Source organism: Enterobacter sp. QK-SA4 (assembly GCF_056856775.1).
The window spans coordinates 3,407,905-3,638,590 of the sequence record NZ_JBXFXH010000007.1 but is presented as its reverse complement, the minus strand read 5'-3'; the positions used below and the strand labels follow the sequence as shown (position 1 = coordinate 3,638,590).

Here is a 230,686-nt window from a genome sequence, read left to right as displayed (position 1 = left end):
CTGATGCTCGCCATATAGAAGTATTTCGAGAAAATCAGTACCAGCAGCACGGAAACCGCCAGGATAACCTTGTTGCGCGGCAGGGGATTGATAACCTTCGCTTTAGGTTTACCTTTATTCACGCGATGCTGAGCGGCATACCAGCGGCTGATCTGCGCCAGCACGATGATCGCCAGCAGCGCGGCCAGCACAAACCAGGCCACGTTGCCTTTACCATAAGGGGCAATAATCACCGCGGCCAGCAGCGGGCCGAGAGAGCTACCAAAGTTACCGCCCACCTGGAAGAGAGACTGCGCCAGACCGTGACGTCCCCCGGAGGCCATGCGCGCCACGCGGGAAGACTCCGGATGGAAAACGGACGAGCCGGTGCCCACCAGCGCGGCGGCAATCAGCACGGCTTCAAAGCTCCCCGCCATGGCCAGCAGCACCAGCCCGCTTAGGGTGAAGCACATGCCTATCGGCAGCGACCACGGCATCGGATATTTATCCGTCCAGTAGCCGACCACCGGCTGCAGCAGTGAGGAAGCCAGCTGGAAGGTCAGGGTGATCATCCCGATCTGCACGAAGGTGAGTGAGAACTCGGACTGCAGCAGCGGATAAATGGCCAGAATCAACGACTGGATCATATCGTTGAGCAGGTGCGAGAGACTGATTGCGCCTAAGACTTTAAAGGAGGTGCGCGACGTCGGCGCGCCCGGAACGGGCTGGGTTGATTCACTGATTGCCATAGAGAGAAGTACCACGTTTTTCGTTATTAGAGATGCAGGGTGTAATTATTATCCGACTAACATACCCGCCCGGGACATTTGAAGAAAGTCGCAATTCTGAAAACTTATTTGTCTATTCTTGTTAGTCACTGTAATTTTTGCCTTTGTCTATTGGTCAGGGAGAGAGAAGATGAAGTTAATGAAGCGGGGCGTCGCGCTGGCGCTCATCGCCGCATGGGGCCTGGTAAGCCTGCCCGCGCAGGCGTATGAAAAAGACAAAACCTATAAAATCACCATTCTGCATACCAACGATCACCACGGTCATTTCTGGCGCAGCGAATACGGCGAATATGGCCTGTCGGCACAAAAAACGCTGGTGGACGGCATTCGTAAAGAGGTGGCGGCCCAGGGCGGCAGCGTGCTGCTGCTGTCGGGAGGCGATATCAATACCGGCGTGCCGGAATCCGATTTACAGGACGCGGAACCTGATTTTCGCGGCATGAACCTGATTGGCTACGACGCGATGGCCGTGGGTAACCACGAGTTCGATAATCCGCTGACCGTGCTGCGTCAGCAGGAAAAATGGGCCAAATTTCCCTTCCTCTCCGCCAATATTTACCAGAAAAGCACCGGCGAACGTCTGTTTAAGCCGTGGGCGCTGTTTAAGCGCCAGGATCTGAAAATTGCGGTCATCGGCTTAACCACTGACGATACGGCGAAAATTGGCAACCCCGAGTTCTTTACCGATATCGAATTCCGCAAACCGGCAGACGAAGCGAAGCTGGTAATCCAGGAGCTGCAGCAAAACGAGAAGCCGGACGTGATTATCGCCACCACGCATATGGGGCACTACGACAACGGCGAGCACGGCTCTAACGCGCCCGGCGACGTGGAAATGGCGCGCAGCCTGCCTGCGGGCTCGCTGGCAATGATTGTGGGCGGTCACTCACAGGATCCGGTGTGCATGGCCTCGGAGAACAAAAAGCAGGTGGACTACGTGCCGGGCACGCCGTGCGCGCCGGACCGTCAGAACGGTATCTGGATTGTTCAGGCGCACGAGTGGGGCAAATACGTCGGCCGGGCGGATTTCGAGTTCCGTAACGGCGAAATGAAGCTGGTTCATTATCAGCTCATCCCGGTCAACCTGAAGAAGAAAGTCACCTACCCGGACGGGAAAAGTGAGCGCGTACTCTACACGCCAGAGATCGCTGAAAACCAGCAGATGCTCTCCCTGCTGACGCCGTTCCAGAACAAAGGCAAGGCGCAGCTGGACGTGAAAATCGGCACGCTGAACGGTCGTCTGGAGGGGGACCGCAGTAAAGTTCGCTTCGTGCAGACCAACATGGGCCACCTGGTGCTGGCGGCGCAAATGGCGCGTACCGGCGCTGACTTCGGCGTGATGAGCGGCGGCGGTATTCGTGATTCCATCGAGGGCGGAAACATTACCTATAAAGACGTCCTGAAGGTGCAGCCGTTCGGCAACGTGGTGGTCTATGCGGACATGAGCGGGAAAGAGGTGATTGACTACCTGACCGCCGTGGCGCAGATGAAGCCGGATTCCGGGGCCTATCCGCAGTTTGCTAACGTCAGCTTCGTCGCGAAAGACGGCAAGCTTAATGACCTGAAGATCAAAGGCGAACCGGTTGACCCGGCTAAAACGTACCGTCTGGCGACGTTAAGCTTTAACGCCACCGGCGGCGACGGCTATCCGCACATTGATAACAAACCGGGATACGTGAATACCGGCTTTATTGATGCGGAAGTGCTGAAGCAGTTTATCGAGCAGAATTCGCCGATTGACGTGAATGCCTACGAGCCGAAAGGTGAGGTGAGCTGGCAGTAGTGGTGTGCGGCCTGATGCCCTCACCCCAACCCTCTCCCACCGGGAGAGGGTGCGAACACAAAAAACGGTAACGCCTGTTACCGTTTTGCTTTTACCTCGCAGCCGCCACCGGGCTATTTTCTCAATCCCGGCGCGCAATATCCGCAAACTTCGCGTCCAGCATTTTCGCCAGGTCACCCGCCGCCAGCTCGATATCCAGCCCGCGTTTGCCGCCGGATATAAAGATGGTTTCAAACTCCTGTGAAGGGGCATCAATCAGCGTCGGCAGGCGTTTTTTCTGCCCGAGCGGACTGATCCCGCCCACCAGATAGCCCGTGGTGCGCTGCGCCACCATCGGATCCGCCATATCCACCTTCTTCGCCCCCAGCGCTTTGGCGACTTTCTTCAGATCCAGCTGTCCCGCCACCGGAGTAACCGCGACGGCGAGGTGTTTCATATCGCCATTCACCGCCACAAGCAGCGTTTTATAAACCTGGTCCGCATTAAGCCCCAGCTTGCGCACCACTTCATCACCAAAGTTAGTTTCATGCGGATCGTGATCGTAAGTGTGGATCCGGAAAGAAATGTTGTTTTTTTCGAGTAATTTAACGGCGGGAGTCATAGCTATCCTTCTTACGACAGACAAATCATGCCCACAGCATACGCCTGACGTTTGTCTAAAAAATAGCACCATCTTGCGCAATAGTATTGGCAGTGATGGTCACTTTGAGCGACAATCGGCTCAACCGAAGGTCTCCTTCGGCATAATAAAAACGATGAAATTCCTCTTTGACGGGCCAATAGAAATATTGGCCATTTTTTTATTTCAACAGTGACGGCAAATTCCCTTCCCCGTACAAATGTAACGCCCCAACCGCCACCACGTAATGCCCCGCGGGCAAAGCATGCAGCGTCTCTTGCCAGGCTTTGTTACGCGCGTTCATCAGCACATCATACAGCGATTCGCTGAACGTCGACGGTAACGCCAGCTTGCCGTCCGCAGGCGGCGCGTCCAGCCACCAGCCAATCATGGTCTGCAGCAGGCGCGCGTTGGTGTGCCAGTGGGTCAACGTATCATCTAGCAGCATCAGGCCGTCGTCGGGAAGGTGTCGCAGAAGCGCAATCTGGCTGTCCGTCCCTTCCAGCTCGATGACGGGCAGGCTGCGCGCCCTTGCCGCGTTCAGCAGCTGATAATCAATGCCGTAGTCACCGCGCAGTCCCAGACGCTGCGCCTGCGTGGCCTGCAGCACAATCGCAATTTGCCAGAGCGGCAGGGTGTCAATCATGGAGAGCGACACGCCGGTTTCATCCGCGACGCGCGTCAGTTCGGCAAGCCGGGCATCATCCAGACGTTCCGCCAGGCTGAGATCGCTTTCGAGCCCGGCAAACGGCGACTCCTGACCCGAAATGTCCGCCTCAACGACCAGCGCGTCGGCGCGTTTCAGCAGTTTAATCAGCCCGGGTGGCAGGGGAGACATATCCTGTGTACCCATATGGATGCTGCCGACCAGATGCAGGTGCTGCCCGCCGGGGAGAGAGATATCCAGACCGGGCCAGGCGTAACGGCGAGGAAAGAGGGCGCGAAACGATGCTTTTATACGATTAAACAGACCCATACGCGCTCCATGAATGGAAAGGTTCATGCTAGCGCGTACGGGTACAAGGTTCAATCCTTCGGTTTAAAGCGCAGCAGACGGTTGGCGTTGCTCACCACGGTAATGGAGGAGAGCGCCATCGCCGCGCCCGCGACCACCGGGTTAAGCAGCGTGCCGGTCAGCGGCCATAAAATCCCGGCCGCGATTGGGATACCGAGGGTGTTATAGACGAACGCTCCCAGTAAGTTCTGCTTCATGTTGCGCAGCGTGGCTTTTGAAATGGCCAGCGCGTCGGCAACGCCCATCAGGCTATGGCGCATCAGCGTAATCGCAGCGGTTTCGATGGCGACATCGCTCCCGCCGCCCATGGCAATCCCCACGTCCGCCTGGGCCAGCGCCGGGGCATCGTTGATGCCGTCGCCGACCATCGCCACCTGACGACCCTGACTTTGCAGCTTCTTGATGGCGTCCGCTTTACCGTCCGGCAGCACGCCTGCAATGACCTCATCAATTCCGGCTTCTTTCGCGATGGCGTTGGCCGTTGTCGGATTGTCCCCGGTCAGCATCACCAGACGATAGCCCGCACGGTGCAGACGCTGCAGGGCGTCCACGCTGTCCTGGCGAAGCGGATCGCGCACGGCCAGCAGCGCGGCGGCTTTGCCATCTATCGCCAGCAGAACCGGCGTGGCGCCCTGAGACGCCTGCGCCTTCAGCTCGCTTTCCAGCTCGGCGATATCAATACCGTTTTCATTGAGCAATGCCTGGTTACCCAGCAGCAGCGCGTGGCCTTCTGCTTCACCGCTGACGCCGAGCCCGCGCAGGGTGCGGAAATTGCTCACCTGCGGCAGGGCAGATGCATTGGCTTTATCGAGAATGGCGCGCGCCAGCGGATGGCTGGATCCTTGCTCCAGCGCGGCGGCGAGACGCAGCGCCTCCTCTTGCGCGATGCCTGAGGTAGTGACGGCCACCACCTGCGGTTTGCCTTCGGTCAGCGTGCCGGTTTTATCAAACACCAGCGTGTCGAGGGTGCTGGCCCGCTGCAGCGCGTCCGCGTCCCGCACCAGTACGCCAAATTCGGCCGCGCGGCCTACGCCGGAGATAATTGACATCGGCGTCGCCAGGCCAAGGGCGCAAGGACAGGCGATGATCAGCACCGTGGTGGCGATCACCAGGGTGTAAACAATCTGCGGTGCCGGGCCGAAGAAATACCAGATCGCCGCGCTCAGCAGGGCAATGCCGACCACCACCGGCACAAAAATGGCCGAGATTTTGTCTGCAAGCTGGCCAATTTCCGGCTTGCTGCTCTGGGCCTGACGCACCATGCGGATAATACGCGACAGCGTCGTGTGGCTGCCGACGGCGCTGGCGGTAAACAGCACGCTGCCGTCCTGCACCACCGTACCCGCATGAACGGCGTCGCCGTCTGTTTTCTGCTGGGGAATGGGCTCGCCGGTCAGCATCGCTTCATCCAGCCAGGCTTCGCCCTGGGTTATCTTGCCGTCAACGGGAACGCGATCGCCCGTCGTCAGGCGCAGCGTCATGCCGGGCTGAACTTCCGCCAGCGGGACGCTTTTCTCCCCCTCGTCCGTGACCACGCGGGCCGTCGGCGGGGTTAAATCAAGCAATCTTTCCAGCGCTTTCGAGGAGCGCTGACGGGCGCGGGCTTCCAGCATATGGCCCAGGTTAATCAGGCCGATAATCATCGCGCTCGCTTCATAGTAGAGATGGCGCGCCTCCATTGGGAACCACTGGGGCCAGACGTTCACGCTCATCGAATAGAGCCACGCCGCGCCGGTACCGAGCGCCACCAGCGTATCCATCGTCGCGGTGCGGTTTTTCAGGCTCTTCCAGGCGCTAGTGTAAAAATGCCCGCCTGCAAACACCATCACCGCAAGGGTAATCAGGCCAATCACCAGCCACAGCGTGCGGTTGTCAGCGGTGACCATCATGTTGTCACCCATCATGCCCCACACCATCACCGGAATACCCACCAGCAGGGCGACAATCGCCTGCCAGCGGAAGCGCTTCATGGTGGCGATAGCCGTTTCCTGCTGGCGCTCGCGGCGTTCGGCATCATCTTCGATGGCCTCCGCGCCGTAGCCCGCTTTTTCAACGGCCTGCACTAAATCTGCGGCGGAGGCGCTGCCCATCACCAGCGCAGTGCGCTCCGCGAGGTTTACCCGTGCCTGCGCGACGCCCGGTACGGCCTGCAAGGCGTTTTGTACCCGGGAGACGCAGCTGGCGCAGCTCATGCCGTTGATCAGCAGCTGTTGGCTGTCGTCAATATCATCAGCAGCCGGAAGCTCAGGAGTGGCCGCTGTCAGCGCTTCCGACGGGGATGATGACTCTGCCAGCGGTTTAGCCTTTGGGTGGCTTAACTCCGCCCCGTAACCGGCCTGCTTGATGGTATCAATCAGCGCATCCGCGCTGGCGCTGCCTGTTACGGCGGCATGATCGATAGTCACGTCAGCGCTTTCAACGTCAGGGCGCTGTTCCAGGCTTTCTTTAACGCGTTTGACGCAGTGGCCGCATGAGAGGCCGTCCAGCGTCAGGTCGATAGTGTGAGACATAACAAAACTCCCGTATAATGAACTGGTCAGTAGTTGACCGGAGTAACGCTTTTCGCTAACTGTTATGAAGGTTAAACCTTCCATCAAGGGGAAGGTCAAGGGGGAAATGTGAATATCAGTGACGTGGCAAAAAAAACCGGCTTAACCAGCAAAGCGATTCGCTTTTATGAAGAGAAGGGGCTGGTGACGCCGCCGCTGCGCAGCGAAAACGGCTACCGCAGCTACACGCAGCTGCATCTGGATGAGCTGACGCTGCTGCGCCAGGCAAGACAGGTCGGTTTTAATCTGGAAGAGTGCGGCGAGCTGGTAAATCTGTTCAACGATCCGAAGCGTCACAGCGCCGACGTGAAAAAACGCACGCTGGAAAAAGTGGCCGAGATTGAACGCCACATCATTGAGCTGCAGGCGATGCGCGAACAGCTGCTGCAGCTCGCGGAATCCTGTCCGGGGGATGACAGCGCCGACTGCCCGATTATCGACAATCTTGCCGGCTGCTGTCATCGTAAGGCTTCTGCTTAGCAGGCTTTCACCCGCAGGGTAATGCCTTCCACCGCAATGACCTCAACCCGCGTGCCGGCGCTGAGGTCGTCGTCGGCGACCACCGGCCACGAGCTGTCGCCCACGCGCATGTGCCCGCGCCCGTTTACCAGCGCGGTGTCGAGCGTAAAACGCTTGCCGACAATCTGCTGTCCGCGCTGGTTGAGGTGCGCGTCCAGCGGTTTTTGCTCGTTAACCCGCCGGTTTAGCCAGCGCCACCACAGCCACGCGGCCACCAGCGTCAGCACGGCAAATAGCGCACCCTGCCACGCCCAGTCCAGCGGAAGGATCCAGACCAGAAGGCCCGTAATGACGGCGGCAACACCGCTCCAGAGCAGGTAGCCGTTGCCGCCCAGCATCTCCGCCGCCAGCAATAAGCCGCCGAGGCTTAGCCAGAAGGCATGAGGATGTGCAGCGATCAGCTCAATCATTTTTTACGCTCGTTTCCGCTGTCTTTGATCAGTTCGGCAATACCGGCGATAGAGCCCATCAGGCTGCTGGCCTCCAGCGGCATCATCACCACTTTGCTGTTGTTCGCGGAGCCAATCTGTTTTAGCGCGTCGGTATATTTTTGCGCGACAAAGTAGTTCACGGCCTGGATATCACCGGCGGCGATTGCCTCGGAAACCATCTGAGTGGCGCGGGCTTCCGCTTCTGCCGAACGTTCACGCGCTTCTGCCTGTAAAAACGCGGACTGACGATCGCCTTCCGCTTTCAGGATCTGCGACTGTTTTTCACCTTCCGCTTTGAGGATCTCCGCCTGACGCACCCCTTCGGCTTCCAGAATGTAGGCGCGCTTGGTTCGCTCGGCTTTCATCTGGGCGTTCATGGAGGCGATCAGCTCAGCCGGCGGACGCACGTCGCGGATCTCGATACGGGTGACCTTGATCCCCCACGGGTTGGTTGCCTCATCGACAATGTGCAGCAGGCGGGTATTGATGCTGTCACGCTGGGAAAGCATCTCGTCCAGCTCCATCGAGCCGAGCACGGTACGGATGTTGGTCATCGTCAGGTTGACGATGGCCAGCTCCAGGTTGCTGACCTCATAGGCCGCTTTCGGCGCATCAATCACCTGAATAAAGCAGACGGCGTCGATGGTGACGTTGGCGTTATCCTTGGAGATGATCTCCTGAGAAGGAATGTCCAGTACCTGTTCCATCATGTTGATCTTGCGACCAATCCGGTCCATGAACGGAACAATCAGGCTTAAGCCCGGCTGGAGGGTATTGGTGTAGCGACCGAAACGCTCGACGGTCCACTGATAGCCCTGAGGGACAATTTTGACGCCTGCGCCCACGATAACCAGCGCAACGAAAATAAGGACAGGAACAACGATAAGCATAAAAACCTCCTGTTTTGCATGCTGTGATGAGTGAAAGTGTGTGTTTATTGCTCGTAAGTATAGGTAAAGTCAAAGATGAATCCATCACCCGCTTCGGCAATGGCTTTCGATAATCCCTGGTAGTACTTCTCCAGCCCCAGCGCTTCGATACGCTGGATCTGTTCGCGGATAGGGGCGCAGAACAGAACGGCATTCCCCGCTTCTACGCGTTTGTTATTGGGAGGAAGGTCGCCCGCGATGGCCTTGAACCACGTCCTGATACCCTGCTTTAAATTATGCGGCGCTTTAGTCAGGTTATCCATGCCCGTCAGGACCTGCAGGGTGGGAAACTCATCTGCCAGCACGGCGGTTTTCATGCGCGCAAAGAACTGGCTGAACAATTCAAACGATCCCAGATCGGTCACGCGCGGTTTGGTCGTTTTGCCGTTTTTATTGCCGATTTTCCCTGCGGCTGACGCTGCGGCCGGAACCGCATTCACCTTTTCCAGCTCCAGTCCGAATAACAAATTACAGTGCGCACGGCGCTCTTTCAGCGGGTAGGACATCAGCACGTCAATGAATTGGGTGGCCTTTACATCCGCAAGATCGTGGTTGATAAGCCACTGGGTACGAGAAAATTCAGCCGGAGAGACGAACCAGTCGGGTACTTCATTGAAACGTTTTGATTTTCCCTTGCCGTCAAATTCCAGGAAGTGTGTCCCGTTGCCGAAGGCGAAATAGCAATTTTTGAAACTGCCAATCGTGGTGTTCACGATGAGCGCCTTCTTAACAAAATCCACCACCTCTGCACCAATGACAAAACGCGTGAGTTCCGAAGATTTGATGACTTCCATTAATGTTTCGACATCAGGAACACCAGGCTTCAGGGAAGGAAACTCATAAAAGATATGTGCCATGCTGCTTACTTCCTGTAGTGATGGTGGAGACAAATGACAAACAAAAAGTTTAACACTTGCTTTAGCGTGAGGCTATTCGCTCTGTGCGCACGAAAGGATTATGCTACAGGCGGTTATTACACGAAGCGGTTAACGGAAGCGTAATGAACGATAAAAAAGAACTATTACATCTCAGGGATATCGGATTTCGTGCCGGAGAAAACATTATTCTTCAGCACGTCGGGTTTAGCCTGTCGCCGGGCGAGTTTAAATTAATCACGGGCCCTTCAGGCTGCGGTAAAAGCACGCTGCTGAAAATTGTGGCCTCACTCCTCAGCCCGACGGAGGGCACCCTTCTGTTTGAAGGACAGGATATCGCAACACTGTCCCCGGAAAACTATCGCCAGCAGGTCTCCTACTGCGTGCAAACCCCCGTGCTTTTTGGCGATACGGTTTATGACAACCTGATTTTCCCGTGGCAAATCCGCAATAAAACGCCGGAGCCGGAAAAGTTTATCAGCGATCTGGCCCGCTTTGGTCTGGCGCAGGAGACGTTAACCAAATCCATCGCTGCGCTGTCGGGCGGAGAAAAGCAGCGCGTCTCGCTGATCCGCAACCTGCAGTTTTTACCGAAGGTGCTTTTGCTGGACGAAATTACCAGCGCGCTCGATGACGTCAACAAACGCAACGTTAACGAGATTATTCATCGCTACGCCCGGGAGCAGAATATTGCCGTGCTGTGGGTGACGCACGACGCTAATGAAATAACCCATGCGGATGACGTGATTACGCTTCAGCCGCACGGCGGGAAAATGCAGGAGGCTAACCGTGGGTGAGCATAACATTACCAATGAATCACTGGCGTTTTCGATGGTGCTGGTGCTGATTGCGATTGTGGTCAGCTACCGGGAAAAGCTGGGGCTGGAAAAAGATATTGTGTGGAGTATCTGCCGCGCGGTGGTTCAGCTCATCATCGTCGGCTATGTGCTGAAGTATATTTTCAACGTCAACCACGCTGTGCTGACGCTGCTGATGGTGCTCTTTATCTGTTTCAACGCGGCGTGGAATGCGAAAAAACGCAGTAAATATATAGATAAGGCGTTTATCTCTTCGTTTATCGCTATTACCACCGGGACGGCGCTCACGCTGGCGGTGCTGGTGCTCTCCGGCTCGATTGCCTTTACGCCGATGCAGGTTATCCCTATCTCCGGGATGATTGCGGGGAACGCCATGGTGGCCGTTGGGCTGTGTTATAACAATCTCGGCCAGCGATTCAGCAGTGAACAGCAGCAGCTTCAGGAGAAGTTAAGCCTGGGAGCGACGCCTAAAGTGGCCTCGGCGCGGCTGATTCGTGAGAGCATTCGCTCATCGCTGATCCCAACGGTCGATTCAGCCAAAACGGTGGGGCTGGTGAGCCTGCCGGGCATGATGTCGGGGCTGATTTTTGCCGGTATCGATCCGGTAAAAGCGATTAAGTATCAGATCATGGTGACGTTTATGCTGCTTTCCACGGCAAGCCTGTCAACCATCATTGCCTGCTACCTGACCTATCGGAAGTTCTACAACGCGCGCCACCAGCTGGTGGTGACGCAATTAAAGAAAACGGGTTAAGCCTGTTTTGTAGGCCCGGTAAGCGTTAGCGCCACCGGGCTTTTTTTTGTTAGTACAGCAGCGCGTAAAGCTGACGACGATACTTCGACGCCAGCGCGTCTCCGGTGCCCAGCGCGGCCAGAATTTCCTGGAACATCTTACGCGCCTGACCGTCTGCGGCTGCCAGGTCTTTTTGCAGGTGGCTGAACAGCAGCTCCAGCGCCTCTTCGTTACGCCCGACCTGGTGCAGCTGCAGCGCCAGCTGGCTTGCCAGCGCAGCGTCGGCCGGGTTGTCGGCAACCTGCTGCTGCAGCTGCTGAATTTCCGGGGTGTCCGCGGCCTGTTTCAGCAGCTCAATCTGCGCGACCAGACCCTGATAGCGGGTGTCCTGATCCTGCAGCGGAACCGTTTTGAGTACGGCTTCCGCGTCTTCTGAACGGTGCAGGGCGATCTGCGTTTCCGCAAGCAGCAGGCCGATCTGGCTATTCTGATTCGACAGCTGCCACGCCTCTTTGAGCAGCGGCAGCGCCTCGTCGTATTTACCTTCCTGCATCAGCGCCATGCCTTCCTGCGCTTTCAGCTCTTCTTCGCGCGGCAGCACTTTATCCAGCAGGGCGCGAATCGCCTCTTCCGGCTGCGGCCCCTGGAAGCCATCAACGGGCTGACCGTTCTGGAACAGATAGACGGTAGGAATGGCGCGCAGACCAAACTGAGACGCCACCATCGGCTCGGCGTCACAGTCCAGCTTGGCGAGAATGAACTGACCGTTGTACTGGGCAGCAAGGCTTTCCAGCACCGGCGTCAGCTGCAGGCAGTGTTGGCTGCGTTCAGACCAGAAGTAGAACAGGACCGGTTTGGTCATCGACTGTTCAAGGGTCTGTTGCAGGTTAGCTTCTGTAATATTGACGATATTCTGTACGGACATGCGGCTTTCTCTTTTGTCGGTTTGTTCTTTACATGGGGATGAGCGTCGTCGCTTCAACTCAACCGTGCAAAATTTTGTCCATCATCCGGCCCGGCAGCAGGCGCTTTAACCAGCCTACGGCGTGGGTGACCAGCGTTACCGGATAGCGCATTTTGGGATGTTCACTCTCAAAAGCATGGCGCACTTTGGCCACCACCGCCTCTGGCCCGAGGGTAAAACGTGCGGCGATGCCGGGGTTTTCGACTGGCTTATCCGCCTGGGTCTGGTTCACGTTTTCGGTAAAGCGGGTGCGGATCGGGCCGGGTTCAATCAGGCTAACCTTGATGCCGCTGTGGCGCAGCTCCATGCGCAGGGCGTCGGACCAGGCCTCCAGCGCATATTTGCTGGCGGCGTAGGCGCCGCGGCCGGGGGTGGAAATCAGCCCCATCACTGACGATGTCATCACGATGCGCCCTTCACCGTGCGGCAGCATCGCGGGGAGCAGACGCATGGTGAGCTGATGCACGCCGAAGAAGTTGGTCGAAAACTGTTTCTCCAGCGTTTCGCGGGAAAGTGTATCCAGCGGACCATACACGCCGTAGCCGGCATTGTTAAAGAGCCCGTACAGACGATTGTCGGTCAGCGCGATCACTTCATCGGCGGCGCGTTCAACGCTCTCCGGCGAGTCCATATCCAGCAGCACGCCGGTAAAGCCCAGCCCGTTCATGCGTTCGACATCGTCGGGTTTGCGACAGGCCGCCAGCACCCGAAACCCCTGGCGCTTCAGTTCGAGCGCGCTTTCCAGGCCGATTCCACTGGAACATCCTGTAATTAAGACCGATTTTTGCATAACTTTACCTGTCAGGATCTCCGCTTAATCAGGAGTCATGTTTAACTAAAGGAGCCAGCCGCGTTGCCATCCAGTCGGCAATAAACGGCTGAGCATCGCGATTGGGGTGGATCCCGTCGTCTTGCATCCACTGGGGTTTGAGATACACCTCTTCCATGAAAAATGGCAGCAGCGGAATATCAAACTCTTTGGCAAGCTTAGGGTAGATCGCGCTAAAGGCTTCATTATACCGACGACCGTAGTTGGCGGGCAGGCGAATTTGCATCAGCAGCGGCTGGGCGTTTGCCGCCTTAATGTCCTGCAAAATGGTGCGCAGCGTTTGCTCGGTTTGCTGAGGCTGAAAACCGCGCAATCCATCGTTACCGCCAAGCTCCACCAGCACCCAGCGAGGCTGATGCTGTTTGAGCAGCGCAGGCAGGCGCGACAGGCCCTGCTGCGAGGTATCGCCGCTGATGCTGGCGTTGATTACCGACGTCTTGCTCTGCCATTTGTCGTTGAGCAGCGCGGGCCAGGCCGCGCTGGCCGCCATGCGATAGCCTGCGCTCAGGCTGTCGCCGAGAACCAGTAACGTGTCCGCTGCCGCCGCGCGGAAGGTCATCAGAATCAAAAACAGGAAGGGCAAATGCCAGCGGAAAACAGTGTTGAAGTTCATCATCTTAAGAAGTCCGTCGGTCAGGGGGAACACGAGCTTTCCATCCTTACTGGAGTTGAACTCGTTGTCAAACGCGCTGAAACCATCGCGCTGATTGGCGAATCCGGCTCCGGTAAGTCCACGCTGCTGGCGATTTTGGCCGGTCTGGACGACGGCAGCAGCGGCGAGGTCCATCTTGTCGGGCAACCGCTGCATCAGCTTGATGAAGAGGCGCGGGCCGCGCTGCGCGCGCGTCACGTTGGTTTTGTCTTTCAGTCCTTTATGCTGATCCCAACCCTGAACGCGCTGGAAAACGTCGAACTCCCGGCGCTGTTGCGCGGTGAAAACAGCCGAGAAAGCCGGGCGCACGCGAAGGCGCTGCTGGAGCAGCTCGGTCTGGGCAAGCGTCTCGACCATCTTCCCGCACAGCTTTCCGGCGGCGAGCAGCAGCGCGTGGCGCTGGCGCGGGCGTTTAACGGTCGTCCCGAAGTCCTGTTTGCCGATGAGCCCACCGGTAACCTTGACCGTAAAACCGGAGACCGGATTGCCGACCTGCTGTTTTCGCTCAACCGCGAGCACGGCACCACGCTGATCCTCGTGACCCACGATCCTCAGCTCGCCGCCCGCTGCGATCGCCGCCTGCGGCTGGTGAACGGTATTCTTCAGGAGGAGGCATGATTACCCGCTGGTTCTGGCGCGAGTGGCGTTCCCCCTCGCTGCTGATTGTCTGGCTGGCGCTAAGCCTGGCGGTGGCCTGCGTGCTGGCGCTCGGCAGCGTCAGCGACCGCATGGAAAAAGGGCTCAGCCAGCAGAGCCGGGAGTTTATGGCGGGGGACCGGGCGCTGCAAAGCTCCCGCCCGGTGCCGTCGGGCTGGATTGCAGAGGCGCGTAAAGAAGGGCTGAAGGTGGGGGAGCAGATAAGCTTCCAGACCATGACCTTTGCGGGCGACACGCCGCAGCTCGCCAGCGTTAAAGCCGTCGATGATATCTACCCGATGTACGGCGAACTGCAGACCAGCCCGCCCGGGCTGAAGCCCAAGCCCGGCACGGTGCTGCTGGCATCACGTCTGATGGCGCTTCTGAACCTGAAACCCGGCGACAGTATCGACGTCGGTGACGCCACGCTGAAAATCGCCGGGGAAGTGGTGCAGGAGCCCGATTCCGGCTTTAACCCCTTCCAGCTTGCGCCGCGCCTGCTGATGAACACCGCGGATGTTGCGGCAACCCATGCTGTTCAGCCGGGCAGCCGCGTCACCTGGCGCTATAAGTTTGGCGGCACGCCTGCCCAGCTTGACGCGTACGAAAAATGGCTTCTGCCGCAGCTCAAACCAGAGCACCGCTGGTACGGGCTGGAGCAGGACGAAGGGGCGCTCGGTAAATCTCTTGAGCGTTCTCAGCAGTTCCTGCTGCTTTCGGCACTGTTGACCCTGCTGCTGGCGGTGGCGGCGGTTGCCGTGGCGATGGGGCATTACTGCCGCAGCCGTTACGACCTGGTGGCGATCCTCAAAACCCTGGGGGCGGGCAGGGCGCAGCTGCGCAAGCTGATTGTCGGCCAGTGGCTGATGCTGCTGATTCTGTCCGCGCTGACCGGCGGAATAATGGGGCTGCTGTTTGAAAAACTGCTGATGGTGATGCTGAAGCCGGTGCTCCCGGCCGCCTTGCCGCCGGCCAGCCTCTGGCCGTGGCTGTGGGCAATGGGCGCAATGACGGTGATTTCTCTGCTGGTGGGGCTACGCCCCTACCGCCTGCTGCTCGCGACGCAGCCGCTACGCGTGCTTCGCAACGATGTGGTGGCGAACGTCTGGCCGCTGAAGTTCTACCTTCCGGTGATTATTGCCGTGGCGGTGGGGCTGCTGGCGTGGCTGATGGGGGGCAGCACGCTGCTGTGGGCGGTACTGGCCGGGGCGGTTGTGCTGGCGCTGCTGTGCGGCGTGCTGGGCTGGATACTGCTCAACGTCCTGAAGCGGCTCACGGTGAAATCCCTGCCCGTGCGCCTGGCGGTCAACCGCCTGCTGCATCAGCCGTGGTCAACGCTCAGCCAGCTGTCGGCGTTTTCGCTGTCGTTTATGCTGCTGGCGCTGCTGTTAGTGCTGCGCGGCGATCTGCTGGATCGCTGGCAGCAGCAGCTTCCCCCGGAAAGCCCGAACTATTTCCTGATCAACATTGCCCCTGAGCAGGTCACGCCGCTGAAGGGCTTCCTGTCGGAGCATCACATTATCCCTGAGTCGTTCTATCCCATCGTGCGCGCGCGTCTGACGCGGATCAACGGTCAGCCAACGGAGGGGAATAAGGACGAGTCGCTGAACCGCGAGCTGAACCTGACCTGGCAGGAGAAACGCCCTGACCATAACCCGATAACTACGGGCACCTGGCCGCCGAAAGCGGGTGAGGTTTCGATGGAAGAGGGGCTGGCGACGCGGCTGAACGTGAAGCTAGGGGACAGCGTGACCTTTACCGGCGATACCCAGGATTTTACCGCGAAAGTCACCAGCCTGCGTAAAGTTGACTGGGAAAGCCTGCGGCCCAACTTCTTCTTTATTTTCCCGCCGGGGGCGCTGGACGGGCAGCCGCAGAGCTGGCTGACCAGCTTCCGCTGGGAAAACGGCAACGGCATGCTGACCCAGCTCAACCGGGAGTTTCCAACGGTCAGCCTGCTGGATATCGGGGCGATCCTGAAGCAGGTAGGGCAGGTGCTGGAGCAGGTGAGCCGCGCGCTGGAGGTCATGGTGGTGCTGGTGACGATCTGCGGCGTGCTGTTGCTGCTGGCTCAGGTACAGGTGGGCATGCGCCAGCGCCATCAGGAGCTGGTGGTCTACCGCACGCTAGGGGCCGGAAAGCGGCTGCTGCGGATGACGCTCTGGAGCGAGTTTGCGCTGCTGGGGCTGGTGGCGGGTCTGGTAGCGGCCATTGGCGCGGAAACGGCGCTGGCGGTGCTGCAGACAAAGGTCTTTGACTTCCCGTGGGAGCCTGACTGGCGTCTCTGGTTGACCCTGCCTCTGTGCGGCGCTGCGCTGCTTTCCCTCTGCGGCGGCTGGCTCGGCACGCGGCTGCTAAAGGGCAAAGCCCTGTTCCGGCAGTTTACGATTTGATTTAGAAGAGTGATAGTTGCGCGCCGGGATTTAATACCGGCGCGTAATGTTTTAATAGCACAAAGTGATAATACCCACTCATTTAGTAGCACAAAACATTAAAAACCCGACCCCACAGCCCGATTATTTCCAGTTAATATTCACCCGCTAAATATTTAGCAGCGTGTCTATTAAGGAAAAATAATGACTATAAAAAAATCAGCGCTGGCGGCAACGATCGGCGCGGCAGTGGCATTGACTACCTTCGCTTCTCAGGCGGAAATCACCGTTCTTAAGCAGGATCCTCAGGCGGGTAACCCGCTGAGCCGCCTGAACTTTACCGTTGGCGGCAGTATTCGTCCTCAGTTCCAGAACATGACCGGCGACGATGGTAAAAACAGCTACAAGCGTAACGGCTTTGACGGCGGCACCCGTTTCCGTTTCGCGGCTGATTACTATCTGTTTGATGACATCAGCTGGATCAGCTACTACGAGCTGGGTGTCAATATTCCTGCGCAGTTTAACTGGGATCACCACTACGCCGACGGCGCACACGACACCACGCGTCGTATGCTCTACACCGGTCTGAAGAGCGACACCTGGGGTACGCTGACCTTCGGTCAACAGAACAGCGTTTACTATGATGTGGTGGGCGCGAAAACCGATATCTGGGACTACGACATGATCGGTCAGGCTCCGGGTAACGGTATCAACGGCGATTACGACGGATCTTACCGTTCACGCCAGATGCTGAAATATAAGAAAACCGTGGGTGATGCCGACATTTATGCATCCTACCTGTTTGAAGACAGCGAATACCTGCCGGGCAACGGCCTGCGCTACAAGCGTAAAGGCGGCGGCTCGCTGGGTCTGGATTACCACCTGACCACCGACCTGACCTGGGGCGCGGCGTGGAACTACACCCGCGCGGACATGCGTAACCCGGACAACGGCGACAGCAAAACCTACGACCAGAACATCCTCGGTACCGCGCTGAGCTGGACGCCGGACAACTGGACCTTCTCCGCAGGCGGCGGCTGGTATCAGAACTTCCTGACCACCAAAAAAGTGTCTGTTAACGACTACTTCGCCGGTGATGCATGGGGTATTGAATACTTTGCGGGCTACAAGTTCCCAATCGGTCAGTACGCGGTCAAATCCATCCAGCCTTACTTCATGGGTGACCGTATTGAGTACGTGAACGGCCGTAACTACCAGCGCATCGACAACGGCGTGGGTATCAGCTTCCAGCTGGATTACGGCTTCCGCGTGGATTACGAACACGTGTTCACCTCCAGCACCGACAATCTGGGCGACATGAACCTGGTGCGTCTGCGTTACGACTTCTAAGTCGTTTTGTAGGGTGCGGCATGATGCCCTCACCCTGACCCTCTCCCACGGGGAGAGGGAACAAACATTAAAAACGGCAACCCTGGTTGCCGTTTTGCTTTTACCTCGCCATCCGACTTTATTTTAGCGATCAAGCCACTCAGCAATCTCTTCGTACGTCCCGCGATAGACAATCTTCTCCGCTTTTTTCTCCAGCTGATAGCCGTACATAGGGTCGTAATAGTCCTTCAGCAGCGGCGCAAGCCAGCTGAAGTGCGCCTCTGTGCTGCCGGAGCGTTGCTGTTCCAGCAGCGCGGAATCTAACAGCGCGGTGAATTCTGCATACCGCTGCAGCCCCAGGCGGCGGCGAATGGCGAACAGGCCGTGGTGCAGGTACTCGCTGTACTCCCTCCAGCCTGCTTCCTCGCCGTAGGCGGCAGAAAAGTCCGCCCACATGTGATCGAAATACTCTTCGCGCAGGCGCTCAAGACGGACGTCAAACGGGTCTTCGACGACAACGATAGGGGCTTCAACCATGCGGTCGCGCAGGCACTCCGGCAGATGGTTGGAGCCAATCATCCGGCCTTCATCTTCCAGCACCCAGCGCGCGGCGTCTTTTTTCAGGAGCTCAGCCGCAAGGTGATTTTCAAAGCTCGCCTGGGAAAGCTGCGGCGTGAGCGTGCGGCCAAACGACGAACCGCGATGGTGCGCCAGCCCTTCCAGATCGATACCCTGAGCGTGCTGCTTCACCAGCAGGGTTTTACCGTTTCCGGTGCAGCCGCCAATAAGCACCATCGGCTTTTGTGACTGCTCGATGGTCACCTGAATCGCCGTCTGACGCAGGGCCTTATAGCCGCCGCGGATCAGAGGGTAGTTGACGCCCGCCTCTTTCAGCCAGGCCTGAGAGATATGCGAGCGCTGGCCGCCGCGCGCGCAGCAGAGAAAGCCCTCAGGATGGCCAAGGCTGGCCTCGCGCCAGGCGTTGATGCGTGCCTCACGCGTCTCGCCGCTCACCAACTGATGGCCGAGCGCCAGCGCGGCCTCGGGGCCCTGGCGTTTATAGCAGGTACCGACGGCGGCGCGCTCGTCGTCGTTCATTAAGGGCAGGTTGATCGCCGCAGGCATCGCGCCCTGGGCAAATTCGATCGGCGCGCGAACGTCGATTAAAGGGGTATCAGACGCGAGGATCGCGCGATAGTCCGTTCCATCGTTCATGGTTATTCCAGAAGAAAACTCAGCAGCAATGGGCGGGGATTGTACGCCGGGGAAGGGGAAGGTCAACTCCCCGGCGCAGATGTCTTACTTGAGCTTTGACTGTGCCCAGACAATACCGCTCGCATATTCCGGCGGCAGGAGCGGGATCATGGCTTCCAGGGTGGCGCTCAGGCGGCCCGTGTCGCTGTCGTTCAGGTTCAGGTGACCGACCTTACGACCCGCGCGGACCTCTTTGTCATACCAGTGCAGATGCACGAGCGGCAGCTTCAGCCAGTCGTAGTTCAGATCGGTGCCGATCAGGTTGATCATCACCGACGGGCTGTTCACCACCGGCTGCGGCAGCGGCAGGTCGACGATCGCGCGCAGGTGCAGCTCGAACTGGCTGATGGACGCGCCGTTTTGCGTCCAGTGCCCGCTGTTGTGCACGCGCGGCGCAAGTTCGTTGATCAGCAGACCGGACGGGGTGATAAAGCACTCCATCGCCATGACGCCTACATACCCGAGTTCGTGCATGATGGCAGAGAGCATATCTTCCGCCTGCGCCTGCTGGTCAGCATTGGCGTGCGGGAAGGCGACGCTGGTACGCAGAATGCCGTCCTGATGCAGGTTATGCGTCAGCGGATAAAAGACGGTATGCCCGTTGTGCCCGCGCGCGCCAACCAGCGACACTTCACCGCTAAAGTTGATGCCCTGCTCAACGATGCACTCGCCGTAGCAGTCGTCCGGCAGTTCTGCCGTTTCATCTGCACGCAGGCGCCACTGGCCGCGGCCGTCGTAACCGCCCACGCGGCGCTTCACGATTGCCAGCTCGCCCAGCATCGCGAAAACGTCATTCCACTCGCTTTTATCGGACAGGAGCTGCCACGGCGCGGTCGGCAGACCGAGCTTGTCGAACAGCTGCTTTTGCGTCAGACGGTCGGCGATGATCGGGAACACGTCGCGGTTAACGAAGGCGTTATGACGCGCCAGCTCGCGGGTCAGAGCCGTTTCCGGCCAGCGTTCGATCTCGGCAGTGATCACGCTCTGGTGGAACGGTACGGCTTCCGGTTCGGCGTCCAGCCCGACGGGCCAGACGGCAATACCCAGCGGCTCACCGGCCTGACGCAGCATGCGGCCTAGCTGGCCGTTACCGAGGACGCAAACCTGCTTCATGCCGCACCCCGCGGGTCCGGATTGTCCAGCACCTCGTCGGTCTGGGCTTTACGCCACTCCGCCAGACGCTGGTGTAATGCTTTATCGTGCGTCGCAAGAATTTGCGCCGCCAGCAGGGCGGCATTGGCAGCACCCGCTTTACCAATCGCCAGCGTGCCGACAGGAATACCGCGCGGCATCTGGACGATGGAGTAGAGGCTATCCACACCGCTTAACGCGGCGCTTTGGACCGGAACGCCCAGTACCGGCACCAGGGTTTTGGCGGCAATCATGCCTGGCAGATGTGCTGCGCCGCCCGCACCGGCAACGATCACCTCATAACCCTTCTCTTCGGCGCTTTCGGCGAAGCTGAATAGTTTGTCCGGTGTACGGTGCGCGGAGACCACTTCAACATGGTGCGGAACATTCAGGATTTCAAAGATTTCGGCGGCGAACTGCATGGTAGTCCAGTCGCTTTTGGACCCCATCACGATGGCGACACGCGCCGGATTATTGCGGGAAGACATGCGTCTTAAAACTCCTGTGGTGCGAAACACACTGCTTTCGAGGGCACAGAGAATAGCATGTTATACGGGCAAGGAAAACGGTTGCGCGGTTAAAAGGTGAGCAGTTATGGCGAGAAAGCGATAACAAAAAAGACCGCACGATGGCGGTCTTTTATGTGATGTTACTGAAGATCCCCTGCGGACAGGTTCTCGTTGTCGAACGCGCGGCTGACATCGATATGATTTACCATGCTGGTGTCGGCATTCGAGCCTGATTTTGGCACGGAGATGCGATTCTCCGCGGCCTGTGCGCCAGTGGACACCACGACTGCCAGCAGCAGGGTACTTACGATGCTGATGTTTTTCATTCTCTGTTCCTTCCTCATCGTATTGTCGCTGTCGCACGTCGTAGCTGGCGGCACGGCAATCAGGGTTTTTATTTAGTCAGTTCTGCGGTCATGTACACGCGGTTGTTGACCTTCGCGCTCGTGATTTTATAAGAGGCATTCTGCTCGGCGGCCTGCGCGGCAATTTTCGCTTCTGCGCGGTCAAGGGTAGAGGCGGTTGCGCTCACGCTTTGAGCGAAAGAACCGAAAGAAACCAGGGAAAGAGCGGCAACTGCAACGAAAGTTTTGATGGATTTCATGGTCGTATTCCTTAAGTATTTTATCTGGGATAGGGCGTGTTGCCCTGATGTGATAAATAATAAGCCGACCACGGGCTGATTAAAATCGAAACAATTTGCCGATATTGTTCAAAAAAATAGAATGATAGTGTGAGGGATTAGAACGGAAACGCGATCAGCTCCACGCCCTCTGGCGTGACTTTGACCATGGAGCCTTCGGTGTGCCAGGCACCCAACACCACGCGATGGGCCGCTTCGCCGTTGGCGATAAGGGAATGGACGTCCGGACGGTGCGTATGACCGTGGATCAACCACTGAACGCCATGCTTTTCCATCACGCTCACCACGGCCTGCGGGTTCACGTCCATGATGGTCAGGGATTTGCTGCTGTTGGCGGCTTTACTGCCCGCGCGCATTCTGGCGGCGATGCGGTTGCGGATAAACAGCGGCAGCGCAAGGAACACCTTTTGGATCCACGGGGTGTGGACTTTGGCGCGAAACGCCAGGTAGCCAGTATCGTCGGTGCAGAGCGTGTCGCCGTGCATGATCAGGACCCTGCGGCCATAGAGATCGAGCACCTGCTCTTCCGGCAGCAGCGTCATGCCGCTTTCGCGGGCGTAGCGCTTGCCGATCAGGAAATCACGGTTGCCGTGAATGAAGTAGCAGGGAACGCCGGAATCCACGAGGGCGTGAATGGCGGCTGCCATTTCACGGTGCAGCGGGTTAGGGTCGTCGTCGCCAATCCAGGCTTCAAAGAGGTCGCCCAGGATGTACAGCGCATCGGCGCTTTTCGCTTCACCGCGTAAAAAACGCAGAAAACCGGCGGTTATCGCCGGTTCTTCTGTTTGCAGATGCAGATCCGCAATAAAGAGTGTCGCCACGAATTACTCGCTGACGGTCACGCTTGTAATCACAACGTCTTCTTTAGGAACGTCCTGGTGCATACCGCTGCGGCCAGTAGCGACGGCTTTGATCTTGTCAACCACGTCCATACCTTCAACCACTTCTGCGAATACGCAGTAGCCCCAACCCTGCAGGCTTTCGCCGGAGAAGTTCAGGAAGTCGTTGTCGGCCACGTTGATGAAGAACTGCGCGGTGGCAGAGTGCGGAGCCTGAGTACGGGCCATTGCCAGCGTACCGCGGGTGTTTTTCAGACCGTTGTTCGCTTCGTTTTTGATCGCTTCTTTGGTCTCTTTCTGGTTCATGCCAGGTTCAAAACCGCCGCCCTGGATCATAAAGCCGTTGATCACGCGGTGGAAAATGGTGTTGTTGTAGAAACCTTCGCGGCAGTAGTCCAGGAAGTTTTTAACTGTTTCAGGCGCTTTGTCATCAAAGGTTTTGATTACGATATCGCCATGATTAGTGTGGAAAGTAACCATTTTTGCATCCTGTTCCGTTATTGTGGTACGTCGACCCGCGTTCGGGTCATCTATAGGGGCTTGTTATAGCATAACCACAGGATGCGATCACCTTGCATTGTGTGCTGCTTCGGGTTTGAATTACGGGTAGAATAGCCGGTTTTCAACCACACACGTGTTTACATGGAATCTTCGATGTTAAAAATCTTTAATACAATGACGCGCCAGAAAGAGGAATTTAAACCTATCCATGCCGGGGAAGTCGGCATGTACGTGTGTGGTATTACGGTTTACGATCTCTGTCACATTGGCCATGGCCGTACCTTTGTCGCTTTTGACGTGGTGTCACGCTACCTGCGTTTTCTGGGCTACACCCTTAAATACGTGCGTAACATCACCGACATCGACGACAAAATCATCAAGCGCGCAAATGAAAACGGCGAAAGCTTCGTTGCGCTGGTCGATCGCATGATCGTCGAGATGCATAAAGATTTTGACGCCCTGAATATTCAGCGCCCGGACAGCGAGCCGCGCGCGACCCACCACATTCACGAAATTATTGAGATCACCGAAAAGCTGATCGCACGCGGCCACGCGTACGTTGCGGACAACGGTGACGTGATGTTTTCCGTGCCGACGGACCCAACCTACGGTGCGCTTTCCCGTCAGGATCTGGATCAGCTGCAGGCCGGGGCGCGCGTTGACGTAGTTGACGTGAAGCGTAACCCGATGGACTTCGTACTGTGGAAAATGTCCAAAGAGGGCGAGCCAAGCTGGCCATCCCCGTGGGGCGAAGGCCGTCCGGGCTGGCACATTGAATGTTCCGCGATGAACTGCAAGCAGCTGGGCAAGCACTTCGACATTCACGGCGGCGGTTCGGACCTGATGTTCCCGCACCATGAAAATGAAATCGCGCAGTCCACCTGCGCCCACGGCGGCGAGTACGTTAACTACTGGATGCACTCCGGCATGGTAATGGTTGACCGCGAGAAGATGTCTAAATCGCTGGGTAATTTCTTCACCGTGCGCGACGTGCTGAAGTATTACGATGCGGAAACCGTGCGCTACTTCCTGATGTCCGGCCACTATCGCAGCCAGCTGAACTACAGCGAAGAGAACCTGAAACAGGCGCGCTCGGCGCTGGAGCGTCTGTACACCGCGCTGCGCGGTACCGACAGATCAGTTCCTGCTGCGGGCGGCGAAGCGTTCGAAGCCCGCTTTGTTGAGGTGATGAACGACGACTTCAACACCCCGGAAGCGTACTCCGTGCTGTTCGACATGGCGCGCGAAGTAAACCGCCTGAAGTCAGAAGATATGGCCGCGGCGAATGCGCTGGCATCCCATCTGCGTAAGCTCTCCTCCGTGCTCGGCCTGCTGGAGCAGGATCCGGACGCGTTCCTGCAGAGCGGTGCGCAGGCGGATGACGGTGAAGTGGCGGAAATTGAAGCGTTGATCAAAGCGCGTCTGGAAGCGCGTCAGGCAAAAGACTGGGCGGCGGCAGATGCGGCGCGTAACCGTCTGACCGAGATGGGCATCATTCTGGAAGATGGCCCGCAGGGAACGACCTGGCGTCGTAAGTAATTTTCCCCTCACCCTAACCCTCTCCCGCAGGGAGAGGGAATTGTTAGGTTTTCTCCCTCTCCCCGTTGGAGAGGGCCGGGGTGAGGGCATCAGCGCGCACGTTTCCTCCACCACAGCAACCCCATCAGCACGACTCCCGGCAGCCACACCCACAGCAGTTCTGACACGATCACCTGATGCCCGTACGGCGTGGTATAGCGCGACAGCGCAAACGGCGCGACCTTAATGACCTGCCACGGCGCAAAGAAGCGTTCATCTGACCACGGCCACAGCCAGCCGACGCCTTTCCCGCCCGTGGTAATCGAATCCAGCAGGCTGTGCGACAGCAAAGACACGGTTAAAAACAGCCAGCACCGCGCCAGGCTGGCCCGGAACCATCGTCGGCCAATCAGCACGCAGAGTATCGGCACCACAAAGGCGAACAGCAGGGAGTGGGTAAAGCCGCGATGGCCAAAAACATTGCCGTACGCGACGCCGAACTTGAACGCCAGCACGTCGGCATCCGGCAGCATGGCGAGGACAATCCCGGCAAACAGCAGGCGGGGAGGAATCACTTTGGTTCCGAAGCCTAAGCCCAGACAAAGCGGAACAGCGGCGTGCGTAATAACGGTAGGCATTGCGATTATCCATGGCAAATCATGGAAATATAGCAGCAATCCCGCGCCGGCAGATCCGCGTCAAATTCTTATTTTTACGCCGACTCGCGTGCGATAAGCTGCCCGGAAAGCGTAATGCGCTGGGTTTGCAGCGTCGGCTCCTTCAGCGTGCGAATAATCAGCCCGGCAGCCTGACGCCCGGTCTCTTCGCTGGCGGACGACACGTAGGTGAATGACGGCGAGGTGAGGTTAACGTGGAGCATATCTTCGAAACCGACCAGCGCGACCTGCTGCGTCAGAAACACATCTTTACCCACCGTTCGTCCCACCTGATGAATACCGGAGATGGAGCCGATCATGGCATCCGGAGAGTGGCAGAGGAGGGCGGTGATGGTGTTGTTTTTTTCCAGCAGCTGGCGGGTGGCGAAACCCGCAGCCAGGGTGTCATCGCTGCAGGCCGGAGAATATTCATCGCGCCAGACCAGCCCGTTCTGCGTCATCGCGCTGCGAAAACCGAGCAGGCGCTGTTCGCGAATAAGGCAGCCTTCACGTCCGCCAATGTAGGCGATATTGCGATGGCCGCGCTCGATAAGATAACGCACCGCCAGATTTGCCGCCTGACGGTTATCGCGCATCACCAGATTGCATTTTTCATCCAGCAGCGACTGCGAGACCACCACCAGCGGCAGCGGGCAGCGGCGAATCTGCTCCGGCAGGGTAGACGTGCGGGTATCGGAGGCCAGATAGATAACCCCGGCGACGCCCTGCTGCTTAAACGACAGCAGGCAGCGCTCAAGATGGTCATGGTCGTTCTGGGGCTGGCCGAGAAAAACCATATACCCCTGTTTTTCAAGATCCTGGACGATGCTCGCCATCACCTTGATGGAGAAACTGTCGCTAAAGTCACGGAGGATCAGGCCAATCAGATTGGACGTGTTGGCGCGGAGATTGGCAGCGGCAACGTTATGAACATAGCCCAGCGTATTGATGGCAGCGTTGACCTTCTCGATCGTTGCCTCTGAGATTTTCCCTTTCTGGCGCAAAACCAGCGAGACGGTTGAGACCGACACGCCCGCGTGCTTTGCGACATCAATAATGCTGACTTTCTTCAAAACCGCTCCCTGAAATTCACCGATTATCAGTCAGATACGACAATGCGTCTCCCAGACTACAGGAGACGCGTCGTTCAGGCATCTTATTATTTGCCGATCATGGTGGACATGGTCTGGGCGATAAACTGTGCTCTGGCACCGAAAATCACCTGAATACCGTTGTCGCCGACGAAGACCACGCCGCGCGCGCCGAGTCCGTTCAGGCCGTCTCTGTCTACCACCTCGCTTTTTGCGACTTCCAGGCGCAGGCGGGTGATACACGAGCCGACGGAGTCGATGTTATGCGCCCCGCCCAGCAGGGTAATGATCTCGGTCGCGAGTTCTGAATCAGACTTATCATCCGCGTTGGCGGTCACTTCAGTGCGGCCCGGCGTTTTCACGTCGAAACGACGGATCACAAAGCGGAACGTGAAGTAATAAATCAGGCCCATTGGAATGCCGATGATAATCGCATTCAGGAAGTTGGTCTGATAACCGTTAAAGGACGGCAGGATCCCGAATGACAGATAGTCGATAAAGCCCGCGGAGAAGGACTTGGCGATATGCGCATGCAGCAGATACATGGTCATGTAGGCCAGGCCCGCCATGATGGCGTTAAAGACGTACAGAATCGGCGCCACGAAGATAAAGGTAAACTCGACCGGTTCGGTGATCCCCGTCAGGAAGCAGGTCAGCGCCGCAGAGAACAGAATACCGGCCGCGATTTTCTTATTCTTCGTATGGGCTTCGTGATACATCGCCAGGCACGCGGCGGGCAGCGCGAACAGCATCAGCGGGAATTCGCCCTGCATGAATTTACCGGCATTCTGGTAGGTGTCGCTGCTGAAGGATTTCACTCCTTCTTCCAGCATCTTGAACCAGATGGTCTGGTCGCCGTGGATCACCTGTCCTGCCTGGGTGGTATAATCCCCGAACGAATACCAGAAGGACGGATACCAGATGTGGTGCAGGCCGAGCGGGATCAGCGCGCGCTCTACCAGACCGAAGATAAAGGTCGACGCCGCCTGATTATCGCCGTTAACCACCACGGAGAGCGCGTCGATACCGGCCTGGATATGCTGCCACACGTACGGCAGCAGCAGACCCATCAGGAACGAGAGGAACGCCGTTGCAATGGCCACGAAGCGCTTGCCGGAGAAGAAGCCCAGGAACTCCGGCAGCTGCATGGTGTGGAAGCGGTTATAGCACCAGGCCGCGAGAATACCGCAGATCAGGCCGCCGAAGACGCCCATCTGCAGCGTCGGGATGCCGACGACCATGGCGTATTTCCCGCCCTGGGAGGCCATTTCCGGCGTGATGCTCAGCACGGTGCTGATGGTGATATTCGTGACAAACACCGACACCGCCGCAGACAGCGCGGCGATACCGGATTCTGACGCCAGACCCACGGCGGAGCCAATGGCAAACAGCATCGGCAGGTTATCAAAGATAACCCCGCCCGCGTTCATCATCAGCGGCAGATGGAACTTATCGCCGAAGGCCAGCAGCAGGCCCGCAGCGGGAAGCAGTGAAATTGGCAGCATTAAGGCGCGACCAATCATCGATAACTTAGACAGCGATTTAACAAACCCTGATATCAGACTCATGCTGATTTCCCCCGAGTAGCGCTTTTTTGGCGCTGTTATTGTAAGTAGAACGTTTTAGTAGAACGTTCTACTTATCGTGGGCAAAGAGTGAAAAACGCGCAACAGAATTTTCATATTTCAACAGATGAAATAGTGATTATTTGAAGTTGATCGATAAATAACCGCGATGGGTGTGAGGGGATTTAATATTCCCTCTCCCTGTGGGAGAGGGTTGGGGTAAAGGCATAAAACGGCTCAGGCCGTAACGGTTACGCTCTGTCCTTCAAAGCTCACGGTCTGACCCGCGACAATCTTGCAGCGCTTGCGCGTTTCTACCACGCCGTCGACTTTTACTCGCCCGTCGGCGATCACGATTTTCGCCTGCGCACCGCTTTCGCTCCAGCCTTCCAGCTTCAGCAGATCGCACAGCTCAACGTGCGGGTGTTTACCTAATGAAAAAGTCGCCATCTTACGCGTCCTCTACGTCGTGATATTCTTCGCACGCCTGCAGCGTGTTCTGAATCAGCGTTGCTACGGTCATCGGGCCTACGCCGCCCGGTACTGGGGTAATGTAAGAGGCGCGAGCCGCGGCGTCTTCGTACACTACGTCGCCGACCACTTTGCCGTTTTCCAGACGGTTAATCCCAACGTCCACGACAATCGCGCCCTCTTTGATCCACTCGCCCGGAATAAAGCCCGGCTTGCCGACCGCGACGATCAGCAGATCGGCGTTCTCGACGTGGTGACGCAGGTTTTTGGTGAAGCGGTGGGTCACGGTGGTGGTGCACCCGGCCAGCAGCAGCTCCATGCTCATCGGGCGGCCCACGATGTTGGAGGCACCGATAACCACGGCGTTCAGACCGTAGGTGTCGATGTTATAGCGCTCCAGCAGAGTTACAATGCCGCGCGGCGTACACGGGCGCAGGCGCGGCGCGCGCTGGCACAGACGGCCAACGTTGTACGGATGGAAACCGTCCACGTCTTTATCCGGTGCAATACGCTCCAGCACCTTCACGTTGTCGATGCCTGCAGGCAGCGGCAGCTGAACCAGAATACCGTCGATCTCTTTATCGGCATTCAGGGTGTCAATAAGTTCCAGCAGCTCTGCTTCGCTGGTGGTTTCCGGCAAATCGTAAGAGCGGGAGACGAAGCCCACCTCTTCACACGCTTTGCGCTTGCTGCCGACATAAATTTGCGATGCCGGGTTGCTGCCAACCAGCACAACGGCCAGCCCGGGGGCGCGTTTTCCGGCAGCTTTACGCGCCTTCACTTTTTCCGCGACCTCAGAGCGCACCTGCTGCGCAATCGTTTTACCGTCAATAATCTTTGCTGCCATCAGAGAGAAGATTCCGTCTGTAACGTTTGAAAGGGGGGATGGCGTGTATTTTGTCAGAAGCGAGCGTCGCTGTCAGTCACCCTTTACGCGTTTTTATCAGGGAGACGCAAAAACCCTTCTTAGGGGATGGTCAATTTCTTAGGCGGTATTAGGATGTGACCTGGCGAAATGGCAGCGTTTTGACATATTTAAAAAACGCGTCCTGAGCTACTTTGTCTCCTCCGAAATAAGCTTTCAATTAATCAATTGAACGTATTTCTTATTCCCGATTATTCGCGGGAAGGGTTATTTACATTTTAAAGGAATAGACATGAAACTCAGCAACATTGCTTCTACTGTTATTGCTACTTTGGCCCTGGTTGCAGGTGCCGCAAATGCAGCAGATCCTGCTGCGCCGGTTTCCGTTAATGGCGGTACCGTACATTTTAAAGGTGAGCTGGTTAACGCGGCTTGTTCAGTAAATACTGATTCTTCCGAGCAGACCGTTAATCTGGGCCAGTATCGTACCGCGAAATTTACCAAAGTGGGCGACACCACCTCTAATATTCCATTCAACATTGAACTGAATGATTGCGATCCGCTGGTTGCCAAAACTGCCGCTGTTGCGTTCACCGGTCAGATCGACCCAACCGACAAAACCCTGCTGGCCGTGACCTCCGGTAACAACGACAACACCGCGAAAGGCGTGGGTATCGAGATCCTCGACAGCAAATCCAGCGTTCTGACCCCAGACGGTGCGACCTTCTCTGCTGCGCAGACGCTGATCGAAGGGACGAACACCCTGAAGTTCACCGCGCGTTACAAATCAACGGCTGCCACCACTGAGCCAGGCCAGGCGAACGCTGACGCCACCTTCGTAATGAAATACGAGTAATTCCTCCGCACAGGGATGTTCAGGCCTCAGGGACGAGGCCCGTCATACGCAAATGCCAGGAACGAAGGATGACAAGGACTGGAACACTACTGCTGTTAACCCTTGCGATGGCTTGTCCGGCATCGGCGCATACCGTGGTGATCGAAGGTGGCAAGGTTCATCTCCGGGGTGAACTGGTGAACGGCGGCTGTGCCGTGGCGCCCGACAGCCAGAATATGCGCATCGACATGGGGCAGTACCGAACCAATTCATTTTCCGGTGTGGGCAGTTTTTCCACGGTTAACGTGCCTTTTACCGTGCGGCTGCTGGACTGCAGCGTTGATGTTTCGCGCACCGTGGGGATCCAGTTTCAGGGCGTGACGCCCGCAGAAGATCCGCAGGTCTTTCTGGCGACATCGCGGCCGGGGGAAACGCCTGTCAGCAGCGGCGTGGGGCTGGCGCTCTTTGACGAACAGCAGCGTCAGATTATCCCAAACGCCACGGCCGTCAGCTGGCTGCCGATCGATACCCGCGAGCTCGCGTTCCATTTTAGCGCCCGCTATCGGGCTATTTCCGAACACCTCGAGCCAGGCAAAATTCAGTCGGATGTCTGGTTTACGTTGATTTATCCATAACACCTGCGAACACATTATTAAAGGTACGGTTGTGATGAATACCCTAATTAAACCAGGACTTTTTTTATCGTTTATTTTGATGATGGTTTCTGCCTGCGCAAATGCTTCCGGCGGTATTGCGCTGGGGGCCACGCGCGTTATTTATCCCGCAGAGGCGAAGCAAACGTCGCTGGCGATCACCAACAGCAACAAACAGGAACGCTATTTAATTAACGCGTGGATCGAAAATGCGAGCGGGCAAAAAGAAAAAACCTTTGCCGTCACTCCGCCCCTGTTTGTCAGCGAGCCGAACAGTGAAAACACGCTGCGTATTATTTACGCCGGGCCAGCGCTGCCAGCCGATCGTGAATCGCTCTTTTACATGAACGTGAAGGCGATCCCGTCGGTGAACAAAGCGAAAACGGAAAACAATAACGTGCTGCAGCTGGCGATCCTCTCACGCATCAAGCTGTTTGTGCGCCCGAACAACCTGGCGATGCAGCCGGAAGAGGCGCTTTCCCAGCTGCGGTTTGAGCGCGCGGGCAGCCATCTCAAGGTCAGCAACGCATCCCCGTATTACATCACCCTCGTCAATCTGAAGATGGGCGGGCAGACGCTGGAAAACCTGATGGTTGCGCCGAAAAGCTCGGCACAGCAGGTGCTGCCAGCCGGTGCCAGCGGCACGCTTTCCTGGCAGAGCGTGAATGACTACGGTGCCATCACTCCGGCGCGTAGCGTTAACCTGTGAGCAGAGTCAGGGCGATGAAAAACCACCAGGGACGTTACTGCCCGGTTGCGCTGGCGCTGATGGCTGCGCTCTGGCCGCAGGCTGGCTGGAGCGAAAGTTATTTCAACCCGGCCTTCTTGTCCGACGACACCGCCAGCGTGGCGGATTTGTCGCGTTTTGAACAAGGACACCAGCAGGCACCCGGCGTTTATCGCGTGGATATCTGGCGTAACGATGAGTTTATCGGTACCCAGGACGTGCGTTTTGAGCAGGCCGAGAACACGCCGCCGGTGGCGGGCGGTTTGTCGGCCTGCATTACGCGCGCGATGCTCGATCGCTTTGGCGTCAACGTCGCGGCGTTTCCCGAGCTGGCTAAGGTACAGGGTGACACCTGCGTTCCGTTGACCACGGCCATACCCGGCAGCGAAACGGTATTCAACTTTGCCTCTCAGCGTCTGGACGTCAGCCTGCCGCAGGTGGCGTTGCAAAACAGCGCCCGGGGCTACATTCCGCCTGAACAGTGGGATGAAGGCATTCCCGCCGCGCTGGTGAACTACAGCTTCACCGGTAACCGGGGAAGCGAAGACGACAGCTATTATCTGAACCTGCAGAGCGGGTTGAACTATGGCGCTTGGCGTTTACGTAACAACGGCGCATGGCGGTACACGCAGAATAACGGGCAGCGGCATAGCGAGTGGCAGAATATCGGCACCTGGGCGCAGCGCACCGTCATCCCGCTTAAAAGCGAACTGGTGCTGGGCGACAGCAATACCGGGAATGACGTCTTCGACAGCATGGGTTTTCGCGGCGGGCGGCTCTTCTCGTCTGACAGCATGTACCCGGACAGCCTGCAGGGCTACGCGCCGACCGTGCGCGGGATCGCCCGTACGCCAGCAAAAGTGGTGGTTCGCCAGAACGGCTACGTTATCTATCAAAGCTATGTGCAGCCGGGCGCATTTGCGATTACCGATCTTAACCCGACCTCCTCAAGCGGTGACCTGGAAGTCACGGTCGAAGAGAAAGACGGCACCCAGCAGCGCTATACCGTGCCGTACTCCACCGTCCCGCTTCTGCAGCGTGAAGGGCGCTGGAAGTATGATCTCGTTGCCGGGGATTACCGCAGCGGTAACAGCGATCAGGATACGCCGTTCTTCACTCAGGGCACCCTGATTACCGGGCTTGCCAACGGTTACACGCTCTACGGCGGTACGCAGCTGGCGTCACGCTATACCGCGGTGGCCGTCGGGGCCGGGAAAAACCTGGGCGACTGGGGCGCGGTCTCGCTCGATATCACCCACGCCCGCAGCCAGCTCGCGGACGACAGCAAGCATGAAGGCCAGTCTCTGCGCTTCCTCTACGCGAAATCCCTTAACGGCTTCGGCACCAACTTCCAGCTGCTGGGCTACCGCTACTCCACAAAAGGGTTTTACACCCTCGACGATGTCGCCTGGCGCTCAATGGAGGGCTATCAGTATGCCGATAGCCAGAACGATAACGATGTGCCGGACGTGCAGAGCTATCACAACCTGACGTGGAATAAAAAAGGCCGTTTCCAGCTCAACGTTTCTCAGTCTCTCGGGGACTACGGCTCGGTCTATATCTCCGGCAGCGAGCAGACCTACTGGGGAACAGACGAGACGAACCTCTGGTACCAGCTGGGCTACGCGGGCGGCGTGAAGGGGATCAACTACTCCGTCTCGTGGTCGTGGAACAAATCCGTGGGGATAGACGGTACCGATCGGATCGCGTCGTTTAACGTCTCCGTGCCGTTCAGCCTCTTTACCCGCCAGGGCTATCGCCGGGACAGCGCGATTGACCGCGCCTACGCTACGGCATCCGCCAGTCGAAACAGTGATGGCGACACAAGCTGGCAAACCGGCGTCAGCGGAACGCTGCTGGAGGACCGCAACCTGAACTACAGCGTGACTCAGGGACACGCCAGCACCAACGGCTCAAGCGGAAGCGCCAGCGCCAACTGGCAGGCGACCTACGGCACGCTGGGCGTGGGCTACAACTATTCCCGCGATCAGCACGATCTCAACTGGCAGCTCTCCGGTGGGGTGGTCGGCCACGCCGACGGCGTGACCTTCAGCCAGCCGCTGGGCGACACCAACGTGCTGATCAAAGCGCCGGGGGCATCGGGCGTCAGTATTGAAAACCAGACCGGCGTGAAAACCGACTGGCGAGGCTACGCGGTGATGCCGTATGCCACCGTCTATCGTTACAACCGCGTGGCGCTGGATACCAACACCATGAGCAACAACACCGATATCGAAAACAACGTGAGCAGCGTGGTGCCGACCAAAGGCGCGCTGGTACGCGCCAGCTTTGATACCCGCATTGGCGTGCGCGCCCTGCTGACGGTAACGCGCGGCAACCAGCCGGTGCCGTTCGGCGCGGTGGTACGCGAAACCAAAAGCGGCGTGACCAGCATGGTGGGGGATGACGGGCAAATTTACCTGAGCGGGCTGCCGCTGGAAGGCGAACTGCTGATCCAGTGGGGCGACGGGGCGCAGTCCCAGTGTCGCGCGCCTTACAGCTTGCCTGAAAAGAGCCTGCAACAGGCGATCACACTGAAGGGGATTCGCTGTGAATAAAACCCAACTCTTTGCCTTGTCGCTTCTGGCGTTACTGCCCGCGACAAACGCGTTAGCCACCGTGTGCGTCAATGAAAACGGCGTGCCGACGGAAGTACATTACGACCTGACGGATAAATTCAACAGCTCGAATAACCAGATTGGGCAGGTCGTGACGCTCAGCGAGAAATCGCAGTGGGTAGGGGTGAATGCCGTATGCCCTAAGGGCACGACCGGGAATACCACCAAGCGCAGCTATGTGACCGATTATCCGGTAACGGGAACGAGCGATGGCTATCAATATCTGAAGCTTAACGACTATCTGGACGGGGCGATGAAAATTACGGACAGCTATGCTGGCGTATTTTATCCGCCAAAAAACTATATCCAGATGGGGAGCCATCCTAACGTCTCCAAAAACAAACCGTTTGGCGTGCAGGACTCCAGCCTGGTCTTCCGTCTTAAGGTGACCCGGCGTTTTATTAACATGGTCGTGATCCCGCGCGCCACCATGTTCCGCGTTTACGTCACCACTACCTCTTCCGATCCGCTCACCACGCCGGTCTATACCATCAGCTACAGCGGTACCATCCAGGTACCGCAAAGCTGCGCCATCAATGCCGGTAACGTGGTGGAGTTTGATTTCGGTGACATTGGCGCCTCCCTGTTCAGCAAGGCGGGCGTGGGTAACAAGCCTGAAGGAGTCTCATCGCAAAGCAAAACCATCGCCATCAAATGCACCAACGTGGAGGCGAACGCCATGCTGACGATGCGCGTCGAGGCGGAAAAAGTCTCTGATAATGTGCTGGTGTCGGATAACCCGGACGTGGGGTTCATCATCGCCAACGAGAGCGGGGCGCCGCTGACGCCCAACAACCTGACAAGCAAAATTCCGTTCCGTCTCGACGACAGCGCGCAGGCTCAGGTGGGGATCCGGGTCTGGCCGGTGAGCGTGACGGGCAATAAGCCAGCGGAAGGGCGCTTCACCTCGCGCGGATACCTGCGCGTGGATTACGACTAAGGAGCCGATATGCGAAACGGGATCCGTTTTATCACCGTAGCGCTCTTTGCGCTTTGCACCCAGGCTCAGGCGGACACCGCGTTGGGCGAAATTAACATTCGGCTCTACGGCAATATCGTCGATTTTACCTGCGTTGCCGAGGGCAGCGACAGCGACAAGGCCGTCCCGCTGGGCACCTGGCCCACGAAACAGCTCAGCACCACCGGGAGCCGCACGCAGCCTATGCCGTTTACGCTGAAGCTGACCGGCTGCCCGCCGGGCGCGGCGTCCATTACGTTTTCAGGTAAAGCCGACGGGAGCAATAGCGGCTTGCTGGCGCTGAATGACGCCAGTACTGCAAGCCATGTCGCCGTTGAGATCAGGGATGCGGATAAAACTCGCCTGGCGCTTCAGCAGGCCAGCCAGCCGGTTTCGGTTGACGCACAGGGAAATGCGACGCTGTCGTTTTATGCCAATTATATTGCCACTGCCGATAACCCTCAGCCCGGACGGGCTGATGCGGATGCCACCTTCATGATTAATTATAATTAGCACTGACCGCACTCCCTGCAGCTCAGATAAGCTGCAGGGAGTGAATTCAGGTTATAGCAGTTCGTGGGCTTTGGCGTAATCAATTAATTCTACGATGCTTTGCACACCCAGCTTGGAATAAATATTGGATTTATGCGCGCTAATGGTCTTGTTGCTTAAAAGCAGCTGTTCAGCAATTTCCTTGTTGGATAATCCATTCGCCAGATACCGTAATACCGTAACCTCGCGATTCGATAATGGCATATCTACTGCCATCCCTTTCCCGGAACCCAAATGGTTTATAAAGTTCAACGTCTCTGACGGGAAAAAGGAATAGCCCATCAGAATCATTTCTACGGCGTTGTAGATCTCACCCAAATCTTTTCGTTTACTGACGAAGCCATTTGCCCCGGCGCGAATGGCGCGACCCGCGTAAAACAACTCTGATTTAGACGAGAGGAACAGAACCTTAATGTTTTTGTTTAAGTTCCTGATTCTCTTTAGTAAAGAGAAGGCATCCGTGCCCGTGAGTTCAATGTCAAGGATCACCAGATCGATAGGGTGATTGCGGATACAGTCAAGGACTTCATGGCTATCGCCAGACTTGAGCTTGACTGCGATATTCTTATTTTTCTGTAGCAGGACCTCTATCGACATTCTGACGATAGGATGTTCGTCCATAATGATAACGGATGCCGGTTTCATTTTTAATGCCTCAGATTGTTAAAAGCGTTATACAGAGTTTGGTAAAACTCTCGAAATGCCGGAAGGATATAATGTGCAGATCCCTGTACCGTAGTATTTCCCTGGGAAGAGCGAAAGCATCCTTGTTTACGTAATGAAAAGAACTATGCCTCAGCGCGGTCATCTCATTAGGCTGGTGTTGGCAAAAAGGTTTTTCTTATTCAGATTTGATACGCATCTTATTATACAGGGTAAGTTTTTTCCGAAAACCCTGTAAATTAATATGAGGGTATTGGTTTGTATTATCTTCTGGATATGAATCGCTATTTTTTTAAAAATAGCGGAAATGTCCTGTTATCCCATTTACCGCATATTTTCATCTTTATGTAATAACAAAAAATAACAGATATCGCTGTATGTTGATCAATTGTTAACAAAAATACGCCTCTTTGAAAGGGACGAACCCGCAAACGTGAGGTTAAAAATTGCCCTCGCAGGCCGTCAGACCTTCATCTGAAAGCGCCCAGGTTTACCCGAAGGCCCGCATCTCCTGCACAGGAGAACATGCTGCCCGCTTCGCTTTTTACTCCTGGCAGTTGTCGTTAAGCTGCTTGTTTTTACATCATTATCATCTTGTTAACGCCTTCTGCATTCGCTTAACGGATGGAGGAAAGTGCTGCCGTTCCGCTAATTTGTGGCATTTCACAAGGTTCGCGCCCATAAATTAGGAATAGTTATAAATTCGATTTTATTGTTAAAAATTAACATTTTCGCAACACAGGTGGTAAGTAAATTCTTAAACCGCTTTAGGAAATAAGGGGTTAGGTGGTGAGTGAAAACGTGCAGTCTGAGAGGTTATTAAGAAGATGGAGCAATTCCTGGCGATGGCTTAGCCCCAGCTTTAGGAGGATGCAGCTGAGACGATAGATAATGCGGCTATAGGGGCGATTCTGCATAAGGGCAATCTGACGCAATGTCCTGCCCCGGGAAAGCTCCTGCAGGATGGGCCATTCGTTGCGCGAGAACCAGTCTTTCTCGGTACCCAGCGGAGGTAGGGTATCCAACAGGCTGTGCTGGAGCGCAGCGGCGCTCAGCTGACGTTCGAGCACATGAAAAGGACCCGCCGCTTTGCAGAAGAGGCGGGTATCGTAATTATCGGCCCGGACCAGCAGCCAGGGCGTCAGGAACGGAGGAAACAGGCTATGCCGTCTCAACTGATCCAGTTTCTCCAGAAGCCCCGTGGACCGGCTTTCAATATCCACGACCAGGCGGGCTGAAGGCCACTGCGTTTGAGCGATAAGGGCGTCGTCCAGCGTGGCGTAGTCGCAGCAGCTGCTCAGGGGAAACTGGGCGTTGAGAAAACCGGTGCGCAGGTAGTGATCCTCCGTCACCAGAAGGATAAACGGGGCGTCGGTTTTGCGGGGCTGGCTGATAGACTGGCTCAAAAATTCGAGCCGGTCGAAAAAGGGGGGAGCAAAAGGTGAGCGCGTAAATCCCAGTGCATCACTTCCTGTACGCCGCCGCCGGTAACGGCGCACTGTCATTCGCATGGTCTCCCTCCTGGAAATGGCTTTTTAATCCTCCGGCCATGTCCAGGACGGCCAGTAATATCCCTGGCCGAGGTCTGCGCCTGCCTGCAGTGCCCAGGTACGATCGCGTTCAGTCTCAATACCTTCAATAAGCACTTTCCCGGCAAGCTGAAAGCAAAGGGAAACCAGTTGCCTCAGCGCAGGGGTGTCGCGTAAACGCCAGAATGCTTCCTTATCTATTTTGATGCCGCTTAACGGGAGTCGGCAGGATAAAAACGACTGCACGGTGACGTCATCCACGTCATCAAGCCAGATTGCGTGTCCCTGTCTGCTAAGTTGCCGCAAATTTTGAACGACATGCTGCTTCTCGACGAGGGGCAGCGCTAAAAAGGACGCGAGATCGACAATCTCAATATTGAGCGACACGTCTGGCAACCGGATAAGTCGCTGAAAAGAGGCTGTCTCTGTCAGGACGGTTATCGGCAGATTAATAAAAAGATTATGACCGTGCGGCGCATTTTTTAACGCGCTAAGCTGCGCTTCAAGCAGCGCTATCGACCAGTCTGCGGACCGTTCGCAAAAAAAGTCCTCGCTGTGTCGCGTGTCGGACAGAACGCTAAGTACCTCCACGCCAACCAGGCGCAAGGAGGAAAGGGCGACGATGGGCTCAAGCTTAATGCCGACGATGTCCTGAGAAATGTACTGTAACCGGGGGGGCGTATCGATCAGGTTTTGCGCTGTCACTCCATTGTCCTGTTGTCTGCCAGCCTCCAGGCGGCCGGGATACCTGACTCTAGTGTGACGAGCTGACGTTCAGGAAAACAGCAGGCGTTACTTAAATGCAACTAAGCCTTTTCGCAGCGCCAAATTTTACGGTGAAACAGGGCGAAATGTTGAGAAAATAGCCGTATTTACAATCGGCTAGTGGTAATTGCCGTGTAAAGCGGAAAAGGCATTGACTCACTTGCCATTGACCGTATAATTCTTCGCGTTTCACCACCGCGAAGTACACGCATATCAGTGCGCCCTTAGCTCAGTTGGATAGAGCAACGGCCTTCTAAGCCGTAGGTCGTAGGTTCGAATCCTACAGGGCGTGCCATTTGATCCCAGTAATCCCCAGTCTCCATCGCCAAACTTGAACTGAAACATATCCCTGCTTAACTCAATGGTGATTAATCCTGTGATGAGGGCTCACCCATGGCATATGTCGACAAAGCGCTTCGGTTTAATCCTGCCTCACCTGTCTTTCAGGAAAATCTTCATGACGTCTATCACCATATGCGAAACCACCAGCCGGTGACGCGAATCGGGAAAACATGGGTGCTTACCCGCTATCAGGACGTGTATCAGGCAATGAAGGAGCGTGCGTTCGTCTCTTCAGGTATCCCTGAAGATGTGCATGCTGCGCTGGAAAAAGAGTCTTTTAACCTTCCGCCTCGGCTTCGGGATCTTCTTTACGGTATTGTCCTTTTTGAGGAGGGCAGTGTTCATCGCATCCACCGTCAGGCTCTGCAGGCCCTGTTTACCGGCGAATCCTGGGGGGCATTAACCCAACTCATTTCACACGAATCACATTCATTGGTAGCCGCTTTACCCACAATTCGCCCGTTTGACGGAATTCGCGAGATTGCGGCGCCGCTATGGGGAAAGGTTTTCACCGCGTGGCTTAACCTGCCTCAGGCGCAACAGGAGGTGGTGGAGCAAGAGAAAAGTGCCATCAGGCTATTGCTGGATCCCAGTGCCATTGACCGTGAGGGGCTTCAGAGGCTGATAAAAGCGCTATCCCGTCTGGATGATAGTTTTCGCCAGCTTGCACAGGCGCACAGAGAAGGTTACGACTCTCTGTTTTATCGCAGCCTGCTGAAAGGATATGGCGGACAGGGGGATGCGCTTTATGAGCGGTTTAGCACGGACTGCATCACGATGCTTATCGGCGGCAGTGAAACCAGCGAAGCATTAACCGGAAACCTGCTCTATATGCTGGCACTGCATCCGGAATTGCAGGCGGATGTCAGAAATAACACGCTGCGGATGAAAGAGATAGTAAGCGAAACGATGCGCTTTGAATCCCCGCTTCAGATGGGCAGGCGGAAGGTTGCGGCTCCTGTGCACTTTCTGGGGCGTGAACTGAAGGCCGGGGATAACGTGTTGCTTTGCCTTGGCTCCGCCAACCGGGATGAACGCGTATTTGAAGAGGCGTCGCGCTTTATTCCGGGTAGAAAGAATGCACAGCGACAGCTGGGATTTGGTGCAGGGGTGCACCAGTGCATCGGGCAACTGCTGGCACAGTTTCAGGCTGAAAACCTGGCGACGGCCTTGAACAAGCGAGGGATTATCGCTCTGGACGGCGAGGCGAAATGGTCGAATAGAAGCCTGATCCTGAGAACGCTGGAGACACTTCCGCTTAAGATCGACTAGTGCCATAACAGGACGATGAGATGAAGGGAATCATTTTTTCTTATGCCCTGCGGCCTGGATCTTTTTATTCTTTTCTTTTCAGTTAAATAACGGATTAATAAATAGAGTGCTAATTATCTTTTATTAGCGCCGCCCTTAAGGATTTCTTAATCTATATTTTCGTCCATTCTTAAGTCTGGTTTTTTATCATTTTAAGTTCCATAAAAAAGAAATTTTACACTTTTACGCGTAAACTGGATTGATACTAATTATCATTAGCGTTGTTGTATGCTTTAATCCTGTCCCACAAAGCTATGAGTCGTTAATCACGTTGGTCTATTAAGGATATGTTCATGAATTCTCGCCTGCTGTCCTGCTTCTCGCTTGCCTTGTTGTCTTCATCACTTTTCCTTTCTACACAATCGGTTGCGGCCGATAACAGCGAAGGTATCGTTGTTTATAACGCGCAGCACGAAAACCTGGTGAAGTCGTGGGTGGACGGTTTTACTAAAGAAACCGGCATTAAAGTCACTCTGCGTAATGGCGATGACAGCGAGCTGGGTAACCAGCTGGTTCAGGAAGGCAGTGCGTCACCGGCAGACGTGTTCCTGACGGAGAACTCGCCTTCAATGGTGCTGGTGGATAACGCCAACCTGTTTGCGCCGCTGGATGCAGACACCCTGAAGCAGGTACCGGCAGAATATCGTCCGGCGCACGGCCGCTGGATTGGCATCGCGGCCCGCAGCACGGTGTTTGTGTATAACCCGGAAAAACTGAACGAACAGCAGCTGCCTGAATCGCTGATGGATCTGGCAAAGCCAGAGTGGAAAGGCCGCTGGGCGGCATCACCGTCAGGCGCGGATTTCCAGGCCATCGTGAGCGCGATGCTGGCGCTGAAAGGCGAGAAGACCACGCTGGAATGGCTCAAGGCGATGAAAGCCAATTTCGTTGCCTATAAAGGCAACAGCACCGTGATGAAAGCGGTCAATGCCGGTCAGATTGATGGCGGCGTGATTTATCACTACTACCGTTTTGTCGATCAGTCCAAAACCGGTGAAAACAGCAAAAACACCCAGCTCTACTACTTCAAACACCAGGATCCGGGCGCGTTTGTGAGCCTCTCCGGCGGCGGCGTGCTGGCATCCAGCAAGCATAAAGCGCAGGCGCAGGCCTTCATCAAATACATTACCGGTAAAGAAGGTCAGGAAAGCCTGCGTACCAACAACGCCTTTGAGTATGCGGTGGGCGTGAACGCGGCCTCAAACCCGAAACTGGTCCCGCTAAAAGATCTTGATGCACCGAAAGTTGAACCTTCGACGCTTAACAGTAAAAAAGTTATCGAGCTGATGACGCAAGCCGGCCTGCTGTGATCCTGAGAGTAAAGTGAACGTCTTATGTCTGGTCTGAGTCTCGACATCGGAAAAAACAGAGTGCAGGAGCCTGCCCGCAGGCGTCCTGCACTGCCGATGGTGGCGTTAGCTGTGTTGTTTTCATTAATGGCGCTTCTGCCTCTGGGTTTTATCATTGCCATTGGCATTGAGACCGGCTGGGAAACCATTAAGGCGCTGGTGTTTCGCCCGCGTGTTGCTGAGCTGCTCAGCAACACGCTGTGGCTGACGGCTTTAGCGGTTCCGCTGTGTATCGTGACGGGCGTGGCAATCGCCTGGCTCACGGAGCGCACGCAGCTTGCCGGGCGAGGGATCTGGTCCGCACTGGCGGTTGCCCCGCTGGCGATTCCCGCGTTTGTGCAAAGCTATGCCTGGGTGAGCGCTGTCCCGTCCATGCACGGGCTCTCCGCGGGCGTGTTCCTCTCCGTACTTGCCTACTATCCGTTTATCTATATGCCGGTTGCGGCGGTGCTGCGTCGCCTTGACCCGACGCTTGAAGATGTCGCCGCTTCGCTGGGTACGCCGCCGTGGCGGGTCTTTTTCCGCGTGGTGCTGCCCCAGCTCAAGCTGGCTATCTGCGGCGGCGCGCTGCTGGTGGCGCTGCACCTGCTGGCGGAATATGGCCTGTACGTGATGATCCGCTTTGATACCTTCACCACGGCAATTTATGACCAGTTCCAGTCTACCTTCAGCGGCCCGGCGGCGAACATGCTGGCGGGCGTGCTGGCCTTGTGCTGTCTGGCTATATTAATGCTGGAGGGCGTGACGCGCGGAAAAGCACGCTACGCGCGCATTGGCGCCGGGGCCGCGCGCGAGCAGAAACGCTGGCCGCTGAAGCCTGCGGCCGCAGCGCTGGGCCAGCTGTTTTTCATCGTGCTGATCGTTCTGGCGCTGGGCGTGCCGCTAGTTGTCCTGTGTCGCTGGATTTGGCTCGGCGGCGTGCAAAACTGGATGAGTGCCGATCTCTGGCACTCCCTGCGCCAGACGCTGATGCTCGGCGTGGGCGGTGCGCTTCTGACGACCGCGTGCGTGATCCCCATCGCGTGGCTGGGTATCCGCTATCCGCATCGCATCTTCCGGATGCTTGAAGGGTGCATCTATATCACCAGCTCGCTGCCGGGCATCGTCACGGCGCTGGCGCTGGTCACCGTCACCATTCATTACGCCCGTCCCATTTACCAGACGGAAATTACCCTGTTCCTTGCCTACCTGCTGATGTTTATGCCCCGCGCGCTCATCAACCTGCGGGCGGGGATTGCGCAGGCGCCGGTTGAGCTGGAAAACGTGGCGCGCAGCCTGGGCAGCACGCCCGCGAAGGCGCTCTGGAGCGTGACGATGCGGCTGGCCGCGCCGGGCGCGGCGGCGGGTGCCGCGCTGGTTTTCCTCGGCGTCAGCAACGAGTTGACCGCCACGCTGCTGCTCTCTCCGCTGGGCACGCGCACGCTCTCCACCGGATTCTGGGCGCTGACCAGTGAAATTGACTATGTTGCCGCCGCGCCTTACGCGATGCTGATGATCCTGATTTCACTCCCGCTGACCGCCATTCTCTATATGCAGTCGAAAAAAATTGCAGGGCTATGACATGCTTGAATTAACCGCCATTTCTAAATCGTTTTCTGATGTGCAGGTGCTCGAGAGCTTAAACCTGAGCGTGGCGCCGGGGAGCAGGACGGCGATTGTCGGGCCGTCCGGGTCGGGGAAAACCACGCTGCTGCGTATTCTTGCCGGGTTCGAAACGCCTGACACCGGGCGCATTGTCATGCAGGGGAGAACGCTGTTCGATGAAAACAGTTTTGTTCCCGCCCACCTGCGCCGGATTGGTTTTGTGCCTCAGGAGGGTGCGCTGTTCCCGCACCTCAATGTGGCAGACAACATCGCCTGGGGGCTGGACGGCACCCGCCACGAGAAACGCCAGCGCGTTGAGGCGCTGATGGAGATGGTTTCTCTGGACAGGCAGCTCGCAACGCACTGGCCCCACGAGATTTCCGGCGGACAGCAGCAGCGCGTGGCCCTTGCCCGTGCGCTGGCCCAGCGGCCTTCACTGATGCTGCTGGATGAACCGTTCTCGGCTCTGGATACCGGCCTGCGCGCCACGACGCGTAAGGCAACGGCCGATCTGCTGGCCGAAGCGGGCGTGGCCTCGATTCTGGTCACCCACGATCAGAACGAAGCGTTGTCCTTTGCCACGCAGGTTGCCGTCATGCGCTCCGGGCGCTTCACGCAGGTCGGTACGCCTTATGACGTTTACACCCGTCCCGTTGACGAAGAGACGGCGCTGTTTCTTGGCGATGCCGTGATCCTGCCTGCTCAGCTCGCTGCCGGGTATGCCGTGTGCGCGCTGGGTGAAGTGCCGACGGACAACGCGCATGCGACAGGACAGGGCAGGGTAATGATGCGCCCTGAACAATTACGCGTGACGGCATGTGCAGCGGATGAAAGTCCGATCTCGATTCTCGACGTGGACTTCACCGGCCAGCTGTCGACGCTCACCCTGGGATTGGCCGGACAGCAGCAGCCGGTGATTCTGAAGACCGTAAGCCAGCCAGGATGGAACCCGGGCACGGCGGTACGCGTTGATATTGCTGGCACCGCGCGGGTATTCGAATATTCTTAATATTCGTTAGTAATTTCATGCAACGGGTTGTTATAAAAGATTTTTCCCGAACGAATGGCAATTCCTGAGATTCTCTACCATGCTCATAAAACCTCACCACACTGCGTGAGGTTTTTCGTAATTGCTGATTAATCTCAAGGAAAAAGGTTATGAAAAAGACGACTGCTATTTTGTTGGGAACGGCGTTACTGTTTACGACCAATGCATTTGCTGCACAGCTACTTACTAAAAGCGAGTTCAAAAAAGTTGCATCTCAATATAAAAAAATCGGTACGGTAAACACCTCGAATGAAGTATCGGTGGATGATGCGAAAAAAGAACTGATTGAGAAAGCCGATAAGAAAGGCGCGGATGTTCTGGTGCTCACGTCAGGGAACACCAACAATAAAATTCACGGTACGGCCAATATCTACAAGAAAAAATAACGTCATTGCAGCCACCCCCGAAGCGGGGTGGCCGTTCCCCCTCTTATCTCGCCAAATCTCCTCATGAACGCGGTTACACTTGCTAATGCATGGATAATGCGTATAGTTCTCATTTGCATTGCATTCAACATATTCTAAGGCCCGACAACGGGTCATTTTTGCGCGCACTTTAAAATGAGTTAACGATGAACAACACCATCATGCACAAAACGCTGCTGGCGCTCGCCGTTGGCGCGGCGACACATTCCGCCATTGCGGCGGACGATCAAAAAGAGGACACCCTCGTTGTCCAGGCTGCACCAGCCAGCGATTTCAAACCCGGCGGCGACCAGCTGGTACCGGCCTTCCTTGACGGGCAGGTGGCGAACGGCGGGCGCATGGGGATGCTGGGCCAGCAGAACGCCATGGACGTGCCGTTCAACATCATCAGCTACACCTCGAAGCTGGTGGAAGATCAGCAGGCGAAAACCATTGCCGATGTCGTCGCGAACGACGCGGGGGTGCAGTTCGTTCAGGGGTTCGGCAACAGCGCGGAGACCTACCGCATCCGCGGCCTGAAGTTCGACGGCGACGACATGACATTTGGCGGTCTGTCCGGCGTGCTGCCGCGCCAGGTGGTGGATACCCAGATGGTTGACCGCATCGAGATCTTCAAAGGGGCCAACTCGCTGATGAACGGCGCGGCAAGCTCCGGCGTGGGCGGAATGATCAACCTTGAGCCCAAACACGCGGGGGCACTTCCGCAGGCGAAAGTCGGCGTGGACTACACCTCGGATTCCCAGATTGGAACTACGCTTGATGCGGGCCGTCGCTACGGCGACAGCGACCAGTTCGGCGCGCGGGTGAACCTGGTTCATCGCGAAGGGGAAACCGGCATACCGAATGACCGCCGCCGCACCACGCTGCTCTCTACGGGTCTGGATTACGCTGGCGACCGCTTCCGCACCTCGCTGGATCTGGGCTATCAGAAGAAAACCTTCCACGGCAGCCCGACCAGCGTCAATATTTCTGCGGTGGATTTCGTTCCCGAGCCGCCGAAAAACGATCGTAACTTCTCGCAGAAGTGGGCCTACAGCAATATCGAAAACGAATTTGGGATGTGGCGCAGCGAGTACGACATCACCGACGGCTGGACGGCCTATACCGGTCTTGGCGCGCAGCACGCGCACGAGGAAGGCATCTACAGCGCGCCGAAGCTGGTGGATAAAAGCGGCAAGGCAACGGTCAGCCGTCTTGATACCAACCGCATCAGCGATTCCGTCAGCGGCATGGCGGGCGTTCGCGGTAACTTCACTACGGGCTTCGTCTCGCACAAGGTCAACGTTGGCTATTCGGCGATGACCAAAAACGAAAAAATCGCGTGGAAAATGTCGGCGGCGAAGGATAATCCGACCACCAACATCTACCACAACACCGGCGTCGATATGCCGGACAGCACCAACCTGAACGGCTCTGGCGGGAAGTACAGCGATCCGCTGACCAGCGGGCGCACGCGTACCCAGGGCTGGCTGCTTAGCGATACGCTGGGCGTGCTGGACGACAAGCTGCTGTTCACCGCAGGCGCCCGCCATCAGAAAGTGGTCGTTCGCGGATATAACAAAGTTACCGGTGCGGAAAACGCGGCGGACGGCTTCGACGGCAGCCGCTGGATGCCCACCTACGGCGTGGTCTACAAGCCGTGGGAGGAGATTTCCCTCTATGCAAACCACACCGAAGCGCTGCAGCCGGGCAAAACTGCACCTAACACCGCCACCAACTACGGCCAGAGCACCGGTATCGTTCACTCTAAGCAGAACGAAGTGGGCGTGAAGGCTGACTTCGGCCGCGTGGGCGGATCGCTTGCGCTGTTTGAGATCAAAATGCCGTCGGCGATCCTCGACGACAGCGGCCATTACGGCCTGGATGCCGAGCAGCGAAACCGTGGCGTGGAGCTGAACGTCTTCGGCGAGCCCGCGCTGGGGATGCGCCTGAACGCCAGCGCCACCTGGCTGCAGGCCGAGCTGACCAAAACCAAAAATGGCGTGAATCAGGGTAACGATGCGATCGGGATTCCGAACTTTTACGCCGTGCTGGGTGCAGAGTACGATATCAAGCCGGTTGACGGCCTGACCGCCACCGCCCGCGTGAACCATTCCGGCGCGCAGTACGCTGACCTGGCAAACACCAAAAAGCTGGACAGCTACACCACGCTGGATCTGGGAGTGCGCTATCGCTTCGCGGTGAACCGCAATGAAAACCAGATGACGGTTCGCGCGGGCATCGACAACGTCACCAATGAAAACTACTGGGCCAGCGTGGACGATTCCGGTACCTATATTACGCAGGGCGAACCGCGCACCTTTAAGGTCTCGGTTGGCTACGCGTTTTAAGCGTTCCATCTCGTTATCCGGGGCAGGGATGCCCCAATCCCTTGCTACCTCCAGCATGAAGTGTTAAAACGTGCCCCTTCTAAAAAAGAGACAGGGGTAGGACGTGAAAGACGCGTCATCCGCTTCAGGCCATGGTAGCGCTGAAGCCTCGTCGGATCAGAATCCGACGCTGCAACGTGGTTTGCAAAATCGACATATTCAGTTAATTGCCCTTGGCGGCGCGATTGGTACCGGGCTGTTTCTCGGCATCGGCCCCGCTATTCAGATGGCGGGCCCGGCGGTGCTGCTGGGTTACGGTATCGCCGGGATTATCGCCTTCCTGATCATGCGCCAGCTTGGCGAGATGGTTGTTGAAGAGCCGGTTTCAGGCTCCTTCGCGCACTTTGCTTATAAATACTGGGGCCCGTTTGCAGGCTTCCTCTCCGGCTGGAACTACTGGGTGATGTTCGTGCTGGTGGGGATGGCGGAGCTGACCGCCGCAGGCATTTACATGCAGTACTGGCTGCCGGACGTCCCGACGTGGATCTGGGCGGCGGCCTTCTTCATCATTATTAACGCCGTTAACCTCGTCAACGTGCGCCTGTATGGCGAAACCGAGTTCTGGTTTGCGCTGATCAAGGTGCTGGCGATTATCGGGATGATCGGCTTTGGCCTGTGGCTGCTGTTCTCCGGCCACGGCGGCGAGCGCGCCACGATCGACAACCTGTGGCAGCACGGCGGCTTCCTCGCCACCGGCTGGAAAGGGCTGATTCTCTCCCTGGCAGTGATCATGTTCTCCTTCGGTGGACTAGAGCTGATTGGCATTACCGCCGCGGAAGCGCGCGACCCGCATAAAAGCATTCCAAAAGCGGTCAACCAGGTGGTATACCGTATTCTGCTGTTCTACATCGGCTCGCTGGTGGTGCTGCTGGCGCTCTATCCGTGGGTGGAAGTGAAGTCCGACAGCAGCCCGTTCGTGATGATTTTCCACGATCTGAACAGCAACGTGGTGGCCTCGGCGCTGAACTTCGTCATTCTGGTGGCGTCTCTGTCGGTCTATAACAGCGGCGTTTACTCCAACAGCCGCATGCTGTTCGGCCTCTCCGTGCAGGGCAACGCGCCGAAGTTCCTCACCCGCGTCAGCCGTCGCGGCGTGCCGGTGAATTCCTTGTTCCTTTCTGGTGCTATCACCTCGCTGGTGGTGCTGATTAACTATCTGCTGCCGAAAGAGGCCTTTGGCCTGCTGATGGCGCTGGTTGTCGCCACTCTGCTGCTGAACTGGATCATGATTTGCCTGGCGCACCTGCGCTTTCGCGCCGCGATGCGCCGCAAGGGACGCGATACGCAGTTCAAAGCGCTGCTCTATCCGGCGGGGAACTATATCTGTATCGCTTTCCTGGGGCTGATTCTGGTGCTGATGTGCACCATGGATGAGATGCGCCTTTCGGCGATGCTGCTGCCGGTGTGGGTTATCTTCCTGTTTGTGGCGTTTAAGCTTTCCCGCAAAAAGTAGCGCGGTTTTCTCCCTCTCCCTGTGGGAGAGGGCCGGGGTGAGGGCACCAGACTGCACCTGCCTTCACGCCCGGCAACCCACCTTAACGATGCTGTAGGGTCAACGAGCGAATATCGTTCCCGGTCGGGGACTGGTGAATACGCAGCCCAAATTCATCCACCACCGCGAAAATATGGTCGAAGATGTCGGCCTGAATCTCCTCATATTCTGCCCAGACCACCGTGTTGGTGAAGGCGTATATTTCAATCGGCAAACCATTCGCATCAGGCGCTAGCTGGCGCACCATCAGCGTCATATCTTTGCGAATACGCGGATGGTTGCGCAGATATTCATTCAGGTAGGCGCGGAAGGTACCTATATTGGTCATCTTACGCAGGTTTAATACTGACTCCCCTTCAGCGTTCTTCTGATTCCACAGACTAATTTCCTCATGTCGCGCGGCCAGATAGGGCTTCAGCAGCTTCGCCTGAATGAGTTTTTGCTGCTCCTGCTCGTCGAGAAAATGAATGCTGGTGGTATCAATATTCAGGCTGCGTTTAATGCGTCGCCCGCCGGAGGCCGACATGCCGCTCCAGTTGATAAAGGCGTCGGAGACCAGGGCCCACGTCGGAATGGTTGTAATCGTATTATCGAAGTTGCGTACTTTAACGGTGGTCAGACCGATGTCCGTCACCGTGCCGTTGGCACCGTATTTCGGCATCTCCAGCCAGTCGCCGAGCTTGAGCATATCGTTGGCGGAAAGCTGAATCCCTGCCACAAGACCGAGTATCGGGTCTTTAAACACCAGCATCAGAACGGCGGCCATGGCGCCCAGACCGCTGATCAGAATCGCCGGGGACTGGCCGATCAGCAGAGAGATAATCAGTATTCCCACCAGGATGGCGCTCACCAGCTTGATGCCCTGGAAGATCCCCTTCAGCGGCAGCTGTGATGCGGTGGCCATTTTCTGCGACAGATTAAAAATCACGTCCAGCAGCGAGAAGAAGGAGAGCAGGGCATACACCATGACCCACAGCTTTGCGCATGTCGTGAGAATTTCCGCCGCTTCGCTGCCTTTTTGCAGCCACAGTACCGCCTGGACGTTGACGATTATCCCCTGAAGGGTGAAGGCCAGACGGTGAAATAATTTATTCTGGGTAATGATCTGCAGCCACAAATGGCTGCTGGCCTGCGCGCGTTTTTCGAAAGCGCGAAGCACCACTTTGTGCAGAATAAAATGAACGATGATGGCGGTAAGAAAAATAATACCAAAGATAATCACTAAAGAGGTGGTGTGATTAATTTCAATGCCTAACTCTTCAACCTGAGCAATTAATTCCTGCATAACGTCTCCTGTATTGATGCAGCCCCATAATGGCGGCTGCGGATCTATTATGCAAATTCACTGGCTTATTTGGTGGCCTGGCAGACCTTTACCACCGGCAGGCACAGGCGATGGCGGATGCGCAGCGTCGCCAGGGCAAGCACCACCATCATCGCCGTTTCCACCATCAGGAAGACGTTCACCGCCTGGGTGTAATCCCCGTGATGGTTCTGCAGCGCGTGGAGCAAAATCGCGCCAAAAATGGCCGGGCCAAGCCCCAGCGCGGCCTGCTGCAGCGTGCTGAGAATGGCGCTGGCGGCCCCCGCGTCGTCAGGCTGAATATCGCGCATCCCGATGCGGTAGAAGCTGTTCACGATCAGCGCCTGCCCGTAGCCGACCAGCCCGGTCGCGGGCGCCAGCGTCAGGGCGGTATTCTCCATTCCCCAGACGCGGAACGTGGCGATCAGCGCCAGCAGGCCGGCAATCTGGATCGCCAGACCCGTCAGCAGAATGGTACTGGTGCTGTAGCGAGCAATCAGTCGCGGCGCGAACCACGCCGAAATAAAGTAAGTTACGCCCAGCGCGATAAAACTGTTTCCGGACTGCCACGGTGCCATCCCCAGACCGGTTTGCATGGTCAGCGCCATACAGAACATAAACCCGGACCAGACGCTGAAAAAGAGCATCGCAATCAGAATGCCAAAGCGAACGCTGCGAAGCTGCAGAAGGCGCGGCGGGATCAGCGGGTGGGCATTCTCACGCTCCTTTTTGCGCGCATTCAGCGCCGTCAGCCAGCCCAGCGGAATAATGGCGAGAAGCATAACCTTCAGCGGCCACGACCAGTGCCACTGTGGGCCGAGCGCCATCGGGAACAGCAGGCAGCAAAGAATGATCGCCAGCAGCACGGTTCCGGTCCAGTCTATGCGTGACGGCGTCTCGCGACGGGTTTCGGGTACGAAATGGCGACTTAGCGCCAGCACCACCAGACAGATCGGCACGTTGATAAAGAAGGCGTTACGCCAGCCCAGCCCGGCGATATCCGCCGACACCAGCCAGCCGCCGCCCATCTGGCCGACGATAAACGCAATCCCACCGATGCCGCCAAACAGGCTGATGGCCTTAGCGTGCGCCGTACCTTTCAGCGTCACGTGCAGCGTGGCAAGAATTTGCGGCACGATCAGTGCGGCTCCCGCCCCCTGAACGAAGCGCGCGGCCAGCAGCTGTTCAATGTTCCCCGCCATCCCGCATAGCAGCGAGGCCAGGCCAAAGCTCGCGACGCCCCACATGAACAGACGCCGACGGCCAAAGTTGTCCCCCAGCTTGCTGCCGAGCGCGAGGCAGACGGCGAAGGCCACGCCGTAGAGGGCGACAATCAGCTCCAGCTCGGTGGCGGTGGCGTTCAGCGAATGGGTGATGGCGTCCAGCGCGACGTTGGTGATTGAGGTATCAATCATCGGCAGCATCTGGCCGGTTAGCAGCAATATCAGGCCAGCGCGGCCCGGTGAAACAACTGACGTATTCATGGTAACTCCATTGCGTCATTCAACAGATGGTCGTAGCATCAACCATCTGATAAACGGGTACCAGTTCTTACTTATACTGGTACTGGCACTACCATGCAGGGGGATTTATGGCCTTGATGTCTGAACCCGTCGTCTCACTTCAGGATGACACCCGAAAACAGCTGGGGGCATTTTTGCGCGCACGACGTGAAAGCCTCGATCCGCAGCGTCTCGGCCTGCCGCGCAGCGGTCGTCGCCGCACGCCGGGTCTGCGCCGGGAAGAGGTGGCGATGCTCGCTGACGTGGGCGTGACCTGGTACACCTGGCTGGAGCAGGGCAGGGACGTCAATCCGTCCAGCGCGGTGATGGCCGCTGTGGCAAAAGCGCTGCAGTGTACCCCGACTGAGGCCCGACACCTGTTTCTGTTAGCGGGGTTACCGCCGGGCGAAGCGCCGCAGGCGGTCTGCTGCGAGGGCATCAGCGAGGGCACTCGCCGCCTGCTCGACACCCTGCTGCCGAAACCCGCCAGCATCCAGAAGCCCAATTTCGACATCGTGGCGTGGAACGACAGCTTCGGGCACCTGATGGGCGTCGATTTCAATGAAATCCCGCCGGAAGACCGCAACTGTATTTACCTGTTTCTCACCCACCCGGCGTGGCGCGCGCGTCTCGGCAGACGCGACGATGTGCTGCCGATATTTGTCTCCTATTTCCGCGCGGCGATGGCCGAACACCGGGGCGACCCGCGGTGGGAAGCCAAACTGGCGCGCTTCTTTGCGGTGTCCGAAGAGTTCAAAACCCTGTGGCACCAGCGCAACGACGTGCGCGGCGTGGAGAACCAGCTCAAGCTGTTTACTCATCCCGAGCTGGGGGATTTTACGTTGCAGCAGATGTACTGGTATTCCGCGCCGCGAAATGGATCGCGGCTGCTGGTGTACCTGCCGGTAGATGAAGCGGGAGAGCGGGCGATGGAGTGGCTGGCGGCGCAGGGGAAATAAGTTTTTGCGAGGGGCTTTCAGGGAATAAGAGCCGTCTCTGCTAAGTGGAGAAGACTGGCGTAATGTGGGGGTTAACTTAAACCCCACGACTGAATCGACATCATTTCGACGGGGTGTTAAGTCGTCTATACTCACGCCATGAGAAACCACCATGTCGCCACTGATGATTGATTCCGCAGATTTCAGCCAAAAATTAGGCCTTATCTCCCGAAACGTCGAACATACTGAAGCGTTTCTTGCGCGAGGCACGGTGGATATTCACCTGCCCGGATTTATGCTGCCTGTGGGATATCGCCTGTTAAAATCGCGTTATGGCGATGAATATCGTCTCGTGACTACCGACGACGGAAAACCTTATACGGCGTATGCCGTTAAGTTGACGTTTCATAAAGAAATTACTTTTCCCCACGGGGCTGCGACACAGGTTATGGTCTGGCGTACGCCACGCGCGGTTCATCAGCGTGTCATCAGTGGTTTACCACAATCCTTCTTCCAGTGGGTGCTAAGCGAATACGACATTGTGGTTTCTGACAGCGAGCAAACCGGAGACGGGCAGCGGTTTTGGTTACGTATGATCGACTGGGCGTTCAGTATGAATTATCAGATAAGCGTGGCGGACGGTACGGTAGGCGAAGAGTGGCACTTAACACCGGTGAGTTCATACGCCGAGCTGGAAGAGCGCTGGATTGCGTTTGCCTGGGGATACGATCGCGATGTCCATCCACATCGCAGGTTAGTCATCAGTAAAGCGTAACGGGCCGCATTGCGCGGCCCGTTTTGTTCAGCACTCGGTTACAATCGTGCTCAGCGGCAGGCGAGACTTCGGCAGCGTGGCGTTGAAATCTTCCACGCTGTGGTGCCCAACCGGTACCACCACCAGGCTGGTAAAGCCTTTCTCTTTCAGGCCAAATTCTTCGTCGAGAATGGCGGCGTCGAAACCTTCAATCGGTACCGCGTCCAGACCCATCGCGCCTACGCCCAGCAGGAAATTACCGACGTTCAGGTAAACCTGCTTCGCCATCCACTGGTCGTCATCTTTCAGATCCACGCGGTGCATGTCGGCGAAATAGGTGCGGCCCTTGTGGTTTGCGGCTTTGGCTTCCGGCGTGTTGAAACGGCCATCGGCCTCTTCCTGATCCACGACGCGCTCCAGCCAGGCGTCATCCAGCGCGGTTTTCGCGCAGAACACTACCACGTGGGAAGCATCCAGCATTTTACGTTCGTTGAACACATAGGTGCCCGCGGCGGATTTTGCCACGCGCGCTTTTCCTTCCTCGGTGCTGGCTACAATGAAGTGCCACGGCTGGGAGTTGGTGCTGGACGGGCTGTACTGCAGCAGGGTTTTGATTTTCTCCGCTTCTTCTGCGGTCAGTTTTTTGGCTGGGTCGAACGCCTTGGTAGAGTGGCGTTTCAGGGCGACAGAAATGATATCCATAACAACTCCTGGTGATGAAATTCGCCCGTGCGCGGGCGCGAAAGGAAAGCAGATTACAGCGGGACGCGGAAAAAGATAAGTGCAATTCGAGCGCTTAATCTGTTCGTCTCAGACGAACAATCAGACCGGCCGGATCCACTTCTGGTCTTTTTTCGGCAGCTTATCGACCACCAGATTCCACGAATCCGCTATCAGGTCGGCGACCAGTTCAGGCGTGATGTCGTCAGTGCCGTAAAGCGAAATCCAGTGTTTTTTATTGAGGTGATAGCCCGGCTCAACGCCGCGATAAATTTGCTGATTTAACAAGGACTTTTCTGGGTCTGACTTGAGGCTGACGTGCGGTCGTCCGCGTACGGTGGCCATCAGCATAAAAATTTTCCCGCCCACCTTAAACACGTCGTACTCGGGGCCGAACGGCCAGCAGTGTTCGGTGAATGGCAGCTCCAGCGCCACGCGTTTTGCATGCTCCTGCAATGCTTTACTGTCCATCGTTCTCTTCCTGGGCAAGCCCGCGCCACATCACCTCAAAGCCGAGCGCTTTAAAATCAACGGCACGGGAAGGGTCGCGAGTGGCAAATTCCATCGTAGTTTCGGCCAGCGATAAGAAAAGCGCATCGCCAAACGTTTTAAATTCATCTGACATAAACACCTGACGCACCGAGCGGCGGCACAGCTCATGGAGTTCCGGGAACATCTCTTTCACCGCCTGTTCCGTTTCGGCGCTCAGCTTTTCACTGACGCCGATCTGGCGGATCGCCGCATGAGAAACGGGGTTACGAATACCCCAGTCCACGTAGCTGTTCCAGATATTGCGGGTATGTTCTTTGGGCAGCGTGATGGTGCGATCGAGGTTTGCCAGCATGGCCTGGCAGAGATCCTGCTTCAGGTGCAGATAGAGGGCATTCAGCAGATCGTCTTTAGTGGGAAAGTAGCGAAACAGGGTCCCTTCGGCGACGCCCGCGTTACGGGCGATTAACGACGTTGAGGCGGCAATACCTGACTGTGCGAACGCCACCGTTGCGGCTTCCAGTAAGGCCTGTTTTTTATCTTCACTCTTCGGACGTGCCACTAAATTTTTCCCCCTGTCAATTATAAAAACCCTGATTGAAACACGTGCTTTGACACGCTGCAACGCGGAATGTCAAAGATCGAAAACGTCTTGACGACTTTATCATCATATCTATAATGAGTGCTTACTCACTCATAATCAAGTTTACCCCGCGCAAACTATCGGATGGGGCGCGTTTTCGGGTCTGGATATGAAAAAACCTCTCTTCATCTGCGTGGTGTTAATCATGATTATTGCTTCAGCTGCGAGTTTACCGTTTGTACTGAATGCCGGATTCGGCCAGCCGCCGCAGGGGGAGCAACTCACTGAAGTGGAGGCCTCTCCCCAGTATCGCGACGGGAAATTCCACAATACGCTGCCAACGCCGGGCTATAACGGCGACAAAAACATGCTGGTCGCGACGTGGGATTTTCTGACCAAAAAAACCGAAAACGCGCGCCCGGCCCAGCCGCTGCCGCTGGTGAAAACCGATCTTGCGAGCCTGCCGCTGGAGCAGGACACCCTGGTGTGGCTCGGCCACTCCTCGTGGTATCTGCAGCTCGCGGGCAAACGCATCCTGATCGACCCGGTGCTCGGCAACTACGCCGCGCCGTTCTCGTTCCTCAATAAAGCCTTTGCCGGGGAGTATCCGTGGCGCGCTGATAGCATGCCGGAAATCGACCTGCTGATTATCTCGCACGATCACTACGATCATCTGGATTACGCCACCATCAGAGCGCTACTGCCGAAGGTGAAGCGCGTGGTGACGCCGCTGGGCGTGGGATCCCACCTGCGCTACTGGGGGATGAAGCCTGAGATTATTGACGAGCGCGACTGGAATCAGTCGGTACGCATCAGCGATGAACTGACGGTGCATGTTCTGCCGGCGCGTCACTTCTCCGGACGCGGCATCAAGCGCGATCGCACCTTGTGGGGGAGCTTTATGTTCGTCACGCCGGGGCAGAAGGTGTATTACAGCGGGGATTCCGGTTACGGCCCGCATTTCAAGGCCATCGGCGAGCAGTTTGATGGCGTGGATGTCGCCATCATGGAAAACGGCCAGTACGACCAGGACTGGAAGTACATCCACATGCTCCCGGAGGAAACGGCGCAGGCCTCGGTGGATCTGAACGCGAAAGCCGTGGTGCCCGGGCATAACGGACGCTTCGTGCTGGCGAAACATACGTGGAACGATCCGCTGATCCAGCTGGCTAAAGCCAGCAAGGATAAAAATTATCGGCTACTGACGCCGGCGCTGGGCGAGCCCGTCCGGGTGAATGACGCTACGCAAACCTTTCGCGCGTGGTGGGAATAATGTTTAAGCGAGAAGCAGAGGGGGACAGCAGCATGACCATTTCCGCTCAAGTCATCGACACTATCGTCGAATGGATCGACGACAATCTGCACCAGCCATTACGTATAGAAGAGATTGCCCGCCACGCGGGTTACTCGAAGTGGCACCTGCAGCGGCTGTTTATGCAGTACAAAGGGGAGAGTCTGGGGCGTTATATCCGTGAACGCAAGCTGCTGCTGGCGGCGCGCGATCTGCGTGAATCCGACGCCCGGGTGTACGACATCTGCCTGCGTTACGGGTTTGACTCGCAGCAGACGTTTACCCGTATCTTCACCCGCACGTTCAACCAGCCGCCTGGTGCGTACCGCAAGGAGAACCACAGTCAGCCGCACTGAGCTGTTTTCCGCCCTGGCGGGTCAGGAAAATTGCCATCACAGGCCGGGTAAGGCGAAGTCGCCACCCGGCTTTTTTATTGGCTTACGACGCAAGTGAAAACCAGCGGCGCCAGACGAAACGCAGGACGAAGAATTCGATGGCACCCAGCAGTAAAAACCACACGCAGAACAGAATGGTGTAAAGCTGGTTCAGATCGACCATATGAAAGGTCTGAACCAGCTTCTGCGCCAGCACCAGACCCAGCGACGGCGCGGGTAACAGCAGGCAGGAGAGCAGGGCCAGCAATAAAATGCCGCCTGCCGTAAGCAGCGATTCTAACGGGTGTTTCATCGTAATGTTAATCGTCAGTTAAAAATGTCATTGTCCGGCATCCTGTAACGTAAAGCAATATCAGCGATTCAGGCGTTATTGAATAAAACGAAGATATTATTTAGCGAATAAATAACAAAATACGACCCGGCATTTATATTAATATCGCGTTATGTAAATAAACGTCTTTATCAGGAAAATAATTTTACAAATGTATAGGTGCTATAACCAATTAACGTGGCAATAACAATGGCTGCGATAATGTATAACGCCAGGCGACGCCCGCGATAAATACCAAACATGGATCCTCCTCGTTTAGATTTGGTTTAGAAATATTTTGTAAAAATTGGCTCATCAAAATAGTTTTAAGCAGTTTTGAATAACCGAGAAGTCATTATATTGCGGTAGATCAATTTTACCCGCAAGACTTTAAAATGAATTTATTTATGCCCGAAAGGAATTCAGGCTTCTTTTCACCGGATATTGAAGGAAAAATACGATGACCGAGAAAAAATTATCCCCAAACGTGCCGCCTTCCGGCGGGCTGGCATATCAGCAGACCACAGAGCAGGTGCTTGCTCACATGAAGAGCCAGGCCAGCGGTCTGGACCGTGCAGAGGCGCAGGCGCGTCTGCAAAAACATGGCCCCAATGCGCTGCCGGAGAAAAAAGGCAAGCCTGCCTGGCTGCGTTTTTTGGCCCATTTTAATGATGTCCTGATTTATGTCCTGCTGGCCGCCGCCGTATTAACGGCAATCATGGGCCACTGGGTTGATACGCTGGTTATTCTGGGCGTGGCGGTAATCAATGCTTTAATTGGTCATATCCAGGAAAGCAATGCGGAAAAATCCCTGAAGAGTATTCGCAATATGCTCTCCAGCGAGGCGCGCGTTATTCGTAACGGCAACCACGAAACGATACCCACAACTGAAATAGTCCCGGGCGATATTATTGTATTACGCGCGGGAGATCGTATTCCGGCGGATATGCGTTTAATCGAAGCGCATAATTTACGCGTGGAAGAGGCGATTCTGACCGGTGAATCCACCGTGGTGGATAAACACGTTAATTCGCTGAGCGGTGAACTGCCGCTGGGCGATCGGACCAATATGGTCTTCTCCGGGACGACCGTAAGCGCGGGCGGCGGCGTAGGCGTGGTCACCGCGACCGGTAAGGATACAGAGCTTGGCCACATCAACCAGATGATGGCGGGCATCGAAAAGCACCGCACGCCGCTGCTGGTGCAGATGGACAAGCTGGGTAAAGCGATCTTCGCCATTATCCTGGCGATGATGGCCGCGCTGTTTGTCTTCAGCCTGGCGTTCCGCGAGATCCCGATGGGCGAGCTGCTGCTCTCCCTGATTAGCCTGGCGGTGGCCTCCGTGCCGGAAGGCCTGCCGGCGATTATCTCCATCATCCTCTCCCTGGGCGTGCAGGCGATGGCGCGCAAGCGGGCGATTATCCGCAAGCTGCCGACGGTTGAAACCCTGGGTGCGATGACCGTGGTCTGCTCGGATAAAACCGGCACCCTGACCATGAACGAGATGACGGTCAAAGCCATTATCACCGCTGACGCCTGCTACCGCGTGGACGGCAACAGCTACGAGCCGGTAGGCAATATCTACCTGGAAGGCAGCGATGAGCCGGTCCACATCCAGCCGGGCACCGTGCTGGAACAGTACCTGCGCACCATCGACCTGTGTAACGACAGCCAGCTGATCCAGGACGAGCGCGGCCTGTGGGGCATCACCGGTGGGCCGACCGAGGGCGCGCTGAAGGTGCTGGCGGCGAAGGCCAGCCTTGAGCCGGTCATGACCACGCTGGTTAACAAGATCCCGTTCGACTCGCAGTACAAGTACATGAGCACCCACTATCAGATTGGCGGTGAGGAGCAGATCCTGATCACCGGCGCGCCGGACGTGATTTTCGCCCTGTGCACCGAGCAGCAGACCCGCAACGGCGTGGAAGCCTTCAACCGCGCGTACTGGGAAAGCGAGATGGAGCGCTATGCGCGTCAGGGGCTGCGCATGGTCGCCGCGGCGTTCAAGCCGGCGAACGGTGAGCAGGAACTGACGCACGACGACCTGAGCCACGGCCTGATCTTCCTCGGTATCGCCGGGATGATGGATCCGCCGCGTCCGGAAGCCATTGATGCGATTAACGCCTGCCAGCAGGCGGGGATCCGCGTGAAGATGATCACCGGGGATCACCCGCAGACGGCGATGAGCATCGGCCAGATGCTGGGGATCACCAACAGCGAGCAGGCGGTCACCGGCTACGAGCTGGAGAAAATGGACGACGCCGCGCTGGCGGAAGCGGCGGTGAAGTATGACATCTTCGCCCGTACCAGCCCGGAGCATAAGCTGCGCCTGGTGAAAGCGCTGCAGGACAAGGGCGAAATCGTCGGCATGACCGGTGACGGCGTGAACGATGCCCCGGCGCTGCGTCAGGCTGACGTCGGCATCGCGATGGGCATCAAGGGCACGGAAGTGACCAAAGAGGCGGCGGACATGGTCCTGACGGACGATAACTTCGCCACCATCGCCAGCGCGGTGAAAGAGGGGCGTCGCGTTTACGACAACCTGAAGAAGACCATCCTGTTCATCATGCCGACCAACCTCGCGCAGGGTCTGCTGATTGTGATTGCGCTGCTGGCGGGGAACATCATTCCGCTGACGCCGGTGCTGATTCTGTGGATGAACATGGCCACCTCCGCCACGCTCTCCTTCGGCCTGGCCTTTGAGGCCGCCGAGCGCAATATCATGCGCCGTCCGCCGCGTCAGACCGGGCAGCACGTGATGGACGCCTACGCCGTGTGGCGCGTGGCCTTCGTCGGCACCATGATTGCCATCGCCGCCTTTGCGCTGGAAGCCTGGCTGGCCCCGCGCGGCCACAGCGCGGAGTTCATCCGCACCGTGCTGCTGCAGATGCTGGTCTGCGCCCAGTGGGTGTACATGATTAACTGCCGCAACACCGAAGGGTTCTCCCTGAACCGCGGCCTGCTGGCGAACAAAGGGATCTGGCTGGTGACGGGCGTGCTGTTCCTGCTCCAGGCGGCGATTATCTACCTGCCGTTGATGCAGATGTTGTTCGGCACCGAAGCCCTGCCGCTGCGCTACTGGTTTGTGACCCTGGCGGTGGCGGGCGTGATGTTCTTCGTCGTCGAAGTCGAGAAGCGACTGACCCGCAGGTTCCGTCAGGCTGCATAACCTTTTGCCCTCACCCTAACCCTCTCCCACAGGGAGAGGGGACTCTGACCTCCCTCGCCCCTTTGGGGAGAGGGCCGGGGTGAGGGGAGAAACAACGCTGAGGTACTCCCATGAAACTCCCACTCCTGTTCGCACTTCTCGCCTGCACCCTGCAACCCGTATTCGCCGCCGCCATCCCCGTTCGCGTCGCCACCGTGGAGCAGACCGCCCACGCCGCCGAGCGCCAGATCCCTGGCCGCATCGAAGCCATCCACACCGTTGAGCTGCGCGCGCGCACCGAAGGCGCGATCGCCAAAATCCACTTCCGCGACGGGCAGTACGTGAAAAAAGGCGACCTGCTGTTCGAGCTGGACGACGCCGAGCCGCGCGCCGCCCTGCGCCTGGCGCAGGCCGAGGTAAGAAGCGCCGAAGCCACGCTGCGCCAGGCGCAGCAGCAGCTTTCCCGCTTTGAAAGCCTGGGCAGCAGCAACGCCATCAGCCGTCACGACGTGGACAACGCCCGCATGCAAAGGGACGTGGCGAGCGCCGCGCTGGAGCAGGCAAAAGCCCGGCTCGAAACCCGTAATGTCACTCTGAACTACACCCGCATCACCTCGCCGATCGACGGTCGCGTGGGGCACAGCCGATTCCACGTCGGCAGTCTGGTCAACCCTGCCAGCGGCGTGCTGGTGGAGGTCGTGCAGCTCGACCCCATTCGCATCGCCTTTGCGCTGGAAGAGGGGGCGTTTGCCACCAAAGCTGGACAGCATGTGGATATCAGCGCCATGAAGCAGGCCTGGCAGGCGTTAATTGACAGCAACGGCCAGCGCGTCAGCGGTGAGCTGACCTCCGTGGACAACCGCATCGATCCGCGCACCGCCAGCGTGATGCTGCGCGCCGAGTTTGCCAACCCGCGCCATCAGCTGTTGCCCGGCGGCAGCGTGAACGTGACGCTGCGCCCGGCCAGCGAGCAGCCGGTTCTGACCCTGCCCGCCGCCGCGGTCCAGCAGAACGGCGACGGGTTCTTTGCCTGGGTGGTTAACGCCGACGGCAAAGCCGAAATGCGCCCGCTGAAGGTCGTCGGACAGATCGGCCAGCAGTTCCGGATTTCAACCGGCGTGAAGTCCGGTGAGCGAGCGATTACTGACGGCGCGCAGCGCGTGCAGCCCGGCGCTGCCGTCCAGATACTGAATTAAGGAGCCATCATGCTGACGTTTTTCATCAAACGCCCGCGCTTCGCGATGGTGATTGCGCTGGTCATCACCCTGCTGGGGGCCATTGCGCTGAGGATTATCCCGGTGGAGCAGTACCCGCAGATCGCGCCGCCGGTGGTGAACGTCTCTGCCAGCTGGCCGGGCGCCAGCTCGGCTGACGTGGCGGAGGCCATCGCCACGCCGCTGGAGACCCAGCTGAACGGCGTGGATCACATGCTCTACATGGAGTCCACCAGCTCGGACGAAGGCTCGTACAGCCTGAACATTACCTTTGCGGCGGGCACCGATCCGGACCTCGCCGCCATCGACGTGCAGAACCGCGTCTCGCAGGCCGTGGCGCAGCTCCCGACCGAAGCGCAGCAAAACGGCGTGCAGGTGCGCAAGCGCGCCACCAACCTGATGATGGGGGTAAGTCTTTACTCACCGAACAACACCCATACGCCGCTGTTCGTCAGCAACTACGCCAGCACCCAGGTACGTGAGGCGCTGTCGCGCCTGCCGGGCGTCGGGCAGGTGCAGATGTTTGGCGCGCGCGACTACAGCATGCGCATCTGGCTGCGTCCGGACCGCATGAACGCCCTGAACGTCACTACCGACGACGTGGCGCAGGCGCTGCGCGAGCAGAACGTGCAGGGGGCGGCAGGCCAGGTCGGCACGCCGCCGGTGTTTAACGGCCAGCAGCAGTCTCTGACCATCAACGGGCTGGGACGCTTAAGCCAGGCCGAAGACTTTGCCGATATCATCATCCGCGCGGGCGAGATGGGCCAGCTGGTGCGCCTGAAGAACGTCGCAACCATCGAGCTCGGCTCGCGAAGCTACAGCTCCGGCGCGCAGCTGAACGGGCACGACTCCGCCTATCTCGGCATCTACCCGACGCCGTCCGCCAACGCCCTGCGCGTGGCCGACGCGGTGCGCGCGGAGCTGGAACGCCTCTCGACGCGCTTCCCGGACGACCTGGTCTACGAGGTGAAATTCGACACCACCTCATTTGTGGCCGCTACCATTAAAGAGATCGGCGTCTCGCTGGCGCTCACCCTGCTGGCGGTGGTGGTCGTGGTGTCCCTGTTCCTGCAAAGCTGGCGCGCGACGCTGATTGTCGCGCTCGCCATTCCGGTATCGCTGGTGGGCACCTTCGCTGTGCTCTACACGCTCGGCTACTCCGCCAACACCCTCAGCCTGTTCGCCATTATTCTGGCGCTGACCATGGTGGTGGATGACGCCATCGTGGTGGTGGAGAGCGTCGAAACGCTGATGGCGGAAGGGCAGAGCCGCACGGCGGCGACCGCGCTGGCGCTGCGCCAGATCGCCGGGCCGGTCATCGCCACGACGCTGGTGCTGCTGGCGGTGTTTGTGCCGGTAGCGCTCCTGCCGGGGATTGTCGGCGAGCTGTACCGCCAGTTTGCGGTGACGCTCTCGACGGCCGTGACGCTCTCAAGCCTGGTGGCGCTGACCCTGACGCCCGCCCTGTGCGCGATGCTGCTGCGTCCGCGCCCGGCGCAGCCCGCGGCAATTTTCCGTGGGTTCAACCGGGGGCTGGAGGCCACGCGTGGCGTCTACACCCGCATCGTGACTATCTTCAACCTTCGCCCGTGGCTGGCGCTGCTGGCCACCGCAGGCGCGGCGGCCGTGGTGGCGTTCAGCTTTACGTCGATGCCTAAAAGCTTCCTGCCGCAGGAGGATCAGGGCTACTTCTTTGCCAGCGTTCAGCTGCCAGAGGCGGCCTCGCTGGAGCGCACCGAAACGGTGATGAACACGGCACGCGAACTCATCGCTAAAAATCCGGCGGTTGAAGACGTGATTCAGGTCTCCGGATTTAACATTCTCAACGGCACCAGCGCCTCCAACGGCGGGTTTATCTCCATCATGCTCAAAGACTGGAGCGAGCGTCCGCCGCTGGATGAGGTGATGGGTACCCTGCAGCGCCAGCTGCTGGCCCTGCCGGAAGCGACCATCATGACCTTCGCGCCGCCGACGCTGCCGGGGCTGGGCAACGCCTCCGGCTTCGACCTGCGCATACAGGCGCAGGCGGGGCAGAGCCCGGCGGAGCTGGAGCGCGTGACGCGTGAAGTGCTGGCGAAAGCCAACCAGCATCCGCAGCTGAGCCGCGTGTTCACCACCTGGAGCAGCAACGTGCCGCAGCTGACGCTGACCGTTGACCGCGAGCGCGCCGCGCGCCTCGACGTGCCGGTGTCGCGCATCTTCAGCAGCCTGCAAACCGCCTTTGGCGGCACGCGCGCCGGGGATTTCAGCGTCAACAACCGCGTCTACCACGTAGTGATGCAGAACGAGATGCAGTGGCGCGAGCGCGCCGAGCAGATCGGCGAGCTGTTCGTGCGCAGCAACAGCGGCGAGCGGGTGCGCCTGAGCAACCTCGTCACCATTACGCCGACCGTCGGCGCGCCGTTCCTGCAGCAGTACAACCAGTTCCCGTCCGTGTCGGTGAGCGGCTCGGCGGCGGAAGGAGTGAGCAGCAGCACCGCGATGGCGGCGATGGGCGAGATTCTGGCGGAAAACTTGCCAGCCGGGTACGACTATGCCTGGAGCGGCATGTCGTATCAGGAGCAGCAGGCCGGCAATCAGGCGATATGGATTGTGCTGGCGGCGGTGGTGATGGCGTGGCTGTTCCTTGTTGCCCAGTACGAGAGCTGGACGCTCCCGGCGAGCGTGATGCTCTCGGTGCTTTTCGCCATCGGCGGGGCGCTGGTCTGGCTGTGGTTGGCGGGCTACGCCAACGACGTGTACGTGCAGATTGGTCTGGTGCTATTGATAGCCCTTGCCGCCAAGAACGCGATCCTGATCGTGGAGTTCGCCCGCGCGCGGCGCATGGACGGAATGGCGATTGTCGATGCCGCGCGGGAAGGGGCATCGCGCCGCTTCCGCGCGGTGATGATGACCGCCGTGTCGTTCATTATCGGCGTATTGCCCATGATGCTGGCGACCGGGGCGGGTGCCCAGAGCCGCCGCATCATCGGCACCACGGTGTTCAGCGGCATGCTGGTGGCGACCGTGGTGGGGATTGTGTTTATCCCCGCGCTGTTCGTGCTGTTCCAGCGCCTGCGCGAGTGGGGCCACGGACTTACGGACTCGTCGCCCACAGCTCGCAGTGCTTCTGAACCAGAGAAATCAGCGAGCCACCGTCGGCGATAAACTCCCGCATGCGCTGCGCCTCGCTCTTGCCCTGCTTTAACAGCAGGGCAATTTCATTGACTGCGCTCGTTGCGCCGAGCTTCTCGGCCGACGGCGCAACCTGCTCCAGCAGCCACGCAATGTCTTCCGCCACGGTTTTGTGCTCGCCGGTGTGCACGTCCGTCAGGATCCCCTCCAGCCCGTAGCGACAGGCCTGAAAACGGTTAAAGCGGTACAGCAGAAAATCTTTTTCCTGATGCTTATAGGGCCGCGCGGTCAGCAGCCAGTGCGAGGTCGCCTGGATAAGCCCGGCGATGTTAATGGCGTGGCCGAGCGTCAGCGGCGTATCCATCACCCGCACCTCGACGGTGCCGAAGAGCGGGCTGGGGCGGATGTCCCAGTGCAGATCCTTAATGCTGTCGATCATGCTGGTGGAACTCAGGCGGCGGAACAGCCCCTCGAACTCTTGCCAGCTGTTGACCCACGGCATCTGGCCGTTATCCGGAAATCCCGAGAAGATGTTGAGCCGCGACGAGGAGAACTTCGTGTCCGTGCCCTGCATATACGGCGAGGCGGCCGCCAGGGCGATAAAGTGCGGCACGAAGCGCGACAGGCCGTGCAGCAGGTAAATCGCGTCGTCCCCGGTCCGGCAGCCGACGTGCACGTGCTGGCCGAATACCGTCGCCTGCAAAATCAGGTAGCCAAAGCGCTCCAGCGTGACGTTATAGCGCTCGTCGTCGCACACCTCCTGCCGCTGCCACTTCTGGAACGGGTGCGTCCCGCCGCCGCAGATCTGGATATGCTGCTCCGCCGCCGCGCGCAGGATGTTCTGCTGCATCACCGAGAACTGCGCCGCCGCCTGGTCGATGTTCTGACACACGCCGGTGGCGATTTCGAGCATGCTTTCGGTGATGTCGTGTTTGACCTCGCCGCCTTTGATGTCGCCTTTGACGGCGGCGATAAGCGCGGAGGAGTCCTGGCTCAGATCGTAGCCCGGCGGGTTAACCACCTGCAGTTCGAGCTCTATGCCAAGGGTGAAGGGTTCAGAGGACTTGAAATCGGGTAAAGGCATGGCGCACTCCGTTGTCTGTTGTGTGTTGAGTATAGACAACGACGTGGCGCTCACTTTTCAGGGTGGTATAACTGTTAGCAGGCTTAGCGAAAAGGGGAGTTAACCATGTCTGAAAATCCAGTGATTGCGCTGATAGGTCCCGGTGCGATTGGGACCACGATTGCCGCAGTGCTGCATGACGTCGGGCGCACGCCGCTGCTGTGCGGGCGCACCGCGCATCCGGAATTACGCCTGCGCCATGACGAGGGGGAAACGGTGGTGCCCGGTCCGGTATTAACCGATCCGGCCGTCATCACGTGCCCCGTCGATCTCGTTTTTGTGGCGGTAAAAACGACGCAAAATGCCGACAGCGCCGGATGGCTGCGCGCCCTGTGCGATGAACACACCGTGGTCTGCGCCCTGCAAAACGGCGTGGAGCAAAAAGCCCAGCTTGAGCCGTGGGTAAACGGCGCGACGGTGCTGCCGTCGGTGGTGTGGTTCCCGGCGCAGCGCGAGCCGGATGCCTCCGTGTGGCTGCGGGCGAAGCCGCGCCTGACGCTGCCGGACGTGCCCCAGGCGCAGCGGGTGGTGGAGGCGCTTCGCGGTACGCGCTGCGCGGTTGAGCTCTCGGCAGATTTCGCCACCGTCGCCTGGCGCAAGCTTCTGCAAAACGCGGTCGCCGGGCTGATGGTGCTTTCCAACCGCCGCGCCGGGATGTTCAGGCGCGAGGATATCAGCGAGCTTGCGCTGGCCTACCTGCGCGAGGGGCTTGCCGTTGCCCGCGCCGAAGGGGCGAAGCTGGACGATGCAGTGGCGCAGGAGATCCTGGCGAACTTCCAGCGTGCGCCTGAGGACCTGGGCACCTCGATCCTGGCCGACCGTCAGGCCGATCGCCCGATGGAGTGGGATATCCGCAACGGCGTGATCCAGCGCTACGGCCGCAAACACGGGATTGCGGTGCCCATCAGCGACGTGGTGGTGCCGCTGCTGGCGGCAGGGAGCGAGGGGCCGGGCTAACGGCCGCTGTTTTTCCGTTCGGCAAAGTAGTGGGCGGGCGTGCTGCCCATCGCTTTTCGGAACATGGTGATAAACGCATTCACGGATTCGTACCCGAGCGTTGTCGCCACGTTCTGGACGGGCACGCCGCTTGCCAGCTCCCGCAGGGCAATAATCAAATGCAGCTGCTGGCGCCATCGACCGAAGCTCAGCCCGGTTTCGCGCTGCATCAGGCGGGCAAACGAACGCTCGCTGAGGGCGAGCCGTTTCGCCCAGTCCTTCAGGGTGCTTCTGTCCTCAGGGCGGCTGACCAGCGCGTCCGCCATGGCGCGAATTTTCGGATCGGTTGAGACCGGCAGGCTTAGCTTCTGCTGCGGCATGCTGGCGAGCTCGTCCAGCGTGACCCGGGTCAGCCTCGCGACGTGGCCGTCGGCGGGATAATCAACGCCTTCGCGCGTCAGACGATCGACCAGCTCCTTAATCAGCGGCGAGATCGCCAGCGTGCAGCATCTCTCCGGCAGCGCCGCCGCGCCGGGCTCAATAAACAGATAGTTGAGATGCGCGTTCCAGGTCGCTTTGGCGCTGTGCGGGATCCCGCCGGGGATCCAGACGGCGCAGTCCGGCGGCACGATCCAGATATCATTCTCCGCGTAACAGCTGACCGCACCGTATCGGGCAATAATCAGCTGCCCCTTGCGGTGGGTATGCACCGGCACTTCCGCGGTGTAGTCCACGAAGTCCAGATGACGCGCCACCGCCGGGCTGGCGGTAGAGTCGGGGTCATACAGCGTAGTAGCAGGTTGAGGCTTCACGATTCTGGCAACATTTAGGTATTTTTTGACAGAATAGAGTATTTAAGCGGGTCTGCAAGCCGGTAATAATCCCGGCATGAAAAACATCCTATCTCATTCCGTTCGTCTCCCCGCCGCGCTGCGAAACGATGCGGGCGCGCTGATCTATTCCGCGAAGAGTTTTGCCGCGGCGATGCTGGCTTATTACCTCGCGCTGTCGATCGGTCTTGAGCGTCCCTCGTGGGCCATTATTACGGTTTACATCGTGTCGCAGACGTCGGTCGGAGCATCGCTGAGCAGAAGCCTCTACCGGCTGGCCGGTACCGTGGCGGGTGCCAGCGCGACCGTTGTGATTGTGCCTGCCTTCGCGAATACGCCAGTCCTGTGCAGCGCGGTGCTGACGGGCTGGATCGTATTCTGCCTGTGGCTCTCCCTGCTGGAACGCACGCCCCGGGCTTACGCCTTTGTGCTGGCAGGCTACACCGCGAGCCTGATTGGTTTTCCGGCGGTGTCCGATCCCGGCAGCATTTTTAACGTCGCCATCGTCCGCGTGCAGGAGATCGCGATTGGGATTTTCTGCGCGGCGCTGATCCACCGCTACGTGCTGCCCGCGCGCGTATCAGGCCAGTTCAACGCTAAATTATCCCAGACGCTACAGGCCGCGCGCGGGCGGGTGGCGGATACCTTAGCGGGCAAACCCGACGCGGCTTCCGGCCCCCTGCATCTGGCCCTGGCGCTGCAGTTCCTGCAGGGCATCAGCCACCATATTCCGTATGATTTTGCCCTTTCAGCCCCGGTGCGGCAGGCCAGAAAAGCGATCCACGACCGGCTGGCGCGGCTGGTTATCGTCAACTGTGAACTGCACGATCGCCTGCCAGCGATCGGAACCCTGCCCGCCGACGTGCAGGCATTGCTGGGCGACGTTCAGGCCTGGCTGGCCGCTGAAGGCGCTGATGCCAGCAGTACGCCAGAGTCGCTGCGGCTCCGCTGTGCGCTTCTCATCGATCGGTATGCCGCGCAGGCGCAGACGTTTGACGACGCGCTGCAGGTCAGCTTTATCCGCTACCTCTCGGAGGCGGTCGCGCTTCTGCAGCAGTGCGAACGTCTTTCCGGGGCCATCCACCATGCAAAACCCGTATTTGGGGAGATGCAAACCCGCGCGGCGAAAGGGTACGTTTTCCACCGCGATCCTCTTACCGCCGCCCGCACGGCGATGGGGGCTTTCGCCATCATCCTGAGCGGCTGTCTGGTCTGGATCTTCTCGGCGTGGCCGGATGGCGGCACGGCGGTGTCTATTCTGGGGGGCTGCTGCACGCTGTTTGGCAGCTTCGATACCCCGGCGCCGCACATCGTGAAATACATCATTGGCTCGTTCTGGGGCGTGGTCATTAGCCTGTTCTACAGCTTTGCGCTGCTCCCGCTGGTGAGCGATTTCCCGGTGCTGCTGGCGGTGCTTGCCCCGGCGTATCTGCTGGCCGGGTCGCTTCAGGCGCGCCCGCCCACCACGTTTATGGCGATGGGGATCACCCTGACGCTGCCCATTCTGTGCGAGCTGGGGGCGCACTACAGCGGAGACTTCGCCGTTGCGGTCAACACCGCCATCGCGCTCTTTGCCGCGACCGGTTTTGCCGTCATCAGCATGAGCCTGCTGCAAACCGTGCAGGCGGATGGCGCCATCACGCGTCTGCTGAACCTCTGCCAGCGCGACATTCGCCGCAGCGTGAAGGGCACGCTGCGGGTTGATGAAACGCAGTGGATCAACCTGATGATGGACCGGACCGCCCTGTTGCTGCCGCGCCTGCAGCGCAGCGCGCGCGCGCCGGAGCAGGCGCTCGATCGACTGTTACACGCGCTGCGTCTGGGGCTGTCTGTCATGCATTTACGCCGCAGTGACGCACCGCCCGGCAGGGAGGTTGACGCGCTTTTTCATCGGATAAACGCCGCGGACCGTAACGCCTTGCGCGAACGCATTGCCGCCCTTATCGAGCGCCATCTGCCTGCGGCAGATGAACACTCGCGCCAGTTGGTCTTCAGGCTGGTGGATCTGCACTGTGCATTACGGGAGCCAGACCATGGTTAACGATCTCAATCTCGGCGGGGTTTTTATTCCGGGGCTGCTGACGGTCGCCCTCGCGGCGCTGGTCTGCACGCTGGGCCTCGTCGCGCTTTTCTCGCTCAGCAGGCTCTACCGGCGCTTGCCGTTTCGCCCCCTGATGGATGTTTCAACCTGGATTGTCACCTTTTTCCTGCTGATGCAGGGCCTGACCGCGTTGGGGTTATTGTCATGAAATCACTGCTCTCTTTACTGGCTCGCTATGCGCTGACCTTAAGCGCCGTCGCGGCGGCCACGCTTCTGGCGTTTATGATGTGGAAACACTACGCGCAAACGCCGTGGACCCGCGACGGCCGCGTGCGGGCGGACGTGGTGCAGATTGCGCCGGACGTCTCCGGGCCGGTCATCAGCGTAGCCGTGCAGGACAACCAGTGGGTGAACCGGGGCGATGTGCTTTACACCATCGATCCGCGCTGGCTTAAGCTGGCGGTGGTCAGCGCGCAGGCTGATGTGGAATCGAAACGCCATGAGATGCTGATGCGCCAGGACGCGGCCCATCGGCGCACGCTGATTAAAAACGCCATCTCGAGCGAGGATTTGCAGCAAACCGGCAGCGCGGCGAACGTCGCGGCGGCCAATTATCACGGCGCGCTGGCCGCGCTGGATCTGGCAGAGCTGAATCTGGCGCACGCCACCGTGCGCGCGCCGGTTTCGGGGTACGTCACGCACCTGCGGCTTCGCCCCGGAGACTACGCGACGGCGGGGGAGACGAAGGTCGCCATCGTCGATGCGCACAGCTTCTGGGTGGTGGGGTACTTTGAGGAGACCAAGCTGCGCCATATTCGCGTCGGGGATGCCGCGCAGGTGGTGCTGATGGGCTACGAGCCGGTCATCGCGGGGCACGTGGAAAGCATCGGGCATGGGATCGGGGACAGCAACGACGAGACGGGCGGGCTGGGTCTGCCCGACGTCGAGCCCACCTTTAGCTGGGTGCGGCTGTCGCAGCGCGTGCCGGTGCGCATTCATATCGACAGGCTGCCGGAGGGCGTTGAGCTGGTGGCGGGGCTGTCGGCGAGCGTGGCGGTGGGGCGGTAGATAAGGATTGAAGCGACTATTCCTCGCCTACAAAATTATCGGCTTCAGGAGAGTAATGCTGATAAACGCATGCGAGCTTATGCCCGTCAGGATCGCGCAGATAGGCAACATAAAAGTCGGGGCCGTACGCGCTTCGCGTACCAGGCTCGCCTTCATCCGTTCCTCCCGCAAGAAGGCCAGCTGCATGGAACCGTCTGACAAGATCCGCGTTATCTGCACTGAATGCGAACATTGTCCCGTTTCACGCCGTCGCGGGCTGCTTGCCAAAAGGAGGACAAATACAGAAGCTGAACCCCTCGCCGGGATTATTTTCATCTCCCAACATTGCCCAGCTTTCAGTCCAGGCTGGCAGACGCGAGTAGCCGAGAACGTTAAAAACTGCGTCATAAAAATTCACGGAGCGCTGGAAGTCGTTTGTACCTACTGTGATATAAGCCAGCATCTTATGACTCCCGTCCTTCAATATTCGATTTAACAGCCTTCAGCGTCCTTTTACGGATCCAGCCGCTACCCGCCCGTATTATCAGCCAGTAAGCCGACATTTTTAGCCGAGTGCGTCTGTCAGGACAAAAGATGAATGTTTCCGTAGAGAGCTCATACTTGCCTGGCGCCAGCTCCATTATCTTGTAGCGCAGCAACAGTTTCGCGCTGCCGGGCGCGGCTGGGGTCTGAAAAGCGCTGGCATCCGGCACGTTTTCCAGACCAAAATCGGAACGCCAGAATTGTCCTCTTAAGCCGTAACAGATTTCTGATGCTGAATTTTTCAAAAGGGTAAAACTGTGCAAACCAAAGTTGCCGATCGACTGTGGCTTCTGGTTGCGCAGAAATTTTTGCGGTATTTGACGCAATGACATTAACCGCCGAATCACGGCATCTTGCCGGACGTCAAAGCTGGCAATCATTGGCAGAATATTTTCAGGGCGGCTAGTGTGAATGACCGTTAGGTGTTTCTCATGAAACTGGAACTGGGGGAGAAAAGCGGGAACATCCTGCCACTGAGCAAGCGCTTTGCGGGTAACGAATCCAGGGTTAAGCATCTCTCTTCCTTGTCATCCCTTGCGTCCAGCCAGAGTAACAGATGGTGTGTCGCAGGCAATTACCAGGAAAAGAGAGGGCAACAGGGAAGTAAGTGTAACGAGCCGGTTGGGTTAACCACGTTCGCTTCTTTACGAATGGAGAAGTTCAGTGATTTCTTTGCGCTTTCTTGTTGCCCATTCAGGTTTGATAGAGAGCATTAAACTGTATTGTCTTCTGAAATAAACCTCTCTAAATTCTCGTTCAGATGAATGGCTTGCTGCATACGTTGAGGCGAGCCCCGCCACGGCACTCTCCACAAACCAATACAGAATTTCATCGTCACTGAGCGTTACTTTTCGCTGTATTTCAAGGCCTCTTTCACTGACGATAAAATGATATTCTTTGCCATGAATTTCAAGATAGGGAGTTGCAGCCCCATCGGGTTGGTCAGGGATAAAGAAGTAATGGTTTGGCCTTGTCCCTCCGCCTAATAGCTCACCTATTCTTAGAAGCTCGTTTCGTAGTTCTTCAATTGTTTTCATAAACAGCTCTTTGTTCTTGTATGTAAACGACTCATTACCGCGGATTGGTTACAATGCGCCTGCTCTCGATCACTTCCCCACAAACGCACTCACCGGCAAACCAAAACGTTTCGCCAGCGCACGCATATGAAGCTCCGGAGATTCGTTCACGCGAATGCTTGATTAGGAAATTCTCTGGTTGCCGCATTGAAAGACGCTCTTAAGACTATGTGCATCCTTGCCCCTTGTTTCCGGGCTGGAAACATTATAGGTGTGATTGGTGGGTAGACAATGTGGCAACATTTGCGAAGTGCAGTTTTCATATGCTCGTGATGCCGGCACTCATTTAATGAGTGCGAACATTGTATGAGGTGACTGTGAATGATATGTCCGATTTGTGCCAGAAGCGGACATAGGGGAGCCTCCTCTTCAACGTTAGCTATGCGTATTCTATCCTTTAAATGCATATATTTTTAAGACGCCAATAGCATAATTCACTTGAATATCATGGAGTTAATAAGGTTCTTTGCCTGTTGGAGGGATAAAAAAAGCTGATGCCTTATGAAACATTTTAATAATGACTCAATCTCGCGCACTTCGTAATGACCTTTATTTAGGGATGAGATATAACGAGCTTCGAAAATAATTAACATTCTTATAACGTTGTTGAGGTTAAGCATATGAAGCAAGTTGGCATCGTCGGTTGGCGAGGAATGGTCGGTTCTGTTTTGTTGCAGCGGATGCTGGATGAAAATGATTTTAAGGACATTTCTGCGCATTTTTACAGTACCTCCAACGTAGGGGCTGCGGGACCTGTCATCGATGGCATAAGCTATACGCTCAAAGATGCGTACTCCATTGATGCTCTTGCGGAAATGGACATCATAATAACGTGTCAGGGCGGCGATTATACTAAAGCGGTTTATCAGGCATTGATTGCTCATGGTTGGGAGGGCTACTGGATTGATGCGGCATCAGCGCTGCGGATGGATGAAAGAGCCTGCATTATTCTCGATCCCGTGAATCGCACCCATATCGATCGTGCCGTCAAAGAAGGTATTAAGCTCTTTGTCGGTGGTAATTGTTCGATCACGCTTAGTCTGATGGGGCTCGCCGGGCTGATAAAGGCAGATCTCATTGAATGGATGAGCGTGATGACCTATCAGTCCGCATCGGGGGCCGGTGCTCAGTATGTACGGGAATTAATTACGCAATGCGCCTATATAAGCAGCCATTTGTCCGCCGATGAACTGGCATCGTCAGGTTCAGTACTTCCGTTAGTCAATAAGGTCAGTGAACTGATTAATAGCGCTGAAATGCCGACTCAGAACTTCGGCGCGCCTTTAATGGGTAGCATCATTCCATGGATTGATAGCGATTTAGGCGATGGCAACAGCCGTGAAGAGTGGAAGGGTGAGGCAGAAACGAACAAAATCCTTGGTCTTTCTCCCGGAACGATCCCGGTAAACGGTTTGTGTATACGGGTCGGCGTGATCCGCTGCCACAGTGCTGCCATAACCCTGAAGCTCAAGCGAGAAGTTAGCGAAGCGGAATTTGCAGATTTAGTGGCGCATGCTCATCCCTGGGTTAACTATGTGCCTAATAACAAGGAGGAGAGTGTCAGCAAATTGACACCTGCCTATATCAGCGGTTCGCTCCAGGTGGGCATTGGCCGTTATAAGAAAATGTCGCTGAACAATGACCCGATTTATTCGGTTTTAACGGTAGGTGATCAGCTCTTGTGGGGCGCGGCCGAACCTTTGCGCCGTATGTTAAATATTCTGCTCGGCAGAGTTTGATTCATTTTATGCAGACCAAAGCACCTACTCGGTAGGTGCTATTGTTATGTGGCGTCGCGTTATATTGTGCTCCGCAGCAAATTTGATGAGCATAGATGGCTTACTTCATCGTCCGCTCTTCGCTCTTAACGGACATTCATCAAGCAACGTTGTTCTTTGCATAAGACCGAAATCTTACTTCTTACTCAGCAGCATTCCGGCCTCCTGCTACTTAACTCAGTGCGCCGTAATATACGGCTCCTTCACAAACTCAGCCAGCAGCCAGACCATATCATGCAGTAGCCCGACGAGTTCTTTCGCCACGCTCGCAGACAGTGTCCCGCCCATCACCGCCAGCGTTAACGCCACAGCATAATCCACTTGCAGCGTCGTCTCCTGCCAGCAGTCCGGCACGCAGGAGGTCATCTTTTCCCCTGCAATCAATTGTTCAACCAGATACGCTGGAAGTTCGGCATCGCAGCATTCCCGCAGCCGCTTCAGCGCAGCCAGCAATCGCTTGCAGAGTGTGGCAAACGTCACCGCGTCGTCAGTTTCCACCAGCACGCTAACGTACGCAGTGCAGGCGTCAGCCAGTTCAAAGAGATCCGCAGAATCGGGAAGTTGTACGTGGAGAAGGTGATAAACAGCGCTTTCTTCAGTAAGCGCGTAAGAAAATCCAGGGATAGTAGCCATAAGGCATCCTCTTTATGCAAAAAAATATTAACCGCCCGATGAGTTCCTACGCTCAGAGGGGGTAGCGCTGACGGAGGTAGGAATACCGTGCATAAAGAAAAACGGCCAGCCTTTCGACTGCTCCGTCAGCGCCACCGTGATTCTAACGGGATATGCGCTGTCGCGACAAAAAATATCGCTTTATGCTAACGGGTTCCTACGCCCGGTTACGGATGTGCCGCAACGCAGTCACTTTACGACCGTGAAGAAAGGATGAAAAGGGATGCCCCTGAATTACATAAGGTTGCTTGCAGGTTTGCGAGGCGGCTTCCAGAAGGGTATTGCCGGGTGGCGGCGACGCCTTACCCGGCCTACAACAACCACCAACCAAACCGACCGCTACCCCTCGCTCATCATCGTCAAAAACCGCTTCACCGTTCGCGAACGTTCAAAACGTCGCCAGCAGAGCGCGATATCGGTATAGAGCTCCGGCGAACTCAGCGCGTGATAGGTGACATTCGGCGGTGAAATGGCCGCCATGGATTTGGGCACCAGCGCGAAGCCGCCGCCCGCGGAAACCATGCTCAGGGAGGAGGAAAGCTGCGACGACTGCAGCGCGTGCTGCACGTCAATTCCGGCCCGCTCGCAGCAGCCGTGAACCCGTTCGTACAGCCCCGGCGCGACCTCCTGCGGGAACAGCACCACCGGCGTATCCCGAAGCTGCTCTAGCGCCAGCGAATCGCACGCCGCCAGCGGATGCTCGCGATGCAGCGCCACCACCATCGGCTCCCGGTCGAGGATTTTTAACTCGAACGCCTTGCTGCTCTCGCAGGGCAGGCGCACGAAGGCGATATCCAGTTCACCCTCCGCCAGCATCGTCGTCAGCGACGACATATTGGCTTCCACCTGGTGAACCTGCACCGCCATGTTCTGCACCTGAAACTGGCGGATCAGCGCGAAAATTTTGGGATGAAATGCGTCGGAGCTGGTAATGCCAATCGACAGGTTGCCGTTCAGCCCGCGCGCGATGCCGCGGGCTTTTTCCAGCGCGGCGTCGCTCAGCGCCAGGATCTTGCAGGCGTCCTCGTAGAAGGCTTCTCCCGCCTCGGTCAGCTCTACGCCCCGCGTCAGGCGTCTGAACAGCGGCGTGCCGACTTCCTCTTCGAGCCGTTTGATCTGCTGACTCAGAGGAGGCTGTGAAATACCCAGCGCTTCGGCCGCCCTGGTGAAGTGTCGCTCGCGTGCAACCGCGACAAAATACCGCAGATAACGAAGTTCCATATCTAAAACGTCTCAAACCAGCATGGTTTCTATATTGGAACTCTCTGCTGAATCGGGTCAACATTTATTTAACCTTTCTAAATAAAGTTGAAGAGGACGAGCACGATGATGCATTCATCTGCCTGCGACTGTGAGGCAAGCCTGTGCGAGACCCTGCGCGGGTTCTCCGCCCAGCATCCTGACAGCGTGATCTACCAGACATCGCTAATGAGCGCCCTGCTAAGCGGCGTGTACGAAGGAGAGACCACCATCGCCGATCTGCTGGCACACGGTGATTTTGGACTGGGCACCTTCAACGAGCTGGACGGTGAAATGATTGCCTTCAGCAGCCAGGTGTACCAGCTGCGCGCCGACGGCAGCGCCCGGGCCGCGAAGCCGGAGCAGAAAACGCCGTTCGCGGTGATGACCTGGTTCCAGCCGCAGTACCGCAAAACCTTCGATGCGCCGGTCAGCCGTCAGCAGATCCACGACGTCATCGACCAGCAGATCCCCTCCGATAACCTGTTCTGCGCGCTGCGCATCGACGGCAACTTCCGTCACGCCCACACCCGCACCGTACCGCGCCAGAAGCCGCCGTACCGCGCGATGACCGACGTGCTCGACGACCAGCCGGTGTTCCGCTTTAACCAGCGCGAAGGGGTGCTGGTCGGGTTCCGCACGCCGCAACACATGCAGGGCATTAACGTGGCCGGCTATCACGAGCATTTCATCACCGACGACCGTCAGGGCGGGGGTCATCTGCTCGACTACCAGCTGGAGAGCGGCGTACTCACCTTCGGCGAAATTCACAAGCTGATGATTGACCTGCCCGCCGACAGCGCGTTCTTACAGGCCAACCTTCACCCCAGCAATCTTGATGCAGCGATCCGTTCCGTCGAAAACTAACAGGAGAACTACCGTGAACAGTGAGAAACAGTCACGTCAGTGGGCGCACGGCGCCGATATGGTTATCGGCCAGCTGGAAGCGCAGGGCGTGAAGCAGGTGTTTGGGATCCCGGGTGCGAAAATCGACAAGGTCTTTGACTCCCTGCTGGACTCCTCCATCGAGATTATTCCGGTGCGCCACGAAGCGAACGCGGCGTTTATGGCGGCGGCGGTAGGGCGTCTGACCGGCAAGGCCGGGGTAGCGCTGGTCACCTCCGGGCCGGGCTGTTCTAACCTGATCACCGGCATCGCCACCGCCAACAGCGAAGGCGACCCGGTGGTGGCGCTGGGCGGGGCGGTGAAGCGGGCGGATAAAGCCAAGCTGGTACACCAGAGCATGGACACCGTCGCCATGTTCAGCCCGGTCACCAAATACGCCGTGGAGGTCAGTTCACCGGACGCGATTGCCGAGGTGGTTTCCAACGCGTTTCGCGCCGCCGAGCACGGCAGGCCGGGGGGCGCGTTCGTCAGCCTGCCGCAGGATATCGTCGACCAGCCCGCGACGGGGGGCATTTTACCCGCCAGCGGCCCGGCGCTGATGGGCCCGGCACCGGAGTCAGCGATTAACGACGTGGCGAAGCTTATCGAAAACGCCAAAAACCCGGTCATCTTGCTCGGCCTGATGGCCAGCCAGCCCGCGAACAGCGCCGCGCTGCGCAAGCTGCTGGAAAAAAGCCGCATTCCGGTGACCAGCACCTATCAGGCCGCCGGGGCGGTAAACCAGGAACACTTCACCCGCTTCGCCGGCCGCGTCGGCCTGTTCAATAACCAGGCGGGCGATCGGCTGCTGCATCTGGCGGACCTGATTATCTGCATCGGCTACAGCCCGGTGGAGTACGAGCCGTCCATGTGGAACAGCGGCGACGCTACGCTGGTGCACATCGATGTGCTGCCTGCCTATGAAGAGCGTAACTACGTGCCGGATCTGGAGCTGGTGGGGGACATCGCCGAAACGCTGAACCTGCTCGCTAACCGTATCGATCGTAAGCTCGAGCTGAGCCAGCGGGCCTCCGAAATTCTGGTCGATCGCCAGCATCAGCGCGATCTGCTCGACCGCCGCGGCGCCTCGCTCAACCAGTTTGCCCTGCACCCGCTGCGCATCGTGCGGGCCATGCAGGATATCGTGAATAACGACGTGACGCTCACCGTTGATATGGGCAGCTTCCACATCTGGATCGCCCGCTACCTCTACAGCTTCCGGGCGCGTCAGGTGATGATCTCCAACGGTCAGCAGACCATGGGCGTTGCTCTGCCGTGGGCGATTGGCGCGTGGCTGGTGAACCCGGGCCGCAAGGTGGTTTCAGTCTCCGGTGACGGCGGCTTCCTGCAGTCAAGCATGGAGCTGGAAACCGCGGTGCGCCTCAACGCTAACGTGCTGCACATCATCTGGGTGGATAACGGCTACAACATGGTTGCCATTCAGGAAGAGAAAAAATACCAGCGTCTTTCCGGCGTCGAGTTCGGCCCGGTCGATTTCAAAGCGTATGCCGACGCCTTCGGTGCGAAAGGCTTTGCCGTGGAGAGCGCCGAGGCGCTTGAGCCGACGCTGCGTGCGGCGATGGATGTGGATGGCCCGGCCGTGGTGGCCATTCCCGTCGACTACAGCGATAACCCGCTGCTGATGGGCCAGCTCCATCTCAGCCAGATTTTGTGACTCACGATAAGGACAGAGAAATGCAAAAAGTTGCTCTCGTAACAGGCTCAGGCCAGGGGATTGGTAAAGCGATCGCGCTTCGCCTGGTGAAAGACGGTTTTGCCGTCGCCATCGCCGACTACAACGTTGAGACGGCCAGAGCCGTCGCCGATGAAATCATCCGTAACGGCGGCAACGCCGTCGCCGTGAAGGTCGATGTCTCTGACCGCGAACAGGTGTTTGCGGCGGTGGAGAAAGCGCGCACCGCGCTGGGCGGCTTTAACGTTATCGTGAATAACGCCGGGATTGCGCCGTCTACCCCCATCGAATCCATCACGCCGGACATTGTCGACAAGGTTTACAACATCAACGTGAAAGGGGTGATCTGGGGGATCCAGGCCGCGATTGACGCGTTTCGCAAAGAGGGGCACGGCGGCAAGATCATCAACGCCTGCTCCCAGGCGGGCCACACCGGCAACCCTGAACTGGCGGTCTACAGTTCCAGCAAGTTCGCGGTGCGCGGCTTAACCCAGACCGCGGCACGGGATCTCGCGCCGCTGGGGATCACCGTTAACGCCTACTGCCCGGGCATCGTCAAAACGCCGATGTGGGCGGAAATCGACCGTCAGGTCTCCGAGGCGGCGGGTAAACCGCTCGGCTACGGGACCGAAACCTTTGCCAAACGCATTACGCTTGGCCGCCTGTCCGAGCCGGAAGATGTCGCCGCCTGCGTTTCATACCTGGCAGGCCCGGACTCCGACTACATGACCGGCCAGTCTCTGCTCATCGATGGTGGGATGGTGTTTAATTAAATTCTAATAAGCTCTGACATGAGTTTTCCCCTGCACCCGTGCAGGGGCTTTTTTTTGTCTCCTCCGTCATTGTGCATTACACTGCGCGCTGCAAAACTTTAGTCATTACGATCTGACAGGCGGTAACAGCGATGAACGGTACAATCACAACGTGGTTTAAAGATAAAGGCTTTGGATTTATCAAAGATGAAAACGGCGACAACCGCTATTTTCATGTGATTAAGGTCGCGAACCCCGATCTGATTAAGAAAGATGCCGCGGTGACCTTCGAGCCGACCACCAACAACAAAGGACTTTCCGCCTATGCGGTGAAGGTGATCCCCGAAAGCAAACATCTCTTTATTGCTGGCGAGCGCGTGAAGCTCTCCTCGATCAAATCCTTCGTGGTGTTTAACGAAGAAGAGCCGGCTGATACCAAAATCGACAAAGAGAACGCGGTGCTGTCGGTGGGGCTGCTGATGAACAGCATCAAGCCGAAATCCGAGAAAAAGCCGGGCGAAATGCGCACGGTGAAGAAGCTGGCGATCACCACTTTCCAGAATACGACGCTGATCTTCACCGAAGATGAGATCGACATCGACGCCACGGTGAAGCTGCTGAAGTAACGTTTTGCCGGGTGGCGGCGACGCTTACCCGGCTTGCAAAACCCGCGCGGCGCTCGCCGCCGGGCATATACGAAACATATCTACGCGGCACGAAACGTAGGCCCGGTAAGCGCAGCGCCACCGGGCACCGCCGCGCGCACTTACCCCATCCTGTGCTCACCCCGTAACATCGCCTCGCGGTCAAACACCCTCTGGATCTCCCCGTGCGCCATAAACGCCGCCCGGTCGGACATATGCGCAATCACGTCCGCGTCGTGGCTCACCAGCAGGTAGGTCATGCCGTGCTCGGCCTTCAGGCGGTTGAGCAGGTTCAAAATTTCCGCCTGCACGGACATATCCAGCGCCGAAGTCGGCTCGTCCAGCAGCAGAAGCTGCGGGCGCAGCAGCAGCGCACGTGCAATCGCCACGCGCTGGCGCTGGCCGCCGGAAAGCTGGTGCGGGTAACGTTTACCCGCGTCGGCGGAAAGCCCGACCTGCTGCAGCGCATCCGCCACCTTTTCCGCAACCTGCGTTTCGCCGTGGATGTTTAACGGCTCCGACAGGGTGCGCGCAACGGTGTGGTTTGGGTGCAGCGACGCCCACGGATCCTGAAACACCATCTGCACGTTGCGGCGAAGCTCGCCTTCAAAACGCCGTCCTGGCCGTAGCGCCTCTCCCAGGATCGAAATGCGGCCGTTCCACTCGCGCTGCAGCCCCGCCAGCACGCGCAGAATAGTCGATTTCCCGCAGCCGGATTCGCCGATCAGGCTGAAGGTTTCGCCTTTCTCGATGCCAAAGCTGGCGGCGGACACCGCCGTTTTCTCCCCGAATCTCACCTGGAGATCGTTAACCTCAACGAGCGCCATTATCGGCCTCCTTCCACGGCTGCGAGCGGTCCAGCGTCGGCAGCATCTGGCCGAAGGTGCTCGCGTTTGGACGGCAGGTCCACAGGGTGCGCGTATACGGGTGCGTCGCCTGCGGAAGCCTGTTCGCCGCCATCTCATCGACCTTTTCGCCCTGATACATCACCAGCACGCGGTCGCAGTGTTCCGCCACCAGCGGCAGATCGTGGCTGATGAGCAGCATCGCCATCTGGCGTTCTTCGCTCTGCTGCACCAGCAGCTCGAGGATCTGATTGCGCAGGCGGGCGTCCAGCGCGGAGGTGGGTTCGTCGGCAATCAGCACCTGCGGGTTGTTGATCAGCGCAATCGCGATCATCACCCGCTGGCCCATGCCCCCGGAGAGTTCGCCGGGATAACGCTGGAGGACATGTTCGTTGAGTCCGACGGCGCGGATGATGTCGTAAATGCGCGCCAGGTGCTCGGCGCGGGGCAGGCGCTGGTGCAGGGTCAGCGCCTCATCAAGCTGAGCGGCGACGTTTTGCGCCGGATTCAGCGCGTAGCGCGGGTCCTGCAGGACCATCGCAATCCCGTTGCCGCGCAGCGCCTGCCAGCGGCGGGTGCTCAGGGTCAGCAGGTCGTTGCCGAGCACGTTAAGCCGGTTCGCGCTCACGATGCCGGGCTTACGCACCAGCCCCATCAGGGCGCGGGCGGACATTGATTTGCCCGAGCCGGATTCCCCCACCAGCGCCAGCCGCTCGTTGCCCAGCGTGAAGCTGAGGTTGTTGACCACGCGCGCGGCGGGGTAGTCGATATTCAGCGCATCGACGATGACGCGTTGTTCAGTCATGCTGCGGCTCCAGTACGTCGCGCAGGCCGTCGCCCAGCAGGTTAAAGGCCAGGCTGGCAAACAGAATCGCCCCGCCCGGAATGGCGGCTATCCACCACTGGTCGAAAATCACCTGCATGCCGTCGGCAATCATCGCGCCCCATTCGGCCATCGGCGGACGCGCGCCAAGACCGAGGAAGCCCAGCCCGGCGGCCGCCAGAATAATCCCCGCAAGATCCAGCGCCAGCCGCACAATCGCGGACGGCAGGCACAGGGGCAGAATATGGCCGACCAGCAGGCGCGGGCCGCGAATGCCCATCATCTCGGCGGCGGCGAGGTAGTCGCTGTGGCGCAGACGCTGGATCTCGCTCCGCGCCTGCCGCGCGTAGGCAGGCCAGGTGGTTAAGGCCAGCGCCAGCGCGCCGTTGACCAGCCCCGGGCCAAGCATCGCCACAAACGCGAAGGCGAGGATCAGACGCGGCATCGACATTACCACGTCGGTAAAACGCATCAGGATGCGCTCCAGCCAGCCGCCGTAGTAGCCGGACAAAATCCCCACCAGCAGCCCGGCGGGCAGGGTGATTACGGTGACTAACGCCACCAGCCCGAGCGCCGGGCGGGTACCGTAAATCAGGCGCGAAAGCAGGTCGCGCCCGTAGCTGTCGGTGCCCAGCCAGTGCTGGCCGTTCGGTGCCTGCAGGCGCGCGGCGGCGTCCTGCCAGTTCGGATCAAGCGGTGCCAGCCAGGGAGCGAACAGGGCAATAACCCCCAGCAGCGCGATGGCTACCAGCCCGCAAAATGCGGCAGGGGAGCGGCGCAGGCGGCGTAAGAAGAGATAAAACGGCATCAGCGCACCCTGGGATCGGTCGCCCGCACAAGCAGGTCGGTAAGGTTATTAATGAGTACAAAGCAGACGCCAATCAGCAGCGTGCCGCCCATGACGGCGGTGGTATCTCCGGCGAACAGGGCGGTGGTGAGGTAGCGCCCGATCCCCGGCCAGGAGAAGACGGTTTCGGTTAATACCGCACCTTCCAGCATGCTGGTGTAGGCGAGAGCGATTACCGTCAGCAGGGTACCGCGAATGTTCGGCAGCACGTGGCGCAGCAGAATGGTCATCTCCCCGGCGCCCTTGGCGCGGGCAAGCAGGATGTACTCTTTGTTCATTTCGCTCAGGCAGGCGGAACGCGTCAGACGCGTGATGCTCGCCAGCGAGTAATAGGCCAGCAGCAGCACCGGCAGCACCAGGTGGCTGAGGGCGTTGCGGAACGCCTCGCGGTCGCCGGAAAGCCAGGTATCCACCAGCGCAAAGCCGGTACGCGGCTCGACGGTGAACTGCCAGATATCGTCCAGCCTGCCGGGACCCGCGCTCCACTGCAGCTTCGCGTAGAACAGGGCCAGCATCAGCAGGCCGAGCCAGAAAATCGGTACCGAGTTGCCGAGCAGGGTGAGGGTTCTGATGGCGAGATCGAGCGGCGAACCGGCGTAGCGGGCGCACAGCACTCCGGCAATCACGCCGAGCACGGCGCCGATGATTAACGCCAGCGTGGCCAGCTCCAGCGTGGCGGGGAACGCGTGCAGCAGGTCCTGCAGCACCGGCTGCCCGGTGGCGCTGGCGGTGCCTAAATCACCGTGGGCAAGGTTTTGCAGGTAGTGCCAGAACTGCACGAGCAGGGGACGATCCAGCCCAAGCTGGTGGCGAACCTGATCGTAGGTTGACTGGCTGGCGTGATCGCCGACGATCTGCAGCACGCGATCGACAGGTGAAAACGCCGAGAGCGCAAACGTGACGAGCAGCAGCCCGAAGAGCGTGAGCAGCAGGGTCAGCAGACCCTGAAGCACGCGGGTGGAAAGATGTGGCATGGGAAATCTCTTCATGCCGGGTGGCGGCTTCACCTTACCCGGCCTACAAAAACTGAAAATAAGCACGGACGGCCCCCTCTCCCTTGGGAGAGGGCGGGGTGAGGGGAAACAGGCGGCTCTGTTGCGCGATGTTGCCCTCACCCCAACCCTATCCCACGGGAGAAAGAGAAGGGCTACTTCGTGACGCGGTCGTACCAGACCATATCCGCGTTCAGCCCCTGCTGATACCCCTTCACGTTATCGCGCACCACGATCTGGGTTTTACCCTGATCGACAAATACGTACGGCGAATTCTGCTGCAGCTGCTCCTGCATCTTCTTGTAAAGATCCAGACGCTTCGCCGGATCCGGCTCGGCTACCGCCGCCAGCGTGGCTTTGTTCAGCTCCGGGATTTTCCAGCCGTTCAGCCCGGCCACGGTGCTGGATTTACCGTCGTTCCACGCGAAGGCGCTGGCGTTAGAGTGCGCGTCGAAGTAGTCCGGGATCCACAGACGAATCGCCGCCTGATGCTGCTTTGCGCGCACGCGGGCATAGACCTGGCTCCCGGCGGCAGGCAGCAAATCGACCTTCACGCCACCCTGAGCAAAGCTCGCCTGCATCGACTGGGCGATGGTGATAAACGGCGGCTTGTTCTCCACGTCCAGCGTGAAGTGCGCGTCTTTAATACCCGCTTTGGCGAGAATGGCTTTCGCTTTTGCCGGGTCAAACTTAAACGGGTTGTCTTCCAGCGCGCCCGGCAGGCCGACCGGCAGGAAGCTCTGATGAACAAAGTACTGGCCTTTCAGCAGATTTTTGGTGATGCCTTCATAATCGACCAGCCAGCGCGAGGCTTCCCAGAACGCCGGGTTGTTCAGCAGCGGGTTGGCGCTGTTGCCGGTGTTAAACACCAGGTAATTTTGCTTGGCGGACGGAATGCTCAGCACCTTAACGCCCGGCTTGCCGTCCAGGGCGCTTATCTGATCTGCTCCGAGATCGCGCGCCACGTCCGCATCACCCTGCTGGATCAGCAGGCGGCGTGAGGCCGGATCGGGGACGTTTTTAATGATGATGCTTTTGAGCTTCGGCGCGCCGCCGGGTGCCGATTCGTTAGCTTCCAGCACGATGGCCTGATGCGGCTGATAGACGCGCATTTTGAACGCGCCGCTGCCCGCGGAGTGCATTTTCAGCCACGCGTTGCCGAAGTCTTTATCCTTCACGTTTGCCGCAACCTGCTTTTCATCGACGATGGAGGCAATCGGCGTGGAGAGAATATTCAGCGCCACCGACGGGCTAACGTCCGCCGTCCAGTGAAGCTGGAGGGTATGGTCGTCCACCTTTTTCAGCTGGCTGGCGATGTTACTCGCGTCCCAGCCCAGCACGTTCAGAATAAAGGCCGGGGATTTGTTCAGCGTCACGGCGCGGGTGTAAGAGAAAATCACGTCTTCCGGGCGCAGCGGGTTGCCGGAGGCGAATCTGGCATCGGGCTTAAGTTTGATCGTCAGCGTTTTTGCTGCCGCGTCCGCTTCCCAGCTTTCTGCCAGAATCGGGGTGATTTTTTCCGGGTTATCGCGGTCCGGCTGTACCAGACGCTGATACAGGCTCGGCACGGTCTGGATGCTGGAAAGCTCGTTGGCTTCGGCCGGGTCGAGGCTCACGATGTCATCCAGCCCCTGGGCAACAACCAGCGTGTTGGGCGGAGTAGCGGCGTGGACAACGCCTGAGAGCGCAGCCAGCACCAGTAACGGCAACAGTTTTTTCGTCATAGCGATCCCTGAGAAGAATATATTGTGATTGTTTTATGCTCCGCTACGTTAGGTCGACTCTGACATTCCGCAAAGTCGAAATTCAGCTTTGCTTATATCTTGCGGGAATATCGCATGCGCTCGGGCTATTAAAATACGCTGCTTTTCGCCCGCTTTTTAACCTGCTATAACAAACTCCTTACCTTTCAGGGAGTCACCGCCGTGCCCGAAATCAATCAACATGGTCAAACCGTTAACGATATCGTTCCGGACTGGAGAGGCGCGCGCGTATTAACCCGCACGCCGCTGTTCGGCCAGTATTGCCGCCTGGAGCCGCTGGATGCCGATCGCCACGCGGCCGATCTCTATGAGGCCTACGCGCTGGGCGACGACAGCGACTGGACGTGGCTTGCCAGCACGCAGCCAGCGAGCGTGGAAGCCACCGCCCACTGGATCGTGGCTAAGGTGATGGACGATGAGCTGGTGCCGTTTGCCGTCATTGATTTACGCACCGAACGCGCGGTGGGGCTGGTGAGCTATATGGCTAACGAGCGGCTGCTGGGGTCGGTGGAAATTGGTCACGTGACCTGGTCGCGCAGGATGAAAGGAACCCGGATGGGCACCGAAACGGTGTGGCTGCTGCTGAAAAATGCGTTTGAGCACGGCTACCGGCGCGTCGAGTGGAAGTGCGATTCCATGAACATTGCGTCGCGCAGCGCGGCGGAGCGGCTGGGGTTTGTCTGGGAAGGACGCCTGCGCCAGAAGCTGGTGCGCAAAGGGCGCAACCGCGACAGCGATATGCTTTCTATTATTGACGGCGAGTGGCCGCAAAGAGACGCCGAGCTGCGCGCCTGGCTGGCGGCGGAGAATTTTGACGGGGAAGGGCGGCAGATTAAGCGGCTTGAGGCGTTTCGGTTATAAGTGTTTTATGTAGGGTACATCTGAAACGGTCGATCAATCTGCGGAAATGGCAATTTCGATCAAATTCGTTTTTCCGGACTGTAGCCCCTGCGTCACCGCCGTGGCGATATCCGCGGCCTGGGTCACCCGGCAGCAGCGGATACCCATCGCGGCGCCCAGCGACTGGAAATCAATTCGCGGGTTAATTAGATCCATCCCGATAAAGCGATCCAGCTTTGTCGAACTGTAGCCCGGCTGTCCTTTCATGAAGTTTTTCAGGATGTTGTACTCCAGGTTATTCATCACGATAAAGGTGACGGGCAGATTTTCGTGCGCCGCCGTCCAGAGCGCCTGCGGCGAGTACAGGGAGGCGCCGTCGCCAACCAGACACACTACCGGCTCGCGTCCCAGCCCCAGCGAGTGCCCTACTGCTGCAGGCATTCCCCAGCCCAGACCGCCGCCGCGCATAAAGTAGTAGCGCGGGTGCTGCTGGTCGGAGATAAACCGGCGAACGTGTCTGGCCGTTGCAATCGCCTCGTCGACAATCGTGGTGCCAGGTGGAACGGACTTTATCACCTCGTAGGCCGCGACCATCGGCGAAATCGCCGGGCGCAGCCGCTCGGCTGCCAGACGCTCTTCCTGCAGTTGCCACTCTTTTTCACGTTCAGCGCGTGCCGCTTTGAGCAGCCGCTGATGCGTCAATTTGCTTGCCACCCGGCGCTGCTCAAGCTTCGGCAGCAGTTCCTTCAGGGAGAGTTTTATATCCCCCATCACCGAGAGGCGGGTGGCGTAGGTGCGGCCAAGTTCGTTCATATCCGCCGAGAGCTGATACACCGCGCAGGTTTCCGGAATGGCCTCGCCCTCGCTATACAAAATGGTAATCAGGCTTCTGCCGCCGATGATAAACACCGCATCGTAGGCATTAACGACGCTGGCGATTTCATTTGCGGTGGTGGGCATATTGCCTCGCCAGAGCGCGTGCTGCGTGGGGAAGGGCAAATTCAACGGCCAGGAGGAGCCGTAGACGTGGGCGCCTAGCGCTTCAGCAAGCTGGACAATCTCCTGCGTCGAGCCGCTGGAGTGAACTTCATCCCCCGCCACAATCATGATCCTGCCGGGGGTAACTTCGCTGAGCGCCTGCGCCAGTTCGTCCAGCGAGCCCGCCACGGTGTGGTAGTTCACTTTAGAGGCCGTTTGTATCCCGGCGTCGCTGAGCTCTTCCATGACGTTCATCGGAAGCGAAAGCAGAACCGGGCCGGCCGGAGGATAGCTGGCGGCGTGAAATGCGCGACGCACCAGCACCGGGAGCTGATCGGCGCTGGTGACCTCCTGCGCCCATTTCACCACCGGCGAGCCAATGGAGACAATGTCATCGTACAGGAGCGGGTCGCGCACGTAGTGCCGGGTATCCTGCTGCCCGACGGTGACAACCAGCGGCGTTTTCATGATCCGCGAATTAATGAGATTCCCCATGCCGTGCCCAAGACCGCTGGCGGTATGCAAATTGATAAAACCGGTCTTGCCGGAGGCTTTCGCGTAGCCGTCGGCAATGGCGACCACGCTGCTCTCCTGGAGTGCCAGAATATAGTGAATATTTTCATGGCGAAGAAGGGCATCAATGAGCGGGAGTTCGGTGGTGCCGGGGTTGCCAAAAATATATTCCACACCTTCACTCTCCAGCACTTCAAGGAGAATGTCGGCACCCGATCGCATATTTAAATCTGATATGGACGTTAATGATTTAATCATAATGACACCTCATTCAGCGTTATTTAACTCATGCTAAAAGTCTTCCTGCGTAGGACGGACAATTATTTCATTTACATCAACGTCGCCAGGCTGTTCGATAGCAAATAATACGGCTCTGGCAATCGACTCTGCCGGAATAGCCTGCTTATAAAATTCATGCAGGAACTGTTTGCTCGGGGCATCAGAGCTGCCAAACTGCAGCTCGCTTTCAACGGCGCCGGGGGAAATAAGGGTCGTCCGAACGGTTTTCCCCGCTTCCTGACGTAAGCCTTCACTCAGGGCGCGGACGGCGAATTTCGTGGCGCTGTACACCACGCCGCCGGGGGCAAGGACCTTGATACCCGCCACGGAGGCCACGTTAATAAAGTGTCCGCTCCCCTGGCGCTGGAATACCGGGAATGCCGCTGCGATACCGTACAGCACGCCTTTGACATTGGTATCGATCATCCGGTCCCACTCGTCGGTTTTCAGCTCGCTGAGGGGGGCAATCGCCATAAAGCCCGCGTTGTTGATCAGTACGTCGACGCGCTGGTATGCGGCAACGGCAGCGTCAATCGCGCGCTGAACCTCCTCCTGTCGGGTCACGTCTGCCTTCACGGCAATCGCCTGGCCGCCCTGCTGAATAATGCGATCCACCAGGGCGTTAATTCTCTCCAGACGACGGGCAACCAGCACCAGAGAAAAAGGTTTATTTGCCAGATGAAGGGCAATGGCCTCACCAATACCGCTGCTGGCACCGGTGATAACAACAACTTTGTTTGCACTATTATTCATGATCTTATCTCACTGTTGTGTGATGCAAAAATAAAGGCAGGGACAAATTAAAGAATAATAAGAATATCTTTAATTTCAGGTTTGAATATATTGTATATTTCAGGTGGAGCGACATTCGATTAAACATAGTTGAGTTGCGGGAACAGTGTCAATCGACTTTTAAATAAACAAAATAATTGCAGGCTAATATTTATTTCTTATAGCTGGCGAAAAAATATTATCGTAATGAAGGGAAGTATTGAAAACCCTCTCCTTTTAAGGAGAGGGCAGGATTTTAGACTTTCTGTCGTGCCTGACGAACCGGCGCCCCGTTCGCCACATAATACGCCGCCGTGCTCTTCGCCAGCGGCTCGCGCCCGCGGATTGCGTCGGCAATTTTTTCGCTAATCATAATAGTGGTGGCGTTCAGGTTGCCGGTGATGATCTGCGGCATGATCGACGCATCCACCACGCGCAGCCCTTCCAGCCCGTGAACGCGGCCTTCGCCGTCGACCACCGCCATCTCGTCATAGCCCATTTTGCAGGTGCCGCACGGGTGGAAGGCGGTTTCGGCGTGGTTACGCACGAACTCGTCGAGCTGCTCGTCGGTCTGGCATTCGATACCCGGGCTGATTTCGCGACCGCGATATTTGTCCAGCGCGGGCTGGTGCATGATCTCGCGGGTGATGCGGATAGCGTCGCGGAACTCCTGCCAGTCCTGCTCGTGAGACATATAGTTGAACAGGATCGCCGGATGCTGGTGCGGATCGCGGGACTTGATGCGCACGTGGCCGCGGCTCGGGGAACGCATGGAGCCAACGTGGCACTGGAAGCCGTGCTCTTTAACCGCGTTCGAGCCGTTGTAGTTAATCGCTACCGGCAGGAAGTGGTACTGAATGTTGGGCCATTCGAACTCTTCACGGCTGCGGATAAAACCGCCCGCTTCGAAGTGGTTGCTCGCGCCCACGCCGGTGCCGCCAAACAGCCACTCGGCGCCAATCTTCGGCTGGTTCCACCACTGCAGGGCAGGGTAGAGGGAGACCGGCTCTTTGCATTCGTACTGGAGGTACATCTCCAGGTGATCCTGCAGGTTTTCGCCCACGCCGGGCAGGTCGTGCACCAGCGGAATATCGAACTGCTTCAGCAGCTCCGCGCTGCCCACGCCGGAGCGCTGGAGGATCTGCGGGGAGGCAATCGCGCCTGCGCACAGCAGCACCTCTTTATTCGCCGTCGCTCTGGACGGGATAGTGCTTTCGCCCTCCAGCCACTCGACGCCCACCGCGCGCTTGCCGTCGAAAATAATATGATCGGTCATGGCGTGGGTGCGGATGGTCAGGTTCGGGCGCTTTTTAGCCTGGTCCAGATAGCCGCGCGCGGTGCTGGCGCGTCGGCCCTGCGGCGTGACCGTGCGGTCCATCGGGCCGAAGCCTTCCTGCTGATAGCCGTTGAGATCGTCGGTGCGCGGGTAGCCCGCCTGCACGCCCGCCTCCACCATCGCCTCAAACAACGGGTTCACGCCCGGTTTCGAGGTAGTAACGCTCACCGGACCGTCGCCGCCGTGATAGTCGTTCGGCCCCACGTCGCGCGTCTCTGCCTTGCGGTAGTAGGGCAGGCAGTTGAGGTAGCTCCAGTGCTCAAGGCCAGATTCTTTGGCCCAGTTGTCGAGATCCATCGCGTTACCGCGGATGTAGCACATGCCGTTGATCAGCGACGAGCCGCCCAGCCCTTTGCCGCGTCCGCACTCCATGCGGCGGTTGTTCATGTAAGGCTCTGGCTCGGTTTCATACGCCCAGTTGTAGCGCTTGCCCTGCAGCGGAAACGCCAGCGCGGCGGGCATCTGGGTGCGGAAGTCAAAGCGGTAGTCCGGCCCGCCCGCCTCAAGCAGCAGGACGGTGGTGTTCGGATCTTCAGTCAGTCGCGTTGCCAGCACGTTGCCGGCAGAGCCGGCCCCGATAATGATGTAGTCAAATTGCAAATAAACCTCCCGGTTAAAATATGGACTGGAATTTACCCATCTCAACCTGGATGGACTTCACCTGGGTGTAGCTCTGCAGCGTCATCACGCCGTTCTCGCGGCCAATGCCGGAGTGTTTGTAGCCGCCGACCGGCATTTCTGCGGCGGATTCACCCCAGGTGTTGATCCAGCAGATGCCCGCTTCGAGCTGATGAATGGCGCCGTGCGCGCGGTTCAGGTCGGCAGTGACGATGCCCGCCGCCAGGCCGTAGTCGGTGTCGTTGGCGCGGCGGATCGCTTCTTCTTCGCTTTCATAGGTGAGGATGGACATCACCGGGCCGAAGATCTCTTCGCGCACGATGGTCATCTCGTCGGTGCAGTCGGTGAACACGGTCGGGGCGACCCACGCGCCGTTGTCGAAGCCTTCGCCCTTCAGCACGTCGCCGCCGCACAGCACGCGCGCGCCTTCCTCTTTGCCTTTGGCGATGTAGCGCAGCACGCTGTCGCGGTGCGGGAAGCTGACCATCGGGCCGAAGTTGGTGCGTTCGTCGAACAGATCGCCCGCGCGGATGCGGCCCACGCGCTCGACGATTTTCTGCTCAAGCGCGACCTTGAATTTCGCGGGCACGAACACGCGGGTGCCGTTGGTGCACACCTGGCCGGAGCTGAAGAAGTTCGCCATCATGGCGATGTCTGCCGCGAGATCCAGATCGGCGTCGTCGAAAATAATCAGCGGGGATTTACCGCCCAGCTCCATCGTCACCTCTTTCAGGGACGAGGCCGCCGAGTTGGCCATCACCTTTTTGCCGCTGGCGACGCCGCCGGTGAAGGAGACTTTCGCGATGCCCGGATGCTCGGTCAGGTACTGGCCGGTCTCCGCGCCCACGCCCGGCAGGACGTTAAACACGCCGTCCGGAACGCCCGCTTCGGTGTAGATTTCTGCGAGCTTCAGGGCGGTGAGCGGTGTCACTTCGCTCGGCTTGAAGATCATTGCGTTGCCCGCCGCCAGCGCCGGGGCGGATTTCCACAGGGCGATCTGGATCGGGTAGTTCCACGCGCCGATACCCGCCACCACGCCCAGCGGCTCGCGGCGGGTGTAGACGAACGAGGTCTCACGCAGCGGGATCTGGCTGCCTTCCAGCGCCGGGATCAGCCCCGCGTAGTACTCCAGCACGTCCGCGCCGGTGACGATATCGACGGTTGAGGTTTCGGAATACGCTTTACCGGTATCGAGGGTTTCCAGCTTCGCCAGCTCATCGTTGCGCTCGCGCAGGATATCGACGGCGCGACGCAGAACGCGCGAGCGCTCCATGGCGGTCATCGCCGCCCAGATTTTTTGCCCGCGTTTTGCGCTTTCCACGGCGCGATCGACGTCTTCTCTCCCGGCGGCCTGTACGCTCGCCAGAACTTCACCGTTGGCCGGGTTGAGGGTCTCGAAGGTGCGACCGCTGGTGGCGGAGGTATAACCACCATTGATATAAAGCTGCTGTTCTGCCATTCGGGACATAAATTCTCCTCGGTTATTCGGTCGGTAAATGCTGGCTGATGAAGTGGCTGGTGAGCGACTGCGCCAGGATCTTATCCAGCGGCTTGCCGCTCAGCGCGGCGCGCAGCCACAGCCCGTCGATCAGCGCCGCCAGGCCGTAGCCCGCCTCTTCGGCCTGTTCGCGCGGCAGCTCACGGCGGAACTCGTATACCAGGTTTGACAACAAACGACGGCTGCTCACCTGCTGCAGGCGGTAGAGCATCGGCTGGTGCATGCTGCTCGCCCAGAAGGCCAGCCAGGCCTTCATTGCCGCGCCGCTGGTCTGGGTTTCATCAAAATTGCCGCCGACAATTGCCTGCAGGCGCTGCTCCGCGCTGCCGTCCGGCAGGGCGCGTAAGCGGCTCAAAACCGCGTCGCGCAGCTGGCCGGTGATGTCGCGCATGGTCGCTTCCAGCAGACCGTTTTTGTCTTTGAAGTAGTGACTGATGATCCCCGTGGAAACGCCCGCCCGACGGGCGATCTGCGCGATCGTCGCGTCATGCATTCCCACTTCATTTATTGCTTCCAGCGTGGCGTCGATAAGCTGCCTGCGCCGGATCGGCTGCATCCCCACTTTGGGCATTTTTGCCACTCCATTCATCAGCGTTGGTAATACATTAAAGCGGTTTTTGATTGGACGTTCAATATAAAATGTGTCTTAATTGTTGCGGATTTGGATTTCAATAGTTACAAAAACAGTGGGGATACTGGATGACAGACCTTTCACAAGACAGAGAAAAAGACAAAATCAACCCGGTCGTTTTTTATACTTCCGCCGGGCTGATTTTGTTGTTTTCCCTGACGACCATCTTCTTTCGTGATTTTTCTGCCGAGTGGATTGGGCGCACCCTGAACTGGGTGTCGAAGACCTTCGGCTGGTACTACCTGCTGGCCGCGACGCTCTATATCGTCTTCGTGGTCTGCATTGCCTGCTCGCGCTTCGGCTCGGTGAAGCTCGGGCCTGAGCAGTCCAAGCCCGAGTTCAGCCTGCTGAGCTGGGCCGCGATGCTGTTTGCCGCGGGCATCGGCATCGACCTGATGTTCTTCTCCGTGGCGGAACCGGTTACGCAGTATATGCAGCCGCCGGAAGGGGCAGGGCAGACGATGGAGGCCGCGCGCCAGGCGATGGTCTGGACGCTGTTCCACTACGGCCTGACGGGCTGGTCGATGTACGCCCTGATGGGCATGGCGCTCGGATACTTTAGCTATCGTTATAATTTGCCCCTCACCATCCGCTCCGCGCTGTACCCGATCTTCGGTAAAAAGATTAACGGCCCGATTGGCCACAGCGTCGATATTGCGGCGGTGATCGGCACCATCTTTGGGATCGCGACGACCCTCGGGATTGGCGTGGTGCAGCTCAACTACGGGCTGAGCGTGCTGTTTGATATCCCGGATTCGATGGCGGCCAAAGCGGCGCTGATTGCGCTCTCCGTCATTATCGCCACCATCTCGGTGACGTCGGGCGTCGATAAAGGCATCCGCGTGCTCTCCGAGCTGAACGTGGCGCTGGCGCTGGGCCTGATCCTGTTCGTGCTGTTTATGGGCGATACCTCGTTCCTGCTCAATGCCTTAGTGCTCAACGTGGGCGACTACGTAAACCGCTTTATGGGCATGACGCTGAACAGCTTCGCCTTCGACCGTCCGGTGGAGTGGATGAACAACTGGACGCTGTTCTTCTGGGCGTGGTGGGTGGCGTGGTCGCCGTTTGTCGGCCTGTTCCTGGCGCGTATTTCGCGTGGCCGCACCATCCGCCAGTTCGTGATGGGCACGCTGATTATCCCGTTCACCTTTACCCTGCTGTGGCTGTCGATTTTCGGCAACAGCGCGCTGCACGAGATCATCCACGGCAATGCAACCTTCGCGCAGGAAGCGATGGCGCACCCGGAGCGCGGCTTCTACAGCCTGCTGGCGCAGTACCCGGCGTTTACCTTTAGCGCCTCCGTGGCGACCATCACCGGCCTGCTGTTCTACGTCACCTCGGCAGATTCCGGCGCGCTGGTGCTGGGCAACTTCACCTCGAAGCTCAAAGATATCAACAGCGACGCGCCAAACTGGCTGCGCATCTTCTGGTCCATCGCCATCGGCCTGCTGACGCTCGGCATGCTGATGACCAACGGCATTTCGGCGTTGCAGAACACCACGGTGATCATGGGCCTGCCGTTCAGCTTCGTCATCTTCTTCGTGATGGCCGGGCTGTATAAATCGCTCAAGGTGGAAGACTACCGCCGCGTCAGCGCCAGCCGCGACACCGCGCCGCGTCCGATGGGCGCGCAGGACAGGCTGAGCTGGAAGAAACGCCTTTCGCGCCTGATGAACTACCCGGGCACGCGCTACACCAAACAGATGATGGAGACGGTCTGCTTCCCGGCGATGGAAGAGGTCGCGCAGGAGCTGAAGCTGCGTGGGGCCTACGTGGAGCTGAAAAACCTGCCGCCGGAGGAGGGAGAGACCCTGGGGCACCTGGATCTGCTGGTGCACATGGGCGACGAGCAGAACTTTGTTTATCAGATCTGGCCGCAGCAGTATTCAGTACCCGGGTTTACCTACCGGGCGCGCAGCGGGAAATCGACCTACTACCGGCTTGAGACCTTCCTGCTGGAAGGGAGCCAGGGGAATGATTTAATGGACTACAGCAAGGAGCAGGTGATTACGGACATTCTGGACCAGTATGAACGGCACCTGAACTTTATCCATCTGCACAGGGAAGCGCCGGGGAATAGCGTGATGTTCCCGGATGTTTGAGATTTGAGCTGAATAACCTATAAACGCATCGCCGTCGCCCTCAAGCCGGGTGGCGGCGATGCCTTACCCGGCCTACAAAATCGGTTTACCGTAGGCCTGATAAGCGCAGCGCCATCAGACTTTTAGCAGCGTCCACACGTTCCCATCATTATGCTGCCAGACGAGGTTGAAGCGTTTACCTTCAGGATAGTCTCCAGCAGGGTGCGAAAGCGCCAGCGTGATTGTTTTTTCCGATAACTCAGTGACTCTCGCCCACTCAAACCCCATGTAAATTTTTACCTTCGGGAAGAGGGCTTTAAACAAACTCTCTTTGGCGCTAAAAGCCAGCGTCAGCGCCAGCGCAAAGGGGTAGCACGAGTGCGTCAGGCATATCGCCTCCTGCGCATCAACGATGCCGTCCTGGATTTCACGGGCTTCGTGGTCTGGAAGAATGGCTTCGCAATCAATACCTACGAGCGCATCTGGATGAGGGACGACAACCGCCATCGCCTGCGTGCCGCTGTGGGTAATGCTCCCCGAAACCCCTTTCGGCCAGAGCGGTTCGCCGCTGGGGCCGATGCCGGCGATCGCGCGTTCATGTATCGCTCCGAGCGCATGCGCGGCGGCGATGCGGCCTGCCAGATGCTCGGCTTTGCGTTTGCTTCCGGCGTTTGAAAGCTCTGCGTGGTGGGGGAGCCAGAGGAGATCGGCATCGGTGAAGGTGGTGGGGGCGAAGGTGACGTGGTGGACGGTGTGGCCGGCAAGAATGAACGTGGTGTGGGTTGTGTGCATGTTTTTCCCTTCAGAATTGTGCGGCCTGATGCCCTCACCCCGGCCCTCTCCCATGGGGAGAGGGGGCAAACACTAAAAACGGCAACTGGGTTGCCGTTTTGTTTTTACCTTAGAAGCGCGTATTCACGCTCATGTACCAGGTACGGCCAGGCTCATTATACGTATACGCTCCCGCACCGTACATATACGCACCGGTGGTGGCATTTCCGGTGGTCTGGGCATTACCTGCGCGCCACTGGCGCTTATCAAAGACGTTATCCACGCCGCCGGTCAGGCTAACGTTTTTGGTCATATCCCAGGTCGCGCTCAGGCCAACGATGCTGTACGGGCTGACTTCGTCTTTCTCAGACCCGGTCACCGGCTGACCTTTGTAGTTGTACTTCTTCGGCTGCTGCTTGCCGTACCAGGTAAAGGTCGACTGGAGCGACACGTCCTGATGCACCTGCCAGCTCAGGGTCGAGTTAAGCGTGTACTCTGGAATGATCGACAGACGGTCGCCGGTCTCCTTGTTCTTGCTCTGCAGCATGTAGGTGATGTTGTTGGTCCAGTTGATCGTGTCGCTGACCGGCACGTTCAGGGAGCCTTCCAGCCCTTCGACCACCGCTTTCGGTACGTTTTCCCACTGGTAGATATCCGTCTGCACTTTACCGGAAGAAGTCTGGCCAATCGGCGCGTAGCCCGCTTCAATCTTGTCGCGGTAGTCGTTGCGGAACCAGGTGACGCCCGCCAGCCAGCCGTCGCGCTTCCACTCCAGGCCAATCTCTTTGTTGATGCTGGTTTCGGCCTTCAGGTCGTCGTTACCCATCATGTAGCAGCCCACGCCGTCGGAGCTGGCGTAGCAGCCCTGGCCTTTGCTGTAGAGCAGGTAGTTCGGGTTGGTCTGGTACAGGCTCGGCGCCTTATAGGCGCGGGCGATCCCCATCTTCAGCGTGAAGTCATCCCCCAGACCCTGCGACAGGTTCAGGGATGGGCTCCAGTTGTTGCCGACGATAGTGTGGTGGTCGAAGCGCAGGGCAGGGGTCAGCATGGTACTGTCGGTCAGCTCCATGTTGTTTTCGGCGAACAGGGAGAAAATCTCCGCCGAGGTGTACGGGCTGCGGTCGTTGCTCATGCCCGGAATGGTGCCGCCCTGCTGGGTTTGGGTGAAGGAGGTCGAGTCCTTCATGCGCTGCTGGTTCCACTCGGTGCCGAGCGTCAGGTTCTGGTTAACGAGGAAATCAATCGGCAGGTTGATTTCACTGTGCAGCATCACGTCGGCCAGATCGGTGTCGGTGAATTTATTACTGTTGAACAGGCCTTCCAGACCGCCCGCCAGCCCTTCGCCCAGACGGGAGTTGCGGGTGTGTTCGTACTGCGCCCAGTTGCTGGTGGTAATGCCGTTATCCCAGCCGCCGTTCCAGGTTACCGCGAAGTTCTGGCGATAGATACGGTTGGTCTCTTTGCCGTAGTTCTTTTTCACCAGACCGCTGGAGCTGTTGTCGTTGTTGGTATTCTGGGTATCACCGGCGTAGAGGTTGTTCTGGCGGCTGTAGCCCGCCTCAAATTCCAGAGACTGCATCGGCGCAAAGTCCCAGCGCACCACGCCGTTGATGTCTTTATTTTCCACCCCTTCACGGCCCGCGGGCAGCGTGTCGGCGTAGGCACCGGTTCGGTCAGACTGGTGACCCTGGTTGATGTCCCACGCGTCGGCCTGGGTTTTGTCCAGGTTACCGAACATGCGGAAGCTGAAGTCGCCGCCCAGCGGGCCGCTCAGGCTGAAGTTGGTGCGTTTGGTGGAACCTTCGTCCTTGTGCTCTGGCGCGTTCAGGTAGGTGTTCCAGGAGCCGTGCCACTGGTCGTCGAATTTTTTGGTGATGATGTTTACCACGCCGCCTGCCGCGCCGTTGCCGTAGCGCGCGGCGGCCGGACCGCGGATCACTTCGATGCGCTCGATCATCTCCGGCGGCACCCAGCCGGTATCGCCGCGGGTGTCACGCTCGCCGCGCCAGCCCAGACGAATAGAGTTGCGGCTGGTGACCGGCTTGCCGTCGATCAGGATCAGGGTGTTTTCCGGCCCCATGCCGCGAATGTCAATCTGACGGTTGTTTCCACGCTGGCCGCTGGTGGAGTTCCCGGTGAGGTTAACGCCCGGCATGGTGCGGATGATTTCCGCCACGTCGCGCGCGGGCGGGTTTTTGCGGATCTCGTCGGCGGTGATGGTCGACACGCCCGGCGCCTGTAAATTCTGCTCGGCGGCGGTGATCACCATAGTGTCTTCGTGCTGCGCAGAGGCGGTGTTGTCGTCTGCCACGGCGGGCAGCGCGACACCATAAATCCCTAAATTGACCAGCAAGGCCAGAGAGTGAATCTTCTTATTCATTGTACGTCCCGCTTTTATGGTTATTTAATGAGCGCGCTTCCCACAGCGCGGGCATTACGCTATTGCAAATGCAAATAGTTATCAATAATATTATCAATAAAATTTGCTCTGAAACAAAAAAGACTGTGAAACATGGGGTTATAAGGGTGACGACGTTAACAACCGGAAGTGAAGCGTGGTGGCAGTCGAAAAACGGACCTGAATGGGAACGTCTGGAGGAGAGCTGTCGCGTCACCTTCTGGTGGCGGGATCCGGCAGGCACGCAGAAAACCTCATCGGTCAAACGCGTCTGGCTCTACGTTACCGGCGTGACCGATCACCATCAAAATGCCCGTCCGCAGTCCCTTGAGCGCATCCCGGATACCAACGTCTGGCAGTGGCAGGGCGAATTCAGCCCTGAGTGGCGCGGGAGCTACTGTTTTATCCCTTCTGAAAATGAAAACGATTTTGCCGATACCGTGTTTGAAGGCGAACTGCCGGACCGCATGGCGCTGCGCGAAGGCTGGCGCAGGCTGCTGCCGCACGCGGTTTCCGATCCGCTGAATCCGCAGAGCTGGCGCGGCGGGCGCGGACATGCCGTCTCGGCGCTGGAGATGCCGGACGCGCCCGTTCAGCCCGGCTGGAATCAGCCCAAAACGCCCTTCAAGGCGCCGATCTGCATTGAATGGGAAAGCGCGCGCCTGAAAAACCGCCGTCGCGTCTGGATTTTCACCACCGGGGATGACGGCCCGGAACGTCCGCTGGCGGTGCTGCTCGACGGGCAGTTCTGGGCCGAAAGCATGCCCGTCTGGCCCGCGCTGGCGTCGCTCACCACCGGGCGCCAACTGCCCCCTGCGGTCTACGTATTAATTGACGCGATCGACATGGAACATCGCAGCCGCGAATTGCCCTGTAATCCCGATTTCTGGCTGGCGGTACAGGAAGAACTTCTCCCTCTTGTAAAACATCTCGCGCCATTTAGCGACCGCGCCGACCGTACTGTGGTGGCGGGCCAGAGCTTTGGCGGCCTCTCTTCGCTTTATGCTGGCCTCAACTGGCCGCAGCGCTTTGGCTGCATCCTCAGCCAGTCCGGATCCTACTGGTGGCCGCACCGCGGCGGGCAGCAGGACGGGCTGCTCATCGAACAGCTTAAAGCGGGTGAAAAAACCGCACGCGGGATGCGCATCATCCTTGAGGCCGGACGCAACGAGCCGCTGATTTTCAATGCCAATCAGGCGATTTATGCCGAACTACACGCGCAGCAGCAAGTTATCTGGCGTCAGGTTGACGGCGGACACGACGCGCTTTGCTGGCGCGGTGGGCTGACGCAGGGGCTGATGACCCTCTGGCAGCCGCTCATTCAATAACGGAGTCTGTATGGAATTCAGCAATCCTTTCGATAATCCGCAGGGACAGTTCGCCATTTTGCAAAACGACCAGGGGCAGTACAGCCTGTGGCCGCAGCAGTGCGAACTGCCGGCGGGGTGGCGCGTGGTGTGCGAAGCGCAGTCTCAGGAGGCGTGCCAGCAGTGGCTCGCCGGGAACTGGCGCACGCTTGAACCGTCCCATTTTGCGGAGGGGAGCGCATGAAACGTCTTCCTCTCGTCGCCGCCCAGCCGGGTATCTGGATGGCGGAACAGCTGTCCTCCCTGCCAAACGCCTGGAGCGTGGCGCACTACACCGAGCTGAAAGGCGATATCGACGCGCCATTGCTGGCAAAAGCCATCGCTGAGGGCATGATGCAGGCCGATACCCTGCGAATGCGTTTTGCCGAGGATAACGGCGAGGTGTGGCAGTGGGTGGATGACACCCTCATTCTGCCGGAGCCGTCCATCGTTCGCGTTGCCGACCACGCCGCCGCCGTGGCGCTGATGGAGGCCGACCTTAACCAGAACCTGCGCGTCGACAGCGGTCAGCCGCTGGCGTTTCACCAGCTGATTCAGGTGGGGGAAAGCCACTGGTACTGGTATCAGCGCTATCACCATCTGGTGGTGGATGGCTTCAGCTTCCCGGCCATTACCCGCCAGATCGCCGCGATTTACGCCGCGTGGAAAAAGGATGAACCAACTCCTGACTCCCCGTTTACGCCATTTGCTGAAGTGGTGGAGGAGTATCAGCGCTATCGCGGCAGCGAGGCGTATCAGCGCGACGGCGCTTTCTGGGCCGAGCAGCGCAGGCAGCTTCCTTCTCCGGTCTCGCTCTCTTCCGCACCGCTGCCGGGACGCGCCGCTACTACCGATATCCTGCGCCTGAAAATCGCTGCCGACGGTCGCGCCTTCAGCCAGCTTGCGCAGGCGGCAGGACAGGCGCAGCGTACCGATCTGGCCCTTGCGCTGGTGGCGCTGTGGCTGGGGCGCCTGACCGGACGGCTGGACTACGCCGCCGGGTTTATCTTTATGCGCCGGATGGGATCCGCGGCGCTCACCGCAACCGGGCCGGTGCTTAACGTCCTGCCGCTGGCGGTCGATATCGATCCCCAGGAGAGCCTGCCCTCGCTGGCGCTGCGCCTGGCGAACCAGCTGAAAAAAATGCGCCGCCACCAGCGCTACGACGCCGAGCAGATCGTGCGCGACAGCGGAAAAGCGGCGGGCGATGAAGCGCTGTTCGGCCCGGTGCTGAATGTTAAAGTGTTCGACTACCAGCTGGATATCGACGGCGTGGAGGCCATCACCCACACGCTGGCGACCGGCCCGGTGAACGATCTGGAGCTGGCGCTGTTCCCGGACGAGCAGGGCGGGCTGAGCATGGAGATCCTCGCCAATAAGCAGCGCTACGACGAGGCGACGCTGACGCGTCACGTTGCGCGCCTGAACGCGATGCTGATGCAGTTTGCGGCCAACCCGGACCTGCGCTGCGGCGAGGTGGAAACCGTTTCAGAGCAGGAATACCAGATGCTTGCGCGCATCAACGATACCGGGCTGGCGCTGCCGGCCACCACGCTGGCGGATCTGGTGGCGGAGCAGGCGAGCAAAACGCCGGACGCCCCCGCGCTGGCGGACGCGCATATTGAGCTCAGCTATCGTGAGATGCGCGAGCAGGTGGTCGCGCTGGCAAACCTGCTGCGCGAGCGCGGCGTGAAGCCGGGCGACAGCGTGGCGGTGGCTCTGCCGCGCTCGGTGTTCCTGACGCTGGCGCTGCACGGCATTGTCGAGGCTGGTGCCGCGTGGCTGCCGCTCGACACCGGCTACCCGGACGATCGTCTGCGGATGATGCTCGAGGACGCGAAGCCGTCCCTGCTTATTACCACTGACGAACAGCTTCCGCGATTTAGCGATCTGCCGATTAGTGCATTTAGTTACAACACCCTTTTACCGGCTGCGGATGCAAAACCGCTGCGCCTGGCGAAGCCGGAGCAGACGGCGTACATCATCTTTACCTCCGGTTCGACGGGGCGTCCGAAAGGGGTAATGGTCGGCCACACCGCCATCGTTAACCGCCTGAAGTGGATGCAGGATCACTACCCGCTGGACGCGACGGACGTGGTGGCGCAGAAAACGCCGTGCAGCTTTGACGTGTCGGTATGGGAGTTCTGGTGGCCCTTTATCGCCGGGGCGAAGCTGGTGATGGCAGAGCCGGACGCGCACCGAGATCCGCAGGCGATGCAGAGCTTCTTCGCACGGCACGGCGTGACCACCACCCACTTCGTGCCGTCGATGCTGGCGGCGTTTGTCGCCTCGCTGACGCCGGAAAACGTGGCGTGCTGCAAAACCCTAAAGCAGGTGTTCTGCAGCGGCGAAGCGCTGCCGACCGAGCTGTGCCGCGAGTGGGAGCAGCTCACCCGTGCGCCGCTGCACAACCTGTATGGCCCAACCGAAGCGGCGGTGGACGTCAGCTGGTATCCGGCGTTTGGGTCCGAGCTGGCGGCGGTGGAAGGCAACAGCGTGCCGATCGGCTTCCCGGTGTGGAACACGGGGCTGCGCATTCTGGATGCGATGATGCGCCCGGTGCCGTTCGGCGTGGCGGGCGATCTGTATCTCACCGGCATTCAGCTGGCGCAGGGGTATCTTGGCCGTCCTGACCTTACCGCCAGCCGCTTTATTGCCGACCCGTTTGCCCCCGGCGAGCGGATGTACCGCACCGGCGACGTTGCCCGCTGGCTGGACAACGGCGCGGTGGAATATCTCGGCCGCAGCGATGACCAGTTAAAAATTCGCGGCCAGCGCATCGAGCTGGGCGAAATCGACCGGGCGATGCTGTCGCTGCCGGACGTGGCCCAGGCCGTCGCCCACGCCTGCGTGTTCAACCAGGCGGCTGCCACCGGCGGCGATGCCCGCCAGCTGGTGGGGTACGTGGTTTCTGAATCCGGCTTACCGCTGGATCGCGACGCGCTGCTGGAATCGCTCAAGGCCAGGCTGCCGCCGCATATGGTGCCAGTGGTGCTGCTGCAAATCAGCGCGCTGCCGCTCAGCGCGAACGGCAAGCTTGACCGCAAGGCGCTGCCGCTGCCGGAGCTGACCAGCAAAACATCCGGCCGCGCGCCGGAAAGCGAATCCGAAATCGCCGTCGCGCAGGCGTTTTCCGCGCTGCTGGGCTGCGAGGTCAACGACATTGAGGCCGACTTCTTTGCCCTCGGCGGACACTCGCTGCTGGCGATGCGCCTGGCGGCGCAGCTTAGCCGCGCGTTCGAGCGCAAGGTTACGCCGGGGCAGATTATGGTCGCCTCCTCGGTGAGCAAGCTCAGCGCGCTGCTGGACTCGCAGATGAGCGACGAGCAGGCGCAGCGTCTGGGGTATGAAACCCTTCTGCCGCTGCGCGAAAGCGACGGGCCGACGCTGTTCTGCTTCCATCCGGCGTCCGGCTTTGCCTGGCAGTTTAGCGTCCTGGCGCGCTACCTCAGCCCGCGCTGGTCTATTGTCGGTATTCAGTCGCCGCGTCCGGACGGTCCGATGCAGCAGTGCGCTGATCTGGATGGGGTCATTGAGCATCACCTGGCTACGCTGCGTAACCAGCAGCCGCAGGGGCCGTATTATCTGTTCGGCTATTCCCTCGGCGGCACGCTGGCGCAGGGCATTGCGGCCCGTCTGCGCGAGCAGGGAGAAGCGGTGCCCTTCCTCGGCCTGCTGGACACCTGGCCGCCGGAAACCCAGAACTGGTCGGAGAAAGAGGCCAACGGCCTTGACCCGGAAGTGCTGGCGGAGATCGAGCGCGAGCGTCAGGCGTTTATTGCTGCCCAGCAGGGACAGGGCTCCAGCGAGCTGTTTAACGCTATAGAGGGCAACTACGCCGACGCGGTGCGTCTGCTCACCACTGCGCACAGCGCGCGCTTTGACGGCAAAGCGACGCTGTTTGTCGCTGAGCGGACGCGAACGATGGATCCGCAGGTCGCCTGGGCGCCGTGGGTGGCGGAGCTTGAGGTGTACAGCCAGGACTGCGCCCACGTGGATATCATTTCACCGCAGGCGTTTGAGAAGATAGGGCCAGTGTTGAGGGAGATACTGGGATAACGTCAAAAGCGCCGGGTGGCGGCTGCGGCTTACCCGGCCTACGGAACCGTTGTTGATGTTTGTTGGGTTTGCTCCCTCTCCCTGTGGGAGAGGGCCGGGGTGAGGGCATCAGACCGCACGCTTTCCAAGCGGCACCACCAGCGGCGTACCCGCCACCGGATCGTCAATAATCATGCAGCGCATGCCGTAGATCCGCTCAATCAGATCCGGCGTCACAATCTCTTTCGGCGCCCCCTGCGCCACAATCTCACCGTCGCGAAGCGCAATCAAATGCGTGGCGTAGCGGCACGCCTGGTTTAAGTCGTGCAGCACCGCCGCCAGGGTATACCCCTGCGTGCGGTTCAGCTCGCTCAGCAGTTCCAGAAGATCAATCTGATGGCTGATGTCGAGCCAGGTCGTCGGCTCGTCCAGCAGCATGATGGAGGTCTCCTGCGCCAGCACCATCGCGATCCACGCGCGCTGACGCTGCCCGCCGGAGAGGGTGTCCACGCTCTGCTGGGCGAGCCCGGTAATACCCGTCGCCTGCATCGCGCGGTTCACCGCCTCGTCATCCTCTTTACGCCAGCGGGTAAACAGCGGCTGGTGCGGATAGCGTCCGCGCGAGACCAGCTCCTGCACCGTGATGTCTCCCGGCGTGGTGGCGTTTTGCGCCAGCAGACCGATGCGTCTGGCCACCTCCTTGCTGGCGAAGCGCTGGATCTGCTCCCCGTCGAGGAACACGCTGCCCTCAGCCGGCGTCATCAGGCGACTCAGCGTGCGCAGCAGGGTCGATTTTCCGCAGCCGTTCGGGCCGATAATGGCCGTGAAGTGGCCGTCCGGAATGGCAACGGATAAGTCACAGGCAATGATTTTTTTGCCGTAGCCGAGGGTGAGGTTTTCGCCGCGCAAGCGGGTGGTTGTGTCTGTCATTTCCTGCGTGACTCCTGAACGAGCAAGACGATGAGGTAAATTCCGCCGAGACTGACGGTCACCACGCCCACCGGCAGTTGATAAGGCATAAACAGCCGCTGGGCGCAGAGATCGGCGGCCAGTAGCAGCAGCCCGCCGCACAGCGCCGCCTGGGTTAATCCCCAGCGCGCCGTGCCGCTAAGTCGCCGGGCGATGTGCGGCGCTACGAGGGCGATAAACGAGATTGGCCCGGCAATCGCGGTGGAGGCGGCGGTCAGCAGTACGGCGACCAGCATCAGCATCAGGCGCGAGCGTTCGACGCCCACGCCCAGCGCGCAGGCGCTATCGTCGCCCATCTCCAGCAGGCGCATACGGCGCACCAGCAGCAGCGCGCCGATAAACATCAGCACAATCAGCGGTGCCGCGGGCCACGTTTTGCCCCACGTCAGGCCGTTGAGGGAGCCTGCATACCACAGCCCGGCGGAGAGCGCGGTTTCCAGCGAGGCCTGCAGTAAAAGCCAGGTGTTAAAGGCCATCAGCATGGCGCGGATGCCGATCCCGATGATGATCAGGCGGAAGGTGTCGATACCGTTGCGCCAGGCCAGCGCCCAGATCAGTAATGACGTCAGAATGCCGCCCGCCATCGCCGTAAAGGTAATGGCCGTAAGGTGCTGACCAAACAGCACCATCGCCACCAGCACGCCGCTCCAGGCCCCGGTGTTAAGGCCCATCACGTCCGGGCTGCCGAGCGGGTTGCGCATCAGCGACTGGAATATTGCGCCGCTCACGCCGAGCGCCGCACCGACCAGAATCGCCATCGCCACGCGCGGCAGTCGCCACTCCGTCACCACCATGGTGATGTTGCGCGGCGCGCTGCCGAGCAGGGCGTTGAAGACCTGAGTAAAGTCGAGCGTCACCGCGCCGCTGCGCAGGCTCCAGACCGCCAGCAGCAGAATGGCGATAAGCAGCAGCGAGACGCTGGTCAGTAAACGACGGGACGGGGCCATCATGCGCCACCTCCGCGTTTACGGCGAACCAGGAAGATCAGCACCGGCGCGCCGATAAAGGCGCTGACCACCGAGACGCGCAGCTCGCCGGGCACCAGCAGGCGGCCCAGCACGTCGGCAAACAGCAGCAGGGCAGGGGTCGCCAGCAGCGTCACCGGCAGCGACCAGCGGTGATCCGCCCCCACCAGCCAGCGCGCCATGTGCGGCATCATCAGGCCGATAAAGGCGATCGGGCCGACCACGGCGGTCGCGCTGCCGCACAGTACGGTGATGGCGAACAGACCAATCAGCTGCGTGCGCGCCACGCGGTTGCCGAGGGCGGTCGCGGTGTCGCTGCCAAGGCTCAGGCTGTTGAGCGACCGGCTTAAAAACAGCGCCACGGCGGCAGCGATAATGACCGGGATCGCCACCACTTTAAGCGTGTCGAGGGTGCGGATATCCAGAGAACCGGCCTGCCAGAAGCGCAGCTGGTCGTAAACGTCCGGGTTGAGCAGGGCGATGCCGTTGGACAAGCCCTCCAGCACCGCCGCGAGCGCTACGCCCGCAAGGGTCAGGCGTACCGGGCTCAGCTGCCCGCCGCCCTGGCTGCCGGTAAAGGCGACGACCAGCGAGGCGGCCAGCGCGCCGCAGAAGGCCATCACCAGCTGTTCAGAGGGTGAAGTCAACCCGAACAGCGCCGCGCCGAGCACGATGGCAAAGCTGGCGCCGGAGTTAACGCCGAGAATCCCGGGGTCCGCCAGCGGGTTACGGGTGAGGGTTTGCATCAGAGCACCGGCAAGGCCGAGCGCGCCACCGGCCAGCAGTCCGGCAAGCGTGCGGGGCAGTCGGGCGTCGAGCACGATGACGCAGTCGGCGCTCTGGCAGGTGCCGGAGAGCGCATCAACGATAACGGACGCGGGCAGCGGCTTCGCGCCGACCAGCAGGCTGAGTGCAGCCGCAAGGCTCAGGAGCAGCAGTAAAGCGGGCACGGCAACGGCGCGCACCGCAGAAGAGGAAAACGACATAGCAATATCCATGATTTGATAATGATAGTGATTATCGTTATCTATCTTATTTGGCTATGTTAGCATGTGCGCCCATGGAAAGGGTAGAAATAGACTCAAGGCTTTGTCATGAATCAAAAATCCTGGCTGCTCAACCTCAGCCTGCTGAAAACGCACCCGGCGTATCGCGCCGTTTTTATCGCTCGCTTTATCTCCATTTTGTCCCTCGGGCTGCTTGGCGTGGCCGTGCCGGTACAGATCCAGACCCTGACGCACTCCAGCTGGCTGGTGGGGTTATCCGTCACCTTAACCGGCGGGGCGATGTTCATCGGCCTGATGGTCGGCGGCGTGCTGGCGGACCGCTACGAGCGTAAAAAGCTGATCCTGCTGGCGCGCGGCACCTGCGGCGTGGGCTTTATCGGGCTGTGTCTGAACGCGATGCTGCCGGAGCCGTCGCTGATTGCGATTTACGCGCTGGGGCTGTGGGACGGTTTCTTCGCCTCGCTGGGCGTGACGGCGCTGCTGGCGGCAACGCCCGCGCTGGTCGGGCGCGAGAACCTGATGCAGGCGGGGGCGATTACCATGCTCACCGTGCGTCTGGGCTCGGTGATTTCGCCGATGGTGGGCGGCCTGCTGCTGGCGACCGGCAACGTGGCGTGGAACTACGGGCTGGCGGCGGCGGGAACCTTCATCACCACGCTGACGCTGCTGCGTCTGCCGCTGCTGCCGCCTCCGCCGCAGCCGCGCGAGCATCCGCTGAAATCGTTGATGGTCGCGATTCGTTTCCTGTTCAGCAACCCGCTGATTGGCGGGATTGCGCTGCTCGGCGGCCTGCTGACCATGGCGAGCGCCGTGCGCGTGCTCTACCCGGCATTAGCGGGAGCGTGGCAGATGAGCGCCTCGGAGATTGGCATTCTCTACGCCGCCATTCCGCTCGGCGCGGCGTGCGGGGCGCTGACCAGCGGCAACCTGGCGCAGAGCGCGCGTCCGGGGTTGATTATGCTGCTTGCCACGCTGGCCTCGTTTATCGCCATCGGCTTCTTCAGCCTGATGCCGGTGTGGGCTCTCGGGGTGCTGTGTCTGGTGATTTTCGGCTGGCTGAGCGCCATCAGCTCGCTGCTGCAGTACACCCTGATCCAGACCCAGACGCCGGAAGGGATGCTCGGGCGCATTAACGGCCTGTGGACGGCGCAGAACGTGACGGGTGATGCGATTGGCGCGGCGATCCTCGGCGGGCTGGGCGCGATGATGACCCCGGCGGCCTCGGCGAGCTGCGGCGGGTTTGCGTTAGCGATGGTTGGCGGGATTTTGTTAGTGGCGCTGGTGGAGTTGCGGCGGTTCAGGCAGGAGGTTGTGTTGAACGACGGGGCGGCCTGATGCCCTCACCCCGGCCCTCTCCCACAGGGAGAGGGAGGGGAAATGCCTACTTAAACAATGCATTCAATCTGTCTAACACCAACATCGCGCTGTAATAATCCAGGCGGAACGTCTCCGTTCCCAATGCCCAGACCCGTTTGTTTTTCACCGACGGCAAATGCGCCAGCAGCGGGTTGGCGTAAATCGCATCCACGTCTTTCTGATCGCCGGCAAACACAAACAGCCCTTCGCCGTTCAGCCCCGTCGCCAGGTTTTCCCCTCCCAACTGAATGATGTCGTGGCGTTTGCCCTGGCTTTTTGAGGTGTGCAGTCCGGCGGGCAGCTCCGCCAGCGTAAAGCCCAGCTGGTGCAGCAGCTTGCCCTGCGCCGATTCTACGGTCCACAGGTTGGCGCTGTGCGCGGCGGCGGTGTAGACGATGGCGTTCACCGGCTGCGGCGGCAGCCTCATCTGCTGTTTCACCTGCGCGAGCTGTTTATCAAAGGCGGCAATGCGCTCTGCGGCCTGTTTTTCCTGCCCGGTGAGGGTGCCCAGCTGGGTCAGCAGCGCCTGCCAGCTCTTGTCGTCGTAGTTGATGATAAGCGTTGGGGCGATGGCGGAGAGCTGATCGTACAGCGCCAGTGCGGAATCCCCGCCGGTAGCGCTGATCAAAATCAGGTCCGGCATCTGGGCGGCGACCGCTTCGGCGCTCGGCTCGCCGATGTACAGCCGTGCAACCTTGCGCTGTTTCGCAATATCACCCCACTGGCGCAAAAAGCCCTGCGCATCCGCCACGCGGTTGTTCGGCGTGGTGGCGCCGCTGGCGACGACCGGGGCGTCAATCGCCAGCAGGGAGCCGGTTAAGGTCACGCTGGTGGAGACAATGCGCGTCGGTTTGCTCTCAAGCGTGTGAACGCCTCGGCTGTCGGTCACCTGACGCGGCCAGTCGGCGGCAGCGGCTGAGGCAAGTCCTAAAACAAAAAGTCCAGATAAAAGCAGGGTATTACGGAATAGGGCAGGGAATTTCACAGCGCGACATCCTGTTTTTGTTGAAGATAATGCTTCTCATTTTCATGGTTGCCGCGAAGGGATGCAAGCTTTTGTCGCATAAGTTATTTGTCCGACGGTTGACAGCGAAGCGATGTGGGATTAGGTTAGCCGACGAAAATATAAATGATAATCATTATTGCTTCTTTTATCATTTTAAGGAGGATGATATGGACACGTCCCTGGCTGAGGAAGTTCAGCACACCGCGACCACGCTGCAATCAGACAGCTTTTTCTTTATGTCGCCTTACCGCAGTTTTACAACCTCAGGCTGTTTTGCCCGCTTCTCTGAACCCGCCGTCGGCGGCGACGATCCGGCGGGGCACTTCCAGCAAAAATTAGCCCAGGCCTTCCGGAATGCGAAAGCTAACGGCATCGCTCATCCGGTGATGGTAGGGGCTATTCCGTTCGATACCCGCAAGCCATCTTCTCTGTTTATTCCGCAGCGCTGGCAGACCTTTTCCCGTCCCGCGCGTCAGCAGTCCGCACGCTATTTCTCCGGCGCGCAGGCGCTGAAGGTGGAACAGCGCACCGAGATCCCCGCTCAGCCCGTGTTCGAAGAGATGGTCGCGCGCGCCGCGTCGCTCACCGCCACGCCGCAGGTGAATAAGGTAGTGCTGTCGCGCCTGATTGATATCGCCACCGATAAAAACATGGATAGCGGTGCGCTGATGGAGCGGCTGATCGCCCAGAACCCGGCGAGCTTTAACTTCCACGTGCCGCTGGAGGACGGCGGCGTGCTGCTCGGAGCCAGCCCGGAACTGCTGCTGCGTAAAGAGGGCGCGCACTTTAGCTCGCTGCCGCTGGCAGGCTCTGCGCGCCGCCAGCCGGACGACGTATTGGATCGCGAAGCGGGCAATAAGCTGCTCGCCTCCGAAAAAGACCGTCACGAGCACGATCTCGTAACCCAGGCGATGAAGGCCATTCTGGCACCGCGCAGCCACCACCTGAGCATGCCGTCTTCCCCGCAGCTCATCACCACGCCGACGCTGTGGCATCTGGCGACGCCGGTTGAAGGTGACGCGCGTGACAACGAAAACGCCCTGACGCTGGCCTGCCTGCTGCACCCGACCCCGGCCCTGAGCGGCTTCCCGCATCAGGCGGCAAAAGAGCTGATTGCCGAGCTGGAGCCGTTTGACCGCGAGCTGTTCGGCGGCATCGTCGGCTGGTGCGACAGCGAAGGCAACGGCGAGTGGGTGGTGACCATCCGCTGCGCGCGTCTGCATAAAAACACCGTTCGCCTGTTTGCCGGCGCGGGCATTGTGCCTGCTTCTTCGCCGGTGGGCGAGTGGCGCGAAACGGGCGTGAAGCTCTCAACCATGCTCAACGTGTTTGGCTTGCACTAAGGATCGCTCATGACCATTCCCTTTACCCGCTGGCCTGATGAATTCGCCCGCCGCTACCGTGAAAAAGGCTACTGGCAGGATCTGCCGCTGACCCACATCCTAACGGATCGCGCGGACAGCGATGCCGTGGCGATTATCGACGGCGAGCGACACATCACCTACCGCGCGTTTAATCAGGCGGTAAACAATCTGGCGTCCGCTCTTCAGGCGCGCGGGCTGCAGCGCGGCGAGACGGCGCTGGTGCAGCTTGGCAACGTGGCCGAGTTCTACATCACTTTCTTCGCGCTGCTGCAAATCGGCGTCGCGCCGGTGAACGCGCTCTTTAGCCATCAGCGCAGCGAGCTGAACGCCTACGCGGAGCAGATCAAACCCGCCGCGCTGATTGCCGATCGCGACCACGCGCTGTTTGCGGGCTATGATTTTCTTAACGCCTTTGTGGATGCGCACCGCTCGGTTCGCGTCGTGCTGCTGCGCGGCGATAAGGACGAACACGCCCTGGAAGCGGCGATTGCGCGTCCGGCGGACAATTTCATCCCGAACCCAACGCCCGCCGACGAAGTGGCGTTTTTCCAGCTTTCCGGCGGTAGCACCGGCACGCCGAAGCTGATCCCGCGCACGCACAACGATTACGACTACAGCATTCGCCGCAGCAACGAGATTTGCGGCATCACCGCCGATACGCGTTACCTGAACGCGCTGCCCGCGGCGCATAACTACGCCATGAGTTCGCCGGGATCGTTAGGCGTTTTCACCGCGGGCGGCTGCGTGGTGCTGGCGAACGATCCGAGCGCCACGCTCTGCTTCCCGCTGATTGAACGGCATCAGATTAACGTCACCTCGCTGGTTCCTCCGGCGGTGAGCCTCTGGCTGCAGGCGATTGCCGACGGCGCGGGAAGCGCGCAGCTTAAATCCCTCAGGCTGCTGCAGGTGGGGGGCGCACGTCTCTCCGCCACGCTCGCGGCGCGCATTCCGGCGGAAATCGGCTGCCAGCTTCAACAGGTGTTCGGCATGGCGGAAGGGCTGGTGAACTACACCGCGCTCGACGACGCGCCGGAACGCATCATCAACACCCAGGGCCGCCCGATGTGCCCGGACGACGAAGTTTGGGTGGCGGACGAGCACGGAAACCCGCTGCCGCGCGGTGAGGTTGGGCGTCTGATGACGCGCGGGCCGTATACCTTCCGCGGCTATTTCAACAGCCCGGAACACAACGCCAGCGCCTTTGACGCCGACGGCTTTTACTGCTCCGGCGATCTGATTGCCATTGACGAGCAGGGCTACATCACCGTGCAGGGGCGCGAGAAAGATCAGATCAACCGCGGCGGCGAGAAGATCGCCGCCGAAGAGATTGAAAACCTGCTGCTGCGCCACGAGTCGGTGATCCACGCCGCGCTGGTGAGCATGGAGGACAGCCTGTTGGGCGAAAAAAGCTGCGCGTATCTGGTGGTGAAACAGCCCCTGCGCGCGGTCGAGGTGCGCCGCTTCCTGCGCGAGCAGGGCGTTGCCGAATTCAAGCTGCCGGACCGCGTGGAGAGCGTGGATGCGCTCCCGCTAACGCCGGTCGGTAAAGTCGATAAGAAACAGTTGCGCCTGTGGCTTGCTGAACGCGCCCGGGGCTGAGGAACAGAGTATGGCCATTCCAAAATTAACCGCTTACGCGCTGCCGACCGCCGCAGATCTGCCGGCCAACAAGGTGAACTGGGCGTTCGAGCCTGAGTGCGCCGCGCTGCTAATCCACGATATGCAGGAGTATTTCCTGAACTTCTGGGGCGAAAACAGCGCGATGATGCAGCAGGTGGTGGCGAATATCGCCAGACTGCGCGCTTACTGCAAAGCGCACAATATTCCCGTCTACTACACCGCCCAGCCGAAAGAGCAGAGCGACGAAGACCGCGCACTGCTGAACGACATGTGGGGGCCAGGCCTGACCCGCTCACCGGAGCAGCAGCGCATTGTAAGTGAACTGACCCCGGACGAAGCGGACACGGTGCTGGTGAAGTGGCGCTACAGCGCGTTTCACCGCTCGCCGCTGGAGCAGATGCTGAAAGAGACGGGCCGCAACCAGCTGCTGATTACCGGCGTCTACGCCCACATCGGCTGCATGACCACCGCCACCGATGCCTTTATGCGCGACATCAAGCCGTTCTTTATCGCCGACGCGCTGGCGGATTTCACCCGCGACGAGCATCTGATGTCGCTGAACTACGTGGCAGGGCGCTCGGGCCGCGTAGTGATGACCAACGAGCTGCTGCCTTCCGTTCCGGCGACCAAAGCAGCGCTGCGCGAGCTGATCCTGCCGCTGCTGGACGAGTCCGACGAGCCGATGGATGACGAAAACCTGATCGACTACGGCCTGGATTCGGTGCGCATGATGGCGCTGGCCGCCCGCTGGCGCAAAGTGCACGGCGATATCGACTTCGTGATGCTGGCAAAAAATCCCACAATCGACGCCTGGTGGGCGCTGCTCTCCCGCGAGATGAAGTGATGGGTCTGGATTTCACCGGTAAAACCGTCTGGGTGACGGGCGCGGGTAAGGGGATTGGCTACGCGACGGCGCTGGCGTTTGTGGAGGCGGGCGCACGGGTGACCGGCTTCGATCTGGCGTTTCCGCTGGGCGATTATCCGTTCGCCACTGAAACCCTGGACGTGGCGGATGCCGCGCAGGTGCATGAGGTGTGCGGGCGCGCGCTGGCGTCGCTTGAACGGCTGGACGTGCTGGTCAACGCGGCGGGCATTCTGCGCATGGGGGCGACGGACCAGCTTTCGCAGGAGGACTGGCAGCAGACCTTCGCGGTTAACGTCGGCGGCGCGTTCAACCTGTTCCAGCAGACGATGGGCCAGTTCCGCCGTCAGCAGGGCGGGGCGATAGTCACCGTGGCGTCCGACGCGGCGCACACGCCGCGCATCGGCATGAGCGCCTATGGCGCGTCGAAGGCGGCGCTGAAAAGCCTGGCTATGACCGTCGGGCTGGAGCTGGCGGGCAGCGGCGTGCGCTGTAACCTGGTGTCGCCGGGCTCAACGGACACCGATATGCAGCGCACCCTGTGGAAAAGCGACGACGCGGAGCAGCAGCGTATTCGCGGCTTTGGCGAGCAGTTCAAGCTTGGCATTCCGCTGGGCAAAATAGCTCGTCCGCAGGAGATAGCCAGCACGGTGCTGTTCCTTGCATCCGATGCCGCCAGCCATATCACCCTGCAGGATATCGTGGTGGACGGCGGCTCCACGCTGGGAGCGTAAGATGATCTGGAAACGTCATTTACCGCTCGAGGAGCTGAACGCGACCAGCCTGAATACGCTGGTGGCGCATCTCGGCATTGTCTATACCCGTATCGGTGACGACACGCTGGAAGCGGAGATGCCGGTGGATGCGCGTACCCATCAGCCGTTTGGCCTGCTGCACGGCGGCGCGTCGGCGGCGCTGGCGGAAACGCTGGGGTCGATGGCCGGTTTTCTGATGACCCGCGACGGGCAGAGCGTGGTGGGGACGGAGCTTAACGCCACGCACCATCGTGCGGTCTCTCACGGCAAAGTGCGCGGCGTTTGCCAGCCGCTGCATCTGGGGCGTTCGAGCCAGAGCTGGGAGATTGTGGTATTCGACGAGCAGGGGCGGCGGTGCTGCACCTGTCGGTTGAGCACGATGGTGTTGGGCTAAGCCAGGCAGATCAAAGTGATCGGCTTAACACTGTGGTGTAAATCTCTGGTTTGACCACGCATTATTGCGTTTCAAAGTTGTTAAATTTTTCCGGTTGTTCTAGAAACAAAATGTAACATCTCACTGTTTCACAACAACGGACAACAACTATGAACAACTCAGGGAAATACCTTATATGGGCAGGGCTCTCCGTTGTGGGAGCCTTTGCCCTGGGCTATATCGCCCTCAACCGGGGGGAACAGATCAATGCGCTCTGGATCGTCGTCGCCTCCGTCTGCATTTATCTGATCGCGTACCGTTTTTATGGCCGCTATATCGCGAAGAACGTTCTGGGCGTTGACGCTACGCGCATGACGCCTGCCGTCCGCCATAACGACGGGCTGGACTACGTGCCGACCGACAAAAAAGTGCTGTTCGGTCACCATTTTGCGGCGATTGCCGGAGCGGGTCCGCTGGTGGGGCCGGTGCTGGCGGCGCAGATGGGCTACCTGCCGGGGATGATCTGGATCCTCGCGGGCGTGGTGCTGGCGGGCGCGGTGCAGGACTTTATGGTGCTGTTCGTCTCGACCCGCCGCGACGGGCGTTCGTTGGGTGAGCTGGTGAAAGAGGAGATGGGGGCAACCGCCGGGGTAATTGCGCTGGTGGCGACCTTTATGATCATGGTGATCATCCTCGCGGTGCTGGCGATGATCGTGGTGAAAGCGCTGACCCACAGCCCGTGGGGGACCTATACCGTTGCCTTCACCATTCCGCTGGCGCTGTTTATGGGGATTTATATTCGCTACCTGCGCCCGGGCCGCATTGGTGAGGTGTCGGTAATTGGCCTGGTATTCCTGGTGTTCGCCATTATCTCCGGCGGCTGGGTGGCGGAAAGCCCGACCTGGGCGCCGTTCTTCGACTTTACCGGCGTCCAGCTGACCTGGATGCTGGTGGGCTACGGCTTTGTGGCGGCGGTGCTGCCGGTATGGCTGCTGCTGGCTCCGCGAGACTATCTCTCTACGTTCCTGAAAATCGGCACCATCGTCGGGCTGGCGATCGGCATTCTGATTATGCGCCCGACCCTGACCATGCCTGCGTTAACCAAATTCATCGACGGTACCGGCCCGGTCTGGACCGGTAACCTCTTCCCGTTCCTGTTTATCACCATCGCCTGCGGCGCGGTGTCGGGCTTCCACGCGCTGATCGCTTCCGGCACCACGCCGAAGATGCTGGCGAATGAAAATCAGGCCTGCCTGATCGGCTACGGCGGCATGCTGATGGAATCCTTTGTCGCCATCATGGCGCTGGTCTCTGCCTGCATCATCGACCCGGGCGTGTATTTCGCGATGAACAGCCCGATGGCGGTACTGGCACCGGCTGGCACCGTTGACGTGGTGGCGTCCGCCGCGCAGGTGGTGAGCGGCTGGGGCTTTGCGATTACCCCTGATACGTTGACGAGCATCGCCAGTGAAGTGGGCGAGCAGTCGATTATCTCCCGTGCGGGCGGGGCGCCGACGCTGGCAGTGGGGATGGCCTACATCCTGCACGGCGCGCTGGGCGGGCTGATGGACGTGTCGTTCTGGTATCACTTCGCCATCCTGTTCGAGGCGCTGTTTATCCTGACGGCGGTGGATGCGGGAACCCGTGCGGCGCGCTTTATGCTGCAGGACCTGCTGGGGGTGATCTCCCCGAACCTGAAGCGTACCGATTCGCTCCCGGCTAACCTGCTGGCGACGGCGCTGTGCGTGCTGGCGTGGGGATACTTCCTGCACCAGGGCGTGGTCGATCCGCTGGGCGGGATTAACACCCTGTGGCCGCTGTTTGGTATCGCCAACCAGATGCTGGCGGGCATGGCGCTGATGCTCTGCGCGGTAGTGCTGTTCAAGATGAAGCGCCAGCGTTACGCGTGGGTGGCACTGGTGCCAACCGCGTGGCTGCTGATCTGTACCCTGACGGCGGGCTGGCAGAAGGCCTTCAGTCCGGACAACAAGGTGGGCTTCCTGGCGATCGCCAACAAGTTCCAGGCGATGATCGACAGCGGTAAGATCCCGGCGCAGTACACCGAGTCCCAGCTGTCTCAGCTGGTGTTTAACAACCGTCTGGACGCCGGGCTGACCATCTTCTTTATGGTGGTGGTCGTGGTGCTGGCGTTGTATTCTCTGAAAACCGCGCTGGCGGCGTTGAAAAACGATAAGCCAACGGCGAAAGAGACGCCGTACGAGCCGATGCCTGAAAACCTGGAAGAGATTGTGACCCAGGCGAAAGGGGCGCACTAACCTGTGTGCCGGGTGGCGGCTTCGCCTTACCCGGCACACATTTCTTCTCCGGCCTTTCCCTTTGGGAGAGGGCCGGAAACAAACGAGAAACTGATTATGTTCGACACCCTTTCCAAAGCAGGTAAGTACCTGGGCCAGGCCGCCAAAATGATGATTGGCGTGCCGGACTACGACAATTACGTCGAGCATATGCGCGTTAACCATCCGGACCAGACGCCCATGACCTACGAAGAATTTTTCCGCGACCGCCAGGATGCCCGCTACGGCGGCAAGGGCGGGGCGAAGTGCTGTTAACCCTCTTTCGGTAAATAGAGGCTGATCTGTTCCTGCTTGCAGCCGTAGATCGCCGCCAGCTTTTCACGGGTGCGCTTTTGCGGACGGGAGTCGAGCGCTTCCAGCTGCGACACGGCGGACTGGGTGATGCCGAGTTTTTCCGCCACCTCCTGCTGGGACATGCCGCGCAGGATACGCCATGCGGCCTGCAGGCTGACGTTCTGCCAGGTCATGATGCTGCATACTTCTCCCGGCAATTCCACGTCATCCAGACTATCGTGTTCGACTTCAATATCCTCCAGATCGTCATCGGTTTCGTCGTCAATTTCTGCCATCTGTAAGAGCATTCGAAAATATTCGTGATAGGGAATAACAACGTACTGCGTTTTCCCATTATCGTCCTTGATTAGCTGTACAGCCATAGTTGGCACTCTCCTCATGCAGGTAAGTCGTTGAAGTTCTGCGCTTGACGGCCAAAACATAACAATGGTCATCGGGAGCGTCCCGAAGCGTATAGACGATGCGGTAATCGCCTACGCGAAGCCGGAAATGATTTTCTGTCGTCGATATTTTTTTGATATCGGGCCGGGGAGCCGAGCTGTCATCCAGCTCGGAGAGCTTTACATCAATTCGACGCTGATATCGCTCGTCAATTCTGGAAAATGCCTTTTTTGCACCATTTGACCAGACAATCTTCATCCGTACCTCCACTGTACGCCCACACAAAGTATAAGGAAATAATAAGGCTATTAGATAAATTCCGAATTTCTAATGGGATACTGTAGAGCGGTGAAATAACCGGAGAAAGCGGCAAAACGCGAACCGTCGAGGGCGCTCGGAAACGCCTCTGCCGGGCGACAGAGGCTTGCAGGGAGATTGCGATCAGGCGTTCAAACCGCCGTCCACGTCCAGGCCGGTACCGGAGATCTGCCCGGCCGCCGGGCTGGCAAGAAACGTGACCGCCGCCGCGACGTCTTCCGGCTGACCGTAATGACCCAAAGCAATAAGCTGACGCTGAGAGTCAGCCTGTTCCCCGTCTTCCGGGTTCATATCGCTGTTGGTGGGGCCGGGGTGCACCAGGTTAACGGTAATGCCGCGCGGCCCTAAATCACGAGCCAGCCCGCGGGTAAGGGAATTCAGCGCCGATTTGGTCATCGAGTAAACGGCAATGCCCGGCTGCGCCACGCGGTTTGCCAGACAGCTTCCGATGTTGATAATGCGCCCGCCGTCGGACATGTGCACCAGCGCTTCCTGAATGGCGATCACCACGCCGCGAATATTGACGTTGATAAGGGCGTCAATGTCCGCCAGCGTCATGGACTCCAGCGGGCCGCCGCGCGCGATCCCGGCGTTGTTGACCAGAATGTCCAGCCCGCCAAGAGAACGCGCCGCATGGGTGACGGCATCCTGAATCGCCTGCGCGCTGGCGCTGTCGGCCTGCACGGCTTCGCTGTGGCGCCCCAGCGCCTTAATCTCATCGGCGACCGCCTGGGCTTTATCGGCAGATTTTTCATACGTAATAATCACATCCGCACCGGCGCGCGCCAGCGACAGGGCAATCGCACGACCCAACCCGCGGCTGGCACCGGTAACCAGCGCCTTTTTACCTGTTAAATCGATCTGCATGATGACCTCGTTACGAGAGTGGTAAGAATCATCATTAGGTATAGCCTGTCGGGGCGATTAACGGCTGAAGGATTCCACTTTCTCAAACGCGGCGCGCAGAACGTCAGGCGTTAACGTAACAGGTAAATAGTGAATCGACTCCACCGGGCGCAGGGTGTGGGCGATGACCCGATCCAGCTCGTCGCGGTTATTGATGTCGACGTCCAGCTCGCGCAGCGTGGTCGGCAGGTTAAAACGCTGGTACGCCGCGACCAGCTGCGCCAGCACGTCGTCCTGGCCGAGCAGGGCGCTCTGCACCAGAATCCCGTAGGCTACCTTGGTGCCGTGCAGGTATTTTTCCGTCTGCGGCAGCACGGTTAAGCCGTTGTGTACCGCATGCGCCGCCGCCACGCGGGTATAGCGCTCGCCCAGGCCGCCAACCATTCCGCCGCCGGCGATGATTGCATCGACCACGTCCCGAAACGCCTGCGTCTGTTCGCCGCGCTGCTGGTCGGCCAGCGCCTCTTCGCTGCGCGTCAGCAGCACGTCGCGGATCGCCAGCGCGCCGTTGATGCCCAGCCGCACGGTCAGCGGCAGGTTCTCCGGCTCAGGTGCCAATACCACCGCTTCGTACCACTTCGCCAGAGTATCGCCGATGCCCGCCAGCAGATACTCCGCCGGGGCGTTAAGGACGATCTGCGGCTCCACCAGCACCAGGAAGTTGGCGTCGTCGAAGATCTCAAAATGCAGCGCCTGACCGGCATCGTTGTACCAGACGGAGAGCGGGGTCCACGCCGCGCAGGTGGCGGCAATGGTGGGGATGCCCACGAACGGCACCCCTAAGCGGCGCGCCACGGCCTTGACGGTATCCATCACCGCGCCGCCGCCGACGCCAATCACCACGCTGGCGTCGCTGCCGGATTCATTCACCAGATGGGTGACGTCGCGCTCGCTGCAGTGGCCTTTAAACAGCAGGCGTTTCGCCCCCGGCGCGTTAAAGCTCTCGGGCAGGAAAGGGCGCGCGCCTTCGATAGCTCGCTCGCCGTAGATCCACACCGCGCGGGAAAGCTGTTCCGGGGTAAAGAAGTTATCCAGCCGCGCAAGGCTTCCGGGATGAGAGAAGTAGTTCGCCGGGCCAGGCACGACGCGGATATCGGTGTTGCTCATGATGGTGTCCTTTTTGCGGAAGCGCTAACCCGATGTTATGTCTGGACATCCGGATGGCTAATAATATTTCGCTTTAACTTATGCCTTTTCCGTCGTTGTCAGTCAACCGGAGCTGTGAAAAATTCGATAAATCAGAAGAGTAATGAAGGATTTACGCGGATGGTTTCCAGTCGCCTTGAGATGCGCGGTATCAGCCTGGCCTTTTCCGGCTTTCAGGCGCTGTCGCGCGTGAATTTCACCTTAACCGGCGGATCCGTACACGCCCTGACCGGCGCCAACGGCGCGGGGAAATCAACCCTGATGGCGGTGCTGTGCGGGACGCACGACCACTATGAGGGCGAGATCAGCATCAACAACCAGCCGGTGAGCATCCGCGAACCGCTTGACGCCAAACGGCTGGGGATCCACCTCGTTCAGCAGGAGGTGGACGTGGCGCTGATCCCGGGGTTAAGCATTGCCGAAAACATCCTGCTCGACCAGCTGGCGCAGCCGGGGCATCGCTTCAGCTGGCGCGCGATCCGCCAGCAGGCGAGACAGGCGCTGGCGCAGCTCGACGTGACGCTGGACGTTCGCCGTTCCATCGACGGCTGTTCGCTGGCCGAAAAGCAGCAGATTTTGCTGGCGCGGGCGCTGTCCCACCACTGCCGTTTTTTAATTCTTGATGAGCCCACCGCGCCGCTGGACGCGCAGGAGAGCGAGCGCCTGTTTGGGGTGGTGAGACGCTTAAAGCAGCAGGGCATCGGCGTGGTGTTTATCTCTCACCGCATTCACGAGCTGAAGGCCATCTGCGACACCCTGACGGTGCTCCGCGACGGCAAGCTGATCGAGTCCGGTCCGATGGCCGATCTTAGCGGCGAAGCGATCGTCGAGAAGATGCTCGGCCACGTGCTGAGCGATATCTATCCGCCCGCGCGTCCGCCGCACGGCGAAGAGACGCTGCTGCGGGTGGAAGGTCTGCATGACGACGCGCTGCTGAAAGATATCTCCCTGCACCTGCGCAAAGGCGAAATCCTCGGGATTGCCGGGCTGGCGGGCGCGGGGAAAACCGAACTCTGCAAGGCGCTGTTTGGCGCCACCAAAAGCCGCGTGGCGCGCGGTGAGCTGAATCATCAATCCTGGCAGCCGTGCGACCCGGCCGACTCCGTGCTGCGCGGTCTGGCGCTGGTGCCGGAGGAGCGGCGCAAAGAGGGCATTTTTATCGACGAGCCGGTGAGCATGAACCTGGCGGTAACGGCGGATAACAGCTTCTCGCGCTGGAGCCTTTTTGGCCATCGTCAGGCGTGGCGCTGGGCGGAAGAGGTGATAGCCCGCGTCGGCGTGCGCGCGCGTGGGCCGGGGCAGGTGCTGCGCCGTCTCTCCGGCGGCAACCAGCAGAAGGTCGCCATCGGTAAATGGCTGCGCAATGACGCCAGCGTGCTGATATTCGACGAGCCGACCAAAGGCGTGGACGTGAAGGCCAAAACCGATCTGTTCCAGCTGATTGACGGCCTGGCGCGCGAGGGCAAAGGGGTAATTTACGCCTCGGGCGAATTTGCCGAACTGGTCGGGCTGTGCGACCGCATCTGCGTCCTGTGGGACGGGCGCATCGTGGCGGAAATCGCCGGGGCCGAGGCCCGCGAAGAGACACTACTTTATTATTCAACCGGAGGAACGGCGTCGTGAGCAAGGCCCTTTCAGTGAACGCAGCGGCGTCAGGCCGCCAGCAGATTTTCGATTTTCTCTACAGGTGGGGCATGCTGTTGACCGTCGTCGCGCTGGTGGCCGTCTTTGGCCTGGCGTCGGACAGCTTCCTCGATCCGAACAACATCATCAACATTCTGCGCTCGATTGCCATCGTGACGGTGATTGCCATTGGCGTGTCGATCTCGTTGACCATCGGCGGGTTCGATCTCTCCGTCGGATCCACCGCCTCGCTGGCGAACGCGCTGGTGGTTTCACTTTTCGTCTGGCACGGCTTGGGTACCACCGAGTCGATTCTGATCACCCTCGCGCTCTGCACGCTGGTGGGGCTGTTTAACGCCTTCCTGATCGTCATCCTGCGTATTCCTGACATGCTCGCGACGCTTGCCAGCCTGTTCGTCATTCAGGGCGTGGCGATGACCTACAGCTACGGCGGGTCGATTACCGAGAACATGGTGCTGCCGAGCGGCGACATGGCGGAAGGCACTATTCCGGTGGCGTTCAGCCTGCTGGGGCAGGTGCCGACCATCGTGATCGTCATGCTGGTGGTGACCGTGCTGGCGCAGCTGGGCCTCTCGTTGACCACTCACGGGCGCCGGATGTACGCCATCGGCGGCAACCCCGAAGCCGCGCGTCTCTCCGGCATTCGTACCACGCGCTACAAGGTGGCGGCCTACGTGATTGCCTCGCTGCTGGCGGGCCTGGGCGGGATTTTGCTGGCTTCGCGCATCGGTTCGTCGCAGGTAAATGCGGGCGGCGGATACCTGATGGATGCGGTGGCGGCGGCGTGGATTGGCTTCTCGCTGGCAGGCTCCGGCAAGCCGAACGCGCTGGGAACCCTGGTCGGAGCGGTCATTCTCGGCGTGCTGTCGAACGGGCTGGTGATGCTATCCGTGCCGTACTACGCCATGGACATTATAAAAGGGCTGGTGCTGGCGGTAGCGCTGGCGATTACCTACATACAAAAACGCTGACAACACAACGGGATAAAAAAATGAAAAAGATTGCACTCTCTTTGGTGGCACTTGGGTTGCTCACTGCTCTGCCAGGCTTCGCGGCTACGCCCGCGCCGCTTCCGGCTGCCATTGCGAACCATGACGGCCCGATCCGCATCGCGGTGATCCGTAACCTCGGCTCAGACGACAACACCACGCAGTTTATTGCCGGGGCAATTCAGGAAGGGAAAAAGCTCGGCTTTAAGGTCAGCACCTTTTTAAGCAACGGGGACGACGCGAAATTCCAGGACTTCGTGAACCAGGCCATCAGCCAGAAATATGACGGGATTATTCTCTCTCAGGGGCGCGATCCGTACTCCACCGCGCTGGTGAAGAAAGCGGTGGATGCCGGGATCAAAGTCTCCGTCTTTGATACGGCGGTTAACGGCGAGATCCCAGGCGTAACCGTCACCCAGCAGGACGATGCCTCCCTGACGAACCTCTCCTTCGGCCAGCTGGCGAAAGATTTCAACGGCAAGGCCAATATCGTCAAGCTGTGGGTGGCGGGCTTCCCGCCGATGGAGCGTCGTCAGGCGGCCTATAAAGAGCTGCAAAAGCAGTATCCGGACATCAAAGAGCTGGAGTCTATCGGCGCCGTTTCCTCTGACGTGCAGGGCGATACCGCCAACAAGGTGGGTGCGATCCTCGCGAAATATCCGAAAGGCAAAATCGACGCCATCTGGGGCACGTGGGACGCCTTCAGCCAGGGCGCGTATAAGGCGCTGAAAGAGAACGGCCGCACCGAAATCAAGCTCTACAGCATCGACATCTCCAACCAGGATCTGCAGCTGATGCGCGAGCCGGGCAGCGCGTGGAAGGTGAGCGTGGCGGTGGATCCGAAGCTGATTGGCGCGACTAACGTGCGTCTGGTGGCGAACAAGATTGCCGGGGAAGCCACGCCTGCGACCTACGATTTCAAAGCGGCGGCCATTCCTCAGGCGCTGCTGACCGCCCAGCCGGGCCCGGTAAACGTGGCGTCGCTGGGGAAAATCATTCCGGGCTGGGGCCAGACGGAAGATTTTATCGCGCCATGGTTTGCGACGCTGGAAGCGAAGAATAAATAAAACCAGGCCGGGTGGCGTCAGGTGCGGCCTGACGCCCTCACCCCGGCCCTCTCCCGCAGGGAGAGGGGGAAAACCAACAGTACCCGTAGGCCCGGTAAGCGTAGCGCCAACGGGCGAAAGGAGTTCAAGGTGTCTCAACTACCCCCACCCGAATACAGCCGCAATATGCGGCTGATTGGCCATAGCGATCAGGGCGGTCGTCCGGACGGCGTACAGCTGATGGTGCATCGCGGTTTCGCCTATATCGGCCATATGGTGTCGCAGGGCTTTTCGATTGTCGACGTGCGCGACCCGAAGAACCCGAAAGCGGCGGGCTACGTGCCCGCGCCGCCCGGCACCTGGAACGTGCACCTGCAGGCGCATGACGACCTGCTGCTGGTCATCAACGCGCGGGATCTGTTTGCCGATGCCCGCTTTGCCGACGAGAAGGTCTACTACACCCGCCAGGTGGGGGAGACCGTTAGCGACGTTCAGGACAAAGGCTGGAGCGCCGGGCTGCGCGTATTTGATATCTCCAAGCCCGACAGGCCGCGCGAAATCGGCTTTCTGTCGCTGAGCGGCATCGGCATTCACCGCATCTGGTACGTCGGCGGACGCTGGGCCTACGTTTCAGCACTCATTGACGGCTTTACCGACTACATCTTTCTGACCATCGACCTGGCGGACCCGCGCAAGCCTGAAGTGGCGGGGCGCTGGTGGCTGCCGGGGATGAACCAGGCGGAAGGGGAGAAGCCGAACTGGCCGGAAGGGAAACGCTACGCGCTGCACCACGCGATTATCGCGGGCGATACCGCCTACGGCAGCTGGCGCGACGGCGGCCTGACGCTGCTGGACGTGAAGGACCGCACCCGGCCGAAGCTGATCAGCCACCGCAACTGGAGCCCGCCTTTTGGCGGCGGAACGCACACCGCGCTGCCGCTGCCGGACCGCGATTTGCTGGTGGTGCTGGACGAAGCGGTGCTGGATAACCAGGAGGACGGCGAAAAGCTGATCTGGCTGTTTGATATCCGCGAGCCGTCGAACCCGGTGAGCATCTCGACCTTCCCGCAGCCGGATGAAACCGACTATGTGGCGAAAGGTGCGCATTTCGGCCCGCACAACCTGCACGAGAACCGGCCGGGGAGCTTTGTCAGCTCGACGCTGATTTTTGCCACCTGGCAGAACGCGGGCGTGCGGGCTTATGACATTTCCAATCCGTATCGACCGGTGGAAACGGGGGCGCTGGTGCCCGCCGCGCCGGAGAGAATGATGGACACGCGGCCGAATCGCCCGCAGGTGATCCAGTCGTGCGACGTGTTTGTGGATGCGCAGGGGATTATTTACAGCACGGATTATAACGGCGGACTGTCGGTGATTGAGTATCTGGGATGAGTGCGGTTTGATGCCCTCACCCCGACCCTCTCCCACAGGGAGAGGGAGAAAATCAGAATCGTAGGCCCGGTAAGCGCAGCGCCACCGGGCACAAAGCCGGTACTCAGCTGTACTGCCGCACTCGTGCCACCAGATCTTCCACGCTATCGATGCGGTCGGCAATGACAATCAGTGCTTTACCGAGCGTTATCGCGTGGCGCAGGCACTCGTGGCGCATCGCCTCGTCCTGGATGGTGTCGATATCCGCCACGTGGGAAAGCCCGACGCTGCGGCGAATGAGCTCGGTGCCGCAGAAGCCGATGGCGTCATGCCAGACCTTTTTCAGGAACGCGGAGGCATAGCCCGGTGCGCCGAGCGCGGCGTCGCGCGTTTTCTCGTTTGCCAGCACCTGGAAGCGTTCCGCGAAGATGTTCCACAGCTCCTGAATATCGGTCAGACGCTGCTCGCGCGCGGCGGCGGCATCGCGAATGCCCAGGTGCCCCGGCAGGCCACAGAAGTTCAGCAGCAGGTTGCCGATGGCGGTGCCGACGTCAAAACCAATCGGGCCAAAGTAGCCGAACTCGGCGTCGATGGCCTTCAGGCTGCCGTCGGCCACAAAAATCGAGCCGCTGTGAATATCGCCGTGCAGGAGCGCTTCGGCGTGTGAGAAGAAGCGATGCTTCAGGGAGGCCACGGCAATTTTAAGCTGAGCGTCGTCGCGCAGGGCCGTGACGTCATTTTCCAGCTCGGCCGGATAGCTGTTGCGCTCGTGGATCTGGTACGGATCGTTGAAGAACAGATCTTCGGTGATCTCGCACATCTCCGGGTTGATGAATTTCGCCACCTGCGCTTTTTTCGCGTGCGGGTGCAGGAAGAAATCGCTGGTGTGGAACAGCGCGTGCGCGAGGTATTCGCCCAGCTGCCGCGCCGCCTGCGGGTAGTAGATGTTGTTGATCAGCTCGCCGCGCCAGATGCGATGGCTGGAGAGATCTTCCATCACCATCACCGCCAGGTCCGGGTCAAAGTGGTGGATTTTCACCGTGTGCTGCGGGCTGTGCTGATAGTGCGCGACCAGCGTTTGCGCCTCCAGACGGGCGCGGTCCAGCGTCAGCGGCCAGGACTCCCCGACGCAGCGCACGTAAGGCAGCGCCTGCTTAACGACGATGCGGCTTACGCCCGCGCCGTCGAAAATTTTAAATACCAGATTGAGATTGCCGTCGCCTACTTCCTGCGCCTCTACCAGCGATGAAGGATCGTCAAGTCCGCCAAACTGCCTGGCATACTCCACGGCGTCCTGAGCGGTAAAGGTACGGTATTGCGACATGGCCTGCTCCTCACGAGTTTTCTAATTAAGACATGTAGACGTCTATACATCTGGATTTCATCCTGACACAATGTGCTACAACAACGCAACAGGGAATTAACGACATGCAGACATTACAGACGACCAGCCTGCGGGTGGCGGATAATCAGCTCTTTATTCTCGATCAGCAGGCGCTTCCGCAGGAGAAATGCTGGCTGGATGCCTCGACGGTCGAGGCGCTGGTCGGGCATATCCATGCCCTGCGCGTGCGCGGCGCGCCGCTGATTGGTCTCTCTGCAAGCCTGCTGCTGGCGCTGCTGGCGGAAAACGGAAAAAGCCGCGACGAGCTGGCGGCGGCGCTGGAAACCCTGCGCGCCTCCCGCCCGACGGCGGTGAACCTGATGAACAATCTCGACCGCATGAAGATTGCGCTGTGGCAGGAAGAGTATGTTCCGGCACTGGTGGCTGAAGCGCTGCGCCTGATTGACGAAGACAAACGGCTTTGCGACGCGATTGCCAAAGCCGGCAGCGCGCTGGTGAAGCCCGGCAGCCGCCTACTGACCCACTGCAACACCGGCGGGCTGGCCACGGCGGGTGTCGGCACCGCATTGGGCGTGATTGCCCGCGCGCATCAGGACGGCAACGTCAGCAGCGTCTGGGTGGATGAAACCCGTCCGCTGTTGCAGGGCGGTAGACTGACCGCGTGGGAGCTTGGCGAGCTGGGCGTGCCGTATCAGCTGATTACCGATTCCATGGCCGCCAGCCTGATGGCAAAAGGGGAAGTGGACGCCGTGTGGGTGGGCGCAGATCGTATTGCCGCCAACGGCGACGTGGCGAACAAGATCGGCACCTATTCCCTGGCGGTGCTGGCGAAATTCCACGGCATTCCGTTCTACGTGGCCGCGCCGCAAACGACCCTGGATCCGGACTGCCCGAACGGGGACGCGATCCCGATTGAGCAGCGCGCCGCCAGCGAGGTGACGGGCGTCGCCGGAAGCTTTGGCGCGGTGCAGTGGGCACCGGAAAACGCGCAGGTTTACAACCCGGCGTTTGACGTGACCCCTGCCTCGCTGATCAGCGGCTGGGTGCTGGATACGGGCGTAGTCACGCCGGAAGCGGTGGCAAACGGGAAATTCGCCTGAGTCCGGCTATCCTTTAAGGGGTTCCCTTAAGAGGACAATATCGTGACGCTCGATCCTGAAACTGACTTAAAACTGGAGCGCGTGGTGGATGCACCGCGCGACCTGCTGTGGCTGTGCTGGACCACGCCGGAACACATCAAAAACTTCTTCATTCCTGCTCCCCATAAGGTGACCGAATGCGATCTCGACTTGCGCGTGGGCGGGCGGTTCAACACCGTGTTTGATGTGGACGGTCAGCGGATGGATAACCGGGGCGTCTTTCTGGAAATCGATCCCGGTCAAAAGCTGGTCTTTACCGACGGCTATACCGAAGGCTGGAAACCTGCCGAGAAGCCGTTTATGACGGCGATCCTGCTGCTGGAGGATGTGGGCGAGGGCAAGACCCGCTACACGGCGATTGCGCGTCATCCGACGAAGGAAATCCGCGAACAGCATGAACAGATGGGCTTCCACGAAGGGTGGGGGATTGTGCTGGATCAGCTGGTGGGGTATGTGAAAGGACTGGAGCGTTGAAGCCCGAGCGGCCTGATGCCCTCACCCCGACCCTCTCCCACAGGGAGAGGGAGCAAACGCTAAAAACGGCAGCTATAGCTGCCGTTTTGCTTTTACCTATGCGAGGCGTGGATACGCATCCGCGATCGCATCGCCCGTAAACTGCGCCACCCAGCCTTCCGGATTGTCGAAAATACGAATCGCCGTAAAGTTCGGCTCTGAGCCCATATCAAACCAGTGCGGCGTGCCGGCGGGAACGGAAATCAGGTCGTTTTTCTCGCACAGCACCTGATACACCTCATCATCAATGTGCAGGCAGAACAAACCCGCGCCTTCCACGAAAAAGCGCACTTCGTCTTCGCCATGGGTATGTTCGTTCAGGAACTTCGCGCGCAGCGCCTCTTTCTGCGGGTTGTCGGCGCGCAGGCTGATCACGTCCCAGCTCTGATAGCCTTTCTCCGCCACCAGCTTGTCGATCGCATGCTGATACGCCGCGATCACGGCTTCAGGCGCGGGATCGTGTCCTAAATCGCGATCCGCAGCCCAGCGTTCAAACCGCACGCCTTTGGCGTTGAGCTGCTGGGCTATCTCGGCGGCGTCGGTGCTGTGCCACTGGTGTTGACTGGCGTCTTTATCGGAATAAATGGTCAATGCGCTCATGAAGGGATCTGCTCCGGATTAATCTCGTCAAACTGGTGGACCTGATGGTGATGGCTTGCGCCGTCATCATCACCGCGAATCAGCTGCAGGGTGCGAAAACCTGCCTGTTCAGCCGCGTCCAGCTCCTGATGAATATCGGACAGGAACAGGATCTGCGACGGGGCGATGCCCGTTTGCGCCGCAATGTTCTGATAAGACTGCACCTCGCGCTTGGCGCCGATGTGGGTATCAAAATAGCCGCTGAACAGATGAGTAATATCACCTTCGTCGCTGTAGCCAAATAACAGTTTCTGCGCGGCGACGGAGCCAGAGGAATAAACATAGAGATCAATCCCTTGCGCTTTCCACTTTTCCAGCGCAGGCAGCACGTCCGGGTAGAGGTGTCCGGTAAAGTCGCCGTTCACGTAGCCGTCGTGCCAGATGATCCCCTGCAGGGCTTTTAGCGCCGTGGATTTGCGGTCTTCATCCATAAAGGCAAACAGCGCGTCGATGAGTTCGCCGACGCTGGCGTGCGGGTTATCGATTTCATCACGCAGGTTGTCCAGAATGGATTTGACCGGCTCGGCGTACTGCTGGGCGGTCACGAAGGCCGCCAGCCGCTCACGCGCGTAGGGGAACAAAACATCATGGACAAAACGAATATCGCTGGTGGTCCCTTCAATATCCGTCACAATCGCGCGAATCATACTCTCTCCAGTTGTCGTAAACGCATTTCGCATTCAAATAGGAATTCTAGTCCTTCCAGATGACGGCGGGCCTCGGCCACATCGCGTCCCCAGCAGGTTAAGCCATGACCGCGAAGAAGAAAACCATAATTAAGCGGGCGTTCCTCAGCGTAACGGGCGATTCGGGAGGCAAGGGCGTCAATATCCTGGTCGTTATCAAAGACCGGGATAGCCACCGTATCCAGATGCGTGGTCTGGCCGGAGAGGGACTTTTGCATCTCAAAGCCGCTGATGTTGAGCTCGGCTTCTTTAACCAGACGCGACAGCACCGTGGCGTTGACGGTATGAACGTGCAGGACGGCGTTGGCTTCCGGGAACAGGCGATAAATCAGCGTGTGCAGACCGGTTTCTGCCGACGGTTTGCGGCCAGAGGGCGCGCGGTTGGTGGCGATTTCAACCTGCAGAAAATCCGCCGTCGTCAGGCTGCCTTTGTCTTTGCCGGATTCGCTGAGCCAGCAGAGGCGCTCGTCCTGACGCACCGACATGTTGCCGCCGGTAGCGGGTGCCCAGCCTTTAGCGCCAATCCAGCGGCAGGCGTCGACAAGATGTGTGAGTTGCAGGTTGTCTGTCATTTCCTTTTACCCTCGCGGTCAGGAATATTCATATGGTTTAGACGTCTAAGCGTCTTGATTGCCAAAGACTAACATCGTGTTATAGTGGCAGCAACATAAGTATTACAAGCAGGCACGACACGATGAGCAATAACGCTTTGATTCCGCAGAGTAAACTTCCCAATCTCGGTACTACCATCTTTACGCAGATGAGCGCTCTGGCGCAGCAGCACAACGCCATTAACCTTTCTCAGGGCTTCCCGGATTTCGATGGTCCTACCTATTTGCAGGAGCGTCTGGCGTACCACGTGGCGCAGGGGGCGAATCAGTATGCGCCGATGACGGGCGTGCAGGCGCTGCGGGAAGCCATTGCGGATAAAACGGCGGAGCTGTACGACCATAAGCCCGATGCGAACACCGACATTACGGTGACGGCAGGGGCGACCGAAGCGCTGTATGCGGCCATCACCGCGCTGGTGCGTGCTGGCGATGAAGTTATCTGCTTTGACCCGAGCTACGACAGCTATGCGCCTGCGGTTGAACTCTCCGGCGGCGTAGTGAAACGCGTGGCGCTTCAGCCGCCGCACTTTCGCCCTGACTGGCAGGCGTTTGCCGCGCTGCTGAGCGACAAAACCCGCCTGGTGATCCTGAATACCCCGCACAACCCGTCGGCAACGGTGTGGCAGAAAGCCGATTTCGCCGCGCTGTGGCAGGCGATTGCAGAACGTGAAATTTACGTGCTCAGCGATGAAGTCTACGAGCACATCTGCTTTGCAGAAGAAGGACACGCCAGCGTGCTGGCCCATCCGCAGCTTCGCGAGCGCGCTATCGCCGTCTCGTCATTTGGTAAGACTTACCATATGACCGGCTGGAAAGTGGGCTACTGCGTCGCACCGGCCGCCATTAGCGCCGAGCTGCGCAAGGTGCACCAGTACCTGACCTTTGCCGTGAACACGCCGGCTCAGCTGGCGCTGGCGGATATGCTTCGCGCTGAACCCGGTCATTATCGCGAGCTGCCGCACTTCTATCGTGAACGTCGGGATCTGTTTGTGGCGGCGCTAAGTAAAAGCCGGCTGGAGATTTTGCCCTCAGAAGGGACCTATTTTCTGCTCGCCGACTACAGCGCGATATCGGATCTGGACGACGTGCGTTTCTGCCAGTGGCTGACGAAAGAGGTGGGCGTGGCCGCCATTCCGCTGTCGGTATTCTGCGCCGATCCCTTCCCGCATAAGCTGATCCGTCTCTGCTTTGCGAAGCAGGAATCGACGCTGCTGGCGGCGGCAGAGCGTCTGAACACGCTCTGATTATTTCACCGTCCAGGCTTCTGAGTAACGACGGTCTGCAAACAGTTCCAGCAGACCGTTGATTTGCTTGAGGCGCAAGACTTCATCGCCGTCCATACCCAGTTCCCTGCTTATTCTCTCGTCATTCCAGCCAAGCTGCACCAGCTCGCGAACGATCTCCGACATGGCGTTAATCTGGTGTCGACCCCGCGCCCGGTTGTGACGAATCGTGGCGGCCATACGGTTATGTTTATCCTGCCGATCCCGACGCAGGCAGGTGATGGGGAGATAGCCCTTGAGCTGACGCTTCAGCGCCGCCCGATTTTTACCAATTTCATGGCGATGAAAACCATCCACAATTTCGTAGTGGTGCGGTTCGCTTTCAGTCACAACGATAGGTTGGGTGAATCCATCGAGCTCCAGTGACTGACTTAGCAGCCGTTTTTCTGGTGGCGCAACGTTATTTGGGTTGTAATCGTTAGCGGTAATAGCGTCCTGTCTTATCCAGAGGACGCAGTCTATAGGTTGTTCACGAAACGGACTGTGTTTATGGATTGCTTCACGAAAAGCATTTATGGCATTAATACGCTCCTCTTCGGAAAGTGACTGCAGGTACGTTTCCATTTCGGTGATTAGTCTTTGTCGCATAAAATGCCCCACTCTTTGCGTTTTGCCTTCACTCTGTCGCTGTAGCGCTGATAATGTTTGGGTTTATTTGGGCTGAACGATAGCGCCCTGCACCAGTAGTCGTTATTCAGGAGAACCTTGCAAATACGGCGCCATGAGGGAATGTCTTTGGCTCCGATATCACCGTCCTGCGTATCGGGAATATCCTCCAGGCCTCTCTTCTGATACCAGTGCAGATAAATGGCGAGTTTATTGCGATAATGCTCAGCCGTATGTTGCGGCATGCTGTCGAGGAGCAACATGGCATATTCCCGCCAGCAGAGGTGTTCGGGTTTCAGAATTTTTCGGTGACCATAAAAATGGTTATCGTGTCCGGCGTACATCCCCCCGCTGCGCGCACCGCTCACGCGCTCACACATGGCCGCCCAGCGATCGGGCTCAACAACGTGGTAGAGCCATAATCCCTGACGCTGTTCAGGACCAAAGGGTTCACAAATCCGCATGTAGCGTAGCGGCACGCCAGCCTGAAACATCAGGTCATAGAGTGGGTTATAGCAACACCCTGATTTGGCGAACCAGGTCCATATATCGGCGGTTTTCCAGTCGTAGAGAGGGTAGATATACCAGGCATGTCCTCCCGGTGCGACGGTTGTCCAGGGTTTATCGTCGGCAAACCGCTGTTTACGCGCCGACGCGATAGCCAGAAAACGGTTGTAAGACTCATCGGCGCGGATGCCAATCAGTATTGCCGCCGGGCGATTGCAGGAGAACCAGTCGGAGAAACTGCGGACAAAGGTTTCAAACGTCATGCCTGGCTGGTAGAAGGAAAAAAAAGCGGGATCGGTTATCGCATCGTCAGGAGGCTGGCGGACCCATCGGGTGCCGGGTTCCCAGCATTGCCATTCCGGCTGGAATTGTGACAGTGAATTTTGCGTTGTCAGGGGAAGCGCGACCCACCAGAAATGGTCGATGACATCGCTGTACAACTCGCGCATATGTTCCACATGGGTAATGGTATGGGAAAACTGCGCTTCCCAGTCGATAAAGAGCACATCTATTTTGATTTTCATCAGTCGCGCCTGTTGGGCAACCAGATGCAGCATAATGGTGGAGTCTTTACCTCCTGAAAAAGAAACACAGGTTTTGGGAAAGTTTTCGAGAGTCCATTTTATTCGCTCCCGAGCAGCAGTAAGAACATCCTGATTTAAAGAGTATTTATAAAGTGACATGCTTATTCTCATCCTGAGGGATAAATACCTGACTGTAGCGTCAATGCTAATGAGAGGATTATATCAGTCAATTTTAATTAGATATGCTACGGTAATGATATCTCTTCAATAAAACTCGCGAATGCCGAGCTATTGAGCGCGGAACGGTTGTACATCATGTAAATATCAATGCTGGGGAATTGAATGTCAGTTTCCACTCTTCGCAGGTTGAGGGCTGGCCCATATTGTTCGAAGGCCGGCGCAGGTACTAATCCTATGAGATCGGACGAACCGATCACCGACAGAAGGGATATAAAAGAGTCGCTACGATAGACGATATTTCTTTTGGTTAACAGGCTTTCGGCCTTTTCCTGATAGTCTTTGAAGCTGTTCTCATCGTTCAGGTAGGCCGTGAAGTTTTCATTCAGGATCTCTTCACGCGTGGGATTTTCACTGAGACGGGGATGGCCCTCACGACAAACGAGGACGAAAGGAAGTTTATGGTAGAGGCTACAGGCGACAGAATGATTGTTAGAAGAAGAAAATGAAAATATCAGGTCGGCTCTTCTGTAGGCTAAGAGATCTTCTGCTGAATCAGACGAAAGAAAAACATCATGTAATTCAATTGAATAGTTATGGTTTTCCATCAGCAATTTTATAGGGTCAAGCGTTGCTTTCATACTCATAAAATGCGGGCAATAAATGACAAAGTTCTTCTTCAACCCGCTGCTGTGCATGATATTGATAGTCTGCTCCAGCTGGTTCAGGTTCTGTTCCAGATGATGATGCAGATTGACGCCGACGGTCGTGGGCGTGATCCCTTTACCGGAACGGATAAACAGAGGATCGTTGAGTTGCCCTCTCAGACGCTGCAGTGACTGGCTCACGGCAGAGGGTGTGATATACAGCGTCTCGGCGGCTTTACTGATACTAAGGTGCTGGTAAATGCACTCGAAAATGACTAACAGATTAAGATCGAATTTTTTAAGGTCATAGAGGTTTGCCATATTTCGTCCTGAGGGTGCTGCGTTTGCTGTGGTTATCATATAACTGGTAACAATAGTTTGAGGCTAACCATTTATAATTCTTTCGGTTAATTCTCTTAGTTTTAAATTAAAAACATCTTAATATATCACGGTGGCAGATTATTGAAATAGCGCTTCGAAGGCGATTGAGATCACTTTATTGTAGAAAAGGGAGTGATCATTTTAAATGACAATTGCCATTTATATATCGCGATAGTTTTATAATAAAAATAAATCTATAACGCTCCGGAATGATGTTCGACGCAACCTATCACAGCCATAGGCAGGAATACCTCTCTTATGGATTGCTCAATCCCTGCGCGGGTGGTGTAATCAAAAGGCTGTTACCGCCTTGATATAAAGGGTTGTAGAGCGCAACGCAACGCCAGTTTCGGCTGGCACTGAATGTACCTGCGGGGAATTCAGGTATCAGGGCCGCCCGTTGAGGCGGCCTTTTTACTTTTAGGCTTTCCTGTAAAAGGTTCACCTTGTTGTCTTTTCGACGTTGTAAGGTTTGGCTGATTGATTTGATAAAGCATACGCATTAGCCCCGATGAATAAAGTTGGTTACCTTACATCTCAACGAAAACACGGAGGAAGTACAGATGTCTTTGATTAACACCAAAATTAAACCTTTCAAAAACCAGGCGTTCAAAAACGGTGAGTTCATCGAAGTTACCGAGAAAGATACCGAAGGCCGCTGGAGCGTCTTCTTCTTCTATCCGGCTGACTTTACCTTCGTTTGCCCGACTGAACTGGGTGACGTGGCAGACCATTACGACGAACTGCAGAAGCTGGGCGTAGACGTTTACTCTGTCTCTACCGATACCCACTTCACCCACAAAGCATGGCACAGCAGCTCTGAAACCATCGCGAAAATCAAATACGCGATGATCGGCGACCCGACTGGCGCCCTGACCCGTAACTTCGACAACATGCGTGAAGATGAAGGCCTGGCTGACCGCGCCACCTTCGTTGTTGACCCGCAGGGCATTATCCAGGCTATCGAAGTTACCGCTGAAGGTATCGGCCGTGATGCTTCTGACCTGCTGCGTAAAGTGAAAGCCGCTCAGTACGTGGCTTCTCACCCAGGCGAAGTATGCCCGGCGAAATGGAAAGAAGGCGAAGCGACGCTGGCTCCATCCCTGGACCTGGTTGGCAAGATCTAAGTCTGTAAAGCCTGGCGGCGCTGCGCTTGCACAGGCCTACAGTATCGTAGGCCGGGTAAACAAAGTGCCACCCGGCAATCAATGGGCGCACCCGCGCCCATTTCATTCCAGCACCATGATGCAAGTTGCATTCAGGCCGCCCGTATAAGGCAGCTTGCATGATGACGTCTTAAGAGAGGGAAGAACAATGCTCGACACTAACATGAAAACCCAGCTCAAGGCCTACCTTGAGAAACTGACCAAACCCGTTGAGCTGATTGCCACGCTGGACGACAGCGCCAAATCGGCAGAGATCAAGGAACTGCTGGCGGAAATCGCCGAGCTGTCGCCGAAAGTGACCTTCAAAGAAGACAACGCGCTGCCGGTCCGTAAGCCCTCTTTCCTGATAACCAACCCAGGCTCCGACCAGGGACCGCGCTTTGCCGGCTCGCCGCTGGGTCACGAATTTACCTCACTGGTGCTGGCACTGTTGTGGACCGGTGGTCATCCGTCAAAAGAAGCGCAGGCGCTGCTGGAGCAGATCCGCGATATCGACGGTGATTTCGAATTTGAAACCTATTACTCGCTCTCCTGCCACAACTGCCCGGACGTGGTGCAGGCGCTGAACCTGATGTCGGTCCTGAACCCGCGCATCAAGCACACGGCGATTGACGGCGGTACCTTCCAGAATGAAATCACCGAACGCAACGTGATGGGCGTTCCGGCGGTCTACATGAACGGCAAAGAGTTCGGCCAGGGCCGTATGACGCTGACCGAAATCGTAGCCAAAGTGGATACCGGTGCTGAAAAACGTGCGGCGGAAGAGCTGAACAAACGCGATGCTTACGACGTGCTGATCGTCGGTTCCGGTCCTGCGGGCGCGGCGGCAGCGGTGTACTCCGCGCGTAAAGGTATTCGTACCGGCCTGATGGGTGAACGCTTTGGCGGCCAGGTGCTCGATACCGTGGACATCGAAAACTACATTTCCGTGCCGAAGACCGAAGGTCAGAAGCTGGCAGGGGCGCTGAAGGCGCACGTCAGCGACTATGACGTAGACGTGATCGACAGCCAGAGCGCCAGCAAGCTGGTTCCGGCCGCGGCCGAGGGTGGTTTACACCAGATTGAAACCGCATCCGGCGCGGTGCTGAAAGCGCGCAGCATTATCATTGCCACCGGCGCGAAATGGCGCAACATGAACGTTCCGGGCGAAGATCAGTACCGTACCAAAGGCGTGACCTACTGTCCGCACTGTGATGGCCCGCTGTTTAAAGGTAAACGCGTGGCGGTGATCGGCGGCGGTAACTCGGGCGTGGAAGCGGCTATCGACCTGGCGGGGATTGTTGAGCACGTTACCCTTCTGGAGTTCGCTCCAGAGATGAAGGCCGACCAGGTACTGCAGGATAAAGTTCGCAGCCTGAAAAACGTCGACATCGTACTGAACGCGCAGACCACGGAAGTGAAGGGCGACGGCAGCAAAGTGACCGGCCTGGAATATCGCGACCGCGTGAGCGGCGACGTGCACAGCGTTCAGCTGTCAGGGATCTTCGTGCAGATTGGTCTGCTGCCAAATACCACCTGGCTGGAAGGCTCGATTGAGCGCAACCGCATGGGCGAAATCATCATCGATGCGAAATGTGAAACCAGCGTGAAAGGCGTGTTTGCGGCGGGCGACTGCACCACCGTGCCGTACAAACAGATCATTATCGCCACGGGCGAAGGGGCGAAGGCGTCTCTGAGTTCCTTTGACTACCTGATTCGCACCAAAACCGCATAACAGAAGAAAGTAAGGCTACACCTGCAATAGCGAGAGGCCACCGAAAGGTGGCCTCTTTTTTTATCTTACGACCATCACCGGTATATGGGTGTGGCGGATCACGCTGGAGGCGTTAGATCCCAGCAGATGCGTGGTAATGGAAGGGTTGCGCGAACCGATGACCACCACGTCTGCTTTCAGCTCGTTCGCCAGTTCGTTTACCGCATCGCGTACGCTGCCGAATCTGACGTGCGTTTTGATGCGAGAAGGGTCGATGCTGAAGTGGCTGACCATGGTTTGCAGACGAGTTTCCGCTTCATGCTGCAAATGCTCCTCGAAGCGACGCACGTCGGCGGCAAAGCGGTGCAGGCTCAGGCTGGCGGAGCCCGGCAGTACGTGTAAAAGATGGATAACACCGTCCTGCTGCGCCAGGAACTCCGCATGGCGAACGGCCTTGTCGCTCAGCTCCATCTCAAAAACATCAACCGGCATAATGATTCTCTGATACATACCCGTTTCTCCTTGTTTATAAACGCTGAACTCATTCAACCATAAAAAATAAATGGTTTCTGTAAGCGCCCCGTCAGTTTTCTTATCTCGCCAGGATAAATCTCAAAAGGCCCATATTACGGGGCAGACCTTGAGCGGTAGCTACCCTTATACACTTACCTGGAACCTTTCGGAGGTCGCATGAAAGCACTTACGTATCACGGTCCGCACCATGTTCGCGTCGAGAATGTCCCCGATCCCATTATCGAGCAGCCCGACGATATCATTTTGCGCGTCACGGCCACGGCGATCTGCGGCTCCGATTTGCATCTCTATCGCGGAAAGATCCCGAAGGTGCAGCACGGCGACATTTTTGGCCATGAGTTTATGGGGGAAATCGTCGAGTGCGGCGCAGAGGTGAAGAATTTGCAAAAAGGCGATCGCGTGGTGATCCCCTTTGTCATTGCCTGCGGAGACTGTTTCTTCTGCCGTCTGCAGCAATACGCGGCCTGTGAGAATACCAATGCCGGGCAGGGCGCCGCGCTGAACAAAAAGCAAATTCCCGCGCCGGCCGCGCTGTTTGGCTACAGCCATCTCTACGGCGGCGTGCCGGGGGGACAGGCGGAATATGTCCGCGTGCCAAAAGGCAACGTCGGGCCGTTTAAGGTCCCGCAACTTCTTTCCGATGATAAGGCGCTGTTCCTGTCCGATATTTTGCCCACGGCCTGGCAGGCGGCAAAAAATGCGCAGATTGAAAAAGGCTCAAGCGTTGCGGTTTTCGGCGCCGGGCCGGTGGGGCTACTGACTATTGCCTGCGCGCGGCTGTTAGGGGCTGAGCAGATCTTTGTTATCGATCACCACCCGTACCGTTTGCGATTTGCCGAGGCGCGTTACGGCGCAATTCCCATCAACTTTGATGATGATAACGACGCAGCGGAAAAAATCATCGAGCAAACCGCTGGCCAGCGCGGCGTTGACGCCGTGATTGATGCGGTAGGGTTCGAAGCGAAAGGCAGCACCACCGAAACGATCCTCAGCAATCTTAAAATTGAAGGTAGCAGCGGCAAAGCGCTGCGGCAGTGCATTGCTGCCGTTCGACGCGGTGGCGTAGTTAGCGTACCCGGCGTGTACGCCGGGTTTATTCATGGATTTCTGTTTGGCGATGCCTTTGATAAGGGGCTGACGTTCAAGATGGGCCAGACCCACGTCCATGCCTGGCTGGGTGAACTGCTACCGCTGATCGAAAAAGGGCTGCTTACGCCGGAAGAGATCGTGACCCATTATCTTCCCCTTGCTGATGCGGAACGCGCCTATAAGGTGTTCGAAAAACGGGAGGAGGAGTGCCGGAAGGTGATTCTGGTCCCTGGCGCAGAAACGCCCGAGGCCGCAGAGCAGAAAGTTAAGGGCCTGGTGAATGCTTTCCCCGGTGGGGTTGCATGAATACTCGCCTAGCTGTGGCGTTCAAGATAAAGCACGGCCAAGACGATAATCGCCGCAATAATCAGAAAAATAAGTGTGATAGCCAGTATCTCACTCATGACCGTCCCCACGGCACCAAAACAGATTAAGCGTGGATTAAGGGCTTTTTGCGCGATATAAGAAAATGGGGTGAATTTACGGAAAGAGGATGCGGTTGCATCCTCTGTGCAAAGCGGGTGGGCGCTTGTTCAGAAGTGGTTAACGCAGGTAATCGCCCGCGGCTTCTGGCTGGTAGAGCAACGCCAGCACTTCAAGATGGGCAGAGGCGCCGCCCGGCAATTCCCAGTGGATGGTATCGCCCGTGCGCAGGCCCAGCAGTGCGGCACCCACAGGCGCAAGAACAGGAAGCTGTGCGCTGCTGTCGGTCATCTGAGCCGGGTAAACCAGCGTGCGGGTCAGCTCTTCACCGGTGGTCAGGTTGCGGAATTTTACCTGGCTGTTCATGGTGACCACGTCATGCGGCATCGTCTCAGGCGTGCACATCTGTGCCCGGTCGAGCTCCTCATTCAGGGCGTCGGCCACGGGAAGTGAGGCAAACTCTGCTTTTTCCAGCAGCCTGTCGATACGTTCTGCGTCGAGCTCGTTGATGATAATTGTAGGTCTGGACATTTTTACTCCATGTCGTTAATGCTGCGTGTAACGCAGAAACCAATCCAAAAGAAAACCCTCGCCGTCTGGCAGCGAGGGTTTAACTCTCCCGATGATACTGGCTGAGCGCGTAAGTTTGAAGTGATGAAGGTCACATTCATGGTCCATATGAATTTTCGCTGAAATTTATTCAGTCTTCATTCCCGACGGAATACGTTACGCTGAGAGTCCTGAACCCGGGCGTTGCGCGAAGCGCAATTCGCGTCAGCCCACCAACGAGAGAGAATTATGTACTTCTACCAACCGTCTCAGGGTCACGGCCTGCCGCACGATCCGCTGAACGCCATTATTGGTCCACGTCCGATCGGCTGGATCTCGTCATGCGATAAGGCCGGTCAGCTGAATCTCGCACCGTACAGCTTCTTTAACTGCTTTAACTATCGCCCGCCGATCATCGGCTTTTCCAGCAACGGCTGGAAGGACAGCGTGCGTAATATTACCGAAACAAAGGAATTTGTCTGGAACCTGGCGACGCGCGATCTCGCGCAGGCGATGAACCAAACCTCTGCGATGCTTCCCCACGATCGGGATGAATTTAGCTTTGCCGGGCTAACGCCAGCGGCGAGCCAGCTGGTTAACGCGCCCCGCGTCGCCGAAAGCCCGGTGAACTTTGAGTGCCGCCTGTCGCAGTGCATTCAGCTTACCGGTGCCGACGGCACACCGGTCGATACGTGGCTGGTGCTGGGGGAGGTGGTCGGTATCCATATTGCCGAAACGCTGCTGGAAGAGGGGATATACCAGACGGCTAAAGCGCAGCCCATCCTGCGTGCGGGTGGGCCGACGGCGTATTATGGCATCAGTGATGAAAACCGGTTTGATATGGTGCGCCCGGGCGCGGATCAGTAACCGGCTTTATCAATCACGAACTGTTTTCCGCAGTTACCAGGATGTGGCTGCGGTACAAATGACGCCGCAGAAAGCGGGTTGTTAATGGTATCCGCCTTAAGCGAAATCTGCATCTCGGTCAGATACGCCGGATTGCCGTTGCAGGTCAACTTGATCGCTTTGATGTTCTCCTTGCCCCAGCTTTTGGCAACGGCACTGTCAAAGTCGCTGCGATTGATGGTTTTCCCGTAATTATCGGCGAGGAATTTACCGACCGCGCTGTTTTTTACTTCCTGATTCATCCGCACCATCGTGCCGAAATAGGCATCCGGATCGAAACCAAAGCAGACGCCATGTTTGGCATATTCGTAACGTTCCAGGCAGGAATTACCGCCAGCACCCGGCATGACGTCGTTGAGCTTAGCTGCAGCAGAAAGCGAGAGTCCAGTTTCGGCGGCATCGCATTTGCGGCTGGCCTTCACTTCCGGCATGTTCGGAATCGGGCGCGTGGCGCAGCCAAAACGCATCCATCGACGTTCATCCACGCCGCGTGCGGCAATAGATTTTGGCAGGCCAGGCCATAGACCGTGGACGGTCAGAAAATCGGCTTTATTATCGCGCTCTTTTTGCAGGCGACATTCGTCAGGTTCATTGCGGTTGCGCTCGACCATGCTCTGGCAAAACCCGGTTTGCCAGGACAGAGCCAGCACATAGCGATCGAAATCGCCATACTGTGTTGCCTTCAGCGGTTCCGCCTGCGCGGAGAAGAGACAGAGAGAAAGCGCCATTGCGCCAGACGGGATGACGATATCCTTCCTGAACATATGATTTCCTGATCGAATGAGCACGATTTATTTCTGGAAGTTATTAAAGCACAAAAAGCGCCCGCAGGCGCTTTTTGGATATCCATAATTTAGCTTAGGCCGCGCCGGGTACCAGCACTTCCGTGGCGATAATCACGATAATCAGACCAACTATAACGGGCACTGAAGTGCGTTTGACGACTTCGAATGGCGAGATTTTCGCCATCCCGGCAACGGCGACGACCACACCCGACACCGGCGAAATGGTCCGGCCGAGGTTTGACGCCTGCAGCATGGGAATGGAGAGGTAGGCCGGGTTAATACCGGAGGAGTGAGCCAGTTTCGGGATCATCTCAACGAAAGCGTAGAAAGGCGCATTACCGGACCCGGTGGTCATCGCCGCCAGCATGGTGAGCACCACCAGAACCAGCATCAGGATAATACTGGCCGAGCCGAACGAGGTGGCGATAGAAATCAGGCTCTGGATAAAGCCGATCGTGCTCAGACCTTGGGCAAAAACGCCCGCAGCAACCAGCAGGATCACCACGCCAGCGAAGGCATCCGCCATACCGCGATACGCCACTTCCAGACCCGAGAAGACTTTTTGCGTGTTAAAACCGCGCACAAACTCCAGCACGGCGGCCAGCAGCATACAGATGACCAGAATGGTGATGATGTGCAGCTGTGGACCCCATTTGCCGTCAAAAATCAGCACTCCGACTATCGGGGTGAACGGCAGAATGGCATAAAACGCAGGAGCGGTCGTGGTGATTTCACTCACGTACATCATTTCATGGCTGATGTTTTCTTTCTTATCGAGATAGCGCTGCCAGAAGAAATGTGCGATCCCCATGCCCACGATGGCAACGATCGAGATCGGTAACGTGGTTTTAAAGGCGAAGTCGATGAGTGACATCTCCGCCGCCTTTGCTGCAAGCACAACGTCGCCGGAGGTCGGGGAGAGAATAATCGCTGCCGGAGACGCGCAAATTGCCGCGGCCGCGCCGCGGCTGATACCGACGTTCACCATGACCGGGAACAGCGTCGCCATGAGAAGTACGCCAAGTCCGGTAGCTGACGAAACGGCCAGCGACATGAGGCAGGCGAGGAAATAGGCGGCGACCATTAGTAGATACGGCGAGTTAATGTATTGCAGGGGTTTAGAGGCAAGCTTAACGACCATGTCGTTGGCGCCGATGTGGGTCATGTAGGCTGCAAAACCGCACAGCATCATGATCATCATACCCAGATCGCCGCCGCGGCTCATGAGCAATATTTTAATATATTCAACAATATCTGTAGCAGTGTAACCGGTGCTGGTCGCGCTGGCAGGTAACACCTGGTGCCCCATTATTGCGCTGATAATCAGCAGCGTTAGACCGCCGACAAATAATACGCCCGTGGCCGAGTAGCCTTTAATGATGTAGCGTGCGACCCCGACAATGACGACGACTCCAATAAGGAGTTCGAATAACGTAAGCATGATTTCCCCTGTATCTCTGCTGCTATGGAGCACAAAAAATCAATAAAAAAAAGAAGGATGAAAATGTGCCGAATAATTGGCCTGTTCTTGCTGATTAAAATCAATAAACAGACGACTAGAGAACCGAACAACCGTGTTTTGCCATGGCCCGTACATTTATGTCATGTGGCCCTTGACCGCCAGAAATAGCGCAACATGTCCCATTAATGATAACAAATTGTTAATGTTTTGTATGGTTTTGCATGTTGCTGATTAACAAAGAGTAATGTGAAAGTCACACCCCTTGTGGGCTTATTTGCACGTATCTCTCGCTTTCTTTAAGAATATTCCCGGAAAGAGCCCGAATAATTAGGAATAACGCTGATGTCGTTAAGCCTTGATTCAACTATTTTATGGTAAACTTTGCCTCGAATACTAAGAATGGTAATTGCATTGTGATCGTACGTAATACATTTTTCTCTATTTTTTTGTTTATTTTTGGGCAGTTAACGTTTTCTTCTGTTGCACAGGCAGAAGGCAACGCGACGGATAAAGGCTGGTTCTCAACCTTTACGGATAATGTTTCCCAGACATGGACGGCACCTGAACATTATGATCTCTATGTCCCGGCAATAACGTGGCATGCGCGTTTTGCTTATGACAAAGAGAAAACCGATAAATACAACGAGCGTCCGTGGGGCGCGGGTTTTGGCCAGTCGCGCTGGGATGAAAAGGGAAACTGGCATGGCATCTATCTGATGGCCTTCAAAGACTCGTTTAATAAATGGGAACCGATCGGGGGGTATGGTTGGGAGAAAACCTGGCGTCCGCTAGCGGACGAGAACTTCCACGTCGGTTTGGGCTATACCGCCGGGGTCACTGCACGTGACAACTGGAACTATATTCCGATCCCGGTCCTACTGCCTTTGGCCTCTATTGGCTATGGTCCCGCAACGTTCCAGATGACCTACATCCCGGGTACGTACAACAACGGTAACGTTTACTTCGCCTGGATGCGTTTTCAGTTTTAACTGACAAAACGTTACATACTGGTGATAAAACGCGCAGTTGTTGATTCATAAGCGATAAAAATCTGTCAGTGAAAATTAACGCGACTTTAGTCACTTTTTATCAAAGATCCGCTGGACAAAAGGTCCCACAATTGATGTACTGATAACCGACACAGCATTTGTGTCGTTTTTTAATGTAAAGGTAATTTTGATGTCTAAGATTAAAGGTAACGTTAAGTGGTTTAATGAGTCCAAAGGATTCGGTTTCATTACTCCTGAAGATGGCAGCAAAGACGTGTTCGTACACTTCTCTGCAATCCAGTCTAATGGTTTCAAAACTCTGGCTGAAGGTCAGCGTGTAGAGTTCGAAATCACTAACGGTGCCAAAGGCCCTTCTGCTGCTAACGTAATCGCTCTGTAATTCAGACGCGTCAGCAAGAATTTCAAAACCCGCTCATTGAGCGGGTTTTTTTCGTTTTGAATCAGCCAAGCAGATACATTTTCAGGAAGCTGGCTACGATCAGCACGCTCAACAATACCATTCCTGCGCTCATCAGACTCTGTTTCATTCTGTCACCCTCGTTCAGTATTGCATTCAGAGTGACAGAGAAAAATTAAGCCAACATTAACGGTTCGGCTGTTAATGCGCGCTTGCGGAAGAAAATAGCCAAAATGCGATCCCCGTCATCGCAAACGAGCCGAACATATTGATCGCCATATTCATCAGCGCCCAGCCAATGCGGCCTTCCTGAAAGAGAAAAACCGTTTCCGCAGAAAAGGTTGAGAAGGTGGTCAAACCGCCGCAGAATCCGGTGGTAATCAATACCTTCCACATTGGGTCAATGTGCGTCATTCGGTTAAACCAGGCCAGCCCCATGCCGATGATAAAGGCACCAATCAGGTTAGCGGCAAGCGTCCCCATGGGAATCGCCTGATGCAGGGGGTTAAACCGCATACTCAGAAACCATCGCGCAACGCTACCCGTTCCCCCACCAATAAAAACGGCTAAAAGTAGTTGTAACACGCTAAATACCTGCTATTTGATGTGTAAGAGTAGCGAGTTTAACGCCGTTTATGATGAGGGGACAAATATGTATGTAGCGGTAGGGCAGTTTGCCGTCACGCCTGACTGGCATGAGAATACGAGAACATGCGTCGAACTGATGATGCAGGCCCGGCAGAAAGGCGCGTCGCTGTTGGTTCTCCCCGAGGCGCTGCTGGCCAGGGACGATAATGACCCGGATTTATCCGTGAAGTCCGCGCAGCCGCTGGATGGCGAATTCTTACAGCAATTGCTCGCCCAAAGCGCGGGCAATACGATGACGACGATCTTAACGATCCATGTTCCCTCCACGCCGGGTCGAGCAGTCAATACGCTGGTGGTGATTCGTAACGGGACCATCGTCGCACGCTACGCCAAGCTTCACCTCTATGATGCGTTCAGCATCCAGGAGTCGCGTCGCGTTGACCCCGGAGACGAGCTCCCTCCGCTGCTGGAGATTGACGGATTTAAGATCGGGCTGATGACGTGCTATGACCTGCGTTTTCCCGAGCTGGCGCTGCATCTGGCGCTGCAGGGGGCGGACGTGCTGGTACTCCCTGCCGCGTGGGTCAGAGGGCCGTTAAAAGAGCACCACTGGGCAACGCTGCTTGCGGCGCGCGCGCTGGATACAACCTGCTATGTCGTTGCCGCAGGAGAATGTGGCACGAAAAACATCGGGCAAAGCAGGGTGGTTGATCCGCTGGGGGTGACGATCGCCGCCGCCGCTGAAGCCCCGCATTTGCTGGTGGCGGAGATAAACTTAGAGAGAATTGCGCTTGCGCGTCAGCAATTACCCGTTCTTCGCAATCGTCGGTTTGCGCCACCGCAATTATTGTGATGTTTTTTTCAACAATGCTTGATTCACCTTGTTACAGATTGCTATTGTGTGCACGCGCTAAATGACCGTTAATACAGTCAGGTTTTGGCGCTGAATGCAGCCTGTTTTAAGTAAAGAAGGTATCTATGGGTGAGATTAGTATTACCAAACTGCTGGTGGTTGCCGCACTGGTCGTCCTGCTGTTTGGTACCAAGAAGTTACGCACGCTGGGTGGTGACCTGGGGGCTGCCATCAAAGGCTTTAAGAAAGCGATGAACGATGATGATGCAGCGGCGAAGAAAAGCGCCGAGGATGACGTCCCGGCAGACAAGCTTTCTCACAAAGAGTGACAGCAACGCCTGAGGGCTTGCGAAAAAAAAACCGGCTCATGAGGCCGGTTTTTTTGTATTACTGTAAATGAATATTACAGCATTATTTAACTTCTTCGCCTTTAGCCTGCATATCGGCATGGTATGAGGAGCGAACGAATGGGCCGCAGGCAGCATGGGTGAAGCCCATCGCCATCGCTTCGGCTTTCATTTCATCGAATTCGTCCGGGCTCACGTAGCGCTGTACCGGCAGGTGGTGACGGCTTGGCTGCAGATACTGTCCGAGGGTCAACATGGTCACACCGTGGCGGCGAAGATCGCGCATCACCTCGATGATTTCATCATTGGTTTCACCCAGACCCACCATCAGACCAGACTTGGTCGGAATATGCGGATGCGCTTCTTTGAAACGCTCCAGCAGCTTCAGGGACCAGTTGTAGTCAGCGCCCGGACGGACCTGACGGTAAAGACGCGGCACGTTCTCCAGGTTGTGGTTAAACACATCTGGCGGCGTTGCGGTCAGGATATCCAGCGCACGGTCCATACGACCACGGAAGTCAGGCACCAGCGTCTCGATTTTGATGTTAGGGCTTTTCTCGCGAATGGCCGTAATGCAGTCGGCGAAGTGCTGAGCACCACCGTCACGCAGGTCGTCACGGTCAACGGACGTGATAACCACATAACGCAGCGCCATGTCGGCGATGGTCTGCGCCAGTTTCTGGGGTTCGTTAGCATCAGGCGCGACTGGACGTCCATGAGCAACATCGCAGAACGGGCAGCGGCGGGTACAGATAGCACCCAGAATCATAAACGTCGCGGTACCATGATTGAAACATTCAGCAAGGTTCGGGCAAGAGGCTTCTTCACAGACGGAGTGAAGGCCATTCTTGCGCATCGCCGCTTTGATCCCCTGGATACGCGAAGAGTCGGCCGGAAGTTTGATTTTCATCCATTCCGGTTTTCTTAACAGCGCCTCGCGCTCTGTAGCCACGTTTTTAACCGGGATAAGGGCCATTTTATCGGCATCGCGGTATTTAACACCGCGTTCCATCACAATGGGTTTACTCATAGCGTGCGTGTTCCAGTTGCGAATATCGAAGGAAAGCGTTTCAATTCAAGGGAATGTTGTATTTATCAACTATTTTTGAACGAACGACAGGCAGTATATCATTGAAACGGTCGTTAAAGCAGCCTGCCAGATCGCCAATTTGTAAAATAGTTGTTGTTTTGTGCCTTTTGCCCTGCGGGTTGCAGGGACTTGTACTGGCTAAACCTGTCAGAAGGCCTGACGGATAATGCGGATGACGTTTTCCAGGACCGGATCGCGCAAACTCAGCTTGTTATAATGCAGTGAAATCTCGATAGATTCCGCATTAAGCTGACTGAGCGGGATGCTTTCCAGCGGCCAGCATTTTTGTAGCAGACTGTACAGGCGTGATGGCATAACGCACAGCATGTCGCTGCTGCCGATCAGGGATGCGGTGGTAAACATATTGTAACTACTGAAGCTGATCTGACGTTCCGGGAAAATTTCATCAATACGCTGACGAAGTGCGTGATTGGATTGCCCTTCGGTCATGAAAGATGAGTGATCGTAGTTGCGCAGGTTTTCGATGGTTAACGGCTCGCTAAGAGCAGGATGCTGCTGGCGGCAAACCAATACCAGGTTATCCGCATAAAGCACATTTTGCCCCAGCGCTCTGGCACTGAAGCTGCCGCTTTCAATAATCAGGTCCGTCTGGAACTGGGCAAGCTGAATGTCTGGTTCATTGAGAGGCACGTTGCGAAGCAGGAGCTGCGGAGCATGTTCTTTCACGGCCTGGAAGATCGCCGGCATCACCAGCACCCCTACAGAAGGGGAACAGCCGATGGTGATGGTTCGCTGCTTATCATAGCTTCCGGTTAAATCCAGCGCGCCCAGAATCGACTCCAGCCCCTGACTGATGTACTCATGGAGATGCGTGGCGTAAGCCGTCGGCGTTACCCCCTGGCCCTTGCGGATAAATAATGGGTCAGGAAATATAGCGCGAAGCTTTTGGATTGACTGGCTTATTGCTGATGGCGTGAGATTAAGAATTTTCGCAGCGTTAACGATACCCTTATGGACATATACCGCCTCAAAAATAGTCAGTAAATTGAGATCAATATTACGTAAAGTCCGAAAAATTTGTGGCTTGTCTTCGCCACCGGGTTCATTCAGTCGTTTGGCTGGTAAATTATTATACTCCACGCTTTCACTCCGTATACATTCACAATATGAATGATAGTTGAATTTATTTATTATGCTTGTAGAGATTCGTAAAGTGTTGGTTTTGTTTCACTTGTTTATCAAAAACAAACAGTTGAGTGATTATTGCTCACGTTACTTATGCCGTGTTTGCCGTGCTTGCTGGAGGCTAAATAATATGTGGCGGTAATATTCGGGCGCTTCGAAAATATAGAATCTGTGGATTATTGTAAAGTGCAAAAGCGGTAAATAAACAGTGGCCCGCCAAATTATCGAGCCATGTTGTATGATGTATTAAGCAGGGATATATTCGTATGGGGGATTGTTAAGTAGCGCTAACATCTGCTTTAAAAGCACTGGACGAATAGTTTCTGGCGTAGCGGTTTCAACCCACTGGCGTACCTGCGTCATTTCCATGCCGGCATAGCCGCAGGGGTTAATGCGTTGGAAAGGCGCGAGGTCCATATTAATATTCAAGGCCAGGCCATGGAATGAGCAGCCTTTACGAATACGCAGCCCCAGGGAGCAGATCTTCATTTCCCCAACGTAAACGCCTGGCGCATCGGCGCGTGGATGCGCGTCAATACCATATTCCGCCAGCGTGTTGACGACAGTTTGTTCCAGTAAGGTAACCAGTTCACGTACGCCAAGCTTTCTGCGTTTCAGATTGAGCAGGACGTACATCACCTGCTGTCCGGGCCCATGATAAGTGACCTGACCGCCGCGATCGCTCTGAATAACCGGGATATCTCCCGTCATTAACAAATGCTCTGCTTTACCCGCCTGGCCCTGCGTAAATACCGGCAGGTGTTCGACCAGCCAGATTTCATCCGGGGTGCTGTCATCGCGTGAATCGGTGAAGTCATGCATAGCCTGGGAGACAGGCTCATAAGGTTGCAGGCCGAGGTGACGGACCAGAATTTTATCCTGATACAAAACTGCGTCTCCGAAGACGAGGGACAAAAGATGTGGGGGAGTATATCACAGCGGGGAGAGGGGTTACCCGGCAAACCGGGTAACCGCAAAGGGACTACAGCACCATACGAACAATTTCGATATTGCCGAGCTCTTCGTACAGCGTTTCAACCTGCTCAATGTGTGTCGCAGTGATGGTAATAGAGACAGAGTGGTAGTTGCCCTTGCTGCTTGGTTTTACTGACGGAGAGTAGTCACCCGGCGCATGGCGCTGTACCACTTCAACCACCTGATCAACCAGCTCAGGTTTCGCCAGACCCATTACTTTGTAGGTAAATGAGGTAGGGAATTCAAGCAGTTCGTTAAGTTTGGTTTTCATGTCAGCTCCGGCGTAACGTCAAAAAATAATAACTCCCACGTCAGGTGGGAGTTATCAGGATACTTAGTATATGGGGATCAAAATCACACTTTCAAGTGTTCAATTTTTAACCAAACCAGTGGTGGAACATCAATTTAATGTAATCAATGATTTTGCCGAAGAAATTGCCTTCAGGAATTTCCTGCAGGACAACCAGCGGACGCTGATCGATCGTTTTTCCATCCAGCTGGAAGTTGATCGTGCCCACAACCTGGTTTTTCTGCAGCGGGGCATGCAGCTCGGTGCTGTTCAGCACGTAGCTGGCTTTCAGATCCTTCATGCGACCGCGTGGAATGGTCAGGTAGAGGTCTTTATCAACGCCGAGTGAAGCACGGTCGTTGTCGCCGAACCAGACGGGTTCAGACGCAAACTCTTTGCCTGCTTTCAGTGGATTCACGGTTTCGAAGAAGCGGAAGCCCCAGGTCAGCAGTTTCTTGCTTTCTGTTTCACGACCTTTAAAGGTGCGGCCGCCCATCACGGCAGAGATCAGACGCATCTGACCTTCAGTGGCAGAGGCCACCAGGTTGTAGCCCGCTTTGTCGGTGTGGCCAGTTTTGATGCCGTCAACGTTCAGGCTGTTATCCCACAGCAGGCCGTTACGGTTGGTCTGACGAATACCGTTGAAGGTGAACTCTTTCTCTTTATAGATAGAGTATTCGTTAGGTACATCGCGGATCAGCGCCTGACCAATCAGGGCCATATCACGTGCGGAGCTGTACTGACCGTCTGCGTCCAGGCCGTGTACGGTCTGGAAATGGCTGTTTTTCAGACCCAGCGCGGTAACGTAGCTGTTCATCAGGCCCACAAAGGCATCCTGGCTACCGGCGGCGAAATCGGCCATCGCCACGCAGGCATCGTTACCAGACTGCAGGTTGATACCGCGAATCAGCTGGGAAACAGGAACCTGCATACCCGGCTTCAGGAACATCAGAGAGGAACCTTTGAAAACAGGGTTCCCGGTTGCCCACGCATCGTTACCGATGGTGACCAGATCCGATTCTTTGAATTTACCTGCCTTCATCGCCTGGCCGATAACGTAGCTGGTCATCATTTTGGTCAGGCTGGCCGGGTCACGGCGGGCATCGGCATTCTGTTCTGCCAGCACTTTGCCAGAGTTGTAATCGATCAGGATGTAGGATTCCGCGTCGATTTGCGGAACGCCAGGGATCATGGTCTTGATATTCAGGTCATCGGCGTGAGCTGCAGAGAGCGCAGCAGCGCAAAGGGCCGTGGTCAGCGCCATGCGCTGCACAAAACGAGCAGAAAAAGTGGTCTTCATGGTCAGAACTACGACATCCGTGATGGAATTAAAAAAAGTGCCTTACTATAGCAAATGCTATTCAGGCAGGCATCCGACTTTAAGCATGAGTTTGTGAATGTGTTTTACACTAACTGACAATTCGGATACCGCCGGTTAATTATTTTGCAACAGCGATAAATGACTGAAGTTGAGCTTCATTCTGCAGACGCTGCTGCAGGGATGCGGCCTGCGATTTGCTGGCAAACGGCCCCATCTGAATGCGCCAGACCGCGCCGTTCTGCTCAACGCGTCCCGGTACGCCAAACTGCTGGCTCAGACGCTGTTGGTACTGCTTGGCCCGGGCCTGATCGCTCACTGCGCCTACCTGAACCACATAGCTGCCGCTGGCCGCTGCTGGAGCCGCCGCTGCCGCCGTTACGGGAGCCGGCTGGGTCGCTGGCGCAGCAACGGGAGCAGGGGCCGGAGTCGGCTCACTGCCTTCCAGCACGCCCGAGGCTAAGGTCGTCGGTGCGCCAAGAAAGCCGCTACTCTTTACCGGCGCGCCGGTAGAATCCTCGCTTTGCAGCGTGTCATTGCTGATCGGGCGAATTTCTCCCCCCGGCTGAGCAGGCTCTGCCGGAGATGAGACGCTTCCCATTCCGCCGTCAAGATTTGGGCGGTCAGGAAGGGCATAGGTCTGTTTTGCCACCGTCGTACACGCGGTACCCGGCCCGGAGAGCGAACCATCCTGTGCGACGATAATCGGATCAATACGGACTTTGGTGTTGTTCGAGGTGTTCAGGCGATCGGCAGACGCGCGGGACAGGGAAATCACCCGGTCATTCCCGTAAGGTCCACGGTCGTTTATCCGCACGACGATCATACGGCCATTCGCCAGGTTGGTGATACGGGCGTAGCTCGGGATCGGCAGCGTCGGGTGTGCCGCCGTCAGCTGCATTGGGTCGAACGCTTCCCCGGAAGCCGTCAGATTACTTCCTGGCTCGGCATCATAAATGGCGGCAAAGCCTGCCTGACTGAAACGGGAAGGATCCTGAACAATTTTATAGCTTTTGCCATCGCGCTCGTAATCCTGATTGGCACTGGCATTCAGCGGTTCATAAACGGGATCGGCACCGCTGATTTCAACGATCGGGCCATTACACACCGCAGGCTGCGGCGGCGCGACGGTTGCCTGTTGCTGACCATCATCACTTGTGCAGGCCGCAAGTAAACTTGCCGCGATGCAGATCCCCAGCCACTGCTTACGCATTCCGATCCCCTTATTTTTATACGCTTTTTGACAACATTTTTCTGTGGGTATGGATCGACATCACGATACCAAACCCGGCCATCAACACGATCAGTGCCGAGCCTCCGTAACTCACCAGCGGCAGCGGTACGCCTACCACCGGCAGAATACCACTCACCATACCAATATTTACGAAGACATAAACGAATAAAATCAGCATCAACCCGCCGGCCATGACGCGACCAAAGGTGGTTTGCGCGCGCGCTGCAATCCACAATCCCCGCATGATCAGCAGGACGTACAGCGCCAGCAATATTAAGATGCCAACCAGCCCCAGCTCTTCCGCCAGTACCGCAAAGATAAAGTCGGTGTGGCGTTCCGGTAAAAACTCCAGCTGCGACTGCGTGCCGTGCAGCCAGCCTTTACCGCGCAGGCCGCCGGAGCCAATCGCAATCTTGGACTGAATAATATGATAGCCCGCGCCCAGCGGATCGGTTTCCGGATCGAGCAGCATCATGACGCGCTGGCGCTGGTAATCATGCATCAGGAAGAACCAGAGGATAGGAATGAACGCCGCAATCAGCACCACCGCGATACCAATCAGGCGCCAGCTCAGTCCTGACAGGAAAAGGACAAACAGGCCGGAGAGGGCGATAAGGATTGAGGTACCGAGGTCAGGCTGTGCCGCAACCAGCAGCGTCGGCAGGAAAATCAGCACCAGCGCGATGGCGGTATTTTTCAGCGACGGCGGACAGACGTCACGGTTGATAAAGCGTGCCACCATCAATGGAACGGCGATTTTGGCAATTTCCGAAGGCTGGAAGCGGACAACGCCCAGATCCAGCCAGCGCTGCGCCCCTTTTGAAATGGCGCCAAACGCATCTACCGCAACCAGCAAAATAATACAGAAGATGTAGAGGTAGGGCGCCCAGCCTTCGTAGACGCGCGGCGGGATTTGCGCCATCACCACCATGATGATCAGACCCATGGCAATCTGGCCGATTTTGCGCTCCATCATGCCGATGTCCTGGCCGCTGGCGCTCCAGATAACCAGGGCGCTGTACACCAGCAGAGCCAGCAGGATCAGCAGCATGGCTGGGTCGATGTGGATTTTATCCCACAGCGATTTTTTATTTGGATTATCCGTCATGATTATTGGTCCTCCGCCGCAGCGGCGGCCGGGTTTTCAGCCGGCAGTTCGGTGTTGTTATCACCCAGCATAATGTGGTCAAGGATCTGGCGCATGATGGTCCCTACTGCTGGCCCGGCACCGCCGTTCTCCAGAATCATCGCCACCGCGACCTGCGGGTTATCATAAGGGGCAAACGCCGTCATCAGCTTATGGTCACGCAGACGTTCAGCAATGCGGTGCGCGTTATAGGTTTCGTTGGCTTTCAGACCAAACACCTGCGCGGTACCGGACTTTGCGGCCACTTTATACGGCGTACCGGCGAAGTACTTGTGCGCGGTCCCGTTCGGGCGGTTTGCCACGCCGTACATACCGTCTTTAGCAATTTCCCAGAAGCCGGAATGGATGTCACCCACCGGGGCCTCGTGCGGCTGATTCCACGGCACTTTTTTGCCGTCTTCAACAGTGCTCTGCAGCAGATGAGGCACTTTTACCACGCCGTCATTGATGAGGATCATCATGGCTTTGTTCATCTGAATCGGCGTTGCCGTCCAGTAACCCTGGCCGATACCCACCGGAATGGTATCACCCTGATACCACGGTTTTTTAAAGCGCTTCAGCTTCCATTCACGCGTTGGCATGTTACCAGAACGTTCTTCTGAAAGGTCCACGCCGGTGTAATGCCCGTAGCCGAATTTGCTCATCCACTCTGACAGACGGTCGATACCCATGTCATACGCCACCTGATAGAAGAAGGTATCCGCAGACTCCTCCAGCGATTTGGTGACGTTCAGATGACCGTGGCCCCATTTTTTCCAGTCACGATAGCGCTTGTCTGAACCCGGCAGCTGCCACCAGCCCGGGTCAAACAGGCTGGTATTACGGTTGATGACGCCAGCACTCAGCGCAGAGACCGCCACGTACGGTTTAACCGTTGATGCCGGCGGGTAAACCCCTTGCGTAGCGCGGTTCACCAGCGGCGTGTTCGGGTCATTCAGCAGACCGGAATAGTCTTTACTGGAAATGCCGTCAACAAAGAGGTTCGGGTCATAGCTAGGCATGGAGACCATTGCCAGGATACCGCCGGTACGAGGATCGGTGACCACAACGGCTGCACGGCTACCCGCCAGCAGGGTTTCGATATACTGCTGAAGTTTGAGGTCGAGCGTCAGATAGACGTCATGCCCCGCCTGAGGCGGCACTTCTTTCAGCTGGCGGATCACGCGGCCGCGGTTGTTAACTTCAACCTCTTCATAGCCGGTTTGTCCGTGCAGAACGTCTTCGTAGTAACGTTCGATCCCCAGCTTACCGATATCGTGCGTAGCAGCGTAGTTGGCCAGCTTGCCGTCTTTATCAAGGCGGTCGACGTCTTTGTCGTTAATCTTGGAAACGTAGCCAATCACATGCGTCAGCGCGGAGCCGTAGGGATAGTAGCGACGCTTATATCCCTTCACTTCCACGCCGGGGAAACGGTACTGATTCACCGCAAAGCGGGCCACCTGGACTTCCGTAAGATTGGTTTTAACCGGAATCGAGGTGAAGCGGTGAGAGCGGGCGCGCTCTTTTTTGAAGGCCGCGATATCGTCATCGTTAAGGTCGACAACGCTTTTCAGCGCTTCCAGCGTATCCTGAACATTATCGACTTTTTCCGGCATCATCTCGATTTGATAGATGGTGCGGTTCAACGCCAGCGGTGTGCCGTTACGATCGTAAATAATGCCGCGGCTGGGTGCGATAGGCACCAGCTTAATGCGGTTTTCGTTTGAACGCGTCTGGTAGTCGGTAAAGCGGACAATTTGCAGATTATAGAGGTTGGCGATCAGCACGCCGGTAAGCAGCAAAATCCCGGTAAAGGCGACCAGCGCCCGGCGCACAAACAGCGCGGACTCAGCCGTATAGTCGCGAAAAGAATTCTGTAGTTTCATCCGCTGCTTAATCTACCCTGGTCAGTCATTACTCGCGGTGATAGGGGTGGTTGGTAGTAATGCTCCACGCGCGATACAGGCTTTCTGCCACCAGTACCCGAACGAGCGGGTGGGGAAGCGTCAGCGCGGAGAGAGACCAACTTTGTTCAGCCGCCGCTTTGCAGGCAGGGGATAACCCTTCTGGTCCGCCAATCAACAGACTGACGTCACGACCATCCTGCTTCCAGCGCTCCAGTTCTTGCGCCAGCTGCGGCGTATCCCAGGGTTTACCTGGAATATCGAGGGTGACGATGCGGTTTTTGCCTGCGGCAGCCAGCATCAGTTCGCCCTCTTTATCGAGAATACGTTTGATATCAGCGTTCTTGCCGCGCTTACCGGCGGGAATTTCCACCAGCTCGAACGGCATGTCTTTTGGAAAACGACGCAGATATTCAGTAAAACCGGTTTGTACCCAGTCCGGCATTTTGGTGCCGACGGCGACCAGCTGTAACTTCACGCATTAACCCCAGAGTTTTTCCAGCTCATACAGGCGACGGCTCTCGTCCTGCATGACGTGGACAATCACATCGCCGAGGTCGACTACCACCCAGTCAGCCGTCGCTTCACCTTCAACACCCAGCGGTAACAGCCCTGCTGCACGCGATTCCTGAACCACGTGATCGGCAATTGAAACAACATGACGCGTCGATGTACCGGTGCAGATGATCATGCAGTCGGTAATACTGGATTTACCCTTAACGTCGATAGCGATGATGTCCTGACCTTTCAGGTCATCAATTTTGTCAATAACAAAATCCTGGAGTGCTTTACCCTGCAAGTTTTCCCCCTGGGGTGAATGAGATTGTAAAACTTTGAATTCGTAGCCAGACAGTATACCTGAACTCACGCCTGCGTCGGGACAAATGTCTCCGGCCGGGCTTTTGAAGGCGGGTATCATCCCACCCTCCGCCTGAGATTGCATTGCCATTTTTGTAAAACAATTTCTGTAAAGCAATGATCGGCGGGAAAGTCTGGCAGCGGAGAATAACAGTATGGCTTACCCTGTCAAGGCAGGATAAACAATAAGCCGCTTTTTATGCTCTCCGGCTATTCATCTGCGCTTTTCTGATACAAACCGTGCGCGTGGATATAGGCCAGCACCGGGGTTGGCAGCAGATCGTCACACGCTAAACCCTGCTGTAAACGCTCGCGAATGAGGGTCGCAGAGATATCGAACCACGGCGTTTCCGCCAGATAGATCTTCCCGGCAGGCTGGTTGTGAAGATCTTCAACACTATCGGTGAGATGGTCCTCCAGCCACTGCTGGTACTGCTCTTCGCGCATGGTCAGCGGATAGCCAGGACGGCGGCAGACGAGCAGGTGGCTGTTCTCCAGGATGGTTTCATACTGATGCCACGTGGGGAAATTCAGCAGTGAATCCTGGCCGATGATAAAGGCAAGCGGCTGGTCTGGTCCTTGTTCGGCGCGCCACTCCTGAAGCGTCTGAGACGTCCAGGAGGGCGTGTCGCGACGCAGCTCACGCTCGTCAAGTCGGAAGAGCGGTTTATCTGCGATGGCAAGGGCAAGCATCTCTTTTCGCTGCTCGCTAGTCGCCTCGGGCTGTGGACGATGGGGCGGGACATTGTTGGGCATGATGGTGACGCGCTGAAGTCCGATCAGATTCGCCAGAATTTCAACCGGCTTCAGATGCCCGTAATGTACCGGGTCGAAGGTGCCGCCATATAAGGCCTGTAAAGAATGCATGCTATCCATCAATAAAAACGTCTGCCAGCGCTTTGTGGCAGAGCAGCAGGGAAAGGCTTTCCAGCTCCGCCCAGACCGACTGGCCGTAATCTTGTTTTAACGTGAGCTCAGCGCGCATCAGAAGCTGCACAGCCTGACGAAGCTGTTCATGACTCAGGCGGTTGACGGCCTCGGTGGTCAAAGCCCGGCGATTTTGCCACACGCGGTGTTTATCAAACAGCGAACGCAGCGGCGTATGGGCAGACTGACGCTTGAGCGTAATCAGCAGCAGCAATTCGCGCTGCAGCGTACGCAGCAAAATAACCGGTTCGCTCCCTTCGAGACGCAGCTGTTGCAGAATATGCAGGGCGCGTTTGCTTTTCGCCGACAGCAGCGCGTCCACCCAGTGGAACGGCGTGAAGTGCGCCGCGTCGTTAACGGCCTGCTCGACGCGCGGCAAGGTCAGCTTGCCATCCGGCCAAAGCAGGGAGAGTCTGTCCAGCGCCTGCGCCAGGGCCAGCAGGTTACCTTCATAGCAGTAGCAGAGCAGTTGGTTCGCCGCATCATCCAGCTGAAGGTTGTTCTGCTTCGCTCTCGCTGCCACCCATTTGGGCAGATGCGCCTGTTCAGGCGTCTGACAGGTCACCTGCACCGCGTGGGCAGCGAGTTGGGTGAACCACGCCGCATTTTCCTGCGCTTTGGTGAGCTTGTTGCCGCGCACAATCAGCAGCAGATCGCTGTGAAGCAGGCTGACCAACGTGGCCAGCTGTTCATTGATGGCCGCGTTAGGGCCGTTCTCAGGCAGCAGGATCTGAATAGTCTGGCGCGACGCAAAAAGGCTCATCGCCTGACAGAGTGAGAAGAGGGCATTCCAGTCGGTGTTGTTATCCAGCTGGACGGTGTGGTGCTCATCGAAGCCCTGAGAGGCGGCCTCATGCCGCACGGCATCCAGGCTTTCCTGAAGTAATAACGGATCGTTTCCAAGAAGCAGATACGCCGCGCGCAGCCCTTCTTTGAGCTGCGCGCGGAGTTGTTCAGGATACAGCCTGATCATCATTTACCCAGAGAGTTAGCAGCAGGAAGCGTGCCGGCAACGGGTTTTTCAACAATGTCAGAGCCTTGTCTGGTAGACGCTGCAATACCTGGCAGTTTACGGATCAGCTGTTCCGCCGCCTTGTCGTACATTTCGTTGATGATAATCTGCTGTTCGGCATCTTTTGCCAGCGCCGTCTGCGGGTTATCGAAGAACGAACGGTACACTTTCGTGCTGATCGGATAGATGTCTTTACCCGGGATCAGGACCGCTGCGTTGACCGTCATAACCATCTGGTATTCTGCGGTACGACCATCCTGGAAGATAGATGCCGTATCTTTGCCGAGAGTCATCCCCAGGACACGCAAAGAGGGAATGCCCTGGCGCAGCGTTTGTTTCTCAACAAGCTCAACGCCGTTCAGACGCAGCTGATTACGAATTGCCCGGCTGAGTGGACCATTCGGATCTGATGAGTCGAAAATCATCGTTTTCATCTCAGCAGGCACCGCCGTGGTATTGCGCAGGTGCCAGCCACAGCCGGCGGTGACAAGCACCGCCAGTGATAAGAGTATTGTTGCCAGTTGTCGCACGTTTCCTCCCGCGCTTAGCCAACGACCAGATTGAGCAGTTTACCCGGTACGTAGATCACTTTACGTACGGTAACGCCCTCAAGATATTTTGCGACCAGAGGTTCCTGGCCCGCGCGCTCGCGAACCTGTTCTTCGGTTGCATCGACCGCCACGGTAATTTTACCGCGGACTTTGCCGTTTACCTGGACCACAACCAGCGTCGTGTTTTCTACCATCGCTGATTCGTCAGCCTGCGGCCACGGCGCGTTGTCGATATCGCCTTCGCCTTTCAGCTCCTGCCACAGGGTGAAGCTGACGTGCGGAGTGAACGGGTTCAGCATGCGAACAACAGCAAGCAGCGCTTCACGCATTAAGGCACGATCCTGCTCGCCGTCCTGCGGAGCCTTCGCCAGCTTGTTCATCAGTTCCATAATAGCCGCAATTGCGGTATTGAAGGTCTGACGACGACCAATATCATCGGTCACTTTCGCAATCGTTTTATGAACATCGCGACGCAGCGCCTGCTGATCTTCAGTCAGTGCGGCGGCGTTCAGCGCCGGGGCATCGCCCGGTGCAGTGTGTTCGTAAACCAGTTTCCAGACGCGTTTCAGGAAGCGGTTCGCCCCTTCCACGCCGGACTCCTGCCATTCAAGGGTCATGTCCGCCGGAGAGGCAAACATCATGAACAGACGCACGGTATCCGCACCGTAACGCTCAACCATCACCTGCGGATCGATACCGTTGTTTTTCGACTTGGACATCTTGCTCATGCCGGTGTAGACCAGTTCATGACCTTCGGCGTCTTTCGCCTTAACGATACGGCCCTTCTCGTCACGCTCGACGATCGCATCAACCGGTGAAACCCAGTTACGCTCGCCGTTGGCACCAACATAATAGAACGCATCTGCCAGCACCATGCCCTGACACAGCAGCTGTTTTGCTGGTTCGTCAGAGTTCACCATGCCTGCATCGCGCATCAGTTTGTGGAAGAAGCGGAAGTAGAGCAGGTGCATGATGGCGTGTTCGATGCCGCCGATATAGATATCAACCGGCAGCCAGTAGTTTGCCGCATCGGAATCGAGCATACCGTCCTGATACTGCGGGCAGGTGTAGCGCGCATAGTACCAGGATGACTCCATAAAGGTGTCAAAGGTGTCGGTTTCACGCAGCGCAGGCTGTCCGTTAACGGTGGTTTTTGCCCACTCAGGATCGGCTTTAATCGGGCTGGTGATACCGTCCATGACCACGTCTTCCGGCAGGATCACCGGGAGCTGATCTTCCGGGGTTGGCATCACGGTGCCATCTTCCAGCGTCACCATCGGGATTGGCGCACCCCAGTAACGCTGACGGGACACGCCCCAGTCGCGCAGACGGAAGTTAACTTTACGTTCGCCCACGCCCAGAGAGGCCAGCTTATCGGCGATGGCGTTGAAGCCCTCTTCGAAGCTCAGACCGCTAAATTCACCGGAGTTGAACAGGGTGCCTTTTTCAGTCAGCGCGTGTTCAGACAGGTCTGGTTCTGAACCGTCAGCCGCCAGGATGACAGGCTTGATGGTCAGGCCATATTTGGTGGCAAATTCGTAGTCGCGCTGGTCGTGACCCGGAACAGCCATCACGGCGCCAGTGCCGTACTCCATCAGAACGAAGTTGGCGGCCCAGACAGGGATTGCTTCGCCTGTCAGTGGGTGAATGGCTTTAAAGCCGGTATCAACCCCTTTTTTCTCCATCGTCGCCATGTCGGCTTCGGCCACTTTGGTGTTGCGGCACTCATCGATGAATGACGCCAGCTCCGGATTGTTTTCCGCCGCTTTCTGCGCCAGCGGATGACCTGCGGCTACGGCCAGGTAGGTCGCGCCCATGAAGGTGTCCGGACGGGTGGTGTAGACAGTCAGAGTCTGGTCGTAGTTCTCAACGTTGAAGGTAATCTCCACGCCTTCAGAACGGCCGATCCAGTTGCGCTGCATGGTCTTAACGGTATCTGGCCAGTGATCCAGGTTATCCAGATCGTTCAGCAGCTCATCAGCGTAAGCGGTGATTTTGATAAACCACTGTGGGATCTCTTTACGCTCAACTTTGGTGTCACAGCGCCAGCAGCAGCCGTCGATAACCTGTTCGTTCGCGAGAACGGTTTGGTCATTTGGACACCAGTTAACGGCAGAGGTCTTCTTATACACCAGGCCTTTTTTGTACAGCTCGGTGAAGAACTTCTGCTCCCAGCGATAGTATTCCGGGGTACAGGTTGCCAGCTCGCGGCTCCAGTCATAGCCAAAGCCCAGCATTTTGAGCTGGTTTTTCATGTACGCGATGTTGTCGTACGTCCACGGCGCCGGAGCGGTGTTGTTTTTGACCGCCGCGCCTTCCGCAGGCAGACCGAACGCATCCCAGCCGATAGGCTGCAGAACGTTTTTACCCAGCATGCGCTGGTAGCGTGCAATCACATCGCCGATGGTGTAGTTACGCACATGGCCCATGTGTAGTCGACCAGAAGGATAGGGAAGCATCGACAGGCAGTAATACTTCTCTTTGCTCTCGTCTTCGGTTACTTCAAAGGTGCGCTTCTCGTCCCAGTGTTGCTGGACTTTTGATTCTATCTCTTCCGGGCGGTATTGCTCTTGCATGGCAGCCAGTGGTCCTGTTTTCAATACAGCTACAAATGTAGCCAATGGATGTGGTAATTCAGATCCGCATAGCATAGCCCAAACGCCCGCGTCAAAACAGCCTTTCGCACAAATGCGCTTTGCAGGAATTTACCGGGTCTGTGCTTCACCTGACAAAGCGGCGATGAAATAAGGTCTATTATTAGAAATAGTTACTTACCCGGGAGGCAAAATGATGAACAAGGTTGCTCAATTTTACCGCGAACTGGTGGCGACACTGACGGAACGGCTGCGTAACGGCGAGCGAGATATCGATGCGCTGGTGGAGCAGGCGCGTGCCCGCGTGACGCAAACGGGTGAGTTAACGCGAACCGAAGTGGAAGAGGTGACGCGCGCCGTGCGTCGCGATCTGGAAGAGTTCGCGCGCAGCTACCAGGAGAGTCAGGAGGAGGTCACGGACAGCGTTTTTATGCGGGTGATTAAAGAGAGCCTGTGGCAAGAGCTGGCCGACATCACGGATAAAACGCAGCTGGAGTGGCGCGAGGTCTTTCAGGATTTGAACCATCACGGTGTTTATCACAGTGGTGAGGTGGTCGGGTTGGGAAATCTGGTGTGCGAGAATTGCCACCACCATATTGCGGTATACACGCCGGATGTCCTGCCGCTGTGTCCGAAATGCGGCCACGATCAGTTCCAGCGTCGGCCGTTTGAGCCCTAAATAAAAGCAAAACGGCAACTATGTTGCCGTTTTTAGTGTTTGCCCCCTCTCCCCGTGGGAGAGGGTTGGGGTGAGGGCATCAGGCCGCACAAGGTCAAAGCAAAACGGCAACCACGTTGCCGTTTTTAGTGTTTGCCCCCTCTCCCCGTGGGAGAGGGCTGGTGTGAGGGCATCAGGCCGCACTATAGTAAGCCAGTCTCTCCGCCAGCAAATCCACAAACGCCTCGCGATCGATATCTACCATCACCGTGGTATTCGCTTTATTCCCCGTCAGCGAGTAGTAATCCACCACCGTCATTCCCTGGGTGTATTTTCCCTGCGTCTCAACACCAACCCATCTGTCCACCGTGGTGAACATCTCCGGCTTCAGTAGCCAGGCAATGGTGCACGGGTCGTGCAGCGGCGCGCCGTGGAAGCCCCATTTCTCGGCTTTGTGATACTCCATAAAGAAGTCGAGCAGTTCGGCCACGGTTGTCGCGACCGTATTACCCACGGAGCGGAATCGCTCAATATCGTCCGCCATAATCTGCGCGCGGTGGGTAACGTCCAGCCCTGCCATCACAATCGGTAAGCCAGACTGGAAGACGATTTCCGCCGCTTCCGGGTCGACAAAGATGTTGAACTCCGCCGCAGGCGTCCAGTTCCCCAGCCCCATGGCTCCGCCCATAATCACAATTCGGGCAATTTTATTATGCAGCTCAGGATGGCTGTTCAGCAGCAGCGCAACGTTGGTTTGCGGTCCTGTTGCCACCAGCGTTACCGGTTCTGCACTCTCACGCAGAACCTTCGCCATCAGCTCCACGGCGGTACATTTTTGCGGCGTGAAGCCCGGCTCCGGCAGTGCCGGACCGTCCAGCCCGCTTTCACCATGAACGTTGTCGGCAATAATCAGCTCGCGCATCAGCGGCTTCACGGCCCCGCCGGCGACAGGGATACCGGTGCGTTTGAGCAGCGTGAGCATGCGCAGCACGTTGCGCAGGGTTTTGTCTGGCGTCTGGTTTCCGGCGGACGAGGTGACGGCTTTTACCTCGAGTTCAGGGGAGGCAAGAGCGAGGACGAGCGCGATCGCGTCGTCATGACCCGGATCGCAATCGAGAATAATAGGCTGTGCCATAGCGTTCTCCATACGTAGCGTTATTTTGTGACAAGGTTAACGCTGCAATGTGACGCCGACGAGAGGAACTGAGTGAAAGCGTGAAGCAGTGCGCAATCCGCAGATTGCGCACCGGGAAGGTTAGTGCAGGATTTTCGCAAGGAAATCTTTCGCACGCTCGGATTTCGGGTTAGCGAAGAACTCTTCTTTCGGTGAGTCTTCGACAATTTTCCCTTCGTCCATAAATATCACGCGGTTGGCCACTTTACGGGCGAAGCCCATTTCGTGGGTCACCACCATCATGGTCATCCCTTCGTGAGCCAGCTCGACCATTACATCCAGCACTTCGTTGATCATCTCTGGATCGAGCGCCGACGTTGGCTCATCAAACAGCATTGCCACCGGATCCATACACAGCGCGCGGGCGATCGCCACGCGCTGCTGTTGGCCGCCAGAAAGCTGTGCCGGGAACTTATCGGCATGCGCCGAAAGCCCAACGCGTTCCAGCAGCTTCAGACCTTTCTCGCGCGACGCTTTTTTATCACGCTTAAGCACTTTTACCTGCGCCAGCGTCAGGTTCTCAATAATGGAGAGGTGAGGGAACAGCTCAAAATGCTGGAACACCATGCCAACGTGAGAGCGAAGCTGAGCGAGGTTGGTTTTCTTGTCGTTGACCTTGGTGCCGTTGACGACGATCTCACCCTGCTGCACCGGCTCCAGTCCGTTGACGGTTTTGATCAGCGTCGATTTACCGGAGCCGGACGGCCCGCACACCACCACCACGTCGCCTTTTTTGACTTCGGTGGAGCAGTCGGTCAGCACCTGAAAGTGCCCATACCATTTAGAAACATTTTTCAGGGAAATCATTATACCGTCCTTTTCTTCAGCCAGCTGACCAACAGCGACGCGCTTAAACTAATCACAAAATAGACCGCACCCGCGAAGAGCACCATTTCGACCTGCGTACCATCACGTTCACCGATGGTTGACGCGGTACGGAAGAAGTCTGCCAGACTCAGAACGTAGACCAGCGAGGTATCCTGGAACAGGACGATACCCTGGGTCAGCAGGAGCGGAACCATGGCGCGAAACGCCTGCGGCAGAATAATGAGCTGCATGGACTGCCAGTGCGTCATCCCCAGCGCCAGCGCGGCGCTGGATTGCCCGCGGGAGATACTCTGAATGCCAGCTCGGATAATCTCCGAGTAGTAAGCGGCCTCGAACATTGAGAACGCCACCATGGCGGAGATCAGACGGATATCGGTTTTCGGCGAAAGCCCCAGCACGTTCTGCAGGAAACCGGGCACAATCAGGTAAAACCACAGCAGCACCATCACCAGCGGGATGGAACGGAACACGTTAACGTAGGCGGTCGCAAACCAGGCGAGCGGCTTAAAGCTCGACAGGCGCATGACGGCCAGCAGGGTACCCCAGACGATACCAATGATGATGGTGATAACGGTGATTTTTAAGGTAATCACCAGTCCATCAAGCAGGTAAGGCATGGATGGAACGATAGAACTCCAGTCAAATTCGTACATTATTTGCCCCCCAGATTACCCGGCAGGCGGATTTTGCGTTCAACCAGGTTCATCACCAGCATGATGAAAGCGTTAATCAGAACATACGCGAGCGTAATCGCGGTGAAGGATTCCCACGCGTGAGCGGAGTAATCCAGCAGCTTGCCCGCCTGCGCGGCCATGTCGACCAGGCCGATAGTCGAGGCGATGGCCGAGTTTTTCACCAGGTTCATCATCTCGGAGGTCATCGGCGGAACGATAACGCGGTAGGCGTTAGGCAGCAGCACGTAGCGGTAGGTTTGGGGCAGCGTCAGGCCCATTGCCAGGCCCGCGTTTTTTTGTCCACGCGGCAATGACTGAATGGCGGCACGCACCTGCTCGCAAACGCGCGCAGCGGTAAACAGCCCCAGACACATCATGGAGGAGACAAAGAACTGCACGTTCGGATCCAGCTCAGACTTGAACCACATGCCAATATTTTCCGGCAGCAGTTCCGGGATGACCAGATACCAGGTAAAGAATTGCACGATCAGCGGAACGTTACGGAACAGTTCCACATACAGGGTGCCAAGCGTTGAAAGAAAACGGTTAGGGACGGTGCGCAGAATACCGAACAAAGAACCGACAAGAAACGCGATAATCCACGCCGTTATCGATAGTGCCACGGTGACCTGAAAGCCGCTCCACAGCCAGCCAAGATAGGTGGTGTTGCCGAACGGGGCTTGTTGCAGGAATATGCCCCAGTTCCAGTCTATTGACATAATAAACTCCAGAAAAAAAAGGGTAGCAGCGCTACCCTCGAAGATTGGTGAGAAGCTCATTTTTCGCGCTGAGTGGGGAACGACCACTCAACGTATAGTCTGTCCATGCTTCCCGACAATCGAGAGGGCAGGAGATCCCGCCCCTGTAGTTCTAATTAGTTAAGAGCCTTGTCATTTGGTGATTTGAACAGCGCTTTCATGTCGTCAGACAGTTCAAAATTCATGTTCAGGTTTTTTGGTGGAATCGGGTTCTTGAACCACTTGTCGAACCATTTCTCCGCTTCGCCGGAGGTCTGCACCTGAGCGATGGTGTCATCGATCAGCTTTTTGAACTGCGGATCGTCTTTACGCAGCATACAGCCGTAGGCTTCTTTGGACTGCGCGGTACCGACGATATCCCAGTTGTCTGGTTTTTTCGCTTTCGCACGTTCGCCCGCCAGCAGAGCATCATCCATCATAAACGCGACGGCACGACCGCTTTCCAGGGTACGGAAGGAGTCGCCATGGTCTTTCGCGCTGATGATGCGCATATCCATTTTCTTCTCGTCGTTCAGCTTGTGCAGCAGCACTTCTGACGTCGTACCAGAGGTCACAACAACCGCTTTGCCTTTCAGGTCAGCGAAGTCTTTGATCTCGCCGCCTTTTTTCGTCAGCAGACGGGTGCCCACGACAAAGATAGTGTCAGAGAAGGCAGCCTGTTTCTGACGCTCGAGGTTGTTGGTGGTGGAGCCACACTCGAAGTCAAAGGTGCCGTTTTGCAGCAGTGGAATACGGTTCTGTGAAGTGATTGGGATCAGCTTCACCTGCAGGTCAGGTTTGTTCAGCTTTTTCTTCACAGCTTCAACGATGGCGTTGGAGTAATCCTGTGAATAGCCCACGACTTTTTGCGTGTTGTCGTAGTAAGAGAACGGGACTGAAGATTCACGGTGGCCGACCACGATGACGCCGTTTTTGGCAATCTTGTCGAGAGTGCTGCCTGCTGCCGGAGCATCTTCAGCGTGAACCACGCCTGCAGACATTCCCATAACCAGCATTGCTGTGGCCAGTTTACGTAATTGCATACCCAACTCCTTTTTTATCAGCGCCAGCGACGCATTGATACCCATTGTGATGTTGTTATATCTCGCGCAGTGCGAGTGCAGTGTTATGCAAGCTTGTTAACATTTAGTCTGGCTTAATGTAAAGATTTTGCTGCGTTATTGTTTATTTTTGCGAAGCGCGCCGCACCATTCAGAGGCAAATATCTCCCGTTGCACCGTTTCGGTGCTACCGATGATCTACGCTGGTGCGACAAAGTTGCACGTTAAGCCAAACTGCGTTTACCTGAATAAACAAAGCAATAGGCGTGCCAGAATGGGAGTCTGAAGAAAATTGTCGGGTGGCGGCTACGCCACCCGACAACAGAAGGAAAGGTTATTTACGACGCTGACGCAGGCTCATCAGCACCGCGCCAAAGCCGAACAGCGCGGTCAGTACCCACAGCGGCCAGTTGCCGGTGCGCGCGTATGGCGTCAGCCCCGTGGTTGGCGTGACTTTAGTGGTCAGCACCTCGCGGGTAAACTGCGGGATCATCGCCTGAATCTCGCCCTGCGGACCAATCACGGCGGTGATGCCGTTGTTGGTGCTGCGCAGCAGCGGACGCGCCAGCTCCAGAGAGCGCATACGTGCCATCTGGAAGTGCTGCCACGGCCCGATTGACTTACCAAACCAGGCATCGTTGGAGATGGTCAGCAGATAGTCGGTATCCGGGCGGAAGTTATCGCGTACCTGCTCGCCGAGAATGATTTCGTAGCAGATGGCCGCCGTCAGGGCCAGGCCGTGCGCGTGCAGCTGAGGCTGTACGTACGGGCCGCGGCTGAAAGAGGACATCGGCAGGTCAAAGAACGGGGCCAGCGGGCGCAGAATCGACTCCAGCGGGACAAATTCACCAAACGGCACCAGGTGGTTCTTGTTGTACCGGTCAGTGGAGTGGTAGCTGTACTCGCTGTCTTTCCCGAGCGTAATGATGCTGTTGTAGGTGTCGTAGCGGTTCTGCTGATTCAGACGCGCATCGACAATCCCGGTGATCAGCGTGCTGCCCCGAGCCAGCAGCAGGTCGTTCATCATGTTGAGGAACGGCTGCTGGTTGAGCTCCAGATCGGGAATGGCAGATTCCGGCCAGATAATCAGCTGGGATTTACCCATCACCTCTTCGGTGGCGTTGGCGTAGATCTTCAGCGTATTCAGCAGCTCTTTCTCATCCCACTTCATAGACTGCGGGATGTTCCCCTGCACCATGGACACCTGCAGGGTGCGCTCTGGCTCGGGCGTGAACCACTGGATATAGCGCAGCGGGAAGGGCAGGGCAAACAGCACCAGCGCCACAGCCAGCGGCTTCCAGCAGCGTGTGACCAGCGCTAATACCAGCAGGCCGCTCACCACCATCAGCAGGAAGTTAATGGCCTCAACGCCCATGACCGGCGCCAGCCCCTTCAGCGGGCCGTCAATCTGGCTGTAGCCGAACTGTAGCCACGGGAAGCCCGTCAGCACCCAGCCGCGCAGGAACTCGGTTATCTGCCAGACTACCGGCGCGGCAATGGCGACACGTAACCAGGTGGTTTTTGGCCACAGGCGAGAAAGGATGCCGGCGAACAGACCGGTATAGAGCGAGAGATACGCGGCGAGCAATACCACCAGGAAGACGTTTACCGGGCCAGGCATACCGCCAAACTGGGCGATGCTGACATAGACCCAGTTGATACCTGAGCCAAACAGCCCCAGCCCCCAGAAGTAACCGATGGCAGCAGCCTGTACCGGACGACGATTCAGGGTCAGGCCCTGAAGCCCCATCAGGGAGAGAATGGCGGCGGGCCAGATATCGTAAGGAGAAAAAGCCAGCGTACCGCTGGCTCCGAGTAACAGCGCCAGCAGCAAACGGACGCGCTGGCGTTCAAGCAGTGGGGCAAATGCCATTTACATTAATCTTCCAGTTTTGGCACCGGTGAGTCGTCCGGCGTTCTGACGTGAACCTGTATAATACGTCGGCTGTCGGCCATTGCCACTTTGAACTGGTAACCGTCGATGTCAACGGTCTCACCGCGCGCCGGGAGGTGGCCAAAGGCCTGCATCACCAGCCCGCCAATGGTATCGACCTCTTCATCGCTGAAGTGGGTACCGAAGGCGTCGTTGAAGTCCTCGATGGAGGCCAGCGCGCGCACGGTCCAGGTGTGGCGGCTAAGCTGACGGAAGTCGATATCTTCTTCTTCGTCGTACTCGTCTTCGATTTCGCCCACGATCAGCTCAAGAATATCTTCGATCGTGACCAGACCGGAAACGCCACCAAACTCATCAATAACAATCGCCATGTGGTAACGCTGAGAGCGAAATTCTTTCAGCATCCGATCCACACGTTTACTTTCCGGCACAACCACGGCCTGGCGTAACACTTTTTCCATGCTGAAGGCTTCGGCATCGCTGCGCATAAACGGCAGCAGATCTTTCGCCATCAAAATCCCTTCGATGTGATCTTTGTCTTCGCTGATGACCGGGAAACGCGAGTGGGCGGATTCGATGATCACATCGAGGCACTCGTCCAGAGTCTGGTTACGTTTCAGGGTGATCATCTGCGAGCGGGGGATCATGATATCGCGAACGCGCTGGTCGGCGATGTCCATAACCCCTTCGAGCATTTCGCGCGTATCTTCGTCGATAAGGTCGTTCTGCCCGGAATCACGAATCAGCTCCAGCAGCTCATCACGGTTTTTGGGTTCGCCGTGGAAAAGCTGGTTCAGAATGAGGGAGAAAAATCCCTTTTTACTGGTTGTCGTGTCGCTACTGTGTGAATTGTCGTCGCTCATGGCGTTTGTTAAGGGTTCTCTTGTTAGTTCAACGTTTACCGCCACGCGATATCCTTTCGTGGCGGCATGTGAGTCCGTCAGGTGACGGACTATTCTTTCTCGGCAATGTACGGATCCTCATAGCCCAGAGCAAGCATTATCTCTGTCTCGAGGGACTCCATCTCTTCCGCTTCGTCATCTTCAATGTGATCGTAGCCGAGCAGATGCAGGCTGCCGTGTACCACCATATGCGCCCAGTGGGCCTCAAGCGGCTTTTGCTGCTCTTTCGCTTCCTGTTCAACCACCTGACGGCAGATGATCAGATCGCCCAGCAGCGGCATCTCAATGCCCGGAGGCGCTTCAAACGGGAAAGAGAGCACGTTGGTTGGCTTATCTTTCCCGCGATAGGTCAGGTTAAGCTCATGGCTTTCTGCTTCATCCACCAGGCGAATCGTCACTTCTGATTCTTCCTGAAACTGAGGAATAACGGCATCCAGCCATTTCTGAAACTGTGCCTCATCTGGCATGCCGGAATTGTCTTCACAGGCCAGCTGTAAATCGAGGATCACCTGACTCATTTCTGTTCTTGCTCCTGCGCTTCGCGCTTACGTTCTGCGGCCAGTTCGGCCTTACGCTTCTGATCCGCCTCTTCCCAGGCTTCATAGGCGTTAACGATACGCGCGACCACCGGGTGGCGTACCACGTCTTCACTGTGGAAGAAGTTAAAGCTGATTTCGTCGACCTCGGCCAGAACCTCAATCGCGTGGCGCAGTCCTGATTTGGTGCTGCGCGGCAGGTCGATCTGGGTGACGTCACCGGTAATGACCGCTTTCGAGTTAAAGCCGATACGCGTCAGGAACATCTTCATCTGTTCGATGGTGGTGTTCTGGCTCTCATCGAGAATGATGAACGCATCGTTCAGCGTACGACCGCGCATGTAGGCGAGCGGGGCAACTTCGATAACGTTACGCTCAATGAGCTTCTCGACCTTCTCAAAGCCGAGCATCTCGAACAGCGCATCGTATAAAGGACGCAGATACGGGTCGACCTTTTGACTCAGATCGCCCGGCAGGAAGCCCAGCTTTTCGCCCGCTTCGACGGCAGGGCGGGTCAGCAGGATGCGACGGATCTCCTGGCGTTCCAGCGCATCTACCGCAGCGGCAACGGCCAGATAGGTTTTACCCGTACCCGCCGGACCCACGCCGAAGGTGATGTCGTGGTCGAGGATATTGGCGATGTACTGCGCCTGGTTTGGCGTACGCGGCTTAATGACGCCACGTTTGGTCTTGATATTGATTGCTTTACCGTAGTCCGGCACGCTTTCCGCGCTTTGCTCAAGCACGCGCGCCTCTTTAATGGCGAGGTGGATCTGTTCCGGCTCTATATCCTGCGTTTCGCCGCGCATTGGGGCGGTATCAACATACAGGCTACGCAGAATGTCCGCAGCGGCGTTGACGCAGATAGGGCGTCCGGTAAGTTTGAAATGATTATCGCGACGATTGATTTCGATACCCAGACGTCGCTCCAGTTGTTTGATGTTGTCATCAAACGGCCCGCACAGGCTCAGCAGGCGAGCGTTGTCTGCTGGCTCAAGGCTAATTTCACGCGTATCTATATTCAAACTGTTCCTCTTTAATTGTTTAACTGACCCATTGCGATAGGGCGTAATAAAACGGTCATTACCGAAATTATTCACGCCACAGAATAAAGGCGCAAGCGTTGCGGAAGATATTGGGGACGATGAGAGGAAATACAAGGCCTGCCGGAAAGGCAGGCCAGGAGGATTAAGGCTGGTAAATCCCCACGCCAGAATCGTTTTCTTTACGGGTACGAGAGATCACGGATTCCGGTGACTCGGCAATACGCAGGCCCATTTCGTCCTCGGTGCGTACCAGCTTCGCGCGCAGCGAGTTGGTCAGCACTTCAACAATCTCGACGTCCACGAATTTACCGATCATATCCGGGGTGCCTTCAAAGTTCACCACGCGGTTGTTTTCGGTACGACCGGAGAGTTCCATAATGCTCTTGCGGGAGGTGCCTTCCACCAGAATGCGCTGAACGGTGCCGAGCATACGGCGGCTCCACGCGTTGGCCTGCTGGTTAATACGCTCCTGCAGAATATACAGACGCTGCTTTTTCTCTTCTTCCGGCACATCGTCAACCATATCGGCCGCAGGTGTTCCAGGACGCGCAGAGAAGATGAAGCTGTAGCTGACGTCAAAATTCACTTCACCGATGAGCTTCATGGTGCGCTCGAAGTCATCAGCGGTTTCGCCAGGGAAGCCGACGATAAAGTCGGAGCTGATCTGGATATCCGGACGCGCTTCACGCAGCTTACGAATGGTGGACTTGTACTCCAGCACCGTATGCGGGCGGCCCATCAGGTTCAGCACGCGGTCAGAGCCACACTGAATCGGCAGGTGCAGGAAGCTCACCAGCTCTGGCGTATCGCGATACACGTCAATGATGTCGTCGGTAAACTCCATCGGGTGGCTGGTGGTAAAGCGAATGCGGTCGATACCGTCAATCGCGGCCACCAGACGCAGCAGCTCGGCAAAGCTGCCGGTGGTGCCGTCGTAGTTTTCCCCGCGCCAGGCGTTTACGTTCTGGCCCAGCAGATTCACTTCGCGAACGCCCTGTGCGGCAAGCTGCGCAATTTCAAACAGAATATCGTCTGCCGGACGGCTGACTTCTTCACCGCGGGTGTAAGGCACCACGCAGTAAGTGCAGTATTTGTTGCAGCCTTCCATGATGGAGACGAAGGCGGTCGGGCCATCGGCGCGCGGCTCCGGCAGACGGTCAAACTTTTCGATTTCCGGGAAGCTGACGTCAACGACCGGGCTGCGGCTGCCGCGAACCTGATTGATCATCTCTGGCAGGCGGTGCAGGGTCTGAGGACCAAAGACAATATCCACATACGGGGCTCTATGGCGGATCAGCTTACCTTCCTGCGACGCAACGCAGCCACCCACGCCGATGATCAGGTCCGGATTTTTTCGCTTGAGAAGCTTCCAGCGGCCTAACACGTGAAAGACTTTTTCCTGCGCTTTTTCACGAATCGAACAGGTGTTCAGCAGCAGCACGTCCGCTTCTTTCACATTTTCTGTCAGCTGGTATCCGTGGGTTGAATCCAGCAGATCGGCCATCTTGGATGAATCGTATTCGTTCATCTGACAGCCCCAGGTTTTTATATGGAGTTTTTTAGTCATCGACTTGCTCAGCTCAGGATTGCAAGCCGCGTATTGTAATGCTTTGGTGGGGTTGTGACCAGTATGAAGGTTATGTGTCTCAGGACCGCAAAAATCCGGTAAACTTAAGGGATTCTCCAATAAGGAAAATTGACCATGACACTCCTACACACCGAAGTTGCCGTTGTCGGCGGCGGTATGGTCGGCGGCGCGCTGGCGCTGGGGCTGGCGCAGCAGGGATTTGAGGTAACGGTAATCGAACAGGCTGCACCGCCGGCCTTCGATCCCGCCAGCAAACCGGATGTGCGCATTTCCGCTATCAGCGCGGCGTCCGTCGATCTGCTGCGCGGGCTGGGCGTCTGGGAGGCGGTGCTGGCGATGCGCGCGCACCCCTATAGCCGTCTTGAAACCTGGGAGTGGGAAAATGCCCACGTCGCGTTTGATGCCGCTGAGCTAAAGCTGCCGCGCCTGGGTTATATGGTGGAAAACAACGTGCTTCAGCAGGCGCTCTGGCAGGCGCTGGAGGCGCACCCGAAGGTGACGCTGCGCGTTCCGGCGTCGATTAAGGCTCTGCATCCTCAGGAGAGCGGGTATTCGCTGACGCTCGACAGCGGCGATGAACTGGCCGTTAAGCTTGTCGTCGGAGCGGACGGCGCTAACTCGCAGGTCAGACAGATGGCGGGAATTGGCGTTCATGCCTGGCAGTATGAGCAGTCCTGCATGCTGATTACCGTCGAGTGCGAGAATGCGCCGGGAGAAAGCACGTGGCAGCACTTTACGCCGAATGGCCCGCATGCGTTTTTACCGCTGTTTGATAACTGGGCATCGCTGGTCTGGTACGACAAACCGGCACGCATTCGCCAGCTGCAGGGGCTTTCAATGGAACAATTGCAGCGGGAAATTCGCCTGCATTTTCCGAGCCGTCTGGGCAACGTTACGCCGGTGGCTGCCGGGGCGTTTCCCCTCACGCGGCGCCATGCTTTGCAGTATGCCCGTGAAGGGCTGGCGCTGGTGGGCGATGCAGCGCACACCATTCATCCGCTGGCCGGGCAGGGCGTGAATCTGGGGTACCGTGATGTCGATGCGTTACTGGATGTGCTGAGCAGCGCCCGCGGGCACGCGGAAAACTGGGCCAGCCATCAGATTCTGAAGCGTTACCAGACGCGACGCATGGCGGATAACTTTATTATGCAGTCGGGGATGGATCTGTTCTATGCCGGGTTCAGCAATGACTTAGCCCCGGTGCGCATTCTGCGTAATATTGGATTGATGGCAGCGGAGCGTGCAGGTGGTTTGAAGCGTCAGGCGCTGAAATACGCCTTAGGACTTTAGTTTTCATTCCCTCTCCCCGTGGGAGAGGGGCAGGGTGAGGGCATCAGGCCGCACAATACTAACAACAAAAACAAAAAAGCCCGCAGAGCGGGCTTTTTTGTTACTTAAGTGGCTGGGGTGCAGGGATTCGAACCCCGGAATGCTGGTATCAGAAACCAGAGCCTTACCGCTTGGCGACACCCCAATTGCGTTAAACAAACTGCTTAACGACTTTTTAAATTGGCTGGGGTACGAGGATTCGAACCTCGGAATGCCGGAATCAGAATCCGGTGCCTTACCGCTTGGCGATACCCCAACAATTTGTCTTGATTACCGAAAAATCGATAATCTTAATTTGGTGGCTACGACGGGATTCGAACCTGTGACCCCATCATTATGAGTGATGTGCTCTAACCAACTGAGCTACGTAGCCAGTACTGCAATCTTCGATGGCTGGGGTACCTGGATTCGAACCAGGGAATGCCGGTATCAAAAACCGGTGCCTTACCGCTTGGCGATACCCCAATACCGCGGAGAACCGCAAAATCGAAGAAATATGGCTGGGGTACCTGGATTCGAACCAGGGAATGCCGGTATCAAAAACCGGTGCCTTACCGCTTGGCGATACCCCATCCGTGCAACGCTTACCCGGGAATGGTGCGGGAGGCGAGACTTGAACTCGCACACCTTGCGGCGCCAGAACCTAAATCTGGTGCGTCTACCAATTTCGCCACTCCCGCAAAAAAGATGGTGGCTACGACGGGATTCGAACCTGTGACCCCATCATTATGAGTGATGTGCTCTAACCAACTGAGCTACGTAGCCATCTTTTTTCGCGTTACCTTATCGGCGTTGCGGGGCGCATTATGCGTATAGACCCTTGCAGCGTCAACACCTTTTTCAACGAAAATAGCCGGAATGTGACTGTTTGGTTAGGTTGCGAACAGCGTGGCCGAATATTCAGCAATTATTGGTTATTAATCAGATTTAGGCGGTGAAATGTGAGGCAAAAAAATCAGGCCCATGAGGGGCCTGATTGCGATCTGAGTGATTATTTGTAGGCTGACTGATGAACGCCTACCGCGCGTCCTGACGGATCGTTCATGGATTTGAAAGATTCATCCCATTCAATCGCTTTGGCAGAAGAGCAGGCGACGGACGGGCCACCCGGTACGCACTCCGCGGCGCTCGGTACCGGGAACAGCTCTTCAAAAATTTCACGATACAGATAGGCCTCTTTCGAGCCCGGCGTGTTGTACGGGAAGCGGAAGCTCGCGGTTTCCAGCTGTTGGTCAGAAACCTGTTTCGCCGCGACCTCTTTCAGGGTGTCGATCCAGCTATAGCCTACGCCATCAGAGAACTGCTCTTTCTGACGCCATGCCACGCTCGCCGGCAGGTAGGATTCAAAACATTCACGCAGGATATGTTTTTCCATTTTACCGTTGCCGCACATCTTGTCCTGCGGGTTGATGCGCATCGCCACGTCGAGGAATTTCTTATCGAGGAACGGCACGCGCGCTTCCACGCCCCAGGCCGACATCGCTTTGTTGGCACGCGCACAGTCGAACATGTGCAGCGCCTGCAGCTTGCGCACGGTCTCTTCGTGCAGCTCTTTGGCGTTTGGCGCCTTGTGGAAGTACAGGTAGCCGCCAAACACTTCGTCAGACCCTTCACCGGAGAGCACCATCTTGATGCCCATCGCTTTGATCTTACGCGACATCAGGTACATCGGCGTTGAGGCGCGGATAGTGGTTACGTCATAGGTTTCAATGTGATAGATCACATCGCGGATCGCATCCAGACCTTCCTGCACGGTGAAGTGAATCTCATGGTGCACGGTGCCGAGGTGGTTCGCCACTTCCTGCGCGGCTTTCAGGTCAGGTGCGCCTTCCAGGCCAACGGCAAAAGAGTGCAGCTGTGGCCACCAGGCTTCTGAGCGCTCCTGATCTTCCACGCGACGGGCCGCGAATTTCTTGGTGATCGCGGAGATCACGGAGGAGTCCAGACCGCCGGAGAGCAGCACGCCGTACGGCACGTCGGACATCAGGTGGCTTTTCACGGAATCTTCCAGGGCCTGACGCAGCTCGGCTTTGTCCGTGACGTTGTCTTTCACCGCATCATAGTCGAACCAGTCGCGCTGGTAATAGGAGCGGATCTCGCCGTCTTTGCTCCACAGATAGCTGCCCGCCGGGAACTCTTTAATGGTGCGGCATACCGGCACCAGGGCTTTCATTTCAGAGGCGACGTAGAAGTTGCCGTGCTCATCGTGACCCATGTACAGCGGGATAATGCCGATATGGTCACGGCCAATGAGGTAAGCGTCTTTTTCGCTGTCGTACAGGGCGAAGGCAAACATGCCCTGCAGGTCGTCCAGGAACTCGGGCCCTTTCTCCTGATACAGCGCCAGGATCACTTCACAGTCAGAACCGGTCTGGAACGCGTAGCGGTCGCCGTATTCGGCGCGCAGCACCTGGTGGTTGTAGATTTCACCGTTGACAGCCAGCGCGTGCGTTTTTTTCTCGTTATACAGCGGCTGTGCACCGGCGTTGACGTCAACAATAGACAGACGTTCGTGAGCCAGAATCGCTTTGTCACTGGCGTAAACGCCTGACCAGTCCGGACCGCGGTGGCGCATCAGGCGGGACAGTTCGAGTGCCTTTTTACGCAGTTCGCCCGCGTCAGTTTTAATATCCAGTACGCCAAAAATTGAACACATAACCTTCTCCGTTAACCCTGTTGCTTTGTAATGTTGCTTGCTTATGAAAATGCCGCAAAGGGGCAGGGCGCGCAAGCGTTTTACGGGTGAAAACGGAAATAGTGCAATAGTGATTGCGGAATAGTGAAAAAAGAGTACGTCATGGATTCTTTTATTGATGATTGTGCAATAAAACGTGTTTTTTGTTAGATGGTGTTCTGTTTGTGTAGGCTATAAATGAAAAACCACGCCCTGTGGCGTGGTGCGGTATCAGATGATGTCGATTTCATCGACGGAGGGGTAAATCCAGCTTGGCCGGAACGGCATCGAATCAATGTCATCAAGTTGAGAGACGCCGGAGAGGACCAGAATCGTCTCCAGACCCGCCTGAAATCCGGCCAGAATATCGGTGCGCAGGTTGTCGCCGACAATAACGGTTTCTTCAGAGTGGGCCTGCATCTTGTTGAGCGCGGCACGAATGATCCACGGGCTCGGTTTACCGACCACAAACGGCTGACGACCTGAGATTTTTTCGATACCGGCGCACAGCGCGCCGCAGGCCGGATAAAAACCACGGCCGTGCGTATCCGGGTTGGTAGCGATAAAGCGCGCGCCGCTGGCGACAAAGTATGCTGCCTTATGCATCATCTCCCAGTTAAAGGAGCGCGTTTCGCCGACAATCACAAAGTCCGGGTTCACGTCAGTGATGGTAAAGCCAGCTTTGTACAGCTCGTGTATCAGTGCACCTTCACCCACCACGTAGGCTTTTTTCCCTTCCTGACGCTTAAGAAAGTCCGCCGTGGCCATTGCCGAGGTATAAAACACGCTGTCCGGAACGTCGACGCCCGCCGTGGCAAAGCGGTTAGCCAGATCCTGACCGGTTTGGGAAGGGTAGTTCGTGAGCAGAACCAGAGGCATTCCTTTGTCGATGATGCGGTGTAGAAACTCCGCAGCACCCGGCACGGCAACGTTGTCGTGCATCAGCACGCCGTCGATATCACAAATTACATTCTTAATGGTCATGGACAGTCCGACATCAAAAAAAGAAGGCGTTACTATAAGGTCCGATCAACTTTCCAGCAAATGCTGCAGCAGAATTCCGTTGAGCATGGCGCGTTTGACCAGCGCGAACGCGCCGATCGCCGAGCGATGGTCAAGCTTTGAACGAACCACCGGGAGGTTCTGGCGGAATGCTTTCAGCGCCTGGGTGTTAATACAGCCTTCAATGGCGGGGAGCAGCACCTTTTCCGCCTCCACAATTTCACCGGCGATCACCACTTTTTGTGGGTTAAACAGGTTAATGGCGATGGCGATGGTTTTCCCCAGATGACGGCCTACCTGCTCGATCACTTCGCAGGCCAGCGCGTCACCCTTATTGGCGGCTTTGCAGATGGTGCCAATTTTGCAATCGTCCAGCGTGACGCGGCTTTGGTAACCCTGTTCAAGGAGATGGCGAACGCGCTGCTCAATGGCCGTGTTGGCGGCAATCGTTTCAAGACAGCCGAAGTTGCCGCAGTGGCAGCGCTCCCCGAGGGGCTCAACCTGAATGTGGCCAATCTCGCCGACGTTACCGTTGCGACCAATAAAAATACGGCCGTTAGAGATAATACCGGCGCCCGTTCCGCGGTGAACGCGCACCAGAATAGAGTCTTCGCAGTCCTGGCTCGCACCAAAGTAGTGCTCTGCCAGCGCCAGCGAGCGAATGTCGTGGCCCACAAAGCAGGTCACTTTAAAACGCTTTTCCAGCGCGTCGACCAGCCCCCAGTTTTCAACCTGAATGTGCGGCATATAGCGGATCACGCCGCTTTCCGGGTCGACCAGGCCGGGCAGAATCACGGAGATGGCGATGAGTTCGCGGATCTTGCGCTGACAGCTTTCAATAAACTGCGCGATGGTATTCAGCAGCGCATGCTCCAGCGTCTCCTGGGTGCGCTCCGGAAGAGGGTAGTGCTCTTCCGCAATGGCTTTACTGCTCAGATCGTACAGCGTGAGCGTGGTGTCATGACGGCCCAGACGGACGCCAATGGCCTGAAAATTGCGGGTTTCGGTGATAATGGAGATGGCGCGGCGGCCCCCGGTGGAGGCCTGCTGATCGACTTCTTTGATCAGACCGCGCTCAATGAGCTGGCGGGTAATTTTTGTCACGCTGGCGGGAGCAAGCTGGCTTTGTTCGGCTATCTGAATTCGCGAGATTGGTCCGTGCTGGTCAATCAGGCGGTATACCGCCGCACTGTTAAGTTGTTTAACGAGATCGACATTACCGATTTGAGCTTGTCCGCCAGGTGTCATACTTTTACTTACTCAGTGACGACCTCGTTACCATTAACGATGGTCTTAATAATTTTATAATCGTGTGTGAATGCCGTCAGGTTTGCAACCATACCTGGTGCAATTCCGCCAAGCTGTTTATCCACGCCCATTGCGCGAGCCGGATAAAGGGTTGCCATACGCAGGACTTCATCAAGCGCAATCCCGCAATGTTCAACCAGGTTACGCACCCCTTCAATCATGGTCAAAGAGGAACCGCTCAGCGTACCGTTTTCATCCACACACAGTCCATTGCGGTAGTATATTGTTTTACCGGCAAAAATGAACTGCTCAATATTTGCACCTGCCGGTGCGGTGGCATCCGTCACCAGACAAAGCTTGTCACCTTTCAGCCGCTTAGCGTTGCGGATGTTGGTGTAATCGACATGCATGCCGTCAGCAATAATGCCGCAGTAGACGTCTGGCTCATCCAGAATCGCCCCGACCAGACCCGGTTCACGGCCTGTGATATACGGCATGGCGTTGTATAGGTGCGTTGCGAAGGTAATCCCCGCGCGGAAACCGGCTTTCGCTTCTTTCAGCGTCGCGTTTGAGTGACCTGCTGAAACGATAATCCCGGCACCAGCCAGTTTGCTGATGACATCCGTACCCGTCATTTCAGGCGCCAGCGTCACTTTGACGATCACATCGGCGTTCGCACACATGTAGTCAACCAGCTCCGCATCAGGTTTACGCACGTAATTCGGGTTATGCGTTCCTTTCTTGACCATATTCAGCCATGGCCCTTCAAGGTGCAGACCCAGCGCCTGGTTAGGGTATTTGGCCAGGTATTCGCGCATCACGCGGATACCCTGCTTCATGAGGTCATCACTGCTGGTGATGAGCGTTGGCAAATAGCTGGTGCAGCCCGATTTCTCGTTGGCTTTCTGCATGATCTCCAGCGTTTCGACCGTCACAGCATCCGCGGTGTCATTGAATTGCACACCGCCGCAGCCGTTGAGCTGTACGTCGATGAAACCGGGGGAGATTACTGCTCCATTGAGTGAGCGCTGTTCAATCTCCGGCGGCAGTTCTGCCAGCGGGCAAACACGTTCAATCAGGCCATCAGCGATAACAATCGCATGGTCATCCAGAATTTCATGGCCGGTATAAATCCGACCGTGGGTTAAAGCGTACATAACGACCCCCGGTTAAAAAAAGCGGCCGCCTCTTGGTGAAGAGGCGGTTATTCAATTACAGACCTTTGATGTTCTCAGCTTCTAACTCGTTGAAGTATTTCAGCGTTTTAACCTTCAGCTCCATCGTGGACGGTTCGTCACAGACGATGACTGATTTCGGATGCAGCTGCAGGCAGCTGATGGTCCACATATGGTTTACGTTGCCTTCAACGGCAGCCTGGAGCGCTTGCGCTTTCACGCCGCCCAGCACCAGAATCATCACTTCTTCGGCATCCAGCAGGGTGCCTACGCCAACGGTCAGGGCGTATTTTGGAACCTGGTTAACATCGCCGTCAAAGAAGCGGGAGTTTGCCACGCGCGTGTCATGGGTCAGCGTTTTAATACGGGTGCGGGAAGCCAGAGATGACGCCGGTTCGTTGAACGCGATATGACCATCGTTGCCCACGCCACCCATGAACAGGTGGATCTTACCGTAAGAACGGATTTTTTCTTCATACTGACGGCATTCTGCGTCAATATCAGGCGCGTTTCCATTCAGCAGGTTAATATTTTCAGATGGAATATCAACGTGATCAAAGAAATTGCGGTGCATAAAGCTATGGTAGCTTTCCGGGTGGTCTTTCGGTAAGCCAACGTATTCATCCATATTGAAGGTTACAACATGTTTGAAGCTAACCTGGCCTGCTTTATGCATCTCAACCAGCGCCTTATAGGCGGTCAGCGGCGTGCCGCCTGTCGGAAGTCCAAGAACGAAAGGACGATCTGCGGTCGGTTTAAAGGCGTTAATGCGGTTAACGATATGGCGAGCGGCCCATTTACCGACTTGTTCAGCAGTTGCCAGGGGAATCAGTCTCATTGTTCACCTCAAGAGTTAAAGTAGAAGAGTGGGCGGATGGCTATCGGAACCTGATACTTAAGCGTAACCTGGAAACTTTCAGGCCGGATCAATCCGTCTTGATTTTTTGAATGATAAAATAAGTTTTCGCTGTTAGCCAGTATAAGGGAGGGTAAATAACGATATTTGGTGACAAAAATCACAAAAAGTACGCGTTTAATTTGCGATACGAATTAATTTTTCACACACTCACAATGCCAGTGAAGCATCAACTGTATCTATAGTTCGTGACACAATAAAAAACAGAGCTGAGAACATGCCTTAAACGGGGTCTCATAGGGGGAAGAAAGTGAGTATTCTAGGTTATTTACAAAAGGTTGGCCGCGCGCTTATGGTGCCGGTCGCCACGCTGCCTGCCGCAGCCATCCTGATGGGTGTCGGCTACTGGATCGACCCCAACGGCTGGGGTAATACCAGCGCGCTGGCGGCGTTCTTTATCAAGTCGGGTTCCGCCATTATCGACAACATGTCCGTGTTGTTCGCGATTGGTGTGGCTTACGGTATGTCCAAAGACAAAGACGGCGCCGCTGCGCTGACCGGTTTTGTCGGTTTCCTCGTGTTAACCACCCTCTGCTCGCCTGCAGCGGTGGCCATGATCCAAAAAATTCCGGCGGACCAGGTTCCGGCGGCGTTCGGTAAGATCAGCAACCAGTTTGTCGGTATCCTTGTGGGTATCATCTCCGCCGAACTGTATAACCGCTTCAGCAGCGTAGAGCTGCCGAAAGCGCTCTCCTTCTTTAGCGGTCGCCGCCTGGTTCCTATCCTGACCTCGTTTGTGATGATCGTTGTCGCGTTCATCATGATGTACGTCTGGCCGATGATCTTCGACGGCCTGGTGAACTTCGGTGAGCACATCCAGAAACTGGGTTCTGTCGGTGCGGGCGTGTACGCGTTCTTCAACCGTCTGCTGATCCCGGTCGGTCTGCACCACGCGCTGAACTCCGTATTCTGGTTCGACGTTGCCGGTATTAACGATATCCCTAACTTCCTGGGTGGCGCACAGTCCATCGAAGCAGGTAAAGCGGTTGTCGGTATCACCGGTCGTTACCAGGCGGGCTTCTTCCCGATCATGATGTTTGGTCTGCCGGGTGCTGCGCTGGCTATCTACCACTGCGCGCGTCCAGAGAACAAAGCGAAAGTGCTGGGTATCATGATGGCGGGGGCGTTCGCGGCCTTCTTCACCGGTATCACCGAGCCGCTGGAGTTCTCCTTCATGTTCGTGGCGCCGGTTCTGTATGTGATCCACGCCGTGCTGACCGGTATCTCCGTGTTCATCGCTGCCAGCATGCACTGGATTGCCGGTTTCGGCTTCAGCGCCGGTCTGGTGGATATGGTGCTGTCGTCCCGTAACCCGCTGGCGACCCACTGGTGGATGCTGATCCCGCAAGGTCTGGTGTTCTTCGCGATCTACTACATGGTGTTCCGTTTCACTATCACCAAATTCAACCTGATGACCCCGGGTCGTGAACTGGCCGTGGCCGGTAGCGAAGCGGATGGTCAGGATGTGAACGTGAGCGGTGCTCAGGATCAGGACGTTTCAGGCCTGGCGCGTCAGTATATCGCCGCTGTCGGCGGTTCTGACAACCTGACCGGTATCGACGCCTGTATCACTCGTCTGCGTCTGAACGTCAAAGACTCTTCCCTGGTGAACGAAGCGCTGGCTAAACGTCTTGGTGCTTCCGGTGTTATTCGCCTGAACAAAACCAGCGTGCAAATTATCGTTGGCTTCGTGGCAGAGAAAATTGCTAACGCCATGAAAACCACCGGTCCGGTAGCCGCAGCAGAAGCTTCTGCCGCCCCTGCCGCCGCGCCAGCGGCTGCAAAACCGCAGGCGGTACCTAACGCGAAAACGGTCGCCGCGCTGGTTTCACCGGTAACAGGTGAAGTGGTTGCGATTGAGCAGGTGCCTGATGAAGCCTTCGCCAGCAAAGCGGTGGGTGACGGTGTGGCGGTGAAACCAACGGAAAAAATCGTTGTGTCTCCGGCGGCCGGTACCATCGTGAAAATCTTCAACACCAACCACGCGTTCTGCCTCGAAACCGAAAATGGCGCGGAGATCGTTGTCCATATGGGTATCGATACCGTCGCGCTGAACGGTCAGGGCTTTACTCGCCTGGTGGAAGAGGGCGCTGAAGTGGTGGCCGGGCAGCCGATTCTGGAAATGGATCTGGACTTCCTGAACGCCAACGCGCGCTCCATGATAAGTCCGGTCGTTTGCAGCAACATCGACGACTTCAGTGGCCTGGTCATTCAGGCGAAAGGTCAGGTTGTTGCGGGGCAAACGCCGCTGTATGAGATTAAAGGCAAGTAATCGCTCCTGAGTAGAGTCATGCCTTAAGCGGCGGGGGATATCCTCCGCCGCTTTTTTTTGCAGCAAAAGCCCCCATTATTTTCTTCAGAGACGTTTTAAGGGTTGTCACTACGTCCGGCTTATAAGATCATATGCCGTTATACGTTGTTTACGCTTTGAGGAATCCACGATGAGTGAGGCAGAAGCCCGCCCGAGTAACTTTATTCGTCAGATCATCGATGAAGATCTGGCCAGTGGTAAGCACACCACAGTTCATACCCGCTTCCCGCCGGAGCCGAACGGCTACCTGCATATCGGGCATGCGAAGTCCATCTGCCTGAACTTTGGCATTGCGCAAGACTACCAGGGACAGTGCAACCTGCGTTTCGATGACACCAACCCAGTAAAAGAAGACATCGAATACGTTGAGTCCATCAAGAATGACGTGCAATGGCTGGGCTTCAACTGGTCTGGCGATATCTGCTACTCCTCTGACTATTTTGATCAGCTGTACGCCTACGCGGTTGAACTGATCAACAAGGGGCTGGCGTATGTTGACGAACTGTCTGCTGATGAAATCCGTGAATATCGCGGTACGCTGACCGCGCCGGGCAAAAACAGCCCGTTCCGCGATCGCAGCGTGGAAGAGAACCTGGCGCTGTTTGAAAAAATGCGTGCCGGCGGCTTCGAAGAAGGCAAAGCGTGCCTGCGTGCCAAAATCGACATGGCGTCTCCGTTCATCGTGATGCGCGATCCGGTGCTGTACCGCATTAAGTTTGCGGAACACCATCAGACCGGCAACAAGTGGTGCATCTATCCGATGTACGACTTTACCCACTGCATCAGCGATGCGCTGGAAGGCATTACGCACTCTCTGTGTACGCTGGAGTTCCAGGACAACCGTCGTCTGTACGACTGGGTTCTGGATAACATCACCATTCCTGTGCATCCGCGCCAGTACGAGTTCTCTCGTCTGAATCTGGAATACACCGTGATGTCCAAGCGTAAGCTGAACCTGCTGGTGACCGACAAGCACGTTGAGGGCTGGGATGACCCACGTATGCCAACCATCTCGGGTCTGCGTCGTCGTGGATACACTGCCGCCTCTATTCGTGAGTTCTGCAAGCGTATCGGCGTGACCAAGCAGGACAACACCATTGAGATGGCTTCCCTGGAATCCTGCATTCGCGAAGATCTCAACGAAAACGCTCCGCGCGCGATGGCGGTTATCGATCCGGTGAAGCTGGTTATCGAAAACTATCCGCAGGGTGAAAGCGAGCTGGTCTCCATGCCTAACCATCCGAACAAACCGGAAATGGGAAGCCGTGATGTGCCGTTCAGCGGCGAGATCTGGATTGACCGCGCTGACTTCCGCGAAGAAGCCAACAAGCAGTACAAGCGTCTGGTGCTGGGTAAAGAAGTGCGTCTGCGTAACGCCTACGTCATCAAAGCCGAGCGCGTAGAGAAAGATGCAGAAGGGAATATCACCACCATCTTCTGTTCTTATGACGCTGAAACGTTGAGCAAAGATCCTGCAGACGGCCGCAAGGTGAAGGGCGTTATTCACTGGGTGAGCGCTTCCCACGCGCTGCCGGTAGAAATTCGCCTGTACGATCGCCTGTTCAGCGTGCCTAACCCTGGTGCTGCGGAAGACTTCCTGGCGACCATCAACCCGGAATCTCTGGTGATCAAGCAGGGTTATGCGGAGCCTTCTCTGAAAGCCGCTGAAGCGGGCAAAGCGTTCCAGTTCGAACGTGAAGGTTACTTCTGCCTGGACAGCCGTTACAGCACGGCGGAAAAACCGGTATTCAACCGTACCGTAGGCCTGCGTGATACCTGGACGAAGATCGGCGAATAATATTGCTGGTCTGGTCAATGAGAGACAAACGCCGCACCATGCGGCGTTTTTTTATTTAACGATCAGGGTATTAAGACAGGGCCTAAAAAGGTGTGATAAAAATATCAGGTCAATGAGGTGCTACTTATTTTTTTAAAAAAAGTTTGTGTCATTACGAAAAACAAAAAGGTGATAAAAAAGGAAAGATAATCCACGTCTAGCCACTGAAATACCTGATAATTCCCCGCCATTGCTCGCCTCTCTGCAAATGTTACAAATCACTACCAATTATGTGCACTTCGTCATAATCCTGACTTTTGCCCGCTAAAAAGCATTGATAATTCGCGTCGCGAAAAATAACCTAAAGACGGTAGTTAATTCGAGGGTATTTAAAACTACCCCTGACCATTTGGTCTTTTTTATTTACGCCGCTTCAGGCGTTTTAATTCGTCAAAGAGGAATAATCTATGCGTACGTTCAGTGGCAAACGTAGTGCGCTGGCGCTGGCTATTGCCGGTGTGACAGCAATGTCGGGCCTGGTGGTGACACCAGAGGCGAAAGCGGCAGGCTTCATCGACGATTCTACCCTCACGGGCGGTATTTATTACTGGCAGCGTGAACGTGACCGTAAAGACGTCACCGAAGACAAATACAAAACCAACCTTTCTCACTCCACCTGGAACGCCAACCTGGACTTCCAGTCAGGCTATGCCGCGGATATGTTCGGTCTGGATATTGCTGCGTTTACCGCGATTGAAATGGCGGAAAACGGTGACAGCGCCCACCCGAACGAAATTGCCTTCTCCTCCAGCAACAAAGCCTATAAAGAAGACTGGTCCGGGGATAAGAGCGGTATCAGCCTTTATAAAGCCGCTGCAAAATTTAAATACGGTCCGGTTTGGGCGCGCGGTGGTTATATTCAGCCAACCGGTCAGACTCTGTTAGCGCCGCACTGGAGCTTTATGCCGGGTACCTATCAGGGTGCAGAAGCCGGGGCGAATTTTGACTACGGTGATGCGGGGGCGTTGAGCTTCTCCTATATGTGGACCAACGAGTACAAAGCGCCGTGGCACATTGAAATGGACAAGTTCTACTAGAACGATAAAAAAACCAAAGTCGATTACCTGCACTCGCTGGGCGCGAAGTACGACTTCAAAAACGATCTGGTGCTTGAAGCGGCATTCGGTCAGGCACAAGGCTATGTCGATCAATATTTTGCCAAGGCCAGCTACAAATTTGATGTCGCGGGTAGCCCGCTGAGCACCAGCTACCAGTTCTACGGTACGCGCGACAAGGTCAGCAACGGTGGCGTCAACGACATTTATGACGGCACCGCGTGGCTGCAGGCGTTAACCTTCGGCTATAAGGTTGGTCAGGTTGATTTGCGTCTGGAAGGCACATGGGTGAAGGCGGAAGGGCAGCAGGGCTACTTCCTGCAGCGTATGACCCCGACCTACGCCTCCTCCAACGGTCGTCTTGATATCTGGTGGGATAACCGCTCTGACTTCAACGCCGACGGTGAGAAAGCGGTCTTCTTTGGCGCAATGTATGACCTGAAAAACTGGAACCTGCCGGGCTGGGCCGTGGGTGCCTCTTACGCTTACGCCTGGGACGCAAAACCTGCCGATATGGCCACGCCGGACGCATACTACGATCCCAACTATCGCCTGAAAGAGTCTTCCTACAGCCTCGATGCTATCTATACCCTGCAGGATGGCCGCGCGAAAGGCACGATGTTCAAACTTCACTTCACTCAGTATGACAACCACTCCGATATCCCGAGCTATGCGGGCGGTTACGGCAACATCTTCCAGGATGAACGTGACGTGAAATTCATGGTTATTGCCCCATTCACCATCTTCTGATGAACGCACCGGCGGGCTGAGTCCCGCCGGTATGGAGACTGTACATGATGAAAAAAATCGTAATCGTCGCGTTGCTGGCATCAGGGCTGGTGGCGTGTGCTCAGAATCAGGCGCCGAAAGAGGACTCCCGTCTGAAGGAGGCGTATAGCGCCTGCATAAATACTGCGGAAGGATCGCCGGAGAAAATTCAAGCCTGTCAGAGCGTGCTGAACGTGCTGAAGAAAGAGAAAGCGCATGAGCAGTTCGCGACGCAGGAGAACGTCCGCGTGATGGATTACCAGGCCTGTATCCAGGCGCGTAAAACCGGTAACGATCAGGAAGTGGCGAAGCGTTGCGATAAGATCTGGAACGAGATACGCAATAACAATAAATAAGTGCTTTACGCCCGGTGGCGCTGCGCTTGCCGGGCCTACAAAGGTGTCATAGCCCGTAGGCCCGGCAAGCGCAGCGCCACCGGGCTTTTTCAGGCAAAAAAAAAGCCAACCTTGCGGCTGGCTCAGAGTATGAATACTGATTATTTCGCGTCGTGCGCGTGGTCGTCTTCGCGGCAGTCGCCTTCAGCGCAGTGACCGTAAAGATACAGGCTGTGGTTCGTCAGGCGGATGCCATGACGCGCCGCGATTTCACGCTGGCGTGATTCAATGGAATCATCGCTGAATTCAATGACCTTGCCGCAATCGAGGCAGATCAGGTGATCGTGGTGCTGCTGCTGGGTCAGTTCGAAAACAGATTTACCGCCTTCGAAATTATGACGGGTAACAATGCCCGCGTCATCAAACTGGTTCAGCACGCGATAGACGGTAGCCAGCCCGATCTCTTCACCCATGTCGATAAGACGTTTATAGAGGTCTTCCGCACTGACATGGTGATTGTCTGGACCCTGAAGCACTTCAAGGATTTTTAACCGAGGAAGCGTAACTTTCAGGCCAGCCTTCTTTAATGCGGTATTGTTGTCAGTCATGCGGAATCTGTCCTGTTGCTAAACGATTCACTTCTGTAGGAAGTGACAGAAAATGCACCCGGGATAATGCGTCTCATTATAGAACTGCCATGGCTAAATGAAAACTGCAAGTCTCAGGCAAAATATGCTTATAAAAACGTGGTATCACCAACAAACTTGCTCAATGGAAAACCACGTTTTATCAGGGAGACATTGTACAGGTCTGGGCGAAAAAGTTAAAAGATTGTAGCGATTAATTTAATCGGTTTGACCTGGAGCACGGGCGCAGCCGCCGCTGCGCCGCGATAAAATCAGGCGTTCAGAATATCGTCCAGGTGCAGTTCCTCACGGATCTGCTTAACCCACTTCTCAACGCGCTCTGCGGTCAGCTCTGGCTGACGGTCTTCGTCGATGGCCAGACCCACGAAATGATCGTCATCGGCCAGGCCTTTAGACGCTTCGAAGTGGTAACCGGCGGTCGGCCAGTGGCCTACGATAATCGCGCCGTTCGGCTCAATGATATCGCGGATGGTGCCCAGCGCGTCACAGAAGTATTCGGCGTAGTCTTCCTGATCGCCACAGCCAAACAGGGCGACCAGCTTACCGTTGAAGTCCACTTCTTCCAGCGTCGGGAAGAAATCATCCCAGTCGCACTGGGCTTCACCGTAGTACCAGGTTGGGATACCCAGCAGCAGAATGTCATAGCCTTCGAGATCTTCTTTGCTGCTCTTGGCGATGTCATGCACATCAGCAACGTCTTTACCGAGCTGTTTTTGAATGTTTTTCGCGATATTTTCGGTATTGCCGGTATCACTGCCAAAGAAAATGCCGATGATTGCCATGAGTAAAATAACCTCTTGAAACTTAATAGTATGGTGGCGCAATTTGGCCACGGATAAGGGCAATAATAGCAGAACTGGCAACCCTGCGGAAACAGCTATCGCGCAGGACTGCACTCTGTGCTACATGAAAAGGGTAATTAAGGGAATTTTCAGACTTATGCCTGGCCGCGCAACGTCTCAAGCTGGGCGATCAGCATCTCTTCAATGAGCTCGCTACGGCTGATATTTCGGGCCTCGGCCAGCTCATTAAGTGCATCGACCGCGTCGGCGTTGAGCTTCAGTTCGACACGCTTAAGCCCACGATTTTTATCGCGTTTAAGCTGGTTGCGTTTATTGATACGCAGCTGTTCATCGCGCGAAAGCGGATTCGTCTTGGGTCGTCCCGGGCGACGCTCATTCGCGAACAGATCTAGTGTCGTACGGTCCGTTTGTTCTTTGGCCATGATTCTGAGACTTCGGGGGAAACACGCCGCCCTGCTAATGCCCGGGCGATAAGCGCGCCATCATACATCACCAAAAACGGCACGCCAACGACTGGACGCCTGCAGCCTTCCAGTCGCTTTCTTTTTAATCAATTTGCAGTATCAGCGAGATAGCGGCGAATGGTGCGCAGCACAGCATCCGGTTTTTCCGCATGCACCCAGTGCCCTGCACCGGCAATCACGTGGGCGCGAGCCTGCGGGAATTGGGCCAGCAGCGTGTCGCGGTACGCGTCGGTAACGTAAGGCGAGTTGCCGCCGCGAATAAAGAGAGTGGGGTATGGCCAGGCGGGGACGGTTTCCCAGCCGACGATGTTATTGTACTGGTCCCAGAGCACCGGCACGTTAAAACGCCATTGCCCGTCAACAAACGACTTCAGCAGGAACTGAACGACGCCTTCTTCATTAAGATGCTCACGCATGACGGCAGCCGCCTGTTGGCGCGTCGCGACACCCGCTTCTGTGACCGCATTAATGGCGGCAAAAATCTCGTCGTGACGGCGAACGTCATAATCCACGGGCGCGACGTCAATCACCACCAGGCCGCTAATACGGTCCGGGGCCAGTGCCGTCAGGGCCATCACCGCTTTGCCACCCATTGAATGCCCGATGAGGGTCACCTTTTGCAGGTCGTGGGCATCCAGCGTATCCAGCAGATCCTGCGCCATCGCCGCGTAGGTCATCTCGTCGGAACGCCCGGAAAGACCATGATTGCGCATATCGACCTGTAAAATATCGTGGTCGGTAACCAGATCGCGCGCCAGCACGCCCAGGTTATCCAGACTACCAAAAAGCCCGTGAACCAGTACGATGGGAGAATTATTGTTCGGCGATTGTGCAGTTTGCGCTCGGGTATTCAATTTCATGGCAAAGTTCTTTTTTTACGTATGTCAGGTTAGGGTATCATGTTGACCATTCTGCCGCCCGGCTGCAAGGTTCCAGTTTAATCTGACTTTTGCTGCCAACCTGGTTTGACGCTATCCGCTGTTGGGATTTGACCTTATAATCCCAATGACTTGTATTCAGATAAGATATCGCACTGGATTAAGATGAAAACAATCGAAGTTGATGACGAACTCTATCAGTATATTGCCAGCCAGACGCGGCATATCGGGGAGAGCGCGTCCGACATTTTACGGCGCATGCTTAAAATTTCCGCCGCTTCACAGCCTGCTACCCCAGTCACCAAAGATGTCGTGTCTCAGCCGAGCGTTGTTGCACAAGCAAAACCTGCCGTGACGCCGGCAAAAGATAAAGTGCGCGCGATGCGCGAGCTGCTGCTCTCCGATGAATACGCGGAGCAGAAAAAGGCCGTTAACCGCTTTATGCTGGTGCTGTCTACACTTTACTCACTGGATAACAAAGCGTTTGCTGAAGCGACCGAGTCGCTTCACGGCCGTACTCGCGTCTATTTCGCAGGCGACGAGCAGACGCTGCTGCAAAATGGCAATCAAACCAAACCCAAACATGTTCCTGGCACCCCGTACTGGGTGATCACCAATACCAATACGGGCCGCAAGTGCAGCATGATTGAACACATCATGCAGTCCATGCAGTTCCCGGCGGAATTGATTGAAAAGGTTTGCGGTACAATTTAACCCTTGCATCAGAAGGACCCGGTAATGGCAAATCACAGCCGTGCAGGCCAACCTGCACAACAAAGCGATTTGATTAACGTCGCTCAGCTGACCGCGCAGTATTATGTGCTGAAACCGGTCGTGGGCAACGCAGAACACGCAGTGAAGTTTGGTACATCCGGTCACCGCGGCAGCGCGGCGCGCCACAGCTTTAACGAACCGCACATTCTGGCCATTGCTCAGGCCATTGCGGAAGAGCGCGCTAAAAACGGCGTTACCGGTCCGTGCTACGTGGGGAAAGATACCCATGCCTTGTCTGAACCGGCGTTCATCTCTGTTGTGGAAGTGCTGGCGGCAAACGGCGTCGACGTGATTGTTCAGGAGAACAATGGCTTCACCCCAACCCCTGCGGTCTCTAACGCCATCCTGGTGCACAACAAAAAAGGTGGCGCGCTGGCTGACGGTATCGTTATCACGCCATCCCACAACCCGCCGGAAGACGGTGGTATCAAATACAACCCGCCTAACGGCGGCCCGGCCGATACCAACGTCACCAAAGTGGTGGAAGATCGTGCGAACGCGCTGCTGGCTGACGGTCTGAAAGGCGTGAAGCGCATTTCTCTGGATGCTGCCATGGCGTCCGGTCACGTGAAAGAGCAGGATCTGGTTCAGCCGTTCGTGGAAGGGCTGGCGGATATCGTCGATATGGCGGCCATCCAGAAAGCCGGGCTGAAGCTGGGCGTGGATCCGCTGGGCGGCTCCGGTATCGAATACTGGAAACGTATCGCCGAGCATTACAAGCTGGATCTGACCATCGTGAACGATCACGTCGATCAGACCTTCCGCTTTATGCACTTGGACAAAGACGGCGCGATCCGTATGGACTGCTCCTCCGAGTGCGCGATGGCGGGCCTGCTGGCGCTGCGTGATAAATTCGATCTGGCGTTTGCTAACGACCCGGATTATGACCGTCACGGTATCGTCACCCCTGCCGGGCTGATGAACCCGAACCACTATCTGGCTGTTGCAATTAACTATCTGTTCCAGCACCGCCCGCAGTGGGGCAAAGAGGTGGCCGTCGGTAAAACGCTGGTTTCCTCCGCGATGATCGACCGCGTGGTCGAGGCGCTGGGCCGCAAGCTGGTGGAAGTGCCGGTGGGCTTCAAATGGTTCGTTGACGGTCTGCACGACGGCAGCTTCGGCTTCGGCGGTGAAGAGAGCGCGGGCGCATCTTTCCTGCGTTTCGACGGCACGCCATGGTCAACCGATAAAGACGGCATCATCATGTGCCTGCTGGCGGCTGAAATCACCGCTGTCACCGGTAAGAACCCGCAGGAACACTACAACGACCTGGCGGCACGCTTTGGTGCACCAAGCTATAACCGTATTCAGGCTGGCGCGACGTCAGCCCAGAAAGCGGCCCTGTCCAAACTCTCTCCTGAGATGGTCAGCGCAAGCACCCTGGCGGGCGATCCGATCACTGCTCGTCTGACGGCGGCACCGGGCAACGGCGCATCCATTGGTGGTCTTAAAGTGATGACCGAGAATGGCTGGTTCGCCGCGCGTCCGTCCGGTACGGAAGATGCGTACAAAATCTATTGCGAAAGCTTCCTCGGCGCTGAGCACCGTCAGCAGATTGAGAAAGAAGCGGTAGAGATTGTCAGCGAAGTGCTGAAAAACGCGTAAGTGCGGTATTGGTGCGGGCTGATGCCCTCACCCCGGCCCTCTCCCATAGGGAGAGGGAGAAAACACTAAAAACGGCAACCCATGGGTTGCCGTTTTGCTTTGACCTCGAAGGCCCGGTAAGCGCTAGAGCCACCGGGCTTTTTTTAACTATGCTTATTCTTCAATTCAAACCGTGGTGACACCAGACCGTACAGCGTCCAGCCCATAAAGGTCACCATTGCCCCGTAGAGCATCGCTTCCTGGCCGGATGAGTAGAGCGCATAGAAGCTGTAGATTGCCCCAATCAGCGCCACGATATTGGCCGCACGCGCTTTGCGGGGATCCACCTTCGCCACCTTCTGGATGATCACCAGCGCTGCCATCGACAGAATATACGGAATGATGTTCGTCACCACCGCCAGGTTGACCAGCACGTTGAACTGGCTGTTCAGCGACGGGCTAATAGTCATCAGCGACAATCCACTCTGGAAGATGACAATCGCCAGCATGCCCTGCACCGGCGCATCCGCTTTGGTCACGCGGGAGAAGATTTTTGGGAAGTAACCTTCATCAGCCGAGGATTTAAACACCTGTGCGATGGTGAACTGCCAGCCGAGGAGTGAACCGCAGCAGGACATCACCATCAGCCCCATAATCACCTTCCCGACTTCCGGGGTGAACATCTGCGCGAAGGCCAGCCCAAACGGCGCTGTAGAGTTTGCCAGATCCATGTTTGGCACAATCCCGGCAATCACGTTAGTCGAGACGATATAGATCACCGCCGCGCCCAGCGTGCCGCCGAGGACCGCAATCGGCACGTTCTTTTCAGGATTCTCTACCACTTCCGCGTTCGCGCAGGCGGATTCCAGACCCAGGAAGGCCCAGAGCGTCATGGCGATAGAAGAGCCGACCGCGGTAAAGAACGGCACATGGTGCGGGTTCCAGGAGTTGGCGTAGAGCGTTGGGCTAAACCAGAACCAGCCGATGATGCACAGGCCGACAACCGGGATAATCACGCCCCAGACGGTGATGCTTGAGAGCTGTCCGGTGATACGCGCGCCGCCAAAGTTAGCCACGGTACAGATCCATAGCACCCCGATGGTCGCCAGCCCAATTTGCACAGGACTGAGCGTCGCGCCAAACAGCTCCGTACCGTAGCCCACGGCGGAGATGGCAATCGCCACGTTGGCGATCAGCAGCGACACGCCGTAGGTGTAGTTGGCCATAAAGTTGCCCGACTTGCCAAAGGCGTATTCGGCATAGCCGCCCATGCCGCCTGACTTACGGCTGAACATCCCGCACTTGGCGAACGCCCACGCCAGCGCCATTGAACCGACTGCCGTCACCAGCCAGGAGATGATAGAGATGGTACCCACCTCTGCCAGTTTGGTGGGCAGCATGATAATCCCGGAGCCCATCATGTTCACCATGGTGAGGATGGTCAGCTGCACCACGCCCATCTTATTGGACTTACTCATAATTTCTCTCCTTTCAGCAGCGCGGGCTGAGCGGCGGGTTGTTTGATGACGTTACAGCGAACCTGTTTGCGACCCTCACACTCCTCGACGTACACACCCTGCAGCTCCGGCGCGAAGCCCGGCAGAAGGTTGATGCCTTCTTCCAGCGCGGCAAAGTAGCGCAGCACGGAACCGCCCCAGACTTCCCCTGGAACCACGCACAATACCCCCGGTGGATAAGGGAGCGCGCCTTCGGCGGCGATGCGGCCTTCCGCGTCGCGCAGGGAGACCAGTTCAACTTCACCGCGCAGATAGGCGTAGTTCGCGTCCTGCGGGTTCATCATCACGCGCGGGAAGTGAGACTTGCGGAACATCTCTTTCTGCAGCTGTTTCACGTTGTGGCGGGCGTACAGGTCATGCATCTCCTGGCAGATCTGGCGCAGGGTGTAATCCGCGTAACGTTCCGGATGTTGTTTGTAGAGAGAAGGCAGGACGTCTTTCAGCGGAACATCGCTCTCGAGCAGTTTTTCGAAGCGCACCAGCTGCGCCACCAGCTGCTGCAGTTTGCCCATATCTTCCGCAGGCGTGAGCAGGAACAGGATCGAGTTGAGATCGCATTTTTCCGGCACGATGCCGTTTTCACGCAGGAAGTTGGCAAGGATAGTGGCGGGCACGCCGAAGTCGTCATACTCCCCGGTGCGGGCGTTGATGCCCGGTGTGGTCAGCAGGAGCTTGCACGGGTCGATAAAATACTGATGCTCAGCGTAGCCTTCAAAAGCGTGCCAGTTTTCACCCGGTACGAAGTGGAAGAAGCGCAGATCGGTAGCAATTTCCGCCGTGTCCCAGCTTTCCCACGGGCGGCCATCCACCGTTTCCGGCACGAAGGGGCGCAGATACCGGCAGTTCTCCAGGATCAGCTTGCGCGCTTCGATACCGTTCACCACGCAGTCCATCCACATGTTGCGGCCGCTCTGGCCTTCATGCATACGGGCGTTAATGTCCAGCGCAGCGAACAGCGGATAAAACGGGCTGGTGGAGGCGTGCATCATAAAGGCATTGTTCAGCCGCTTGTGCGGGACATAGCGCTGTTGCCCTTTGATATGGCTGTCTTTCTTATGGATTTGCGAGGTCTGCGAGAAGCCGGCCTGCTGTTTATGCACGGACTGGGTGACCAGGATCCCCGGATCGTTTTCGTTCAGCTCCAGCAGCAGCGGAGAGCAGTCGGCCATCATCGGAATAAACTGCTCGTAACCCACCCAGGCGGAGTCAAACAGGATGTAATCACACAGGTGCCCAATCTTATCCACCACCTGACGGGCGTTATAGATGGTGCCATCGTAGTGACCTGCCCCCACGATTAGATACAACACTCAGTTAGTAACGTCGGAATCTTCATTCTCAGAATGACCCTTTCTCCAGCCCGCTGCAAATTCAGACGGTGTCTGATAATTCAGCGTGGAGTGCGGGCGGCATTCGTTATAATCCTGCCGCCAGTCATTAATAATTTTCCTGGCATGAACGATATCGCTGAACCAGTGCTCATTCAAACATTCATCGCGAAATCGTCCGTTAAAGCTCTCAATAAATCCGTTCTGCGTTGGCTTGCCCGGCTGGATTAAGCGCAACTCAACACCATGCTCAAAGGCCCATTGATCCAGTGCACGGCAAGTGAACTCCGGCCCCTGGTCAGTTCTTATCGTCGCCGGATAGCCTCGAAACAGTGCAATGCTGTCCAGAATACGCGTGACCTGAACGCCTGAAATCCCAAAGGCAACAGTGACCGTCAGGCATTCCTTTGTGAAATCATCGACGCAGGTAAGACACTTGATCCTGCGACCGGTGGAAAGTGCGTCCATGACGAAATCCATCGACCAGGTCAGATTGGGCGCCGCCGGACGGAGCAGCGGCAGACGTTCTGTTGCCAGCCCTTTACGACGTCTTCTGCGTTTTACGCCCAGGCCACTGAGGTGATAAAGCCGGTACACGCGCTTATGATTAACATGAAGCCCTTCACGGCGCAGCAACTGCCAAATACGACGGTAGCCAAAACGCCTGCGCTCCAGTGCCAGCTCAGTGATGCGCCCTGATAAATGCGCATCAGCAGCCGGACGGTGAGCCTCATAGCGGCAAGTCGACAGGGATAAACCTGTAAGCCTGCAGGCACGACGTTGCGACAGACCGGTCGCATCACACATCAACATCACGGCTTCCCGCTTCTGGTCTGTCGTCAGTACTTTCGCCCAAGAGCCACCTGAAGCGCCTCTTTATCCAGCATGGCTTCGGCAAGCAGCTTCTTGAGTCTGGCGTTCTCTTCCTCAAGCGACTTCAGGCGCTTAACTTCAGGCACCTCCATACCGCCATACTTCTTACGCCAGGTGTAAAACGTGGCATCGGAAATGGCATGCTTGCGGCAGAGTTCACGGGCGGGTACCCCAGCTTCGGCTTCGCGGAGAATACTGATGATCTGTTCGTCGGAAAAACGCTTCTTCATGGGGATGTCCTCATGTGGCTTATGAAGACATTACTAACATCGGGGTGTACTAATCAACGGGGGGCAGGTCAGTAGGTACCCAGTTGGATCACCGCCAGACGGAACGGACGCGCATCGCGTGCACGGCCCGGCGCCACCTCTGCCACCAGCTCGCGCAGATAACTTTCTTCAAAACAGTGGGCGTCAATGCCGCCAATAAAACCGTACGGGTTGCGCGCGGTTTCCAGATAGACCGGCGTTGCGCCAGCCTGGAGGAGGGCACCGTGATGGTTAGATTTGTGGTTGTTACGGTCAAACAGCACCAGGTCGCCCGGGGTGAGCAGGGCGTTAAGCACCACTTTGTTGGATGACGAGGTGCCATTCAGCACGAAGTAGGTCTTATCGGCATTAAAGACCTTTGCCGCATGCTGCTGGGCGATGCACGGCGCGCCTTCGTGGATCAGCAGATCGCCCATCGCCACGTCGGCGTTACACAGGTCGGAGCGGAAAAGCGTCTCACCAAAGAAATCGACAAACTGATTACCGGCAGGATGACGGCGGAAGAACTGGCCACCCTGATGCCCCGGGCAGTCAAACGCGCTGTTGCCCTGCTTCACATAGTCGACAAGGGCGCGGAAAAACGGCGGGCGCAGCTGGGTTTCATACTTCTGGGCTGCAGCTTCCAGCTGGCGTCCATAAAAGTCGTTGCTGGTGTCTGAATACTCAAATACGCCGTGAATGCGCGATAAATAGTCTGCCGGAATGAATTCCTCTTTGTGCGTCGCGACAAAAACAGGAATGCCAAAACCGGTGGCTTCTATTTCGTCCAGGATACCGCTGGCAATATCCGTGACCGCCAGAACAATGGCGGCAACATCAATATAATCAGAGGCACGGACATCTACCAGTTCACGCTGGGTAGTAAAGCAATCCGGACATGCACGACTGGCTGCGATTTTTAAACTTTTCATCTTTCTCTCTTTATTTTAGGTAATAAGCGTCCCTCGATTTCCTGCAAGAAAGAAATCGATAATTTACCGGAAAAAAAGCAAAGGGTGGCCGCTGATTAAAATCAGTGAATTGCTTTTTTGATGATTGAAATTCAGTCCGCCCGGTGCGGATGAGTCTGAATTAAAATGAATGAGCGCACGAGTTCACAGGCAATCGCCTGTAAAATAAGGTGTTTCAGGATAACCTGTAAGCGGGTGCGCCAGAAGTCGAAGGACTACCGGGCATTAAAGAGATGAAAGTCAAAGCAGTTTCGGTGGGCAAACATCATGATATGTGTTGTCCGCCTTATATGGGGCATTAAGCGATTGTTGTTTTCCATGTTTCATTTTCCTTTCAGTAATTGAAAGCATGGTCATTTTATCCAGGAAAAGGCGATTAACCGTGAGGTAGATCACCGTTAACCGATCAAATCAGAAATAAATATTCGTTTTAGATGAATATCGCAGATCAAAATTCTGATTTGTTGGTGTTACGTTAACAGGTTGTGTTATCAATGTTTTAAATGAACAAGAATAACCCGTAAAAATAATGCATGGGTTATTTATGAAATATTTTCTGAGGTATTTTGATTTTATTTAAAAATAAAATGAATAGTTATTCAAAGCATAAACCGATAACCGATACCGGTTTCAGTTAATAAATGGCGAGGGCGAGCGGGGTCAACTTCGAGTTTCTGACGAAGATGACCCATATATATGCGTAAATAATGACTATGTTCCACCGCGTTGGGCCCCCACACCTGACTTAGCAGCTGGCGTTGGGTGAGAACCTTGCCGTGGTTGTTGAGCAGAACGGCGAGCAGGCGAAATTCTATTGGCGTCAGATGGATTTCTTCTTCACCGCGCACAATACGCCGCGCGGCCAGGTCAACCCGGATATCCCCAAACGTGTAGGTTGGGTCAGCAGGCGTGGTTGCGCTGTGGCGACGCAGCGCCACGCGAAGGCGAGCCTGTAACTCGCCGATACCAAAAGGTTTAATCAGATAGTCATCCGCCCCGGCATCCAGCGCCGCGATTTTATCCGTCTCTTCCGTACGCGCGGACAGCACGAGGATCGGCATCTGGCTCCACTGACGAACTTCCCGGATAAAATCGATGCCGTCGCCGTCCGGCAGACCAAGATCGAGGATCACCAGGTCCGGCTTGCGGGTGGCGGCTTCAATTAAACCCCGTTGAAGCGTACCCGCATCATGAACGCGCAGACCGTCCCCTTCCAGCGCAGCGCGCAGAAAACGGCTAATGGCGATCTCATCTTCAACAATCAGAACGTTGATCACAAATCCTCTGGTAATTCATTAAGTTCTGGCGGGGTTTCAAGAGGAAGTGTAACACAAAACCGCGCGCCGCCTTCGGGACGATTCTCTGCAGAGATGGACCCGCCGTGGACGTCAATGATTGCCTGGCAAATCGCCAGCCCCAGCCCCACGCCCGGAATGGCCGACTCCTTATTGCCGCGTGCGAATTTTTCGAAAATAGCCAACTCCTGCCCGGCGGGAATGCCGGGTCCGGTATCCCAGACGTCAAGGTGAAGCGTGCCGTCGTCCACCGTCGCATCCACGCCAATTTGCGCGCTGGCGCCAGCATATTTGCCGGCATTTTCCAGCAGGTTGATCAGCACCCGTTCAAACAGCGGACCATCAACGTGAATTAAGGTCAGGGGCTCGGGCATGTTCAGCGCAATATGCCGCCCGCCCAGGCCGGGTTCGAGCATTTTCAGGGCGCTGCCCACCACCTCTTCAAGCGTGAGCCACTCTTTTTTGAGGTTAAAACCGCCTGACTGGATACGCGCCATATCGAGCAGGTTATTCACCAGACGCGTGGTATTCAGCACATGCTGGCGGATCTCGCTGGCCTGAAGCGCGTGTTTAGAGCCTTCCGCCGCCAGGTCCAGCGTCAGGATTTCTGACTGACCAAACAGGACGGTGAGCGGGGTTCGCAGATCGTGAGAGAGCGCCGCCAGCAGCGAGTTACGAATGCTTTCACGCTCGCTCGCCAGCCGGGCCTGTTCTTCGCTGGCGGTGAGGGCCAGCCGCTCCAGCGCGCTGGCAACCAGCAGCGTAAAGGTCTCCAGCAGCCGCTGCTGTTCGGGGATCATCAGCTGGCGCAGGTTTGAGGGCTCAACAATCACCAGCCCCTGATTTTTATCGGCGCTGCGCAGCGGCAGAATTTGATAGGGCACGCCGGGCAGGGTGTCGGTCCCTGCGCCCGCAGGTAACCCTTTATCAAAACTCCAGCGCGCGATGGCTTCGTCCCAGGGCGTCATGCCTGAGGCCGACGTCAGCGGGCGCAGCTTGCCGTGTTCGTCCGGGAGCAAAATCAGGTTGCTGGCATGAAACGTCGAGCGAATAAACTGCTCGCTGGTCTGCACGATATCCAGCGGCGTGCGTCCCACCGCCAGCGATTTCGACATCTCATAGAGATGGCGCGTGCGCTGCTCGCGATAGCGGGCAATACGCGCCTGGTAGCGCACGCCCGCCGTCAGATTTCCGATCACCAGCCCGACGGTGAGCATCACCGCGAAGGTAAGAATGTACTGTACGTCCGACACCGCGAGCGTCCCTCGCGGAGCAATAAAGAACAGATCGAAGCTGATGACGTTGATCACCGTCGCCAGTACCGACGGCCAGCGCCCGTAAAAGAGCGCCACCACCACTACGCCAAGCAGGTAGATCATCACCAGGTTGGCGGCATCAAACGCGATCAGCCACTGGCTGGCAATCACGGTAATCAGGGCGCAGAGCACGACGGCGACAAGACAGCCGCGAAGCTGAATGCGCCATTTATCGCTGAAGGTACGGCTGTCCGGCGCGCGATTGGGTAAGGGGGTCGGTTTGTCATCCAGCGCCACGATCACCAGATCCAGATCCGGTGCGCGGCGGGCCAGCTTGTCGGCAAACGATTCGCGGCTAAACCAGCGGCGATGCTGGCGACGGCCAATCACGATTTTCCCCAGATTGTGCTCACGGGCGTAGCGCAAAATAGCTTTATCTTCCTGAGGGTCGGAAAGGGTGGCGGTTTCGGCACCCAGCTCCTGCGCGAGGCGAAGCGAACTCAATATCGCGCGGCGCTGGTTCTCGGGCAGCGCGTGCAGCTGCGGCGTTTCGACATACACCGCATGCCAGACGCTGCCAAATTTGGCCGCCAGGCGCGCGGCGGTGCGGACAAGCTTTTCATTGCCGCTGCCGTGCCCTACGCACAGCAGGATGGCATCTCGCGTATGCCAGACGCGCTCCTGGCCCTGCAGATCGCGCCAGGCACGCATCTGATCGTCGACGCGATCGGCAGTACGACGCAGGGCCAGCTCGCGCAGGGCAATCAGGTTGCCTTTACGGAAGAAATGCTCGATGGCGCGTTCGGCCTGGCCGGCGATATAGACTTTGCCTTCATGCAGGCGCTGGCGTAAATCGTCGGGGGGCAGGTCGACCAGCACCACTTCATCGGCAGAATCAAAGAAGGGGTCGGGCACCGTCTCGCGCACCTGAATCCCGGTCACGCCGCTGACCACGTCGTTCAGGCTCTCCAGATGCTGAACGTTAACCGTCGTGAATACATCTATACCGGCTTCAAGTAGTTCTTCTACATCCTGCCAGCGTTTTGGATGGCGTGAGCCTGGCGCATTGCTGTGCGCCAGTTCGTCCATCAGGATAAGGGCGGGACGGCGGGCGAGGGCGGCATCAAGATCGAATTCGGTGACTAGCCGACCGCGGTGGCTGATACGGCGGGGCGGCTGGGTGGCCAGCCCCTTCAGCAGCGATGCGGTCTCTTTGCGTCCGTGGGTTTCTACCACACCTATCAATATATCGAGCCCCTGCGCCCGAAGCCGCTGGGCTTCCGTCAGCATGGCGAAGGTTTTCCCGACGCCTGCGCAGGCGCCAAAGAAAATTTTCAGTTTGCCGCGATGGGCTTCGGCCGTCTGTTCAAGCAGCCTGTCCGGATCCGGGCGCATGGGCTCGTCGGTCATTTAGTTTTTCCTTAGCGCGTCCAGCGCCAGATTCAGCTCAACAATATTTACCACGGGCATGCCGATGAAGCTGACCAGCGGCTTTTGCGTGTGCTCTGCAACCAGCTGGCTAACCTGCTCGACGGTCAGCTGACGGGCCGCGGCGACGCGCGGGATTTGCCATGCCGCGGCTGCCGGCGTCAGGCTGTAGTCCAGCCCACTGGCCGAGGCGGTCACCAGCTCTACGGGCACCTCACGGCTGGCCTGCGGATTAGCGGCGCGCAGGGCTGCCACGCGCTCAGCAACGGCTTTGTCCAGCTCGGGGTTGCTGCCCGCCAGGTTACTGCCGCCGGATGCCATCGGATTATACGGGCTTTCGGCAGTGGCGGAAGGGCGTCCCTGGAAGTAACGGGCATCCGTAAAGTTCTGACCAATCAGGCGCGAACCGCGGTTTTCACCGTTTTGCATAATCAGCGAGCCGTTGGCCCGATCCTTAAACCACCACTGGCCCAGCGCGGTGGTCACCAGCGGGTACAGCCCGCCGGTAATGAGAGACAGCAGAATAAACAGAAGTATAGCGGGGCGTAACATCGTCATTTGATTCACCTTTTAAACCAGGCCGAACAGCGTCAACAGCAGGTCGATCACCTTGATACCGATGAAGGGCACCACCAGCCCGCCCAGCCCGTAAATCCACAGGTTGCGGCGCAGCATGGCGGCGGCCGTGAGCGGCTTATAGCTCACGCCCTTCAGCGCGAGCGGGATCAGGAAGACAATAATCAGAGCGTTAAAGATGACTGCGCTCAGGATGGCCGATGCCGGAGAGTGCAGGTGCATCACGTTCAACGCGTTTAATTGCGGGTAGGTCGCAGCAAACGCCGCCGGAATGATGGCAAAATATTTCGCCACGTCGTTGGCGATACTGAACGTGGTCAGCGACCCGCGCGTCATCAGCATCTGCTTGCCGATGTGCACCACTTCAATCAGCTTGGTCGGGTTAGAGTCGAGGTCGACCATGTTGCCCGCCTCTTTTGCCGCCTGGGTACCAGAGTTCATCGCCACCGCCACGTCGGCCTGCGCCAGGGCTGGGGCGTCGTTGGTACCGTCGCCGGTCATCGCCACCAGACGGCCTTCCGCCTGATACTGACGAATCAGCGCCAGTTTCGCTTCCGGTGTGGCTTCGGAAAGAAAATCATCCACGCCCGCTTCGGCGGCAATCGCCGCGGCGGTAAGACGGTTATCCCCGGTGATCATCACCGTTTTGATCCCCATTTTACGCAGCTGGGCAAAGCGCTCCTTGATACCGCCTTTGACGATATCCTTCAGGGCAATCACCCCCAGCACGTGTGCGCCCTCGGCCACCACCAGCGGCGTCGCCCCCTGACGGGCCACGCTTTCGACCAGGCTGTCCACTTCCGGCGGGAAATGGCCATTGTTGGCCTCAATGTGGCGACGGATGGCATCAACAGAGCCTTTACGGATCATGCGATCCTGAATGTTAATGCCGCTCATGCGGGTTTGCGCCGTGAAGGGCACGAAAGTGGCGTGCAGGCTCTGAACGTCGCGCTGGCGCAGGTTAAAGCGCTGCTTGGCGAGGATCACGATACTGCGGCCTTCCGGGGTTTCATCGGCAAGCGAAGAGAGCTGTGCGGCATCCGCCAGCGTTTTTTCATCCACGCCCGGGGCGGGCAGGAAATCTGACGCCTGGCGATTACCGAGGGTAATAGTCCCGGTTTTATCCAGCAGTAAGACGTCCACGTCACCGGCGGCTTCCACCGCCCGCCCGCTGGTGGCGATGACGTTGGCACCGAGCATACGGCTCATGCCGGCTACGCCGATGGCTGACAGCAGGCCACCAATGGTGGTGGGGATCAGGCAGACCAGCAGCGCCACCAGCACCGTGATGGTGACCGCGGTGCCGCCATAGGCTGAGAACGGCCACAGCGTCGCGGTTGCCAGCAGGAAGACGATGGTCAGGGCCACCAGCAGGATGGTCAGGGCAATCTCGTTCGGCGTTTTACGACGCTGCGCGCCTTCCACCATGGCGATCATCCGGTCGAGGAAGGTTTCCCCCGGGTTAACGCTACACTGGATCACCAGCCAGTCGGAGAGAATGCGCGTCCCGCCCGTCACGGAGGCGAAATCGCCGCCGGATTCGCGGATAACCGGCGCGGATTCCCCGGTAATGGCGCTTTCGTCCACCGAGGCGCCCCCTTCGATGACTTCACCGTCGCAAGGGATAATGTCCCCGGCTTCCACCAGCACCACATCGCCTTTGCGCAGTTCATCCGCCGGAACGTGGTCCATCTGCGCGCCGTATTTCGGTTCACGTAGCTTGCGCGCGAAGGCGGTTTTCTTCACCCCTTTCAGGCTGTTGGCCTGGGCTTTACTCCGGCCTTCCGCCAGCGCTTCCGCAAAGTTGGCGAACAGCACGGTAAACCACAGCCACAGGCTGATGGCGCCGGTAAACATCGCATTTCCCGGCATGTGGCCCGTACCCATGGCAATCGCCAGGGCGGTGGTCAGTACGCTTCCCGCCCAGACAATAAACATCACCGGGTTGTGCCACTGCACGCGCGGACTCAGCTTTTTCACCGCATCCATGAGCGCCTGGCGAACTAATGACGGTTCGAACAGGGCCAGTTGTTTACGACTCATGACAATTTCTCCGCAAAATCAGCGTAAAGAGAGGTATTCCGCGACCGGGCCTAACGCGAGGGCGGGGATAAAGGTCAGGGCGCCGACCAGTAAAACGGTACCCGTCAGCAGGCCGATAAACAGCGCGCCGTGGGTCGGCAATGTCCCGGTGGTGGTCGGTTGGATTTTTTTATTCACCAGCGATCCGGCAATCGCCAACACCGGCACAATGATCCCAAAGCGACCCACAAACATGCAGAACGCCAGCAGGCAGTTCCAGAACGGTGAGTTGGCGCTTAACCCCGCAAAGGCGCTGCCGTTGTTGTTGGCGGCAGAAGAGACGGCATACAGCACTTCACTAAAACCGTGAATGCCGGGGTTAAAGATGCCGCTGCGTCCGGCCTCGGTCATCAGCGCCAGCGCGGTGCCGAGCAGCACAAGCGCCGGGGTGACCAGAATCGCCAGCGCGGTTAATTTCATCTCGCGAACGTCGATTTTTTTACCGAGGTATTCCGGGGTGCGGCCAATCATCAAACCGGCAATAAACACCGCCAGCAGCACGAACAGCAGCATGCCGTACAGACCCGAACCTACGCCGCCAAAGACGACTTCGCCAATCTGCATCAGCCACATCGGGATCATGCCACCCAGCGCCGTAAAGGAATCGTGCATGGCGTTGACTGCCCCGCACGAGGCCGCCGTGGTGACCACCGCATACAGGCTGCTGGCGAGAATGCCAAAGCGGCTCTCTTTACCTTCCATGTTGATATTGCTGTTGCTGTTGGCCCCCAGCTGCATGAAATGGCTGTTGCCGCTCCATTCAGCCCACATCACCAGCGCCACGCAGACCACAAAGATCAGAGACATGGTCCAGAGCAAGGTGCGGCCCTGACGGCGATCGTTAACCACATCACCAAAGGCAAAGCAGAGCGCGGCGGGGATCAGGAAAATCGCCAGCATCTGCACATAATTTGTCAATGCGGTAGGGTTTTCAAATGGATGCGACGAGTTGGCGTTGAAGAAGCCACCTCCGTTCGTCCCGAGCATTTTGATGGCTTCCTGTGACGCTACAGGCCCCATCGGCAGGAGCTGTTTTGCACCTTCCAGCGAGGTATAGGACGCGTAAGGCATCAGGTTTTGCAGGGTGCCCTGCTGGATGAAGAACAGCGCGATCAGCAGCGCAATTGGCAGCAGGATCCACAGCGTAATGCGGGTCAAATCCACCCACGCGTTACCCAGGGTATTGATTTTCTGACGCGCAAACGCACGCGTCAGCGCGAAGATTACCGCGATACCGCTGGCGGCCGAGAGGAAGTTTTGCACGGTTAACCCGACCATCTGGCTGAAATAGCTCAGCGTGGTTTCACCGGCGTAGGACTGCCAGTTGGTGTTAGTGACAAAGCTCACCGCCGTGTTCAGCGCAAGATGCCAGGACAGGCCCGGTAACTGTTGCGGATTCAGCGGCAGGATGCCCTGCAACATCAGCATGGCAAAAAGCGCAATGAGCCCAACGATATTCAGCAGCAGAATGGCGATCAGATACTGACGCCAGCTCATCTCCCGATCGTCTATTCCCAGTACGCGCCAGATCCCTTTTTCAACGCTTCCCGTGCCGGGCAAAGGGACGTTGTTGATTAATCGTGCCAGTCCCGATCCCAGTGGCCTTGCCAGAATGAACAGTACCACTAAGAAGCTGGCAATAAGCAGAAACGCCTGAGCAGCCATCAGAAGGCCTCCGCATTTATCAGGGCATAGACCAGATAACCCAATAACAGGAACACCAGCACGATGCCGGCAATAAGACCTGCACTCACAATCCACCTCCGGGTGACTTTCGTTGTTGTACTAACGGTAGGATTTCCGGCGCAAAGATTTCGCAAAAATGGGGAGGGCGGGTGTAAAAAAAGTATAAAAATGGCAAAACCCACAATTTAACTATTGATAAGTAAATCGTTAACTTTTTTGTAACTTAATTACGGAGGGAATGTAAATATTCACTAAATGGGCAAAAATAAGTGGTCGGATGAGTAGTAAAATTACAAACAAAGCGATATTATTTTAGCCAGGTCACAGATTTTGAATTTTCCGGATGACGTTTCCGGCCAACTATAGGGGAGAAAAATATGGATCTTTATAAAGAGTATCCGGCTCATATCGTGTTCTTGCGCCGCGCTTTCGCCGTAGTGGCTGGCGTGCTGGCTCTGCCGGTGATGCTGTTCTGGAAAGATCGTGCACGTTTTTACAGCTATCTGCACCGCGTGTGGGCGAAAACCAGCGAGAAGCCGGTGTGGATGGATCAGGCCGAGAAAGCGACCTGCGATTTCTACTGATACGAAGACTACACATAGCAATAAAAAAACCGCCAACAGCAATGTGGCGGTTTTTTTGTCCCTCAAGATTCGCGGTCCGTTGGGTGGTTTTGCAGCCCCTACCCGGGATTTTTATCATACCCTCCTGTAAGGAGATGGCAATCCCTCGAAGCCTTTATAAATTCCTAATTTTATTCGAGTATCTTACCTTCTCAGCGGATGTTAATTATGATGCTGCGTCCCTTTCCGCCATCTCGCAAATGGGCATCGGTCCTGGGAAAGGTGTATTTACAGCCGTAAAGCAGCCCGCCTACCCGGGCTTGTGTCCACCGACTTATCACCGGTGGTGAACGGTGGAGCGGTTAGCAGCAGGGACCGCATAATGAAACGCTATTTTTGCATCGCGTTCATTGTCGCCAGCGTACTCGTTGTAAAGAGCGATGAGCCGAATGGGTTTGTCGTTTTATCCACGATAGCGCAGGACAAGTAGCGCCAAGGCCGCCTCGGGCGGCCTTTTTTATTTCATCCCGTCTACACTTCATGGCAAAGTAGTTCAATGCATGCTTTTTCCTTTTACGGCATGCCCTTACGGACATAATGGATAATTGCCTGGAGTTTTATGCCCACCCATCTGGTTTGGTTTCGTGCGGACCTGCGCGTACATGACAACATCGCCCTTGCGGCAGCCTGCCGCGCCAAAGACGCTAACGTATTGGCACTGTTTATGGCCACGCCCGAGCAGTGGCGGCAGCACGATATGGCCCCCCGGCAGGCGGCCTTGCTCCGGGCGTATCTGAACGATCTGCAGCACTCGCTTGCCGGAAAAGGCATACCGCTTCTCTATAAAGAGGTGGGTGATTTTGCCGCACAGCTTCAGACGGTGCAGGAGATCTGTAAGCAGCACAAGGTCACGCATCTTTTTTACAACTATCAGTACGAATTCAACGAGCAGCAGCGCGACCGTCAGCTGGAGAAGATGCTGGAAGGGGTGGTCTGCGAAGGGTTTGATGACAGCGTGATGCTGGCACCGGGCAGCGTGATGACCGGCAACCACGAGATGTATAAAGTTTTTACTCCGTTCAAAAATGCCTTTATCAAACGTCTGAAAGAGGCGCTGCCGGAGTGCGTTGCCGCGCCTGCCGTGCGAGGCGAAGCTATAAAAGAGCTGCCTGAGCTGACGTTTGATTACCCTCAGCAGCCGTTTGATGAAACGCTGTTCCCCGCCGATGAGAAATCTGCCATCGCCCAACTGCGCCAGTTCTGCAAGCAGGACGCGGCCAGTTACGACGCGCGTCGGGATTTTCCCGCCATCGAGGGTACCAGCCGCCTGTCGGCCTGTCTGGCGCTGGGTGCGATCTCACCGCGCCAGTGTTTGCATCGTCTGCTGGCGGAGCAGCCGCAGGCGTTGGATGGCGGCGCAGGGTCTGTCTGGCTGAATGAGCTTATCTGGCGCGAGTTTTATCGTCATCTGATGACCTTTCATCCTGGTTTGTGTAAGCATCGGCCCTTCATTGGCTGGACCGATAATGTAAAGTGGCAATCGAATGATAAGCAGCTGAAAGCCTGGCAAAGCGGGCAGACGGGCTATCCGATAGTCGATGCCGCCATGCGTCAGCTTAATGAGACGGGGTGGATGCACAACCGCCTGCGGATGATTACCGCCAGCTTTCTGGTGAAGGATCTGCTTATCGACTGGCGTATCGGAGAGCGCTATTTTATCTCTCAGCTGATCGATGGCGATCTCGCGGCGAATAACGGCGGCTGGCAGTGGGCGGCCTCTACCGGCACCGATGCCGCACCCTATTTCCGGATTTTCAATCCGACCACGCAGGGGCAAAAATTTGATGCGGACGGCGAGTTTATCCGCCGCTGGGTTCCTGAACTTAACGGTATACCTGCTAAAGCGATCCACGAACCGTGGGCATGGGCGGATAAACAGCGTGTAAAGCTGGATTACCCTCGTCCGATTGTCGACCATAAACAGGCGCGTGTCGCCACGCTGGCGGCGTACGAAGCTGCCCGCAAAGCATAAGAGAGTGATGATGAAAAACAGCGAACTGGAAAGCCTGATTAACGAAAAACTGAACAGTACCTCCTTCAGCGATTACGGCCCGAACGGGCTCCAGGTTGAAGGCCGTGAGACGGTGCAAAAAATTATCACCGGCGTGACGGCAAGCCAGGCGCTGCTGGACGAGGCCGTTCGTCAGAACGCCGACGCGGTGATTGTTCATCACGGTTACTTCTGGAAAAACGAATCGCCGATTATTCGTGGGATGAAGCGCAATCGCCTGAAAACGCTGCTGGCAAATGACATCAACCTGTACGGCTACCATCTGCCGCTGGATGCGCACCCGGAGCTCGGCAACAACGTCCAGCTGGCGCAGCTACTGGGGATTACCGTGATGGGTGAAATTGAGCCGCTGGTGCCGTGGGGCGAGCTGGCGATGCCGGTTCCGGGGCTGGAGCTGGCCTCGTGGATTGAAGCGCGCCTGGGCCGTCGTCCGCTGTGGAGCGGTGATACCGGTCCGGATACGGTGAAGCGTGTCGCATGGTGTACCGGTGGCGGTCAGGGCTTTATCGACAGCGCCGCGCGCTTCGGCGTCGATGCTTTTATCACCGGCGAGGTTTCCGAGCAGACCATTCATTCGGCGCGTGAACAGGGGCTGCATTTTTACGCCGCTGGCCATCACGCCACCGAGCGCGGCGGCATTCGCGCCCTCAGCGAGTGGCTGACGGAAAATACCGATCTGGATGTGACCTTTATTGATATCCCTAACCCAGCCTGACGAGAGGTAGTTAAGTGCAGCGAGCGCGTTGTTATCTTCTGGGTGAAACCGCAGTGGTTCTGGAGCTTGAACCACCGGTGACGCTTGCCACGCAAAAGCGTATCTGGCGGCTGACCCAGCGTCTGGCCGACATGCCTGAAGTGGTTGAGACCATTCCGGGTATGAATAACATAACCGTCGTGCTGCGTAGCCCGCATACCCTGGCGCTGGATGCCATTGAACGTTTGCAGCGCTGGTGGGAAGAGAGTGAGGCGCTGGAACCGGAGTCGCGTGCCATTCAGATCCCGGTCGTTTATGGCGGTACGGGTGGGCCAGATCTTGGCGTGGTGGCAGACCACTGCGGATTAACAGAAAAGCAGGTTGTTGAGCTGCACAGTTCGGTTGACTACGTGGTCTGGTTCCTTGGGTTTCAGCCCGGATTCCCGTATCTGGGCGGATTATCTCCCCGGCTGCATACGCCACGCCGTGCCGAGCCGCGCGTGAGCGTGCCGGCGGGGACGGTGGCTATCGGCGGTGAGCAGACCGGCGTTTATCCGCTGACATCGCCTGGCGGCTGGCAGCTTATAGGGCATACCGCTACACCGTTATTTGAACCCGGGCTGGAGACGCCAATACTCTTGCGTCCCGGGGATACCCTTCGCTTTATTCCGCAGAAGGAGGGTGTATGTTAACGCTTATTCGCGCCGGGCTTTACACCTCCGTACAGGATGCCGGTCGCTTTGGTCTGCGCCAGTCGGGCGTGAGCTACTGCGGTGCGCTTGACCGTCCTTCGCTGGAGATTGCCAACCTGCTTGTGGGCAACGAAGGCAGCACGGCGGCGCTAGAAATTACGCTGGGTCAGTGTGTGATTGAGTTTGGTCAGGAAACCTGGTTTGCCTTAACCGGCGCAGGGTGTGATGCGACGCTGGATGGCAAAGCGGTGTGGACCGGCTGGCGGCTGCGGGCGAAAGCCGGGCAGCGCCTGACGCTCAAACGTCCGCTGCACGGCGTGCGTAGCTATCTCGCGGTGGCTGGCGGCATTGACGTGCCGGAGGTGCTGGGTTCATCCAGTACCGATCAGAAGGCCGGGATCGGCGGTCACGAAGGACGTTTGTTGCGCGACGGCGATCGGCTGGCAATCAAACCCTCCGCGCGCCATTTCTCGACCACGCAGGGCGTAAAACAGCTGCTGTGGGGAAACCAGATCCGCGCCTTACCGGGGCCGGAATATCATGAGTTTGACGAGGCTTCTAAAGAGTCCTTCTGGCGTGCGCCGTGGAAGATCAGCCCGCAGAGTAACCGCATGGGCTACCGCCTTCAGGGGCAGCCGCTGACCCGCACGACGGACCGGGAGCTGCTTTCCCACGGTTTATTGCCTGGGGTTATTCAGGTGCCGGGAAACGGTCAGCCCATCGTATTAATGAACGATGCGCAAACTACCGGCGGCTATCCGCGCATTGCCTGCATCATTGAAGCGGATCGCTACCATCTGGCGCAAATTCCCCTCGGCCAGCCGATTCACTTCGTGCAGTGTTCGCTGGAGGAGGCGCTTAAGGCGCGGCAGGATCAGCAGCGTTATCTTGAACAGCTGGCGTGGAGGCTTGATGGTAAAGATTGATTTGAACGCCGATCTGGGGGAGGGCGGAAGCGCAGATGCTCAACTGATGATGCTGGTCTCCTCGGTCAATATCGCCTGCGGCTTTCACGCGGGTGATGCCCAAACCATGCTGGAGAGCGTGCGTAATGCCATTAAAAACGGCGTCGCGATTGGGGCTCACCCCAGCTTTCCCGATCGGGAAAACTTTGGCCGCACGGCGATGGATCTTCCCCCTGAGACGGTCTACGCTCAGGTGCTCTACCAGATCGGCGCGCTGGAGGCGATGGTGCGCGCCCAGAACGGCGTGATGCGCCACGTGAAGCCGCACGGCATGCTCTACAACCAGGCGGCGAAAGATGCGGATCTGGCGGACGCCATTGCCCGCGCGGTGCGGGACTGTAATCCGCAGCTGATTCTGGTAGGCCTTGCGGGCAGCCAGCTGATTCGTGCCGGAGAACGGCTGGGCCTGACCACCCGTCAGGAAGTGTTTGCCGATCGGGGATACCAGCCGGACGGAAGCCTGGTGCCGCGGACGCAGGCCGGGGCGCTGATTACCGACGAAGCTAAAGCGCTGGCGCAGACGCTGGAGATGGTGCGCGCCGGGCGGGTGATCGCCGTGGACGGAACACCGGCAAACGTGCAGGCCGATACGGTATGTTTACACGGCGATGGCGAGCATGCGCTCCAGTTCGCGCGCCGCTTGCGGGCAGCGTTCTCTGAAGAGGGTATCCTCGTCAGCGCCGAATAATGACGATAAGGACACAAAAATGCCTGAAGGTCCGGAGATCCGCCGCGCGGCGGATAGCCTGGAGGCGGCGATAAAGGGCAAACCCCTGACGGATGTCTGGTTTGCTTTTCCTCAACTGAAACCGTTTGAATCACAGCTGGTGGGCCAGACGGTGACCCATATTGAAACGCGCGGCAAAGCCTTGCTTACGCACTTTTCCCATAACCTGACGTTATATAGCCATAACCAGCTTTACGGCGTCTGGCGCGTGGTGGAGGCGGACGAGCAGCCGCAAACCACTCGCGTGCTGCGCGTCAGGCTGCAAACGGCGGATAAAGCGATCCTACTCTATAGCGCGTCGGATATCGAAATGCTTACGCCGGAGCAGCTGCTGACGCACCCGTTTCTGCAGCGGGTCGGGCCGGACGTGCTGGACATGCGCCTGACGGCGAGCGACGTGAAGGCCCGGCTGTTATCACCTAAATTCCGTAACCGACAGTTTTCCGGTTTGTTCCTCGACCAGGCCTTTCTGGCCGGGCTGGGCAACTACCTGCGGGTAGAGATCCTCTGGGAAGTCGGGCTGGCGGCGCAGCATAAAGCGTCTGAGCTGAATGATGAACAGCTGGAGGCGTTGTCCCACGCGCTGCTGGATATTCCGCGGCTCTCGTACAACACGCGCGGCGTGGCGGATGAGAACACGCATCACGGGGCGCTGTTCCGGTTCAAGGTGTTTCATCGGGCGGGGAAGAAGTGCGAGCGATGCGGCGGGATTATCGACAGGATTATGCTCTCTTCCAGACCTTTTTACTGGTGCCCGCACTGCCAGAAATAAAAGTAAAACGGTAACCCTTGGGTTACCGTTTTTAATGTTTTCACCCTCACCCTGTGGGAGAGGGCCGGGGTGAGGGCATCAGGCCGCACCCAACATCTTTTAGCGCTTCAGGTCAGACTTAAAATCACGCTGCTCGTAGCCGGTATACAGCTGACGAGGACGGGCGATTTTCATGCCTTCGCTGTGCATTTCGTTCCAGTGCGCAATCCAGCCTACGGTACGGGCCATAGCGAAGATCACGGTGAACATGGAAGACGGAATGCCCATCGCTTTCAGAATAATGCCAGAGTAGAAATCGACGTTCGGGTAGAGTTTCTTCTCGATGAAGTACGGGTCGTTCAGTGCGATGTGTTCCAGCTCCATCGCCACTTCCAGCAGATCATCTTTGGTACCCAGCTCTTTCAGCACTTCGTGGCAGGTCTCACGCATGACGGTGGCGCGCGGGTCGTAGTTTTTGTAAACACGGTGACCGAAGCCCATCAGGCGGAAGGAGTCATTCTTGTCTTTCGCGCGACGCACGAACTCAGGAATGTGCTCAACGGTGCTGATCTCTTCCAGCATCTTCAGTGCCGCTTCGTTCGCGCCGCCGTGCGCCGGTCCCCACAGGGAAGCGATGCCCGCAGCGATACAGGCGAACGGGTTCGCGCCTGAAGAGCCCGCGGTACGGACGGTAGAGGTAGAGGCGTTTTGTTCGTGGTCAGCGTGCAGGATCAGAATACGGTCCATTGCGCGTTCCAGCACCGGGTTCACTTCGTACTCTTCGCACGGTGTGGAGAACATCATGCGCAGGAAGTTACCCGCGTAAGAGAGGTCATTGCGCGGATACACAAACGGCTGGCCGATGGAGTATTTGTAGCACATCGCCGCCATGGTCGGCATTTTGGACAGCAGGCGGAACGCCGCGATATCACGGTGACGCGGGTTATTCACGTCAAGGGAGTCGTGGTAGAACGCCGCCAGCGCACCGGTGATACCGCACATCACCGCCATCGGGTGAGAGTCACGGCGGAACGCATGGAACAGACGGGTAATCTGCTCATGGATCATGGTGTGACGGGTCACGGTGGTTTTGAATTCATCGTACTGTGCCTGCGTTGGTTTTTCGCCGTTCAGCAGGATGTAGCACACTTCCAGATAGTTGGATTCGGTGGCTAACTGATCGATGGGGAAGCCGCGATGGAGCAGGATACCTTCGTCACCGTCAATGTAGGTGATTTTGGATTCGCAAGATGCGGTAGAGGTAAATCCAGGGTCAAAGGTGAATACACCTTTAGAGCCCAGCGTACGGATATCAATAACATCCTGACCGAGCGTGCCTTTTAGCACATCCAGTTCAATAGCAGTGTCACCATTTAGGGTGAGCGTTGCCTTTGTATCAGCCATTTACGGTCTCCTTAGCGCCTTATGCTTAAGACTGCGCTTTACCGGATTTGCTTTCAGCTGTTAATCACCGTTACCAGATTGTTATTTGGCTTTCCGCTCAGCTCACGAGGACAAACCAGGGTACAGAGCTATGGCGCCTTGCAGGTAAACGAATGAAATATCAGTGAAACCACAGCAAATCAGCGTTTTTGCAGTCCGAATTATTCAAACCTGTATATCACTAATAACTGTCCTGATAACTTCGGTCAATACCATCACACTGTTACATAACTATTTGTCAGGTGAAAGAGAGACCTCATAACTTTTGCGCATTATATGCCTTTTCTGATGACGTTTGTAACAATATTGTTTAACATTTGTCAAATCAGATGATTAAAAATTAAAAAGATGTTGTTATCGTGACCCTGATCACTGTTCCAGAGAAAACCCGACAAACTGTATGTAGGTTAATTGTAATGATTTTGTGAACGGCCTATACTGCCGCCAGGTCTCCGGAACACCCTGCAATCCCGAGCCACCCAGCGTTGTAACGTGTCGTTTAAGCATCTGGAAGCAGTGTTTTGCATGACGCGCAGTTATAGAAAAGGAACGCTGCTTGACCCGCATCGCAGTCCGGAGGAAGGAAACAATAAGAACAGCATGTGGGCGTTATTCATGATAAGAAATGTGAAAAAACAAAGACCTGTCAATCTGGATCTCAAAACGATCCGGTTCCCTGTAACAGCAATAGCGTCCATTCTGCACCGTGTTTCTGGTGTGATTACGTTTGTGGCGGTCGGTATTTTGCTGTGGTTACTGGGCACCAGCCTCTCTTCCCCTGAAGGATTCCTCCAGGCCTCTGCCATCATGAACAGCTTCTTCGTGAAATTCATCATGTGGGGCATTCTGACCGCGCTGGCGTACCACGTCGTTGTGGGTGTTCGCCATATGCTGATGGACTTTGGCTACCTGGAAGAGACTTTCGAAGCCGGGAAACGCTCCGCTAACATTTCATTTGTGATTACTGTCGTGCTTTCACTTCTCGCAGGAGTTCTCGTATGGTAAGCAACGCCTCCGCATTAGGACGCAACGGCGTACATGACTTCATTCTGGTCCGTGCTACCGCCATCGTTCTCACTCTTTACATCATCTATATGATCGGTTTCTTCGCGACCAGCGGCACGCTGACGTGGGAAATCTGGAGTGGGTTCTTTGGATCCGCCTTCACCAAAGTGTTCACCCTGCTGGCTCTGTTCTCCATCCTTATTCATGCGTGGATTGGCATGTGGCAGGTGTTGACCGATTACGTTAAACCGCTGGCGATTCGCCTCCCACTGCAGCTGGCCATTGTTGTTGCACTGGTGGTTTACGTTATTTATGGATTCGTTGTGGTGTGGGGTGTGTAATGAAACTGCCAGTCAGAGAATTTGATGCTGTTGTAATTGGTGCCGGTGGCGCAGGTATGCGTGCCGCACTGCAAATTTCCCAGAGCGGCCAGACCTGTGCGCTGCTCTCTAAAGTTTTCCCGACCCGTTCCCACACTGTGTCTGCGCAGGGCGGTATCACCGTTGCGCTGGGTAACTCCCACGAAGATAACTGGGAATGGCACATGTACGACACGGTAAAAGGTTCCGACTACATCGGCGACCAGGATGCCATCGAATATATGTGTAAAACCGGCCCGGAAGCGATTCTGGAGCTGGACCACATGGGTCTGCCGTTCTCCCGTCTGGAAAATGGCACTATCTATCAGCGTCCGTTTGGCGGCCAGTCGAAAAACTTCGGCGGCGAGCAGGCGGCACGTACCGCGGCGGCGGCTGACCGTACCGGTCACGCACTGCTGCATACCCTCTATCAGCAGAACCTGAAAAATCATACCACCATCTTCTCCGAGTGGTACGCGCTGGATCTGGTGAAAAATGCCGATGGCGCAATCGTCGGCTGTACCGCGCTGTGCATCGAAACCGGTGAAGTGGTTTACTTCAAAGCCCGTGCTACCGTGCTGGCTACCGGCGGTGCAGGCCGTATCTATCAGTCCACCACCAACGCCCACATCAACACCGGTGACGGTGTCGGTATGGCTATCCGCGCGGGCGTGCCGGTGCAGGATATGGAAATGTGGCAGTTCCACCCAACCGGTATCGCCGGTGCGGGCGTTCTGGTAACAGAAGGCTGCCGCGGTGAAGGTGGCTACCTGCTGAACAAACACGGCGAGCGCTTCATGGAGCGTTATGCCCCGAATGCGAAAGACCTGGCGGGTCGTGACGTGGTGGCGCGTTCCATCATGATCGAAATCCGTGAAGGCCGCGGCTGTGACGGCCCATGGGGTCCACACGCGAAGCTGAAGCTCGACCACCTGGGTAAAGAAGTTCTGGAGTCCCGTCTGCCGGGCATCCTGGAACTGTCCCGCACCTTCGCACACGTCGACCCGGTGAAAGAGCCGATTCCGGTTATCCCAACCTGCCACTACATGATGGGCGGTATTCCGACCAAAGTGACCGGTCAGGCGCTGACCGTAAACGAGCAGGGCGAAGACGTGGTTATTCCTGGCCTGTTCGCGGTAGGCGAAATTGCCTGCGTATCCGTACACGGTGCAAACCGTCTGGGCGGCAACTCCCTGCTGGACCTGGTGGTGTTTGGTCGTGCGGTGGGCCTGCATCTGCAGGAATCTATTGCCGAGCAGGGCGCGCTGCGTGACGCGACCGACGACGAAATTGATGCCTCTCTTGAGCGTCTCAACCGCTGGAACGGTAACCGCAACGGCGAAGATCCGGTGGAAATCCGTAAAGCGCTGCAGGAATGCATGCAGCACAACTTCTCGGTATTCCGTGAAGGCGACGCGATGGCCAAAGGTCTTGAGCAGCTGAAAGCGATCCGCGAGCGTCTGAAAAATGCCCGTCTGGACGACACCTCCAGCGAATTCAACACCCAGCGCGTTGAGTGCCTGGAGCTGGATAACCTGATGGAAACCGCGTTCGCGACGGCGATGTCGGCAAACTTCCGTACCGAAAGCCGTGGCGCGCATAGCCGCTTCGACTTCCCGGATCGTGATGACGAAAACTGGCTGTGCCATTCCCTGTATCTGCCAGAGTCGGAATCCATGACGCGTCGTAGCGTCAACATGGAACCGAAACTGCGTCCGGCGTTCCCGCCGAAGATTCGTACTTACTAATGCGGAGACAGGATAATGAAACTCGAATTCTTAGTTTATCGTTATAACCCGGATGTTGATGACGCTCCGCGTATGCAGGACTACACCCTGGAAGCGGAAGAAGGTCGCGACATGATGCTGCTGGATGCCTTAATCCAGCTGAAAGAAAAAGATCCTACGCTGTCGTTCCGCCGCTCCTGTCGTGAAGGGGTTTGCGGCTCTGACGGTGTGAACATGAACGGCAAAAATGGCCTGGCCTGCATCACGCCAATTTCAGCGCTGCAGCGTCCTGGTCAGAAAATTGTTATCCGTCCTCTGCCAGGCCTGCCGGTCGTGCGTGATTTGGTGGTAGACATGGGGCAATTCTATGCACAATATGAGAAGATTAAGCCTTACTTATTGAATAATGGGCAAAATCCACCCGCTCGTGAGCACTTACAGTCTCCTGAGCAGCGTGAAAAACTCGATGGGTTGTACGAGTGTATTCTCTGCGCATGCTGTTCAACGTCCTGCCCGTCGTTCTGGTGGAACCCGGACAAGTTTATCGGCCCGGCCGGTTTGCTGGCTGCCTATCGCTTCCTGATCGATAGCCGCGACACCGAAACCGATAGCCGTCTGGAAGGACTGAGTGACGCTTTCAGCGTATTCCGCTGCCATAGCATCATGAACTGCGTCAGTGTGTGTCCGAAGGGGCTGAACCCGACGCGCGCCATCGGCCATATTAAGTCGATGCTGCTGCAGCGCAGTGCGTAAGTAGTGAGAGGGGAGCGGTGTTCCCCTCACCCTAACCCTCTCCCTAAGGGAGAGGGGACAGATTGCAGGAAATCTTTAAAAACTGCCGACGGCATTCCCCCTCTCCCTTAGGGAGAGGGTAGGGGTGAGGGTAAAGACCCTTAGACAGTTTCTAAAGGTTCCTTCGCGGGCCAAAGTAAAAGAGCTCGCAGGTGAACCCCGGCACGTACACGTGGTGTGCGTGGTAGTTTCTACGGCGAAAGTAAGCATAAAAATGCTTAAGGGATCACGATGCAGAACGGCGCAATGAAAGCCTGGCTGGACTCTTCTTTCCTTTCTGGTGCGAACCAGAGCTGGATTGAACAGCTCTATGAAGACTTCTTAACCGATCCTGACTCAGTGGACGCAAACTGGCGTTCCATGTTCCAGCAGTTGCCTGGCACAGGGGTCAAACCGGATCAATTCCATTCCAAAACACGTGATTATTTCCGTCGTCTGGCGAAGGATGCCTCACGTTACTCTTCTGCGATTTCCGACCCTGACACCAATGCGAAGCAGGTTAAAGTCCTGCAGCTTATCAACGCTTATCGCTTCCGCGGTCACCAGCATGCGAATCTCGATCCGCTGGGACTGTGGAAACAAGACCGTGTGGCCGATCTCGATCCGGCATATCACGATCTGACCGAGGCCGATTTCCAGGAAAGCTTTAACGTAGGTTCCTTTGCCATCGGCAAAGACACGATGAAGCTGGGCGATCTGATTGACGCGCTCAAGCAAACCTACTGCGGCTCCATCGGCGCGGAATACATGCACATTACCTCTACCGAAGAGAAGCGTTGGATCCAGCAGCGCATCGAATCCGTAGCGGGCCACGCGACCTTCTCGGCTGACGAGAAAAAACGCTTCCTGAACGAACTGACCGCAGCGGAAGGGCTTGAGCGCTATCTGGGCGCGAAATTCCCGGGCGCAAAACGCTTCTCGCTGGAAGGCGGCGATGCGCTGGTGCCGATGCTGAAAGAGCTGATTCGTCACGCAGGCAAGAGCGGCACCCGTGAAGTGGTTCTGGGCATGGCGCACCGTGGTCGTCTGAACGTGCTGGTCAACGTGCTGGGTAAAAAACCTCAGGACCTGTTCGACGAGTTCGCGGGCAAACATAAAGAACACCTCGGCACCGGCGACGTGAAGTACCACATGGGCTTCTCGTCAGATATTGAAACCGAAGGCGGTCTGGTTCACCTGGCGCTGGCGTTTAACCCGTCACACCTGGAAATCGTTAGCCCGGTGGTTATCGGTTCCGTGCGTGCGCGTCTGGATCGTCTGGACGAGCCGAGCAGCAATAAAGTACTGCCAATTACCATCCACGGTGATGCGGCTGTAACAGGGCAGGGCGTAGTTCAGGAAACCCTGAACATGTCGAAAGCGCGTGGTTACGAAGTGGGCGGTACCGTTCGCATCGTGATTAACAACCAGGTGGGCTTTACCACCTCTAACCCGCTTGACGCGCGTTCTACCCCGTACTGCACCGACATCGGTAAGATGGTGCAGGCGCCAATCTTCCACGTTAACGCGGATGATCCGGAAGCCGTTGCTTTCGTTACCCGTCTGGCGCTGGACTTCCGTAATACCTTTAAACGCGATGTGTTCATTGACCTCTTCTGCTACCGCCGTCACGGCCACAACGAAGCGGACGAGCCAAGTGCAACCCAGCCGTTGATGTATCAGAAAATCAAAAAACACCCGACCCCGCGCAAAATCTATGCTGACAAGCTGGAGAGCGACAAAGTGACGACGCTGGAAGATGCGACCGAAATGGTCAACCTCTACCGCGACGCGCTGGATGCGGGTGAATGCGTGGTCAAAGAGCTGCGCCCGATGAACATGCACTCCTTTACCTGGTCGCCGTACCTCAACCACGAGTGGGATGAGAGCTACCCGAACAAGGTTGAGATGAAGCGCCTGCAGGAGCTGGCTAAACGCATCAGCACCGTACCGGACGCTATCGAGATGCAGTCTCGCGTGGCGAAAATCTACGCTGACCGTCAGTCCATGGCGGCAGGCGAGAAGCTGTTCGACTGGGGCGGCGCGGAAACGCTGGCCTACGCAACGCTGGTTGACGAAGGCATTCCTGTTCGTCTGTCCGGTGAAGATGCCGGCCGTGGGACCTTCTTCCACCGTCACGCGGTTGTTCACAACCAGTCCAACGGTTCAACCTACACCCCGCTGCAGCACGTGCACAACGGTCAGGGCCAGTTCAAGGTCTGGGACTCCGTGCTGTCTGAAGAAGCGGTTCTGGCCTTCGAATACGGTTACGCCACCGCAGAACCACGCACTTTGACCATCTGGGAAGCGCAGTTCGGTGACTTTGCCAACGGTGCGCAGGTGGTTATCGACCAGTTCATCTCATCCGGCGAGCAGAAGTGGGGCCGTATGTGTGGCCTGGTAATGCTGCTGCCGCACGGTTATGAAGGTCAGGGTCCGGAGCACTCCTCCGCGCGTCTGGAACGTTATCTGCAGCTCTGCGCCGAGCAGAACATGCAGGTCTGCGTGCCGTCCACCCCGGCTCAGGTCTACCACATGCTGCGTCGCCAGGCGCTGCGCGGTATGCGCCGTCCGCTGGTGGTGATGTCGCCGAAATCCCTGCTGCGTCACCCGCTGGCCGTGTCCAGCCTGGACGAACTGGCGAATGGCACCTTCCTGCCAGCCATCGGTGAGATTGACGAGCTGGATCCGCAGGGCGTGAAGCGCGTAGTGATGTGTTCTGGTAAGGTTTATTACGACCTGCTGGAACAGCGCCGCAAGAACGATCAGAAAGATGTCGCCATCGTGCGTATCGAACAGCTTTATCCGTTCCCGCATCAGGCGATGCAGGAAGTGCTGAAACAATATGCTCACGTACATGATTTTGTCTGGTGCCAGGAAGAGCCGCTTAACCAGGGCGCATGGTACTGCAGCCAGCATCATTTCCGTGAAGTGATTCCATTTGGGTCAGCCCTGCGTTATGCAGGTCGCCCGGCCTCCGCCTCTCCGGCGGTAGGGTATATGTCCGTTCACCAGAAGCAGCAACAAGATCTGGTCAATGACGCGCTGAACGTCGATTAATTAAAGGATACAAAATGAGTAGCGTAGATATTCTTGTTCCCGACCTGCCTGAATCCGTAGCAGATGCGACCGTCGCTACCTGGCACAAAAAACCAGGCGATGCCGTTAAGCGCGATGAAGTGCTGGTAGAAATCGAAACTGACAAAGTGGTACTGGAAGTACCGGCTTCGGCGGATGGCGTTCTGGACGCGGTGCTGGAAGATGAAGGTACTACCGTAACCTCTCGTCAGATCCTGGGTCGCCTGCGTGAAGGCAACAGCGCGGGCAAAGAGTCCAGCGCGAAATCTGAAGAGAAAGCCTCTACGCCGGCTCAGCGCCAGCAGGCTTCTCTGGAAGAACAGTCTAACGACGCCCTCAGCCCGGCGATCCGTCGCCTGCTGGCTGAACACAGCCTCGACCCGGCAGCCATCAAAGGCACCGGTGTGGGCGGCCGTCTGACCCGCGAAGACATTGACAAACACCTTGCGAAAGCGCCAGCTCAGGCAGAAGCGAAAGCCCCTGCGGCAGCACCAGCAGCACAGCCTGCTCTGGGTGCCCGCAGCGAAAAACGCGTGCCGATGACCCGCCTGCGCAAGCGCGTGGCCGAGCGTCTGCTGGAAGCGAAAAACTCCACCGCGATGCTGACCACCTTCAACGAAGTGAACATGAAGCCAATCATGGACCTGCGCAAGCAGTACGGTGACGCGTTTGAAAAACGTCACGGTATCCGTCTGGGCTTTATGTCCTTCTACGTGAAGGCGGTAGTTGAAGCGCTGAAACGCTACCCGGAAGTGAACGCGTCTATTGACGGCGATGATGTGGTTTACCACAACTACTTCGACGTCAGCATGGCGGTTTCTACTCCACGCGGCCTGGTAACGCCGGTTCTGCGTGATGTGGATACCCTGGGTATGGCTGACATCGAGAAAAACATTAAAGAGCTGGCTGTTAAAGGCCGCGACGGCAAGCTGACCGTAGACGACCTGACCGGCGGTAACTTCACCATTACCAACGGCGGCGTATTCGGCTCGCTGATGTCTACCCCGATCATTAACCCGCCGCAGAGCGCGATCCTGGGTATGCATGCCATTAAAGATCGCCCTATGGCGGTAGACGGTAAAGTTGAGATCCTGCCAATGATGTACCTGGCGCTCTCTTACGATCACCGCCTGATCGACGGCCGCGAGTCCGTGGGCTTCCTGGTCGCGATTAAAGAGCTGCTGGAAGATCCAACCCGTCTGCTGCTGGACGTCTAGTTTTGCAGTCTTGCCCGGCGGCGTATGGCTGCCGGGCCAATAAAAGCACGACCTAACGATTACCTGAAGGATGGATAGAACACATGAACTTACATGAATATCAGGCCAAACAGCTGTTTGCCCGGTATGGCTTACCGGCTCCGGTGGGTTATGCCTGTACTACCCCGCGTGAAGCAGAAGAAGCCGCATCTAAAATCGGTTCCGGCCCTTGGGTAGTTAAGTGTCAGGTTCACGCTGGTGGCCGTGGTAAAGCGGGCGGTGTGAAGGTTGTTAAGAGCAAAGAAGAGATTCGTGCGTTTGCTGAACATTGGCTCGGCAAGCGTCTGGTAACGTACCAGACAGATGCGAACGGCCAGCCGGTTAACCAGATCCTGGTTGAAGCGGCGACCGACATCGCAAAAGAACTGTATTTGGGCGCGGTTGTTGACCGTAGCTCCCGTCGCGTGGTGTTCATGGCGTCTACCGAAGGCGGCGTGGAAATCGAAAAAGTGGCGGAAGAAACCCCGCACCTGATCCACAAAGTGGCAATCGATCCGCTGGCGGGCCCAATGCCTTACCAGGGTCGCGAGCTGGCGTTCAAACTGGGCCTGGAAGGCAAGCTGGTTCAGCAGTTCACCAAGATCTTCATGGGTCTGGCAAACATCTTCCTGGAGCGCGACCTGGCGCTGATCGAGATCAACCCGCTGGTGATCACCACTCAGGGCGACCTGATCTGCCTCGACGGCAAGCTGGGCGCTGACGGCAACGCGCTGTTCCGCCAGTCGGATCTGCGCGAAATGCGCGACCAGTCTCAGGAAGATCCGCGTGAAGCACAGGCTGCACAGTGGGAGCTGAACTACGTGGCGCTGGACGGCAACATCGGCTGCATGGTTAACGGTGCGGGCCTGGCAATGGGCACCATGGACATCGTTAAGCTGCACGGCGGTGAGCCAGCAAACTTCCTCGACGTAGGCGGTGGCGCAACCAAAGAGCGCGTAACCGAAGCGTTCAAAATCATTCTCTCTGACGACAACGTGAAGGCCGTTCTGGTTAACATCTTCGGCGGCATCGTTCGTTGCGACCTGATCGCCGACGGTATCATCGGTGCGGTAGAAGAAGTGGGTGTTAACGTTCCGGTTGTTGTGCGTCTGGAAGGTAACAACGCTGAACTCGGCGCGAAAAAACTGGCTGACAGCGGCCTGAATATTATTGCAGCGAAAAGTCTGACGGATGCAGCTCAGCAGGTTGTTGCCGCAGTGGAGGGGAAATAATGTCAGTTTTAATTAATAAAGATACCAAGGTTATCTGCCAGGGCTTCACCGGTAGCCAGGGGACTTTCCACTCCGAACAGGCGATTGCCTACGGCACGCAGATGGTTGGCGGCGTAACGCCAGGTAAAGGCGGTACCACGCACCTGGGCCTGCCGGTATTCAACACCGTGCGTGAAGCCGTAGAAGCGACGGGCGCAACCGCGACCGTGATCTACGTTCCGGCACCGTTCTGCAAAGACTCCATTCTGGAAGCGATCGACGCAGGCATCAAACTGATCATCACTATTACTGAAGGCATCCCGACGCTGGATATGCTGACCGTGAAGGTGAAGCTGGATGAAGCTGGTGTGCGTATGATTGGCCCGAACTGCCCTGGCGTTATCACCCCGGGCGAATGCAAAATCGGCATCATGCCTGGCCACATTCACAAGCCGGGTAAAGTGGGCATCGTGTCCCGTTCCGGTACGCTGACCTATGAAGCCGTTAAGCAGACCACCGATTACGGCTTCGGCCAGTCCACCTGCGTGGGCATCGGCGGTGACCCGATCCCGGGCTCTAACTTCATCGACATCCTGAAGCTGTTCCAGGAAGATCCACAGACCGAAGCGATCGTGATGATCGGTGAGATCGGCGGTAGCGCGGAAGAAGAAGCCGCTGCTTACATCAAAGAACACGTGACCAAGCCAGTTGTCGGTTACATCGCGGGTGTGACCGCGCCGAAAGGCAAGCGTATGGGTCACGCGGGCGCGATCATCGCCGGTGGTAAAGGTACGGCTGATGAGAAATTCGCAGCGCTGGAAGCCGCAGGCGTGAAGACCGTTCGCAGCCTGGCGGATATCGGCGAAGCACTGAAATCCATCATTAAGTAAGTCCTCTCTGCTCCCCGAAAGGGGGGGCGTTGAAGTATAAAAATGTCCGTTTCGACATGGTTGGCCGCTGTAAAGCGGCCTTTTTTATTGCCTGCGTCTGGCGACTAGCGTGAACTTGTAATCATCGGTATTGAACACGTTGCGGCTGTATTCAAATACCCGCCCGTCCTTCAGAAACCCGCGGGAGACTTTTTCCAGGATCGGCTTTGCCGGATCGAGCGACAGTGCGGCGATCGCCTCCTCTGACGGCATGATCGGCACCAGCTCCTGTTCGCTGCGATCGATAACCAGCTTTTTGATCTGCTCAACGTAGTGGTATTTCGAATTCTCCATCACTTCCCAGGTGAGGTCGGGGAACAGGGCCAGCGGCATCCACGTTTCTTCCAGATTTACCGGTTTTTGTTTGATAAAGCGGACGCGTTTGACGTGCCAGACCTTATCGTCATGAGAGAGATTCAGCTTTTCGGCAAGTTTCGCATCGGCTTTCAGCACTTCGAAAATGCTCACCTCACTGTGGGTATCCACGTTCCGGTCCGCCAGTTTTTCGTAAAACCCGGTGAGCTGGTAAATGTCGTAATTGACGCGCTCTTCTTTTACGTAGGTGCCGCTGCCCTGAATGCTCTCGACGATCTGCTCTTCCGTAAGCAGCTTTAGCGCCTGTCTAACCGTGACGCGACTCACGTTGAATGCCTCCTGAAGGCTGGATTCCGTCGGTAACGCATCGCCAGGCTTTAACTCTCCCGCGCTGATTTTTTCGCGAAGCGCATCGGCTATTTGCCGGTACATCGGTTTGTTACCCATCGAATCTGCCTTTCTAATACCTTTGCATGGAATTATGCCTCTCACTTAAAATTTGTAAATAATACAACTTAAATACAAATTTGCATTGTTAGTGAAAATGATCACATAAATGTATTGTGTGACCTGCCACAATTGCCGCCAGACAATAACAACTTAAGTGTGAGGATCTTATGAACCTGACGACTCTGACCCACACCAGTGCTGTCTGCTTGCAGGCGCGCTATGCCAGCCGTGATGAGGCCATTCGCCAGCTTACAATGCGGCTGGTGGCGCTGGGCAAAATTACAGATGGCGATGCATTTTTGGCGGAGGTCTACCGTCGCGAATCGCAGGGGCCAACCGCCCTGGGTGAAGGGCTGGCTGTCCCGCATGGTAAATCGAGCGCGGTGAACGAAGCGGCTTTTGCGGTTGCTACGCTGTGCGAACCGCTGGATTGGGAGGGGGTGGACGGCCCTGAAAAGGTTGAGATGATCGTCCTGCTGGCCATCCCGCCAGCTGAAGCGGGATCCACGCATATCCAGGTGCTGACGGCGCTGACGTCTCGCCTTGCCGATGATGTCCTCCGGGAACGCGTTATGGCTGCAGAGACGGCAGAGGATCTGCTTGATGCGTTGAACGGTGTCTCGCAGGAAGACGAGGCTGATACGCGGGTGAATGCACCAACCGTCGTCTGTGTCACTGCCTGTCCGGCGGGGATCGCGCATACCTATATGGCCGCAGAGTACCTGGAAAAAGCGGGACGTAAGCTCGGCGTCAACGTGGTGGTCGAAAAGCAGGGGGCGAACGGTATTGAAGGGCGCATTACTGCCCAGCAGCTACAGGAGGCGAAAGCGTGTATTTTTGCCGCAGAAGTGGCGATCAAAGAGAGTGAGCGCTTTCAGGGGATCCCCGCCATTTCCGTGCCCGTTGCGGAACCCCTGCGCCATGCTGAAGCGTTGATTGAACGCGCGCTGGCGCTAAAGCCTTCTACCGATGCGCGCCATGCGCAGGTCGATACCGAAACGAAAAAGCGCGTTAAAACTGAACTCAAGCAGGCGCTTCTCAGCGGCATCTCTTTTGCGGTGCCGCTGATCGTCGCCGGCGGTACGGTGCTGGCCGTATCGGTACTGCTGGCGCAAATCCTTGGCCTGCAGCACCTGTTTGACCAGGAAAACTCGTGGCTTTGGATGTACCGCAAGCTTGGCGGCGGCATGCTCGGCATTTTGATGGTGCCTGTCCTGTCGGCCTACACCGCCTACTCGCTGGCGGATAAACCTGCGCTGACGCCGGGCTTTGCGGCCGGTCTGGCTGCCAACATGATCGGCTCCGGTTTTCTCGGCGCTATCGTCGGCGGGCTGATCGCGGGCTATCTGATGCGCTGGGTGAAAAACCACATCCGGCTCAGTAGCCGCTACAACGGCTTTTTAACTTTTTATCTCTATCCGGTGATTGGCGTGCTGGGCGCGGGCAGCCTGATGCTGTTTGTGATTGGCGAACCGGTGGCCTGGCTCAATAACACGCTCACCGTCTGGCTTAACGGTCTGTCCGGCGCGAATGCGCTGCTTCTGGGGGCAATCCTCGGGTTTATGTGCTCATTCGATTTGGGTGGCCCAGTCAACAAAGCCTCTTACGCGTTCTGCCTGGGGGCGATGGCGAACGGGGTATACGGTCCCTATGCCATCTTTGCTTCCGTCAAAATGGTCTCAGCCTTTACCGTCACGGCGTCAACGATGCTGGCACCGAAGCTGTTCAAGTCATTTGAAATTGAAACCGGCAAATCGACCTGGCTGCTCGGCCTCGCGGGCATTACCGAAGGGGCGATTCCGATGGCGATAGAAGATCCGCTTCGCGTTATTGGCTCATTTGTACTCGGATCCATGGTGACAGGCGCGGCTGTCGGTGCGATGGGGATCGGGTTGTCTACGCCGGGGGCCGGGATTTTCTCTCTTTTTTTACTTCACGATGCCGGGTTGGGTGGTGTGGTTGCTGCGGCGGGCTGGTTTGGCGCGGCGCTGGTGGGTACCGCTATCTCCACCCTGGTTCTGCTGCTCTGGCGACGCCAGGCGGTAAAAAAGGGCAACTACGTCACTGAAGACGCCTTATCGTAAAAACGCACAAACAGGAAACGAAGATGAAAGCTGTATCTCGCGTTCATATCACGCCGCATATGCACTGGGACCGTGAGTGGTACTTCACCACCGAAGAGTCGCGTATTCTTCTGGTCAATAATATGGAAGAGATCCTGACCCGTCTGGAGCAGGATGATGAGTACAAATACTACGTCCTCGATGGACAGACGGCGGTGCTGGAGGATTATTTTGCCGTTGTGCCCGAAAACCGCTCTCGCGTGAAGGCACTTGTCGAACGTGGAAAACTGATTATCGGCCCCTGGTATACCCAGACCGATACCACGATTGTGAGCGGCGAGTCGATTGTCCGCAACCTGATGTACGGCATCCGGGATTGTATGGCCTTCGGCGAGCCGATGAAAATCGGTTATCTCCCGGATTCGTTTGGCATGTCCTGCCAGCTTCCGCATATCTATAACGGGTTTGGCATTACCCGCACGATGTTCTGGCGCGGCTGTTCTGAACGCCACGGGACCGATAAAACCGAATTTCTCTGGCAGAGCCAGGACGGCAGTGAGGTCACGGCACAGGTGCTGCCGCTGGGCTACGCGATTGGTAAGTACTTACCGGAGGACGAAGCGGGGCTGCGAAGACGGCTCGACAGCTATTTCAAGATCCTGGAAAACGCCTCCGTCACTAAAGAGATTTTACTACCCAACGGCCACGACCAGATGCCGCTGCAGCAGAACATTTTCGCGGTGATGGATAAGCTTCGTGAAATCTATCCCCAGCGTCAATTCGTGATGAGTCGGTTCGAAGAGGTCTTTGAATATATCGACGCGCACCGCGATGAACTGGCGACGCTAAAAGGGGAGTTTATCGACGGGAGATACATGCGCGTTCACCGGACCATCGGCTCCACGCGCATGGATATCAAAATCGCCCACGCGCGTATTGAGAACAAAATTGTCAACATCCTGGAGCCGCTGGCGGCGCTTGCCTGGACGCTGGGCTTCGACTACCACCACGGCCTGCTGGAGAAGATGTGGAAAGAGATCCTCAAAAACCACGCTCACGACAGCATCGGCTGCTGCTGCAGCGACAAGGTGCATCGCGAGATTGTCTCCCGCTTTGAACTGGCTGAGGACATGGCAGATAACCTGGCGCGTTTCTTTATGCGCAAGATTGTCGACAACATGCCGCAAAGCTACGCCGATAAGCTGGTGATGTTCAACCTGATGCCCTGGCCGCGTGAAGAGGTGATGAACACCACGATTCGACTGCGCGCCAGCCAGTTCCGTCTGCGGGATGAGAAAGGCAATGAGATCCCGTATTTCATTCGCAGCGCGCGCGAGCTAGACCCGGGCCTCATTGACCGGCAGATTGTTCACTACGGCAATTACGAACCGTTTATGGAGTTTGATATTCAGCTCAGCCAGATACTGCCGGCGATGGGCTACCGTACGCTGTTTATCGAACCTAACGTGGCCGGGAAGGTGCTCTCTCCGGGGGTAAATACCGCATCCTTACTTGAAAACGCCTTCTGGCAGATTGACTTAAATGACGACGGTACGCTGCGCCTGCGCGACAAAGAAACCGGGCTTGTTTATGACCGCGTGCTGGAAATCGAAGAGAGCTCGGATGATGGCGATGAGTACGACTACTCACCTTCGCGGGAAGAGTGGAGACTCACTTCCACGCAGGGCGAGCATGAATTTGAGGTTACGCATGAAGGCTGGCAGAGCAGGGCGGTTATCCGCCATCGAATAGCCGTTCCGGCGAACCTGGCCGAACGCGCGGCGCGCCAGCGAAACGGCTATCTCGACGCTGAATTTGAGATTACGCTAAGCCATAACAGCAGACGCATTGACGTGGCGGTGCGCCTGGATAATCAGGCCAACGACCACCGCGTTCGCGTGCTCATCCCAACGCCGTTTATGACAGAGGAAGTGTTAGCGGATACGCAGTTTGGCTCGATCACTCGCCCGGTGCAGGACGCGGCGATGGAAAACTGGCGGGAGGAGGGGTGGAAAGAAGCGCCGGTTCCCGTCTGGAATTTACTTAACTACGCCGTATTGCAGGAAAAACGAAACGGGCTTGCGCTATTTACCGAGGGGCTGCGTGAATTTGAAGTCGTGGGCGATGAACAAAAAGCATTTGCTCTGACCTTGCTGCGCGGCGTGGGGGTACTCGGCAAAGAAGATCTGCTCCTGCGCCCCGGCAGACCATCCGGTATCAAAATGCCGGTCCCGGACTCTCAGGTGCGTGGTCCGTTAAGCTGTCGCTTTAGCCTCTTCAGCTTCAGCGGCTCGCCGGAAAACGCGGGTGTCGCGCAGCAGGCTCAATCGTGGTTAACGCCGGTGCAGTGTTATAACAAGATCCCCTGGGATGCAATGAAGCTGAATCGCGCGTCGTTGACCACGCCGGAAAGTTACAGCCTGTTAGCGCTTTCGCCAACGGGATGCGTACTCAGTGCGATCAAAAAAGCGGAAGATCGCGATGAGCTCATTCTTCGTCTGTTTAACCCTTCGCAGTCCAGAGCATGTGACGCGACGCTAGCCGTCAATCCGGGGGTGAAGCGGTGCTGCGAAACGGACATGAATGAACGGCTGAAGGACCACGGTGAAGACGAAGGCATTGTCGGGGCGTTCAAACCGGGACAGTCGCGAACCTTTAGCCTTCTTCTTGCCTGAGAACCGCTGATATCATTAAAAGGCTGCACTGTTTGCGGCCTTTTTCATTAATAGTCACTCCGCGGTGTTAAGTTAGGGGGGGATAAAAGTAAAATAAATGTAATTACGAAGGGTTGCATAAATGCCATGGAAAAATAACCCGGCCTGACTATGCTTTATTGTTTGCCGCGCATCGAAATGAGGCTTTTGTTTCGCGTTAATTAAAATCACTTCTGTTTATATTTTTTTTCGTCTTCGATAACCAATCACATCTTTACATGCACATATCATTAACATGGTTTTTACCATTCTTACCACGATTAAACATAGTTAACATCAAGGTTTGTTTTTGATTTAAATCAAAGTTTAATCCTTGGAAAAAGGTGTCGAAAAGCGCTAAATTGTCCCCGATCAAAATGGCCGAAAAGTGGTAATTTTGCTATAAATTGATCGCCGTCGAAAAACGTAAATGTGATTCAATAAAAACCTGTTTATTGTAAGGGTTTTGCAGCGTATTATATTTGCGGGATCAATTTGAGTTTTTTATTAACGTATTTGTAACCTCACGTCATCGTTTTTATCCTCCTTCAGGGTAATAACGACGACAAGGATGCGAATAATTTGTATTGGGGCATGCGTGTGGATCTCTCTCTGACGGGGTTCACTCTCGGAGTCTTCATGCGATGAGCAAGGAGTCATGATGTTAGATATAGTCGAACTGTCGCGCTTACAGTTTGCCTTGACCGCGATGTACCACTTCCTGTTTGTGCCACTGACGCTCGGTATGGCGTTCCTGCTGGCCATTATGGAAACGGTATACGTTCTCTCCGGCAAACAGATTTATAAAGATATGACCAAGTTCTGGGGCAAGTTGTTTGGTATCAACTTCGCGCTGGGCGTGGCAACCGGTTTGACCATGGAGTTCCAGTTCGGGACTAACTGGTCTTACTATTCCCACTATGTCGGGGATATCTTCGGTGCGCCGCTGGCCATTGAAGGTCTGATGGCATTCTTCCTCGAATCCACCTTTGTAGGTCTGTTCTTCTTCGGCTGGGACCGTCTGGGTAAAGTCCAGCATATGGCGGTGACCTGGCTGGTGGCATTAGGTTCGAACCTGTCCGCGCTGTGGATCCTGGTGGCGAATGGCTGGATGCAGAACCCTATCGCGTCTGATTTCAACTTCGAAACTATGCGTATGGAGATGGTCAGCTTTGCCGAGCTGGTCCTGAACCCGGTTGCGCAGGTTAAATTCGTTCACACCGTCGCCTCTGGCTACGTGTGCGGCGCGATGTTTGTACTGGGCATCAGCTCTTACTACATGCTGCGCGGTCGTGACTTCGCGTTTGCTAAGCGCTCCTTTGCTATCGCTGCAAGCTTCGGTATGGCAGCAATCCTCTCTGTTATCGTTCTGGGTGATGAATCCGGTTACGAAATGGGTGACGTGCAGAAAACCAAACTGGCTGCCATCGAAGCCGAATGGGAAACCCAACCGGCGCCTGCTGCCTTTACGCTGTTCGGCATTCCCGATCAGGACGCGCAGGAAAACCGCTTCGCCATTCAGATCCCTTACGCGCTGGGTATCATCGCCACCCGTTCTGTTGATAAGCAGGTGACAGGTCTGAAAGAGCTGATGGTTCAGCACGAAGAGCGTATCCGTAACGGTATGAAAGCCTACTCGCTGCTGGAACAGCTGCGTGCCGGTTCTACCGACCAGGCCGTTCGCGACCAGTTCAACAACGTGAAGAAAGATCTGGGTTACGGTCTGCTGCTGAAGCGTTATACCCCGAACGTTTCTGATGCGACAGAAGCGCAGATCCAGATGGCAACCAAAGATTCGATTCCACGCGTTGCGCCACTGTACTTCGCATTCCGTATCATGGTGGGCTGCGGCATCATCATGCTGCTGATCATTGCGGCGTCCTTCTGGTCCGTGATTCGCAACCGCATCGGCGAGAAAAAATGGCTGCTGCGCACCGCGCTGTACGGTATTCCACTGCCGTGGATCGCGATTGAATCCGGCTGGTTTGTTGCGGAGTACGGCCGTCAGCCATGGGCGATTGGTGAGGTACTGCCAACGGCGGTAGCGAACTCGTCCCTGACAGCGGGCGACCTGATCTTCTCCATGCTGCTGATCTGTGGTCTGTACACCCTGTTCCTGGTGGCTGAACTGTTCCTGATGTTCAAGTTCGCGCGCCTTGGCCCAAGCAGCCTGAAAACCGGTCGCTATCACTACGAGCAGTCTACTGCGACTACTCAGCCGGCACGCTAAGACAGGAGTCATCAAATGATCGATTATGAAGTATTGCGTTTTATCTGGTGGCTGTTGATCGGCGTTCTGCTGATCGGTTTCGCCGTCACGGATGGTTTCGACATGGGGGTGGGGATGCTCACCCGTTTCCTCGGTCGTAATGACACTGAGCGTCGAATCATGATCAACTCCATCGCCCCTCACTGGGACGGTAACCAGGTGTGGCTGATCACCGCTGGCGGCGCGCTGTTCGCTGCCTGGCCGATGGTCTACGCGGCTGCGTTCTCCGGCTTCTACGTGGCGATGATTCTGGTGCTGGCCTCTTTATTCTTCCGTCCGGTTGGTTTCGACTACCGTTCCAAGATTGAAGACACCCGCTGGCGCAACATGTGGGACTGGGGCATCTTCATCGGTAGCTTCGTTCCACCGCTGGTGATCGGCGTGGCGTTCGGTAACCTGCTGCAGGGCGTACCGTTCCACCTGGACGAATACATGCGTCTTTACTACACCGGTAACTTCTTCCAGCTGCTGAATCCGTTTGGTCTGCTGGCCGGCGTGGTGAGCGTGGCGATGATCATCACTCAGGGCGCAACCTATCTGCAGATGCGTACGGTTGGTGAACTGCACCTGCGTTCGCGCGCGACGGCTCAGGTCGCTGCGCTGGTCACGCTGGTCTGCTTTGCACTGGCCGGCGTGTGGGTGGTGTACGGCATCGATGGCTACGTGGTGACGTCTGCAATCAACCATACTGCGCCGTCTAATCCGCTGACCAAAGAAGTGGCGCGTCAGGCAGGTGCATGGCTGGTGAACTTTAACAATACCCCTGCGCTGTGGGCTATCCCGGCTCTGGGCGTATTGCTGCCGCTGCTGACCGTGTTGACGTCTCGTCTGGAGAAAGGCGCGCTGGCGTTCGTGTTCTCATCACTGACCCTGGCGTGCATCATCCTGACATCGGGTATCGCGATGTTCCCATTCGTCATGCCATCCAGCACCATGCTGAATGCTAGCCTGACCATGTGGGACGCAACGTCCAGCCATATGACGCTGAACCTGATGACGTATGTTGCTTGCGTGTTCGTTCCGATTGTTCTGGCCTACACCATCTGGTGTTACTGGAAAATGTTCGGTCGTATCACTAAAGAACATATCGAAAGCAACACCCACTCTATGTACTAAGTAAGGAGCTGAATATGTGGTATTTCGCATGGATTTTAGGGACGCTTCTTGCCTGTGCATTTGGTGTCATCACTGCCCTGGCGCTTGAGCACGTCGAAGCGACCAAAGCGGGTGAAGAAAAACACTGATGAATATTATCGCGACGCTTTACGCGGTAATGGACAAGCGCCCGTTACGGGCGCTTTCTTTAGTGATGGCATTACTGCTGGCAGGTTGTATCTTCTGGGACCCTTCGCGCTTTGCAGCGAAAACCAGCGAGCTTGAAATCTGGCACGGCTTCCTCATTATGTGGGCGGTGTGTGCAGGTGTGATCCACGGCGTGGGCTTTCGTCCGAAAGCCATTCACTGGCAGGGAATTT

At 57.1% G+C, this 230,686-nt stretch carries 210 protein-coding genes, 8 tRNA genes and 2 pseudogenes (2 of these 220 running past the window's edge); 95 read left to right on the top strand and 125 right to left on the bottom strand.

Going from position 1 to position 230,686, the window contains the following annotated elements:
- On the bottom strand, positions 1-728 hold the 5' portion of the coding sequence (locus AC1VYI_RS19195; RefSeq protein WP_045356441.1) for an MFS transporter. 481 nt of this gene lie to the left of the window's left edge; only the first 728 of its 1,209 coding nucleotides appear in the window; it begins with the start codon at positions 726-728; its stop codon lies off the left edge, out of view.
- 169 nt (positions 729-897) lie between these two features.
- Between AC1VYI_RS19195 and ushA the strand changes: the two genes are divergently transcribed.
- Positions 898-2,550 (top strand): bifunctional UDP-sugar hydrolase/5'-nucleotidase UshA, encoded by a 1,653-nt coding sequence (ushA, locus tag AC1VYI_RS19190; protein WP_023310614.1) that lies wholly within the window; start codon positions 898-900, stop codon positions 2,548-2,550.
- Between the two features lie 121 nt (positions 2,551-2,671).
- Here ushA and ybaK read toward each other — a convergent pair whose 3' ends face one another.
- The 3 genes from ybaK to copA form a co-directional block, all read right to left on the bottom strand.
- Complete coding sequence (gene ybaK / locus AC1VYI_RS19185; protein ID WP_134866730.1) at positions 2,672-3,151, bottom strand: Cys-tRNA(Pro)/Cys-tRNA(Cys) deacylase YbaK; 480 nt, start codon at positions 3,149-3,151, stop codon at positions 2,672-2,674.
- Between the two features lie 199 nt (positions 3,152-3,350).
- Positions 3,351-4,145, bottom strand: a complete 795-nt coding sequence (locus AC1VYI_RS19180) for a TraB/GumN family protein (RefSeq protein WP_134866729.1) — start codon at positions 4,143-4,145, stop codon at positions 3,351-3,353.
- Between the two features lie 50 nt (positions 4,146-4,195).
- Positions 4,196-6,694: a copper-exporting P-type ATPase CopA gene (gene copA, locus AC1VYI_RS19175; RefSeq protein WP_134866728.1), complete on the bottom strand. Its 2,499-nt coding sequence runs from the start codon at positions 6,692-6,694 to the stop codon at positions 4,196-4,198.
- 108 nt (positions 6,695-6,802) lie between these two features.
- Here copA and cueR point away from each other — a divergent pair, with 108 nt between their 5' ends.
- On the top strand, positions 6,803-7,213 hold the full coding sequence (gene cueR / locus AC1VYI_RS19170) for a Cu(I)-responsive transcriptional regulator (protein WP_023310618.1): 411 nt from the start codon (positions 6,803-6,805) through the stop codon (positions 7,211-7,213).
- Here cueR and AC1VYI_RS19165 read toward each other — a convergent pair.
- The 3 genes from AC1VYI_RS19165 to AC1VYI_RS19155 are packed head-to-tail and all read right to left on the bottom strand — an operon-like array spanning position 7,210 to position 9,469.
- Positions 7,210-7,662, bottom strand: a complete 453-nt coding sequence (locus AC1VYI_RS19165; protein WP_023310619.1) for an NfeD family protein — start codon at positions 7,660-7,662, stop codon at positions 7,210-7,212. The genes cueR and AC1VYI_RS19165 overlap by 4 nt on opposite strands.
- The gene (locus AC1VYI_RS19160) at positions 7,659-8,573 is read right to left on the bottom strand and encodes an SPFH domain-containing protein (protein WP_023310620.1); all 915 of its coding nucleotides are present in this window, start codon (positions 8,571-8,573) and stop codon (positions 7,659-7,661) included. The genes AC1VYI_RS19165 and AC1VYI_RS19160 overlap by 4 nt, the downstream gene beginning before the upstream one ends.
- Positions 8,574-8,617: 44 nt before the next feature.
- Positions 8,618-9,469: a hypothetical protein gene (locus AC1VYI_RS19155; RefSeq protein ID WP_134866727.1), complete on the bottom strand. Its 852-nt coding sequence runs from the start codon at positions 9,467-9,469 to the stop codon at positions 8,618-8,620.
- A 143-nt stretch (positions 9,470-9,612) separates the two neighbouring features.
- Here AC1VYI_RS19155 and fetA point away from each other — a divergent pair, with 143 nt between their 5' ends.
- Both fetA and fetB read left to right on the top strand, forming a co-directional pair.
- Positions 9,613-10,284, top strand: a complete 672-nt coding sequence (gene fetA, locus AC1VYI_RS19150; RefSeq protein WP_134866726.1) for an iron efflux ABC transporter ATP-binding subunit FetA — start codon at positions 9,613-9,615, stop codon at positions 10,282-10,284.
- The gene (gene fetB / locus AC1VYI_RS19145; protein WP_023310623.1) at positions 10,277-11,059 is read left to right on the top strand and encodes an iron efflux ABC transporter permease subunit FetB; all 783 of its coding nucleotides are present in this window, start codon (positions 10,277-10,279) and stop codon (positions 11,057-11,059) included. The genes fetA and fetB overlap by 8 nt, the downstream gene beginning before the upstream one ends.
- A 49-nt stretch (positions 11,060-11,108) precedes the next feature.
- Here fetB and AC1VYI_RS19140 read toward each other — a convergent pair whose 3' ends face one another.
- Genes AC1VYI_RS19140 through tesA form a run of 3 tightly spaced genes read right to left on the bottom strand, consistent with a single transcriptional unit; the run spans position 11,109 to position 13,444 of the window.
- Positions 11,109-11,963 carry a co-chaperone YbbN gene (locus AC1VYI_RS19140; protein WP_023310624.1) on the bottom strand — a complete coding sequence of 285 codons (855 nt, stop codon included), beginning with the start codon at positions 11,961-11,963 and terminating at the stop codon, positions 11,109-11,111.
- Positions 11,964-12,021: 58 nt separating this feature from the next.
- On the bottom strand, positions 12,022-12,792 hold the full coding sequence (locus AC1VYI_RS19135; protein ID WP_014882827.1) for an SDR family oxidoreductase: 771 nt from the start codon (positions 12,790-12,792) through the stop codon (positions 12,022-12,024).
- 28 nt (positions 12,793-12,820) lie between these two features.
- A complete protein-coding gene (tesA, locus tag AC1VYI_RS19130) occupies positions 12,821-13,444 on the bottom strand; it encodes a multifunctional acyl-CoA thioesterase I/protease I/lysophospholipase L1 (RefSeq protein ID WP_032661743.1) in 624 nt (207 codons plus the stop codon).
- On the opposite strand from tesA, the gene ybbA reads away from it, so the two are divergent.
- From ybbA to AC1VYI_RS19115, 3 genes are all read left to right on the top strand, one after another.
- Entirely contained in the window at positions 13,415-14,101 is a 687-nt protein-coding gene (gene ybbA / locus AC1VYI_RS19125) for a putative ABC transporter ATP-binding protein YbbA (protein ID WP_023617272.1), read from the top strand. The two genes, tesA and ybbA, sit on opposite strands and share 30 nt — an antisense overlap.
- Positions 14,098-16,512, top strand: coding sequence for a putative ABC transporter permease subunit YbbP (ybbP, locus tag AC1VYI_RS19120; protein ID WP_226483447.1), 2,415 nt, complete (start codon positions 14,098-14,100; stop codon positions 16,510-16,512). The genes ybbA and ybbP overlap by 4 nt, the downstream gene beginning before the upstream one ends.
- A 183-nt stretch (positions 16,513-16,695) precedes the next feature.
- Positions 16,696-17,841 (top strand): porin, encoded by a 1,146-nt coding sequence (locus tag AC1VYI_RS19115; RefSeq protein ID WP_023310628.1) that lies wholly within the window; start codon positions 16,696-16,698, stop codon positions 17,839-17,841.
- A gap of 123 nt (positions 17,842-17,964) precedes the next feature.
- On the opposite strand, the gene mnmH is transcribed toward AC1VYI_RS19115, so the two are convergent.
- The 7 genes from mnmH to ppiB all read right to left on the bottom strand — a co-directional run bounded on the left by mnmH (position 17,965) and on the right by ppiB (position 22,676).
- The gene (gene mnmH, locus AC1VYI_RS19110) at positions 17,965-19,035 is read right to left on the bottom strand and encodes a tRNA 2-selenouridine(34) synthase MnmH (protein ID WP_134866725.1); all 1,071 of its coding nucleotides are present in this window, start codon (positions 19,033-19,035) and stop codon (positions 17,965-17,967) included.
- 84 nt (positions 19,036-19,119) lie between these two features.
- Positions 19,120-20,187 (bottom strand): 5-(carboxyamino)imidazole ribonucleotide synthase, encoded by a 1,068-nt coding sequence (gene purK, locus AC1VYI_RS19105; protein WP_045356447.1) that lies wholly within the window; start codon positions 20,185-20,187, stop codon positions 19,120-19,122.
- Positions 20,184-20,693 carry a 5-(carboxyamino)imidazole ribonucleotide mutase gene (purE, locus tag AC1VYI_RS19100; protein ID WP_134866724.1) on the bottom strand — a complete coding sequence of 170 codons (510 nt, stop codon included), beginning with the start codon at positions 20,691-20,693 and terminating at the stop codon, positions 20,184-20,186. Before purE ends, purK begins: the two co-directional genes overlap by 4 nt.
- A 161-nt stretch (positions 20,694-20,854) precedes the next feature.
- Positions 20,855-21,040 (bottom strand): hypothetical protein, encoded by a 186-nt coding sequence (locus AC1VYI_RS19095; RefSeq protein WP_134866723.1) that lies wholly within the window; start codon positions 21,038-21,040, stop codon positions 20,855-20,857.
- A gap of 68 nt (positions 21,041-21,108) precedes the next feature.
- Positions 21,109-21,318 carry a YdgH/BhsA/McbA-like domain containing protein gene (locus tag AC1VYI_RS19090; protein WP_023310633.1) on the bottom strand — a complete coding sequence of 70 codons (210 nt, stop codon included), beginning with the start codon at positions 21,316-21,318 and terminating at the stop codon, positions 21,109-21,111.
- 137 nt (positions 21,319-21,455) lie between these two features.
- Positions 21,456-22,178 (bottom strand): UDP-2,3-diacylglucosamine diphosphatase, encoded by a 723-nt coding sequence (gene lpxH, locus AC1VYI_RS19085; RefSeq protein WP_134866722.1) that lies wholly within the window; start codon positions 22,176-22,178, stop codon positions 21,456-21,458.
- Between the two features lie 3 nt (positions 22,179-22,181).
- Positions 22,182-22,676, bottom strand: a complete 495-nt coding sequence (gene ppiB, locus AC1VYI_RS19080) for a peptidylprolyl isomerase B (RefSeq protein ID WP_023310635.1) — start codon at positions 22,674-22,676, stop codon at positions 22,182-22,184.
- 174 nt (positions 22,677-22,850) lie between these two features.
- Here ppiB and cysS point away from each other — a divergent pair, with 174 nt between their 5' ends.
- Entirely contained in the window at positions 22,851-24,236 is a 1,386-nt protein-coding gene (gene cysS, locus AC1VYI_RS19075; protein WP_045400770.1) for a cysteine--tRNA ligase, read from the top strand.
- 89 nt (positions 24,237-24,325) lie between these two features.
- Here the strand turns inward: cysS and AC1VYI_RS19070 are convergent, their stop codons facing one another.
- The 5 genes from AC1VYI_RS19070 to folD all read right to left on the bottom strand — a co-directional run bounded on the left by AC1VYI_RS19070 (position 24,326) and on the right by folD (position 28,845).
- Positions 24,326-24,853: a metal-dependent hydrolase gene (locus AC1VYI_RS19070; protein ID WP_134866721.1), complete on the bottom strand. Its 528-nt coding sequence runs from the start codon at positions 24,851-24,853 to the stop codon at positions 24,326-24,328.
- A gap of 74 nt (positions 24,854-24,927) precedes the next feature.
- Entirely contained in the window at positions 24,928-25,944 is a 1,017-nt protein-coding gene (malI, locus tag AC1VYI_RS19065; RefSeq protein WP_023310638.1) for a Mal regulon transcriptional regulator MalI, read from the bottom strand.
- A gap of 86 nt (positions 25,945-26,030) precedes the next feature.
- Positions 26,031-27,530, bottom strand: coding sequence for a PTS transporter subunit EIIC (locus AC1VYI_RS19060; protein ID WP_023310639.1), 1,500 nt, complete (start codon positions 27,528-27,530; stop codon positions 26,031-26,033).
- Between the two features lie 234 nt (positions 27,531-27,764).
- Positions 27,765-27,977, bottom strand: coding sequence for a ribosome-associated protein YbcJ (gene ybcJ / locus AC1VYI_RS19055; protein ID WP_023310640.1), 213 nt, complete (start codon positions 27,975-27,977; stop codon positions 27,765-27,767).
- Position 27,978: 1 nt separating this feature from the next.
- Entirely contained in the window at positions 27,979-28,845 is an 867-nt protein-coding gene (gene folD, locus AC1VYI_RS19050) for a bifunctional methylenetetrahydrofolate dehydrogenase/methenyltetrahydrofolate cyclohydrolase FolD (protein WP_008499332.1), read from the bottom strand.
- Positions 28,846-29,155: 310 nt separating this feature from the next.
- Here folD and fimA point away from each other — a divergent pair, with 310 nt between their 5' ends.
- The 6 genes from fimA to sfmF all read left to right on the top strand — a co-directional run bounded on the left by fimA (position 29,156) and on the right by sfmF (position 35,167).
- Positions 29,156-29,719, top strand: coding sequence for a type 1 fimbrial major subunit FimA (fimA, locus tag AC1VYI_RS19045; RefSeq protein WP_023310641.1), 564 nt, complete (start codon positions 29,156-29,158; stop codon positions 29,717-29,719).
- Positions 29,720-29,787: 68 nt separating this feature from the next.
- The gene (gene fimI, locus AC1VYI_RS19040; protein WP_023310642.1) at positions 29,788-30,333 is read left to right on the top strand and encodes a type 1 fimbrial protein subunit FimI; all 546 of its coding nucleotides are present in this window, start codon (positions 29,788-29,790) and stop codon (positions 30,331-30,333) included.
- Positions 30,334-30,367: 34 nt separating this feature from the next.
- The gene (gene fimC, locus AC1VYI_RS19035; RefSeq protein ID WP_023310643.1) at positions 30,368-31,060 is read left to right on the top strand and encodes a type 1 fimbria chaperone FimC; all 693 of its coding nucleotides are present in this window, start codon (positions 30,368-30,370) and stop codon (positions 31,058-31,060) included.
- Positions 31,061-31,074: 14 nt separating this feature from the next.
- Positions 31,075-33,636: a fimbrial biogenesis usher protein gene (locus AC1VYI_RS19030; protein WP_134866720.1), complete on the top strand. Its 2,562-nt coding sequence runs from the start codon at positions 31,075-31,077 to the stop codon at positions 33,634-33,636.
- Positions 33,629-34,636: a type 1 fimbria D-mannose specific adhesin FimH gene (gene fimH, locus AC1VYI_RS19025; RefSeq protein WP_134866719.1), complete on the top strand. Its 1,008-nt coding sequence runs from the start codon at positions 33,629-33,631 to the stop codon at positions 34,634-34,636. Before AC1VYI_RS19030 ends, fimH begins: the two co-directional genes overlap by 8 nt.
- A 9-nt stretch (positions 34,637-34,645) precedes the next feature.
- A complete protein-coding gene (gene sfmF / locus AC1VYI_RS19020) occupies positions 34,646-35,167 on the top strand; it encodes a fimbria assembly protein (RefSeq protein WP_023310646.1) in 522 nt (173 codons plus the stop codon).
- 51 nt (positions 35,168-35,218) lie between these two features.
- Here sfmF and fimZ read toward each other — a convergent pair whose 3' ends face one another.
- The 3 genes from fimZ to AC1VYI_RS19005 all read right to left on the bottom strand — a co-directional run bounded on the left by fimZ (position 35,219) and on the right by AC1VYI_RS19005 (position 38,103).
- Positions 35,219-35,851 (bottom strand): fimbria biosynthesis transcriptional regulator FimZ, encoded by a 633-nt coding sequence (gene fimZ, locus AC1VYI_RS19015; protein WP_023310647.1) that lies wholly within the window; start codon positions 35,849-35,851, stop codon positions 35,219-35,221.
- An 800-nt stretch (positions 35,852-36,651) separates the two neighbouring features.
- Positions 36,652-37,380: a helix-turn-helix transcriptional regulator gene (locus tag AC1VYI_RS19010; protein ID WP_226483448.1), complete on the bottom strand. Its 729-nt coding sequence runs from the start codon at positions 37,378-37,380 to the stop codon at positions 36,652-36,654.
- A 24-nt stretch (positions 37,381-37,404) separates the two neighbouring features.
- The gene (locus tag AC1VYI_RS19005) at positions 37,405-38,103 is read right to left on the bottom strand and encodes an EAL domain-containing protein (protein WP_047742639.1); all 699 of its coding nucleotides are present in this window, start codon (positions 38,101-38,103) and stop codon (positions 37,405-37,407) included.
- A gap of 278 nt (positions 38,104-38,381) precedes the next feature.
- Here AC1VYI_RS19005 and AC1VYI_RS19000 point away from each other — a divergent pair.
- The 8 genes from AC1VYI_RS19000 (at position 38,382) to pheP (ending at position 48,044) form a co-directional block, all read left to right on the top strand.
- Positions 38,382-38,458: transfer RNA gene (locus AC1VYI_RS19000), tRNA-Arg, on the top strand.
- A 98-nt stretch (positions 38,459-38,556) separates the two neighbouring features.
- Positions 38,557-39,777, top strand: a complete 1,221-nt coding sequence (locus tag AC1VYI_RS18995; protein WP_134866717.1) for a cytochrome P450 — start codon at positions 38,557-38,559, stop codon at positions 39,775-39,777.
- 332 nt (positions 39,778-40,109) lie between these two features.
- Positions 40,110-41,126 (top strand): iron ABC transporter substrate-binding protein, encoded by a 1,017-nt coding sequence (locus AC1VYI_RS18990; protein ID WP_047742636.1) that lies wholly within the window; start codon positions 40,110-40,112, stop codon positions 41,124-41,126.
- A 24-nt stretch (positions 41,127-41,150) separates the two neighbouring features.
- Complete coding sequence (locus AC1VYI_RS18985) at positions 41,151-42,725, top strand: ABC transporter permease (RefSeq protein WP_181366983.1); 1,575 nt, start codon at positions 41,151-41,153, stop codon at positions 42,723-42,725.
- Position 42,726: 1 nt separating this feature from the next.
- Positions 42,727-43,758 (top strand): ABC transporter ATP-binding protein, encoded by a 1,032-nt coding sequence (locus AC1VYI_RS18980; protein WP_023310653.1) that lies wholly within the window; start codon positions 42,727-42,729, stop codon positions 43,756-43,758.
- A gap of 149 nt (positions 43,759-43,907) precedes the next feature.
- Positions 43,908-44,183 (top strand): DUF1471 family periplasmic protein YahO, encoded by a 276-nt coding sequence (yahO, locus tag AC1VYI_RS18975; protein WP_023310654.1) that lies wholly within the window; start codon positions 43,908-43,910, stop codon positions 44,181-44,183.
- 185 nt (positions 44,184-44,368) lie between these two features.
- Positions 44,369-46,552, top strand: a complete 2,184-nt coding sequence (locus AC1VYI_RS18970) for a TonB-dependent receptor (protein ID WP_226483587.1) — start codon at positions 44,369-44,371, stop codon at positions 46,550-46,552.
- Positions 46,553-46,655: 103 nt separating this feature from the next.
- Positions 46,656-48,044, top strand: a complete 1,389-nt coding sequence (gene pheP / locus AC1VYI_RS18965; RefSeq protein WP_045400812.1) for a phenylalanine transporter — start codon at positions 46,656-46,658, stop codon at positions 48,042-48,044.
- Positions 48,045-48,126: 82 nt separating this feature from the next.
- Here pheP and AC1VYI_RS18960 read toward each other — a convergent pair whose 3' ends face one another.
- Positions 48,127-49,368 (bottom strand): mechanosensitive ion channel family protein, encoded by a 1,242-nt coding sequence (locus tag AC1VYI_RS18960; RefSeq protein WP_134866716.1) that lies wholly within the window; start codon positions 49,366-49,368, stop codon positions 48,127-48,129.
- A 65-nt stretch (positions 49,369-49,433) separates the two neighbouring features.
- Entirely contained in the window at positions 49,434-50,870 is a 1,437-nt protein-coding gene (locus tag AC1VYI_RS18955) for an MFS transporter (RefSeq protein ID WP_134866715.1), read from the bottom strand.
- A 107-nt stretch (positions 50,871-50,977) separates the two neighbouring features.
- Between AC1VYI_RS18955 and AC1VYI_RS18950 the strand changes: the two genes are divergently transcribed.
- Complete coding sequence (locus AC1VYI_RS18950) at positions 50,978-51,847, top strand: helix-turn-helix transcriptional regulator (protein ID WP_045356466.1); 870 nt, start codon at positions 50,978-50,980, stop codon at positions 51,845-51,847.
- Between the two features lie 151 nt (positions 51,848-51,998).
- Positions 51,999-52,601 carry a hypothetical protein gene (locus AC1VYI_RS18945; protein ID WP_134866714.1) on the top strand — a complete coding sequence of 201 codons (603 nt, stop codon included), beginning with the start codon at positions 51,999-52,001 and terminating at the stop codon, positions 52,599-52,601.
- 27 nt (positions 52,602-52,628) lie between these two features.
- On the opposite strand, the gene nfsB is transcribed toward AC1VYI_RS18945, so the two are convergent.
- The 3 genes from nfsB to AC1VYI_RS18930 all read right to left on the bottom strand — a co-directional run bounded on the left by nfsB (position 52,629) and on the right by AC1VYI_RS18930 (position 54,351).
- Positions 52,629-53,282 carry an oxygen-insensitive NAD(P)H nitroreductase gene (nfsB, locus tag AC1VYI_RS18940; RefSeq protein ID WP_023310661.1) on the bottom strand — a complete coding sequence of 218 codons (654 nt, stop codon included), beginning with the start codon at positions 53,280-53,282 and terminating at the stop codon, positions 52,629-52,631.
- A gap of 120 nt (positions 53,283-53,402) precedes the next feature.
- On the bottom strand, positions 53,403-53,771 hold the full coding sequence (locus tag AC1VYI_RS18935; RefSeq protein WP_023310662.1) for an MmcQ/YjbR family DNA-binding protein: 369 nt from the start codon (positions 53,769-53,771) through the stop codon (positions 53,403-53,405).
- Positions 53,761-54,351, bottom strand: a complete 591-nt coding sequence (locus AC1VYI_RS18930; protein ID WP_134866713.1) for a TetR/AcrR family transcriptional regulator — start codon at positions 54,349-54,351, stop codon at positions 53,761-53,763. The genes AC1VYI_RS18935 and AC1VYI_RS18930 overlap by 11 nt, the downstream gene beginning before the upstream one ends.
- A gap of 190 nt (positions 54,352-54,541) precedes the next feature.
- Here AC1VYI_RS18930 and AC1VYI_RS18925 point away from each other — a divergent pair, with 190 nt between their 5' ends.
- Both AC1VYI_RS18925 and AC1VYI_RS18920 read left to right on the top strand, forming a co-directional pair.
- A complete protein-coding gene (locus AC1VYI_RS18925; protein ID WP_226483589.1) occupies positions 54,542-55,645 on the top strand; it encodes an MBL fold metallo-hydrolase in 1,104 nt (367 codons plus the stop codon).
- 32 nt (positions 55,646-55,677) lie between these two features.
- Positions 55,678-56,019, top strand: a complete 342-nt coding sequence (locus AC1VYI_RS18920; protein ID WP_032668308.1) for a RamA family antibiotic efflux transcriptional regulator — start codon at positions 55,678-55,680, stop codon at positions 56,017-56,019.
- Between the two features lie 82 nt (positions 56,020-56,101).
- On the opposite strand, the gene AC1VYI_RS18915 is transcribed toward AC1VYI_RS18920, so the two are convergent.
- Complete coding sequence (locus AC1VYI_RS18915; RefSeq protein WP_013097677.1) at positions 56,102-56,350, bottom strand: DUF1158 domain-containing protein; 249 nt, start codon at positions 56,348-56,350, stop codon at positions 56,102-56,104.
- A 478-nt stretch (positions 56,351-56,828) separates the two neighbouring features.
- Here AC1VYI_RS18915 and AC1VYI_RS18910 point away from each other — a divergent pair, with 478 nt between their 5' ends.
- The 3 genes from AC1VYI_RS18910 to AC1VYI_RS18900 all read left to right on the top strand — a co-directional run bounded on the left by AC1VYI_RS18910 (position 56,829) and on the right by AC1VYI_RS18900 (position 63,877).
- On the top strand, positions 56,829-59,537 hold the full coding sequence (locus AC1VYI_RS18910) for a cation-transporting P-type ATPase (protein ID WP_134866712.1): 2,709 nt from the start codon (positions 56,829-56,831) through the stop codon (positions 59,535-59,537).
- Positions 59,538-59,647: 110 nt separating this feature from the next.
- Entirely contained in the window at positions 59,648-60,712 is a 1,065-nt protein-coding gene (locus AC1VYI_RS18905; protein WP_134866711.1) for an efflux RND transporter periplasmic adaptor subunit, read from the top strand.
- Positions 60,713-60,721: 9 nt separating this feature from the next.
- Complete coding sequence (locus tag AC1VYI_RS18900; protein WP_226483591.1) at positions 60,722-63,877, top strand: efflux RND transporter permease subunit; 3,156 nt, start codon at positions 60,722-60,724, stop codon at positions 63,875-63,877.
- On the opposite strand, the gene AC1VYI_RS18895 is transcribed toward AC1VYI_RS18900, so the two are convergent.
- On the bottom strand, positions 63,807-64,928 hold the full coding sequence (locus AC1VYI_RS18895; protein WP_226483593.1) for a YbdK family carboxylate-amine ligase: 1,122 nt from the start codon (positions 64,926-64,928) through the stop codon (positions 63,807-63,809). The genes AC1VYI_RS18900 and AC1VYI_RS18895 overlap by 71 nt on opposite strands.
- Before the next feature lie 105 nt (positions 64,929-65,033).
- Here AC1VYI_RS18895 and AC1VYI_RS18890 point away from each other — a divergent pair, with 105 nt between their 5' ends.
- Positions 65,034-65,924 carry an oxidoreductase gene (locus tag AC1VYI_RS18890; RefSeq protein WP_226483595.1) on the top strand — a complete coding sequence of 297 codons (891 nt, stop codon included), beginning with the start codon at positions 65,034-65,036 and terminating at the stop codon, positions 65,922-65,924.
- Here the strand turns inward: AC1VYI_RS18890 and AC1VYI_RS18885 are convergent.
- Entirely contained in the window at positions 65,921-66,715 is a 795-nt protein-coding gene (locus tag AC1VYI_RS18885; RefSeq protein ID WP_134866709.1) for an AraC family transcriptional regulator, read from the bottom strand. The two genes, AC1VYI_RS18890 and AC1VYI_RS18885, sit on opposite strands and share 4 nt — an antisense overlap.
- 76 nt (positions 66,716-66,791) lie before the next feature.
- Here AC1VYI_RS18885 and AC1VYI_RS18880 point away from each other — a divergent pair, with 76 nt between their 5' ends.
- From AC1VYI_RS18880 to AC1VYI_RS18870, 3 genes are read left to right on the top strand one after another with little or no spacing between them, the layout of a single operon-like run.
- Positions 66,792-68,774 carry an FUSC family protein gene (locus AC1VYI_RS18880; protein ID WP_134866708.1) on the top strand — a complete coding sequence of 661 codons (1,983 nt, stop codon included), beginning with the start codon at positions 66,792-66,794 and terminating at the stop codon, positions 68,772-68,774.
- Positions 68,767-68,982, top strand: coding sequence for a DUF1656 domain-containing protein (locus AC1VYI_RS18875; RefSeq protein WP_059446521.1), 216 nt, complete (start codon positions 68,767-68,769; stop codon positions 68,980-68,982). The genes AC1VYI_RS18880 and AC1VYI_RS18875 overlap by 8 nt, the downstream gene beginning before the upstream one ends.
- Positions 68,979-69,842, top strand: a complete 864-nt coding sequence (locus tag AC1VYI_RS18870) for an efflux RND transporter periplasmic adaptor subunit (protein ID WP_134866707.1) — start codon at positions 68,979-68,981, stop codon at positions 69,840-69,842. The genes AC1VYI_RS18875 and AC1VYI_RS18870 overlap by 4 nt, the downstream gene beginning before the upstream one ends.
- A 241-nt stretch (positions 69,843-70,083) precedes the next feature.
- Here the strand turns inward: AC1VYI_RS18870 and AC1VYI_RS18865 are convergent, their stop codons facing one another.
- The 3 genes from AC1VYI_RS18865 to AC1VYI_RS18855 all read right to left on the bottom strand — a co-directional run bounded on the left by AC1VYI_RS18865 (position 70,084) and on the right by AC1VYI_RS18855 (position 71,401).
- Positions 70,084-70,284 carry a VOC family protein gene (locus AC1VYI_RS18865; RefSeq protein WP_226483598.1) on the bottom strand — a complete coding sequence of 67 codons (201 nt, stop codon included), beginning with the start codon at positions 70,282-70,284 and terminating at the stop codon, positions 70,084-70,086.
- Between the two features lies 1 nt (position 70,285).
- A complete protein-coding gene (locus tag AC1VYI_RS18860; protein ID WP_134866706.1) occupies positions 70,286-70,879 on the bottom strand; it encodes a hypothetical protein in 594 nt (197 codons plus the stop codon).
- A gap of 129 nt (positions 70,880-71,008) precedes the next feature.
- Positions 71,009-71,401, bottom strand: coding sequence for an Imm63 family immunity protein (locus tag AC1VYI_RS18855; protein WP_134866705.1), 393 nt, complete (start codon positions 71,399-71,401; stop codon positions 71,009-71,011).
- A gap of 659 nt (positions 71,402-72,060) precedes the next feature.
- Between AC1VYI_RS18855 and asd the strand changes: the two genes are divergently transcribed.
- A complete protein-coding gene (asd, locus tag AC1VYI_RS18850; RefSeq protein ID WP_045356493.1) occupies positions 72,061-73,179 on the top strand; it encodes an aspartate-semialdehyde dehydrogenase in 1,119 nt (372 codons plus the stop codon).
- 216 nt (positions 73,180-73,395) lie between these two features.
- Here the strand turns inward: asd and AC1VYI_RS18845 are convergent, their stop codons facing one another.
- The 3 genes from AC1VYI_RS18845 to AC1VYI_RS18835 all read right to left on the bottom strand — a co-directional run bounded on the left by AC1VYI_RS18845 (position 73,396) and on the right by AC1VYI_RS18835 (position 75,111).
- On the bottom strand, positions 73,396-73,851 hold the full coding sequence (locus tag AC1VYI_RS18845) for a hypothetical protein (RefSeq protein WP_045356495.1): 456 nt from the start codon (positions 73,849-73,851) through the stop codon (positions 73,396-73,398).
- Positions 73,852-73,878: 27 nt separating this feature from the next.
- On the bottom strand, positions 73,879-73,986 hold the full coding sequence (locus AC1VYI_RS18840) for an ash family protein (protein ID WP_157843337.1): 108 nt from the start codon (positions 73,984-73,986) through the stop codon (positions 73,879-73,881).
- Positions 73,987-74,229: 243 nt separating this feature from the next.
- Positions 74,230-75,111, bottom strand: coding sequence for a LysR family transcriptional regulator (locus AC1VYI_RS18835; protein WP_226483600.1), 882 nt, complete (start codon positions 75,109-75,111; stop codon positions 74,230-74,232).
- Positions 75,112-75,216: 105 nt separating this feature from the next.
- Here AC1VYI_RS18835 and budA point away from each other — a divergent pair, with 105 nt between their 5' ends.
- From budA to AC1VYI_RS18815, 4 genes are all read left to right on the top strand, one after another.
- Complete coding sequence (gene budA / locus AC1VYI_RS18830) at positions 75,217-75,996, top strand: acetolactate decarboxylase (RefSeq protein ID WP_023310680.1); 780 nt, start codon at positions 75,217-75,219, stop codon at positions 75,994-75,996.
- Positions 75,997-76,009: 13 nt separating this feature from the next.
- A complete protein-coding gene (alsS, locus tag AC1VYI_RS18825; RefSeq protein ID WP_134866703.1) occupies positions 76,010-77,689 on the top strand; it encodes an acetolactate synthase AlsS in 1,680 nt (559 codons plus the stop codon).
- A 20-nt stretch (positions 77,690-77,709) separates the two neighbouring features.
- Complete coding sequence (locus tag AC1VYI_RS18820; RefSeq protein WP_024906954.1) at positions 77,710-78,480, top strand: (S)-acetoin forming diacetyl reductase; 771 nt, start codon at positions 77,710-77,712, stop codon at positions 78,478-78,480.
- A gap of 131 nt (positions 78,481-78,611) precedes the next feature.
- The gene (locus tag AC1VYI_RS18815; protein WP_023310683.1) at positions 78,612-79,085 is read left to right on the top strand and encodes a cold-shock protein; all 474 of its coding nucleotides are present in this window, start codon (positions 78,612-78,614) and stop codon (positions 79,083-79,085) included.
- A gap of 140 nt (positions 79,086-79,225) precedes the next feature.
- Here the strand turns inward: AC1VYI_RS18815 and AC1VYI_RS18810 are convergent, their stop codons facing one another.
- The 5 genes from AC1VYI_RS18810 to AC1VYI_RS18790 form a co-directional block, all read right to left on the bottom strand.
- Positions 79,226-79,930 carry an ABC transporter ATP-binding protein gene (locus tag AC1VYI_RS18810; RefSeq protein WP_134866702.1) on the bottom strand — a complete coding sequence of 235 codons (705 nt, stop codon included), beginning with the start codon at positions 79,928-79,930 and terminating at the stop codon, positions 79,226-79,228.
- Complete coding sequence (locus AC1VYI_RS18805; RefSeq protein WP_226483611.1) at positions 79,917-80,753, bottom strand: ABC transporter ATP-binding protein; 837 nt, start codon at positions 80,751-80,753, stop codon at positions 79,917-79,919. Before AC1VYI_RS18805 ends, AC1VYI_RS18810 begins: the two co-directional genes overlap by 14 nt.
- Positions 80,746-81,579, bottom strand: a complete 834-nt coding sequence (locus AC1VYI_RS18800; RefSeq protein WP_134866701.1) for an ABC transporter permease — start codon at positions 81,577-81,579, stop codon at positions 80,746-80,748. Before AC1VYI_RS18800 ends, AC1VYI_RS18805 begins: the two co-directional genes overlap by 8 nt.
- Complete coding sequence (locus AC1VYI_RS18795) at positions 81,579-82,592, bottom strand: ABC transporter permease (RefSeq protein ID WP_134866700.1); 1,014 nt, start codon at positions 82,590-82,592, stop codon at positions 81,579-81,581. Before AC1VYI_RS18795 ends, AC1VYI_RS18800 begins: the two co-directional genes overlap by 1 nt.
- 173 nt (positions 82,593-82,765) lie before the next feature.
- Positions 82,766-84,334, bottom strand: coding sequence for an ABC transporter substrate-binding protein (locus AC1VYI_RS18790; protein ID WP_134866699.1), 1,569 nt, complete (start codon positions 84,332-84,334; stop codon positions 82,766-82,768).
- Positions 84,335-84,535: 201 nt separating this feature from the next.
- Here AC1VYI_RS18790 and AC1VYI_RS18785 point away from each other — a divergent pair, with 201 nt between their 5' ends.
- Positions 84,536-85,234 carry a GNAT family N-acetyltransferase gene (locus AC1VYI_RS18785; RefSeq protein WP_023310689.1) on the top strand — a complete coding sequence of 233 codons (699 nt, stop codon included), beginning with the start codon at positions 84,536-84,538 and terminating at the stop codon, positions 85,232-85,234.
- A gap of 33 nt (positions 85,235-85,267) precedes the next feature.
- Here AC1VYI_RS18785 and AC1VYI_RS18780 read toward each other — a convergent pair whose 3' ends face one another.
- The 5 genes from AC1VYI_RS18780 to betI all read right to left on the bottom strand — a co-directional run bounded on the left by AC1VYI_RS18780 (position 85,268) and on the right by betI (position 91,777).
- Positions 85,268-86,962 carry a thiamine pyrophosphate-binding protein gene (locus AC1VYI_RS18780; protein ID WP_134866698.1) on the bottom strand — a complete coding sequence of 565 codons (1,695 nt, stop codon included), beginning with the start codon at positions 86,960-86,962 and terminating at the stop codon, positions 85,268-85,270.
- A gap of 33 nt (positions 86,963-86,995) precedes the next feature.
- Positions 86,996-87,736 (bottom strand): SDR family oxidoreductase, encoded by a 741-nt coding sequence (locus AC1VYI_RS18775; RefSeq protein ID WP_047174567.1) that lies wholly within the window; start codon positions 87,734-87,736, stop codon positions 86,996-86,998.
- 274 nt (positions 87,737-88,010) lie between these two features.
- Positions 88,011-89,690 carry a choline dehydrogenase gene (gene betA, locus AC1VYI_RS18770; protein ID WP_134866697.1) on the bottom strand — a complete coding sequence of 560 codons (1,680 nt, stop codon included), beginning with the start codon at positions 89,688-89,690 and terminating at the stop codon, positions 88,011-88,013.
- Positions 89,691-89,703: 13 nt separating this feature from the next.
- Entirely contained in the window at positions 89,704-91,176 is a 1,473-nt protein-coding gene (gene betB, locus AC1VYI_RS18765) for a betaine-aldehyde dehydrogenase (protein WP_134866696.1), read from the bottom strand.
- 13 nt (positions 91,177-91,189) lie between these two features.
- Complete coding sequence (gene betI, locus AC1VYI_RS18760; protein ID WP_023310694.1) at positions 91,190-91,777, bottom strand: transcriptional regulator BetI; 588 nt, start codon at positions 91,775-91,777, stop codon at positions 91,190-91,192.
- 128 nt (positions 91,778-91,905) lie between these two features.
- Between betI and betT the strand changes: the two genes are divergently transcribed.
- On the top strand, positions 91,906-93,939 hold the full coding sequence (betT, locus tag AC1VYI_RS18755; protein ID WP_023310695.1) for a choline BCCT transporter BetT: 2,034 nt from the start codon (positions 91,906-91,908) through the stop codon (positions 93,937-93,939).
- Positions 93,940-94,053: 114 nt separating this feature from the next.
- Here the strand turns inward: betT and entD are convergent, their stop codons facing one another.
- Positions 94,054-94,710, bottom strand: a complete 657-nt coding sequence (gene entD / locus AC1VYI_RS18750) for an enterobactin synthase subunit EntD (RefSeq protein WP_134866695.1) — start codon at positions 94,708-94,710, stop codon at positions 94,054-94,056.
- Positions 94,711-94,819: 109 nt separating this feature from the next.
- Positions 94,820-97,069 (bottom strand): TonB-dependent siderophore receptor, encoded by a 2,250-nt coding sequence (locus tag AC1VYI_RS18745; protein WP_134866694.1) that lies wholly within the window; start codon positions 97,067-97,069, stop codon positions 94,820-94,822.
- Positions 97,070-97,215: 146 nt separating this feature from the next.
- Here AC1VYI_RS18745 and fes point away from each other — a divergent pair, with 146 nt between their 5' ends.
- The 3 genes from fes to entF are packed head-to-tail and all read left to right on the top strand — an operon-like array spanning position 97,216 to position 102,492.
- Positions 97,216-98,415, top strand: a complete 1,200-nt coding sequence (gene fes / locus AC1VYI_RS18740; RefSeq protein ID WP_134866692.1) for an enterochelin esterase — start codon at positions 97,216-97,218, stop codon at positions 98,413-98,415.
- 10 nt (positions 98,416-98,425) lie between these two features.
- On the top strand, positions 98,426-98,638 hold the full coding sequence (locus AC1VYI_RS18735) for an MbtH family protein (RefSeq protein WP_023310699.1): 213 nt from the start codon (positions 98,426-98,428) through the stop codon (positions 98,636-98,638).
- On the top strand, positions 98,635-102,492 hold the full coding sequence (gene entF / locus AC1VYI_RS18730; RefSeq protein ID WP_134866690.1) for an enterobactin non-ribosomal peptide synthetase EntF: 3,858 nt from the start codon (positions 98,635-98,637) through the stop codon (positions 102,490-102,492). Before AC1VYI_RS18735 ends, entF begins: the two co-directional genes overlap by 4 nt.
- A 108-nt stretch (positions 102,493-102,600) precedes the next feature.
- Here entF and fepC read toward each other — a convergent pair whose 3' ends face one another.
- Genes fepC through fepD form a run of 3 tightly spaced genes read right to left on the bottom strand, consistent with a single transcriptional unit; the run spans position 102,601 to position 105,391 of the window.
- Positions 102,601-103,401, bottom strand: a complete 801-nt coding sequence (gene fepC, locus AC1VYI_RS18725) for an iron-enterobactin ABC transporter ATP-binding protein (RefSeq protein ID WP_134866687.1) — start codon at positions 103,399-103,401, stop codon at positions 102,601-102,603.
- Positions 103,398-104,390: an iron-enterobactin ABC transporter permease gene (gene fepG / locus AC1VYI_RS18720; protein WP_134866686.1), complete on the bottom strand. Its 993-nt coding sequence runs from the start codon at positions 104,388-104,390 to the stop codon at positions 103,398-103,400. The genes fepC and fepG overlap by 4 nt, the downstream gene beginning before the upstream one ends.
- Positions 104,387-105,391: a Fe(3+)-siderophore ABC transporter permease gene (gene fepD / locus AC1VYI_RS18715; RefSeq protein WP_134866684.1), complete on the bottom strand. Its 1,005-nt coding sequence runs from the start codon at positions 105,389-105,391 to the stop codon at positions 104,387-104,389. The genes fepG and fepD overlap by 4 nt, the downstream gene beginning before the upstream one ends.
- A gap of 108 nt (positions 105,392-105,499) precedes the next feature.
- Here fepD and entS point away from each other — a divergent pair, with 108 nt between their 5' ends.
- A complete protein-coding gene (gene entS, locus AC1VYI_RS18710; RefSeq protein ID WP_134866682.1) occupies positions 105,500-106,747 on the top strand; it encodes an enterobactin transporter EntS in 1,248 nt (415 codons plus the stop codon).
- Positions 106,748-106,793: 46 nt separating this feature from the next.
- Here entS and fepB read toward each other — a convergent pair whose 3' ends face one another.
- Positions 106,794-107,753, bottom strand: coding sequence for a Fe2+-enterobactin ABC transporter substrate-binding protein (fepB, locus tag AC1VYI_RS18705; protein ID WP_134866680.1), 960 nt, complete (start codon positions 107,751-107,753; stop codon positions 106,794-106,796).
- A 188-nt stretch (positions 107,754-107,941) separates the two neighbouring features.
- Between fepB and entC the strand changes: the two genes are divergently transcribed.
- From entC to AC1VYI_RS18670, 7 genes are all read left to right on the top strand, one after another.
- On the top strand, positions 107,942-109,117 hold the full coding sequence (gene entC / locus AC1VYI_RS18700; RefSeq protein ID WP_045402061.1) for an isochorismate synthase EntC: 1,176 nt from the start codon (positions 107,942-107,944) through the stop codon (positions 109,115-109,117).
- Positions 109,118-109,126: 9 nt separating this feature from the next.
- Complete coding sequence (gene entE / locus AC1VYI_RS18695) at positions 109,127-110,737, top strand: (2,3-dihydroxybenzoyl)adenylate synthase EntE (protein ID WP_134866678.1); 1,611 nt, start codon at positions 109,127-109,129, stop codon at positions 110,735-110,737.
- Between the two features lie 10 nt (positions 110,738-110,747).
- The gene (locus AC1VYI_RS18690) at positions 110,748-111,602 is read left to right on the top strand and encodes an isochorismatase (RefSeq protein ID WP_226483614.1); all 855 of its coding nucleotides are present in this window, start codon (positions 110,748-110,750) and stop codon (positions 111,600-111,602) included.
- On the top strand, positions 111,599-112,354 hold the full coding sequence (entA, locus tag AC1VYI_RS18685; RefSeq protein WP_032668097.1) for a 2,3-dihydro-2,3-dihydroxybenzoate dehydrogenase EntA: 756 nt from the start codon (positions 111,599-111,601) through the stop codon (positions 112,352-112,354). Before AC1VYI_RS18690 ends, entA begins: the two co-directional genes overlap by 4 nt.
- Before the next feature lies 1 nt (position 112,355).
- The gene (gene entH / locus AC1VYI_RS18680; protein WP_029740111.1) at positions 112,356-112,769 is read left to right on the top strand and encodes a proofreading thioesterase EntH; all 414 of its coding nucleotides are present in this window, start codon (positions 112,356-112,358) and stop codon (positions 112,767-112,769) included.
- Positions 112,770-112,918: 149 nt separating this feature from the next.
- Positions 112,919-115,024 carry a pyruvate/proton symporter CstA gene (cstA, locus tag AC1VYI_RS18675; RefSeq protein ID WP_029740112.1) on the top strand — a complete coding sequence of 702 codons (2,106 nt, stop codon included), beginning with the start codon at positions 112,919-112,921 and terminating at the stop codon, positions 115,022-115,024.
- Positions 115,025-115,120: 96 nt separating this feature from the next.
- On the top strand, positions 115,121-115,318 hold the full coding sequence (locus tag AC1VYI_RS18670; RefSeq protein ID WP_006809671.1) for a YbdD/YjiX family protein: 198 nt from the start codon (positions 115,121-115,123) through the stop codon (positions 115,316-115,318).
- Here AC1VYI_RS18670 and AC1VYI_RS18665 read toward each other — a convergent pair.
- From AC1VYI_RS18665 to AC1VYI_RS18650, 4 genes are all read right to left on the bottom strand, one after another.
- On the bottom strand, positions 115,315-115,719 hold the full coding sequence (locus AC1VYI_RS18665; RefSeq protein WP_029740113.1) for a helix-turn-helix domain-containing protein: 405 nt from the start codon (positions 115,717-115,719) through the stop codon (positions 115,315-115,317). The two genes, AC1VYI_RS18670 and AC1VYI_RS18665, sit on opposite strands and share 4 nt — an antisense overlap.
- Positions 115,691-115,996, bottom strand: coding sequence for a type II toxin-antitoxin system RelE family toxin (locus tag AC1VYI_RS18660; RefSeq protein ID WP_134866677.1), 306 nt, complete (start codon positions 115,994-115,996; stop codon positions 115,691-115,693). Before AC1VYI_RS18660 ends, AC1VYI_RS18665 begins: the two co-directional genes overlap by 29 nt.
- Positions 115,997-116,179: 183 nt before the next feature.
- Entirely contained in the window at positions 116,180-116,923 is a 744-nt protein-coding gene (locus AC1VYI_RS18655; RefSeq protein ID WP_032661029.1) for an SDR family NAD(P)-dependent oxidoreductase, read from the bottom strand.
- A gap of 57 nt (positions 116,924-116,980) precedes the next feature.
- Complete coding sequence (locus AC1VYI_RS18650) at positions 116,981-118,069, bottom strand: oxidoreductase (protein WP_047742554.1); 1,089 nt, start codon at positions 118,067-118,069, stop codon at positions 116,981-116,983.
- Between the two features lie 159 nt (positions 118,070-118,228).
- Between AC1VYI_RS18650 and AC1VYI_RS18645 the strand changes: the two genes are divergently transcribed.
- The 4 genes from AC1VYI_RS18645 (at position 118,229) to AC1VYI_RS18630 (ending at position 123,179) form a co-directional block, all read left to right on the top strand.
- A complete protein-coding gene (locus tag AC1VYI_RS18645) occupies positions 118,229-119,731 on the top strand; it encodes a sugar ABC transporter ATP-binding protein (protein WP_134866676.1) in 1,503 nt (500 codons plus the stop codon).
- Positions 119,728-120,723, top strand: coding sequence for an ABC transporter permease (locus tag AC1VYI_RS18640; RefSeq protein WP_023310717.1), 996 nt, complete (start codon positions 119,728-119,730; stop codon positions 120,721-120,723). Before AC1VYI_RS18645 ends, AC1VYI_RS18640 begins: the two co-directional genes overlap by 4 nt.
- A gap of 20 nt (positions 120,724-120,743) precedes the next feature.
- A complete protein-coding gene (locus AC1VYI_RS18635; protein WP_023310718.1) occupies positions 120,744-121,808 on the top strand; it encodes a sugar ABC transporter substrate-binding protein in 1,065 nt (354 codons plus the stop codon).
- 129 nt (positions 121,809-121,937) lie between these two features.
- The gene (locus AC1VYI_RS18630) at positions 121,938-123,179 is read left to right on the top strand and encodes an LVIVD repeat-containing protein (RefSeq protein WP_226483616.1); all 1,242 of its coding nucleotides are present in this window, start codon (positions 121,938-121,940) and stop codon (positions 123,177-123,179) included.
- Between the two features lie 103 nt (positions 123,180-123,282).
- On the opposite strand, the gene mtnK is transcribed toward AC1VYI_RS18630, so the two are convergent.
- Positions 123,283-124,482, bottom strand: coding sequence for an S-methyl-5-thioribose kinase (gene mtnK / locus AC1VYI_RS18625; protein ID WP_134866675.1), 1,200 nt, complete (start codon positions 124,480-124,482; stop codon positions 123,283-123,285).
- A 104-nt stretch (positions 124,483-124,586) separates the two neighbouring features.
- Between mtnK and mtnA the strand changes: the two genes are divergently transcribed.
- On the top strand, positions 124,587-125,603 hold the full coding sequence (gene mtnA, locus AC1VYI_RS18620) for an S-methyl-5-thioribose-1-phosphate isomerase (protein ID WP_134866674.1): 1,017 nt from the start codon (positions 124,587-124,589) through the stop codon (positions 125,601-125,603).
- A 42-nt stretch (positions 125,604-125,645) separates the two neighbouring features.
- On the top strand, positions 125,646-126,116 hold the full coding sequence (locus AC1VYI_RS18615; protein ID WP_134866672.1) for an SRPBCC family protein: 471 nt from the start codon (positions 125,646-125,648) through the stop codon (positions 126,114-126,116).
- Positions 126,117-126,212: 96 nt separating this feature from the next.
- Here AC1VYI_RS18615 and AC1VYI_RS18610 read toward each other — a convergent pair whose 3' ends face one another.
- The 3 genes from AC1VYI_RS18610 to AC1VYI_RS18600 are packed head-to-tail and all read right to left on the bottom strand — an operon-like array spanning position 126,213 to position 128,052.
- Positions 126,213-126,755, bottom strand: coding sequence for a 1,2-dihydroxy-3-keto-5-methylthiopentene dioxygenase (locus AC1VYI_RS18610; protein ID WP_023310723.1), 543 nt, complete (start codon positions 126,753-126,755; stop codon positions 126,213-126,215).
- Complete coding sequence (gene mtnC / locus AC1VYI_RS18605; protein WP_127730004.1) at positions 126,752-127,441, bottom strand: acireductone synthase; 690 nt, start codon at positions 127,439-127,441, stop codon at positions 126,752-126,754. Before mtnC ends, AC1VYI_RS18610 begins: the two co-directional genes overlap by 4 nt.
- Complete coding sequence (locus AC1VYI_RS18600; RefSeq protein ID WP_134866670.1) at positions 127,438-128,052, bottom strand: methylthioribulose 1-phosphate dehydratase; 615 nt, start codon at positions 128,050-128,052, stop codon at positions 127,438-127,440. The genes mtnC and AC1VYI_RS18600 overlap by 4 nt, the downstream gene beginning before the upstream one ends.
- Before the next feature lie 122 nt (positions 128,053-128,174).
- Here AC1VYI_RS18600 and AC1VYI_RS18595 point away from each other — a divergent pair, with 122 nt between their 5' ends.
- Entirely contained in the window at positions 128,175-129,335 is a 1,161-nt protein-coding gene (locus tag AC1VYI_RS18595; protein WP_134866668.1) for a pyridoxal phosphate-dependent aminotransferase, read from the top strand.
- Here the strand turns inward: AC1VYI_RS18595 and AC1VYI_RS18590 are convergent, their stop codons facing one another.
- From AC1VYI_RS18590 to citR, 3 genes are all read right to left on the bottom strand, one after another.
- On the bottom strand, positions 129,336-129,962 hold the full coding sequence (locus AC1VYI_RS18590) for an IbrB-like domain-containing protein (RefSeq protein WP_045356561.1): 627 nt from the start codon (positions 129,960-129,962) through the stop codon (positions 129,336-129,338).
- On the bottom strand, positions 129,947-131,170 hold the full coding sequence (locus AC1VYI_RS18585; RefSeq protein ID WP_134866667.1) for a phosphoadenosine phosphosulfate reductase: 1,224 nt from the start codon (positions 131,168-131,170) through the stop codon (positions 129,947-129,949). The genes AC1VYI_RS18590 and AC1VYI_RS18585 overlap by 16 nt, the downstream gene beginning before the upstream one ends.
- Before the next feature lie 86 nt (positions 131,171-131,256).
- Positions 131,257-132,156 carry a DNA-binding transcriptional repressor CitR gene (citR, locus tag AC1VYI_RS18580; RefSeq protein ID WP_045356570.1) on the bottom strand — a complete coding sequence of 300 codons (900 nt, stop codon included), beginning with the start codon at positions 132,154-132,156 and terminating at the stop codon, positions 131,257-131,259.
- Between the two features lie 623 nt (positions 132,157-132,779).
- Between citR and ahpC the strand changes: the two genes are divergently transcribed.
- Together ahpC and ahpF are read left to right on the top strand one after the other, a co-directional pair.
- Positions 132,780-133,343 (top strand): alkyl hydroperoxide reductase subunit C, encoded by a 564-nt coding sequence (gene ahpC, locus AC1VYI_RS18575; RefSeq protein ID WP_008501015.1) that lies wholly within the window; start codon positions 132,780-132,782, stop codon positions 133,341-133,343.
- Positions 133,344-133,530: 187 nt separating this feature from the next.
- Positions 133,531-135,096, top strand: coding sequence for an alkyl hydroperoxide reductase subunit F (gene ahpF / locus AC1VYI_RS18570; RefSeq protein ID WP_134866666.1), 1,566 nt, complete (start codon positions 133,531-133,533; stop codon positions 135,094-135,096).
- 60 nt (positions 135,097-135,156) lie between these two features.
- On the opposite strand, the gene uspG is transcribed toward ahpF, so the two are convergent.
- On the bottom strand, positions 135,157-135,585 hold the full coding sequence (uspG, locus tag AC1VYI_RS18565; protein WP_023310731.1) for a universal stress protein UspG: 429 nt from the start codon (positions 135,583-135,585) through the stop codon (positions 135,157-135,159).
- Positions 135,586-135,765: 180 nt separating this feature from the next.
- Between uspG and AC1VYI_RS18560 the strand changes: the two genes are divergently transcribed.
- Positions 135,766-137,004: a zinc-dependent alcohol dehydrogenase gene (locus tag AC1VYI_RS18560; RefSeq protein WP_032661072.1), complete on the top strand. Its 1,239-nt coding sequence runs from the start codon at positions 135,766-135,768 to the stop codon at positions 137,002-137,004.
- Positions 137,005-137,012: 8 nt separating this feature from the next.
- On the opposite strand, the gene yldA is transcribed toward AC1VYI_RS18560, so the two are convergent.
- Positions 137,013-137,102, bottom strand: coding sequence for a small membrane protein YldA (gene yldA / locus AC1VYI_RS18555; RefSeq protein WP_023310733.1), 90 nt, complete (start codon positions 137,100-137,102; stop codon positions 137,013-137,015).
- 139 nt (positions 137,103-137,241) lie between these two features.
- The gene (gene rnk, locus AC1VYI_RS18550; protein ID WP_134866665.1) at positions 137,242-137,652 is read right to left on the bottom strand and encodes a nucleoside diphosphate kinase regulator; all 411 of its coding nucleotides are present in this window, start codon (positions 137,650-137,652) and stop codon (positions 137,242-137,244) included.
- 267 nt (positions 137,653-137,919) lie between these two features.
- On the opposite strand from rnk, the gene AC1VYI_RS18545 reads away from it, so the two are divergent.
- A complete protein-coding gene (locus tag AC1VYI_RS18545; RefSeq protein ID WP_023310735.1) occupies positions 137,920-138,537 on the top strand; it encodes a flavin reductase family protein in 618 nt (205 codons plus the stop codon).
- On the opposite strand, the gene rna is transcribed toward AC1VYI_RS18545, so the two are convergent.
- Positions 138,531-139,340 (bottom strand): ribonuclease I, encoded by an 810-nt coding sequence (gene rna / locus AC1VYI_RS18540; RefSeq protein ID WP_023310736.1) that lies wholly within the window; start codon positions 139,338-139,340, stop codon positions 138,531-138,533. The genes AC1VYI_RS18545 and rna overlap by 7 nt on opposite strands.
- A gap of 94 nt (positions 139,341-139,434) precedes the next feature.
- Positions 139,435-140,802, bottom strand: a complete 1,368-nt coding sequence (gene dcuC, locus AC1VYI_RS18535; RefSeq protein ID WP_134866664.1) for an anaerobic C4-dicarboxylate transporter DcuC — start codon at positions 140,800-140,802, stop codon at positions 139,435-139,437.
- A 392-nt stretch (positions 140,803-141,194) separates the two neighbouring features.
- Between dcuC and pagP the strand changes: the two genes are divergently transcribed.
- Together pagP and cspE are read left to right on the top strand one after the other, a co-directional pair.
- Positions 141,195-141,812: a lipid IV(A) palmitoyltransferase PagP gene (pagP, locus tag AC1VYI_RS18530; RefSeq protein ID WP_023310739.1), complete on the top strand. Its 618-nt coding sequence runs from the start codon at positions 141,195-141,197 to the stop codon at positions 141,810-141,812.
- A 190-nt stretch (positions 141,813-142,002) separates the two neighbouring features.
- Positions 142,003-142,212, top strand: coding sequence for a transcription antiterminator/RNA stability regulator CspE (gene cspE / locus AC1VYI_RS18525; RefSeq protein WP_002439184.1), 210 nt, complete (start codon positions 142,003-142,005; stop codon positions 142,210-142,212).
- Positions 142,213-142,431: 219 nt separating this feature from the next.
- On the opposite strand, the gene crcB is transcribed toward cspE, so the two are convergent.
- Complete coding sequence (crcB, locus tag AC1VYI_RS18520) at positions 142,432-142,815, bottom strand: fluoride efflux transporter CrcB (protein ID WP_023310740.1); 384 nt, start codon at positions 142,813-142,815, stop codon at positions 142,432-142,434.
- Between the two features lie 67 nt (positions 142,816-142,882).
- Here crcB and AC1VYI_RS18515 point away from each other — a divergent pair, with 67 nt between their 5' ends.
- Together AC1VYI_RS18515 and tatE are read left to right on the top strand one after the other, a co-directional pair.
- Positions 142,883-143,671, top strand: a complete 789-nt coding sequence (locus tag AC1VYI_RS18515) for a deaminated glutathione amidase (protein ID WP_134867392.1) — start codon at positions 142,883-142,885, stop codon at positions 143,669-143,671.
- 125 nt (positions 143,672-143,796) lie between these two features.
- Positions 143,797-144,000: a twin-arginine translocase subunit TatE gene (gene tatE / locus AC1VYI_RS18510; protein WP_023310742.1), complete on the top strand. Its 204-nt coding sequence runs from the start codon at positions 143,797-143,799 to the stop codon at positions 143,998-144,000.
- Positions 144,001-144,082: 82 nt separating this feature from the next.
- Here tatE and lipA read toward each other — a convergent pair whose 3' ends face one another.
- The 14 genes from lipA to leuS form a co-directional block, all read right to left on the bottom strand.
- A complete protein-coding gene (gene lipA, locus AC1VYI_RS18505) occupies positions 144,083-145,048 on the bottom strand; it encodes a lipoyl synthase (protein WP_013097595.1) in 966 nt (321 codons plus the stop codon).
- 207 nt (positions 145,049-145,255) lie between these two features.
- Positions 145,256-146,209: a YbeF family transcriptional regulator gene (locus AC1VYI_RS18500; protein WP_032665064.1), complete on the bottom strand. Its 954-nt coding sequence runs from the start codon at positions 146,207-146,209 to the stop codon at positions 145,256-145,258.
- A 291-nt stretch (positions 146,210-146,500) separates the two neighbouring features.
- Positions 146,501-147,142 carry a lipoyl(octanoyl) transferase LipB gene (lipB, locus tag AC1VYI_RS18495; protein ID WP_045402138.1) on the bottom strand — a complete coding sequence of 214 codons (642 nt, stop codon included), beginning with the start codon at positions 147,140-147,142 and terminating at the stop codon, positions 146,501-146,503.
- A 94-nt stretch (positions 147,143-147,236) separates the two neighbouring features.
- Positions 147,237-147,500, bottom strand: a complete 264-nt coding sequence (gene ybeD / locus AC1VYI_RS18490) for a DUF493 family protein YbeD (protein ID WP_006177135.1) — start codon at positions 147,498-147,500, stop codon at positions 147,237-147,239.
- 106 nt (positions 147,501-147,606) lie between these two features.
- Positions 147,607-148,818, bottom strand: a complete 1,212-nt coding sequence (dacA, locus tag AC1VYI_RS18485) for a D-alanyl-D-alanine carboxypeptidase DacA (protein ID WP_014069323.1) — start codon at positions 148,816-148,818, stop codon at positions 147,607-147,609.
- Positions 148,819-148,957: 139 nt separating this feature from the next.
- Positions 148,958-150,049, bottom strand: a complete 1,092-nt coding sequence (gene rlpA / locus AC1VYI_RS18480; RefSeq protein ID WP_134866663.1) for an endolytic peptidoglycan transglycosylase RlpA — start codon at positions 150,047-150,049, stop codon at positions 148,958-148,960.
- 16 nt (positions 150,050-150,065) lie between these two features.
- On the bottom strand, positions 150,066-151,178 hold the full coding sequence (gene mrdB / locus AC1VYI_RS18475) for a peptidoglycan glycosyltransferase MrdB (RefSeq protein ID WP_023310746.1): 1,113 nt from the start codon (positions 151,176-151,178) through the stop codon (positions 150,066-150,068).
- Between the two features lie 2 nt (positions 151,179-151,180).
- On the bottom strand, positions 151,181-153,082 hold the full coding sequence (gene mrdA, locus AC1VYI_RS18470; protein ID WP_023310747.1) for a peptidoglycan DD-transpeptidase MrdA: 1,902 nt from the start codon (positions 153,080-153,082) through the stop codon (positions 151,181-151,183).
- 28 nt (positions 153,083-153,110) lie between these two features.
- Positions 153,111-153,578 carry a 23S rRNA (pseudouridine(1915)-N(3))-methyltransferase RlmH gene (rlmH, locus tag AC1VYI_RS18465; protein WP_023310748.1) on the bottom strand — a complete coding sequence of 156 codons (468 nt, stop codon included), beginning with the start codon at positions 153,576-153,578 and terminating at the stop codon, positions 153,111-153,113.
- A gap of 3 nt (positions 153,579-153,581) precedes the next feature.
- On the bottom strand, positions 153,582-153,899 hold the full coding sequence (rsfS, locus tag AC1VYI_RS18460; RefSeq protein ID WP_023334893.1) for a ribosome silencing factor: 318 nt from the start codon (positions 153,897-153,899) through the stop codon (positions 153,582-153,584).
- A 269-nt stretch (positions 153,900-154,168) separates the two neighbouring features.
- On the bottom strand, positions 154,169-154,834 hold the full coding sequence (nadD, locus tag AC1VYI_RS18455) for a nicotinate-nucleotide adenylyltransferase (protein ID WP_045356584.1): 666 nt from the start codon (positions 154,832-154,834) through the stop codon (positions 154,169-154,171).
- Positions 154,827-155,858: a DNA polymerase III subunit delta gene (holA, locus tag AC1VYI_RS18450; protein WP_059446433.1), complete on the bottom strand. Its 1,032-nt coding sequence runs from the start codon at positions 155,856-155,858 to the stop codon at positions 154,827-154,829. The genes nadD and holA overlap by 8 nt, the downstream gene beginning before the upstream one ends.
- Positions 155,858-156,427, bottom strand: coding sequence for an LPS assembly lipoprotein LptE (gene lptE / locus AC1VYI_RS18445; protein ID WP_134866662.1), 570 nt, complete (start codon positions 156,425-156,427; stop codon positions 155,858-155,860). Before lptE ends, holA begins: the two co-directional genes overlap by 1 nt.
- 14 nt (positions 156,428-156,441) lie before the next feature.
- Entirely contained in the window at positions 156,442-159,024 is a 2,583-nt protein-coding gene (gene leuS / locus AC1VYI_RS18440) for a leucine--tRNA ligase (protein WP_148660537.1), read from the bottom strand.
- 214 nt (positions 159,025-159,238) lie between these two features.
- Between leuS and AC1VYI_RS18435 the strand changes: the two genes are divergently transcribed.
- Complete coding sequence (locus AC1VYI_RS18435) at positions 159,239-159,721, top strand: zinc ribbon-containing protein (RefSeq protein ID WP_032661386.1); 483 nt, start codon at positions 159,239-159,241, stop codon at positions 159,719-159,721.
- Positions 159,722-159,893: 172 nt separating this feature from the next.
- On the opposite strand, the gene rihA is transcribed toward AC1VYI_RS18435, so the two are convergent.
- From rihA to miaB, 10 genes are all read right to left on the bottom strand, one after another.
- Entirely contained in the window at positions 159,894-160,835 is a 942-nt protein-coding gene (gene rihA / locus AC1VYI_RS18430) for a pyrimidine-specific ribonucleoside hydrolase RihA (RefSeq protein WP_134866660.1), read from the bottom strand.
- 120 nt (positions 160,836-160,955) lie between these two features.
- A complete protein-coding gene (locus tag AC1VYI_RS18425) occupies positions 160,956-161,681 on the bottom strand; it encodes an amino acid ABC transporter ATP-binding protein (RefSeq protein WP_014883001.1) in 726 nt (241 codons plus the stop codon).
- Positions 161,681-162,355: a glutamate/aspartate ABC transporter permease GltK gene (gene gltK, locus AC1VYI_RS18420; protein WP_134866659.1), complete on the bottom strand. Its 675-nt coding sequence runs from the start codon at positions 162,353-162,355 to the stop codon at positions 161,681-161,683. Before gltK ends, AC1VYI_RS18425 begins: the two co-directional genes overlap by 1 nt.
- Entirely contained in the window at positions 162,355-163,095 is a 741-nt protein-coding gene (locus tag AC1VYI_RS18415; RefSeq protein WP_023310756.1) for an amino acid ABC transporter permease, read from the bottom strand. Before AC1VYI_RS18415 ends, gltK begins: the two co-directional genes overlap by 1 nt.
- A 155-nt stretch (positions 163,096-163,250) precedes the next feature.
- Positions 163,251-164,156, bottom strand: coding sequence for an amino acid ABC transporter substrate-binding protein (locus AC1VYI_RS18410; protein ID WP_008501049.1), 906 nt, complete (start codon positions 164,154-164,156; stop codon positions 163,251-163,253).
- A 352-nt stretch (positions 164,157-164,508) separates the two neighbouring features.
- Positions 164,509-166,047 (bottom strand): apolipoprotein N-acyltransferase, encoded by a 1,539-nt coding sequence (lnt, locus tag AC1VYI_RS18405; RefSeq protein ID WP_134866658.1) that lies wholly within the window; start codon positions 166,045-166,047, stop codon positions 164,509-164,511.
- Between the two features lie 5 nt (positions 166,048-166,052).
- The gene (gene corC / locus AC1VYI_RS18400; protein ID WP_021242574.1) at positions 166,053-166,931 is read right to left on the bottom strand and encodes a CNNM family magnesium/cobalt transport protein CorC; all 879 of its coding nucleotides are present in this window, start codon (positions 166,929-166,931) and stop codon (positions 166,053-166,055) included.
- Positions 166,932-167,020: 89 nt separating this feature from the next.
- Entirely contained in the window at positions 167,021-167,488 is a 468-nt protein-coding gene (gene ybeY, locus AC1VYI_RS18395) for an rRNA maturation RNase YbeY (protein ID WP_008501052.1), read from the bottom strand.
- Positions 167,485-168,531, bottom strand: coding sequence for a PhoH family protein (locus AC1VYI_RS18390; protein WP_023310759.1), 1,047 nt, complete (start codon positions 168,529-168,531; stop codon positions 167,485-167,487). Before AC1VYI_RS18390 ends, ybeY begins: the two co-directional genes overlap by 4 nt.
- Positions 168,532-168,694: 163 nt before the next feature.
- Complete coding sequence (miaB, locus tag AC1VYI_RS18385; protein ID WP_134866657.1) at positions 168,695-170,119, bottom strand: tRNA (N6-isopentenyl adenosine(37)-C2)-methylthiotransferase MiaB; 1,425 nt, start codon at positions 170,117-170,119, stop codon at positions 168,695-168,697.
- A gap of 135 nt (positions 170,120-170,254) precedes the next feature.
- On the opposite strand from miaB, the gene ubiF reads away from it, so the two are divergent.
- A complete protein-coding gene (gene ubiF / locus AC1VYI_RS18380) occupies positions 170,255-171,430 on the top strand; it encodes a 3-demethoxyubiquinol 3-hydroxylase (protein WP_047173422.1) in 1,176 nt (391 codons plus the stop codon).
- A gap of 109 nt (positions 171,431-171,539) precedes the next feature.
- Here the strand turns inward: ubiF and AC1VYI_RS18375 are convergent.
- The 12 genes from AC1VYI_RS18375 to nagB all read right to left on the bottom strand — a co-directional run bounded on the left by AC1VYI_RS18375 (position 171,540) and on the right by nagB (position 178,406).
- Positions 171,540-171,614: transfer RNA gene (locus AC1VYI_RS18375), tRNA-Gln, on the bottom strand.
- Between the two features lie 36 nt (positions 171,615-171,650).
- A tRNA-Gln gene (locus tag AC1VYI_RS18370) sits at positions 171,651-171,725 on the bottom strand.
- 40 nt (positions 171,726-171,765) lie between these two features.
- Positions 171,766-171,842 (bottom strand) — tRNA-Met (locus AC1VYI_RS18365).
- Positions 171,843-171,859: 17 nt separating this feature from the next.
- Positions 171,860-171,934: transfer RNA gene (locus tag AC1VYI_RS18360), tRNA-Gln, on the bottom strand.
- 32 nt (positions 171,935-171,966) lie between these two features.
- Positions 171,967-172,041, bottom strand: a tRNA-Gln gene (locus AC1VYI_RS18355).
- Between the two features lie 23 nt (positions 172,042-172,064).
- A tRNA-Leu gene (locus AC1VYI_RS18350) sits at positions 172,065-172,149 on the bottom strand.
- An 8-nt stretch (positions 172,150-172,157) separates the two neighbouring features.
- A tRNA-Met gene (locus AC1VYI_RS18345) sits at positions 172,158-172,234 on the bottom strand.
- 226 nt (positions 172,235-172,460) lie between these two features.
- On the bottom strand, positions 172,461-174,125 hold the full coding sequence (gene asnB, locus AC1VYI_RS18340; RefSeq protein ID WP_045402165.1) for an asparagine synthase B: 1,665 nt from the start codon (positions 174,123-174,125) through the stop codon (positions 172,461-172,463).
- 249 nt (positions 174,126-174,374) lie between these two features.
- On the bottom strand, positions 174,375-175,127 hold the full coding sequence (gene nagD / locus AC1VYI_RS18335; RefSeq protein ID WP_023310763.1) for a ribonucleotide monophosphatase NagD: 753 nt from the start codon (positions 175,125-175,127) through the stop codon (positions 174,375-174,377).
- A 45-nt stretch (positions 175,128-175,172) separates the two neighbouring features.
- Positions 175,173-176,393 (bottom strand): DNA-binding transcriptional regulator NagC, encoded by a 1,221-nt coding sequence (gene nagC / locus AC1VYI_RS18330; RefSeq protein ID WP_021242995.1) that lies wholly within the window; start codon positions 176,391-176,393, stop codon positions 175,173-175,175.
- A gap of 8 nt (positions 176,394-176,401) precedes the next feature.
- Positions 176,402-177,550 (bottom strand): N-acetylglucosamine-6-phosphate deacetylase, encoded by a 1,149-nt coding sequence (nagA, locus tag AC1VYI_RS18325; protein ID WP_134866656.1) that lies wholly within the window; start codon positions 177,548-177,550, stop codon positions 176,402-176,404.
- 55 nt (positions 177,551-177,605) lie between these two features.
- Positions 177,606-178,406: a glucosamine-6-phosphate deaminase gene (gene nagB, locus AC1VYI_RS18320; protein WP_023310765.1), complete on the bottom strand. Its 801-nt coding sequence runs from the start codon at positions 178,404-178,406 to the stop codon at positions 177,606-177,608.
- A 328-nt stretch (positions 178,407-178,734) separates the two neighbouring features.
- Here nagB and nagE point away from each other — a divergent pair, with 328 nt between their 5' ends.
- The 4 genes and pseudogenes from nagE (at position 178,735) to chiQ (ending at position 184,811) form a co-directional block, all read left to right on the top strand.
- Positions 178,735-180,756 carry an N-acetylglucosamine-specific PTS transporter subunit IIBC gene (gene nagE, locus AC1VYI_RS18315; protein ID WP_071949254.1) on the top strand — a complete coding sequence of 674 codons (2,022 nt, stop codon included), beginning with the start codon at positions 178,735-178,737 and terminating at the stop codon, positions 180,754-180,756.
- 169 nt (positions 180,757-180,925) lie between these two features.
- Entirely contained in the window at positions 180,926-182,593 is a 1,668-nt protein-coding gene (gene glnS, locus AC1VYI_RS18310) for a glutamine--tRNA ligase (protein ID WP_023310767.1), read from the top strand.
- Positions 182,594-183,039: 446 nt separating this feature from the next.
- Positions 183,040-184,437, top strand: a pseudogene (chiP, locus tag AC1VYI_RS18305) (chitoporin ChiP).
- A 47-nt stretch (positions 184,438-184,484) separates the two neighbouring features.
- Complete coding sequence (gene chiQ / locus AC1VYI_RS18300; RefSeq protein WP_032668313.1) at positions 184,485-184,811, top strand: ChiQ/YbfN family lipoprotein; 327 nt, start codon at positions 184,485-184,487, stop codon at positions 184,809-184,811.
- A 140-nt stretch (positions 184,812-184,951) separates the two neighbouring features.
- Here chiQ and fur read toward each other — a convergent pair whose 3' ends face one another.
- The 4 genes from fur to ybfF form a co-directional block, all read right to left on the bottom strand.
- Complete coding sequence (gene fur, locus AC1VYI_RS18295; RefSeq protein WP_023310771.1) at positions 184,952-185,398, bottom strand: ferric iron uptake transcriptional regulator; 447 nt, start codon at positions 185,396-185,398, stop codon at positions 184,952-184,954.
- A gap of 290 nt (positions 185,399-185,688) precedes the next feature.
- A complete protein-coding gene (gene fldA, locus AC1VYI_RS18290; protein ID WP_226483624.1) occupies positions 185,689-186,219 on the bottom strand; it encodes a flavodoxin FldA in 531 nt (176 codons plus the stop codon).
- Between the two features lie 155 nt (positions 186,220-186,374).
- On the bottom strand, positions 186,375-186,662 hold the full coding sequence (ybfE, locus tag AC1VYI_RS18285) for a LexA regulated protein (protein WP_023310772.1): 288 nt from the start codon (positions 186,660-186,662) through the stop codon (positions 186,375-186,377).
- Positions 186,663-186,790: 128 nt separating this feature from the next.
- Entirely contained in the window at positions 186,791-187,564 is a 774-nt protein-coding gene (gene ybfF, locus AC1VYI_RS18280) for an esterase (protein WP_134866654.1), read from the bottom strand.
- A 183-nt stretch (positions 187,565-187,747) separates the two neighbouring features.
- On the opposite strand from ybfF, the gene seqA reads away from it, so the two are divergent.
- Positions 187,748-188,296: a replication initiation negative regulator SeqA gene (gene seqA, locus AC1VYI_RS18275; RefSeq protein ID WP_008501070.1), complete on the top strand. Its 549-nt coding sequence runs from the start codon at positions 187,748-187,750 to the stop codon at positions 188,294-188,296.
- Between the two features lie 24 nt (positions 188,297-188,320).
- The gene (gene pgm / locus AC1VYI_RS18270) at positions 188,321-189,961 is read left to right on the top strand and encodes a phosphoglucomutase (alpha-D-glucose-1,6-bisphosphate-dependent) (protein WP_045356603.1); all 1,641 of its coding nucleotides are present in this window, start codon (positions 188,321-188,323) and stop codon (positions 189,959-189,961) included.
- 143 nt (positions 189,962-190,104) lie between these two features.
- On the opposite strand, the gene potE is transcribed toward pgm, so the two are convergent.
- The 11 genes and pseudogenes from potE to kdpF form a co-directional block, all read right to left on the bottom strand.
- Complete coding sequence (gene potE / locus AC1VYI_RS18265; protein WP_014831099.1) at positions 190,105-191,418, bottom strand: putrescine-ornithine antiporter; 1,314 nt, start codon at positions 191,416-191,418, stop codon at positions 190,105-190,107.
- Positions 191,415-192,767, bottom strand: coding sequence for an ornithine decarboxylase (speC, locus tag AC1VYI_RS18260; protein WP_319003403.1), 1,353 nt, complete (start codon positions 192,765-192,767; stop codon positions 191,415-191,417). Before speC ends, potE begins: the two co-directional genes overlap by 4 nt.
- Positions 192,768-193,888, bottom strand: a protein-coding gene (locus AC1VYI_RS18255; RefSeq protein ID WP_087451024.1) for an IS3-like element ISSen4 family transposase whose coding sequence is annotated in 2 segments (ribosomal slippage) — positions 192,768-193,630 and positions 193,630-193,888 — 1,122 coding nt in all. Because the reading frame shifts where the segments join, the coding sequence is not laid out codon by codon here.
- Positions 193,889-193,959: 71 nt separating this feature from the next.
- Positions 193,960-194,838, bottom strand: a pseudogene (locus AC1VYI_RS18250) (Orn/Lys/Arg decarboxylase N-terminal domain-containing protein); the annotation flags it as partial.
- A gap of 254 nt (positions 194,839-195,092) precedes the next feature.
- On the bottom strand, positions 195,093-195,197 hold the full coding sequence (gene speFL, locus AC1VYI_RS18245; RefSeq protein WP_003858645.1) for a leader peptide SpeFL: 105 nt from the start codon (positions 195,195-195,197) through the stop codon (positions 195,093-195,095).
- Positions 195,198-195,476: 279 nt separating this feature from the next.
- Entirely contained in the window at positions 195,477-196,154 is a 678-nt protein-coding gene (gene kdpE / locus AC1VYI_RS18240) for a two-component system response regulator KdpE (RefSeq protein ID WP_008501074.1), read from the bottom strand.
- Positions 196,151-198,838 carry a two-component system sensor histidine kinase KdpD gene (gene kdpD / locus AC1VYI_RS18235; protein ID WP_134866653.1) on the bottom strand — a complete coding sequence of 896 codons (2,688 nt, stop codon included), beginning with the start codon at positions 198,836-198,838 and terminating at the stop codon, positions 196,151-196,153. The genes kdpE and kdpD overlap by 4 nt, the downstream gene beginning before the upstream one ends.
- Positions 198,839-199,414: a potassium-transporting ATPase subunit KdpC gene (gene kdpC, locus AC1VYI_RS18230; protein ID WP_023310778.1), complete on the bottom strand. Its 576-nt coding sequence runs from the start codon at positions 199,412-199,414 to the stop codon at positions 198,839-198,841.
- 12 nt (positions 199,415-199,426) lie between these two features.
- The gene (kdpB, locus tag AC1VYI_RS18225; RefSeq protein ID WP_023310779.1) at positions 199,427-201,475 is read right to left on the bottom strand and encodes a potassium-transporting ATPase subunit KdpB; all 2,049 of its coding nucleotides are present in this window, start codon (positions 201,473-201,475) and stop codon (positions 199,427-199,429) included.
- An 18-nt stretch (positions 201,476-201,493) separates the two neighbouring features.
- Positions 201,494-203,179 carry a potassium-transporting ATPase subunit KdpA gene (gene kdpA / locus AC1VYI_RS18220; RefSeq protein ID WP_134866652.1) on the bottom strand — a complete coding sequence of 562 codons (1,686 nt, stop codon included), beginning with the start codon at positions 203,177-203,179 and terminating at the stop codon, positions 201,494-201,496.
- Positions 203,179-203,268, bottom strand: coding sequence for a K(+)-transporting ATPase subunit F (gene kdpF / locus AC1VYI_RS18215; RefSeq protein WP_014069365.1), 90 nt, complete (start codon positions 203,266-203,268; stop codon positions 203,179-203,181). Before kdpF ends, kdpA begins: the two co-directional genes overlap by 1 nt.
- Positions 203,269-203,577: 309 nt before the next feature.
- On the opposite strand from kdpF, the gene AC1VYI_RS18210 reads away from it, so the two are divergent.
- The 7 genes from AC1VYI_RS18210 to nei all read left to right on the top strand — a co-directional run bounded on the left by AC1VYI_RS18210 (position 203,578) and on the right by nei (position 209,684).
- Complete coding sequence (locus AC1VYI_RS18210; RefSeq protein ID WP_023310781.1) at positions 203,578-203,784, top strand: YbfA family protein; 207 nt, start codon at positions 203,578-203,580, stop codon at positions 203,782-203,784.
- 598 nt (positions 203,785-204,382) lie between these two features.
- Positions 204,383-205,795, top strand: a complete 1,413-nt coding sequence (gene phrB, locus AC1VYI_RS18205) for a deoxyribodipyrimidine photo-lyase (RefSeq protein WP_045619228.1) — start codon at positions 204,383-204,385, stop codon at positions 205,793-205,795.
- A gap of 10 nt (positions 205,796-205,805) precedes the next feature.
- A complete protein-coding gene (locus AC1VYI_RS18200) occupies positions 205,806-206,549 on the top strand; it encodes a type 2 GTP cyclohydrolase I (RefSeq protein ID WP_023310783.1) in 744 nt (247 codons plus the stop codon).
- A 14-nt stretch (positions 206,550-206,563) separates the two neighbouring features.
- Positions 206,564-207,220, top strand: coding sequence for a 5-oxoprolinase subunit PxpB (gene pxpB, locus AC1VYI_RS18195; RefSeq protein ID WP_023310784.1), 657 nt, complete (start codon positions 206,564-206,566; stop codon positions 207,218-207,220).
- Positions 207,214-208,146 carry a 5-oxoprolinase subunit PxpC gene (gene pxpC / locus AC1VYI_RS18190; protein WP_023310785.1) on the top strand — a complete coding sequence of 311 codons (933 nt, stop codon included), beginning with the start codon at positions 207,214-207,216 and terminating at the stop codon, positions 208,144-208,146. The genes pxpB and pxpC overlap by 7 nt, the downstream gene beginning before the upstream one ends.
- Positions 208,133-208,873, top strand: coding sequence for a 5-oxoprolinase subunit PxpA (gene pxpA, locus AC1VYI_RS18185; protein WP_226483636.1), 741 nt, complete (start codon positions 208,133-208,135; stop codon positions 208,871-208,873). The genes pxpC and pxpA overlap by 14 nt, the downstream gene beginning before the upstream one ends.
- A gap of 19 nt (positions 208,874-208,892) precedes the next feature.
- Positions 208,893-209,684, top strand: a complete 792-nt coding sequence (gene nei / locus AC1VYI_RS18180) for an endonuclease VIII (RefSeq protein WP_023310787.1) — start codon at positions 208,893-208,895, stop codon at positions 209,682-209,684.
- A 99-nt stretch (positions 209,685-209,783) separates the two neighbouring features.
- Here nei and AC1VYI_RS18175 read toward each other — a convergent pair whose 3' ends face one another.
- The gene (locus tag AC1VYI_RS18175) at positions 209,784-211,067 is read right to left on the bottom strand and encodes a citrate synthase (protein WP_023310788.1); all 1,284 of its coding nucleotides are present in this window, start codon (positions 211,065-211,067) and stop codon (positions 209,784-209,786) included.
- Between the two features lie 639 nt (positions 211,068-211,706).
- Here AC1VYI_RS18175 and sdhC point away from each other — a divergent pair.
- The 8 genes from sdhC to sucD all read left to right on the top strand — a co-directional run bounded on the left by sdhC (position 211,707) and on the right by sucD (position 221,382).
- Positions 211,707-212,111 carry a succinate dehydrogenase cytochrome b556 subunit gene (gene sdhC / locus AC1VYI_RS18170; protein WP_020684965.1) on the top strand — a complete coding sequence of 135 codons (405 nt, stop codon included), beginning with the start codon at positions 211,707-211,709 and terminating at the stop codon, positions 212,109-212,111.
- Entirely contained in the window at positions 212,105-212,452 is a 348-nt protein-coding gene (gene sdhD, locus AC1VYI_RS18165) for a succinate dehydrogenase membrane anchor subunit (RefSeq protein ID WP_008501088.1), read from the top strand. The genes sdhC and sdhD overlap by 7 nt, the downstream gene beginning before the upstream one ends.
- Positions 212,452-214,218, top strand: coding sequence for a succinate dehydrogenase flavoprotein subunit (gene sdhA / locus AC1VYI_RS18160; protein WP_023310789.1), 1,767 nt, complete (start codon positions 212,452-212,454; stop codon positions 214,216-214,218). Before sdhD ends, sdhA begins: the two co-directional genes overlap by 1 nt.
- Positions 214,219-214,233: 15 nt before the next feature.
- The gene (gene sdhB / locus AC1VYI_RS18155) at positions 214,234-214,950 is read left to right on the top strand and encodes a succinate dehydrogenase iron-sulfur subunit SdhB (RefSeq protein WP_134866651.1); all 717 of its coding nucleotides are present in this window, start codon (positions 214,234-214,236) and stop codon (positions 214,948-214,950) included.
- Positions 214,951-215,220: 270 nt separating this feature from the next.
- The gene (gene sucA, locus AC1VYI_RS18150; protein ID WP_023310790.1) at positions 215,221-218,028 is read left to right on the top strand and encodes a 2-oxoglutarate dehydrogenase E1 component; all 2,808 of its coding nucleotides are present in this window, start codon (positions 215,221-215,223) and stop codon (positions 218,026-218,028) included.
- Positions 218,029-218,042: 14 nt separating this feature from the next.
- On the top strand, positions 218,043-219,263 hold the full coding sequence (gene odhB / locus AC1VYI_RS18145; protein WP_008501093.1) for a 2-oxoglutarate dehydrogenase complex dihydrolipoyllysine-residue succinyltransferase: 1,221 nt from the start codon (positions 218,043-218,045) through the stop codon (positions 219,261-219,263).
- Positions 219,264-219,346: 83 nt separating this feature from the next.
- Positions 219,347-220,513, top strand: coding sequence for an ADP-forming succinate--CoA ligase subunit beta (sucC, locus tag AC1VYI_RS18140; RefSeq protein ID WP_023310791.1), 1,167 nt, complete (start codon positions 219,347-219,349; stop codon positions 220,511-220,513).
- Positions 220,513-221,382, top strand: a complete 870-nt coding sequence (gene sucD, locus AC1VYI_RS18135) for a succinate--CoA ligase subunit alpha (RefSeq protein WP_008501094.1) — start codon at positions 220,513-220,515, stop codon at positions 221,380-221,382. The genes sucC and sucD overlap by 1 nt, the downstream gene beginning before the upstream one ends.
- 84 nt (positions 221,383-221,466) lie before the next feature.
- On the opposite strand, the gene AC1VYI_RS18130 is transcribed toward sucD, so the two are convergent.
- A complete protein-coding gene (locus AC1VYI_RS18130) occupies positions 221,467-222,183 on the bottom strand; it encodes a GntR family transcriptional regulator (protein ID WP_021241016.1) in 717 nt (238 codons plus the stop codon).
- A 170-nt stretch (positions 222,184-222,353) separates the two neighbouring features.
- Here AC1VYI_RS18130 and mngA point away from each other — a divergent pair, with 170 nt between their 5' ends.
- The 6 genes from mngA to ybgE form a co-directional block, all read left to right on the top strand.
- Entirely contained in the window at positions 222,354-224,270 is a 1,917-nt protein-coding gene (gene mngA, locus AC1VYI_RS18125) for a PTS 2-O-a-mannosyl-D-glycerate transporter subunit IIABC (protein WP_226483638.1), read from the top strand.
- Positions 224,271-224,293: 23 nt separating this feature from the next.
- Complete coding sequence (mngB, locus tag AC1VYI_RS18120; protein ID WP_134866650.1) at positions 224,294-226,924, top strand: mannosylglycerate hydrolase; 2,631 nt, start codon at positions 224,294-224,296, stop codon at positions 226,922-226,924.
- A 679-nt stretch (positions 226,925-227,603) separates the two neighbouring features.
- Positions 227,604-229,172, top strand: a complete 1,569-nt coding sequence (cydA, locus tag AC1VYI_RS18115; RefSeq protein ID WP_023310795.1) for a cytochrome ubiquinol oxidase subunit I — start codon at positions 227,604-227,606, stop codon at positions 229,170-229,172.
- Between the two features lie 15 nt (positions 229,173-229,187).
- Entirely contained in the window at positions 229,188-230,327 is a 1,140-nt protein-coding gene (gene cydB, locus AC1VYI_RS18110) for a cytochrome d ubiquinol oxidase subunit II (protein WP_023334940.1), read from the top strand.
- Between the two features lie 14 nt (positions 230,328-230,341).
- Positions 230,342-230,455, top strand: coding sequence for a cytochrome bd-I oxidase subunit CydX (gene cydX, locus AC1VYI_RS18105; protein WP_003858598.1), 114 nt, complete (start codon positions 230,342-230,344; stop codon positions 230,453-230,455).
- Positions 230,455-230,686, top strand: the 5' portion of a protein-coding gene (gene ybgE / locus AC1VYI_RS18100) for a cyd operon protein YbgE (protein ID WP_014831116.1). 59 nt of this gene lie beyond the right edge of the window; the window shows 232 of its 291 coding nt (coding positions 1-232); it begins with the start codon at positions 230,455-230,457; the stop codon falls past the right edge of the window. Before cydX ends, ybgE begins: the two co-directional genes overlap by 1 nt.

Bases quoted from the DNA above. Each gene is read 5' to 3' on its own strand.
- AC1VYI_RS18800 (WP_134866701.1), bottom strand. From the start codon at position 81,579: ATGCCGTTTTATCTCTTCTTACGCCGCCTGCGCCGCTCCCCTGCCGCA.
- AC1VYI_RS18130 (WP_021241016.1), bottom strand. From the start codon at position 222,183: ATGGGTAACAAACCGATGTACCGGCAAATAGCCGATGCGCTTCGCGAA.
- betT (WP_023310695.1), top strand. From the start codon at position 91,906: ATGACAGACCTTTCACAAGACAGAGAAAAAGACAAAATCAACCCGGTC.
- AC1VYI_RS18775 (WP_047174567.1), bottom strand. From the start codon at position 87,736: ATGAATAATAGTGCAAACAAAGTTGTTGTTATCACCGGTGCCAGCAGC.
- fepD (WP_134866684.1), bottom strand. From the start codon at position 105,391: ATGTCGTTTTCCTCTTCTGCGGTGCGCGCCGTTGCCGTGCCCGCTTTA.
- AC1VYI_RS18200 (WP_023310783.1), top strand. From the start codon at position 205,806: ATGAAAAACAGCGAACTGGAAAGCCTGATTAACGAAAAACTGAACAGT.
- ybfF (WP_134866654.1), bottom strand. From the start codon at position 187,564: ATGAAATTGAATACCCGAGCGCAAACTGCACAATCGCCGAACAATAAT.
- yldA (WP_023310733.1), bottom strand. From the start codon at position 137,102: ATGAGTGAGATACTGGCTATCACACTTATTTTTCTGATTATTGCGGCG.
- nadD (WP_045356584.1), bottom strand. From the start codon at position 154,834: ATGGATAGCATGCATTCTTTACAGGCCTTATATGGCGGCACCTTCGAC.
- AC1VYI_RS18875 (WP_059446521.1), top strand. From the start codon at position 68,767: ATGGTTAACGATCTCAATCTCGGCGGGGTTTTTATTCCGGGGCTGCTG.
- purK (WP_045356447.1), bottom strand. From the start codon at position 20,187: ATGAAGCAGGTTTGCGTCCTCGGTAACGGCCAGCTAGGCCGCATGCTG.
- AC1VYI_RS18425 (WP_014883001.1), bottom strand. From the start codon at position 161,681: ATGATTTCCCTGAAAAATGTTTCTAAATGGTATGGGCACTTTCAGGTG.
- AC1VYI_RS19140 (WP_023310624.1), bottom strand. From the start codon at position 11,963: ATGTCCGTACAGAATATCGTCAATATTACAGAAGCTAACCTGCAACAG.
- pagP (WP_023310739.1), top strand. From the start codon at position 141,195: ATGGTAAACTTTGCCTCGAATACTAAGAATGGTAATTGCATTGTGATC.
- AC1VYI_RS18870 (WP_134866707.1), top strand. From the start codon at position 68,979: ATGAAATCACTGCTCTCTTTACTGGCTCGCTATGCGCTGACCTTAAGC.
- AC1VYI_RS19155 (WP_134866727.1), bottom strand. From the start codon at position 9,469: ATGGCACATATCTTTTATGAGTTTCCTTCCCTGAAGCCTGGTGTTCCT.
- AC1VYI_RS19095 (WP_134866723.1), bottom strand. From the start codon at position 21,040: ATGAAAAACATCAGCATCGTAAGTACCCTGCTGCTGGCAGTCGTGGTG.
- nagA (WP_134866656.1), bottom strand. From the start codon at position 177,550: ATGTACGCTTTAACCCACGGTCGGATTTATACCGGCCATGAAATTCTG.
- AC1VYI_RS18950 (WP_045356466.1), top strand. From the start codon at position 50,978: ATGGCCTTGATGTCTGAACCCGTCGTCTCACTTCAGGATGACACCCGA.
- tatE (WP_023310742.1), top strand. From the start codon at position 143,797: ATGGGTGAGATTAGTATTACCAAACTGCTGGTGGTTGCCGCACTGGTC.
- AC1VYI_RS18585 (WP_134866667.1), bottom strand. From the start codon at position 131,170: ATGTCACTTTATAAATACTCTTTAAATCAGGATGTTCTTACTGCTGCT.
- cydA (WP_023310795.1), top strand. From the start codon at position 227,604: ATGTTAGATATAGTCGAACTGTCGCGCTTACAGTTTGCCTTGACCGCG.
- entF (WP_134866690.1), top strand. From the start codon at position 98,635: ATGAAACGTCTTCCTCTCGTCGCCGCCCAGCCGGGTATCTGGATGGCG.
- nagD (WP_023310763.1), bottom strand. From the start codon at position 175,127: ATGACCATTAAGAATGTAATTTGTGATATCGACGGCGTGCTGATGCAC.
- ybaK (WP_134866730.1), bottom strand. From the start codon at position 3,151: ATGACTCCCGCCGTTAAATTACTCGAAAAAAACAACATTTCTTTCCGG.
- AC1VYI_RS18955 (WP_134866715.1), bottom strand. From the start codon at position 50,870: ATGAATACGTCAGTTGTTTCACCGGGCCGCGCTGGCCTGATATTGCTG.
- mngB (WP_134866650.1), top strand. From the start codon at position 224,294: ATGAAAGCTGTATCTCGCGTTCATATCACGCCGCATATGCACTGGGAC.
- kdpC (WP_023310778.1), bottom strand. From the start codon at position 199,414: ATGACGATGTTACGCCCCGCTATACTTCTGTTTATTCTGCTGTCTCTC.
- AC1VYI_RS19060 (WP_023310639.1), bottom strand. From the start codon at position 27,530: ATGAGTCTGATATCAGGGTTTGTTAAATCGCTGTCTAAGTTATCGATG.
- speFL (WP_003858645.1), bottom strand. From the start codon at position 195,197: ATGGAAAACAACAATCGCTTAATGCCCCATATAAGGCGGACAACACAT.
- AC1VYI_RS18590 (WP_045356561.1), bottom strand. From the start codon at position 129,962: ATGCGACAAAGACTAATCACCGAAATGGAAACGTACCTGCAGTCACTT.
- asd (WP_045356493.1), top strand. From the start codon at position 72,061: ATGAAGCAAGTTGGCATCGTCGGTTGGCGAGGAATGGTCGGTTCTGTT.
- fur (WP_023310771.1), bottom strand. From the start codon at position 185,398: ATGACTGACAACAATACCGCATTAAAGAAGGCTGGCCTGAAAGTTACG.
- mnmH (WP_134866725.1), bottom strand. From the start codon at position 19,035: ATGAACGATGGAACGGACTATCGCGCGATCCTCGCGTCTGATACCCCT.
- AC1VYI_RS19165 (WP_023310619.1), bottom strand. From the start codon at position 7,662: ATGATTGAGCTGATCGCTGCACATCCTCATGCCTTCTGGCTAAGCCTC.
- pxpC (WP_023310785.1), top strand. From the start codon at position 207,214: ATGTTAACGCTTATTCGCGCCGGGCTTTACACCTCCGTACAGGATGCC.
- sucC (WP_023310791.1), top strand. From the start codon at position 219,347: ATGAACTTACATGAATATCAGGCCAAACAGCTGTTTGCCCGGTATGGC.
- kdpB (WP_023310779.1), bottom strand. From the start codon at position 201,475: ATGAGTCGTAAACAACTGGCCCTGTTCGAACCGTCATTAGTTCGCCAG.
- tesA (WP_032661743.1), bottom strand. From the start codon at position 13,444: ATGAACTTCAACACTGTTTTCCGCTGGCATTTGCCCTTCCTGTTTTTG.
- mngA (WP_226483638.1), top strand. From the start codon at position 222,354: ATGAACCTGACGACTCTGACCCACACCAGTGCTGTCTGCTTGCAGGCG.
- sfmF (WP_023310646.1), top strand. From the start codon at position 34,646: ATGCGAAACGGGATCCGTTTTATCACCGTAGCGCTCTTTGCGCTTTGC.
- AC1VYI_RS19115 (WP_023310628.1), top strand. From the start codon at position 16,696: ATGACTATAAAAAAATCAGCGCTGGCGGCAACGATCGGCGCGGCAGTG.
- AC1VYI_RS18560 (WP_032661072.1), top strand. From the start codon at position 135,766: ATGAAAGCACTTACGTATCACGGTCCGCACCATGTTCGCGTCGAGAAT.
- entH (WP_029740111.1), top strand. From the start codon at position 112,356: ATGATCTGGAAACGTCATTTACCGCTCGAGGAGCTGAACGCGACCAGC.
- entD (WP_134866695.1), bottom strand. From the start codon at position 94,710: ATGCACACAACCCACACCACGTTCATTCTTGCCGGCCACACCGTCCAC.
- purE (WP_134866724.1), bottom strand. From the start codon at position 20,693: ATGTCTTCCCGCAATAATCCGGCGCGTGTCGCCATCGTGATGGGGTCC.
- AC1VYI_RS18925 (WP_226483589.1), top strand. From the start codon at position 54,542: ATGAAAAAACCTCTCTTCATCTGCGTGGTGTTAATCATGATTATTGCT.
- AC1VYI_RS18645 (WP_134866676.1), top strand. From the start codon at position 118,229: ATGGTTTCCAGTCGCCTTGAGATGCGCGGTATCAGCCTGGCCTTTTCC.
- cydX (WP_003858598.1), top strand. From the start codon at position 230,342: ATGTGGTATTTCGCATGGATTTTAGGGACGCTTCTTGCCTGTGCATTT.
- fimC (WP_023310643.1), top strand. From the start codon at position 30,368: ATGAATACCCTAATTAAACCAGGACTTTTTTTATCGTTTATTTTGATG.
- AC1VYI_RS18595 (WP_134866668.1), top strand. From the start codon at position 128,175: ATGAGCAATAACGCTTTGATTCCGCAGAGTAAACTTCCCAATCTCGGT.
- AC1VYI_RS18910 (WP_134866712.1), top strand. From the start codon at position 56,829: ATGACCGAGAAAAAATTATCCCCAAACGTGCCGCCTTCCGGCGGGCTG.
- betB (WP_134866696.1), bottom strand. From the start codon at position 91,176: ATGTCCCGAATGGCAGAACAGCAGCTTTATATCAATGGTGGTTATACC.
- mtnA (WP_134866674.1), top strand. From the start codon at position 124,587: ATGCAGACATTACAGACGACCAGCCTGCGGGTGGCGGATAATCAGCTC.
- AC1VYI_RS18810 (WP_134866702.1), bottom strand. From the start codon at position 79,930: ATGGCGCTCGTTGAGGTTAACGATCTCCAGGTGAGATTCGGGGAGAAA.
- asnB (WP_045402165.1), bottom strand. From the start codon at position 174,125: ATGTGTTCAATTTTTGGCGTACTGGATATTAAAACTGACGCGGGCGAA.
- fetA (WP_134866726.1), top strand. From the start codon at position 9,613: ATGAACGATAAAAAAGAACTATTACATCTCAGGGATATCGGATTTCGT.
- AC1VYI_RS18545 (WP_023310735.1), top strand. From the start codon at position 137,920: ATGTACTTCTACCAACCGTCTCAGGGTCACGGCCTGCCGCACGATCCG.
- ppiB (WP_023310635.1), bottom strand. From the start codon at position 22,676: ATGGTTACTTTCCACACTAATCATGGCGATATCGTAATCAAAACCTTT.
- fepC (WP_134866687.1), bottom strand. From the start codon at position 103,401: ATGACAGACACAACCACCCGCTTGCGCGGCGAAAACCTCACCCTCGGC.
- AC1VYI_RS18515 (WP_134867392.1), top strand. From the start codon at position 142,883: ATGTATGTAGCGGTAGGGCAGTTTGCCGTCACGCCTGACTGGCATGAG.
- lnt (WP_134866658.1), bottom strand. From the start codon at position 166,047: ATGGCATTTGCCCCACTGCTTGAACGCCAGCGCGTCCGTTTGCTGCTG.
- AC1VYI_RS18815 (WP_023310683.1), top strand. From the start codon at position 78,612: ATGAACGGTACAATCACAACGTGGTTTAAAGATAAAGGCTTTGGATTT.
- AC1VYI_RS18210 (WP_023310781.1), top strand. From the start codon at position 203,578: ATGGATCTTTATAAAGAGTATCCGGCTCATATCGTGTTCTTGCGCCGC.
- mtnK (WP_134866675.1), bottom strand. From the start codon at position 124,482: ATGTCGCAATACCGTACCTTTACCGCTCAGGACGCCGTGGAGTATGCC.
- sucD (WP_008501094.1), top strand. From the start codon at position 220,513: ATGTCAGTTTTAATTAATAAAGATACCAAGGTTATCTGCCAGGGCTTC.
- AC1VYI_RS18960 (WP_134866716.1), bottom strand. From the start codon at position 49,368: ATGCAGGAATTAATTGCTCAGGTTGAAGAGTTAGGCATTGAAATTAAT.
- odhB (WP_008501093.1), top strand. From the start codon at position 218,043: ATGAGTAGCGTAGATATTCTTGTTCCCGACCTGCCTGAATCCGTAGCA.
- kdpD (WP_134866653.1), bottom strand. From the start codon at position 198,838: ATGACCGACGAGCCCATGCGCCCGGATCCGGACAGGCTGCTTGAACAG.
- AC1VYI_RS18935 (WP_023310662.1), bottom strand. From the start codon at position 53,771: ATGGACAGTAAAGCATTGCAGGAGCATGCAAAACGCGTGGCGCTGGAG.
- ybeD (WP_006177135.1), bottom strand. From the start codon at position 147,500: ATGAAAACCAAACTTAACGAACTGCTTGAATTCCCTACCTCATTTACC.
- AC1VYI_RS18890 (WP_226483595.1), top strand. From the start codon at position 65,034: ATGTCTGAAAATCCAGTGATTGCGCTGATAGGTCCCGGTGCGATTGGG.
- AC1VYI_RS18690 (WP_226483614.1), top strand. From the start codon at position 110,748: ATGGCCATTCCAAAATTAACCGCTTACGCGCTGCCGACCGCCGCAGAT.
- chiQ (WP_032668313.1), top strand. From the start codon at position 184,485: ATGAAAAAAATCGTAATCGTCGCGTTGCTGGCATCAGGGCTGGTGGCG.
- AC1VYI_RS18900 (WP_226483591.1), top strand. From the start codon at position 60,722: ATGCTGACGTTTTTCATCAAACGCCCGCGCTTCGCGATGGTGATTGCG.
- cspE (WP_002439184.1), top strand. From the start codon at position 142,003: ATGTCTAAGATTAAAGGTAACGTTAAGTGGTTTAATGAGTCCAAAGGA.
- nei (WP_023310787.1), top strand. From the start codon at position 208,893: ATGCCTGAAGGTCCGGAGATCCGCCGCGCGGCGGATAGCCTGGAGGCG.
- lipA (WP_013097595.1), bottom strand. From the start codon at position 145,048: ATGAGTAAACCCATTGTGATGGAACGCGGTGTTAAATACCGCGATGCC.
- AC1VYI_RS18880 (WP_134866708.1), top strand. From the start codon at position 66,792: ATGAAAAACATCCTATCTCATTCCGTTCGTCTCCCCGCCGCGCTGCGA.
- AC1VYI_RS18820 (WP_024906954.1), top strand. From the start codon at position 77,710: ATGCAAAAAGTTGCTCTCGTAACAGGCTCAGGCCAGGGGATTGGTAAA.
- AC1VYI_RS18915 (WP_013097677.1), bottom strand. From the start codon at position 56,350: ATGAAACACCCGTTAGAATCGCTGCTTACGGCAGGCGGCATTTTATTG.
- rna (WP_023310736.1), bottom strand. From the start codon at position 139,340: ATGTTCAGGAAGGATATCGTCATCCCGTCTGGCGCAATGGCGCTTTCT.
- fimI (WP_023310642.1), top strand. From the start codon at position 29,788: ATGACAAGGACTGGAACACTACTGCTGTTAACCCTTGCGATGGCTTGT.
- cydB (WP_023334940.1), top strand. From the start codon at position 229,188: ATGATCGATTATGAAGTATTGCGTTTTATCTGGTGGCTGTTGATCGGC.
- AC1VYI_RS19160 (WP_023310620.1), bottom strand. From the start codon at position 8,573: ATGCTTATCGTTGTTCCTGTCCTTATTTTCGTTGCGCTGGTTATCGTG.
- budA (WP_023310680.1), top strand. From the start codon at position 75,217: ATGATGCATTCATCTGCCTGCGACTGTGAGGCAAGCCTGTGCGAGACC.
- nagC (WP_021242995.1), bottom strand. From the start codon at position 176,393: ATGACACCTGGCGGACAAGCTCAAATCGGTAATGTCGATCTCGTTAAA.
- ybeY (WP_008501052.1), bottom strand. From the start codon at position 167,488: ATGAGTCAGGTGATCCTCGATTTACAGCTGGCCTGTGAAGACAATTCC.
- AC1VYI_RS18980 (WP_023310653.1), top strand. From the start codon at position 42,727: ATGCTTGAATTAACCGCCATTTCTAAATCGTTTTCTGATGTGCAGGTG.
- AC1VYI_RS18920 (WP_032668308.1), top strand. From the start codon at position 55,678: ATGACCATTTCCGCTCAAGTCATCGACACTATCGTCGAATGGATCGAC.
- AC1VYI_RS18175 (WP_023310788.1), bottom strand. From the start codon at position 211,067: ATGGCTGATACAAAGGCAACGCTCACCCTAAATGGTGACACTGCTATT.
- nagB (WP_023310765.1), bottom strand. From the start codon at position 178,406: ATGAGACTGATTCCCCTGGCAACTGCTGAACAAGTCGGTAAATGGGCC.
- AC1VYI_RS18855 (WP_134866705.1), bottom strand. From the start codon at position 71,401: ATGAAAACAATTGAAGAACTACGAAACGAGCTTCTAAGAATAGGTGAG.
- ybbP (WP_226483447.1), top strand. From the start codon at position 14,098: ATGATTACCCGCTGGTTCTGGCGCGAGTGGCGTTCCCCCTCGCTGCTG.
- ybbA (WP_023617272.1), top strand. From the start codon at position 13,415: ATGCCAGCGGAAAACAGTGTTGAAGTTCATCATCTTAAGAAGTCCGTC.
- yahO (WP_023310654.1), top strand. From the start codon at position 43,908: ATGAAAAAGACGACTGCTATTTTGTTGGGAACGGCGTTACTGTTTACG.
- glnS (WP_023310767.1), top strand. From the start codon at position 180,926: ATGAGTGAGGCAGAAGCCCGCCCGAGTAACTTTATTCGTCAGATCATC.
- ushA (WP_023310614.1), top strand. From the start codon at position 898: ATGAAGTTAATGAAGCGGGGCGTCGCGCTGGCGCTCATCGCCGCATGG.
- sdhC (WP_020684965.1), top strand. From the start codon at position 211,707: ATGTGGGCGTTATTCATGATAAGAAATGTGAAAAAACAAAGACCTGTC.
- rlpA (WP_134866663.1), bottom strand. From the start codon at position 150,049: ATGCGTAAGCAGTGGCTGGGGATCTGCATCGCGGCAAGTTTACTTGCG.
- potE (WP_014831099.1), bottom strand. From the start codon at position 191,418: ATGAGTAAGTCCAATAAGATGGGCGTGGTGCAGCTGACCATCCTCACC.
- AC1VYI_RS19010 (WP_226483448.1), bottom strand. From the start codon at position 37,380: ATGCGAATGACAGTGCGCCGTTACCGGCGGCGGCGTACAGGAAGTGAT.
- AC1VYI_RS18410 (WP_008501049.1), bottom strand. From the start codon at position 164,156: ATGCAATTACGTAAACTGGCCACAGCAATGCTGGTTATGGGAATGTCT.
- entE (WP_134866678.1), top strand. From the start codon at position 109,127: ATGACCATTCCCTTTACCCGCTGGCCTGATGAATTCGCCCGCCGCTAC.
- AC1VYI_RS18985 (WP_181366983.1), top strand. From the start codon at position 41,151: ATGTCTGGTCTGAGTCTCGACATCGGAAAAAACAGAGTGCAGGAGCCT.
- fepG (WP_134866686.1), bottom strand. From the start codon at position 104,390: ATGATGGCCCCGTCCCGTCGTTTACTGACCAGCGTCTCGCTGCTGCTT.
- fimZ (WP_023310647.1), bottom strand. From the start codon at position 35,851: ATGAAACCGGCATCCGTTATCATTATGGACGAACATCCTATCGTCAGA.
- sucA (WP_023310790.1), top strand. From the start codon at position 215,221: ATGCAGAACGGCGCAATGAAAGCCTGGCTGGACTCTTCTTTCCTTTCT.
- ahpF (WP_134866666.1), top strand. From the start codon at position 133,531: ATGCTCGACACTAACATGAAAACCCAGCTCAAGGCCTACCTTGAGAAA.
- corC (WP_021242574.1), bottom strand. From the start codon at position 166,931: ATGAGCGACGACAATTCACACAGTAGCGACACGACAACCAGTAAAAAG.
- mrdA (WP_023310747.1), bottom strand. From the start codon at position 153,082: ATGAAACTACAGAATTCTTTTCGCGACTATACGGCTGAGTCCGCGCTG.
- leuS (WP_148660537.1), bottom strand. From the start codon at position 159,024: ATGCAAGAGCAATACCGCCCGGAAGAGATAGAATCAAAAGTCCAGCAA.
- cstA (WP_029740112.1), top strand. From the start codon at position 112,919: ATGAACAACTCAGGGAAATACCTTATATGGGCAGGGCTCTCCGTTGTG.
- AC1VYI_RS18655 (WP_032661029.1), bottom strand. From the start codon at position 116,923: ATGCAGATCGATTTAACAGGTAAAAAGGCGCTGGTTACCGGTGCCAGC.
- folD (WP_008499332.1), bottom strand. From the start codon at position 28,845: ATGGCAGCAAAGATTATTGACGGTAAAACGATTGCGCAGCAGGTGCGC.
- fimA (WP_023310641.1), top strand. From the start codon at position 29,156: ATGAAACTCAGCAACATTGCTTCTACTGTTATTGCTACTTTGGCCCTG.
- AC1VYI_RS18835 (WP_226483600.1), bottom strand. From the start codon at position 75,111: ATGGAACTTCGTTATCTGCGGTATTTTGTCGCGGTTGCACGCGAGCGA.
- AC1VYI_RS18610 (WP_023310723.1), bottom strand. From the start codon at position 126,755: ATGAGCGCATTGACCATTTATTCCGATAAAGACGCCAGTCAACACCAG.
- phrB (WP_045619228.1), top strand. From the start codon at position 204,383: ATGCCCACCCATCTGGTTTGGTTTCGTGCGGACCTGCGCGTACATGAC.
- kdpA (WP_134866652.1), bottom strand. From the start codon at position 203,179: ATGGCTGCTCAGGCGTTTCTGCTTATTGCCAGCTTCTTAGTGGTACTG.
- sdhD (WP_008501088.1), top strand. From the start codon at position 212,105: ATGGTAAGCAACGCCTCCGCATTAGGACGCAACGGCGTACATGACTTC.
- AC1VYI_RS18895 (WP_226483593.1), bottom strand. From the start codon at position 64,928: ATGCCTTTACCCGATTTCAAGTCCTCTGAACCCTTCACCCTTGGCATA.
- rihA (WP_134866660.1), bottom strand. From the start codon at position 160,835: ATGGCACAGCCTATTATTCTCGATTGCGATCCGGGTCATGACGACGCG.
- AC1VYI_RS18805 (WP_226483611.1), bottom strand. From the start codon at position 80,753: ATGACTGAACAACGCGTCATCGTCGATGCGCTGAATATCGACTACCCC.
- ybcJ (WP_023310640.1), bottom strand. From the start codon at position 27,977: ATGGCGACTTTTTCATTAGGTAAACACCCGCACGTTGAGCTGTGCGAT.
- pxpA (WP_226483636.1), top strand. From the start codon at position 208,133: ATGGTAAAGATTGATTTGAACGCCGATCTGGGGGAGGGCGGAAGCGCA.
- AC1VYI_RS18860 (WP_134866706.1), bottom strand. From the start codon at position 70,879: ATGCTTAACCCTGGATTCGTTACCCGCAAAGCGCTTGCTCAGTGGCAG.
- fldA (WP_226483624.1), bottom strand. From the start codon at position 186,219: ATGGCAATCATCGGCATTTTCTTTGGCAGTGATACCGGCAATACCGAA.
- entS (WP_134866682.1), top strand. From the start codon at position 105,500: ATGAATCAAAAATCCTGGCTGCTCAACCTCAGCCTGCTGAAAACGCAC.
- AC1VYI_RS18905 (WP_134866711.1), top strand. From the start codon at position 59,648: ATGAAACTCCCACTCCTGTTCGCACTTCTCGCCTGCACCCTGCAACCC.
- entC (WP_045402061.1), top strand. From the start codon at position 107,942: ATGGACACGTCCCTGGCTGAGGAAGTTCAGCACACCGCGACCACGCTG.
- cysS (WP_045400770.1), top strand. From the start codon at position 22,851: ATGTTAAAAATCTTTAATACAATGACGCGCCAGAAAGAGGAATTTAAA.
- AC1VYI_RS18795 (WP_134866700.1), bottom strand. From the start codon at position 82,592: ATGCCACATCTTTCCACCCGCGTGCTTCAGGGTCTGCTGACCCTGCTG.
- AC1VYI_RS18415 (WP_023310756.1), bottom strand. From the start codon at position 163,095: ATGTCAATAGACTGGAACTGGGGCATATTCCTGCAACAAGCCCCGTTC.
- rnk (WP_134866665.1), bottom strand. From the start codon at position 137,652: ATGTCCAGACCTACAATTATCATCAACGAGCTCGACGCAGAACGTATC.
- AC1VYI_RS18665 (WP_029740113.1), bottom strand. From the start codon at position 115,719: ATGGCTGTACAGCTAATCAAGGACGATAATGGGAAAACGCAGTACGTT.
- AC1VYI_RS18995 (WP_134866717.1), top strand. From the start codon at position 38,557: ATGGCATATGTCGACAAAGCGCTTCGGTTTAATCCTGCCTCACCTGTC.
- AC1VYI_RS18735 (WP_023310699.1), top strand. From the start codon at position 98,426: ATGGAATTCAGCAATCCTTTCGATAATCCGCAGGGACAGTTCGCCATT.
- ahpC (WP_008501015.1), top strand. From the start codon at position 132,780: ATGTCTTTGATTAACACCAAAATTAAACCTTTCAAAAACCAGGCGTTC.
- holA (WP_059446433.1), bottom strand. From the start codon at position 155,858: ATGATCAGGCTGTATCCTGAACAACTCCGCGCGCAGCTCAAAGAAGGG.
- betI (WP_023310694.1), bottom strand. From the start codon at position 91,777: ATGCCCAAAGTGGGGATGCAGCCGATCCGGCGCAGGCAGCTTATCGAC.
- AC1VYI_RS18780 (WP_134866698.1), bottom strand. From the start codon at position 86,962: ATGATTAAATCATTAACGTCCATATCAGATTTAAATATGCGATCGGGT.
- AC1VYI_RS18600 (WP_134866670.1), bottom strand. From the start codon at position 128,052: ATGACAGACAACCTGCAACTCACACATCTTGTCGACGCCTGCCGCTGG.
- AC1VYI_RS18745 (WP_134866694.1), bottom strand. From the start codon at position 97,069: ATGAATAAGAAGATTCACTCTCTGGCCTTGCTGGTCAATTTAGGGATT.
- ubiF (WP_047173422.1), top strand. From the start codon at position 170,255: ATGACACTCCTACACACCGAAGTTGCCGTTGTCGGCGGCGGTATGGTC.
- sdhB (WP_134866651.1), top strand. From the start codon at position 214,234: ATGAAACTCGAATTCTTAGTTTATCGTTATAACCCGGATGTTGATGAC.
- uspG (WP_023310731.1), bottom strand. From the start codon at position 135,585: ATGTATCAGAGAATCATTATGCCGGTTGATGTTTTTGAGATGGAGCTG.
- AC1VYI_RS19180 (WP_134866729.1), bottom strand. From the start codon at position 4,145: ATGGGTCTGTTTAATCGTATAAAAGCATCGTTTCGCGCCCTCTTTCCT.
- sdhA (WP_023310789.1), top strand. From the start codon at position 212,452: ATGAAACTGCCAGTCAGAGAATTTGATGCTGTTGTAATTGGTGCCGGT.
- AC1VYI_RS18865 (WP_226483598.1), bottom strand. From the start codon at position 70,284: ATGCTGGCTTATATCACAGTAGGTACAAACGACTTCCAGCGCTCCGTG.
- AC1VYI_RS18660 (WP_134866677.1), bottom strand. From the start codon at position 115,996: ATGAAGATTGTCTGGTCAAATGGTGCAAAAAAGGCATTTTCCAGAATT.
- AC1VYI_RS19070 (WP_134866721.1), bottom strand. From the start codon at position 24,853: ATGCCTACCGTTATTACGCACGCCGCTGTTCCGCTTTGTCTGGGCTTA.
- AC1VYI_RS18845 (WP_045356495.1), bottom strand. From the start codon at position 73,851: ATGGCTACTATCCCTGGATTTTCTTACGCGCTTACTGAAGAAAGCGCT.
- AC1VYI_RS18435 (WP_032661386.1), top strand. From the start codon at position 159,239: ATGAACAAGGTTGCTCAATTTTACCGCGAACTGGTGGCGACACTGACG.
- citR (WP_045356570.1), bottom strand. From the start codon at position 132,156: ATGGCAAACCTCTATGACCTTAAAAAATTCGATCTTAATCTGTTAGTC.
- AC1VYI_RS18790 (WP_134866699.1), bottom strand. From the start codon at position 84,334: ATGACGAAAAAACTGTTGCCGTTACTGGTGCTGGCTGCGCTCTCAGGC.
- AC1VYI_RS19030 (WP_134866720.1), top strand. From the start codon at position 31,075: ATGAAAAACCACCAGGGACGTTACTGCCCGGTTGCGCTGGCGCTGATG.
- ybfE (WP_023310772.1), bottom strand. From the start codon at position 186,662: ATGGCCAAAGAACAAACGGACCGTACGACACTAGATCTGTTCGCGAAT.
- AC1VYI_RS19090 (WP_023310633.1), bottom strand. From the start codon at position 21,318: ATGAAATCCATCAAAACTTTCGTTGCAGTTGCCGCTCTTTCCCTGGTT.
- AC1VYI_RS18650 (WP_047742554.1), bottom strand. From the start codon at position 118,069: ATGAGCAACACCGATATCCGCGTCGTGCCTGGCCCGGCGAACTACTTC.
- copA (WP_134866728.1), bottom strand. From the start codon at position 6,694: ATGTCTCACACTATCGACCTGACGCTGGACGGCCTCTCATGCGGCCAC.
- dacA (WP_014069323.1), bottom strand. From the start codon at position 148,818: ATGAAGACCACTTTTTCTGCTCGTTTTGTGCAGCGCATGGCGCTGACC.
- AC1VYI_RS18945 (WP_134866714.1), top strand. From the start codon at position 51,999: ATGTCGCCACTGATGATTGATTCCGCAGATTTCAGCCAAAAATTAGGC.
- AC1VYI_RS18990 (WP_047742636.1), top strand. From the start codon at position 40,110: ATGAATTCTCGCCTGCTGTCCTGCTTCTCGCTTGCCTTGTTGTCTTCA.
- miaB (WP_134866657.1), bottom strand. From the start codon at position 170,119: ATGACTAAAAAACTCCATATAAAAACCTGGGGCTGTCAGATGAACGAA.
- mtnC (WP_127730004.1), bottom strand. From the start codon at position 127,441: ATGATTCGCGCGATTGTGACGGATATTGAAGGGACCACCAGCGATATT.
- AC1VYI_RS19135 (WP_014882827.1), bottom strand. From the start codon at position 12,792: ATGCAAAAATCGGTCTTAATTACAGGATGTTCCAGTGGAATCGGCCTG.
- AC1VYI_RS18670 (WP_006809671.1), top strand. From the start codon at position 115,121: ATGTTCGACACCCTTTCCAAAGCAGGTAAGTACCTGGGCCAGGCCGCC.
- mrdB (WP_023310746.1), bottom strand. From the start codon at position 151,178: ATGACGGATAATCCAAATAAAAAATCGCTGTGGGATAAAATCCACATC.
- AC1VYI_RS18635 (WP_023310718.1), top strand. From the start codon at position 120,744: ATGAAAAAGATTGCACTCTCTTTGGTGGCACTTGGGTTGCTCACTGCT.
- pgm (WP_045356603.1), top strand. From the start codon at position 188,321: ATGGCAAATCACAGCCGTGCAGGCCAACCTGCACAACAAAGCGATTTG.
- dcuC (WP_134866664.1), bottom strand. From the start codon at position 140,802: ATGCTTACGTTATTCGAACTCCTTATTGGAGTCGTCGTCATTGTCGGG.
- AC1VYI_RS18970 (WP_226483587.1), top strand. From the start codon at position 44,369: ATGAACAACACCATCATGCACAAAACGCTGCTGGCGCTCGCCGTTGGC.
- seqA (WP_008501070.1), top strand. From the start codon at position 187,748: ATGAAAACAATCGAAGTTGATGACGAACTCTATCAGTATATTGCCAGC.
- nfsB (WP_023310661.1), bottom strand. From the start codon at position 53,282: ATGGATATCATTTCTGTCGCCCTGAAACGCCACTCTACCAAGGCGTTC.
- gltK (WP_134866659.1), bottom strand. From the start codon at position 162,355: ATGTACGAATTTGACTGGAGTTCTATCGTTCCATCCATGCCTTACCTG.